This window comes from Massilia niabensis (assembly GCF_042655085.1).
In the GTDB taxonomy this organism is placed as follows: Bacteria; Pseudomonadota; Gammaproteobacteria; order Burkholderiales; family Burkholderiaceae_D; genus Telluria; species Telluria niabensis.
This window is the reverse complement of the sequence record NZ_JBHSMU010000015.1, coordinates 336,204-566,889: the sequence shown is the minus strand read 5'-3', so window position 1 is coordinate 566,889 and position 230,686 is coordinate 336,204. Positions and strand designations below refer to the sequence as shown.

Sequence of the window (230,686 nt, the reverse complement as noted above, 5' to 3'; positions counted from 1 at the left end):
CACCAAGTGACTTCAAGACCTCCAGTTCGCGCTCGTTCTCGACGCCTTCGGCCACAATCGCACAGCCTGTTTCGTTGGCAAAGGTAATCAGGCCCAGGGCCAGCGCGCGGCGCCCCTGGTCCAGGTCGATGTCGCGGATCAGGCTCTGATCGAGTTTGATGATATCCGGACGCAGTTGCAAAATGTGGCGGAAGCTGGCGTAGCCGGAACCGGCGTCGTCGATTGCAAGTTTCAGGCCGGCGCTCCGTAGAGAAGCGAGCGCCGCTTGCAGAGCATCGTACTCTTCGATTGGAGCGTGCTCGGTCAGTTCTAGCACCAGCCTTTCGAGCGGCGCACCTGCAAGCAAGGCCTCCAACGCACCACTGAGAATAGTGCAAGGCGAGACATTCAATGAGAGATAGGCGTTGGGCGCAATCCGCTCAATGCCATACACAGCGCTCCCGATAGCAAGCACTTCCAACTCGACGCCCCGCGAGACCGAATGAGCGTCTGCAAACCATTCATGGGGACCACGAATCGGCTCAGCCCGGAAACGCGCAAGTGCCTCAAAGCCGGCGATCATCCCCGTCGACAAGTTCACGATCGGTTGATAGGCAATGTACATGCCGTGTGTAGCGATGACGTTGGAGACGCGCTCTGATGTTGTTTCACGTGCACGCTCCGTCATAACGCGCTGCTCTAGGACACTGGAGATGAGCTCAGCAAAACGTCTCATTGCGGTCACGTCGGTTTCACGCAGCGTCGATGACGGTTTGCGGCTATAGCAGCAGAATGTCCCGAATACCGAGCCATCCGACAGGCGAATAGGGACGCCGAGATGTGCGCGGATCTCCATCGCTTCGGTCGCCCGCAGGGCCTTCAGGACAGGGTAGATATGGCTGTCGTCGACTACCGGGGGAATACTTCCATTGACAATATATTGGCAATAACTCTCTTCAAGCGGGTGCGAATCGCCAACCTTGATTGGCACCTGCTCGTTACGCGACGCGATATGTCGAAAGATGCGCCGGCCTTGCTTGAATTCGGTAACAAAAGCGACATCCATGCCGAGGCAGAAGCGCGCCAGATTGACCGCCGAATGAATAATCTCGTTAAGCGATGCAACGGGCCGCCGCTGAAGAGCTTCCTCCGTCATCATTAAATTCTCCTACTGGCCTCGATTTGTGTGGCTTCTCATGGCCAACCTTGTGACACGCATCCCAAGCGCAAATAATAAGCTAACAAGTACGCTTTGATAACGATGCCATGGAAAATCTTTCTCGGAATCACTCAGGTCGAGACCAGCATATCCTACAAGAAAAACGGGACCCTCGGGTCCCGTTCTGATTGCTACTGCGCTCCTACAGCTCAGCGCTTGCGCGGTGGCGGCAGGTCGGTGCAGACGCCCTTGTAGACTTCCGCCGCCATGCCGATCGACTCGCCCAGCGTCGGATGCGGGTGGATCGTCTTGCCGATGTCGACGCCGTCGGCGCCCATCTCGATCGCCAGCGCGACTTCGCCGATCATGTCGCCGGCATTCGTGCCGACGATCGCGCCGCCGATGATGCGGCCGGTCTCGACGTTGAACAGCAGCTTGGTGAAGCCTTCGTCGCGGCCGTTAGCCACGGCGCGGCCGGATGCGGCCCAAGGGAAGTGGCCTTTCTCGACCTTGATGCCCTGCTGCTTGGCTTCCTCTTCGGTCAGGCCGGCCCATGCCACTTCCGGATCGGTGTAGGCCACCGACGGGATGACTTTGGCGTCGAAATAGGCCTTCTCGCCGTGCGCCGCTTCCGCTGCCACGTGCGCTTCGTGCACCGCCTTGTGGGCCAGCATCGGCTGGCCGACCAGGTCGCCGATGGCGAAGATGTGCGGCACGTTGGTGCGCATCTGGCCGTCCACGCCGATGAAGCCGCGGTCGGTCACTGCCACGCCGGCCTTGTCGGCCGCGATCTTCTTGCCGTTCGGGCTGCGGCCGACGGCCACCAGGACCATGTCGTACAGCTGCGGTTCCGGTGCTGCGACGCCGGCTTCGGCCGACTCGAAGCTGACCTTGATACCTTCGGGCAGTGCTTCCACACCAACGGTCTTGGTCTTCAACATGATCTTGTCGAAGCGCTTCTCGTTGAACTTCTGCCAGACCTTGACCGCGTCGCGGTCCGCGCCCTGCATCAGGCCGTCCATCATTTCGACGACGTCGATGCGCGCACCCAGCGTCGAGTAGACGGTTGCCATCTCGAGGCCGATGATGCCGCCGCCGATGACCAGCATCTTCTTCGGCACCTGGCGCAGTTCCAGCGCGCCGGTCGAATCGACGATGCGCGGGTCTTCCGGCACGAATGGCAGCTTCACGACCGAGGAGCCGGCGGCGATGATCGCTTTCGCGAACTTCACGACCTTCTTGGCGCCGTCCGGGCCGGTGACTTCGATGTGGTTCGGGCTGAGGAACTGGCCCACGCCCTGCACCACCGTCACCTTGCGCGCCTTCGACATGCCGGCCAGGCCGCCCGTCATCTTCTTGATGACGCCGTCCTTGTAGGCGCGCAGCTTGTCGATGTCCACGCTTGGCGCGGCAAAACTGACGCCGAGGTCGCCCATGTGCGCGGTCTCGTCCATGATATGCGCCACGTGCAGCAGGGCTTTCGACGGGATGCAGCCCACGTTCAGGCAGACGCCGCCGAGGGTCGCGTACTTCTCGACCAGCACCGTGTTCATGCCGAGGTCGGCCGAGCGGAAGGCGGCGGAATAGCCGCCAGGACCGGCGCCCAGCACCATCATTTCGCACTCGACGTCGACCTGGCCGCTGTAGCTCGATGCGGCTGGTGCCGGCACCGCGCCAGGGGCGGCGGCGTTGGCCGGGTGCGCCGGTGCATACGAATCGGTCGGGCCGGCCGCAGCGGTCGGCGCGACAGCCTGCGCGCCGATCTGCGCGGCAGGCGCCGCCGCAGGAGCAGCGGCAGGAGCGGGAGCAGCGGCGGGAGCAGCGGATGCACCGGCACCGCTCTCTTCGATCATCAACAGCAGCGAACCTTCGTTCACCTTGTCGCCGACCGCAACCTTCAGCTCCTTGACCACGCCGGCGTGGGTCGATGGAATCTCCATCGAGGCCTTGTCCGACTCCACGGTGACCAGCGACTGGTCAACCTTGATCGTGTCGCCGGGCTTGACCATCAGTTCGATAATCTCGACGTCCTTGAAATCGCCGATGTTCGGGACTTTTACTTCAACAGTGCTCATTCTCGGCGCTCCTTACAGAAGGGTCTTGCGCAGGTCGGCCAGCACGTCGGCCAGGTAGGCGGCGAAGCGTGCGGCGCCGGCGCCATCGATGACGCGGTGGTCGTAGGACAGCGACAGCGGCAGCATCAGGCGCGGCTGGAAGGCCGAACCATCCCACACCGGCTTCATGGCCGACTTCGACAGGCCGAGGATCGCCAGTTCCGGTGCATTGATGATCGGCGTGAAGGCCGTGCCACCGATGCCGCCGAGCGACGAAATCGTGAAGGTCGCGCCCTGCATGTTCGCCGGGCTCAATTTGCCGTCGCGTGCCTGTGCGGAGAGCTCACCCATTTCGGTGGCGATCTGCGACACGGTCTTCTTGTCCGCATCCTTCACGACCGGGACTACCAGGCCGTTCGGGGTGTCGGCCGCGAAGCCGATGTTGTAGTACTGCTTCAGGATCAGGCTGGCGCCGTCTTCGCTGAGCGATGCATTGAACTGCGGGAATTTCTTCAGCGCGGCGACGCTGGCCTTGATGACGAAGGCCAGCATGGTCAGTTTCACCGTCGACTTCTGCTTGGCCAGCGCGGCGTTCGAATCGACGCGGAACTGTTCCAGGTCCGTCACGTCCGCTTCGTCGAAGGTCGTCACGTGCGGGATCATGACCCAGTTGCGGTGCAGGTTCGGACCACTGATCTTCTTGATGCGCGACAGCGGCAGCAGTTCGGTCGGGCCGAACTTCGAGAAGTCGAGCGACGGCCATGGCAGCAGGTCGAGGCCGACGCCGGAACCGCCCTTCGCTGGCGCGGCGGCAGCTGCAGGCGCTGCCATCACGCCCTTGACGAAGTTCTGCACGTCGAGCTGGGTGACGCGGTTCTTCGGGCCGGTGCCCGGCACGCGCGACAGGTCGACGCCCAGTTCGCGGGCGAACTTGCGGATCGATGGCGATGCGTGGGCCTTCGAGGCGTCGCCCGCAGGCGCTGCGGCTGGCGCCGGCGCGGCGGCAGGAGCAGGAGCTGGTGCAGCGGCAGGTGCAGGTGCAGGAGCGGCGGCTGCAGGCGCGGCAGCAGGTGCCGGGGCCGGAGCAGCCGGTGCAGCTTCGGCAGCCGGCGCAGGAGCAGCGGCAGCGGCAGCGCCACCAGCGGCTTCTTCGAGCAGCAGCACCAACGAACCTTCGGCGACCTTGTCGCCGACCTTGATCTTGATTTCCTTGACGACGCCCGCATGGCTGGACGGGATTTCCATGCTGGCCTTGTCCGACTCGACGGTCACCAGCGACTGGTCGACCTTGATCGTGTCGCCCGGCTTGACCATCAGTTCGATGACTTCGACTTCCTTGAAGTCGCCGATATCCGGGACTTTGACTTCCACAATGCTCATAGTGTTAGCTCCGTTATTTTTTGTATGGGTGCAGATTGACAGCCGTTGCCCGCCCCGAGGGGCGGAGCAACGGCGAACTATCACTCACTCACATTACTGGGTCACAGGATTCGGCTTGTTCGCGTCGATGCCGTACTTCTCGATGGCCTGCGCGACGATCGACATGTCGATCTTGCCTTCGTCGGCCAGCGCGCGCAGCGCGGCGACGGTGACGTAGTAGCGGTTCACCTCGAAGAACTCACGCAGCTTCACACGCGAATCCGAGCGGCCGAAACCATCGGTGCCGAGCACTTTGTAGGTGCGGCCCTTCGGCATGTAGCCGCGGATCTGCTCGGCGAACAGGCGCATGTAGTCGGTCGTCGCGATGATCGGGCCGGTCGTTACCTGCATCAGCGAGGTCACGTAAGGCGTGCGTTGCGGGGCGGTCGGGTTGACCATGTTCCAGCGCTCGCAATCCTGGCCATCGCGCGCCAGCAGCGTCAGCGACGGAGCGGACCAGATGTCGGCCGCGATGCCCCAGTCGTTCTTCAGCAGTTCGGCGGCGAAGATCGACTCGCGCAGGATGGTGCCGCAACCGATCAGCTGGACGCGGTGCTCCGCCTGCTCGCCTGCCTGGAACAGGTACATGCCCTTCAGGATGCCCTCTTCCTGGCCCGCTTTCAGGCCCGGCTGCTCGTAGTTCTCGTTCATGATGGTGATGTAATAGAACACGTCTTCCTGTTCCGTCACCATCCGGCGCAGGCCGTCCTGGATGATCACCGCCACTTCGTGGCCGAAGGTCGGATCGTACGGCAGGCAGTTCGGCACCGTCGCTGCGATGATGTGGCTGTGGCCGTCTTCGTGCTGCAGGCCTTCGCCGTTCAGGGTCGTGCGTCCCGCCGTGCCGCCCATCAGGAAGCCGCGCGCACGGATGTCGCCCGCCAGCCAGACCAGGTCGCCCACGCGCTGCATGCCGAACATCGAGTAGAACGTGTAGAACGGAATCATCGTGCGGTTGTTCGACGAGTACGAGGTCGCCGCGGCGATCCACGAGCTCATGCCACCCGCTTCGTTGATACCCTCTTGCAGGATCTGGCCGGCCTTGTCTTCGCGGTAGTACATGACCTGGTCTTTATCCACCGGCTCGTACAACTGGCCCTGCTGGTTGAAGATGCCGATCTGGCGGAACAGGCCTTCCATGCCGAAGGTACGCGATTCGTCGACCAGGATCGGCACGATGCGCTGGCCCAGGCTCTGGTCTTTGAGCAGGCTGGTGATGACGCGGACGTACGACTGCGTGGTCGAGATTTCGCGGCCGGCGGCGGTCGGTTCCAGCACGGCCTTGAACGACGACAGCGGCGGCACGACCAGTTCCTCGTCGGCCTTCTGGCGGCGCTGCGGCAGGTAGCCGCCGAGGGCCTGGCGGCGCTCGTGCAGGTACTTCATTTCCGGCGAATCGTCGGACGGCTTGAAGAACGGGATCTCGGCCAGCTTGTCGTCCGGGATCGGGATATTGAAGCGGTCGCGCATCTCGCGGATCGCCTCGTCGTCGAGCTTCTTGGTCTGGTGCGCGGTGTTGCGCGCCTCGCCCGACTTGCCCATGCCGAAGCCCTTGACGGTCTTCACCAGCAGGACGGTCGGGGTGCCCTTGTTTTCCTGCGCGTTCTTGAAGGCCGCGTAGATCTTGTGCGGGTCGTGGCCGCCGCGGGTCAGGCGCCAGATGTCGTCGTCGCTCATGTTGGCGACCATCTTCAGCAGCTCAGGGTGCTTGCCGAAGAAGTGCTTGCGCACGTAGGCGCCATCCTTGGCCTTGTAGTTCTGGTACTCGCCGTCGACGGTTTCCATCATCACGCGCTGCAGGATGCCGTCCTTGTCCTTCGACAGCAGGGCGTCCCACTGCGAGCCCCAGACCACCTTGACGACGTTCCAGCCGGCGCCGCGGAAGTCCGCTTCCAGTTCCTGGATGATCTTGCCGTTGCCGCGCACCGGACCGTCCAGGCGCTGCAGGTTGCAGTTGACGACCATGACCAGGTTGTCGAGCTGCTCGCGCGAGGCCATGCCGATCGCGCCCATCGATTCCGGCTCGTCCATCTCGCCGTCGCCGCAGAAGACCCAGACCTTGCGGTTGGCGGTGTCGGCCAGGCCGCGGGCGTGCAGGTACTTCAGGAAGCGCGCCTGGTAGATCGCCATCAGCGGGCCCAGGCCCATCGAGACGGTCGGGAACTGCCAGAAGTCCGGCATCAGTTTCGGGTGCGGATACGACGACAGGCCCTTGCCGTCGACTTCGCGGCGGAAGTTCAGCATCTGCTCTTCGGTGATGCGGCCTTCCAGGTAGGCGCGCGCGTAGATGCCAGGCGAGCTGTGACCCTGGATGTAGAGCAGGTCGCCGCCGTGGGATTCGGTCGGGGCGTGCCAGAAGTGGTTGAAGCCGATGCCGAGCATGTTGGCGAGCGAGGCGAAGGACGAGATGTGGCCGCCCAGGTCGCCGTCGGCGCGGTTGGCCTTGACGACCATGGCCATCGCGTTCCAGCGCATCCAGGAGCGCAGGCGCTCTTCGTATTCGAGGTTGCCCGGGCAGTTGACGTTCAGGTGGGCGGGAATCGTGTTGACGTAAGCGGTGTTGCTGGAGAACGGGATGTGGGCGCCACGGCGGCGCGCCAGGTCGACCAGGCGCTCCATCAGGTAGTGTGCGCGGTCGGTACCTTCGTTTTCGATGACCGCTTCCAGCGCGTCGAGCCATTCCTTGGTTTCGAGCGTGTCCGGGTCGTTGGCGGCTTGGGCCGTCAACTGATCGAGTTGAGCTGACATTAATGCGTCTCCTATGATTGGTGCCCCACCCGATTCGCTCGAATCGCTGTCGGACGTTTTTGCTGGGTGATTAAAAGTACCATTAAATAGTCTGACGATTCTAACAGCACATTTGCGTTTTTCAAAATGCGGAAAATGATTTCACATTATGAAACAGACACATTCTGAACGGGTAGTTGTGGCTAAATCCCAGCATATTTGCGGTAAGCACATTGATCAAGCATCGAAAATATAGCGCAATTGCATTTCAGCCAATGCATTCTTGACGATGGATCGATCATCAGGATGACCAAATCAACAAACAGTCGCTGGCGCCGCCGCCGCCGGGCCTGCTGGCCGCCGGGCTCGGGCTGGTCGGTTCCAGGCACCGCAAGGGGCCACGCAGCCTGAATGGCAAATCCGCATGGGGAGGCATGGCGGCAGCTTCGGGCATCCGGCTTTATAATCCGGCTTTGCCTTAACTAAAGCCATCATGCCTGCCCAACTGATCGACGGAGTCCAACTTTCCCAGCAACTGCGTGCCGAAATCGCCGGGCGCGCCGCCAAACTAACCGCCGCCGGCCAGCAGCCGGGCCTTGCCGTGATCCTGGTCGGCGAAGATCCGGCCAGCCAGGTCTATGTGCGCAACAAGGTCAAGGCCTGCGCCGACGTGGGCTTTCACTCGGTACTCGAGAAATACGATGCCGACCTCACCGAGGCGGCCCTGCTCGCCCGCATCGACGCCCTGAACAACGATCCGACGATCCACGGCATCCTGGTCCAGATGCCGCTGCCGCGCCACATCAACTCGAGCAAGGTGATCGAAGCGATCGCGACAGCCAAGGACGTCGACGGTTATTCGGTGCTGTCGGCCGGCGAACTGGTCGCCAACCTGCCGGGCTTCCGCCCCTGTACCCCTTACGGCTGCATGAAGCTGATCGAAAGCACCGGCGTCGACCTGCGCGGCAAGCACGCCGTCGTCATCGGCCGCTCGAACACCGTCGGCAAACCAATGGCCCTGCTGCTCTTGCAAGCCAACGCAACCGTGACCATATGCCATAGCGCGACACCGGACCTGGGCGTGTACACGCGCCAGGCCGATGTCGTCGTCGCCGCCGTGGGCCGCCGCAACACCCTCACCGCCGACATGGTGAAACCGGGCGCGATCGTGATCGACGTCGGCATGAACCGCGACGACGCCGGCAAGCTGTGCGGCGACGTCGACTTCGCCGGCGTGCGCGAGGTGGCTTCGCACATCACGCCGGTGCCGGGCGGGGTCGGCCCGATGACGATCACCATGCTGTTGATGAATACCGTCGAGTCCGCGGACCGCGTGCTCGGCAAGAATCACGAACGCCTGGGCCAGGTGTCGGGAATGGCGCCCGTGCCAGGCACCGCTTAATCGAGAGAGTGAAATCGATCCAGTAGATCGATTTCAGAAGCCCTTTGAAGGAATCAGTGATGACCAATACCAGCAATCCCCTCCTCGATTTCTCCGGCTTGCCGCGTTTTGATGCGTTCCACCCGGAACACGTCACGCCGGCCATCGAGCAGCTGATCAAGGAGGCGACCGAAGTGGTCGCCAGGCTCGAAGCGCCAAGCGACACCGTGACCTGGGATAACTTCGTGGTGCCGCTCGAGGAAGCGACCGAGCGCCTGGGCCGTGCCTGGGGCATCGTCAACCACCTGAACCATGTGGCCGACACGCCGGAACTGCGCGCGGTCTACAACGAAAACCAGCCGAAGATCACCGAGTTCTGGACCACGCTGGGCCAGAACGAAGCCTTGTTCGACAAATACAAGGCGATCCGCGCCGGCGCCGACTACGACAGCCTGTCGCACGCGCGCAAGCGCATCGTCGAAAACGCCCTGCGCGACTTCCGCCTGGGCGGCGCCGAACTCCCGCCCGAGAAAAAGGAACGCTTTGCCGCGATCCAGGAACAGCACGCGGCCACCTCGACGCGCTTCTCGGAAAACGTGCTCGACGCGACCAACGACTACAAGCTCCTCATCGAAGACGAGGCGGAGCTGGCTGGCATTCCGGACGATGCAAAGGCCGCCGCCCGCGCCGCCGCGGAAGCCGAAGGCAAGGCCGGCTGGCAGTTCACGCTGCACTTCCCGTCCTATTTCCCGGTGCTGCAGTTCGCCGACAGCCGCAAGCTGCGCGAGACGATCTACCGCGCCAGCGCCACCAAGGCTTCGGAAATGGGCAGCGTCTTTTCCGAGCTGGAGAAATGGGACAACACGGCAAACATCGCCACTCTCTTGAGGCTGCGCGACGAGGAAGCCAAGCTGCTCGACTACCGCAACTTCGCTGAAGTGTCCTTGGTGCCGAAAATGGCCGAGAGCCCGGAGCACGTCATCAGCTTCCTCGAAGACCTGGCCCGCCGCGCGCGTCCGTTCGCCGAGAAGGACCTGGCCGAGCTGCGCGCCTTTGCGAAGGACGAGCTGGGGATCGAGGACCTGCAGGCCTGGGACCTGACCTACGCGTCGGAAAAGCTGCGCGAACAGCGCTATGCCTTCTCGGCGCAGGAAGTGAAGGAATACTTCCCGGAGCCGAAGGTCATCGAAGGCCTGTTCAAGGTCGTCCAATCCTTGTTCTCGGTACGGATCCAGCCCGATACCGCCCCCGTCTGGCACCCGGACGTACGCTTCTACCGCATCGAGCGCGACGGCGAGCTGGTGGGCCAGTTCTATTTCGACCTGTACGCGCGCGCCGGCAAGGGCCAGGGCGCGTGGATGGACGACGCGCGCGGCCGCCGCATGACGACCGGGGGCATCGTCCAGACGCCGGTGGCTTACCTGACCTGCAATTTCACGCCGCCGGCAACGGTGGATGGCAAACTCCAGCCTTCGCTGTTCACCCACGACGAAGTGACGACCCTGTTCCATGAGTTCGGCCACGGCCTGCACCACATGCTGACCGAAGTCGAGGAGCTGTCGGTGTCGGGCATTTCGGGCGTCGAGTGGGATGCGGTCGAGCTGCCGTCCCAGTTCATGGAAAACTTCTGCTGGGAGTGGGACGTGTTGCAGGGCATGACCGCGCACGTGAAGACGGGCGAACCGCTGCCGCGCGCGCTGTACGACAAGATGCTGGCCGCGAAAAACTTCCAGTCAGGCATGCAGACGCTGCGCCAGGTCGAGTTCTCCCTGGTCGACATGCACCTGCACTACGACTTCGACCCTGCCAGCTCCCAGACCGTGCAGCAGCTGATCGACGAGGTGCGCAGCAAATTCTCGGTCATGATCCCGCCTTCGTTCAACCGCTTCCAGCATTCGTTCGGCCACATCTTCGCCGGCGGCTATGCGGCCGGCTACTACAGCTACAAGTGGGCCGAGGTGCTGTCGGCGGACGCGTATGCGGCCTTCGAGGAAGCAGTCGAGGCCGGCGGTGGCGAACTGTCGGCCGAGACCGGCCGGCGCTTCCAGCGCGAGATCCTGGCCATGGGCGGCTCGCGCCCGGCGCTGGAATCGTTCAAGGCCTTCCGTGGCCGCGAGCCGTCGATCGACGCGCTGCTGCGCCATAGCGGCATGAATGCCGAATCGGCGGGATCGGCAGGCCTGTAACAGTCAGGCTGGTAATAGCCGGGCTGGTAATAGTCAGGCGGGTTATAAGTAGTAGCAGTGTCAGCAATATCTGATTTCCGGCGCATTGCGCCGGAAATCATCTCCAAGCGCAGCGCTCCGGATTACAATCCGTACCATGACCCGGATCGACTTCCATACCAATATCCCCGACAAGCTCGCCTATGCCTGCCGCCTGGCGCGCAAGGCATATGCGGCCAAAGCCCAGATCGTGCTGCTGGCCGAGGACGCAGAGCAGGCCGCCAAGCTGAACGACGCCCTGTGGACCCTGTCCGACACCGATTTCCTGCCGCACGTGCTGGCGGACGATCCGCTGGCGCCAGAAACCCCGATCATCGTGACCAGCAGCGAGGAGGCGTCCCTGCCCCACTACGACATGCTGGTCAACCTGACGCGCCGCACCCCGAGCAACTTTGCCCGGTTCGCGCGGGTGTTCGAGATCATCTCCACTGACGAGAGCGATGCCGCCGCTGGCCGCCAGCGCTATGTCGCCTACAAGAAGCAATCCTATCCCCTGACCCACTTCGTCGCAGGACAGTCATGAACCAGAATCCGGCCTTTGACAGCAGCATTCCCGTGTTGACTGAAGTCGTGCGGGAGCCGGCGCCTGCTGAGCCGGCGCCCGCTGAGCCGGTCGAGACGCCTCTGGCAGCGCCGGCGCCTGCCGAACCCGTGGCCAGCCAATCCGCAGACGATATCCCGACCCTGAGCGAAACGCTGCCGGCCGCTATCAAGCCAACTGCGGAGCCGATTGCAGAGCCCGACTGGGACACACTCGTGGCGCGCATCGCTGAACGCATCCTGGCGCAATTGCAGCCGCAACTCGAGGCCGTGGTGCGCAATGCCCTCGCCTCGGCAAGCGACCAGATCCATATCGGCCTGCGCCAGACGGTCGAGCAGATGGTGGCGCAACAGGTCGCGTCCGTGCAAAAGTAAGCCTCCCGCATACCTCCCGCTTTAGCGCTTTCCCACGCCCGGAATTTGTTATACCTTTTGCCGGGTAACAAATCGCAATCGGCGCACGCCGGCGGTTCATGGGCGGTCGCCTCCACCATCGAATGGAGAACGCATGAGCACCAAGTGGATCACCCTCTTCGTCGCACTGGCCGTGTCCGGCACTGCGAGTGCGCAGCAGATCGTCAAGATCGGCCACGTCGCTCCCGTTTCCGGCCCCAACGCCCACCTCGGCAAGGACAACGAACTCGCCGCCCGCATGGCGATCGACGAGCTCAATGCCAAAGGCTTCACCATCAATGGCCAGAAGGTGACCTTGCAGCTGCTGGCCGAGGATGATGCCTCCGACCCGAAGCAAGGCACGGCCGTGGCGCAGAAACTGGTCGACGCGAAAGTAAAAGGCGTGATCGGCCACCTCAATTCCGGCACCTCGGTGCCCGCGTCGAAAATCTACAACGACGCCGGCATCCCGCAGATCTCGCCGGCCACCACCGCCACTCAGTACACGAAGCAGCGCTTCCCCGGCGCGTTCCGGGTGGTGGCGAACGACGCCAAGCTCGGCGGCACCCTCGGCAAGTACGCGATCGATAACCTGAAGGTGAAGAACATCGCCGTCATCGACGACCGCACCACCTACGGCCAGGGCGTCGCCGCCGAGTTCCTGAAGGGCGCCAAGGGACCGGGGGTGCGCATCGTCGGCAAGGAGTTCACCAGCGCCACGGCGACCGACTACACGGCGATCCTGACTTCGATCCGCTCGAAAAAGCCCGATCTCGTGTTCTTCGGCGGGATGGATTCGGTCGGCGGCCCGATGCTCAAGCAGATGAAGGCGCTCGGCATCAACGCGCGCTTCATGGGCGGTGACGGCATCTGTACCGAAGCCCTGGGCCGCCTGGCCGGCGACGCCGTTGGCGACGGCAAGGTCATCTGTGCGGAAGCAGGCGGCGTGGCGGGCGCAGAGCAGGAAAAAGCCATGGCCGACTTCCGCGCCCGCTTCAAGCAGAAGACCGGGCAGGAGGTGCAGCTGTATGCGCCCTACGTCTACGACGCGGTAATGGTGATGGCGGCGGCGATGCAGGCGGCGAAATCGGCCGAGCCGATGAAATACCTGCCCGAGCTGAAAAAGATCAATTACAAGGGCGTGACCGGCCCGATTCAGTTCGACGCATCGGGCGACATCAACAATGGCGCGCTGACCCTGTACACCTACAAGGGCGGCAAGCGCACCAGGCTCGACGTCATCCGCTGACCGGGCCTAATAAAACAAAAAGCGCGCCTGGCTTTACGCCGGCGCGCTTTTTTTTGCGCTCCCGAACCTGCTGGGCGAAGATTTATTTGGTGGCCAGGATCCACTTGACCAGGCTGCGCGCGTCCGCTTCGCTCACCTGCGGATTGGCCGGCATTGGCACCGAACCCCAGGTGCCTGCGCCGCCCTTCAGGACTTTCGCAACCAGCTTGTCTTCCGCGCCTTTTTGGCCGGCGTACTTGGCGGCCACGTCCTTGTAGGCTGGGCCGACCACCTTGTTCGACACGGCATGGCAAGCCATGCAATTCTTTGCTTTGGCGAGGTCGGCCTGCGCGAACGCGACGGGTGAGGCAAGGACCGACAAAACACCGCACAAGATCAGGGACCGTTTCATGACACTCTCCAAAAGTAATGATGGCATTCTACCGCGTTTCCCGACAGTGAATGCCCACCGTCACACTCTGTAACGTCGCTTACGTTTTCTGGTTGCGGCATTGCCACTAAGGGCTTTACCAGACACGTTATTTTGCCACAGAGCACTAAATCCTTTGTAAGATGGCCGGGTTCTGGAGAAAAACATGCCCTTGATCCTGTTGATTGCCGCGCTGGTTGTCCTGCGCTTTTTTGAAGTGTGGCACTTCGCCGAGCTGTCCTGGTGGTGGATCGTCGGCCTGATGGCGTTCGCTTTCGCCTGGTTCGAATACATCGAACCGATGCTTGGCTGGGACAAGAAAAAAGCGCACGACGAAGACGAAAAGCGCCGCCAGGCGCGCGTGAAGAACACCTTCGACAAACGTAAATAAAGCGGCGGGTTTCTGCTCGACAGCTCAACCGTGAGCGCCGTCAGGCCCCCTCGCGCTAGAATGCTGCATTCATCGCAGGAGGAGCATTCATGGCACAAGGGCCGAACAGTCACTGGACTGCCGAACAGGCCGCAGCCTTCACCGAGCTGATGCTGCGCGACACGCGGCAATACGGCATCCTCTTCTACGAGCACGATTACCGCATCAGCGGCTGGAACGAAGGCGCCTGCTTTCTTACGGGCTGGACCGCCGACGAGGTGCTGGGCCTGCCGATTTCCATGTTGTTCGTCCCCGAAGACCGCGCACGCAAGCTCGACGAGCACGAGGCGAACACGGCCCGGATCGTCGGCGTGGCGGAGGACGAACGCTGGCACATGCGCAAGGATGGCTCGCGCCTGTGGTCGAGCGGCATCTCGATCAGGCTTGCCTCAAGCGACGGCGACCAACCCCGTTTCGTGAAGATCTTCCGCGACGCGACCCACCTGCGCACGCGAATGAAATACCTGGAGAACGTGCTGCAGGACTGCAGCGTCAAGGAAAACGAGAAAAACGTCTTCATCGGCACCATTGCGCACGAGATGCGCAACCCGCTCGCGCCTTTGAAGACCGGCCTGGAACTGATGAAGCGCCTGCCCGGGGGCGACCCGCGCCAGGCGCAGCCGATCCGCATCATGGACCGTCAGATCGGCTTCCTCGAGCGGCTGGTCGAAGACCTGGTCGACCTGACGCGGGTGCAAACCGGCAAAATGAGCATTGCCTACGAACGTGTGCGGCTGCAGGATTGCCTGTTCGAGGCCATCGACAGCTGCCGCTCCGCCGCGCAAGCGAAGAATCTGGCACTGGTACCGGTGCTGCCGCCCCTGCCGATCGAGATCGAGGTCGATTCGCGGCGTTTGCTGCAGGTTTTTCTCAACCTGCTCAATAACGCCATCAAGTACACACCCGAAGGCGGCACGGTCTGGGTCACCGCAACGGCCGACCAGACCCATTTCGTGTGCAACTTCAAGGACAACGGCCAGGGCATCAGCCCCGACCTGCTGCCCCGCATTTTCGAGGTGTTCACGCAGGCCGACGGCAAGGCCGCCAGCCGCGGCGCCGGGCTCGGGATCGGTCTCGCCGTGGTGCGAGAAATCGTGTCACTGCACCAGGGAACCGTCGAGGTGCGCAGCGAAGGGCCGGGCCGCGGCAGCGAATTCATGGTGCGCATTCCGTTGCGGCGGCCGCACGGGTCGGGGCCGGAGCCGTTGCCGGCGCCGGACGCGGGCCAGTGACGGGCGATTACCCCGTCACCGCTCCCTTGCTCGCACTCGAGGCCAGCTTCGCGAACTTGGCCAGCACCCCACGCGTATAACGCGGCGTGGGCCGCTTCCACGCGGCGCGGCGGCGGGCGATTTCCTCGTCCGGCACATTCAGCTGGATCAACAGGGCGTTGGCGTCGATCGTCACCGAATCGCCCTCTTCCACCAGCGCGATCGTGCCGCCTTCGAAGGCTTCCGGCGACACGTGGCCGACCACCATGCCCCAGGTGCCGCCGGAGAAGCGCCCGTCCGTGATCAGGCCCACGGATTCGCCCAGTCCCTGGCCGATCAGCGCGCCGGTCGGCGCCAGCATTTCCGGCATGCCCGGTCCGCCTTTCGGTCCGAGGTAGCGCAGCACCAGCACGTCGCCGGGGTTGATACGCTTGGCCATGATCGCGTCCATCGCCGAATACTCGTCGTCGAACACGCGCGCCGGGCCGGTGATGGCCGGGTTCTTCAGGCCGGTGATCTTGGCGACACAGCCTTCCGGCGACAGGTTGCCCTTCAGGACAGCCAGGTGGCCCTGGGCGTACAGCGCCTGGTCGATCGGGCGGATCACGTCCTGTCCCGCGGCCGGGCTCGAGGGCACCTCGGCCAGTTCCTCGGCCAGCGTGCGGCCGGTGATCGTGATGCAGCTGCCGTCCATCAGGCCGGCGTCGAGCAGCAGCTTCATCACCTGCGGTACGCCGCCGGCCTTGTGCAGGTCGGTCGCCACGTACTGGCCGGAAGGCTTCAGGTTGCAAATCACGGGCACCTTGCGCCGCACGCGCTCGAAATCGTCCAGCGTCCATTCGACTTCGGCCGCGTGGGCAATGGCGAGATAGTGCAGCACGGCGTTGGTCGAGCCGCCGGTGGCCATGATCAGCGCCACCGCGTTCTCGATCGAGGCGCGGGTGATGATGTCGCGCGGTTTCAGGTCGCGCTTGACGGCCTCGACCAGCACGCGCGCCGACTGGGCGCAGGAGCCCACCTTTTCGTCGTCCGGGTTGGCCATCGTCGACGAGTACAGCAGCGACATGCCGAGCGCCTCGAACGAGGACGACATGGTGTTGGCCGTGTACATGCCGCCGCAGGAACCGGACGAGGGGCAGGCGTTCTTCTCGATGCCGTCGAAATCTTCCTGGCTCATCCGACCGGCCGTGAATTCGCCGACCGCTTCAAAGGCCGAAACGATGGTCAGGTCCTTCCCTTTCCAGTTGCCCGGCTTGATCGTGCCGCCGTAGACGTAGATGCCCGGCACGTTGGCGCGCGCCAGGGCGATCATCCCGCCGGGCATGTTCTTGTCGCAGCCGCCGATGACGACCACGCCGTCCATCCACTGGCCGTTGACGCAGGTTTCGATGCAGTCGGCGATGACTTCGCGCGAGATCAGCGAAAACTTCATGCCTTCGGTGCCCATCGACATGCCGTCGGAAATGGTCGGCGTGCCGAACACCTGCGGATTGGCGCCGGCTTCCTTGACGGTGGCGATGGCGATGTCGGCCAGCTTTTGCAGGCCCGAGTTGCAGGGCGTAATGGTCGAGTGGCCGTTGGCGATGCCGATCATCGGCTTGTCGAAGTCTTCCTTCTGGTAGCCCATCGCGTAATACATCGAGCGGTTCGGGCTGCGGGCGACGCCCGCGGTGATGTTGCGGGAACGGCGGTTATAGCGCTGGTCGGCCATGGTGAACTCCTTGAATAACAATTTTTCCAGAATGCCTTGCTTGATTGGCAGCGTCAAATATAAGATTTGCTGACCTGTGATATGCGCAGCATATCAATGACCCAAAAAACCAAGGAAATGCATATAGATGTCGATTGACCTGCGCCAGCTGCGCTTTTTTCTGACCGTCGCCGAGGAGCTCCACTTTGGCCGCGCCGCCGAGCGACTGCACATGACCCAGCCTCCCCTGTCGCAGGCGATTGCCGCGTTCGAGGCGGCGCTTGGCGCGCCGCTGTTCCTGCGCAACCGCCGCCAGGTGGCCCTGACCCCGGCCGGCGCCGCCCTCCTGCCCGAAGCGCGGCGCCTGCTCGATGCGGCCGGCGGCCTGCCGGAACTGGTGCGCCGCGCCGCCGCCGGCGAAGCGGGCCGGCTTGCCCTTTCCTTCGTCACGCCGGCCGGCTACAGCATGCTGCCGCCGTTGCTGCGCGACTACAGCGCCGCCTATCCGAACGTGCAGCTGGTGCTGCAGGAAGCGACCACCGACGTCCAGGTCGACGACCTGCTGCACGGGCGCATCGACGCCGGCCTCGTGATTCCGCCGCTGCCGGAAAATACGCAAATGCGGACCCAGGAGCGCCTCGACTACCTCAAGCTGCAGGAAGAACCGCTGGTGCTGTGCGTGCCCGCAGGCGTGCTGAAGGAAAGCGGGCCGATCGAGCTCGCTGCGCTTCCGCTGCTTCCATTGATTATTTTCCCGCGCCAGAGCGCACCTGCCCTGCACGACGCCATCCTCAGCTGCTTCCACGATGCGGGCATTGTGCCCGTCATTGGCCAGGAAGCGATCCAGATGCAAACCATCGTCAGCCTGGTGTCGGCAGGCATGGGCTTGGCACTTGTGCCACAATCCGTGTCGAACCTGATGCGTCCAGGCGTAGAATACCGTGCCCTTGCCGGGCCGGCGCCGCTCGTCGAGCTGGGCGTCTGCTGGCGCCTCGACAGCGCATCGCCGGTGTTGCACGGCTTTTTGGAATTACTGAGGAAATAATATGTTGGTACACCCGAATCCGGACCCGGTCGCGTTTTCGCTCGGCCCGGTGGATATCCACTGGTATGGCCTGATGTACGTGGTCGCGTTCGCGCTGTTCCTGATACTGGGCCGCGTGCGCATCAAGCAGCCCCACATCGCTGCGCAAGGCTGGAAAAACGAAGACCTGGACGACATGCTGTTCTACGGCATGCTCGGCGTCGTCCTCGGCGGGCGCCTGGGTGAGGTGCTGTTTTACCAGCCGGCCCATTTCTTCGCCAATCCGATCGAGATTTTCAAGGTCTGGCAGGGCGGCATGTCCTTCCATGGCGGCTTCCTCGGTGTGCTGGTGGCGATGGCGCTGTGGGCGCGCAAGTCCAAACGCAACGTGCTCGACGTGTACGACTTCATTGCACCGATGGTGCCGCTCGGCTATGCAGCCGGGCGCCTCGGCAACTTCATCAACCACGAACTGCCGGGCCGCCTGGCCGACCCGAGCCTGCCGTGGGCGATGATCTGGCCTGGCGTCGAAGGCCCGCGCCACCCGTCGCCGCTGTACCAGATGCTCATCGACGGCATCGTCGTGTTCCTGATCCTGTGGCCGTATGCGCGCAAGGCCCGCCCGCGCCTGGCGGTCGGCGCGATGTTCACCCTGCTGTATGGCTGCGCGCGCTTCTTCACCGAATACTTCCGCGTGCCGGACTGGGAAACCACGGTGGCCGGCATGCCGATCACCTCGGGCCAGGTCTTGTCGCTGCCGATGATCATCGCCGCGCTGGCCATGCTGGGCTGGGCGTATTCGCGCGAGGGCAAGCAGCCGGTACGGGCCTGAGCACCGTCGACAGGGGAGCAAGGATGAGAGAAGCAGCTGTGTTTTCCGAGCAAGGACACCTCCTGCACGTCTACGACCAGGGTCGCGCGCCTGGCGGCAGCGAGCTTGCTGTCTTCTGGCTGCACGGCACGCCGAACATCGGCATCCCGCCGGCACCGCTGTATGCCGAGGCGGCGCGTCTGGGGCTGCGCTGGATCGGCTATGACCGGCCCGGCTATGGCTCCTCTACTGCGCGCCCGGGACGTACGGTGGCGTCGGCCGCAGCCGATGTGGCCTGCATCGCGGACCGGCTTGGCATCGAGCGGTTCGCGGTGATGGGCCACTCGGGGGGCGGACCGCACGCGCTTGCCTGCGCCGCCTTGCTTCCAGGCCGGGTGCTGGCAGCTGCAAGCATTGCCGGCCTGGCACCTTACGGCGCCGAGGGACTCGACTGGTTCGGCGGCATGCATGCCGCCGGCGCCGCGGGCCTGCGGGCAGCGCTCGAAGGCCGCGCCGCGAAACTGGCCTATGAGACCGCCGGCCCCGGTTTCGACCCTGCGATGTTTACCGACACCGACCGGGCTATCCTCGCGGGACCATGGTCCTGGTTCGACACCGTGGTGGAACCGGCCATGGCCCAGGGTCCGGGAGGACTCGTCGACGACGACTTGGCCTACGTCGCGCCCTGGGGCTTTGGATTCACGGGTGTGTTGCCGCCCCTCTTGCTGCTCCATGGAGACGAAGACCGCATCGTGCCGGCCAGCCATGGCCGCTGGCTGGCGCGGCACTGTCCTTCGGCCGAGCTGTGGTCGCAGCCGCGGGACGGCCATATTTCGGTACTGGCGCGCGCCGCCGATGCCCTGGAATGGCTGGCGCTGCGGGCGCTCTAGGGCGCGCGCCGCAGCCTATTGCGCCGACTTCCAGAACATGTAGGCCGCGAGCGCATACAAAATCACCGCAAACACCTGCTGCAACCGCCGCACCGGCATCCGGTGCGCCGTGCGCGCGCCCAGCGGCGCCAGGGTCACGCTGGCGGCCACGATGATGAGCAGCGCCGGCACATAGATGAAGCCGAGCGAATACTCCGGCAATCCGGGCTCGTCCCAGCCATAAAAGATGTTCGCCAGCGTGCCGGCCAGCGCAATCGGGAATCCGAGCGCGGCGCTGGTGGCGACCGCATTGTGGATGCGCACGTTACACCAGGTCATGAACGGCACCGAAATAAAACCGCCACCCGCCCCCACCAGCCCCGACAGGATGCCGATCAAGCCGCCGGTGGCAAACATGCCCGGCGCCGCCGGCAGTTCGCGCGCCGCCGCCGGCTTCTTGTTGATCAGCATTTGCGTGGCCGAAAACGCGACGAATATGCCGAAGAAGAAGGCCAGCGCGGACGAATTCATCTGCTTGCCGATCCACGGCCCGATCATCGACCCGACCACGATGCCCGGCGCCAGCATTTTGACCACATGCCAGAGTATGGCCCCATGCTTGTGGTGCGCACGCATCGAGGACAGCGAGGTGAACATGATGGTGCCGAGCGAGGTGGCGATCGCCATGTGCACCACCAGCTCGTCCGGGACGCCGCGCGCGGTGAAAATCATGGTGATGAAGGGCACCAGCACCATGCCGCCCCCGATGCCGAGCAGTCCGGCGGCAAACCCGCCAAAGGCGCCCATGGCCAGCAGGGCCAGGATCAGCAAGGGGTCCATGCGCCCTCCTTGCCGGTGGCGCGATGGAGCGAAACGGGAAGTGCAGCGCGGCAGGAAGCGGGAAGGAAAGCCATCGACAAAGCGGTTACCTCTTAACAGATGAGGAACAGAGTCTAGTCGATGGCCTTGTAAAAGTCGAAGCTTGCCGTCACTCGCCGCTGTCGACCGGCAGCTTTGCGCCCACCCAGCCGCTGATCCCGGCGGACATGACCCGCACATCCGTATAGCCCAGCCGCTCGGCCTTGCGCGCCGCGTTCGGCGCCTTGCGGCACAGCGGGTTCGAGCAGTAGAACACGAGCGGCATGGCGCGGTCCGCCGGCAGCGATGTACCGTCGAAATCGGGCGCCAGGTTGAGTGCGCCCGGAACGCGCGCCTGCAGCCAGGAATGGCGCGCGTTGACATCGACAACGGTCACCGCATCCTGCCCCATGCGTCCGTGCAGGTCGCGCGGAGCGATCCCTTTTAATCCCATCAGCATCGCGAACATGGCCGCTCCTTAACCGTGCACGGCGCCACCTGCGCGCATGCAGCGCAGGATGGCGGCTACCAGCGCCACGGCGAGGATGGCGCCGCCCACCAGGTGCATCGACGCCAGCGGTGCGAGCAGGCTGGCCGCGATGTAGCCGAGGCCGCCCAGCACCAGGCTCCAGCCGGCGAAGCGCCGCGCCGCCTGCTCGCCCGCCGGGGAGCAGCGCAGCCGCGCCAGTGCCACCAGCGACTTCGGAATCGCGTTCGCATAGACCACGACCACAAAGCCAAGCAGCACGCCGGTCAGCCGCTGCGCCATTTCGGCACTCAGGTATTCGGGTGCGGCCCAGCGCAACAGAGCGGACGCGGCGACGATGAACGCGGCGCCGGCCAGCGCACGTCCCAAGGGAAAAGCAGCCTTCATGGTTTCTCCTGTTTCGATTCGACTTCGGAATGGCCGCCTTCCGGCCGCGTAACCTGCAATCCAAACGCCTGCGCAAAAGCGAGCAGCGCTTCTTCCAGCACCGACAACTTGAGCCGGTAGGTGACATTTCTCCCCTGCTTCTCTGCTTCGATGAGCCCTGCTCCCACGAGCACGGCAAAGTGGGCCGACATGGTGGGCTTGGACACCTCGAACATGTCCGCGAGTTCGCCCGCGCCGATGGGTCCGGCCTGCAGCAGTTGCAGGACCTTGCGGCGGGTCGGGTCGGACAGGGCTTTGAATACAGTGCTCATGAAACGATTATTAGCTAACCATCTAATAATCGCAAGCGATTTCTTCACGTCTGGGGCCGCTGCAACAGCAAAGCTATAATCCGTTTCATTTGCCGACTGACCGCATGCGCTACTGGCTGCTCAAATCCGAACCCGACGACATCAGCATCGAGGACCTGGCCGGCGCGCCGCAGCAGGCCTTGGCCTGGACCGGCATCCGCAACTACCAGGCGCGCAACTTCCTGCGCGACGCGGCCAGCGTCGGCGACCTCGCCTTTTTCTATCATTCGAGCTGCGCCGACATCGGCATCGCCGGCATTGTAGAGATCGTGAGCACGCCCTACCCGGATCCGACCCAGTTCGACCCGGGCAGCCGCTATTTCGACCCGAAGGCGACCGCGGAACAGCCGCGCTGGGTGTCGGTCGACATCCGTTTCGTGCAACAGGGGGGCTTCGTTCCGCTGGCCACGCTCAAGGCGCACCCGGAACTGGAAGGCATGCCGCTGCTGGCCAAGGGCAGCCGGCTGTCGGTGTCGCCGGTCGAGCGCGCGCAGTGGGAGTTCATCCGCGCACTCATGGCGGAGACGCCTTAACTGCTATTTAACCGCTTTTCAGCATCGACGGCGTCATCACCGCCTTGAGCAGCACGGGCGCCTCGCCGACGCGGGTGTCGTTGGAAAACCACCAGGCCGCGCCCTTGCGCATCGTGACCGGCACCGACCGGCCCGCCAGCAGCAGGATCGCCAGGTCGCTGATCGCCGGGTTGTGCCCTACCAGCACGATTACCCCGTTCCCCGCCGGCCAACCGGTTGCCGCCAGCAACTGCTGCGCCGAGCAGCCGGGCGCCAGTTCCTCGCGCACTTCGTAGGTCATGTGCAGGGCGTCGGCCGTCTGGCGCGTACGCGTGGCCGGGCTGACCAGGATGCGCGCGTCCTTTGGCAGCTGGGCGCGCAGCCAGCGCGCCATGCGCCTGGCCTGGCGCTCGCCCTTGGCGGTGAGTTTCCGGGTCAGGTCCGGCACGCCTTCTTCGGCTTCGGCATGGCGCCACAGGATCAATTCCATCGGGTCGGGCTCCTCGCGTTCAAATGAGCGGTTCACATCAACTTCTGAGGCGACAGTCTTGAAAACCGTCGCCACGGTTTGCGTACCCCCTGCAGGCCGGCATTCACGCCGCAGCTGAGATACCCCATCGCAAAGGCCGTTGGTGTTGCCAGCGCCGCGGCGTCGCCGCCCAGCGCCGGTAACAGGGTCAAGGCTACCGACATGTCGTTGCGCCCGCCCAGCGTATCCTGCAGGGATGACAGCGCCTTGACATAGCGCGCGGCCGGCTTGTCGCGCGCCAGGTCGCGGAAGAACTCGACGGCGTAGCGGTTGCGCTTGCAGGCGATGCGCAGCCGGTGCAGCGCGGCGGCATCGTGCTGCTGCAGGCCACGCCCGCGCTTCCTGATGCGCGCGTGGCCTTGTTCAAGCGCCTTGTGTGCAAATTTCGCCAGCGGTTTGCGCAGCGCGGCCTTCTGCTCCTTCGATGCGCCCTGGCGCCAGCACGCGCCATCGACCCAATCGTTCAGCGCCCGCATGCATTCTCCGTAACGCGGCGACTGCAGGGCCTGGCGCAGGATGGCCCGCTGCTCGGCGGCAGCCGCCTTGGAACACTCGAGCAGGGGCTTCAATTCCGCCTGCCCGGACACGTCCTGCACCAGCGCCGGCAAGGTCGTCAGGGCAAGCACGTCATGGTCGCGCGCGCGGCCGAGCACCTCGCCCAGCCAGGACAGTTCCGCCGCCAGCGGCGCCGGCAGCGTGATCAGGGACTGGAACAGTTTCAGGGCCGAGCGAAAGCGGCGCAGGCCGACGCGCACCTGGTGCAGGTATTCGGGGTCGTCGGTCTCGAGGACGCCGCGCACGTTCGCGCTGGCGTGGTGCAGGCAGCCGGCGAGGATGGCCTGGATGCCGGCGTCGACGCTGATGCCGCGCGCGAGCACGATCTTGCCGGCCTTGGCCGGCGGACTGGCGAATGTGCGTTGTGTGTCCATGCGCGATGGTCTCCGGTTGGCTATGCCTGTGATCGCATGGTAGCGCGTTTGGTTTATCCCGGCGGTACGCTTGCCGGGCTGCACCGTTTGCCCTTCCGTGACGGGCTTGTCACATTGAACTGGCATACTGGTAAAAAAATAGGGGAATACCATGTTTGCTGCAGTCGATCTCGGGTCCAACAGCTTCCGCCTGCACGTCGGCCACCCGGCGGGCAACCAGATGCGCATCGTCAGGACCGCGCGCGATCCGCTGCGCCTCGCAGCCGGCCTCGACATGAACGGCAACCTCACTGAGGAAGCGATGGACAACGCGCTGCGCTGCCTGCGCTCGTTCGCCGAGATCCTCGGCCAATACCAGCTTGATGGCGTGCGGGTCGTGGCTACCAATACCCTGCGCGTGGCGCGCAATGCGAGCGCCTTCCTGCCGCGCGCGGAAGCGGCAATCGGCTATCCGATCGAAATCATTTCCGGGGAAGAGGAAGGCCGCCTGATCTACATGGGCGTGTCCCACGTGCTGGCCGACCCGCACGAACGGCGCCTGGTGGTCGACATCGGCGGCGGCTCGACCGAGGTCATCCTCGGCCAGGGGCACGATATTGAAGCCGTTGAATCGTTCGGCATCGGCACCCAGCCGCAGGCGGCCGCCTTCTTCGCCGACGGCGCCCTCACGCCTGAAGCGTTCGAGGCCGCCATCATGTCGGCGCGCGCGCGCTTCGAGGATGCGCCGGCCCTGTTCCCGCCTGGCGGCTGGAGCGCCGTCTACGGCTCGTCGGGCACCATCCGCGCCATGGCCGAGGTGGTCTCGAGCAACCGCATCGGCGACGGCACCCTGTCGCTGGCCAGCCTGGAAGCGCTGCAGGCGCGCCTCATCAATGCCGGCCGCGTCGAGCATTTCGGCCTGCCCGGCATCAAGCCGGAGCGCGTGATCGTGATGGTCGGCGGGCTCACGATCCTGATCGGCGTGATGCGCGAACTGGGCATCGAACGCCTCATCGCGGTCGATGCCGGCCTGCGCCTGGGCGCGCTGTGCGACCTCGACATGCGCGCGCACCGGCGCGACCGCCGCGACGAGGCAATCGTCGCCTGCATGCAGCGCTTCGGGGTCGACCCGGCGCGCGCCGACCGCACCGCCACCATCGCCGCCCGGCTCTACGGCCGCCTGAAACCGGACTCCGACCGCTACGTGCGCCACCTGGCCTGGAGCTGCCTGCTGCACGAGGCCGGCCAGGTCATTTCGCACACCGGCGCCCACAAGCACGCTGCCTATATCATCGAGAACGCCGACCTGCCCGGCTTCACCACGGGCGAGCAGCGCATCATGGCCACGCTCGTGCTGGGCCAGAAAGGCAATCTGCGCAAGGTGCGCGAGGCCCTGGCCGACCCGGATCTGGCCAAGGCCCAGCTGGCCCTGCGCCTGGCCGCGATGCTGATGCACGCGCGGCTCGACGACGAGGTCGACGGCCTGCGGGTGCGCATGAAAACACGCATCGAGATCGAGGTGGGGCGCGACTGGAAAAAGCGCCACCCGACCGCGATGGTATGGCTGGAAAAAGAACAGGGGAGCTGGGAAGAAATCGCGATCCCCCTGTCGATCAGCACCACCTGACCCCCACTTGACCCACTACGGATGACATCATGGATGACCTGACCAAGAAGAGACCAAGCAAACCCGGACGCCAGCGCGCCACCCTGCCCGACGGGCCGGTGGCAGCGGACACGCATGCCGCCGCCCCCGGCACGGTGGACGGCCACGTGCCCGACGCCGCCCTCAAGCCAACGGCCGAGGGCGCCGCGACGCTCGCCAATGCGGCATCGGCAGCACCCGCCCCGCCCCAGGCCGGCGCCACCTTGACCGCCCAGCTTGTCCGGGGCAGCGGCGCCACGGCCAGGAACGACGCCACCCTACCGGCCAAAGCAACGTCCCCGGCAGCGGGGGGCGCGAGCCTGCGTTCCGCGCCCGAGATCGTCCAGCCGCCGGCGCGCAAGAAGGGTTCCGTCAAACCGGTGAAAGACAGCTTCGCGGTACCGAAGGACGACCACGCGACGCTGGCGGCATTGAAGGATGCCTGCCGCGCCAACGGCGTGCCGGCGAAGAAGAACCAGTTGCTGCGGGTGGCGATCGGCCTGCTGCGCGAGGTCGAGCCGGCGCGCCTGGCGCAGCTCGTGGCGGCCCTGCCGCCGACCGCGCGCAAGAAGAAATAGCCCGCCCTTCGCGGTTCAGGTGCCCGAGCGCAGCTCGGGTGCGGCGGTGACGACGGTGCCGCGCACCCCGTTGCGCCCGCCGCGCTTGACCACGTACAGCTGGTCGTCGGCGGCGCCCACCAGCGCTTCGAAATTCGAGGGTGGCCAGGGATGCTGCGCCGGCACGGCGGCGACGCCAAAGCTGGCGGTGGCGGAGATGAAGCTGCCGTCTCCTGCCGCCGTGGCAGCGTTGGCAAAGGCCACGCGGATCCGTTCGGCCAGTGCATGCGCGCCGGCCAGTTCCGTCTCGGGCAGCACGATCAGGAATTCTTCGCCGCCATAGCGGATGACGGTATCGACCGCCTCGCGCACCATCGACTGGAGCAGGCCGGCAAATTCGCTCAATACCTGGTCACCGGCTGCGTGGCCGTAGGTGTCGTTGATCTGCTTGAAGTGGTCGATATCGCACAGGATCACCGACAAGGCGCTGCCGTAGCGGCGCGTCCGCGTCAGTTCGGCGTCCAGCAGGCCCCGCTGCAATACGCGGCGGTTGTGGCAGCCGGTCAGGGGATCGCGGTCGGCCAGCTCCTGCAATAGCATGGTGGAGCGAAACTGCTCGCGCTGCGCAAGGTTGAAACGGCGCGCCGCGATATAACCGAGGGCATTGCCGAGAACGAGCATCAAGACCAGCGCCACCACGTCGTCCATCCTCAGGAGGCCCTGGATCAGCAGCATCGCCGCAAATACCGCGCTGGTGACGACGCCGATCGCCACCGCATAAATGAAGCGGTTCGGGAAAATGACATAGACCGCCATTAATATCAGCGCCAGCGACATCAGGTTCCATGACATGGCGGCGGGCTGGTACCAGCACAATACCGGGAACACGCCGAGTCCCACGGCCAAAACGGTATTGGTGGCGCGAATCGAGACCGCCGCTGAATCGGGATGGCGCGCAATGGCGGCGCAGGCGCACAGCGCGGCCAGCGCGACCAGCACGCGCAGGGCGACCATGGTCCATGCGGTGACGGTGGGACCGAGCGTGGCGATATCGGTCAGGCCGAACACGACATAAAAACCCGCTGAAAACAAAAAGCTTGCTTTCAGCTGGGCGTTACGCTCCGGCAGGAAATGGCGGATGAAGCGGTCTTCGAATTCCCGATCCGCAAATTCAGCGCGCCGGCGGTCGATCGTCAGGCGAGGTGTAGACAGGTGATGGAGCGACACGGCAACTTTCGGCAGTTGAACTTGCTCAGGTGGCCGCGCCGCGGCCGGGCATGATTGGCACCATTCTAACTCAGCCGCAAAATCAAAATTACCGTCGTGAAATAAATAATCCGGTGCGAAAGTACGGCGGTGCATCGCAATGACCAGCTGCTCTTTCGGTCGTTTTTTTACCTATACTGGCAGGCCAACCTGCAATCGACGGCGCCCTGATGACCATCCTGATCTGCTCCATCCTCGCGCTTCTCCTCCTGGGCTGGGTCCTCTATATCAATTCGAACGACCGTAAAACTTTCGAAAAAGAACTCGAGGAAGACCTGGCCGATGATTCGGACGATCAGGCATGAGGCTTGCGGTCGCTTTTCCGCCACTTCGGTACCCAAGTCTAACGGCCGGGTTCAGCCAGGACCCGACACTGGCTGCCACGAGCGCGATGTACAACCCTATCACTTGCCTACCGTTATTGAGGAGCTAGCGATTTTGATAAAGCGATTAGCCTGGATGAAGGAGTGTCGAGCGCTCGTACCGAAACGGCGGAGCGAGTCCCCGCCTCGGCATTCAGTTTAAAAGTACTGACCAACTGCGCGAGGGATGCTGCCTGGTCTTCAAGCGAATTTGCAGCCGCTGCAGCTTCTTCGACCAGCGCCGCATTCTGTTGCGTGACGTCGTCCATCTGGGTGATCGACGCATTGACCTGCTCGATACCCAGCGTTTGCTCGGCACTCGCACTTGCAATCTCGGACATGATGTCGGTCACACGAGTAATGCTCTGGACGATTTCTTTCATGGTGGCGCCGGCCTGTTCCACGAGCTGGCCGCCGACGCTAACCTTGTCCACCGAGTCGCTGATCAGGATGCGGATCTCTTTTGCTGCAGCCGCCGAGCGCTGCGCCAAGTTGCGTACTTCCGATGCGACCACCGCGAAACCCCGGCCCTGCTCGCCGGCGCGTGCCGCCTCAACGGCGGCGTTCAACGCCAGGATGTTCGTTTGGAAGGCAATGCCGTCGATGACTGCGATGATGTCGGCTATCTTCTTCGAGGACTCGTTAATCGATGACATGGTCCCGACGACTTGCGAGACAACCTCACCGCCGCGTGTCGCGACGCCTGAGGCAGTTTGCGCAAGCGCGTTCGCCTGCCGTGCGTTATCGGCGTTCTGGCGAACCGTGCTTGTCAATTCCTCCATGGACGAGGCGGTTTCCTCCAGTGAGCTCGCCTGCTGCTCCGTACGGGCCGACAGGTCGAGATTGCCCGCAGCAATTTGCTGGGAAGCCGTGACGATCGTCTCTGTACCGGAGCGCACTTCCGAAACGGTGTTGAGCAAGCTTTCATTCATACTTTTCAAAGCAGAAAGCAGTACACCGACCTCGTCTTTTGACGTCACCCGAATATCCGCAGTGAGGTCGCCGGAAGCCACCTGTTGGGCCAGGCCCACTGCGCGTGCGAGTGGGCGTGTAATGCTGCGAGTGAGCAGCAGCGCCAGCACCACACCGCATCCGAGCGCAAGAATGCCGAGCGCAATCAGGATTTTCCTGGACTCGGCGTATCCCTCGTCAATGCGTTGATTCGCTTGCTGAAAAAGTAGGTCTTGATAGACAGCGACATCATTGACCGCGGCAAGGTACTTCTTCATTTCCGGAACCATCCGGTCGGCGACCATCGCCTTGAATTCGTCGCTCATGCCTTCGTCGGCCTTGCGCTTGAATATCTCAGTGCGAATTGCACTGTAGACCTTACGCTGCACTGCGACGGCCTGCAGGTTCGCTTTGCCTTTTTCGCTCGCCACGAGGCCTTCGAGTTCTTGCTGCACCCTGGTCACCTGGGCAGTGACTTCTTTCATTTCACTGTCGAGTACCTGCTCCTCGACCGGGTCCGTGCTCCTTGCTTTCGCCAGCGTGCGAACACTGTTGGTTGCGATACCTTCGTGCCACGCCGCTGCAAGCTTGGACTTTTGTCTAGCCTCTACCATAGCGGTCTTGGCATCGTCGATTTTACTCAGCTCCCAAAGCGCAGCAGCGAGCATGCCACCCAGGAAAAAAAGAATGATGGCGAAGGCAGCGCCAAGGCGGACTCCAATTTTTAAGTTAGCTATTTTCATGATGTCCGAGGTGGCTGCTGCGAATGAACTCGCATAAACACACTGTGCTCTTGAATAATCAGTGTAGGTTCTATCAGGATAAATCTATCCAAAAATTGCGTTAGAAAAATCTATCGAAACAGTTGAAACCGTTAGCGGATGGGCAAGAAATGGTTGCTCAACAGCAACATCTTGATGACAAATTTTCATCTTCCCGGAACAGGCTATCGCTGCCCTCAGATCTCCGGTATGTTTGACCGCACTACCAACTCGTGGCGAAAACACCATGCGTCGTTTCCGTGCTTTATCCTTGGCACTGCGATGCCGGGACCGGTGGTGCTGGTGTTACCGGACGGCGGTCTGCGCTATGTCGCCATTGACAAAGAAGGACATGAGGTAGCGCGCTGGTTAGATATGCAGGGGATTGCCGCGGCCGTGCTCAAGTACCGTACCGCGCGCGCCGATGCCGAACCGCGCTGGGACCTGTACAGCCCATTGCTGGCGTTGGGCGACGCCGGCCGTGCCGTCCGGCTGCTGCGCCATCATGCGGCGAAGTGGGGCATCGATCCCAATCGCATTGCGATGCTCGGTTTTCTGCGGGGGGGTACGATGGCGATCCGGCATACGATCGACGCCACCGATGGCAAACCGGATGCCGCCGACGCGATCGAGCGTATGAGCAGCCGGCCTGACAGCATGGCCCTGGTCTACGCAACGCTGCCCGACCAGAAGCTGCCAAGGGTCGACAAGAAGGTCGCGTACTTTATCGTGCATGAAAGAGACGGCGCGCTGACCTGGCCGGTAGAGCGATCGGGATGCGTGACCGAGACATGCACCAGGCGTCCCAGTCGGGTGCCGGCCCTCTCCTCTGTCGGCGGCAGGTTGGGAGTTTTGTCCGGCTCTCTAACTTCCGAATAGCCCTGGCGCGGCCCCGGTCGCTCCCCCGAGCGCGGCGGCCAGCTCCTGCTGCGCGCTGTGCGCCGCCTGCTTGCCGCGCGGCTTGCGCCGCTGGTAACGCCCGTCGCTATTGAGTTCCCAGGCGTCGACGTTGTCCTTCAGGTAGGGCAGCAGGCCTTCGTTGATGACGCGCTTCCTGAGCGCCGCGTCGCGCACCGGGAAGGCCACTTCGATGCGCCGGAACAGGTTGCGGTTCATCCAGTCCGCGCTGCTCAGGTAGACCTCGTAAGGCTTGTGGTTGCGGAAGTAATAGATGCGGGTGTGCTCGAGGAAGCGCCCGACGATCGAGCGCACCCGGATGTTTTCCGACAGGCGCGGCACGCCGGGGCGCAGCACGCAGGCGCCGCGCACGATCAGGTCGATTTTCACGCCTGCTTGGGATGCCGCATACAGGGCCGCGATCACGGTTTCGTCGGTCAGCGCGTTCATCTTGGCGATGATGCGCCCTGGCTTGCCGGTGAGCGCGACCGCCGCCTCGTTCTCGATCGCGCGCAGGATCTCCTTGTGCAGCGAGAACGGCGCCAGCCACAGGTGGCGCAGCTGCTTCGGGCGGGTCAGGCTGGTGAGGTGGTTGAATACCTCGGCTACTTCGCTCGTCAGTTCCGGGTCGGCCGTGAGCAGCCCGAAATCGGTGTAGGCGCGCGAGGTGGACAGGTTGTAGTTGCCGGTGCCGAGGTGGGCGAAGCGGCGCAGGCCGTTCGGGCCATGGCGCAGCACGAGCGCCATCTTGGCGTGCGTCTTGAGGCCCACCACGCCGTAGATCACCTGGGCGCCGGCGTCTTCCAGGCGCTCGGCCCAGTTGATATTCACCTCTTCGTCGAAGCGCGCCATCAGCTCCACCACCACCGTCACTTCCTTGCCCGCCAGGGCGGCGGCGATCAGCGACTCCATCAGGTCCGAGTTCATGCCGGCGCGGTAGATGGTCTGCTTGATGGCGACCACCTGCGGGTCGGCCGCGGCCTTGCGGATGAATTCGATCACCGGCAGGAAGGACTGGAACGGGTGGTGCAGCAGCACGTCCTGCTGTTCGATCAGCTCGAACACGTTCTGGTTGATCAGCTTGGCCGGCAGGCCGGGCACGAAAGGCGGGAACACCAGCTCCGGCCGATCGTTCTTGCTGATGATTTCGAGCAGGCGCACCATCGTCACCGGGCCGTTGACGGCGAACAGGCGGTCGCGGTCGATGCTGAACTGGTCGAGCAGGAAGTCGGCCAGGTGCGGCGGGCAATCGGTGGCCACTTCCAGCCGCACGCCGAAGCCGTACTGGCGGCTGCGCAATTCGGTCTGCAGCGCCTGGCGCAGGTTCTTGACCTCTTCCTCGTCGACCCACAAATCACTGTTGCGCGTGACCCGGAACTGCGAGCACGAAATCACTTCGCGCCCGGTGAAGAGCGAATCGATATGGGCCTGGATGACCGACGACAGCAGGCAGTAGCTGGTGCCCGGCGGCCCGCCGAGTTCGTCCGGCAGGCGGATCACGCGCGGCAGCACGCGCGGCGCCTTCATGATCGCGATGCCCGAACCGCGCCCAAAGGCGTCCTTGCCGGTCAGTTCGACGATGAAGTTCAGGCTTTTATTGACCACGCGCGGGAACGGGTGTGCCGGGTCGAGCCCGATGGGCGTGAGCAGCGGGCGCACTTCGTTCTCGAAATACTGCCGGATCCAGGCGCACTGCCCCTCGCTGCATTCGTCCTGGCGCAGCAGGTGCACGCCGGTGGCGGCCAGGCGCGGCAGGATGTCGTTGTTGAGCAGCGCATACTGGCGCTCGATGATGCGCCGGCATTCCTCGCTGGTGTGTTCCAGGCCCGGCACGAAGACCGGCGGGCGCGCCGCGACGACGCCTTCGTCATCGAGCCGGCCCTGGGCCAGCAGGCTGGCCAGGCGCACCTCGAAGAATTCGTCGAGGTTGCTGCTGACGATGCACAGGAAACGCAGGCGCTCGAGCAGCGGCAGGTTCAGGTTTTCGGCCTGGGCCAGTACGCGCCGGTTAAATTCCAGCATCGACAATTCACGGTTCAGGAAAACGGGACCGCTGCCCTCCTCCGTCGCCGGTTTCACTTTCTTGTCCATCGTTCGCCTGATCGCAAAAAAAAGGTGTTCGTGCCGGCCAAACCGGCCGCAGCCCTATTTTGTCATTGAATTATGTCCGCACGATGTCAAGCGTGCAGCGCGTCAAGCGTGCGGTGCGTTAAAAAGCGCCCGGCCATGGCGTCGGGCGGCAGCGGCTTCGAGATCAGGTACCCCTGCACCTCGTCGCACCCGAGTTCGCGCAGGATCGCCAGCTGGGCTTCGGTCTCGACGCCTTCGGCCACCACCGCCATGCCCAGCGCATGCGCCATCGACACGATGGCCTGGAAGAACACCCTGCCCTGCCCCGGCCCGCCCAGTTCCGCGGTGAAGGCGCGGTCCACCTTCAGCACGTCCATGCGCAGCCGCTGCAACTGCGACAGCGAGGAGTAACCGGTGCCGAAATCGTCGACGTGCAGCTTGATGCCGCGCGCGCGGATGGCCGCCAGTTCGGCCGCGATCTCGTCGTGGTCGCCCATCATGACCGATTCGGTGACCTCGATCTCGAGCAGGCTCGCCGGCACGTTGTGGCGCCGCATCGCCTCCTCGAACTGGCGCAGCACGCGGCCGCTGGCGAACTGCTTGACCGAGACGTTGATCGAGACCGGCACCAGCGGCAGGGCGGCCGCGCGCCAGCGCGCCAGCTGGGCGCAGGCCATGTCGATCACGCGCTCGCCAATCGGCAGGATCAAGCCGCTCGATTCGGCCAGCGGAATGAATTCGTTCGGGGCGATCATGCCGGCCTCCGGCTGCTGCCAGCGCAGCAGCGCCTCCATGCTCAGCAAGGCGCCCGACACGGTATCGACGCGCGGCTGGTAATGCAGCAGAAACTGGCCGCGCTCGAGCGCCTCGAGCAGGCGCGCCTTGAGCTGGGCGCGCCCCTTGACCGTCGCCGACAGCGCCTGGTCGTAGAAGCGGTGCTGGCCGCGGCCGTCGTTCTTGCTGGCGTACATGGCGATGTCAGCGTGGCGGATCAGGGCATGCAAATCGAGCCCGTCGCGCGGGAAGATGCTGATGCCGATCGAGGCGCCGACCGCCGCCTGCAGCTCGTCGCCCAGCGCGAACGGCGCCCGGAAGGCCGCCACGATGCGTTCGGCCACGTCGGCGACCTGCCACTCGTCGCCGGCGGGCCCGAGCAGCACCACGAATTCATCGCCGCCGAAGCGCGCGACCCGGTCGTTCGGCCGCAGCAGCGAAAGCAGGCGCCGGCTTGCGGCGTGCAGCAGGCGGTCGCCGGCGGCATGGCCATGCGAGTCGTTCACGTGCTTGAATTCGTCGAGGTCGATGAACAGCAGGGCCAGCTGTTCGCCGTCGCTGGCGGCGCGCGCCAGCACCGGCGGCACGGTATGGAGCAGCCAGTGGCGATTCGGCAGCCCGGTCAGCGGGTCTTCGTTGGCCAGGCGCTGCATCTGCTCTTCGTGGGCCTTGCGCTCGCTGATGTCCTGCAGCGTGATCGCCAGGCCGTTGCCGACCCGTATCAGGCGGCGCCGGCCCCAGGCGATATTCAGGCGCGCATCGACCGGCATGCGCCGGTCCTCTTCGTGGTAGCCGTTGGCCATCGCGGCCTGGTAGGAGCCGATCAGCTCAAGGCCGTGCACCCCGCTGTCGAGGTTCGACACGCGCCGGCCGACCAGTTCGGCGCGCGTCATGCCGTAGAACCAGGCGCCGCGCTCGTTGCAGTCGACGATGGTGAAGTCGACGATGTCGCCCTTGCGATCATGCACGGGGGAAGCCATGTAGAAGCCGTCGTTCGCGCTTTCGGTGGCGGTGCGGTAGGCCAGGCGCACCTCGTCCTCCTCGCGCGCCCTGGCCGCCGCGCGCAGCGACAGCACGCCGGCCAGCAGGGCCAGCATGCCCACGCCAATGGTGGCAAGGATGGCGTTGTCGCGGATGTCCTGGGCGTACTGGCGGGCGCCGGCCAGTGCTTCACGCTGCGACAGGGCGACCAGCGCCAGCACCGGATAGGCCGACGAGCGGCGCCAGCCGACCATGCGCGCCACGCCATCGGCGAAGCCGCCCTGCCCCTCGACCAGCCGCGCCTGCGGCCGGTCGAACCATTGCATGGCGGTACCCGGCAACAGCGCCCGGGCCGCGCCGGCGCCATGCTGCTCGATGCGCAGGATGCCTTCCGGGCCGAGCAGGGCCAGCACGCCATCGCGCCCGAGTGCGGCCGGACCGGCGAAGGAGGTGAAGTATTGTGCATCGACCAGCATGACAACGACGCCGTCGAACTCGTCGTCAAGGCGGTCGAGGCGGCGCGTGAACAGGATCGCCGGCCGCCCGTCGCGCAGCCCGGGTGGCGCGGCGTCGATGCGCAGTGCCGTCGAATTATTGTTCCGGTGCTGGACGAAAAAGGGCAGTTGCGACAGGTCGGGGCCGTCCGCCAGCGGGTGCGTCGCCGAGCGGACGCGCCCATGCACATCGATCACGCTGACCGAGATGAACGTGCTGTCGGTGAACATGCCGGCGGCGCGCATGTCTTCGAGCAGCCCGGGCCGGCGTGCGCGCTCCCAGCTGTGCTTGAGTTGCATCGTGACCTGGTCCATCTGGGCGATCGAGCGCGTCAGGTATTGCTCGTAGGCGTCGGCATAGGCATCGGCCTGGCGCAGCGCCACCTCGGCCGCACGTGTGGTTTCGGCCTCGGTGCGCATCAGGGTAATGCCCCACAACAGGGCGCAGCAGAGCAACGCGAGGAGAAGCCAGACGAGCGGAAAAAGACGGGAAGTCAAGGGCGATGCGGGTACGGCGTACTTGCTCATGCGGGTCCGTTATTGGCGCGGCGAATATCGCCGGCGCGGGATATCCCGCCGCATACTTTAATGGACGAATATGACGCGATGATGACGCGATAATAACGAGACCCGGAATCAAATGCGCATAAAGGCAAAAGCCGGATAAAAAAACGGCTGCGCGCCGAATGGCCGCAACCGTTTTTATGGAATAGAGCCCCGCCTGTGCCGTTTTTTGCCGGCATCCCGAACCTGATGGCTCAAGGTGGTCACAGTCATTTCAATTTCGGGTTCGTCGAACTAGCGACGCTCACGCCCACCGAACATATCCCGCAACCTATGCATGTAAATGGTTCAAGGAATATATGGCAATCTCGAACACCGCAGGGTGCCTCGCAGTTTACTCGCTTGAACCCGCATGTCAAACGAATTTGAGCGGTCAGGACAGATTTTGTTGCGGTGCGAGGGCGGCGTCGAGGACGGTGTGCATCGCTTCGATTTTCTGCTTGACTTCGAGCATCGACATGTCGGAGAGCGGACCTTGCGGCGACTTGACCGACAAGAATTCCGCGGCAACGCTGAGCGCGGCCATGACGGCGATGCGGTCGTTGCCCTTCACCTTGCCCGAGTCGCGCAGCGCGGTCATCTTGCCGTCGAGGTAGCGCACGGCGTCGCGCAGCGTCGCCTGCTCGCCTTCCTTGCAGGCCAGGCGGTAGGGCTGGCCCATGATCGTGACATCCAGGTAAATCATCGGCTAGCCTCGGTATGGAGCGGTTCGGTGTCGGCATCCTCTTCGGCCGCGGCCGGGGCAGGCAACTGCTCGATCACGGCTTCGATCCGGTGCTGGGCCTCGACCAGGCGCTCGAGCAGCGCCGTGTTCACTTCGTTGAGCAGCAGGTTGGTCTGGCGCAGTTGCGCGTTCTCTTGGCGCAGCGACCCGACGAGCGCTGCGAGCTGCTCGATCTTGTCGGATAGGTCTTGGAATTCGGAAATCATCCGTAACTATAGGACTGATATGGTTGGACAGTCAACAGGATAGCGTGTCGTGCGCCGGGGCTGCGGTCGCAGGATCCGGGAGTTTCGCGCAGTCGCCGCCGGGCTCCTCGCACGCCTTCCAGACATTTCACACAGGCTTTTGATCTTGCTCAATCACCCACGAACAGTGCGTCAAGTTCGCTCCTTTCGGTGCTAGTCTCTCCGCTTTGTATCTGCGCCATGACCACTCGGCAAGCCCTTGTGCTTGAGGCAACGCAAGGGTCGAACGTTAAATAAGCAACATGGCGTCTTGAAATACCATCATCTCGTCCCTATAATTAGCACTCGTTAGTAGAGAGTGCTAACAACCACTTTCAAGCCGCGCCGCACCTGCGATGCGGCCACAACGCCAACAATAGCTAGTCCAAACCACTGAATTTAAGGAGTTTTGCATGAACCTTCGCCCTCTGCACGATCGCGTTATCGTGAAGCGTCTCGACCAGGAAACCAAGACTGCCTCCGGCCTGATCATCCCTGATGCAGCCGCCGAGAAGCCGGACCAGGGCGAGATCCTCGCCGTCGGCAATGGCAAAGTCCAGGACAACGGTCAGCTGCGTGCACTGGAAGTCCAGGTCGGCGACCGCGTCCTGTTCGGCAAGTATTCGGGCCAGACCGTCAAGGTCGACGGCCAGGAACTGCTGGTGATGCGTGAAGAAGACATCATGGCCGTGCTGGTCAAGTAATCCTCCTCCCCTCAGAACATCTCACGAATACACGGAGAAATAGAAAATGGCAGCTAAAGAAGTAATTTTCGGCGACGCAGCGCGCGCCAAAATGGTTGAAGGCGTCAACATCCTCGCCAACGCAGTCAAGGTCACCCTGGGTCCTAAAGGCCGCAACGTCGTGCTGGACCGCTCGTTCGGCGCGCCGACCGTCACCAAGGACGGTGTCTCGGTCGCCAAAGAGATCGAACTGAAAGACAAGCTGCAGAACATGGGCGCGCAGATGGTCAAGGAAGTCGCTTCGAAGACCAGCGACAATGCCGGCGACGGCACCACCACCGCGACCGTGCTGGCCCAGGCCATCGTGCGCGAAGGCATGAAGTTCGTTGCCGCCGGCATGAACCCGATGGACCTCAAGCGCGGCATCGACAAGGCAGTCGCTGCCACCGTCGAAGAGCTGGCGAAGATCTCCCGTCCATGCACCACCACCAAGGAAATCGCCCAGGTCGGCGCGATCTCGGCCAACTCGGACTACTCGATCGGCGAGCGTATCGCTGAAGCGATGGAAAAAGTCGGCAAGGAAGGCGTCATCACCGTCGAAGACGGCAAGTCGCTGAACGACGAACTCGACATCGTCGAAGGCATGCAGTTCGACCGCGGCTACCTGTCGCCGTACTTCATCAACAACCCGGACAAGCAAGTCGCGATTCACGACAACCCGTTCGTCCTGCTGTGCGACAAGAAGATCTCGAACATCCGTGACCTGCTGCCGGTACTGGAGCAAGTTGCGAAAGCCGGCCGTCCGCTGGTGATCGTTGCCGAAGACATCGAAGGCGAAGCGCTGGCGACCCTGGTCGTCAACAACATCCGCGGCATCCTGAAGACCGTCGCCGTCAAGGCGCCAGGCTTCGGCGACCGCCGCAAGGCCATGCTGGAAGATATCGCTGTCCTGACCGGCGGCCAGGTCATCGCTGAAGAAGTCGGCCTGACCCTGGAAAAGGTCACGCTGGCGGAACTGGGCCAGGCCAAGCGTATCGAAGTCGGCAAGGAAAATACCATCATCATCGACGGCGCCGGCGCCGCTGAAAACATCGAAGCGCGCGTCAAGATGGTGCGCGTCCAGATCGAAGAAGCGACCTCGGACTACGACCGCGAAAAGCTGCAAGAGCGCGTGGCCAAGCTGGCCGGCGGCGTTGCCGTGATCAAGGTTGGCGCTGCCACCGAAGTCGAGATGAAGGAAAAGAAAGCACGCGTCGAAGACGCACTGCACGCTACCCGCGCTGCGGTTGAAGAAGGCATCGTGCCAGGCGGCGGCGTCGCCCTGCTGCGTGCCCGCGCTTCGATCAACGTCCAGGGCGACAATCCTGACCAGGAAGCCGGTATCAAGATCGTCCTGCGCGCCATGGAAGAGCCACTGCGCATGATCGTGCAGAACGCCGGCGAAGAGCCATCGGTCGTCGTCGCGGCAGTCCTGGGCGGCACCGGCAACTACGGCTACAACGCTGCCAACGGCACCTACGGCGACATGGTCGAAATGGGCGTGCTGGACCCAGCCAAGGTCACCCGCTCGGCCCTGCAGAACGCAGCGTCGATCGCCGGCCTGATGCTGACCACCGACTGCATGGTGTCGGAACTGGCTGAAGACAAGCCAGCCGGCGGCATGGGTGGCATGGGTGGCATGGGCGGCATGGGCGGTATGGACGGCATGATGTAATAGCCTCCAGGCGCCGGTTCGCCGGCGCTTCATGCTCCACAAAAAAACCCGCAAGGTTCGCGCCTTGCGGGTTTTTTATCGTCTGTCCAACCGTGCGCAGGCATCGGGCGCAAGCGCCGATACTACTCCCATCCGACACCCCTACAGGATCAGCCATGCCAACAGTCAATCTGGATGAACTCGAACAGGCGGCCATGAACGTCGAGGACGGCGACGGCACGGTCCAGGCCATGGTGTCGCGCGAAACGGGCATCATCCACGTCCTGAACGAGGAATACATGGACGAGGAGGCGCCGATGCCATCGACCTCCGAAGCCGACGAGCGCTACGTGGCGGTGCCCCCTGCCGGGACGCTCGGCATCGGCGACGAACTCGTGTTGCGCTTTGCCGCCGCTCACCTGGCCGACGACCAGGCGCTTGTCCGCGACCTGTTCCGCGACCGCGACATCGAGGGCTTTGCCCGGCTGCTGGAAGAGCGTGGCGCGGGCGAAGCCTGGGAACGTTTTCATGAGGAAGCGACCCGGACCACGCTGCGCCGCTGGTGCGAAGACAACGGCCTGCAGGCGGAGGACTGAACGCCGGTGTCCGCGGCGCGCCTTATTTTGCCCTGGTGCGGTACCGCGACAATTCGTCTTTCAGGTATTGCGCACTGGCAATCGGCTGCCCTGCTCCGCACCTGACCAGATAATCCTTGCCGCTCATGCTGCTCTCCGTGGCCGCGTGCTCGATGAAGGACTCGGCATTCGTCACGAGCTTGCGCTTGACGAGGTAGTCGTATTTCTTGCGCAGGTGCTGCCTGGCCTCGCCGCCCGCGTGCCAGCTGCCGTTGCGGTTGAACTGGCAGCCGGGCGTGGCGACGTAATCGAGCAAATGCGCGATCTCGGCCTTGGCGCGCGGCTCGGGCGCCGCTATGGCAGGGCCATGGGAGGCGCCAGCCAGCAGCATGGCGCCGGCGGTGCGGTACAAGCTCATCATTCTTACTCCGTATCTGGCGCCGGCAAGCGGCATCGACCCGAGTCTACCATTCGATGTTGACGAATCGGCCGGGATGCCTTGCAGCGGCGCCCGGATTGCCCCGTGCGCGCGCGATCTAACAGACGCGGCCGTGCGCCGAGCCTATCGTCCCCGCTCCATTTCCCAAGGAGCGAACATGATCAAGGTTACCGGCTACGCGGCCAAGCATTCCTTCAGCCGCCTGAAACCCTACGAATTCGAGCGCGAGGAAGCGCGGGCGCATGAGGTCGAAATCGACGTGCTCTACTGCGGCGTCTGCCATTCGGACATCCACCAGGTGAAGAACGAATGGTCGAACACCGTCTACCCCTGCGTGCCCGGCCACGAAATCGTCGGCCGCGTCACGAAAGTCGGGCCGGCGGTGAAGCGCCACGCCGTGGGCGACCTGGTCGGCGTGGGCTGCATGATCGACAGCTGCGGCCAGTGCGAAGCCTGTCAGTGCGGCGACCAGAATTATTGCGGCAGCCCGAACAGCTGGCTGGCCACCTATAACGGGCCGCTGCTGCCGAAAGCCAAAGCCGGCGAAAACATCTATGGCCGCGACAACACCTTCGGTGGCTACTCGAACGTGCTCGTGGTGAAGGAAGACTTCGTTCTGAAAATCCCGGCCGGGCTGCGCCCCGAAGTGGCGGCGCCGATCCTGTGCGCGGGCGTCACCACCTATTCGCCGATGAAGCGCTGGGGTGTGAAGGCGGGCGACAAGGTCGGCGTGATCGGCATGGGCGGCCTCGGCCACATGGCGGCCAAGCTCGCCAAGGCGCTGGGCGCCGAGGTGACGCTGTTCACCACGACCGCGGCGAAGATCGAGGAAGCGGAAAAGCTCGGCTTCAAGGCCGTGCTGGAAAAGGACAAGAAGGCGCTGGAAGAACTCGCGACGAGTTTCGACTTCATCCTCTCCACGGTTCCCGAAAAACACGACCTCAATCCCTTCGTCGAGCTCCTGAAACGCGACAGCGTGCTGTGCGTGGTCGGCGCGCTGGAACCGCTGGCCCCGACGGACAACATGCAGATGGCCCTGAAACGGCGCTCGGTGGCGGGTTCCCTGATCGGCAACCTGGCCGAGACCCAGGAAGTGCTGGACTTCTGCGCCGAGCATGGCATCGGGCCGGAAATCGAGATGATCCGCATCCAGGACGTGAACGACGCGTATAAAAAGGTGGAAAAGGGCGACGCGCGCTTCCGTTACGTGATCGACATGGCGTCGCTGAAGGAAGAGATCGACGGCGAGGCTTGACCCCAGCCGTTGATTGCCCGGCAGTCACAGTTCGTTTAGTATGGCCGCACGATTTCACGAGGTTTCACATGACCCCACGCGGCCTGCTTTCTGCCCCTCTTCGCCTGCTGATCATCTCCGCAGCTCTTGCTGCCGCGCTTGCCGGCTGCAAGGACAAACAGGAAGCGCCACCTCCCCCACCGAAACCGGCAGCCATCGTCAAGCCCAAGCCGGCGCCGAGCCTGACGAAAGAACAGGCCATGGCTGCCCTGCTGGCGCTGCCCGAAGTAAAAGCCTGGTCGAGCGACATCGAGCAGCGTTCGCGCGGCAAGTCGCATGGCGCGATCATCGAAGACAATCCGACGCCGCGCACGCTCAATGGCAAGCAGTACTGGCAGATGAGTTTTGTGGAGAACCGCAAGCAATCCGTGCAGCGCCGCGAAAGCTTCCTGGTGGCGCAGACGGACGGCCAGATCCTGGTCGAAGATCTGCAGAACGATACCGTGCTGTCGCTCGACGAATGGCGGCGTGGGATTCGCCGTGTGCAGTTGAAGTCAGCGGATTGAACGCGTGGACGGGAGACCCGTCCACCCTACGAATGGCCGCGCCTGATCAGGCAGCGGTACCGAACCACGCCCCATACGCCGGCAGCGTCACGCGCCCCGCCCCTGCTTCGCCCGGCAGGCCGTGGCCATCGAGGTCCTGCGCAGCCGCCGTCTCCGGCCATTCAAACGACACCGGCACATTCGACAGGTTGAACGCGGCCAGCACGGTCGGCTCGCCGTCGAGCGTGCGGCGCAGTGCCAGCACCGGCTCCGGCGCATCGAAGAACGAAATGTCGCCACGGGTCAGCTGCGGCAACGAACGGCGCCAATGAATGATGCGGCGCGCGGCGTTCAGGGCCGAAGCAGGGTTGGTTTCCTGGGTCGAGGCGGCGGCAGCCAGGTGGGGCGCGGCGACCGGCAGCCACGGAGAACCGGTCGTGAAACCGGCGTTCGGCGCTTCGTTCGTCCACGGCATCGGCGTACGGCAGCCGTCGCGGCCCTTGAACTCGGGCCAGAAGGTGATGCCGTATGGGTCCTGCAGCAGTTCGTAAGGCACGTCCGCTTCCGGCAGCGCCAGCTCGTCGCCCTGGTACAGGCAAGGGGTGCCTTTCAGGGACAGCTGCATCGCCAGCACCATCGCCGCAAACGACACCGGCGCGTCTTCGCCCTTCCAGCGCGTCACGACGCGGATGGCGTCGTGGTTGCCGACCGACCAGGAGGCCCAGCCGCCTTTTACGCGCGCCTCGAATTCCTCGACCTGGGTGCGGATGTGCGCCGCCGAGAACTGCGGCGTGAGCAGGTTGAAGCTGTAGGCCATGTGCAGCTTGTCGCCATCGGCCGTGTAGGCCGCCATCACGCCGAGCGAATCGTCGTCCCCGACTTCGCCGATCGAGATCGCGCCATATTCGTCCAGCAGCGTGCGCAGGCGGACCAGGAACGGAATGTTTTCCGGCTGGGTCTTGTCGTGCACGTGGGCCTGCATGCCGTACGGGTTGACGTCGGTGACCGAGGCCGTGTCGCGCTTGGTTGCGGGCGGGTTACTGCGCAGCGAACGGTCGTGGAAGTGGTAGTTGCAGGCGTCCATGCGCACGCCGTCGACGCCGCGCTCGAGCCAGAAGCGCAGGCTGTCCAGGTGGGCCTGCTGCACCTCCGGGTTGTGGAAGTTCATGTCCGGCTGGCTGGCCAGGAAGTTATGCAGGTAGTACTGCTTGCGGCGGCTGTCCCACTGCCAGGACGATCCACCGAAGACCGACAGCCAGTTGTTCGGCGGGTTGCCGTCAGGGAGAGGATCGGCCCAGACGTACCAGTCGGCCTTTGGGTTGTCGCGGCTCTTGCGGCTCTCCACGAACCACGGGTGGGCTTCAGCCGTGTGCGACATCACCTGGTCGATCATGATTTTCAGGCCCAGGCTGTGCGCCTTGGCGACCATCGCGTCGAAGTCGGCCAGGGTGCCGAACAGCGGATCGACATCGCAGTAGTCGGAGATGTCGTAGCCGAAGTCCTTCATCGGCGACTTGAAATACGGCGAGAGCCAGACGATGTCCACGCCCAGGCCGGCGATGTAGTCGAGCTTGGCGGTAATGCCGGGAATGTCGCCGATGCCATCGCCATTCGAGTCGAGGTAGCTGCGCGGGTAGACCTGGTAGATGATGGCTTCGCGCCACCAGTCATTGTTTTGCGTGGAAGTTGGGGTCATGACGGATGATCTGGTTGGGTGGTTTTTATGCAATATACAGCAGGTTTTTCAAACTTACAATCCGCACCGGAGGCGTCAATATCAACATATTTCCTTTGCATTCAATGGCTTAGATGCAAATAATATTTGCATACAAAAACGGTGAAGTAGGAAAACTACGAGCGCCCGGCAACACGAATTATTTTCCTGTTGCAAAGAGCGCACCCACGTCATAGCATCCCGCATTGATCCATTTTCGAAACGTGCCATGAGCCAGCCGCTACCTGCCGAATCCACCGGGCGCATGCCCCGCCAGATCCCCTACATTATCGCCAACGAAGGCTGCGAGCGCTTCAGCTTTTATGGCATGCGCAACATCCTCACGCCCTTCCTGATCTCGACGCTGCTGCTGTTCTTGCCGGAGTCCGAGCGCACCGGCGAAGCCAAGCACGTGTTCCACACCTTCGTGATCGGCGTGTACTTCTTCCCGCTGCTCGGCGGCTGGCTGGCCGACCGCTTCTTCGGCAAGTACAACACCGTCTTCTGGCTCAGCCTCGTCTACTGCGCGGGCCACGCCTGCCTCGCCATCTTCGAGGACAACGTCAAGGGCTTCTATCTCGGCCTGGGCCTGATCGCGCTCGGCTCGGGCGGCATCAAGCCGCTGGTCGCCTCGTTTGTGGGCGACCAGTTCGACCAGACCAACAAGGGCAAGGCGAAGCTCGTTTTTGACGCCTTCTACTGGATCATCAACTTCGGCTCCTTCTTTGCTTCGCTGCTGATGCCGCTGTTCCTGAAGAATTATGGACCGGCCGTCGCCTTCGGCATCCCCGGCGTCATGATGTTCATCGCCACCATCGTGCTCTGGAGCGGACGCCGCAAGTACGTGCACGTGCCGCCGGCCGCGGCCAGTCCGCATTCGTTCACCCGCGTCGCGCGCAGCGCCCTGCTGGCGCAACAGCCTGGCCAGGGCCGCCCGGGCCTGACCATCGCGCTGGTCGGCGTGGTCGGCGCCATCGTGTCGCTGGCAATGTCGCCGCAATGGGGCTTCGTGATCTCCGCCTGCACGGCACTGGTGCTGCTGCTGGCCTTTGGCGGCTGGGGCACCTCGATGCAACTGGAACGCGCGCGCGGCCTGCACCCTGACGAAGCGGTCGACGGCGCGCGCGCCGTGCTGCGCATCCTGATCGTGTTCGCCCTGGTAACGCCGTTCTGGTCGCTGTTCGACCAGAAGGCCTCGACCTGGGTGGTGCAGGCCAACTCGATGATCACCACCTTCAACGTCTTCGGCAACGAGTTCACGCTGCTGCCGGCGCAGATGCAGGCCTTGAATCCCCTGCTGGTGATGATCCTGATCCCGTTCAACAACCTGGTGCTGTTTCCGATGCTCGAGCGCATGGGCTTCATGCCCACGGCGCTGCGCCGCATGACGGCCGGTATCGCCTTCTCGGCCCTGTCCTGGCTCGTGATCGGCACCATCCAGGTGTCGATGGATGCCGGCACCCCGACCTCGATGGCCTGGCAGATCCTGCCCTACGCGCTGCTGACGATGGGCGAAGTGCTGGTCTCGGCGACCGGCCTGGAGTTCGCCTACAGCCAGGCGCCGGCCTCGATGAAGGGCACCATCATGGCGCTCTGGAGCCTGGCCGTCACGGTCGGCAACCTGTGGGTGCTGGTCGTGAACGCGGCAGTGAAGAACGAAGCGGTGCTGGGCACGATTGCCAGTTCGGGGGTCGGCGTGATCGCCTTCCAGATGTACTTCTTCGCGGCCTTTGCGCTGCTGGCGGCGATTGCCTTCGGCCTGTACGCGAAGCGCTACAAGATGGTCGATTACTACCGCAGCACTGAAGGCGCACCGGCGCCAAGCCCTGCCAAGGTCTGACTGGCGTGATCGCCCTGCTGACGCCCGCCCCTCCGGCGGGCGTTTTTTTATCAGGTGCGCCATCAAAGACTAGTAAAATTACATGAGGTTACGACGCGCCATCCGCGCGCCCTTCCTGCTGATTCGCTTTCCTGTAGCTGAACTACGTCAACCGTTCGATAGAGCCTTATGATCCGATACGCCTGTGCCGCCCTCGCCGCCGCCGCCACCTCTGTCGTTACCAGTCCTGCGCACGCGGCCATCCCGCTGCAAGCCTGCGACAGCCCGGGCTTTGCCACGGTCCTGCACCCGGCCGCGCACAAGCTAGACGCCCGCGCCGTCTGGCTGGAGCGGCGCCTGGCGCAATGGCCGGGCGTGGCCGGCGAAGGGTTGTTCCGCCTCTACCATTCGCCGACAGGGTCGATCACTATCAAAAACGGTGCGAAGGTGGTCGGCGCCTCCGGCGCGCTCGACCTGGCGGTCTTCAAAGGGGAAGTGCCGGCAGCGGCCGCGCAGCGCTTCAAGTACGTGGGCGCGGGCGCCGTGCTGGCGGTGAAAGACGCCGACCTGCCGCGCCTGGCCCAGCTCCATCGCGAACAGCTGGTGCTGGTGCGCGAAGCGGCTGACGGCACGGTGCTGGCCGCCACGCGCCTGCAAACGGCCGGCGCCCTCGACGACCTGTACGCCGCTGCCGCGGAGGTGCCCGACCTGGGCGCCACGCCCGCAAAGCACCGCACCGGCTTCAAGCTGTGGGCGCCGACCGCGCAGGACGTGGCCGTCTGCGTGTACGAAGGCGGCACCGGCGCGGCCACTGCCATCCATGCGCTGGTGTTCGACGCGCGCACCGGCGTGTGGGGGACGAACCTGCCGGCCGATCTGTCAGGCCGCTATTACAAGTACGCGGTCGACGTCGTCGCGGACGGCGCCGGCCTGGTGCGCAACCTCGTCACCGACCCGTATTCGGTCAGCCTCACCACCGACTCGAAGCGCAGCTATATCGCCGACCTCGACGCCCCTGCCCTCAAGCCACGCGGCTGGGACGCGCAGCGCCCGCCCGCGACCGTCAAGGCGCAGCCCGACATGGCGGTCTACGAACTGCACGTCCGTGATTTTTCGCGCGACGATCCGACCGTGCCGCCGGCCAAGCGCGGCAAGTACACGGCGTTCAGCGAAACGCAGTCGAACGGCATGCGCCATCTGCAGGCGCTGGCCAGGGCCGGTCTGACCGACATCCACCTGCTGCCCGTCTACGACATCGGCAGCGTCCCGGAAAAAGCCTGCGTCGTGCCCAAGCCGGCCGGAGCGCCCGACGGCGAACAGCAGCAGGCCCTGATCGCCAAAACGGCAGACGAGGACTGCTACAACTGGGGTTACGACCCCTGGCACTACAACGCGCCCGAAGGCAGCTATTCGAGCGCCCCGCACGACGGCGCGCGCCGCATCGTGGAATTCCGCGAGATGGTGCAGAACCTGCACCACGCCGGCCTGCGCGTCGGCCTGGACGTGGTCTACAACCACACCTTCCGCTCCGGCCAGCATGAAAAATCGGTGCTCGACCGCGTGGTACCCGGCTACTACCATCGCCTCGATGCGAAGGGGGCCGTCGAGCAGTCGACCTGCTGCGACAACACGGCCACAGAGAACACGATGATGGCCAAGCTGATGATCGAGTCCGCCGAACTCTGGACCCGCCACTACAAGATCGACTCGTTCCGCTTCGACCTGATGGGCCACCAGCCGCGCGCGGCCATGGAGACGCTGCAGGCGCGCGTCGACAAGGCGGCGAAGCGCCGTGTGCAGCTGATCGGCGAAGGCTGGAACTTCGGCGAAGTGGCGGACGGCGCGCGCTTCGTACAGGCCTCGCAACTGTCGCTGAACGGCAGCGGCATCGGCACCTTCAGCGACCGTGCGCGCGATGCCGCCCGTGGCGGTGGCGCGGGCGACGCCGGCGATGCGGTGATCCGCCAGCAGGGCTATATCAACGGCCTCGTATACGATGCCAACGCCCGCGCCGGCACGCGCCTCGTGAAGGACTTGCTGGCGGCCGCCGACATGATCCGCATCGGCCTGGCCGGCACGCTGCGCAGCTATTCGCTGACCACCTTCGATGACGCCACTCGCAGGCTCGAAGACATCCCCTACGGCAGCCAGCCGGCCGGTTACGCCAGCCAGCCCGGCGAAACCGTGAACTATGTCGAGAACCACGACAACCAGACCCTGTATGACGCCAACGCCCTGAAGCTGCCCCTGCAAACGTCCACGGAAGACCGTGCGCGGGTGCAGGTGCTGGGCCTGGCGATCAACGCCTTCAGCCAGGGCGTCGCCTATTTCCACGCCGGCGTCGACATCCTGCGCTCGAAATCGCTGGACCGGAACAGCTTCAATTCGGGCGACTGGTTCAACCGGGTCGACTGGAGCTACCAGACCAATTACTTCGGCACCGGCTTGCCGCCCGCGGCAGACAACGCCAAGGACTGGCCGCTGTTCAAGCCGCTGCTGGCCGATCCCAAGCTGGTCCCGCTGCCTTCCGACATCGCTTTCACGCGCGACGCCTTCCGCGACCTGCTGGCGATTCGCGCCAGCTCGACCCTGTTCCGGATGCGCACAGCGGACGATGTCAACAAGCGCCTGCGCTTCTTCAACGTCGGCTCGAAACAGGAGCCGACCGTGCTCGCGGCCCACCTCGACGGCCGCGGCTATGCCGGGGCGGGCTTCAAGGGAATCAGCTACCTGGTCAACGTGGACAAGGTCGCGCACGTCGTCACCGACCCGCAGCTGCGCGGCAAGCGCATGCGCCTGCACCCGGTGCACACGGCCAAAGGCGCAGGCGACAAGCGCGCCGCCAGCGCCGGCTACGACAGCAGCAACGGCACCTTCAGCGTCCCGGCGCGCACGGCGGTGGTGTTCGTCGAGGACTGACAGGCCCGATGAAAACGCGCGCCTACCTCGACGAAGTGAGCCTGAAGCCCTCCGCGGCCGCGCATGCGGATCAATTTCCTTTCTCGCTGCCGGTGGTGCGCTCGCTCGACAGGCTGGCCCTGCATCCGAACGTGACCTTCTTTGTGGGTGAGAACGGTTCCGGCAAGTCCACGCTGCTGGAGGCGATCGCAGTGGCGATGGGGTTCAATGCAGAGGGCGGCAGCCGCAACTTTCGTTTCGCGACGCGTCCGTCGCATTCGACTTTGCACGAGCACCTGCGCATCGTGCGCGGCATCCACCAGCCGCGCGACGGCTTTTTCCTGCGTGCGGAAAGCTTTTTCAACGTCAGTACGGAAATCGAACTGCGTGATGAAGACCCTTCGGGCGGCCCGCAACTGATCGATTCGTTCGGTGGCAAGCCGCTGCACGAGCAATCGCACGGCGAATCCTTCCTGTCGCTGTTCATCCACCGCTTCGGCGGCAACAGCCTGTTCATTCTCGACGAGCCGGAAGCGGCCCTTTCCCCGCAGCGCCAGCTCGCCATGCTCAGCCGCCTGCACGACCTGGTGGAAAGCCGGAGCCAGTTCATCATCGCCACCCATTCGCCAATCCTGATGGCCTACCCGAACGCGGCCATCTACGAATGCGGCGAGCGCGGCATCCACCCGATTGCCTACGAAGACACCGAGCACTACCGGGTCATGCACGACTTCATCGCCAATCCGCAGCGCATGCTTGCCATCCTGATGGGACGCTAGCCGATATCCTACAGGCCGACTTCCTCGCGCTGCGCTGCCCATGCATATCGTGGCCGACCAGGAACGGCCCCTGATTATTTTAATTCCGCTGCATCCAAAGCGCGCCACGCTGCGTAGTAAAGGCGTCGGGTCGATTTCGATTCGATCATCGTGTTGCTACGTGGATTTGACGACCAGTTTACGAGGTATCCCGTCTTTCCAGCGTGGAGCACTGCCTTTTTACACTCGTCACTTCATTGATCAGGAGAAGCACCATGAGAAAGCTAGCAAAGTTGGCAGCCGCTGCAAGCCTCATCGTCACGGCCCTGCCCGCGGTCGCCGTCGACGACCACGCCAGTTACCGCTCGCGCCCCGCTTGCGAAAGCGGGGGCAACCACGGCAAATCCGGTTCGCTGTCGGTCGTCGGCCTGACCGCCGACATGCGACTTGTATGTTTCAACGAATATCGTCCCGGTAACGCCCGCAGCATCGGCTACATCAGTGGCCTCATGCGAGGCGATGCACTGGTCGGCATCGATTTCCGGGTACAGGACAACAGACTGTACGGTGTGAGCAGGTCCGGCGGCATCTATGCGCTCGATGTCCGGAACGCCGTTGCCACGAAGGTCAGCCAGCTGTCGGTTCCGCTCGAAGGCAATTCATTCGGCGTGGATTTCAATCCTGCCGCAGACCGCTTGCGTATCGTCAGCGATGCCGGGCAAAACCTGCGACACAACGTGAATACCGGTGGTGTTACCGTTGTCGACGATCCCCTGGATTATCCACCTGCCACCCCGGTCAATGCCGTGGGGCCGACTGCCACCGGCGTCACCGGCTCGGCCTACACCAATAACGACCTTTCTCCCAACACCGCCACGACGCTGTATGCGCTCGACACGTTGCTGGACCAGGTGGCCCTGCAATCGCCGCCGAACGACGGCACGCTCGCTGCAACCGGCAAGTTGGGCGTGGACACTGGATTGGCTACCGGATTCGATATCTACAGCATTATCCGTTCAGGGGCGAGCGTTGGCGCACAGGGGCTCGCGTCCCTGCAAACGGCCGACGGGGCAAACAGGCTGTACAGCATCAGCCTGTCAACCGGAAAGGCGACATTGCGGGGCGCCTTCTCGAATCAGTACAAGATCATCGGCATTGCCATTCCGTTGAATCAACTGTAGCAGGGTACCGGCACGAAGCCGCTGGTCCCTGTGGCAAGGCAAGGCAGGCCGGGAGATTTCATGTGGCCTGCGCGAGTATCTCGAGCAGCTTTGCCGTATCGATCGGCTTGACCAGATGATGGTCGAAACCGGCCGCCAGCGTGCCCTGGCGGTCGCTCTCCTGGCCGTACCCGGTGACGGCCACCAGCACGGAACGGGCGGTTCCGGGGAGCGTGCGCAGGCGCCGTGCCAGCTCGTTGCCGTCCATCCCCGGCAAACCAATGTCGAGCAGGCACACCTGGGGGGCCTGCTCCTGCGCCCGTACCAGGCCGGCCTGGGCACCGTGTTCCACCGTCACCTCGTGGCCCGAAGCTTCGAGCAGCATGGCCAGCATCGACGCGGCATCGACGTTATCGTCCACCACCAGGATCCGCAGCGGCCGGCTGTCCGCGCGCAGCGCATGCGCGCCATAGGCATGCGCGCGCGGGAGTTCCTCCTCGGCCAGGCGTGGCAGGCAGACCGTGAACGTGCTGCCGTGTCCGGCACCCTCGCTGCGGCAGTGCACCGTCCCGCCGTGCAGCTCGGCCAGGCTCTTGACGAGCGCCAGCCCCAGCCCCAGCCCGCCTGCCGAGCGGTCGGAGGTGCGCTCGGCCTGTGCGAACAGGTCGAAGGCATGTTGCGCCAGGTCGGGCGTCATGCCGATGCCGTTATCGATGACATGGACCAGCACATGGGATTCGTGCACGTCGGCCCTGAGCGTGATGTTGCCGCCTTCATTCGTGTACTTGGCAGCATTGTTCAGGATGTTGGTGATGACTTGCACCAGCCGCTTCTTGTCCCCCATGACCCGGGTCGACTCGGGCGGCAGGTGCAGGGCCAGGTGATGGCGCCGCGCCTGGATGAGGGGCGTCACCTGCTCCACCGCCTCGGTGACGACATGGCGGATGTCCTGCGGCGCATTGTCCAGCGTGACCAGGCCGCGCGTCACGCGCGACACGTCCAGCAGGTCGTTGATCAGGTGCGTCATGTGCTCGACCTGGCGGCCGATGATCCGGCTCGTCTGGCGCACGCGCGCATCGTCTAGCTTGGCCATCTGCAGCAGCTGCGCGGCCGCGCCGATCGGCGCCAGCGGATTCCTCAGCTCGTGGGCGAGCATCGCCAGGAACTCGTCCTTGCGCTGGTCGGCCAGTGTCAGCTGCTCCTGCGCCGACCTGCGTTCGGTGACGTCGCGGAAGAAAAAGGCGATACCGCCGTCAAGCGAGCGGTAGGTACGAACTTCGGTCCACCCCTGCGTCCCGTCCGGCCGGGTTTTCAGGATTTCAATGGTTTCGGCCTTGCCGGTTTCCATGACCCGCCGATAGACGGTCTCGGCTTCCGTGTTCTTCAGCGCCGAAAAGATATCCCAGTGGTTGCGCCCGATCACCTCGGCAGCGCTGTGCTGGGTCAGCCGCAGCCCTTCCGCATTCATGCGCAGGATGGTCCAGTCGCGGTCGAGCACGGCGAAGCCTTCGGCCATGCTGTCGAAGATGTACTGGCTCTGGTCGCGCTCGGCACGCAAGGCGGCCTGCGCCTGCGCCGCGTCGACGGCCGACCAGGTCCGCTCGGCCAGTTCCTGCGCCAGTTCGAGTTCTTCAGCCTGCCAGGCACGCGGTGCGGCATCCTGGATCGTCAGCACGGCATGCAGTTTGCCCTCCTTGACGAGGGGCACGAGCAAGTTGGCGCGGATGCCGATTTTCTCGTAGGCGGCGGTATGCAATGCGGTACGGCGATCCTGCCCGACGTCGTGGTTGATCACGGCTTTGCCGGCGCGCAGGTCGGCGATCATGTCCGGGCCAAAGTCGTCCAGCGTCTTGGTGAGCCCGGCCAAGCTGGAACATCCTTCAACCGTCCAGTCGCGGCGGATGAAGATGGTTCCCCGCTCGTCATCGACCTCGGCATACAGCACGCGCGCCACTCCCAGTTTGCGGCCCAGCAGTTCGCAAGCGGCGGCGGTGACCTCGTCCGGGTTGCCCATCGGGCGAATGCGGTCGGCCAGTTCGAGCTGGAAGGCCTGGTGCAGGCGAATTTCTTCGAGCTGCTGCACCTTTTCCGACAGCGCGCGGCTGCTCTCGTAGGCGCCGGTGACATCGCTGCCCTGGACAAATATGCCGGTCACCCGCCCATCCTGGCCGATGACCGGCTGGTACAGCAAGTCCACATACCGGTCCGTGAGCGCTGCGCCGCCCTCGCGTCGCACCGCTACCTTGCGGTCGCGCAGGACGATCGGCGTGCCGGTCTCGAATACGCCGTCCAGCAATTCGTAGATCCCCTGCCCCGCCAGTTCCGGCAATGCTTCCAGCACCGGTTTGCCGAGCAGGGTCCGATGCCCGACCAGGGTGTAGAACGCTTCGTTGACCATCTCGAACGCATGGTTCCGGCCCGTCAGCACGGCGATGAAACCAGGCGCCTGGTCGAACAGGATCTGCAGCTGGCTGCGCTCGGCATTGAGGATGCGCGTCATCGCTTCGTGCATCTGCGGCCGGTTCATTTGCGGCCGGTTCATGGGCTGCACCTCGGGCACCGCATTCGCGCCCTGCTTCAGGTAATACTTCTTGCTCGATTCGTCGAACCGGTACAGGTCGGTGACATCGATGGCGTTCTGGGCGACATAGATGACCTCGCCGGCCCCGTCGAAGACCGGACTGTGCACTGCGCTCCAGTAGCGCTGCTCGAAAACGATGCCCTCGGGCCCTTCATGCGGAATGGCGTAACGCAGCAATGCGCTGGTATGCGGCTTGCGTGTGGAAATCGCCAGCTCGATGGAAACACGCACTTCGTCGAGGTTGGTCGAATCCGGGTCGGCCGGATCAACCGGAAAGGCGTCGAAGATGTGCTTGCCGACGATGTCGTCCGCGGTCCTGCCCGTGGACCGCAGGTAGGCAGGATTGGCACCGATGATGATGAAGTCCGTGTCGATCAGCAGGTAGGGGTACGGCGAAGCGGCAAACAGCGCGGAGAAGTCCGGTCGGGTAGTCATCGTCCCATTCTCACATAGAAGCGATGACAGCGCAGTACGGTGGTGTTTTGCCACCAGGCCCGCAGCCAGGCGGCCTCAGGCGTCCTGAGGTGTGCCCTTACCCTGCTGCAGCGACCCCAAAAAATCGCCGACACGGCCTGGGGCCACCGGTTTCGTGAAATGCATATCGAACCCGGCTTCGTTTGAACGGGCCAGGTCTTCCTTCGCGCCCCATCCCGACACGGCGGCGATGGCGCTGCGTTCCAGGCCCGGGATCGTCCTGATCCGGCGCGCGACTTCGTAGCCGGTCATGCCGGGCATGCCAATGTCGAGGAAGAGCACCTCAGGCTGGAATTGCGCCGCAACCTGCAGCGCTTCCTGTCCATCGTGCGCAATGCGCAGCTCGTGACCGTACATCTCGAGCAGCGAGGCCAGGGTGGTCGCCGCATCGACATTGTCGTCCGCCACGAGGATGCGGAAAATGTTGCCGGGCACGGGGGCGGTGCCGTCGGTCCGGGCGGCGCCTGGACGGTCCGCACCGGCAAGCTCGAGCGGCAGCCTGACGACGAAGGTGCTGCCCTTGCCTACGCCTTCGCTGCTTGCCGCGACGGTGCCGCCGTGCAGGCTGACGAGCTGGCGCACCAGCGACAGCCCGATTCCCAGGCCGCCTTGCGCGTGCTGCATGTTGCGCCCGACCTGGCTGAACATGTCGAACACCGTGTCCAGCGATTCGCGCGGGATGCCGACGCCGCTGTCGCCGATCGATATGACGGCCTGGCCGCCATCCTGCCGAACAAGGAGTTCGATGCTGCCGCCGGGGGGCGTGTATTTCGCCGCGTTCGTGAGCAGGTTGCCGATCACCTGGGCGATGCGCGCGGGGTCCGCGTTCACCGGCAGCGGGACATCGTCCAGCTTCAGGCTGAACGTGTGCCGGCCTTTCTCGATCAGGGGCAAGCTGGTCTCGACGGCGTTCGACACGATCGACTTCAGGTCGACCGCTTCCCTCTTGATGTCGACCTTGCCGTTGGTGACGCGGGCGATGTCGAGCAGGTCGTCGATCAGGTGCGACAACTGTTTCGCCTGGCGCTCGATGATGCCGCGCACGCTCGACACGGTTTCCCTGCTGTCGGGGCGCATGCGCATGACTTCCAGGCCGGTCACGATCGGCGCCAGCGGATTACGCAATTCATGCGCCAGGACCGCCAGGAACTCGCTCAGGTTCTTGTTCGACCTGGTGACCTCGTCGAGCAGCGCGCCCTGCCGTGCCTCGGACTGGCGCAGCGCCGCTTCGGTACGTTTGAAGGCATCGATGTTCGTGGCAACGACAACCTGCCCCCTGGGCGCACCGTCGCTGCCCGCCAGCGGCACGGCTGCCACCTGGGTCCAGACGTCGGCGCCGTCGTCGTTCGTGTACAGCATTTCGATGCCGGGCACGACCCGTTCGCCGCGCAAGGCCCGCGCACCCGGAAAGTCCTCGCGCGCATACGGGCTGCCGTCGGCATCGAAAGCCCGCCACCGGTCATGGCGCGCGTCGTCCAGCGACGGCAGGATCGCGGTGGGCAGGTAACGGTGCATTTCCTGGTTCGAGAGCAGGAACTTGCCCTGCTGGTCAACAACAGCGACACCGACCGGCAGGGCTTCGAACATGGCGGAGAGCGCCTCCTGCGTCTCGCGCAGCGCCTGCTCTGCCTGCTTGCGGTCGCTGATGTCGAGGACATTGCCGACGAATCCACGGAAGTCGCCGGCCGGCGAGAACCTGGGGCGGCCCATGTCGATCACCCAGCGATAGCTGCCGTCCGCATGCAAGAGCCTGTGCTCCAGGCTGTATTCCTTCTTTTGTTCATTCGCTTCCAGGAAGGCCTGGCTCGCCCCTTGCCGATCCTCCGGATGAATCGCCGTCAGCCAGCCGAAGCCAAGGCCTTCTTCATCGCCTTGCCCGGTGAATTCATACCAGCCGCGCGACAGGAAGGAGCAGGTGCCGTCCGGCTCGGTTACCCAGAGGAGCGCGGGGGCCGCCTCCGCAAGGTCGAGAAAGCGCGACTTGCTGCGCACGAGCGCCTGCTCGGCCAGGCGGCGCTGCAATACCACGGCAGCCTGGTTGGCCGCCACTCCCAGCAACAGGCGCTCATGCTCGGATGGAAAGTCGGGGCGTTGGGAACCGACCACCATCGCGCCGATGTCGCGCCCGATACCAAAGCGCACGACGCTCACGCGCAGCGGCTGTCCGCCCTCAGGATGGGGAATGGTTGCTGGCGCGTGCGCAGCGGAGGGGCTCGACAAGCTGTCCAGTGCGCAGCGCGCTGCAGGCAGGAACAGGCTGGCGGCATCCTGCCGCTTGCTGCGAACGGCATCGATTGCGTCGATCGCGGCGTCGGCGCTGTCCGATAACCGGACATAGGCCAGGTCGAGGTCGAGCATCGACAGGATCACGCTCGCCAGGCTGTCGACGATGCCATCGAGACCAAGCTCGCCCCAGATCGCCGGCAGGGTCGAGAGCGCGACGAGGTCGCGCATGGCGCGCCGCAGGCACTCGACCTCGGAACTCTCCTGTCCCGGAACCTGTAGGCCGGTCACTGCATTCACACACGCGGGCCAGGCTGGTTACTGCCCGCAGCTTTCCGTGCCTCGATTTCCTGCAGCATTTGCTCGGCCGGGACATAGAACGGATTTTCCTGGAGGATGCCGCCGATGATCACCATCGGATGCGTGCGCATGATGTCGATTACGGCGGTGGCATCGAACTGGGACAGGTCGTAGGTACAGACGACCGGATCATGCCGTTCCGGCAGCGCATGGTTCAGGCGCGCCTCGTACTCGACGATATCGTGCACGCCGGGCCGGTCTTCCAGCGCCCACTCCATATTCGCGATATTGCGCGATATTTTCCCCGGAGGCGCATTTCCCGGCGCGATCATTTTCAGCAGGGTCTCGATCATGAGGTGCTGGTCGAAACGGCCATCCTTGAGGTAGGTTTCGCGCCAGTTGAGCACTTCGAGCTGCCCCTGCGCTTCGGCCGCGGCCGTATCGATGCCTGCCTGCTCCATACGGGCCAGGTGGGCGGCACGCTGCTCGGGGTCGACGATGTGGAAGGCCCGGTCTCCCCTCTCGAAACCTTCCAGGATGAAAGGCATGAGCACCCGGTACTCTTCTTCCTTGGTGTGGAAAAAGGCACAGGCATGGCAGGAATGGGTGAGCGCCTTACCGGCCAGGCTCACGGCGTTGTTGTCGACTGACATGATAGTCACCAGGAAGTGAGGATTACAAGGGGATCATGCGCTGAAGACCGGCAGCACTGCGAGCCGGCACCGCAGGACATCTTGCCAGATAATTACACGTCCAGGTGCGAAATGAGCAGCTTGCGCCGCTCGATGTCGCCATCCTGGTCGGCCTGGCTGCCCAGCGAGATCCCGACCGCCATGATATCGATCAGCAGCAGCTGCAGGATGCGCGAAATCATCGACAGGAAGGTCGTGCTGTCCTCGGTGTGGTCGACCGCGAGGCACACGTGCGCCTTTTTCGCCAGCGCCGACTTGCTGCTCGTAATCGCAATGACGCTGGCGCCGGCGGCGCGCGCGGCGTCCACCGCCGACAACAGTTCCGGCGCCTGCCCCGCCGTCGAAATGGCGATCACCACGTCGTTCGGTTTCAGCAGTTCGGCGGCCAGCTGGAACAGGTGGGCGTCGCCGTGCGCGGTGGTCGGGATGCGGAAGCGGAAGAATTTATGCTGGCCGTCGAGGGCCACCACGCGCGCATTGCCCATCGCGTAGAACTCGACCTTGTTGGCACTGCGCAGGAGCGCAATGGCGCGGTCGATCGCATGCACGTCCAGGCCGTCGCGGAATTTCAGGATTGCCGACACCGTGTTGTCGATCACCTTGGCCGACAAGTCATGGGTGCTGTCGCTCATGCGCACCTGGCTGTGGCGCACGGGAATCGAGCCGGTCAGGCTGCCGGCGAATTTGAGCTTGAATTCGGCCAGTCCCTGGAAGCCGAGCGAGCGGCAGAAGCGGATCACGGTCGGCTGGCTGACATCGGCCAGGCGCGCGATTTCCGCGATCGGCTCGGACAAGACTTTCCTCGGATGCTCGAGCACGAGCGCGGCGACGCGCTGCTCGGCCGGCGACAACTCGTGCTGCAGGTGCTGCACGCGCTCCATGAGCGTATTGGCGCCGCTGCGCCCGCGCAGGTGTTCCGAGAGGATGGTCGAGACGCCGCGCAGCGCCGGGTTCGGCGTCATGATGACGTAGGTCGGGATCTGGGCCAGGTATTCGGAAAAGCGCCCTTTCGCCTCGAAGCGCGCGCGAAATGGCGACGTGGCGAACCATTGCGCGATGCGCGGCACAATGCCGCCGCCAATGAAAATGCCGCCGAAGGCACCGAGCGTCAGCGCCAGGTTTGCGGCCGCGCCGCCGAGCATGCCGGCGAAGCATTCCAGCACCTCCAGGCAGAGCGGATCGTTTTGTTCGAGCGCGCTGCTGACGATCTCGGCCGCATTGCGGGCCGGGGCCTGTACGCCATTCTTCTCCGCCAGCGCCCGGTACACCAGTTCCATGCCCGGCCCGGACAGGATGCGTTCGTTCGACACGTGCGGCCACTCGCGCCATGCGTACTGCAGGATGGCGAACTCGCGCTCGTCGCCCGGGGCGAAATTCACGTGCCCGCCTTCGCTCCCCAAGGTGACGAAACCGTCCGCGGTCGGGATCACCCCCGACACGCCGAGACCCGTGCCGGCCCCGAGCACGCCCGCCACCGCGTGCGGCTGCGGCTTGCCTTCGCCGATTTGCAGCACATCGCCGGCGCCAAAAGTAGGCAGCGCCATCGCCAGCGCGGTGAAGTCGTTCACGATCAGGAGCGTGGACCAGCCCATCGTCCGGCGCACTTCGTCGGTCGAGAACTGCCAGTCGCGGTTGGTCATGCGCACCAGGTCGCCGCTGATCGGGTTGGCCATGGCAAAGGCCGCGTGCGTGATGCGCTCGCTGCCGTGCTGCGCAAGATAGGTGTTGAGCAGCGGCACGATGCCGCTGTAGTCGTCGCAACGCAGCACTGCAGTCTGGCGCAGCACGCCGGGCGCCGTCTCGAGCGCTAACCTGGCATGGGTGGCGCCGATGTCGGCAAGGAGGCGCGGACCGTCGGCATAGGAGGCACGGCTGTTTTTTTGTTCGATTTCTGGTTCGGTGATCATCGCGCTGCTTTACGGCTGGATTTACGGCTGAGATACGTCTGGAGCCGCGTAGGATAGCATTGTTTGATTGTTACCAGACCGGCCTTCTCACCTTCCCGCCTTCAATCCGTTCAGGAGGGCCGCATGGAAGGCCTTCGGATCCTGCATCTGCGGCGCGTGGCCCATCTCCGGGAAGCTCACAAGCGTCGCCTTCGGGATCGCCTTGACGGTTTTCTGCGCCAGCTCGGGATAATTGCCCAGCTTCGGCCGCAAGGCCTCTGGCGCCGCATCCTTGCCGATTGCCGTCGTGTCCTTCAGGCCGATCAGCAGCAGCGTCGGCATGGTCAAGAGCGGGAATTCATAGACCACCGGCTGCGTATAGATCATGTCGTACAGCAGCGCCGAATTCCAGGCGACGATTTCCTTGCCGGGGCCGCGGTACATGCCGGCCAGCATCTGCACCGGCGGCTCGTATTCCGGCTTCCACTGGTTGACGTAATAGGTCGATTTTTCATAGTTGCGGATGCGCTCGGCCGTGGTCTGCAGCTCGCGCTGGTACCATTTATCGACACCGAGCGAGGGCACGCCCAGCGCCTTCCAGTCTTCCAGCCCGATCGGGTTGACCAGCACCAGCTGCTCGGTCTGCTGCGGGAACATCAGGCCATAGCGCACGGCGAGCATGCCGCCGGTCGAGTGGCCCATCATCGTGACCGGTCCCTTCACGCCAATGGAGTCAAGCAGCGCGCGCGTGTTCTCGGCCAGTTGCTGGAAGGTGTACTGGTAGTGTTCGGGCTTGCTCGATTTGCAGAAGCCGACCTGGTCCGGCACCACGACGCGATAGCCGGCGCCTGCCAGGGCCTTCATGCTCCCGTCCCAGGTTGCGCCGCAGAAGTTCTTGCCGTGCAGGAGGACGACGGTGCGGCCGTTGGCCTTGCCTGTGGGCGCGATGTCCATGTAGGCCATGTGCAGTTTTGCGCGCTGCGAGGTGAAGTTGAACTGTTTTACGGGCGCCGGATAGCTGAAACCTTCGAGTTCCGGGCCGTAGACCGGTTCGTCGGCGGCTTGTGTAGCGGATAAGGTGGCCAGGGAAAGGGCAATGACCGAAGCGAAACGAAAGGTGATGGCGGGCGTCATGGCAATCTCAAGTGATCGAATATGCAAAGTCTAGTCGAGAATAAAGAAAGCCGTTCCCCGATTGCGTCTCAGCCATCGATGGCCCTGCGTGCCAGCGCCGTATCGTCGGAGAACAAACCGTCGATCCCGGTATCGAGGTAGCGCCTCATCTCGGCGATCGACCCGGCTTCGTTGCGTGCGTTGGGGCCCGCGCCATTGCGAAAGTCCGCGGCCAGGAAGGCATTCTCGGGACGGAAGGTCCAGGCGACCACTGGCAAGCCCGCCCGGTGCGCGTCCGCCACCAGCGTGGTCGGCTCGGCCAAACGGTCGCCCTGCCCCAGCGGGATCACGGCGCGGTTGACCGGCGCTACCACGTCGGCGTACAGCGCCATGTCGCGCAGGCCGCGTGTCGACACGATCTCGCCATAGGTCAGGCTGCCGCCCGATAAGGCCACGTCGGCCGGGCGCACCGCGTCGTAACGCCCGCCGGCGACGACCAGCTGCGCCAGGCGGATATGCGTGGAACGGCCCAACTGTTTCCTCAGCCCCTTCAGGTTCGCCGTCTCGAAGGACTGCACGGTAACCGGGGCGCGCCGCGTATAGGCATGCGCGTTCAGGGTCGACACCAGGCGCTCTTCCAGCGCCAGGCCGGCTGCGGCAAACCAGGTCGAATGCTTCAGCTCGGGGATCAGGCCGATGACGCGTCCGCGCGCCGCCGCCTCGGCCGCCACGAAATCGATGATTTCTTCGAGGCTGACGACCTGGAACTGGCCGTCGTGGCCGCTGCCACGCATCTTCGGCAGGCGCTCGACGGCGCGCAATGTCTTCAGTTCGGCCAGGGTAAAGTCCGAGACGAACCAGCCCTCGTGCGCCTCGCCGTCGATGGTCTTGCGGGTCTTACGGCCCGCAAATTCGGCGCGGCTGGCAACGTCGGTGGTGTCGGCAATAAGGTTCTCGTGGCGCGCCACCAGCACTCCATCCTTCGTGCAGACCAGGTCGGGCTCGACGAAATCGGCGCCATCCTGGATCGCCTTTGCATAGGCGGCCAGCGTATGCTCGGGAAACAGGGCGCTGGCGCCACGGTGGGCGTAGAGCGTCGGCACCGCGCCGGGATGGAGGCTCCTCGTCGGCTGCGCCCGGGCCAGGCCGGGCAAGGCCGCCAGCGCCAGGGCGCCGCCCAGCCCCTGCACGAGGCGCCGGCGCGACCGGTTCGCGGGCATGAGGAGCGTCATCAGATGTCCGCCTTCAGGGTGACAAAGCCCATGCGCGGCGGGATTGGATAAGTTGCGTAGCTGCCGCTGGCCTGGCCCACGTTTGGCTGCAGCACGCCCTTGCGGTCGGCCAGGTTGGTGACGTTGACGCTCCAGCGCAGGTTCTTCAGGACGCTTGTTGCGAACGGCACCTTGCCCGACACGTTCAGCCCAAGCAGGAAATAGCTGCCCACGCCCAGGTCATTGGTATAGGTGGCGAAGCGCTTGCCCACATAGTCGCCCTGCAGCTGCACTTCGATGTCGGCGCCTGGCTTGTAGGTGGCGATGAACTTGTTCATCCATTCGGGCGTGTTGGGCACGATCTTGCCGGCGGTCGGGACGACGGTGGTGCCGGACAGGTAACTGTCCTGGTACCTGGAACGGTTATAGGACACCGCATTGTAGAACGAGAACGGACGGCCGAAGTGCAAGGTGGCGCCGAGATCGACGCCGTCGGTTTTGACGCTGCCCACGTTCGACAGGATGGTGGTGCCGCCGGCGAAGGACGTGATGATCGGGTTCGAGCTGATCGCCAGCTGGCGGTCGCGGAAGTCCACGTGGTACAGCGTCACCTGGCCGTCGAAGGCGGTCAGCGGGCCGAAATCGAGCTGGCGCGAATCGCGCAGGCCTAGCTCATAGGTCACCGAAGTCTCCGGTTTCGCGGTCGCCTTGAAGTAATCAAACGCCGGCTGCGACGACAGGCTCCACGGCGAATTGCCGCCGCCGCCGTAGGTCACGAACTGGCGCATGTTCTTCTGGATGTTGGCGAACAGCTGATCGGTACTGGAGATGTCCCAACGCGCGCCCACCTGCGGCAGGAACCATTTTTTGGTGGTGATCTTCCCTTCCGGCAGGCCTTGCGAGCCACCGCTGAGCGCTGCGGGCAGCTGCTGCACCGGGAAGATCCCTTCCGCGAACTGCAGGCTCGACTTGAAACCGCCCTGCACTGTGAACGCAGGGGTCAGCTTCCACTCGTCCTGCAGGTGGAACTGGACGACCTTGTTGTCGATGTCGCTGCCGTACTGCGTGATGAGGGGATTGGCCGGACGCTGGTACGGGGTGCTGGGGTTGTTCACGTCCAGCGCGTACCAGCGGCGGTAGGCGCCCGAGTTGTTGTGCTCGAACCACAGCCCAGCCTGGAGGCGGTGCGCGCCCAGGTCCCAGCGCAGGATCGAGGTAGCGCCCTGCCGGTTGATCTTGTACTCGGTGGTGCGGGTCGCGTAGCCGGAATTGCCGAACACCGACTTCAGGTTCTGGTTCGGGTAGTAGGCCCGGAACAGGGCCGGCAGGCCTGCCTGGTTGATCGGGCCGGCCACTACCCCGACGCCGTCGTTGTGGTGGAAGTAGTACTGGTTGGACCAGGTGAGGTCGTCTCCTAGGTAAGCGTCGTACTTCACATAGGCCAGCTTGTCGGTGCGCTGGGCGTCGCTGTAATAATTGCGGAAGTTCGCGCCCACGGCCGCCGGCGGCGCGCCATTCGCGTCGAGGTAGGCCAGCGCGGCGGCGAAGTCCGGGTACAGGAAAGGCCGCGTGTAGGGCGAGGCCAGGCCGGCCTGGTGCAGGGTCGAATCCTCGTTCGGCTCGATCTTGTCGGACCAGTTGGCGAAGATGGTCAGCTTGCCGCTCTCGCCCTGGTGGACGAACTTGGCGTTGACCTGGTCGTTGCTCTGGCGGCCATTGAAATCCCAGGCCTTGGCTTCGTGGTGCAGGGCCGAGAGGTACAGACTATTGCCGCCGCCGAGGTCGCCCGAATCGAAGCGCACGAAGCTGCGGCTGGCCTTGTGGCTGCCCACGGTCTGCTGGAGGTTGAGGTTGCGGCGTGCCAGCGGATCGCTCGAATAGGTCTCGACCGTGCCGCCCAGGTTGCTGGTCGATGGCGTACCGAGGTCGCCGGCGCCGGTCGACAGCACCACGCTCCTTACATTTTCGCTGGTGAGGGCGCGCTGCGGCGCCAGGCCATTGTAGTTGCCATACTGCTGGTCGCCGAGCGGCACGCCGTCCATGGTGTAGCCGAGCTGCTGGCCGTTAAAGCCGTGCACGAACAGTGACAGGTTCTGCTCGTTGTTGCCCCATGGGTCGGCGGTCTGGAAGCTGACGCCCGGGAGCGCCTGCAGGGCCTTCAGCGGGTTCACGCCCGGCATCACCTTCTGGATTTCAGTGCCGGACATGGCGACCGAGGAACGTGTCTTGCGGGTCGAGATCTCGACGGTGGCAATGGCGCCGGGTGGCGTAGTGTCCTGGACAACCGGCGCCTCGGCTGCCGGGACTGGGTCGGCGGCGTGGGCCATCGATGCGCACAGGGTAGCCGCTGCGATGGCGGTCAAGGACAGGCGCAGGGCGGAGCGGTCGGACTTCGGCGTGACATTCATCGGGCAAGGTATCGGGACGGTTAAGGTGACCGAAGATTAAACTTGCCAGATGACTAAGCCGTGACACTGTCATGACCGATTCATGACCGTAGCGTCGGGAAGTCATACACTATTCCGTCTCCAGTCAGGAGGGTCAATGACATGCACGGTCTCGACGGCGTAGAAAACATCCGGCAACTGCAGGCGACTGACGCCAGTCTCATGGATGCGATGCTCAGCTTTTTTGCCGAGGCATTCGGCGATCCGGTGTCATACACATCGAAGCGGCCGGGCGCGGACTACTTGCGCAAGCTGCTCGGTGGCGACAGCTTCATCGCCCTGGCGGCGTTCGACGGCGCGGCCGTGATCGGCGCCCTGTGTGCGTATGAACTGCGCAAGTTCGAACAGGAGCGCAGCGAGATCTACATTTACGACCTGGCGGTGGCGGCAACGCATCGGCGACGGGGCATCGCCACTGCGCTGATCAGGTCACTCCAGGAAATCGCGGCCGCGCGCGGGGCCTGGGTCATCTTCGTGCAGGCCGATACCCAGCCCGAGGATGAACCCGCCATTGCGCTGTACAGCAAGCTCGGGGTGCGCGAGGACGTGCTCCATTTCGATATTCCCGTCACGCAGGCGACAGAGCCATCAGGGACGTAGGGTGGTCGGCTACACCCGTGCGCGTGAACATCTGCGACTGTAACGCCGCCCACCCTACGTGTCACTCCTGCCCGATCAGCACCACCTTGTTGCGCGTCTCGAACTGCACCTTGCCGCCCTTGACGACCGCGCGCGTATTCGAATACCAGTCGCGCACGGTCTGGCCGTCCATGAACACGCCGGTCACGGGTATGGCGGTCGGCTTGTCCTGCGGCAGGTCGAGGGCGACCACGACGCGGTCGACGACATCGCCCTTTTCATAAGTGCGCTTGAAAACGTAGGGATGGTGCTGGATCATGCGGTGCACGCCGGCGCCCACCGCCGGGTGCGCCTGGCGGAAGAGGCCGAGCTTGGCCCAGTGCTCGCGCACGTCGCGCACGCGGTTCAGGCCGCGCTGGGCGTTCGAGGCCAGTTCGTCCCAGTTCATGAAGGAGCGCAGCTTGGCGTCGCCTTCCGCACCCTTCACGTTCAGCAGGCGCGCGGTCTCGTCGCCGTAGTAGATCTGGGCGGCGCCCGGCGCCAGCAGCAGCTTGTTGGCGCTCTCGTAGGGGCGCTGGCGCGACGCGTCGTAAGGCTCGCCGTCATCATGGGAGCTCAGGTAGTTCAAGACCGACGATCCCTTCATCGGCCCCTGCAGGGCGACCGAATATTCGCTGAACAGCTTTTCATAGCTGTCGACGGCATCGCGCTTGATCGCGAAGTTGATCACGCTGTCGAAGCCTTGCGCCGGGTAGTCGACCGTCTTGCCGCCGAGGTCATAGGCACGGCCGTGCTTGATCTCGTAGCCGTAGACTTCGGCCGTCATATAAAACGGCAGGTCGCCCAGCTTCTTCGATGGATTGGCCTTCTTCCAGTCCTCGAAGGCCTGGCTCGCCACCTTTTTGAGGTCCTTCCACAGGCCAGGCTCGGTATGCTTGACCGTGTCGGCGCGGAAGCCGTCGATGCCGTACTTGCGCACCCAGTCGGCGTGCCACTTCATCAGGTAGTAGCGCGGCGCGCGCGGGTAGCCGGTGCGCTTGAAGAAGGCGTCGAGTTCCTGCACTTCGCGCTCGTAGCGCCCTTCCCGCTTCCATTTGGCCACCAGCATTGGCGGCAGCGCGACGGCCTTATTGCTGTCGGTGAGGATGTCCGGCAGGTTCTTCACCAGCGTGCACTCGATCGTCGTGCGCGTGTTCTTGTAGGTGCATGTCGGGCCTGTCCGCACCCAGTCCGCCGGCCACACCGGGTCGCTCCCGGTGACGGGCCCCGTGTGGTTCATCACCACGTCCAGCAGCACGCGGATGCCGTGCGCGTGCGCGGTGTCGACCAGCGTCTTGAAGTCCTCCTCGGTGCCGAGGTTGGCGTCGATGGCGGTGAAGTCGCGCGCCCAGTAGCCGTGGAAGCCATAGCTCTTGCCGGTGCCTTCGTCGGTGGCGGCGTGGATCTGCTCGACGGGCGGCGTGATCCACAGCGCGGTCACGCCCAGCTCGGTGAAATACCCTTCCTTGATCCTGGCCGTGATGCCGGCAAAGTCACCCCCCATGAAGCCGCGCAGCTTGGCCGCATCATTCGCCCGGCCGTAGGCCAGGTCGTTGGCCGGGTTGCCGTTGTTGAAGCGATCCGTCAGCAGGAAGTAGACGGTCGCGTTCTCCCACACGAAGGGCTTGGCTGGAGCGTTCCAGGGCGCGGCGGCGTGGGCCGGCGCAAAGCTCAGCATCAGGGAGACGGCAAGTGCGGGCAGTTTCATGGAGTTCTGTAAGTAGGGGGTTGGAAAAATCAGGTGACCACGCTCGGCGTCTGGCGACCGGTGCGCTGGCGCAGCCCGGACACATCGTCGGCGATCGCCGCCAGGCCGGACAAGGCCTGTTGCGTGTCCTGCGCATGGCGCGCCGGATCGGCCTCGTAGCGTTCGAGGTAGACGCGGACGGTGGCGCCCTCGGTGCCGGTGCCGGACAAACGGAACACGATGCGCGAACCATCGGTCATGATGATGCGCACGCCCTGGCGCGAAGCGACCGAGCCGTCGACCGGATCGGTGTAGACGAAATCGTCGGCCTGCGCCACGCGGAATTCGCCCAGCACCTGGCCAGCGAGGGTCGGCAGCTTTTCACGCAGCGCGGCCATCATGGTGTCCGCGGCCGCGGCGTCCACGGCTTCGTAGTCGTGGCGCGAATAATAGTTGCGCCCGAAGCGCGCCCAGTGCTCGCCGACCAACTGCTCGACCGATTTGCCGGTGGCAGCCAGCATGTTCAGCCAGAACAGCACGGCCCACAGCCCGTCCTTCTCGCGCACGTGATCGGAACCGGTGCCATAGCTCTCCTCGCCGCAGAGCGTGACCAGGCCGGCGTCCATCAGGTTGCCGAAGTATTTCCAGCCGGTCGGGGTCTCGAAGCAGGGAATGTCGAGCGCCTTGGCGACGCGGTCAGCCGCTCCTGAGGTCGGCATCGAGCGGGCGATGCCCTTGATGCCGCCGGCATAGCCGGGAGCGAGCGTCGCATTGGCGGCGATGATGGCGAGGCTGTCCGAGGGGGTGACCGCGATGCTGCGGCCGACGATCATGTTGCGGTCGGCGTCGCCGTCCGATGCTGCACCGAAGTCGGGCGCGCCAGCCCCGGACATCAGTGCGATCAATTCTGCGGCGTTGACCGGGTTCGGGTCGGGATGGTGGCCGCCGAAGTCTTCCAGCGGTTCGCCGTTCATCACCGTGCCGGCCGGCGCCCCCAGCATGCCTTCGAGGATCGCCTTCGCGTAGGGGCCGGAGACGGCGCTCATGCCGTCGAATTTCATCGTAAAGCCGCGCGCGAACAGGGCGCGGATTGCGTCGAAGTCGAACAGGCGGCCCATCAGTTCCGCGTAGTCTGCCACCGGGTCGATCACTTCGACCTGCATGTGCTCCAGGGTGCTCATGCCGATGGTATCCAGGTCCACCGGCGGCGCGTCGCTGATGCGGTAGCTGGACATCGCCTGGGCGCTTTGGGTATTCGCGAAGATGGCTTCGGTGATCTTTTCCGGGGCCGGGCCGCCGTTGTCGATGTTGTACTTGATGCCGAAGTCGCCGTCCGGGCCGCCCGGGTTATGGCTGGCCGAGAGCACGATGCCCCCAAAAGCGGCCCGCTTGCGGATCACGCAGCTCACTGCAGGCGTCGACAGGATGCCGCCGCGGCCCACCAGCATGCGCGCCACGCCGTGAGCGGCGGCCATGCGCAGGATGGTCTGGATCGCGCTGCGGTTGAAGAAGCGCCCGTCGCCCCCGAGCACCAGGGTACGCCCGCTCAGGTCGCCGAGGGTCTGGAAAATCGCTTCGACGAAGTTCTCGAGGTAGCCCGGTTGCTGGAATTCGGTCACCTTCTTGCGCAGGCCCGAGGTGCCAGGGCGTTGCCCGGCGAATGGCTTCGTCGCCACTGTCTGAATCGTCATGCTTCGCTCCTGAGTATGCGTTCGTTTGTTGATAAAACGTTACTATACGACAGGAGCGAACATCATTGGCGCGCAGGGGCAAGGCTGCCCTTAGTCGCGCGCCTTGTCCGTCACCGCCAGCGTCAGCAGCGCAGCCACGCCCATGCAGGCGCCGCCCAGGGCCAGGGTCTGCACCGTGTGGCCATTGAAGAATTCGCGGGTGACGAAGCCGAGCAGCAGGCCGCTGACGATCTGCGGAATGACGACGAAGAAGTTAAACAGGCCCATGAAATAACCCATGCGCCTGGCCGGCAGCGAACCTGCGAGGATCGCGTACGGCATGGTGAGAATACTGGCCCATGCAATGCCGACGCCGATCATCGGCAGCATCAGCATCTCTTTGCTGTCGATCAGGGCGATGCTCGCCAGGCTGGCGCCGCCGATGGCCAGGCAGGTCGCGTGGACCACCTTGCGGCTGGTGGCGCGGGCGAACACCGGCAGGATGAAGGCGGCCAGCGCCGACACGCCGCTGTACACCGCGAACATGATGCCGACCCAGTTGCCGGCGTCCTGGTAGGCGGCCGACTGGGCGTCGCGGGTGCCGTAGACCGAATCGGCAATCGCGCTGCCGGTGTAGATCCACATCGCGAACAGCGCGATCCAGGTGAAGAACTGCACGAACGCGAGCTGCACCATGGTCTTCGGCATCTTGCCGAAGCCGCCCATGATTTCGAGGAAGGCCACTTTCAGGTTGCGTGCATGCTTGCGCTCGCGCTCAAAAGCGGCGAGGTCGGCCGGCGGCAGTTCGTCGGCGGTGAACACGGTCCAGCTCACGGCCAGCATGAATACCAGGGCGCCGGCGTAGAACGAATAACGCACGGTTTCCGGGATGCTGCCGTCGACCGGCACGTTCGACACGCCCATGCTGGTGAAGATCGTCGGCAGCAGGGACGCGATCACCGCGCCGCAGCCGATGAAGAAGGTCTGCATCGCGTAGCCGGCGGTCTGCTGCGAAACATCGAGCTTGTCGCCCACGAAGGCGCGGAACGGCTCCATCGACACGTTGATGGCTGCATCCATCATCCACAACACGGCGACCGCCATCCACAGCGCCGAGGAATTCGGCATCAGGAACATCGCAATCGCGGCCAGGATCGCACCGATGAAGAAGAACGGACGGCGACGGCCCCACTTCGGGTGCCAGGTGTTGTCGCTCAGGTAGCCGACGATCGGCTGCACCAGCAAGCCCGTGACCGGTGCGGCCAGCCAGAACAGGGCCAGGTCGTCCGGGTTGGCGCCGAGGGTCGAAAAGATACGGCTGGTGTTGGCGTTTTGCAGCGCAAAGCCGAACTGGATGCCGAAGAAGCCGAAACTCATGTTCCACAGCTGCCAGAACGACAGGCGCGGTTTATGCGCCCTGGTGTGCATGTCGGCTTTGGCTTGTACTTCCATTGTTGTCCCCAATCGGCCCGGATTCATACCGGACTCTGTATGTGTGGCGAACGCGCCACGTGCCGCTATCGACCCTGCTTGCGAGCGCAGGACCGGGAAAGTGGCTGGGGGAGCGTCCCCGTCCGAAAGGCCATGAGGACGGGCTGTTGCAGGATGAATTTGTAGCAAAATAACATGGGGTTTTCCGGGTGTCAATCGGAGACGGACAGGGTAGAATCACGACGCATACAATTGCTTGAACGGCATTTGTAGTCAAATAACACAAACTATACGGAGACATCATGCTCGACATGCAGCGCCGGCTGAGCAAACCCTTTTACGCGTTGACCAGCCTGCCCGCGACGGCAATGGGCTTCGCGCTATGCATCCAGATTTCCGCGCTCAGCTGGCTGCTGAGCACCAAATACAAGCTCGACATCCACGAGATCGGCATCGTCTGGGCGGCGGGACCGCTCGCCGGCATCCTTGGCCAAGTGATCATCGGTTTCATCAGCGACAAGACCTGGTTCTGGGGCGGCCGCCGGCGGCCCTTCATCCTGATCGGCGGCGTGCTGGCGGCCCTCTCGGTGTTCCTGCTGCCTCGCATCGAGCTCGTCGCGGATCTGCTCGGCATCGGCAACCTGCTGGTGGTGGCGGTGATCATCGCCCTGACGCTCGATTTATCGATCAACATCAGCTTCAACCCGACCCGCTCGCTGATCGCGGACGTCACGCCCGACGGCGACGCGCGCACGCGCGGCTATACCTGGATGCAGACGATTTCCGGCTTCTGGGGCGTGATGGCTTACCTGATCGGCGCCTTCATCGACAACTATGCGCTCATTTCCGTGGGCGTGATCATCGTGCTGGCCTTCTCCGTGCTGCCGGTGTTCCTGATCGACGAGCCGCGCGAACTGACTCCGTCGAAGCAGGCAGCCGAGCCGGTGGCCGCGACCACCGCAGCGGCGGACCGGTCCGACTGGGGCCAGCTATGGCGCCTGTGGAGCGCGCACGCCTTCACCTGGTTCGGCGTGCAGTCGATGTTCGTCTACATCATCTCCTTCATCCAGCAGCATGTGGTCACGCCCGGCGCGACAACCGAACAAGCGGCGGCGCAGTCGGGCCATGTGATCGCCATCTCGTTCGCGACCATGAACGTGGTCGGCTTCCTGCTGCCGGCGCTGGTGCTCGCGCCCGTCGCCGCGCGCATCGGGCGCGTGCGCACCCAAGCGACCTGCATCGGCATCATGGCGCTGGCTTATTTCGCCATTGCCCTGTTCGCGCGCACCCCAGGCATGCTGTACGTCCTGATGGCGTTGGTCGGCATTGGCTGGGCGGCGGTGGTCAGCCTGCCATTTGCCATCATGAGCGAAAAGGTAGACAAGCGCCGCATGGGGTATTTCATGGGGCTGTTCAACCTGTCGGTGGTGCTGCCGCAGCTGGCTACCACCGTGGTCGGCTATGTTTTGAAAGACGCGCTCGATAAAAGCGTGCTGTTCATGATTTGCGGCGGCTGCCTGGCGGTGTCGAGTGTGCTGTGGCTGCTCGTGCGCGAGGACAAGGCAGTCGCGTCGCCTGCGCCCGCATTGGCCGCTTCGCACTGAGGCGGGAGAAATGGCCATGCCATCGATCCGCACCCTCTTCCCGCTTGCTCTCGCGACGGTGCTGTCCGCGCCCGCGCTGGCCGCAGACAACATCCCGGCACCGCCCAAGGCCTCGACCGCCCTGCCCGGCGTGCGCCTGCTCCCCGAACTCGACATGCCCGGCCTGAACCGCAAGCGCCAGGTGCGCCTCTACCTGCCCCCTGGCTATGCCACGTCGAGCAAGCGCTACCCGGTGCTGTACATGCACGACGCCCAGAACCTGTTCGACGACGCCACCGCCTTTGCCGGCGAATGGAAGGCCGACGAAACGCTCGACGCCCTGTCGCGCGAAGGCAGGCTGGAGCTGATCGTGGTCGGCATCGACAACGGCGCCGACAAGCGCATCACGGAGCTGAGCGCCTGGGACAGCGCCCGCTTCGGCGCGGCCGAGGGACGGCAATACACGGACTTCATTGTCAAGACCGTCAAGCCGCTCATCGACAGCAGCTACCGCACCCTGCCCGGCCGCGCCCACACGGCCATCATGGGCAGCTCGATGGGCGGCCTGGCCTCGCATTATGCGATCGCCCAGTATCCGCAGGTATTCAGCAAGGCCGGCGTGTTTTCGCCCGCCTACTGGACGGCTGCGCCTTCGTTCGACTTCATGGCGCAGCACCCGCTGCCGAAGGATGCGAGGGTCTACCTGCTGGTGGGCGAGAAGGAAGGCGACTCCCAGGTGCCGGACGCGCAGCGCATGGCGGGTGTCGTGCGCCAGGGCGGACACCCCGAGGCGGGTACGGTTCTGAAGATCGTGCCCGGGGCCGGGCACAACGAGGGGTTCTGGAGCGCGGAGTTGCGCGAGGCGCTGTTGTGGATGTTTGCGCAGTAACGTAGGGGGGGCGCGGCCGGCGTAGGCTCTTGAGCCCACGCGGTCTTACCTTGGAACAGTCGGGTTATTTTGACCGCCGGTTGAACGCGTGGACGGCAAAGCCGTCCACCCTACGCATATCAAGTCGTACGCGGCTTCTTGGTGTACGACGGCTTGTCCGACTTGTACCCCGGCTTGCCCATCGCGCCACGCTCGGCGCCGAAGGATTTCTTCGGGGCGCCCGCCTTCTTCGGCGGCGGCGTTTCGCCGTCGCGCGTGATGTTGAGCTGCTGGCCAGCCACCCATACCGTCTTCAGGTGGTCGAGCAGGTCCTTCGGCAGGTCGGCCGGCAGGTCGAGCGTGCTGTAGTCGTCATAGATCTCGATGCGGCCGATCACCTTCGAGTCGATGTTGGCCTCGTTGGCGATCGCACCGACGATGTTGCCCGGCTTGACGCCGTTCGTGTGGCCCACTTCGATGCGGAAGGTCGCCATGCCGTCTTCCGGTGCGCGCATCACGCGCTCCTTCTTGAAACCTGCTTCACGTGGCGCACGCGGGGCGCGGTCTTCCCAACTGCTGGCATCCTCGCGCGAGGGGCGCGGCAGGCGTTCGACGAAGTCGGTGCGCGCCGGGCGATCTTCCCAGGTCGCCGCCTTCGGCTCGCGGTCCGGCTTTTCCAGCAGCAGCGGCACTTCGCCGCGGCCCAGCTTTGCCAGCGCGGCGGCGATGTCGACCGCCGGCACGTTCTGCTCCTGCTCATACTCCTCGATCAGCGAGCGGAACTGGTCCAGGCCGCCGGCGGCCAGCGTTTCGGTGATCTGCTCCTTGAACTTGGCGATGCGCACGTCGTTGACGGCCTTGATGGTCGGCAGCGTCAGCTGCGAAACCGGCTGGCGCGTGGCGCGCTCGATGGCTTTCAGGAGGTTGCGCTCGCGCGGCGTGATGAACAGGATCGCGTCGCCGCTGCGGCCCGCGCGGCCGGTGCGGCCGATGCGGTGGGTGTAGCTTTCCGGGTCCGACGGCACGTCGTAGTTGATGACGTGGCTGATGCGCTCGACGTCGAGGCCGCGGGCGGCGACGTCGGTGGCAACCAGGATGTCGATCTTGCCGTTCTTCAGCTGCTCGATGGTGCGCTCGCGCTGCACCTGGGCGATGTCGCCATTGATGGCGGCGGCCGCGAAGCCACGTGCCTGCAGCTTGCTTGCCAGCTCTTCGGTGCCGAGCTTGGTGCGAGCGAAGATGATCATGCCGTCGAAGGGCTCGGCTTCCAGGATGCGGGTCAGCGCCTCCAGCTTCTGCATGCCCGACACCAGCCAGTAGCGCTGGGTGATGTTGTCGGCGGTGCCGGTTTTCGCGGCCACCGTTACTTCGGCAGGATCGCGCAGGTAAGTTTTGGCGATGCGCTTGATCGCCGGCGGCATGGTGGCCGAGAACAGCGCGATCTGGCGCTCGTTCGGGATCTGCTGCAGGATCTGCTCGACGTCGTCGATGAAGCCCATGCGCAGCATTTCGTCGGCTTCGTCGAGGACCAGCGTTTTCAGCTGCGACAGGTCGAGCGAGCCTTTTTGCATGTGGTCGATCACGCGGCCCGGAGTGCCGACGATGACCTGCACGCCGCGGCGCAGGGCCTGCAGCTGCGGGCCGTAGCTCTGGCCGCCGTAGATCGGCAGCACGGCGAAGTTCTTCATGTGCGTGGCGTAGGTCTGGAAGGCTTCAGCGACCTGGATCGCCAGCTCGCGCGTCGGCGCCAGCACCAGCGCCTGCGGCGCGGTCTGCTTGGTGTCGATGCGCGACAGCACCGGCAGCGCGAATGCGGCGGTCTTGCCGGTACCGGTCTGCGCCTGTCCCAGCACGTCGCGTCCTTCCATCAGCAGGGGAATGGTGGCGGCCTGGATCGGCGACGGTGCTTCGTAGCCGACGTCCTTGAGCGCCTTGAGGATGGGCGCAGGGAGGTTCAGGTCGGAAAACGATGGGATGGGGGTGTCTGACATGGATGACTTTCGGATAACGATACTAAACCGCCAGTTTACTCCCTCGTCGGGAACGGGCGGGCACAATTTGAAAAATGGGGGCTAACAAAAGAAAAGCAGCCCCATGCGCCAAGCACATGAGGCTGCTTGCAGGAAAGTTCAGGTCTAGATTTTGCGCGCCGCGCAGTGGCGCGCGATGTACTCCTCGTGCGACGGCATCACGGCCACGCACTTGGCGATCACCCCGCGCACGCTGTCGAGGTACTCGACGATGTCGGCCTCGGACTGCGCGTCCACCAGCGGGTGATAACCCTCGACCGGCATGTTCTGCCCTTCGAACACCTGGGTCCAGCCGACTTCCGAAAACAGTTCGTTGTCGACCCGGACCACCTTCCCGCGCGCGCGGTACAGGTCCATCTTCTGGCGCAGCGTCTCCGGGATGGCCATGTTGGCGCAGGCCAGCCAGTATTCGGAATCGGTACGCTGGTTCAGGTGGTAGTGCAGCACGATGAAGTCGCGGATGCGCTCGTACTCGAAGCGCGACTGGCGGTTGAACTCGTTGCGCTCTACCTCGTCGAAGCCGCTGTCCGGGAAGTAGTCGATCAGCCGCTGGAGCGCCGACTGGATCAGGTGGATGCTGGTCGATTCGATCGGTTCGAGGAAGCCGCCGGCCAGGCCGATGGCCACCACGTTGCGGTTCCAGGCCTGCTTGCGCATGCCGGTCTGGAACTTGATCAGGCGCGGGTCCGCCAGCGCCTTGCCGTCCAGGTTGGCCAGCAGGGTGCTCGCCGCCTCGTCGTCGCTGATGTAACGGCTGCAGTAGACGTGGCCGTTGCCGGTGCGGTGCTGCAGCGGGATGCGCCACTGCCAGCCCGACTTGTGCGCGGTGGCGCGGGTGAACGGCGTCATCGCCGCCACCGATTCGCATGGCACGGCGAGCGCGCGGTCGGCCGGCAGCCAGCCGCTCCAGTCCTCGTACCCGGTTTGCAGGGTCTGCTCGATCAGCAGGCCGCGGAAGCCCGAGCAGTCGATGAACAGCTCGCCGCTGACGCGGGTGCCGTTCTCCAGCTCGACCGCATCGATGTAGCCGTCGCCCGCGCGCTGGGTGGCGCGCAGGATTTTGCCCTCGATGCGGATCGCGCCGCGCGACTCGGCGAGCTTGCGCAGGAAGCGCGCATACAGGCTGGCGTCGAAATGGTAGGCGTAGGCGATGTCGCGCAGCGGCGAATTCGGCACGTCGTGGCGCGGCGGCATGAACTTGCCGGCTTTCGCCGCCATGCGCGTGATCGAATACTCTTCCAGCGGCGCGGCCTTGCCGAGGCGGCGCATCTTTTGCCAGTACTGCTCGAACGGCACCGTGGCCAGGTCCTGGCCGATGCGTCCGAAGCCGTGCGTGTAGCGCTCGCCCAGCTTGCCCCAGTTCACGAACTCGACGCCGAGCTTGAAGCTGCCCTGGGTCGCGCGCATGAATTCGGCTTCGTCGATGCCGAGCACGCGGTTGAAGCGCTGGATCATCGGGATGGTGGCCTCGCCCACGCCGACGATGCCGATCTCGTCCGACTCGACGAGGCGGATGTTGTAGCGGCCGTTGAGGATGGTCGAGAGTGCGGCGGCCGTCATCCAGCCGGCGGTGCCGCCGCCGACGATGACGATGTCCTTGAGTGGTTCGTTCTGCATATGTGTATTCGCCCGGGGGTCAAAAAAACGACCCCTGTCAGGCGCAAGCCCGGCAGGGGTCGTTACTTTACCGCAGTTCAGCTTCAGCTCAAATGATTAGAACTTGTAGCTGGCGCCGAAGTGGTAGGTACGGCCATAGTCGACGCGGTTGCTCGGGTTATTTTCGTCCTCGGTGAACTCCAGGAACGGTGCATTGTTCCAGTTCTGTGCCTGGGCGAACAGGCTCACGCCCTTCAGCCAGCCGCGCTGGATCTCATACGAGGCCTGCAGGTCGACGATGGTCTCGCCCTTGATGAAGGTCAGCTGCGCATTGTCCTGGAAGTCCGACACCTGGCCCAGGAAGCTCGAACGCTTGCGCGCCGCGGCGGCAATCTGGAAGCCATGCTTCTCGTAGTACAGGCGCAGGTTGGTGACCTTGCGCGACAGGCCAGGCAGCGGGATGGTCGCCGCGCTGCCGGTCACGTTCGCGAAGCCTTCACGCGGCAATTCGATGCTGCTCTTCGTGTCCGAGTGGTTGACCAGCATGCCGAAGCCGTCCAGGTAAGGCGACACCATCGAGAACGGCAGGTTCGCCGCCAGCTCGAAACCACGGATGTTACCGCCGCTGCCATTCTGCGGCTGGGTGAAGCGGCCCATCGTCGAGCCGCCCGCCGGCAGGTTCGTCTCCGGCGTGATGAAGCCGGCGAAGTCGAAGTCGCGGGCCGTGCGGAAGATGTAGGTGTCGAGCTTCTTGTAGAAAGCGGCGGCGCTCACATAACCCTTGTTGCCGAAGTATTTTTCGTACGACAGGTCAAGCGACTTGGCGCGGAATGGCTTCAGGTCTGGCGTACCCGAGGTGCTTGTCAGGACGCTTTTACCTGCATTATTACCCAGCGTGACATTCGAACCGGCGCGCAGGTCGTCCAGGTTGGCGCGCGACACGACCTTGGCGGCACCCACGCGCAGGAACTGATCGTTGCCCAGGTCGAACGACATGTTCAGGCTTGGCAGGACATCCCAGTACTTGTCGCCACCGGTGACACGTTGACCAGGGCAGCTTGTCGGGGTATTGCCCTTGCAATTGCCGCTGTCGACCTTGTAGCCGTTACCGGTCTGGTCGGTGTGCACAGCCTGCACGCCGACGTTACCGCGGTACGGCAGGCCGAACAGTTCGCCATCCAGGTCGCCCATGACATAGGCGGTCGAGATGCGTTCCTGCACGTCCCAGAACTTGTTGAGGATGTCGGCGTCGACCTTCGGGGCCAGTTCGTAGACCGATCCCAGCGAGCCGCGCGGATCCCAGCTCACCACATTGAAGCCCGAGGCGCCAGCCTGCGCCACACCGCTGCCCGGCACGGTGGCGGAACCAGCCGGATTACCGCCGATGATCATCAGGCGACCGTCCTGGCCGGCACGCGACTTGTCGCGCGCGGTGAAGTTCAGGCCGTAGGTCGTGGCAACCACTGGCCCCCACTCGACGCCCGTCTTGGCGGAGAGGCGGATCGCCTTGACTTCGTCCTCGACATACGGCTGGCCGAGGTAGCCGGCCTGAGGCGAGGACGCGCCGCCGGACCAGCCCATGGTGTCGGTCAGGACGGCGACGCTGCGATCGGCGTAGTTCAGGCCCGGGGTGTACTTCACCTCGGTGACGTTGGCGCCGTTGAAGCCCGTGTACGAGAGCGTGTCCTGCTGGTTCGGCAGCGTGCCGGCGGTGGTTTCGTAACGCGAACCGAGCTTGGTGGCCTTCGACCAGGTCAGGTCGGCGCCCGTGGTCCAGCCGCCGATCTTCAGTTCGTTACTCCAGCCGACGCTCTTCAGGTCGTCTTCCGCGCCTTCGTAGTGGTTACGGACGACGCCCTTCCAGTTGCTGATCGTGCCGCTGGTGGCGACGCCATTGGTTACCGTAGACTTGCTCAGCACGTGATCCAGCTCGTATTTGCCGCCGGCATTGCCGGCGACGCCTGCTTCGAAACCGGTTTTCTTCAGGCCGGTTTCGCCCGCCGAGTAGAACAGGTCGACGGTCGACTTGAAGTTCTTGTTTGGACGGAACTGGAACGCGGCGAAGGCGCCGTCGCGGTTATGCAGGTTCTGCTCGGTGTCGTAACCGAAGCCGTTCGGCACCTTGAGTTTGACTTTATCTTTCACGCCAGGGACGAACACCTCGTCCGCGACGCCCCACGAATTGAACTTCGACTGGCCGCCGCCGAGTTCTTCGTAGCGGGTCAGGCCGATGGCGACACCGATGGTGCGGTTCGCGAACTGGTCGATGTAGGACAGCGTGGCGCGATCGCCGTCGCCTTCCGGCAGGCCGTCGCGCTGCTTGACGCCGAGGCGGCTCTTCTTGTAACTGACAGCGACGGTGCGCTTGCCGAAGTCCAGCGGCTGCACGGTGCGCAGGTCGATGGTCGCGGCCAGGCCCTGGCCGATGACGCTCGCGTCCGGGGTCTTGTAGATGACGACGGAACCCATCAGTTCGGCCGGGAACAGATCGAACTCAGGCGAACGGGCGTTGCCGGTCGAGGCCATTTCGCGGCCATTGAGCAGGGTGCCGTTGAAGCTTGGCGCCAGGCCGCGCACCGAGATGTCGGCGGACTTGCCCGAGCTGCGGCCACGCTGGGCCGACACGCCTGGCAGGCGCGAGATCGAATCGGCGACGCTCTGGTCCGGCAGCTTGCCGATGTCTTCGGCCGAGATGGCTTCGACGATCGAGCTGGAATTTTTCTTGATCGAGATCGCCGCTTCGATACCGCGGCGGATGCCCGTCACGCGCACGGTCTGGACCGGGGTCGCGGTGGTGCTGACGGTGGCGTCCTGGCCAGTCGTCACGGCCGAGTTCGGCGTGTTATTGGTGGTGTCCGCGGTCGTATCGGCGGTCTGGACCGTCGGGGCCGGCGTGGCAGTGGTGTCGGTCGCCTGCTGCGCGTAGGCGCTGCCGGCAAATGCAGTCAGGAAGATGGCGCAGCCGGCTGCTACCGGGCTCAGCTGGAAAGCACGGGTTGCCGTGTTCGCAGCGCGCTTGTTGGCGAAGAATTTCATTTGTCCCCTCAGATAAAACAACATGGTTTCCCGAAGACAGCTGCAGAGCCACGACACGGGATTGGTTTTAACGGCTTTTTTAGACGTTCAAGCAAGAATTCTGTACTAAAACTAGATGCACTGTCAACGGGCGTCTCTTGCAACTACGCTAATTTAACGAAGGTAGCGCTGTTATATAGAGTGAGCGCGTTTGCCGTTGTATTTGAGCTACAGAAGAGCGTATGCATGCGTGTAGTTGTACTACAACTTGCTTGCTTTGCACCAACTTGGTGCGCCCGCGCTCCGTCCGGGTGCGCGCACGGATGGCGTCCGATGGCGCTGCCCAGTCCGGCCAGGAGGCCCGGAGGCTGGCTCGTCGGCCGTGACAAAAGATGACAATTCAGCCAACTATTTTCAGTAGAATGCGCCAGCCCTTGCGGGGCTCAACAATACATATGGAGAAGCAGATGCACATGAAAGCGATCCTCGGCACCAGCGCCCTGCTCCTGCTTGCCGGTTGCGGCGGTGGCGACAATACGGCGCACGACGCCGCCAGCCTGCAGGGACTCTGGTACGAACGGGAAGTCGTCCTGCAGCAGACTTACGTCAACCCGCTCATCGTCGTGCAAACGGGCCAGGACATCCTGGTGACGACTTGCGACCGCTCCACGACGGCCCTGCGCCTCATCCCCGGCAGCAATGGCGGCAAGCTGGTCCAGGGCGATGGGCAGGAATACACCTGGCAGCCCGCGGGCGAAGGCACCATGACCATTCCCCATCGCGCGGCCGCTTATGCGCTGCTGCGGCGATTCTCGCCCGCTCCCCGGTTCGACTCCGGCCGCCTCGCATTGGGCGGAACGGCGCTGACCACGCTGCAGGCAAACCAGGACGTGTGCGCAGGGATCTCCGGCCAGCCCCAGCAAACCGGCAACGGCGAGCAAACCATCGTGCGGACGGTCCTGATCAGCGCTCCCTACATGGGAAGCCACGTCCAGCTCCGGCTGGGCTTCCAGGCGCTCGCCGCCGGCGAGTTCACGGTCCGCGACCGCACTGGCTTCCTGCGCAACCCTGCCGGCTCGACCTGGGTCGAATTACAGTCGCCCGCCTTTACCGGCGTTGCCGGCCAGGGCAGCCTGGCGATCAGCGCAGGCCAGGTGCTGGTCAAGGCAGGCGCGAACGGCATCCATACGTTCGAAGGGGCGCTGATAACGGCATCGGGCGCGCAGGTCACGTTCAGCGCCGAGGTGGTGCTCGAGCGGCGGCCATAAGTCCCGGGCCAGGGGCAGCCTTTGCGAATGCGTTGCCCCCGACGTGGTGGTGTAGTATTCTTTCCTAAGCAGGAAGAGGCTCCCCAGCACCACGCCGCAGTAAGTGCAAGCGTCGGTGTAGTGAAACTACGGTGCGACCTGAATTCCTGTCTCCGCCCATTCTCTACTGCCGAGCCATCATGAAACGACCTGTCGCCACGCTTGTCCTCACCACCGCCTGCCTGTCCGCCGCCCTGGCTGCCCCGATCGAGCACCTCGAACCGCCCTTCTGGTGGACCGGTATGCAGCACAAGGGTCTGCAGCTGATGGTGCATGGCGCCGGCATCGGCAAGCTGGAGCCACGCATCGAGTATCCCGGCGTGCGCGTGGTCGCGAGCACCCGCGTGCCGAACGCGAACTACCTGTTCGTCGACCTCGAGATCGGCCCGGACGCCAGGCCGGGCAAGTTCGATATCGTGTTCACGGGTGCGGACGGCACCCAGCGCCACCCGTATGAATTGCGCGCACGCGAAACGGGTTCGGCCAACCGGCAGGGCTTCACCAGCGCCGATGCGATCTACCAGATCATGCCCGACCGCTTCGCCAACGGCGACCCGTCGAACGACAGCCTTGCCAACATGGCGGACAAGGCTGACCGCAAAGCCTATGGCGGGCGCCACGGCGGCGACATCGAGGGTGTCGTCCAACGGCTCGACTACATCGCCGGCCTCGGCTTCACCCAGCTGTGGCCCACGCCCCTGGTCGAGAACGACATGCCGGCCTGGTCGTACCACGGCTATGCCGCTACCAATCACTACAAGATCGATCCGCGCTACGGCAGCAACGAGGACTTCGTGCGCCTGTCACGCGAAGCGAAGAAGCGCGGCATCGGCCTGATCCAGGACGTGGTGCTGTCGCACATCGGCAGGGAGCACTGGTGGATGAAGGACATGCCGACCCCGGACTGGATCAACTTCGGCGGCAAGTTCGTGCCGACCCAGCACCATCGCGTCGCGGTGCAGGACAAGTACGCCGCCAAGGTGGACAGCCGCAACTTCACCGCCGGCTGGTTCGTCGAGACCATGCCCGACCTGAACCAGACCAACCCGCTGGTGGCGAATTACCTCATCCAGAACAACATCTGGTGGATCGAGTACGCCGGCCTGTCGGGCCTGCGCATCGACACCTACGGCTATTCGGACGGCGCCTTCCTCACCCAGTACACGAAACGCCTGATGGACGAATACCCGCGCCTGAACATGGTGGGCGAGGAATGGAGTTCGCTGCCGCCGGTGGTGGCGCGCTGGCAGCGCGGCAAGGTCAACTTCGACGGCTACACGTCCTCGCTGCCGAGCCTGATGGACTTCCCGCTGGTGGAGGCCATGCGCAGCGCGCTCTCCGCTTCCGGCAAGGGTTTCACCAATGTGTACGAAACGCTCTCGCTCGACTACCTGTACCCGGAACCGAACAACCTGGTCCTCTTCGGGGGCAACCACGACATGGCGCGCATGTTCAGCGTCGCCGGCGCAGACTTCGACCGCTACCGCATGAACCTGGTGTTCCTGATGACGATGCCGCGCATCCCCCAGTTCTACACGGGCGACGAAATCCTGATGACCAGCCCGACGAAGGAGCGCGACGACGGCAGCTACCGCATCGACTTCCCCGGCGGCTGGGCGGGCGACAAGGTGAATGCCTTCACCGGCAAAGGCCTCAGCGCCCAGCAGCGCGCCGCGCAGGAACTGGTGCGCAAGCTGGGCACCTGGCGCCGCGGCCAGCCGGTCATCCACACGGGCAAGCTGATGCACTTCGGCCCGGAGAACAACACCTGGGTTTATTTCCGCTACGACGACAACAAGCGCGTCATGGTCGCGATGAACAACAACGCGAAGGAGATGGCGCTGCCCACGGCCCGCTTCCAGGAAATGCTCAAAGGGACGCCGTCCGGCGTCGACTTCCTGACCGGGAAAACAGTGGACCTGACGCGCGAGCTGCGCCTGGCGCCAAAGGCGACCGTCGTCATCGAACTGCCGGGGGCCTGATGAATCCATCGCACTGGCTGCTGCCTGCCCTCCTCGTTTCCAGCGCGGCCGTCGCGGCCGATCCCGGCCCGGTGCGCGACGCCTTGTTCGTGCGCGGCGGCTTCAACGGCTGGGGCACGGAGAACGCCTTGCGCCACAAGGGCAAAGGCATCTACGAAGCCGAGATCCTGGTCAGCCCCGGCAACCACGGCTTCAAGGTCGGCAGCCGGGATTGGAAGCATGAATGGGTTCCAGGCGGGGTCCCAGGCGCCGGCACAGCCGTCAAACCGGATACCGCCATCCCGCTCGCGACCAGCGCCGGCCCGGAGGCGACGCTGTTGGTGCGCACCACCGGCACCTACCGCTTCACGCTCGATGCCAGCAAACCATCGGCACCCGTGCTGCGCGTCGCGCGCCTGCCTGATCGCAAGAGCGGCCCAGGTTCGGCCTTCACTCCGGACCCGCACGCGGGCCATGCGCGCGCGGCCACGCTCACCTATGCCACCCACGACGGCAAGGTCGAGACCGCACGCTTTTCGCTGAAGGAGCCCGAGGCGCAGCTGCGCAGCTATACCCATTCGACGACGATGGCGCTGCGCGACCCGGTGCCCCAGCACGCCAGTTACGCGGAAAGCCCGGACCTGCCCTACACCCGCAGCGGCAACATGGCCTTCGATGCGCTGTTCGCGCTGGCCGGCAGCGAGATGCGCCAGGATGCGGTCAGCCAGATCCGCGATGGCAACTACAAGGGCGGCGCCGCCATCCCCTGCGACTGCTTCGAGACCGGCGAAAAATGGCACTACGTCTGGACGCGCGACCTGTCGTATGCGGCCGACCTGGGCCTGGCCCTGCTCGATCCGGGCCGCGTGCGCAATTCGCTCGACTTCAAGCTCTCCGGCTACAGGAAGGAAGTGCCGAAGGCTGCGCAGGTCGCGGGCACGCCAGACGGCCTGCAGGTCGTGCAGGACACCGGCAGCGGCGGCAGCTGGCCGGTCAGCACCGACCGCGTGACCTGGGCCTTCGCGGCCGAGGAAACCCTGCGCCACCTGCCCCCTGCCGAACGGGCGCCGTTCGCCAAGCGTGCCCTGACGGCGCTGACCAACACGATCGAGAACGACCGCATCGCCGCTTTCGATGCGAAAGATGGCCTCAAGGATGGCCTGTATAGCGGCGAGCAATCCTTCCTCGACTGGCGCGACCAGAGCTACGCGGCCTGGATCCCGGACGACCTGGCCTCGATGGCGAGCGCGAAGGCGGTGTCGACCAACGTCGCCCATTACAAGGCGCTCACCTTCACGGCCCGGCTGGCGCGTGAGGCGGGCGACACCGCGCGTGCCGCGCGCTACGGCGCCTGGGCGCTGGACCTGAAAAAGGCGATCAATGCGCGCCTGTGGATGAAGGAGGCCGGCATGTACAGCAGCCTGACCGCCGGCCACCTGGTTGGTGCTCCAATGCACCGCTTCGACTGGCTGGGGCAGGCGCTGGCGATCGTCACCGGCATCGCGGACAGCGCGCAGGCACGCAGCATCCTCGCCCGCTACCCGCACGGACCGATGGGCGCGCCGGTCATCTGGCCACAGCAGCCGGGCGTGCCGGTGTATCACAACCGCGCCATGTGGCCCTTCGTGACCGGCTATGGATTGAAAGCTGCCGCCTTGATCGGCAACGTGGCCGTTGCCGACGCGGCTTATGACTCCCTGATGCGCGGCGCGGCCCTGAACATGTCGAACATGGAAAACCTGGAATGGCTGTCCGGCCAGCCGCTCCTGCTCGACGAAAAAAATCCCTCGCTGATCGGCCCGGTCATCAACTCGCGGCGCCAGCTGTGGTCCGTCGGCGCCTACCTCGGCATGGTGATCGAGAACGTGTTCGGCGTCAGCGCCACGGATGAGGGCATCGCCCTGCGGCCCTTCGTCACGACCAAACTACGGCGCGAGACCTTCGCCGGCAGCGGACAGGCGACGCTGCACAACCTGCGCCTGCGCGGCCAGCGCCTCAGCGTACGCCTGCTGCTGCCACCAGCGAGCACGGTGCAGGGCCACCACGGGGTCGAGCGCGTGCTGCTCAACGGCGCGCCGGTGCAGTCGACGATGCGGTCGACAATCCCCTGGGCGCAACTGAAGGACGGCGACGTGATCGAGATCGGGCTTGGCGCACCCGTGCCTGGCGAGACCGCGATTCGCCGCGTGAACGCCGATCCGTACAGCGAATCGCCCGTGGTGTTTGGTCCGCGCGAACCGGTCGTCAAACGCATCGAGCGCGACGCCGCGGGCCGGGTGCGGCTGCAGATCGACGCCGGCGGCAACGGCGCTGGGGGCAACGGCGCCGCAAGCGGCGTTGTCTACCATGTGTACCGCGACGGCCAGCCGGTGGCACTGAACCTGCCCGCCGGCGCCTGGGTCGACCGCGACATCAAACCAAACGCCTGCTACACCGTCGAGGCGCAGTTCACGGCCTCCGGCAACCGCAGCCACCACAGCGCGCCGCACTGCGCCGGGCCGGCGCACGAGATTGCGGCCAACGATGCACGGGTGTCCTCGAACCTGAAGGTCACCACTGGCGGCGCCCAATCCGGCACGCCCCACCTGGCCGGCTGGGGCCGTCCATCGGACCGCTTCGAGGTGCGCGACGTGCGCATCGCGGCGGCGGGCGACTACCGGCTCCAGGTGCGCTACCGGAACACGGCCAATGCGATCAACCTGGGCGTGAGCGGCGGCGTGAAATGGCTGATGGTGCTCGATGCGTCCGGACGCACAGTAGCGCAGGGTGTGGTGCAGCTGCCGCATACCAAGCCTGGTAACGCCCCTGCCCTGTCGACGCCACTGGCCGCGCACCTGCAAGGGGGCGCCTACCGCATCCGCATGAGCGACTTCTACAACATGAGCTACCTGGAGGCGAACGCCACGTTCAGCGCCGCGGGTGGCGCAAGCGGACCGTCGAACCGGTTCGACATCCATGGTGTGCGCCTGCTGCGGGTGAACTGAATGGAGAACTTTCGGAGCGCCTCAGCGGCGTAGGGTCAAGCCGCGGACGCGTCGCGCGAATCCTGTGCCGCTTCGGGCGGTTTGAGCAGCGCCAGGCGCCCCTCCAGCACGCGGAACTCGAGCGGCATCGTCATGCGCGTGACTTCGCCGTCGGTGGCGACCTTGATGGTGCGGCGCGGCGACAGGCGCGCGTGGCGCACGACCAGGCGCTTGAACGAGAACGCCAGCACGTTGTCCGCGTCGCCCAGGCGCCCCAGGGCGCCCCGTACCATCAGTCCGAGCATGCCGAGCTTGCCGACCCTGCGCGGGGCAATGGCGGCCAGCTCGCCCTCCTCGACTGCCGCGGTCAGGGGCGCCATGCCCACCTGTTCCATCTGCAGCCGGTTGTTGCCGACGAAAAGCGTGGCGGTACGGAGCTTGCGCACGATGCCTTCGGTCTCGAGCGTGATGCGCAGCGGGCGGTGGCGTCCGAGCGCCGTCTTGAGCGCCGACAGGATGGCCACGATGCGGCTGCGGCCATACTGGCGCTTGTCGTTCTCGCGCGCTTCGAGCAGCTCGGGATACAGGCCGACGCTGGCGTTGACGAGGAAGATGCGGTCGTTGACCACCCCGACCTGCACCGGCGTTATGCGCGAACTCACGAGCGCGCGCACGGCCTCGGCCAGGTCTTCGGGAATGCCGTGGGTGCGGCCGAAATAATTGAAGGTCCCTTGCGGCAGCACGCCGAACAGGCAGCCCTGCAGCACGGCCTGGTGCGCCACCGTATTGATGGTGCCGTCGCCGCCGGCGGCTACCAGCACGCCGCCGGCTTCCTTTGCCTGGCGCGCCATGCGGCGCGCAATGTCGCACAGTTGCTCGGGGTCGTCCACGATCTCGAGATGGCAGGTGCGCCCGGCCTCTTTCAGCACGTCGCGGATGGTCGAGCAGCGCAGCTCGGTTTCGGAGTGCCCGGAACCGGCGTTCAGGACGACGTAAAACGCCGCGTTCGGACCTGGTTCGGTAATTGGCATCGCGCTGGGGTTGCTTTCAAAGGGTGATCGCTCTGGCAACACCATCCTACCACTGGAAGGGCAGCGCCGTAGCACGGCAGGACGAGGGTGCCTACCCTACGCTCAAGCCCGCCTATGCGTCAGCCGTCGGCCAATGGTCGGGGTCCTGCAGCAGCTGGTACATGACGTAGGCATCGACATAACCGAGGCGCTTGTGGCGGAACGCCTTGGGGAGGGTGCCGACGATCGAGAAGCCCAGCTTCTTCCAGAGCATGACGGCGGCGGTATTCGTGCTGACGATGTAGTTAAACTGCATGGCCAGGTAGCCCTGGCGCCGTGCTTCTTCGATGCAATGCTCGCCCAGCAGGCGGCCCACGCCGACGCCCTGGGCGGTGGGGCTGACCATGAACGAGGCGTTGGCGACATGGCGGCCGCGCCCGATCTGGTTCGGCATGATGCGGTACATGCCCAGCACGCGTTCGCCCAGCACCGAGACGCAGCTGGTCACGCCGGGCGCAAACCAGTAGGCCTGCGCCGCTTCGCGCGAGGCTTCCGGCTCGAACGGATAGCTTTCGCCGCTGGCGATGTGGGCGGTGAAGATGGTCCACATGGCGTCGAAATCGGCGCTGGTGGCGGGGCGGATCTGGATGTCTTTCACTGGGTCGGTGATTTTATCAATACTACATAGGCTGGCGATTCTAGCACCGGCGACGCCGGCGTCAACGCCTGATTCGAAAATCGGTCGCGTCCGGCCGCCCCGGCAGGTGCAGCGCAGATACCGCACGCGGTGCTTCGGCGACGATCGTGCCGCGCCGCACCACGGCGCGCCGGGCCGCGCGCAGGCGGATCGCCTCGACCGGGCCAGAGGCATCGAGCAGCACGAAATCGGCATGGCAGCCGGGGGCGATGCCATAGCCTTCCAGCCCGAGGATGCGCGCCGGCGTCTCGGTAATCGCCAGGAAGCACTGGCGCATGGCCTCCTGCCCCGTCATCTGGGCCACGTGCAGGCCCATGTGCGCAACTTCCAGCATGTCGCCGGAACCGAGCCCGTACCAGGGATCCATCACGCAGTCATGGCCGAAGGCGACGTCAATGCCGGCAGCCATCAGCTCGGGCACGCGGGTCATGCCGCGCCGCTTCGGATAGGTATCGGCGCGGCCCTGCAGCGTAATATTAATCAGCGGATTGGCGATCGCGGCGACGCCGGACTCGCGCATTAGGGGAATCAGCTTGCTGACGTAGTAATTGTCCATCGAATGCATCGAGGTCAGGTGCGAGCCGGCCACCCTGCCCTGCAGGCCCGTGCGCCAGGTCTCGTAGGCCAGCGTTTCGATGTGGCGCGACATCGGGTCGTCGGTCTCGTCGCAATGCATGTCGACGCGCAGGCCCTGTTCGGCCGCGAATTCGCACAGCAGGCGCACCGACTCCGCGCCCTGCGCCATCGTGCGTTCGAAGTGCGGGATACCGCCGACCACGTCCACGCCCATCGCGATGGCGCGCTTCAGGTTGTCGAAGGCGCCCGGGCTGCGCAGCAGGCCGTCCTGGGGAAAGGCGACCAGTTGCAGGTCGATAAAAGGCGCCACCCGGCGCCGCACCTCGAGCAATGCCTCGACCGCGAGCAGGCGGTCGTCGCAAATATCGACGTGGGTCCGGATCGCCAGCAGGCCGCGCGCGACTGCCCAGTCGCAATAATGCAACGCCCGTTCGATCAGCGCCTCCTGCGCCAACTGCGGTTTCAGCTCGCCCCACAGCGCGATGCCTTCCAGCAAGGTGCCGGACTCGTTCACGCGCGGCAAGCCATAGCTGAGGGTTGCATCCATGTGGAAATGGGCGTCCACAAACGGCGGCGTGACCAAGTCGCCGCCGGCATCGATTTCGCGCGCGCCACGGGCCGTCAGCCCCGTTTCGACAGCAATAATGCGCTCGCCCTCGACGCCGATGTCGATGTTGTGGCGGCCGTCGGCCAGCGTGGCATTGCGAATGACGAGATCCATGGACGCTCCTGTTCAGAGCGTTTAATTGTAGCGAGTTCGCGCAAAAATGCCGGACATTTAAGCCGATAATTACGTGTCCATTTGTAACGATGCTGCGACGCAATATTGCGCTCATGACATAGTGGCAGATTTCTCTTTTCAAGGCTCAATGTCAAGGCTACACTAGGCTTTTGTTGCAGTGCGCCATAACCGAACACTAAGGACCATCGATGAATTCGCTTCCAGAACAGTTCTCCGCAGCACGCCAAGCCCAGCTCGACAATAGCTTCAACCTGATCCGCAGCCTGAGCGACCAGGCACTCGACCGCACCAGCCGCGTGTTCGCGCTCCAGCTCGACGCCTCGCGTACCGCCGTCGAACAGTCATCGGACGCGATGCGTCAGTTGCTGGCCGTGCGCGACCCGCGCGACCTGCTGGCACTCGGTTCGCAGTCGCAGCAGAACCTGCGCACGATGCTCGACTATGGCCGCGAGCTGTTTTCCATCGCCACCGCCGGCATGACCGTGCCCCTGCTGGGCACCTACAGCGTCGACACCCCGGCCTTCAAGGCCCCGGCTGCGATCGACACCGTACCGCAGGAAACGGCACCGGCGCAGGCAGCAGAAGCCGCCGCCGAGGCATTCGAGCGCATCGGCAGCGATACCGCGTCCGCGGCTGCTTCGGCTGCAGAAGCGGCTACTGAAGCTGTCACCGAGCAGGTTGCCGAAGTGGTGAGCGCACCGGTGCAAGCCGACGCCGCTGTCGAGGTGCAAGCGGCCCCGGCCGCCGAGTTCGCCCTGCCGACCGAAACCGATGCAGCTCACCTCTCGGTCGTCACCTCCGACGTCGAGCCCGGCTCCGCGCAGACGGCAATCGCCAAAGCCGCCAGCGAAGCGCTCGACGCGTCGTTCGCGCAGCCGCACCCGGTAGCCGCCAGCGTGCCGGTCGAAGTGGCCGTCGAAATCGAAGTGCCGAAGATCGAACCGGTCGACGCCACCCCACCGCCAGCAGCTGTCACCGGCCGTCCTGCCGAAACGCGCGGCACCAAGGGCCGCCGCAAGCAGAGCTGATGCAGCAAAGCTGACCAGGCAATGAGGCGCGCTGCGCCGGCCGGTCAAAGAAAGTAGACTAGCGGGCTTCGGCCCGCTTTTTTTTTGCTCGGGCGAAAACGCAAGGAATACCAATGAGTCTAGCAAGCTTGGTGGGCGGCTTCGTGCTGCGCCACTGGAAGGCGTACGCGTCGTCAGCCGTGATGCTGGTGGGCGTGGCGGTCTGCAGCGTCTGGGTGCCGCGCAAGGTCGGCGCCATGATCGACGGCCTGGCCGCGCACCGCCTGTCGAACCACGATTTGACAATCCAGATCATGCAGCTGCTGGCCCTCGGCGTGGCGATCTACGTGCTGCGCGTGAGCTGGCGTATCCGCCTGTATGGGGCGGCCTACCGCCTCGGGGTGGAGTTGCGCACGCGCCTGTACGCGCGTCTGTCGAACCAGGGCCCGGCCTTCTACCAGAAACAGCGCACCGGCGACCTGATGGCGCTCGGCACGAACGACATCGACGCCATCGAAATGGCGGCCGGCGAAGCGATGCTGGCCGGCTTCGACGGCACCCTGACACTGGTGATGGTGCTGGGCGTGATGCTGCTCGGCGTCGACTGGCGCCTGGCCTGCATCGCGCTGCTGCCCTTCCCCCTGATGGGCCTGGCTTTCTGGTACATCTCGCGCCACATCCATACCGCCGAAACGGATTCCCTGAAACGCTTCTCGGCGCTGAACGACCATGTGCAGGAGTCGCTGTCGGGCGTGCGCACGGTGCGCGCCCTCGGCCTGGAAAAACGCAGCGCCGAGCAGTTTTCCGCACTTGCCGGACAGGCGGCGAACGCCAGCTTCAATGCCCATAAATGGGAAGCCGCCTACGAGCCGGCGGTCGGCCTGACGCTGGCCGCGGCCAGCACGCTGACGCTGGGCCTGGGCGGCTACCTGGTCTGGAACAACCAGTTGACTATCGGCGCGCTGACCAGCTTCACCATGTACCTGGGCCAGCTGATCTGGCCAATGTTCGCCGCCGGCTGGGTGCTGTCGCTGATCGAACGGGGACGCGCCGGCCTGGCACGCTTGCAGCCAATGCTCGATGCGCCACTGTCGGTGGAGGACGAAGGCCACCTCGATCGCATCGGGGACGGCCCGCTGGTACTGCGCGACGTGCACTTCCAGTACAGCGGTGCCGAGCGCCTGGCGCTGGACGGCGTCTCGGTGGCGCTACGCCCCGGCATGACCCTGGGCCTGGTCGGCCCGACCGGCGCCGGCAAGTCGACGCTGCTGCGCGTGCTGCTGCGCCAGGCCACGCCCCAGCAGGGTAGCGTCACCTGGGGCGGCCATCCCCTGGCCAGCTACCGGCTGGACGCCTTGCGGGCGGCCACCAGCTGGGTGCCGCAGGAATCCTTCCTGTTCTCAGCCAGCATCGCCGAGAATATCGCGCTGGCCCGCCCAGGCGCAACCAGGGCGGAGATCGAGCACGCAGCCGGCATGGCAGCCATCCACGACGACATCCTGCGCTTCCCCCAGGGCTACGACACGCCGGTCGGCGAAAAAGGCATTACGCTCTCGGGCGGTCAGCGCCAGCGCGTGGCGATCGCGCGCTCGCTGCTGGCCGAGAGCTCGCTGCTGCTGCTCGACGACGCCCTGTCGGCGGTCGACACCGGCACCGAAACGCGCATCCTCGAGCATCTGGCCGAGCTGCGCGCCGCACGCCCGGAACTGACCGCGATCATCGCCAGCCACCGCCTGTCGGCCGTCGTCAATGCCGACCTGATCGTGGTGCTGAAAGACGGCCGCATTGTCGAATCGGGTGGCCACGAAGAACTCCTGCGACTTGATGGCTGGTATGCCAGCCAGTGGCGCTACCAGCAACTGGAGGCGAGCCTCGATGCAAGCTGAATCACAAGCCGATACCGTGGAAAAACCGGCTGCAAAAGCGGTGGACAAACCCGCCGGGAAAGCCGGCCGCGCCCAGGCTACCCAGGCCGCCGCGCTGCTGCGTCGTGCCGCCTGGCCCGACCGGCGCCAGCTCATGCTGGCCACGCTGTGGCTGACGCTGGCCGCCGCGCTCGAAGTGATGGGCCCGATCCTGGGCAAGGCGCTGATCGACGACCACCTCGTCCCGCGCAATGCCGACTGGACGCGCATGGCGCTGCTGCTGGGCGGCGCCCTGCTGTCCGGCTGGGCGGCGTCCTGGCTGCGCTACCTGCAGCTGGTGCGCCTGTCCGGCATGGCGATGCGCTCGGTGCGGCGCCTGCGCGAGTGGGTCTACGGCCACGTGATGCGCCTGCCGATGGCGTTTTTCGATCGCGCCATCACGGGCCAGCTGGTCAGCCGCGTAACGAACGATACCGAGGCGGTGAAAACCCTGTACATCCAGGTGCTGTTCGTCCTGCTCGATTCCACCATCGTCCTGATCGGCACGACGATCGCGATGGCCTGGCTCGACTGGCGCCTGATGCTGATCGTGCTCGCGCTGCTGCCTGCCGTGCTGGGCATCGTCTGGCTCTACCAGCGCCTGTCGGCGCCGGCAGTGACGCGCGCGCGGGCCTTGCGCAGCGAGATCAACGGCCAGATGGCCGAGTCGATCGGCGGCATGACCGTGCTCCAGGCCAGCAATGCGGCCGGGCGCTTCGGCGAGCGCTTTGCCGCTACTAACCAGGAGCACTACACGGCGCGCCAGGCCGAACTGAAGGCGAACGCCTTCCTCCTGCGCCCGGCGCTCGACCTGCTCAACGTGATCCTGCTGGCGGTGGTGATCTTCAGCTTCGGCCAGCGCGAGATCGGCGCGGTCGAAGTGGGCGTGCTGTACGCCTTCATCAGCTATATCGCGCGCGTGGTCGAGCCCCTCATCCAGATCACGATGCAGTTCAGCGGGCTGCAGCAGGCGGTGGTGGCGACCGCACGCGTGGCCCACCTGCTCGACGAAGCCGGCGCCGCCGAACACACGAAGGGAAAGGCGCTGCGCCGGGCGGCGGAGATTCCCGTCAAGCCGGACCCGGACGCCCCGGCCGTGCGCGTGCGCGACCTCTCCTTCGCCTACGTGCCGGGCCAGAACGTCCTGCACGACATCTCGCTGGACATCCCGCAAGGAGCGTTCTTCGGCATCGTCGGGCATACGGGCAGCGGCAAATCGACGCTGCTGTCGCTGCTGCTGCGCTACTACCCGGCCGAGCATGGGCGCATCGAGATCTGCGGCGAGCCGATCGCCGGCATCGACAACGAACGTTTCCGCAGCGAAGTCGGCCTGGTGCCGCAGGACCCGTTCATCCTCGCGGCCTCGGCGCGCGAAAACATCGACATGGGCCGCGGCCTGGGCGCCGCGCAGATCGAGGCGGCGGCGCGCGCGGCGCATGCGCACGACTTCATCGCAGCGCTGGAAGACGGTTATGACACCTCGCTCGGCGAAGGCGGCTCGCGCCTGTCGTCCGGCCAGAAGCAGCTGATCGCGATTGCGCGCGCGCTGGCCGGCGAGCCGCGCATCCTGCTGCTCGATGAGGCCACCTCGCGCATCGACAGCGCCACCGAGCAGATCGTGCAGGAGGCGCTGGATGAACTGCGCGGGACGGTGACGATTATCGCGATTGCGCACCGGCTGTCGACGATCCGCGATGCGGACCGGATCATCGTGCTCAATCACGGGCGCATCACCGAGGCGGGGGCGCATGACGAGCTGATGCGGATCGAAGGGGGCTTGTACCAGCGCCTGTATTTACTGCAACAGCTGGCAGTCTGAATGTTGTTATTTCGGCGTCGCTTTTTTGCGATACCTGTCCGAAAAAATAGGCATTTCTGATCAGCAACAAGAATATAATGATCGATGGCGGCCCGGAGTCCGGTGCCGATCAACCCATTGAGAGGCTACTATGCCGGCAGCATGCGAAACCAGACAGCCAAGCCGTCGCCCCGCGACGCTGCTGGCCGCGCTTTTGCTGGCGGCGCCTCTGCTGGGTGCGTCCTGCGCCTGGGGCCAGGCACCTGCTCCGCTGGCCGAGCGCCTCGCTGAAATACGCGAAATCAACCGCTTCGTGCCCGAGAAGGCGCTGCCGATGCTGCAGGCGATTGAGCCCGAGGCACGCGCCGGCTCCGTGCAGGACAAGGTTGAGCTACTCGCCCATCTGTGCCTTGCCCATTACTATCTCGGCAAGTTCGACCAGGCCCTGGCGGTGTGCGACGAGCTGGTCAGACTTGGCCGTCTCGAGAAGAACAATGCCGCCGTTGCAAAGGGTTTATTGCATCAAGCCTACGTCAAGTACGCGCAAAACGAACTGGCGCTGTCCCATACGCTGATCTGGGAGGCCGAGCGCCTTGCCGGCACCACGAACGACGTCGAGCTGCGCATGCGGGCCGGCATCTCGTCTGCGGAAGCGTATGCGGAGGATGGCAACTTTCCACGCGCGCTCGAAGGCATGCAGGCCATTGTGACCTGGACGCGCAAGCATGGCGACAAGGTGCACCTGGTCATCGCACTGAATTCGATGGCGAAGTTGTACGTCACGATGCGCGGATACGACAAGGGATTCGAAGCGCTCGACGAAGCGATGGCGCTGGCCGCGAAAACCGTCTCGCCCGGCCGCCTGGCCTTGCTGAAAGCGACCGAATACCGGCTGGCCGTCGGTACCGGCCAGATGACGCGCGCCCTCCAGGCGCAGCTCGATGAGCTGGCGCTGCAGCGCGAGCTTGGCGCGCATTCCGCAGTCCCGTATTCGCTCGTGAACCTGGCGGACTGCTACCTGAAAATGCACGACCACCGCCGTGCGCTGGCCTATGGCTTGCAGGCATTCGAAGCAGCGCGCGCGCTGGGTAACGAGAACCTGGTGGCGACCGCCCGCGTGAACATCGGCCAGGCCTACCTTGCCGGCGGCCGCGTGGCCGAGGGCAAGCGCAGTTTCGAGCAGGGCCTGGCGATTTACGAAAAACTGGGCAGCAAGCCCGAACTGCAGGCGGTGCTGGCGGAATACGGCAACGCGCTCGAACGCGCAGGTGACCATGCGGGCGCGGTCCATGCGTACCACCGCGAACGCGCCCTGTCGAACGAGCTGTTCGAGAAGCGCCGCCAGAAGGCGATGCTGGAACTGCAGGAGAAATACGACGCCGACCGGAAGCAGCGCCAGATCGAACTGCTCCAGCGCGAGAACCAGGTCAAGTCGGTCGAGATCGACAACCGCCGCCTGCAGCAGCGCGTCTGGTGGCTGCTGGCGGTGGTCTTCGCGCTGGCCTCGGTCGTGGTCGGCCTGCTGTACCGCAAGGTGCGGCACGCGAACGCGCAGCTGTACCGGAAGAACCTGGAGCTCAAGCAGCAAAGCGTGCGCGACCCGCTGACCGGCCTGTACAACCGCCGCCACTTCCAGGAATTCATGCGCAACTACGAGTCAGCTGACCAGCGGGCCGACCAGCGCGGCGCCGGCGTCTCCGGCGACGAGATGGTCAGCGCGCTGTTCCTGCTCGATGTCGACCACTTCAAGCACATCAACGACACCTGGGGCCACGGCGCCGGCGACGAAGTCCTGATCAAGCTGGCGGACAGCTTGCGCGAGATCCTGCGCGAGACCGACATGATCGTGCGCTGGGGCGGCGAGGAATTCCTTGCCTTCCTGCCGGCGCTGCCGAAGAGCAGCCTCGATGAAGTCGCGCGCCGCCTGCTGAACGGCATCGCCGACACGCACATCGTCTTCCAGGGCACGCGCCTGTCGGCCAACGTGTCGATCGGCTTTGCGCCCTTCCCGCTGGGGCCGGGCGGCGAGCCGCTGTCGTGGGAACGCGCGGTCAACCTGGTCGACATGGCGCTGTACATGGCCAAGGGCCACGGCCGCAACCGCGCCTACGGCGTGTGCGGCTTCGCCAACTTCGGCCGGACCTCGATGGAAGAGATCGAGCAGAACCTGGAACAGGCCTGGCGCGCGGGGTTTGTGGAGATGTCGATCGTGACGGGTGGGTATCCGGAGTTGCGGGCCAGCGCGTAAGGGGACACCTCACGCCACGGCAGGTGGGGCTGTTACCTGTGCCGTTCGTGGTGTGCTCAATCCGCGTGGACACAGAGTCGGATCCAAGGCGCCGATAATGCAACAGGCAACAGCCCCACCGCCATAAAACGCCGCTCAGCGCGCCGCCTCCTGGATCTTCTCGCCCGCCTCTTCCACCTTCTCGCCCACCTTGCCGGTCGCCTTCTCCAGCCCGCGCCCCGCCTCTTCGGTGGCATCCACGATCTTCTCGCGCGCCGCTTCGGTGCGTTCGGCCAGTTGCCGGCCTGCCTGCTCGGCTTTCTCGCGCGCCTGCTCCGCGGCCTCGTCGGCTTTTTCCAGCGGTGCGCGCAAGCCATCGGCCACTTTGTCGCTCGCTTCGTCCACTGCCTTGCCCGCTTTTTGCGCCGGGCCCATTGCATCGTCGTCGCGCGTGCAGCCGGTGCCCACGGCCAGCACCAGCAGCACACCGAACAGGGTAGTTGCTTTCATGTTTCGCTCCTGTGATCATGTTTCCGCAAGCATACACCTTGCGAAAAAGACATGCGCCACGGAAGTGCACCAACCGGCTCCCGTCAGCGCATCATCCCTCCTTCGACCTCATCGGCGCGCGGATGTTCCGGCTGGCGGGCGTCGATCTCTGCCTTCAGCGCGCGCGTCTGGTCGTCTTCGCCCCAGCGCCGGGTAAAGGTGCGCAGGCGCTGGCGTGCGCGCTCGACCGACGAGGCCTTGAGCGCGGTCTCGACCCCGCTCCTGGCTTCGCGCCACGCCTTGTCGCGCTGGCGCTTGCGGGTGCACATGCCGGCGGCGTCGTTCAGCTCCTTTTGCACGCGCTGCAGCTGCTCCGGCGTCGCCTTGGTCTTGCGCAGAGCGATCAGCTCGGTCTGCGCATCGCGCGGCTTGCATTCCTGGGCGAGCGCAATGGCCTTGTCCATCTGCGCTTCGATGCGGCGCGTCGAGGGTTTCGCCAGCAGCCAGATTCCCCACAGCGCGGCCAGGGCGAGGATCCACCAGCGCAGGCGCACCGGGGCGCGCTTCGGCGGGGCGGCGGGCATCGGGCCGGCGCCGCCGGCAGCCTGCGGCCGCGCGCCCGGTGGAGGCGGCGGTAATGGCGGCACCGACGGCAAGGGCGGTAGCGGCGGCAGTGGCGCTGGCCGCGCGCCGGCCGCGCCGCCGGGACCATGTCCCCAGGCAGCCGGGTCCGTGCGCGCAGCGCCGGACGGTGCGGCCGGGGGTGCGGCCGGGGGCGTGGACGGGGGCGTGGCCGGACGGGCGCCGGACATGTCGGGCGCCGCAGGCGTTGCCGGCCCGGCTTGCCCGCCGCCCGCTGGCCCGGCGCCGGCTCCATGGCCGGCAGCGTGGTCCGGCGGCGCGTGCATGCCGGCGCCGCTGGCGCCGGCAGCACCGGCTCCGGCGGCTTCAGCGGCTTCGGCCGCCCGCACCACGAGGCCCGGGCCATCCTGCGCCTGTACCTGTGCGTGCGCCTGTCCTGCCGCCCCGCCGGCGTGCACGGATGGCGGCAGCGCTGCCGGCCTTGCCGCCGGCGTGCCGGCATGCCCCTGCGTGCGGGCGGCCTCATCCACCTGCGCCGTTCCGCAGTAGGGGCAGAAGTTTACGCTGCGCGGCAGCGTCCGTGCGCAGGCGGGTTGGATACAGCGGAAAATCGAATCGTGTTGCACAGCCCTCCCCTGTTATTGCGGATCCGGGATGCCGTCATCCGGATCGGGGATGGCGGGACCTCGATTGACCTGCGCGCCGATGCCCGGGATATCGGCCACGGCCTGCCACTTGCCGAACCGCGGGTCCTGCGCCATGTTCCAGGATTTGGTCGCGAGGTCGATTTCGCCGCGCTCGAGCCGCTGGGCGATCTCTTCCAGCGCAAACGGCCCGCGCTGGGCGCCTCCTACGAACAGTTTATAGCGCGTGCCTTGCGGCGCAGCCGTCGTTGCCAGCACGGGATCGGGAATCGTGGCGGAAGCAGCAGCAGCACCGCCTTGCCCGCCCCGTTCGATCACGCTGGCCGCGCGCGCGTCGCTGCCCAGGAAGTCCGGGCGCAGGATGCGCTTGTCCAGCGGCCGTTCGACCTCCCAGCTGTAGGCGTCGAGTGCGGAATCGGGCACGCTTTCCGTCCATTCGCCGATCGTCGCCAGGGCGGCCTCGACGGACGCGTTCGACAGCGCCGGGTCGAGCGCCATCGCGCGCCGCAGCCATGCTTCGTACAGGCGGCGCGCCGTGATGTTCGGCAGCGAGGGCGACGGCAGCTGGGCGCCGGTTTCGTCCGTTTCCAGGCGCGGCTCGTAGACGCGCAGCTGGTAGTGGCGCATCAGCGCCGCCAGCAGCAGCAACTGGTGCGGCCCGAGTCCCGCCAGGCGGTTGCGCACGGCGGCCAGCACCTGCTCGCGGTAATACGGCGGCAGGCCGTTCGAGCGGATCGCATATTCGTTGCCAATTTGAAGCCACTCGCCGGACCCCGGCTCGACCTCGAACAGGTATTGCCCGCGCGGCTGGAAGGCCGCCTCGCGGTCGCCCGCATCCATCTTGCGCCGGATGACGCCGAGCGCGATCGCCTGCAGGAACCACTCGTAATCGTCGGCCAGGCGATTCAGTTCGTCCATCGATGGCGAGATCGGGTGGCGGAAGCGCGTGGAATCGAAATGCAGGTGGGTCGGGATCTTCGGGTTCTCGATCTGGTACGAGGCGCGCCAGGTCGGCAGGCCGCGCAGCACCGTCATCGGGTAGCCCGACAGTTCGATATAGCAGACCGCCCGCCCGGGCACACCCGTGTTGACGATCGAGACCAGGTCGCCGTGGAAGAAGCCAGTCGGGATCGAAGATCGAATTTCAAGCTCCAGCTTGCGCCAGGCCGAGGTATCGCCGACGCCGATGAAGCATTTGAACTGGTCCGCATTCGGCGTGAACTCGGCCGAAAAGCGCGCGTTCACCCACGGCATGGCGCTGCGGATCCATTCCGCGAACACGCGCTGGCGTTCCTGCGGCGTCATCGCGTTCAGGCGGTCTAGCAGCGGATCGGTCGGTTCGGCGAGCTCTTCGCCGGTGAGCTGGGTCTGGGCACGGCGGAACAGTTTGAGCAGCAGGTCGGCGCGGGTGCGCTCGTCGCCCAGTTGCGGGAACAGCTTGCCCGAGCCGCCGAATTCGAGCAGCACTTCCTCGCTCCAGGCGCTCACATCGCCCGTCAAACGCACCGGCGCCGGCGTCACGTCGCCGGCCAGCTTGATATAGGTGGCGTGCTCCTGGCGCGCGTCGGCGCGCAGCTGGGCGATGCGGCTATCGACGGCGCGCAGGATCTCCTGCACATGGCGGCGCCCTTCCTGGAATTCGCCGGCGATGCCGCTCCACTGCGCGTTGCCGTATTCGTCGGTCGCCTGCGGTTCGCCCAGCCAGGACGACATGCCGCGCATGACTTCGATCGACTGCCCGGCGGCCACTGCCAGCAGGTGGAAGCGCAGGTAGTCGGCGATGTCGCGTTTCAGGTGCGCCATCACTTCGCGCGCCTGCGCGTCCTTCCCGAACAGGCGGCCTGCGGCCTGCGACAGGTTGTTCAGCGATTCTTCGACCTGGCGCGTGCGCAGCGCGTCGCGGATGTCGCGGTAGCGGCGGCCGTTGCGCTCGGCGTTGGCGAGGTCGCGCTGCAGCAGGCGCGCTTTCACCTGCTCCAGCAGCGAGAGCACGAATTCCAGCCCGCCCTGCTTGCGGTCATCGAGCAGCGCGTACAGGCGCTCGCGCACGCGCCCCTTCAGGCGCCCGGTGAGCTCGACTGTGTGGCGCTTGATGCGGTCTTCGCTGGTCTCGGCGGTGGCGCCTGCTTCGCGGATCGCGTCGCGCTCGAGGTTCGGCAACAGCTCGGCCACCCGCTCGCGCCACTGCCCGATGTCGAAGGCGGCCATGATGCGGTCCATCTCGAGCTGCACCTTGCTCTCGACGCGCTCGAGCAGCGAGCGCCCTTCCTTGTCGCGCAGGAGCAGGCCCGTCAGCGCGTATTCCTGGAACGGGTTGACATCCACCGTGCCCTTGCGGAAGTCCGGGAATTCGTCGAAGGGCAGCTCGCGCATGTCCATCTGCTCGCGCATGAAGGCGTCGCGTTCCTGGTCGCCCGCGCGCTTCGCCATGGCGCCGTCGCGCCCGACCAGGCCGAAGAATTCCTTGACCATCAGCGCCGCCAGCTCGTAGGCGCGGATGTCCTCGCGCAGGCTTTGCTGGGTGTCGAGCACGGCCTGGCCAAAGGCCGAATATACCTTCGAATACGACAGGCGCATGTCGCCGAAACGCCCTTCCGGCACGCGCGGGTTGAACGGCCCGAGTTTATGCTGCTGCTGGTTGACCGCCACCGAGCGCTTGCGGTTGGCGAAATCTGCCGACGCAAAGTCTTCGAACAGGGAGTCGGCCACCATCTGGTAGACGTCCTTCACATCCTGCGTGGCCTTGTTGGCGAGGTTGGCGGTGTCGACGAAATACACGTCATCAAACGGCGCGCCGCGGCCGGTGATGCTGTCCGGGTCCATCCACTTCACCTGCGCATTCATGTCGCGCATGCTCGTTTCCAGCTCCATCATGGTCGCGTAGGCATTCGCCTCGGTGCGCTCCTTGTTGGCCTTGGCAAAGCCCGAGGGCATGAACATCACCAGGTCGACCTGGCTGTCGGCCACTTCCTGGCGCGCGATGGCTTTTGCCATCCAGCCCAGGTCGATGGCGCTGCCGGCGCCGGTGCCGCCCGCGTTCGAGGCAATGACGACGATGCGGAATTTCGAGGTGTCGACCTGCAGGCCGAGGCGCTGGTAATTGTCCTTGCGCTCGATGCCGGCATTACTGCCCAGGAAATTCAGCGCGCCCTTGATGCGGCCGCGCAGCTTGGGGTATTTGTCGAACAGGTAAAGGCGAGCGACGGCGCGGATCTGGCCGGCGCCTTTCGATGGATCGATGCCGAGCGAACGCAGTTTTTTCGGGCGCAGCGGCATCCACTTCTCGATCAAGGGGAACCGTGCCAGGCTGTCGTCGGACTCGTGGTACTGCGGAAGATCCAGCGGCTCGACCAGGCGCTCCTCGTCGGTCAGCTTGACCAGTTCGTACCAGGGATCGGTGCGCTGCGACTTGCCCTCGTCGATGACGGCATTGCTGTCGAGGTCGAAGTGCAGGAAGCGCGCGACGGGGAAATCGGCGATCGATTCGACGCGCGTGGGATTGTGGCGGTTCCAGACGGCGGACAGGATGCGCCGCCGGATACGCATCATCACTTCCATGCCGGTGCCGCCGGCGCCGATGAACAGCGTCGGGCGCAGGTCCACCTTCAGTTCGGACTTGCGGTTGATGCTTGCGGAGGTGGGTAAATCTGCCATGTCGTTTCTTTCAGATGCTTGAGGTGCGGCTTGGGGTGCGGCTTAAATTGCAGCGTGCGGTTAGCGGCGGCCGATGAAGAATGCCGCCACCAGCGTGACAAGGCCGACGAACACCAGCGGTCCGGTAACGCCCAGCGTCAGGTACTTGCTCGCATTGACGATCGCCAGCACCGCCGCCGCCGACAGGAAGCCCAGCCCGAGGTAGAGCAGCCAGCCGGCGCTGCCGGCGGTCGACGGCGCCACGCGGCGCACGACCAGGTGGTGCACGAAGGCGTTGCGGGCAAAGAAGAACACGACCAGCAGCACCAGGAACACGCCCCCGCCAATGACGGCGTCGCGCGTGGAGGTGTCGGTGGCCGGTGCCGGCGCGCCCGGCTGCACTTCCAGCGTGCCGACCGCGGCCGTGTCGGGCGTGGTCTTCGGCAGCGGGTCGTCCGGCGTGTTCTTGTCTTCGGGGAGCTTGAAACCCGGGTCGGTCTGGGCAGTGGCTTGCATGGGTGGGTCCTTTATTATGGTTCAGCGGCTCAGCTCAGGCGAACCTGCGCGCCTTCGCGCAGGTCGATCAACTGGTGGCCGAACAGGGTTGTCTTCAGGCGGGCGACTTCATTGCCCGCCTTGTCGTAAATCGGCTGGATGGCGCCGGCGCGGCTGTGCATGGTGCGGGTTTCGTCCTCGACGGTCACCAGGGCTTTACGGGGACGCATCCAGGCGTAGGCGCCGGCGGCGCCGAGGGCGAGCAGCGCCAGCAGCGCGCCGCCGGCCGCGAACAGGGGGCCGCTACCGTAGTGCACGCGCACGTCGAGCGGCAGCACCGCGGTCGACGCCTGGATCGTGCTGGGTGGCGTGAAGATCTCGGGCAGCGGGTCACCCGGGAACAACTCGGCCATGCGCTCGCGGAAACCCTGCGACAGGGCCAACCTCTGGTCAGCCAGGTGCACTTCGATCGCACCCGGCAGCACATAGGCCGAGCCGGCCGATTTGAAAGCCTCCATCGACCACTTGCCCGGCAGTTGCGCGGTCGGCAGTTGCAAGGTGGACGCGAGCGGCACCGGCTTGCCGGGCGAAAGAAGGTTGACGCGGGTGCTGCCCAGCGTGACCGGGCGGTTCTCGCCGCCCAGTTTCGAGCGCGCGCTCAGGGTGGCGCTGACGATCGTGTACGGGTACATCGTGTTCTCGAGGTGCCAGGCGATCTTCGCGGTCGGCGATGTCGCATTCGGGGCGATGTTCGCGCGCAGGGCGCCGTTTGCGCCGATGGCGAAGCTCACGCCCGGCGCGTCTTCCACCTTGCGCGGCACCAGGCGCACCGTGTCGCGGTCGAGCGGCTTCAGGCGCGCGGGCGGCTCGGTGATGACGCGCCGCACGCTGCCAGATGCCAGCAGCCGGTCGAGCGCCGCCTTGCCTTCTGCGCCGATGGCGAACGCGTAGATCATCAGGCCATTGGCGCGGTAGTGCTGCCCCTGCACTTGCATGCGCAGCGGGAAGGCCAGTGCAGTACGGATGGCGCCGCCGCTGTGGATGAGCTGGTAGAACTCGCGGTTGCGCTGGGCGGTGGCCTGGTCGTTGTTCGGGCTGTTGCGGTTATTCGTGACGAGCCAGACGATGCCGTCCTTGCCGCCCAGCGCCTGGCGCATGGCGGCGCCCACCGCTTCGCCGAGGTCGGTGTCCGCCAGTGCCCCGCCCGGTTTGCGCGCGGTGTCGAGACCGGCCAGCGCCTCGGTCACTTCAGCGCGCGTGCCCTTGCCGACCTTGGCCGAGACCAGCGCCCGGGGCGATGGTGCGTTCGGCTGCGACTGGTTGAAGGCGGCCAGCACGAGCGAATCGCCCGGCTGCGCGACGGCCAGCGCCAGCTCGGTCACGAGCGGCTTGAAGGGCGATTGCGGATCACTGTAGAACGGCTCCATCCAGCCCGAGTTCTGGACCAGGAAGACGTGCGGCGTGGCGGCGTAGGCAGCACCGGCCGGCGTCGCGCCGCACAGCAGCAACAGGATCCCAAAACAACGCAACAGCGCCGCCGTCACGACAACTCTTCCAGGCGCCAGCCGCGCATCGCGTTCCAGTCGGGGTGGTGCAGCCACAGCGCGCCGTCGTACACGAAGGGCACGCACTCGAGCGGGCGGGCCAGGCGCGAGATGTCGTCGAGGATGACGTTGCGCTTGCCGATCCATTCGATGGTGGTGCGGGGGATCGTGCGCCCGGCCAGCGCTTCCTCGGCGCGGCCGGTGTACTTGTGAAAGCGCAGCACCAGGCCGCTCGGCTGGCTGCGGTTGTTATTAAAACTGCGCAGCAGCGGCAGCACCAGCGAATCGTCCTCGTTCACATCTTCCACGTGCTCGGCCGACCAAGGCTCGTCGAGCACCGGGTGGCCGCGCCGGAACAGCAGGTTGGCAAACCCGAGGCGCGCGCCGTCGATCGGCTCGACCTGCGGATTGTCGGCGCCGAGCTCGAGGAAGGAATAGGCCTGGCCATCATGGCCGATGTGCCACAGGCGCCCGTCGCGGCTCTGGGTCGGGCCGCCGAATTCGAGCTTCGGCGTCCAGCCGCGCGGCCATGGCCGCCAGCGCGGCGCCTCGCCCGGACGCCACGCGAGCTGGCCCTGCTGGTGCAGCCAGAACAGGCGGTTGTCGTAGCCGATCGGGCGCATCCAGCCGCTCGTGGGCGCACCCGGGCATTCGTAGTTCTCGCCGCTCGAGAAGCCGGCATCCGCGTCCAGCAAATGCAGCGCGCCTTCGATCACGCACAGGCAGCCGACGCGGCGCCGCATCAGGCCCGGGCTCGATGCGATGTGACCGGACACCAGCATCTCGGTGTGGTAGCTCTCGTTGACGGGATTGATCCACAGGCGCACCAGGCCCGCTTCGGTCGGTACCACGCCCACTTCGCCGCGTGCCGGATTCATCGCGGGCAGCCAGCCGTACTGGCTCGAGGCAAAGCGCAGTTCGCTGCCGGGACTTTCGGCCGCCATCACATGCCAGAGCTGGGCCAGCGGGTCCCAGTACTGCAGCACGCCGCGCACCGGCGCCAGCGCCAGCAGGCGCGGCTCGGGAAAACCATAGTTACTGGCCGCAAACACGCTATGGGCGTTCGGCGGCACCGGCATGCTCAGCTCGGCGCGGCCGATGGCGGGCGCGGCCGGCCGTTCCTCCAGGCTGTCGCCGAGCGCCATCGAGGTGACCGGCAAGCCGTGCGGCACGTGGCGCGGCAGGAGCTGGTCGCCATAGGCGCCCCACCAGTCGCCCTGCACCCGTGTGCGGCCGAAGAGTTTTTCGAGCGGGCGGCCGCAGGTCGGGCAGAAGGCAAACCCCTCCGGATAGATCGCCGCACAGCCGCAGGACGTGGGCAGCGAGGCGCCGAGCAGGTGGGCGACATCGGGCAGCCGGCCGCGCGCATGCGCCTGCCAGTCGATATGCTGCAGGCCATCGGTGGCCTGCAGTGCGAACTGCCCGTTTGTCTCGTCCTCCAGCCAGACGCTGGTCGGCGTTTCCCATCTATATGCCATCGCGCTCCGCCGTCTGTGAAATATGCATGCCGCCGCCCCGCATGGAACGGCCCTTGCTGTCTAAATCATAACGCCCCCACACCCCAAGCGGCGCGCCGTAGACCCGGTAGCGCCTGGCGGCACTGTTGGGATCAAAATACGGTTCTTTGAAGGGAACTTTGGCGCAGAACCGTATAATGCCGGGTCTTCCCCACCGCTCCGCCCCATGACCTCTGCCGCCCCCATTCCCGACGCGCTCTCGCCCGTTGCGCCTTCACCCGACCTGCCCCCTCACGCCGTCGATGCCGCCGCCAGCCACCTGCGCAAGGTCCTCGACATCGCCATCGAACACGGGCCGCAGCACCGGGCGCTGGTCGTGTTCGACACCCGCACCGGCCTGGCGCGCGCCCTGGTCGAGGCCTACCGGCGCAACCTGCCGGCCGCGGCCTTCCTTGACTTCGACAGCGTGGCACCCGACGAGGTGCTGGCGCGCTTCCGCGCACTGGCCGCGCAGGACCTCGTCGTGCTGGTGCAGTCGACCAATTTCCGTCTCGAAGCCTTCCGCATCCGGGTCGAACTGTTCAAGCTGGGCCTGAAGGTGGTCGAGCACGTGCACCTGTCGCGCATGCCAGGGGTGCAGGGCGAGCACTACATCGAAGCGCTGGCCTATGATCCGGATTACTTCCGCGGCGTCGGCCGTGCCCTGAAAAGCCGGATCGACGCGGCCCCCCACGCCCGCGTCTGTGGCGGCGTCAACACGCTGACCTTTGCCTCGCCGCTCGAGCCGGCCAAACTGAACATCGGCGACTACAGCGGGATGAACAATGTCGGCGGCCAGTTCCCGATCGGCGAAGTGTTCACCGAGGCGCTCGACCTGGAAGCGGTGAACGGCCGCGCCCTGGTGCACGTGTTCGGCGACACCTCCTACCTGTCGAACCGGCCCGAAACGCCCGTGACGATCATCGTCGAACGCGGGCGCGTGACCGGCGTTGAAAACGCGACGCCGGAGTTCCAGCGCGTGCTCGACATCATCCGCGCCGACGAGGGCGAAGTCTGGGTGCGCGAACTGGGCTTCGGCATGAACCGGGCGTTTACGCGCGAGCGCCGCGTCGACGACATCGGCACCTACGAACGCATGTGCGGCATCCACCTGTCGCTCGGTGCCAAGCACGGCGTCTACCCGAAACCCGGCTTCAAGCGCAAGGATGCGCGCTATCACATCGACGTGTTCGCGGTGACGGACGCGGTGTATCTTGGGCACGAGCGGGTGTACGCGAACGGCGCCTGGATCGTATAAACACCCCGGGCGCCTGATGCATTCGTGTTAACATACACGGTTAACATGCAATTACAGCATGTAGTTACCATAACGATCAAGCCGGGGATGGCGATGGAACAGGACCTCTTGAAGCGCGTGGAAGAAATCCAGGCGATCAGCGCGGTACCGAAAATACTGGAAACGGTGGCAGCCATGACGGGCCTGCGTTTCGTCTGCATCGCGCACGTCACCGACGAGTCGTGGACCGCCTGCGCAGTGCTCGACAAGCTCGATTTCGGCCTACAGCCCGGCGGCGAGCTGGACGTGACCACCACCTTGTGCGAAGAGGTGCGCGACTGCGGCCGCGCCGTGATCATCGACAGCGTGCATGACAGCGACCAGTACCGCGAGCACCACACGCCGCGCATCTACGGCTTCCAGAGCTATTTCTCGATCCCGATCTTCCGCAGTGACGGCCAGTATTTCGGCACCCTGTGCGGGCTCGACCCGGAACCGGCCCGCCTGTCCGACAGCGTCACCGTCTCGACCATGCACCTGTTCGCCGAGCTGGTTTCAAAACAGCTCGACGCCGACAACAAGCTCGTCACCGCCCGCGCCGACCTGCTCACAGAACGCGAAACGGCGGAACTGCGCGAGCAGTTCATCGCCGTCCTCGGCCACGACCTGCGCACGCCGCTCGGCTCGATCCTGCTCGGCACCGAAGTGCTGGCCCTGAAGCACCCCGATCCCGACACCCGTCCGGTGGTCGAGCGCATCCGCCGCAGCGCCGTGCGGATGGCCTCGCTGGTGGACGACGTGGTCGATTTCACGCGCGGCCGGATGGGTACCGGCATCGTGATGACCATGCGCGACGCCGCGGTCGACCTGACGCTGGAACAGGTGGTCGACGAGATGCGCGGCCTGTATCCGCAACGCGTGATCGAGGCCGCCATCGCGCCCGGCCTGCACCTGCACTGCGACCCCGAGCGCATCGCCCAGCTGCTGTCGAACCTGCTGAAGAACGCGCTGGTGCACGGCAGCGCCCATACGCCGGTAAGCGTCAGCGCGTCGCTCGCCGGCCGCGAGTTCGTGCTGTCGGTGATGAACGAGGGCGACGAACTGCCGCAAAGCGTGATCGCCCACCTGTTCAAGCCCTACTGGCGCGCGGCGTCCCGTTCCGGCAGCGAAGGCCTGGGACTGGGCCTGTACATCGTCGACCAGATCGCGCGCGCCCATGGGGGCACGATCGAGGTAAGTTCGAACGGCGGCACGACCGCGTTCGTGTTCCGGATGGCCGATTGTGTGGCCGCCTGACAGATTGTTGTTTATCCGCCTGCCTTGCCAACAAGGCCGGTTAATTACCGCTGGTAAATACAATTGGCTTGTGCTTTCGTTGCCCTAGCGCACATACTAGGCGTCGACGTTAACGAAAGGCAGTCCAAATGCTTCCGAACACATGTGGGAAGCAATCGGTGCGGGTTCTCCTGGCCGACCGCAGCGACGAAACACGCGACCTGTTCGCCACGCTGTTCGCCGGAATGGGCTATGAAGTCGCGACCGTGAAGTCGATCGGCGACGCCCTGTATTGCCTCCCCCAGTTCCAGCCGGATGCCGTGTTCACTGCGATCTTCCTGCCCGACGGCAGCGGATTCGACCTGTGCGCGGCACTGCGCAGGATGCCGGGAACGGCAAAGGCGCTCATCGTTGCCATCACCGGCCACCAGTCGCCGGACTCCGCCCGGCTTGCGCAGGAGGCCGGCTTCGACCATTACTTTGTCAAGCCCGTCAAGCTCGCCACCATTCTTGACACGCTGCAAGACCTTGGCGCACGCAAGCATGACACCGTGCCCGGCGATGGTCTGCAACCTCTTTCCTCGCCCCACGCCGATCAGGCTGCCTAGCTGCGATGACACGGCCCTGCCGGGCCATCCGCCATCAGCCGTCCGGTAACGACATCTGCCTCGATTGTGCGCATGTGGCGCGCTGCGGCTTGTTGCCGGCGCGACCAAGGTGGCGCAGGTCCGCGCGTGCTCGCCGCGTGACTTGTCGGCGGTATTTACACCTTCCAGCCTGAAACCGGACGACACCGGGCCTCCCCATAGGCGGGCGCGACAGTGGCATGTTTTATGCATAGCCCATCAAACTGGCGCATTTCCGTCAAATTCAGCATGAAATTCCATGCTGCAACGTCACGCTGGCGCCAATATTTGATTCTTTTGACAACGAAATCATCAAGGAGACGCATCATGGTGGATCATGCCGTACGTCGTGCCAAGTTCCGGGTAGTACTCGCCGTCGCAAGCTGTCCCCTGCTGACTGTTCTGGCCGCGCTGCCGGCCCAGGCGTCAAGTCATCGGGAAGCGCCGTTTGTCGCTACCCAGCCGAAAATTGACGGCACGGATCTGTATGCCTTCAACAGTTATGAGCGCGGCCGTTCCGGCTATGTCACCCTGATCGCGAATTACCAGCCCCTGCAAGACCCGTTCGGTGGGCCCAACTATTTCAAGATGGACCCGAACGCCATCTATGAGATCCACATCGACAACAACGGCGACGCGAAAGAAGACCTGACCTTCCAGTTCCGTTTCCAGAACGTGTTCAACCGGATCGCGCTGCCGATCGGTAACCAGAGTGTTCCCATTCCCCTGACCCAGGCAGGGCGCGTGGAGGGCCCGAATTCGCCGGCACTCAATGTCAACGAGAAATTCACCGTTACCCTGATCCGCGGCGACCGGCGCAGCGGACAGGCAGCGGCGCTGACGCGGGTGGGTACGGGCGGCACCAGTTTCGACAAGCCGGTCGATAACATCGGCACGAAAACCATCCCGCAATATGCTTCCTATGCAGCCCAGCACATCTATTCGGTCGCCATTCCCGGCTGCTCCACCCCGGGCCGCGTCTTTGCGGGACAGCGGCGCGAAGGCTTTGCTGTCAATCTCGGGGCAGTCTTCGACCTGATCAACGCACCGCTATCCGTGATTACCGACCCGAGCCTGATCAACGCGGCGCCCAACCCGCTGGCGAACAAGAACATCACCTCGCTCGCGATCGAGGTGCACAAGAGCTGCCTGCTGTCGCGCTCGACATCCGATCCGGTCATTGGCACCTGGACCACCGCCAGCATCCGCCAGAGCCAGCTGGTCAATGCGAATCCGCCGTCCGGGCACCAGACGACAATCAGCTACGGCGGCGCCTTTGTCCAGGTATCGCGTCTCGGCATGCCACTCGTGAACGAAGTCATCATCGGCCTGCCCGACAAGGATCGTTTCAACGGTTCCCTGCCGCAAAACGACGGGCAGTTTGCCACCTACGTCACCCATCCGACCCTGCCGAAACTCGTGGAGATCGCCATGGGACTGGCGCCCGGCAGCGCCGCGCCGCGCAACCTGCCGCGCCAGGACCTGGTGACCACCTTCCTGACTGGTATTGCCGGTGTCAACCGGCCGATGAATCCCGTGCCGTCCGAAATGCTGCGCCTGAACACGTCGATCCCCGCCGTGCCCTTTGCCCAGCAAAACCGGCTGGGGATCGTCGGCAACGTGCTCGCGGGCGGGTCCGACAATGCCGGTTATCCGAACGGTCGCCGTCCGAAGGACGACGTGGTCGACATTTCGCTGGTGGTCGCGCTCGGCGGCCTGTGCATGGCAAACGGGAACAACAATGCGTTCGGCTTCGGCGCCGCCTGCAATCCGTCCGCCGTGCCGCTGGGCGCCACCGCCTTCCGGCTGCACGACGCGGTCGACCAGGCGGTCCAGCCCTTCCTGGCCGGCTTCCCGTACCTGAACACGCCGCTTCCGGGTGCGCAGTAAACGCCCCCTTCACCGGAGACAACCATGCAGACACTACTTCGAACGCTGGCCGTGGCATTGGCACTTGGCACAAGCCAGGCCGCCGGCGCCGCCGTCATCAATTTCAACGATCCCGCCCTGATCGACATCGACAATGACAGCGGCCGCGCCACCTATCGGGAAAGCGGTTTTGCCCTCACGGGCGAGGCGGCCGGCTTCCTGACCATCGACGGGCTGGGCAGCGCCATGACGAGCGGCCTGGTACTGCTGGACGGCAGCACCGTCAGCCTGATGGCCGACGGCGGCGGCCCGTTCAGCTTTTCACGCCTGGTCGCCGGTCGCCTCGATGCGCAGGGCGCTGCGACGCTGAGCATCACCGGCATCTTCGGCGACGGCAGCCAGCAGAGCACGATGTATCCGCTCGCCGGGCTGGCCGCCATTGCCGTGCCCATGTGGAGTGGGCTGACGGCGCTGCGCTTCACGGCCAGCGGCGACCTCGTGATCGACGATATCGGCGTCGATGGCGCCCCCAGCGACGTGCCGGAACCGGCATCGGCCGCGCTGCTGTTGCTCGGGATCGGCGCTCTGCTGGGCGCGCGCAGGGTGAGGGCCGTACGCGCATAGCGCCGATGGAAAGCGCTGCCACATCCATTGCGGCAGCGCTGCCGCCGCGACGCCTACATCAGGTTCACCCAACTGCCCTTGTAGAGAATCGGACCGCTCGGCCCCTTCGGGTCGGGCGAGCCGCCAGCCGGCTCCAGGCTGACCGCCAGCATCGCGACCTGGTCGCCAACCGCTTCTGCGGCCAGCGGCAAGGTCAGTTCGCGGCCCTTGTCCAGCAGGCCCAGCGAGCGTGGCTGGCCGTCCCGGCCTACCGCCCACAGCTGCAAGACCTGTTGCTGCGTCAGCGGCGCGGCCGCCAGCACCCGCACCCGGAGCAGATTGCGTTCGCGGTCGGCCGTTACGACGAGCGCGGTCTGCGCCTGCTCATCCGTCAGCGTGGCGACGTCGCTCACGGCAGGCGCCTGGTCACGGTCGGCGGTCACGTTCAGCAGCAGCAGCGCGGCCACGGCCGACGATGTCAGTGCCAGGGTGCGCCAGAATGTCAGCGCGCCGTTACGCCAGGCGGCCCAGCGCCCGGCCGGACGCAGGTCGAGCCGGCGTTCGATGGCATGCCAGACCTGCGCCGGGGGCTGTTGCGCAGGCACGAACTCGGCCATCGCGCCGAGGCGCTGGTTCCATTCGTGGGTTGTGCGCCGCAGTGCCCCGTCGTCGTGCATCAGGCCCTCGAAGCGGCGCCGTGCGCCGCCCTTGAGCGTGCCGAGTACATAGGAGGCAGCCAGGCGTTCGCGCAAGACTTCATTTCCACGCAACTTCATGCGGCACCCCTTCCCTTCAGGCAGTCATGCAGGCGCGACAGGCTGCGCCGAATCCAGGTCTTGACCGTGCCCACCGGCAGGACGAGCTTCCGGGCGACGTCGGAATGCGACAGGTCGTGGAAGAACGCCAGGCCCAGCACTGTCCTGTGCTTTTCCTCCAGCGCCGACATGCAGCCGGCCAGGGCCCTGGCGTCGCTACTCATCTGCAGCGCCTCGATCGGCGTTGCCTGTGGATCCCGCATTGCCTCGAGCACGTCTGCGTCGAACGGCTCGCCGTCGATTTCGACGTCGCGCTGCGTGCGGCGCAGCAAATCGAAGGCCTTGTTGCGCACGATCGTCGTCATCCAGGTCATCGGCGCCGAAAGGCCGCTCTCGTACGTGCTTGCGCTGTGCCAGATCGCCACGAAGCTTTCCTGCAGCACCTCTTCGGCCAGCTCACGCCGGCCGAGGATGCGCAACGCCAGGCCGTACAGCCTGGGTGAACTGGCATCGTAGAGGGAGCGGAATGCGACGGTGTCGTGGTGCGCCGCAGCCTGGAGCCAAGTGCGCAGCTGTGCAGGATCGAAGGAATGAATGGTGGCAGTACTCAATACGCACCTGTCAATGAATGCATCGGTAATGGCGGTTGTGTTGTGGTGAAGCAAAGTAACACAGTCGGGTTTTGTACTGACAAAAAAATAGTGAATCCGATATGGCTTCTGCTACGTATATGACCATACGCCCCGTTGCGCAGTGAACTTTTCCTCCCTTCATTCAATCGCGCGGCAGGTCTTGTAAATACTCAGTATCATCAAATTTGCAATATTAATAAAATGAAATTAATCAGTTAACCGGAGAGTAAGATGAGACAGCTGCACAAAAAATCCCCATGGGCGACGGCAATTTTGGCAGGAACGGCGCTGATTGCGCTGTCCGCGCCGGCGAGCGCCTCGAGCCACCGCGAAGCGCCGTTTTTGACGAATGCACCAAAAGTTGACGGCACCGACTTCTACATGTTCCGCAGCTATGCGCCCGGGCGCGCCGGCTTCGTGACGATGATCGCGAACTACACCCCGTTCCAGGATCCGCAAGGCGGCCCGAACTTCTACCAGTTCGACCAGAACGCCCTGTACGAGATTCACGTCGACAACAACGGTGACGCGAAGGAAGACATCACTTTCCAGATCCGTTTCAAGAACACCTCGAAACGCACCGCGCTGAACATCGGCGGCAGGTCGGTCCTGATTCCCTTGATTAACTCGTCGACGATCAGCGGCGTCAACCCGGCGTCGCTGAACGTGCGCGAAACCTACACCATCGACATGGTGAAGGGCGACCGCCGCAGCGGCACGCGCACGCGGCTGGCCGGGGCGAACGGCGCCACCGAATTCGACAAGCCGGTCGACAATATCGGCGAGAAAGTGTTCGGGGGCGCCGGCGGCTATGAAACCTATGCCAACCAGCACATCTACGACATTGCCGTGCCCGGCTGCGGCACCGGCCGCGTCTTCGTCGGCCAGCGCAAGGAGCCGTTCTACATTGCCGTGGGCAAGATCTTCGACCTGTTCAACCTGAATCCGCTGGGCGCTGAGTCGGGCGGCAACAAGAACGACCTCGAAAACAAGAACGTCAGCTCGATCGCACTCGAATTGCCGGTCGGCTGCCTCGTGGTCGCCGGCGAGCCGGTGATCGGCGCCTACACCACGGCCAGCATGCGCCAGGCCCGCCTGATCAACCCAACCCCGGCGTCGGGCATCAACACCGCGGTCAAGGAAGGCGGCGCCTGGGCCCAGGTATCGCGCCTGGGCATGCCGCTGGTGAACGAAGTCATCATCGGCATGGACGACAAGGACCGTTTCAACGCGTCCAAGCCGACTGGCGACGTCCAGTTCCTGCCGTACGTGACGAATCCGGTGCTGCCGGCGGTCGTCGAGACGCTGTTCCCTTCGGCCAAGGCGCCGACCAACTTCCCGCGCACCGACCTGGTCACCGCCTTCCTGAAGGGCTTGCCAGGCCTGAACCAGCCGAAGAACGTGGTCGCTTCCGAAATGCTGCGCTTGAACACCGGCACCGAACCGACTCCGCAGGCATCGCAGAACCCGCTCGGCGTGGCCGCCGGCGACAACGCCGGCTTCCCGAACGGGCGCCGACCAGCCGACGACGTCACCGACGTATCGCTGCGCGTGGCGATGGGCGCGCTGTGCGTCCTGACCGGTGCCAGCGACGCGCTCGGCGTCGGTTGCAAGCCGGGCGACGCCCCGGCCGGCGCCCTGCCGCTAACCGATGGCGTGCGCAAGGACGCCAACAGCTTCAAGGGGGCTTTCCCGTACCTGAACACGCCGCTGCCGGGCAACCAGTAAGGAGACCGCCATGTCCAACCATCTCCTTACCCGCCACAAGCGCGGTCTTCTCGCCACGGCGGCGCTGTGCGGCATGCTCGCCTTGACGGCCTGCGGCGGCAGCAGCGACGACGACAAGCCGCAGCCGGCACCGCCGCCGACGGGCGGCACGCCGGCACCGCCACCGGTGGCAAGCGGCGATTCGTTCTTTGCCTACGTGATGAACATTGCCGCCAACCTGCTCGACAACAACGAGCCGGAAGCGATCGAAGGCGTGGTTGAAACCAAGCCCGAGAACACCGAGCCGCAACCGGTCGGTTAAGCGCCCCGCGCGGGACGGTTCGCCGTCCCGCGTTACCTCTCTTCTGGATTTTTCATGGTCTGCAAGATCATCATCGCCGCATTCGCCTTCGCCTGCGCCTTCGGGACCACGGGCGCGGCGCCTTATATCCCCGCCAGCGGAGCCCAGGTGCTCGAGCGCCTGCCAGGCGGCGCCGCCCCTGTGCGGCGCGACCTGCAGCGCCTGCGCACGGCCCTCGACGCCAACCCGGGCAACCTGGAGCTGGCCACGATGCTGGCCCAGCGCTACATCGAACAAAGCCGGCGCGACGGCGATCCACGCTACCTCGGCTATGCCCAGGCGGCACTCGCGCCCTGGTGGTCGCAGCCGCAACCCCCTCCGCAAGTGGCGGTGCTGCGCGCCACGCTGCGCCAGAGCACCCATCAGTTCGGCGCCGCGCTGGCCGACCTCGACCAGGTGCTGAAACAGGACAGCGGCAACAGCCAGGCCTGGCTGACGCGCGCCACCGTGCAGCTGATCACGGGCGACTTCGCCGGAGCGCGCGCCAGCTGCATGCGCCTGTATTCGCGCGCGCCCGAGCTGGTGGTGCAAACCTGCCTCTCGAACGTCGGCAGCGTCAGCGGTGCGGCAAGCGCCAGCTACGAGCGCCTGCTGCAAACCTATGCGGCGCGATCCGACAGCGCGCCGGCCATCCGCGCCTGGGTCGCCACCCTGCTCGGCGAAATGGCGGCGCGCCTGGGCCGCGGCGCAGCCGCCGACACCCACTTTCGCGAAGCCCTTGCGCTCGACCCGTCCGACAGCTACCTGCTGGCCGCGTATGCCGACTTCATGCTCGACGCCGGCCGCGCAGGCGAGGTCGTGCGCCTCCTGAAGGACAAGACAGCGGCCGACGCCCTGCTGCTGCGCCATGCCATCGCACTGAAAACGGCGCGCATGCCCGAAGCAGCCCGCGCCAGCGCAGAGCTGGCGGCGCGCTTCGACGCGGCCAGGCGCCGCCGCGACAGCGTGCACCAGCGCGAAGAAGCGCGTTATGCACTCGCGCTGCGTGGCGATGCGGCGGCTGCCGTGCGCCTGGCCAAGCTGAACTGGGCGGTGCAGAAAGAGCCGGCCGACCTGCGTATCCTGGCCGAAGCCGCCGTAGCCAGCGGCGACGCCGAGGCGCGTGCCCTGGTACGCGACTGGCTGGCACGCAGCCGGATCGAAGACGCCACCATCGCGGCGACCGTGGCGCGCCTGGAGGGCAAGGCATGATGGCGCGCTGGCTCATCCTTGCAGCCCTGCTCCTTGCGGGCGCGCTGCCGGCATACGCGCACAAGGCGAGCGACAGTTACCTCGCGCTGGACGTCAAGGAACAACGGATCGAAGGCCAGTGGGACATCGCCCTGCGCGACCTCGAGATGGCCGTCGGCATCGACGCCAACGGCGACGCCGCCCTGACCTGGGACGAAGTGCGCGCGCGCCACGCGGCGATCGCCGCCTATGCGCTGTCACGCCTGAAGCTCTCCAGCGGCGGCGAGCCTTGCCGGCTGCGCGTGAGCGAGCAGCTGGTCGACAAGCATACCGACGGCACGTATTCGGTACTGCGCCTGCAGGGCGAATGCGGGGCGCCGGTGACCGCGCTGGAAGTCGACTACAGCCTGCTGTTCGACATCGATCCCCAGCACAAGGGCCTGCTGCGGCTCACCCACGGCCCGGCCACGAGCGCCGCCATCTTCGCACCGGATGCGCGCCGGCAGACGCTGACGGTGGCCGAGCCCGCACGCTGGCGCCAGTTTGCCGACTACGTGCGCCATGGCGTCTGGCATATCTGGATCGGCTTCGACCACATTCTGTTCCTGCTGTCGCTGCTGCTGCCGGCCGTGCTGGTGCGCCGCGACGGCCAGTGGCAGGGGCGCGACACGCTCAAGGCCTCGGCCATCGACGTTCTCAAGATCGTCACCGCGTTCACGCTGGCGCACTCGCTGACCCTGAGCCTGGCCGTGCTCGGCGCGCTGTCCCTGCCCTCGCGCCTGGTCGAGTCGGCGATTGCGGCATCGGTCATCCTGGCTGCGCTGAACAACCTGTGGCCGCTGTATCACCGCTGGCGCGCACTGGTCGCCTTCGGCTTCGGCCTGATCCACGGCTTCGGCTTTGCCAGCGTGCTGGCCGACCTGGGCCTGCCGCAGGGCGCGCTGGTGCTGTCGCTGGTCGGCTTCAACGTCGGCGTCGAACTGGGCCAGCTGGCGATCGTCGCCCTGTTCCTGCCGCTGGCTTTTGCATTGCGCCGGGGCCTGTTTTACCGGCGCATGGTGATGACGGGAGGGTCGGTCTGCATCGCACTGGTGGCGCTGGTGTGGCTGGCCGAACGGGCGCTCGACCTGCAACTGATGCTGTGAGCCTGGCGGAAAGGGTGCCTTGCCGTGTCGGATTTTCTTACACCCAGGGAATCTTCTGCAGCAGCCCGCCAGGCAAGTGATTGATTCCTATAGAAAACAAAATTGCGGCACGGAATGTGCTTATCGGAAATTAGGGAAATTCCAATACTAAAAATCCGAAGGAGCCTCCATGAAAACCGTCCTGAAATCGCTCGTCGCCGCCGCCGCCTTTTGCGGCATGTCCGCCCACGCGGGCGTGATCCTGCAAGGCGATATCTCCGCCACGTCGCAGGTCAACTTCTACGAGCCGATGGGACAGTCGTTCCGGGCCGAGGATGCGAACGTCCTGTTCGCCTTCTACTACAGCCCCATGAACGTCGGCTCGCCTGCCGACACCCTGCGCCTGCGCCTGGTCGACGGCGATGGCCTGGACGGCGACACGCTGGCCAATATCGTGTTCGAGATTCCAACCGGCGTCACCGGTTTTTATGATGTCGATTTTTCGGCGGTCACTCTCACCGTCGGCAACATGTACACCGCAGTCTTGAGCATTCCCGGCACCAGCCCTTACTGGGGCGCGTCCTACTCCACCCGCAACAGCCCCTACGCCAACGGCCGTGCCTACCTGGCGGGCGAGCGCGCCGATTCGGATTACGACATGACCTTCCGCGTCACCCCGTTCGCGCAAGAGGAGCCGGTCGAGGTACCGGAGCCTGGCACCATCGCCATCCTGTCGCTGGGACTTGCGGGACTGGCGGCTGCCCGCCGCAGGAAGGCCTGAGGCCTGCCTGCCATTGCAATCATGACGGCAGGCGCGACGGCGCGCCTGCCGGGACGACCCTGCCTGCCAGCTCGCCCGGCACTCTTCCAACGCATTTGCAACCAAGCGACCAGCCAACCGCCATCGGTTGCGGTCGGCTTCGCACGCCCCTCGCGACCATTACCAGGAGAAGCATTGATTCGCCTTGACCCCAGCATTCCTGCTACCCGCCTGCAGCGCATCGCCCTGTCCCTGCTGCTCGCCGCCATGGCGCCGGCCTTTGCCGCGACGAGCGACGAAATCGCCCGCATCGAGCGCGGCCTGCGTCAGCCGGTTGCGCTGGCCAGCCAGGCGGCGACGCGCACCCTGGCCGATGAAATGCGCCGGCTGAACGTGCCGGGCGTGAGCATCGCCGTCATCCGCGGCGGCAAGATCGCCTGGGCGCAGGGCTTTGGCGTGACCCATATCGGCGGCCCGGCGGTGACGGCCGACACGCTGTTCCAGGCAGCCTCGATCAGCAAACCGGTGGCGGCCATGGCCGCGTTGCGCCTGGCCCAGGAAGGCAAGCTCGATCTCGACGCCGACGTCAACACCATCCTGACCAGCTGGAAGCTGCCTCCCGCCTCGACCGGCGAGGCGAAAACCAGCCTGCGCCAGCTGCTGTCGCATACCGGCGGCACGAGCGTATCGGGCTTCCGCGGCTACGCTGCCGACCAAGCGGTCCCGACCCTGGTGCAGGTGCTCGACGGAGCCGCGCCCGCGAACTCGCAACCGGTGCGCGTCGAAGCCGCGCCAGGCAGCACCTTCAGCTATTCCGGCGGCGGCTACAGCATCGTCCAGCAGGCGCTGATCGACCGCGCGCAGCAGCCGTTCGATGCGCTCCTTGCTAATACGGTCCTCAAACCGATTGGCATGAAGGACAGCAGCTTCGCCCAGCCGCTGCCGGCCGCCCTGCTGGCGCGCGCCGCACTGCCGCACGACGCCACTGGCAAGCCGTATGCCGGTGGTCCCTACACTTATCCGGAGCTGGCCGCGGCCGGCCTGTGGACGACGCCGACGGATCTCGCCCGCTTTGCCATCGACCTGCAGCGCAGCGCGAGCGGCGGCAAGGGGGTGCTGTCGCCCTCGATGGCGCGCACCATGCTGCAGCCGGTGAAGAAGGGCTACGGCCTTGGGACAATGGTCGAGGGCGCCGGCGTGGCGTCGGGCTTTGGCCACACCGGCAGCAACATGGGCTACCAGAACACGCTGTTCGCTTATGCCGGTGCAGATAAAGGCGGCGACGGCGTGGTCGTCATGACCAACAGCGCGAATGGCGGCGAGCTCGCCGGCGCGATCGTGCGCGCCGTCGCGTTCGAGTACAAGTGGCCAAGCCGCCAGCCGAGGCTGCGCGAAGCCATCGCCCTGCCGGAAGCGGCCCAGGACAAGCTCGTTGGGCGCTATGTCGCCCGCGGCTTGGGCGAGTTCACCATCGAGCGCCGCGACGGCCGCTTGATGGTCACCCCGCCCGGCGGCCGCATCGAGCCCTTGCATGCCGAGTCGCCGACGGTACTGTTCGTGCTGGCGCCGGACCTCGAATTGCGCATGGAAGGCGATGGCGGGCGCATCCTGGCCGGTTCGCGCGAGGTTCCATTCACCCGCGCCCAGTAGCGCACAGCAGGCCCAGCGCGGCCCCTGTGGGCCCGCCGCGTCAGACGCTCCGGATATGCACCATGTATCAGCTTTTTTACAAATCCGGCGAAGTCTTGCCGGAAAGTTACCATTAAAATAGTTTCTCCTATTCCATCTATAAAAACAGGGGAAACATGATACGTTTGCCAATCGCTCTGGCGGGGCTGTGCCTTACCGTGTCCGCTTTCGCGGCCGATCCGTTCGATGACAAATTCCGCCAGCTCGACGAGCTCCTGCCGACCGCGACGACCATCCGCACCGCCTCCGGCGCCCCTGGCCACGCCTACTGGCAGCAGCGCGCCGACTACACGATCCGCGCCACGCTCGACGAAGCCGCCCGCGCGATCCGCGGCGCCGAGACGATCACGTATCACAACAACTCCCCGGATACGCTCAATTACCTCTGGCTGCAGCTGGACCAGAACATCTACCGCGCCAATTCGGACGCGCGCATGTCGGCCACGGCGGTCTCGCGCGAGGCCTGGGCCAAGCCGCGCAGCCCGGAAGAAGGCATGAAGTTCGATGCCATGCGCACCACGCTGGAAAGCTTGACCTTCGACGGTGGCTTCAACATCACCTCGGTGAAGGCGAATGGCCGCAACCTGCCCCACGTGATCAACCGCACGATGATGCGCATCGACCTGCCGCAGCCCCTGAAACCGGGCCAGCGCTTCTCGTTCGCAGTCGAATGGAACTACAAGATCAACGAGCAAAAGGTGCTCGGCGGGCGTTCGGGTTACGAGAAATTCGACGACAAGAACGACCTGTTCGAGATCGCCCAGTGGTTCCCGCGCATGGCGGCCTACTACGACGCCTATGGCTGGCAGCACAAGCAGTTCCTCGGCGCCGGCGAGTTCACGCTCGAATTCGGTGACTACGACGTCGAGATCACGGTGCCGTCGGACCACATCGTGGCCTCGACCGGCGAATTGCAGAACCCGGGTTCCGTGCTCACTGCCACCCAGCGCGAGCGCCTGGCGCGCGCGAAGACCGCCAAAAAGCCGGTGATCATCGTCACCCAGGCGGAAGCCGAAGCGGCCGAGAAACAACGTGCCACGACCAGCAAGACCTGGCACTTCAAGGCGAAGAACGTGCGCGACTTCGCGTTCGCCTCGAGCCGCAAGTTCATCTGGGACGCCCAGGGCATGAAGAGCGGCAACCAGGACGTGATGGCGATGTCCTACTACCCGAAGGAAGGCAATCCGCTGTGGGAGCGCTACTCGACCCAGGCGATCGTGCACACCATCGAGCAGTACAACAAGTACTCGTTCGACTATCCGTACCCGACCTCGATTTCCGTGAACGGCCCGGTGGGCGGCATGGAATACCCGATGATCACCTTCAACGGCCCGCGTCCGACCAAGGACAAGAAGACCGGCGAGCTGACCTACTCGAAGCGCACCAAATATGGCCTGATCGGCGTGATCATCCACGAAGTCGGCCACAACTACTTCCCGATGATCGTCAACTCGGACGAGCGCCAGTGGACCTGGATGGACGAGGGCCTGAACTCGTTCGTGCAGACCCTCGCGCAGGAAGCATGGGAAGAGCAGTGGCCGGAAATGCGCGGCGAGCCGCGCCTGATCACCGACTACATGAAGAGCCGCAACCAGGTGCCGATCATGACCAACTCCGAGTCGCTGCTGCAGTTCGGGGCCAATGCCTACGCCAAGCCGGCCGCCGCCTTGACCGTGCTGCGCGAGACGGTGCTGGGCCGCGACCTGTTCGATTTCGCCTTCCGCGAATATTCGCAGCGCTGGAAGTTCAAGCGCCCGACCCCGGCCGACTTCTTCCGCACCATGGAAGACGCCTCGGGCACCGACCTCGACTGGTTCTGGCGCGGCTGGTTCTACACGACCGACGCGGTGGACGTGAGCATCGACGGCATCAGTGAATACACGGTCAGCAGCCAGAATCCGGAAATCGAAAAGGCCTGGCGCCGCAAGCTGAAACAGGCCGAACCGATCTCGCTGACCGACCAGCGCAACAAGGGCATGCCGCGCCGCGTCGATGCGCACCCGGAACTGAAAGACTTCTACAACGAACATGACGAGTTCACGGTCACGAACGCCGACCGCAACAAGTTCAACGAGTCGCAGGAGAAGCTGGAAGACTGGGAAAAGGCGCTGCTGGCGTCGGGCAAACACCTGTACCTGGTCGACTTCACCAACATTGGAGGCCTGGTGACGCCGCTGGTGCTCGAGATCACGCTCCAGAGCGGCAAGAAGTATGTCGAGCGCATCCCGGCCGAAGTGTGGCGCTACTCGCCGAAGAAGATCACGAAGCTGATCGTCACCGACGAGCCGCTGGTCGGCCTGACCCAGGACCCGTACTGGGAAACGGCCGACATCGACCAGAACAACAACGCCTGGCCACGCAAGCTGACCCCATCGCGCCTGGAACTGTTCAAGACCGAGCGTGGCGGCGACGACCTGATGAAGGACTTCAATACCAAGTTGAAGACCAAGGAAGAGAAGGCGGCAACCGGCGAGGAAGCGAAGAAGGAGACGGTGCCGGCGGTGCAGTGATTCAGTTGGCAAGACCATTGAGCCGGTGGCCGCGTCACAAGCGCGGCTACCGGTTTGTTTCATTCAGAACTATCAGATACCCATGAAAATGAAGCACCTCGCGCGCACGGTCGCGCTGACCCTGGCCCTGTCCGCCGGCGCCAGCGCCGCCGACAAATTCGACGACAAATTCCGCCAGCTCGACGAGCTGCTGCCAACGCCTACCAGCACCCGCACCGCCTCGGGCGCGCCGGGGCACGCCTACTGGCAGCAGCGCGCCGACTACAAGCTGCGCGCCACGCTTGACGAAGCGAAGCGCGCCATCACGGGCGCGGGCACCATCACCTACCATAACAATTCGCCCGACACCCTCGCCTACCTGTGGGTGCAGCTCGACCAGAACATGTTCCGGGCCGACTCGGACAACCGCAACATCTCGACCATCCCCTCGCGCGAGGCCTGGCAACAAACCGGCGCGGCAGGCGTGAAGTTCGACGCCATCCGCGCCAACTTCGAGAGCCGTGCCTTTGCCGGCGGTTTCGACATCAAGAGCGTGAAAGGCGCGGACGGCCGCCCGCTGCATCACGTCATCAACCGCACGATGATGCGCATCGACCTGCCGCAGCCCCTGAAGCCGGGCCAGCGCGTCTCGTTCGCGCTCGAGTGGAGCTTCAACATCCCCGAGGCGAACATCGTCGGCCGCCGCATGGGCTACGAGCGCTTCAAGGATGAAAAAACCGGGGAAGACAAGAACGATATCTTCGAGATCGCCCAGTTCTTCCCGCGCATGGCCGCCTACTACGACGTGGCCGGCTGGCAGAACAAGCAGTACCTGGGCGACGGCGAATTCACGCTCGAATTCGGCGACTACGATGTCGAGATCACGGTTCCGGGCGACCACATCGTGGCCTCCACCGGCGAACTGCAAAACCCGGGCGAAGTGCTGACCAACGCCCAGCGCGAACGCCTGCGGGCAGCGCGTACGGCAAAGAAGCCGGTGATCATCGTCACCCAGGCGGAAGCCGAAGCGGCCGAGAAGAAGCGCGCAACAACCATGAAAACCTGGCGCTTCAACGCGAAGAATGTCCGCGATTTCGCCTTTGCCAGCAGCCGCAAGTTCATCTGGGACGCCCAGGGCGTCAAGAGCGGCAACGACACCGTGATGGCGATGTCCTACTACCCGAAGGAAGGCAACCCGCTGTGGGAGCGCTACTCGACCCAGGCGGTCGTGCACACCATCGAGCAGTACAACAAGTACTCGTTCGACTACCCGTATCCGGCCGCGATCTCGGTGAACGGCCCGGTCGGCGGCATGGAATACCCGATGATCTCGTTCAACGGTCCGCGTCCGACCAAGGACAAGAAGACTGGCGAACTGACCTATCCGAAGGCGACCAAATATGGCCTGATCAGCGTGATCATCCACGAAGTCGGCCACAATTATTACCCGATGATCGTCAACTCGGACGAGCGCCAGTGGACCTGGATGGACGAGGGCCTGAACAGCTTCCTTCAATTCCTCGCCGAGCAGGCCTGGGAAGAAAACTATCCGGCCCGCCGCGGCGAGCCGCGCGCGATCGTCGACTACATGAAGAGCCGTAACCAGACGCCGATCATGACCAATTCGGAGTCGGTGCTGCAGCGCGGCCCGAACGCCTACGGCAAGCCGGCCACCGCCCTGAACGTGCTGCGCGAGACGGTGCTGGGGCGCGACCTGTTCGACTTCGCTTTCAAGGAATACGGCCGCCGCTGGAAGTTCAAGCGTCCGACACCGGCGGACCTGTTCCGCACGATGGAAGACGCCTCAGGCACCGACCTCGACTGGTTCTGGCGCGGCTGGTTCTACACGACCGACGCGGTGGACGTGAGCATCGACGGCATCAGCGAGTACACGGTCAGCAGCCAGAATCCGGAAATCGAAAAGGCATGGCGCCGCAAGCTGAAACAGGCCGAACCGATCTCGCTGACCGACCAGCGCAACAAGGGCATGCCGCGCCGCGTCGACGCCCACCCCGAGCTGAAGGATTTCTATAACGAGCACGACGAGTTCACGGTCACGAACGCCGACCGCAACAAGTTCAACGAGTCGCAGGAGAAGCTGGAAGACTGGGAAAAGGCGCTGCTGGCGTCGGGCAAGCATTTGTACCTGGTCGACTTCACCAACATCGGCGGACTGGTGACGCCGCTGGTGCTGGAACTGCAGCTCCAGAGCGGCAAGAAGACCATCGAGCGCATCCCGGCCGAAGTATGGCGCTATTCGCCCACCAAAATCACCAAGCTGATCGTCACCGACGAGCCGCTGGTTGGCCTGACGCAGGACCCGTACTGGGAGACGGCCGACATCAACGTCGACAACAACGCCTGGCCGCGCAAGGTAACGCCGTCGCGCCTGGAGCTGTTCAAGACCCAGCCGCCGGGCAACGACATGATGAAGGACTTCAGTACGCCCTTGAAGAAGCCGGAAGCAAAGCTTGATGCAGCGGCGCCGAAGGCGGTCCCATGAAGCGCTTCCGGGTGGCGCTCGCCGCTGCGCTGCTGCTCGTCAGCAGTGCGGTGTCGGCGCACCGCTTCCATGCAGGCATTGCCGACATCTCGTTCAACGTGCGCACCGGCAGTACCGAGATCGTGCACACCTACATGGCGCACGACATCGAGGCGCTGCTGGCCAACCTGTATGGGCGCCAGTTCGATCTGACCGACCCGGAAGACCAGGAAGTGCTGCGCAAGTATGTCCAGCCGCGCTTCCGGCTGCAGGGACAGGACAAGGCAGCGTTGAAGACCCGCTGGGTCGGGGTGACGATCGACCCGACCAATGTGACGATCTACCAGGAAGTCGAGCAGACCCCCGTGTGGAAGGTGGGCGCCGTGCACAACAAGGTGCTGGTAGACTTCCTGCCGGACCAGGTCAACACCGTCAACCTAAACGACGGCAACGCCGTCCGCACCCTGACCTTCGATCGTAATAACGCCGAACTGCCGGCGCGCTGAAAGAATTCATGTCCCTGATCCGACCGCTGCCCTGCGCACTCGCCGTCCTGTTTTGCTTCCCCGTTCATGCCGACGACCTTGTGCTGCAGAGGGTACTGGTGGAGGGCTCGCGCCTGAGCCAGCTCGGCCTGGCCGAGTCGGCCGGGGCCGGCGGCGTCGGCCAGAAGGAGCTCGCCGCGCGCACCACTTACCGCCCCGGCGAAATGCTCGAAGCAATGCCGGGCCTGATCGCCAGCCAGCACAGCGGAGAAGGCAAGGCCAACCAGTTCTACCTGCGCGGCTTCAACCTCGACCACGGCACCGACCTCGCCACCTGGGTTGACGGCATGCCAGTGAACCAGCGCAGCCACGCGCACGGCCAGGGCTGGACCGACGTCAACTTCGTGATTCCGGAAATCGTCGGCCGCCTCGACTACCGCAAGGGTCCTTACGCTTCGCATGACGGCGACTTCGCATCAGCCGGCAGCGCCGAGATCAGCTACGCCAACCGCCTGGTCAAGAATATCGGCAGCATCACCGCCGGGGAGAACGGTTTTGCCCGCGCACTGCTCGCCGGCTCGCCCGACGTGGCCGGCGGCACCCTGCTGTACGCGCTGGAAGGGATGCGCAACGACGGCCCCTGGACGCGGCCCGACGACTATCGCAAGCTCAACGGCGTGCTGCGCTACAGCCGCGGCTATGCCAACAATGGCTGGAACGTGACGGCGATGGCCTACCGCGGCCGCTGGAATGCCACCGACCAGATCCCGCTACGGGCTGTCGAAGCTGGTTCGCTCGGCCGCTTCGACGCGATCGACGACACCGACGGCGGCAGCGCGCGCCGCTACAGCCTGTCCGGCGCCTGGCGCCGCACCGGTGCCGATTCCGCCTCGAAGCTCAGCGCCTACGTCATCCGCAACCAACTCGATCTATTCTCGAACTTCACCTACTTCATGGTGGACCCGGTCAACGGCGACCAATTCGCCCAGCCGGACCGGCGCGTGACGAGCGGCCTGGACGCCGCCCACACCCTGCATTTGCACCGCGGCGAGACGATGGCCTCCGACCTGACGTTCGGCGCGCGCCTCCAGAACGACAACATTTTCAACGCGCTGCGCAACACGCGGGCGCGCCAGACGTTGTCCACCACACGCGAAGACCACATCGTCGAGACCAGCGGCGGTCTGTTCGTGGAAAGCGTCACGCGCTGGAACAAGGTCGTGCGCACCGTGCTTGGGGCCCGCGCCGACCGCTTTCGCTTCGACGTGAAGAGCGACCTGGCGGCCAACTCCGGCCGCGCCTACGATACCCAGGTCAGCCCGTCGTTCAGCCTGATCGTGGCGCCGCTGGCCTCGACCGAGTTCTACCTGAACTACGGCCACGGCTTCCACAGCAACGATGCGCGCGGCACGGTAGCGGCAATCGATCCGGCGACGCTGGACCCGCTGGAACGCGCGCCGGGCCTGGTGCGCTCACGCGGGATGGAAGCCGGCCTGCGAACCGAGGCTATCCCCAAAATGCAGACGGCGGTGGCGCTGTACCGGCTCGACTTCGACTCCGAACTGACCTATATCGGCGACGCCGGCATGACCGAGGCCGGCGACGCCAGCCGCCGTTACGGCATCGAGTTCTCGAATTACTGGCGGCCCCTGAAATGGCTGTCGGTCGACTTCGACGCGGCGTTTGCGCGTGCGCGTTCGGCCGGTAAACGGATTCCGGGCGCCGTTGAAGGCGTGGGCCAGCTTGCGCTGACCGTCGACAAGGTCGGCCCATGGTCGGGCGCCCTGCGCCTGCGCTATTTCGGCCCGCGCCCGCTGATCGAGGACAACAGCGTGCGCTCGCAGGCCAGCACCACGCTCAACGGGCGGATCGGCTACCGGATCGGCAAGGACATGCAGGTCGAGGTCGAGGCCTTCAATCTCGCCAACCGGCGCGATTCGGCCATCGACTATTACTATGCCTCGCAACTGGCCGGCGAAGCGACGCCGCGCGAGGACATCCACTTCCACCCGATCGAGCCGCGGTCGCTGCGGGTCAGCCTCACTAAAACCTGGTAGGCGCAGGAACTTGGGGCGGGGTGTCTGTAAAACGTCTGGCAGACGTTCTACATGTACCGCTGCTGGCGGGTTATGGCGGCGCAGGTCCGCTGTCGCCTGCGCACTCACCCGGCCAGCTATCTCAACTGTTCAATCGAAGTCTTGGCGTCGTGGATAACGACGTCCCCAAAGTCGCCCTCAAGAGTCAACGCATTTTCCACCATAGATACGCTTTCAAGCTCGCCAAAAGTATGACGACCGCTTGCGTCCGTGAGATGCCCTTTCAAATTAAGCGCGCCGAAAGTGATGTCCAGAGAAGCGCCGGCTATATTCCAGGCCGAAAGCTTGTAATTAGCCCCGTTCTCAGCACAGACGACCATCTCGAAGTAGAGATGATTTTGGTCTAGAGTGATCGACAGGACTTCGGATTCTTCAAGATCGCAGAGGTTCATAGAAAGTGGGTTGATGTTGAGACTAGCCGTCCGCTCCTGGCCGCTTGCAGACGTCAGGTCAGGCCGTTTACGACCCATAGCGTACATCAAACCGCTGAGCCACCGGATTGATGGCGCGATTTTTGAGTATGGTGACCGGGCCTTCGACGGCAGGCCAGAGTTGAATGTAATAGCGATCATTTCCCTCCAAACCGTCGGGCCAAACCGTGTTCAGGCCGGCGTAGTTCACTCGGACCCGATACGTCCCCGGAGCAAGGTGGAAACGGGCCGCTTCCTCCAGATCATCGGCCCAGCCTGCCACAACGATCTTCCCGCTGCCGAATGTGACTGAGCACTCGACAATATGGTCAAAGCTGTCGGCTTCCATCATGGGTTTGCAATCCACGACGCCAATCGTCACAGGGACAGCTGTGTTCCGAACGGTCCCGACGCCTATCGTCCCAGGGGCTACAGCGAGAAGGCGATCAACGGCATCGTCGGACCAGGCCTCGGATAGATTTCCTTCGGCATCCTCATCCTGGAGGTAGAACTGGTAGTAGTCAGCGAACAGCGCGAGATCGCGATGAATCATGCAAGGCTCCAAATATCGACATGACTGTACTGCGATGAAGTAGCAAGCACAAGCTTCTGTTAGGCGCGCCAAGTGAGTCCTTGTTTGGAAGTCAATCCTGACTTACAAGTCACTCCCTAAAATGCTACGCTACCGGGCATGAGCTCACCTGAACCACTTTATACCGATCCCTCCCGCCTCCATGAAGCCCTGCAGGGCGACGGCTATGGGCTGCTGCGCCCTGCCGATGTCGCCGCGCTGGCCGGCTGCTCGCTTGGCGAGCTGTCGGCGCTCGTGCCGAGCTGGGACCATCTCGAACTGGACAACTACCTGAAGGACGGCGGCCGCTACCGGCGCCGGCGCCACTCCTGCTTCATCGACGACGGCAGGACGCTGGCGCAGACGCCGCACCGCGCGCACTGGCAGCCGGTCGAATACAACGCCCTGCACGGCGGCATGCACCGCCTGTTCGAGCCGATCGAGCCGGCGACGATCGCGCAACCTGCCTGGAAGCGCCTGCTGCGCTCACTCGGCGCCGTCTGCTCGAGCGTGCGGGCTGCGCAGCCCTGGTATGTGGAAGCGCACCAGTTCCGCATCGATACCGCCGACGGCATCGGCCGCCCCACGCCGGAAGGCGCGCACCGCGACGGCGTCGATTTCGTGGCCGTGATCCTGATCGGGCGCACCGGCATCAAGGGCGGCGAGACGCGCATGTTCGAGGCCGACGGTCCGCGCGGCCTGCGCTTCACGATGACCGAACCGTGGACCCTGCTGCTGCTCGACGACGCCCGCGTCATCCACGAGTCGACGCCGATCCAGCCGCTGGCCGGGCACGGTTACCGCGATACGCTGGTGCTGACCTGGCGCGCCCGCAGCTTCCAGGGCGAAGGCGTCTGAGCGCCCAACACAACCGCCATGGCTGCGTTGCATCGTCTCGCCGTACTAGCGTACTGTCTTCGCCGATGCGCCTTGCCCTGACGGTTGTGTTAGACGCTTTAAGCCCAGGGGACCAAAAAAACGCCCGCGTACCTTGCGGTAGCGGGCGGCAATCCAGTCATTCGGAGAAAAACTGGAGGAGACAGTTCCAATATATCCGGGTTTATGGTGCACTGCAATACCGTAAAACTACGGTAGCAACACCGTATCCGCCCTATGAAGAGTGACCGTGCGTATGTACATGCTCATTCGCGGTGAATCTCTTTTGCGGCACCGCATCATAAGCGTGCGACAAGCAACAGATTGCACCAGCCCAGTGCAAATTTACACGATCAGCCCTTGCCTACGCTCACTGGCGGCGCGGGATCGGAACCCGACGCCGGCTCGCAAGGGGGCGAAATTTTTTTCGCAGTGTCAGTTTCCTGTGCCTCCCGTGCCGCAGTCACCCTTTCCATCGCGCGCATCGAGGGCGTCATGGCATGCGAGGGCACGCGCGTGCTGGGTGCGACCGTGCCGAGCTGGGGCTCGGGCCTGGTGCTGGCGCGTGCCGGCAAGGCGCTCGAAGCGCGCTGCGAATTGTCCGGCACCTTGCAAGCCGCGGCGAACACCGCAGTTTCCGGACTGGTGGGCGACGCCGGGTCCTGCACGGCGCATCCCGGCAGCCCTGCGCATACGGCGGCAACGACGAGCGGCATGTTCATGGTCTCCTCCATCGACATGCCATTCTAGCCCTCCCGGCGCTTTATGACAGCGGCAGCAGCACCCCGTGCGCTGCCTTGACCAGCGCGGCCCCCATGCGCTCGACGCGCTGCGGCTGGATCCGCCACGCATGCCAGTACAGCGGCACATCGGTGTGCAGCTGTGGCGCCAGGTCGACCAGGCCGCCCTCGTCCAGCATCGCCTGGCATTGCTCGAGCGGCAGCATGCCGTAGCCGAAGCCGAGCCGGATCGCCGCCACGTAGGGATCGCTGGCGGGCACGTAATGGCAGGGGTAGCTTCCCTCGGGCAGGCCAAGGTGCTCAAGCAGGAAGGCGGCCTGCAGCGAATCCTTGCGGTCGAACACGACCACCGGCGCGCGCCCGGCCGCCTCGCGGTTCAGGCCCTCGGGGAACCAGCGTCGCGCAAAGCTGCTCGCCGCCACCATCCGGTAGCGCATCACGCCGAGCAGGGTCGCGGTACAGCCGTGCATCGGCTGGGCGTTGCCGGCAATGCAGGCGACGGCGCGCCCCTCTTCCAGCAGTGCAAAAGTATGGCCCTGGTTGTCGAGCACGAAGTCGACCAGCAATGCTTCCTCAGCCAGGATCGGCGCCAGCGCGGGCAGCAGCCAGGTCGCCAGCGTGTCGTTGTTGACGGCCAGGGCCACGCGCGCCGGCCCCGCATCGACGCCCATCTCGAGCAGGAACTCCGACTCGAGCAACGTGCTGCGGCGCAGATATTGCAGCAGGCGCATGCCGGGAACCGTGGGCCTGCAAGGCCGGCTGCGCACCAGCAGCGGCGTGCCGAATTCCTGCTCCAGCGCCGAAATGCGCTGGGAGATGGCCGAGGGCGAGATGCCGAGCTGGCTTGCCGCCAGCTCGAGGCTCCCCGTATCGACGGCAGCGGTAAAGGCAGTACTGCGGCGGGGATCGACTCTCATGGATCAGTTTTTCTTAAGTACCCTTAATAATCATGAATATAATTGAATCTGCCAAGCCAGGTTGAGAAAATGCCCCCTCTTACAAGGAGCTGCGATGTTTTCCCAACAAGTGTTTTTACAGGGGCTTGGCTTGGGCGCCAGCCTGATCATGGCGATTGGCGCGCAGAATGCCCACGTCATCAGGACCGGCGTGCGCGGCGAGCACGTGTTCGCCACCGTGCTTGCCTGCATTGTGATCGACGTGCTGCTGATCGCGCTCGGCATGTCGGGCCTGGGCAGGCTGATCGAATCGTCCCCGAGCTTGCTGGCGCTGGCGCGCTACGGCGGGGCCGCCTTCCTGGTCTGGTATGGCTGGCGTTGCTGGGCCAGCAGCCTGCGTGGCGGCGCGGCACTGGCCTTGTCAAACCCGGGGCAAGCCCTGACCTTGAAACGGGCGCTGGTGACCGTGCTGGCCCTCTCGCTCCTGAATCCCCATGTCTGGCTCGACACCGTCGTGCTGCTCGGCGCCGTCGGCAGCAGCCTGGCCGGCGACCAGCGCAGCGCGTTCGCCCTGGGCGCCATGACCGCCTCGGTCCTGTGGTTCACGGCGCTGGGCCTCGGGGCGCGGCGCTTCGCGACGGTGCTGGGCCGCCCGGCGGTATGGCGCGTGATCGAAGCGCTGACGGGCACGCTGATGCTGGCGCTGGCCTGGCTGCTGCTGGCCGGTACCTGATCCGGACCTGGCAGGAAGGGAGGGTGCGAACGGTTGAACTCGTGTCAACTTTTCGCGCCTTTTGGTAGACTGCTCCATTGCGCGCAAGGCGACCGCCTTGCTTGAATTTGGAACCAGGAAATCCACGCACATGCCCTCCTCGACACCACGTTTTTTACCCCTTGCCTGTTCGGCGCATCTACTTCCGCTTGTGTTCCTCCTTGCACTGTCCGGCTGCGGCAAGAAGGAAGATGAAAAAAAGAATGCGCCCGCCACGCCAGCGCTGACCGTCACGGTCGCGCGCCCGAGCTCGGCCAGCCTGCCGCTACGCCTGGGCGCCAACGGCAACGTCGCCGCCTGGCAGGAAGCGATCATCGGCAGCGAGTCGGCCGGGCTGCGCCTGCTGGAAGTGCGCGTGAACGTCGGCGACGTGGTGAAGAAGGGTGAAGTCCTGGCCGTGTTCTCGGCCGACACGGTCAATGCCGATGTCGAGCAGGCGCGCGCCGCGCTGCAGGAAGCGCAGGCGAATGCCGCCGAGGCGACCGCCAACGCACGGCGTGGCCAGGTCCTGAAAAGCTCCGGCGCCATGAGCGAGCAGCAGGTGACGCAATACTTCACCGCCGAGCGCACCGCGCAGGCACGCGTGGCCGCGGCCAAGGCCACGCTGGCCCAGCAGAACCTGCGTCTGAAGTACACGCAGGTGGTCGCGCCCGACAGCGGCATCATCTCGGCGCGCAGCGCGACGGTGGGCGCGGTGGTCGGCGTCGGCACCGAAATGTTCCGCCTGATCCGCCAGGGCCGCCTCGAATGGCGCGCCGAAGTGGTCGCGAACGACATCGGCCGCATCAAGCCCGGCACCCGCGTGACCGTGAAAGCGGCCAACGGCAGTGAGGTCAACGGCAAGGTGCGCATGATCGCGCCGACGGTCGATGCGCAGACGCGCACGGCGCTGGTGTATGTCGACCTGCCGCCTTCCCTGTCTTCCAACGCGCCGCTGAAGGCCGGCATGTTCGCCGGCGGCGAATTCGAACTCGGAGCGTCCGACGCGATGACGGTGCCGCAGCAGGCCATCGCCGTGCGCGACGGTTTCAGCTACGTGTTCCGCCTCAATCCCGACAGCCGCGTGAGCCAGCTGAAGGTGAACACGGGCCGGCGCCTGGGCGAACGGATCGAAGTGGTTGGCGGCCTGGCACCGGACGCGCAGATCGTCGTCCAGGGCGCGGGCTTCCTGAACGACGGCGACCTCGTGAGGAATGTGCCGGCAACGCCGGCGCCGGCTTCCGCCCCTGCTGCCGCACCTTCCAAGGTCGCGGCGCGCTAAGGACCGATGATGAATTTTTCCGCACTATCGATCCGCAACCCGATTCCGGCGATCCTGCTGTTCGCCCTGCTCACGCTGGCGGGCCTGCTCGCCTTCAAGGCCAACAAGATCCAGTTCTTCCCGGATATCGAACTGCCGATCGTGACCGTCACCGCCACCCTCGACGGCGCGGCGCCGGCCCAGTTGGAGACCGAGGTTGCGCGCAAGATCGAGGATTCGGTGGCCACGCTGCAGGGCGTGAAGAACATCTATACCAAGGTGCTCGACGGCGTGGCCACGGTCACCGTCGAATTCATCCTCGATAAAAACCTGTCCGACGCCGTCAACGACGTGCGCGACGCCGTCTCGCAGGTGCGCTCCGACATGCCGGCCGAGATGCGCGAGCCGAGCGTCACCAAGGCGGCCACCGCCGGGCGCACCTTGCTGGCCTTTACGGCTACCGCCAAGCCGGGTTCTGCCCTCGATGACCAGGAACTGAGCTGGTTCGTCGACAACGCCGTCGCCAAGCGCCTGCTCTCCGTGCCCGGCATGGGAGCCGTGAAACGCGTGGGCGGCGTCGATCGCGAAGTGCGGGTCGAGCTGAACGCCGAGCGCATGGCGGCGCTGCGTGTCTCCGCCCTGGACGTGTCGCGCCAGTTGCGCAACGTGCAGCGCGAAGCGCCGGGCGGGCGCGGCGATGTGAGCGGCGCCGAGCAGTCGGTGCGCACCCTGGCCACCGTCGCCAGCGCGCAGGAGCTGGCGCGCATGGACATCCCGCTGCCGGACGGGCGCCGCGTGCGCCTCGATGAAGTGGCGACCGTGCTGGACACCGTCTCCGAGCCGCGCTCCGTGGCCGAGCACGACGGGCGCCGCGTGGTCGGCTTCGAAATCTTCCGCACCCGCGGCGCCAGCGAAACCGAAGTAGCGGCAGGCGCGCGCGCCGCCGTGGCCGAACTGCAGAAAGCGCATCCGAACGTGGTGCTGCGCGAAGTCGTCGACAACGCCGAGCCGGTGCAGGAGAACTTCGACGCCTCGATGGAGATGCTCTACGAAGGCGCAGTGCTGGCGGTGATCGTGGTCTGGTGGTTCCTGCGCGACTGGCGCGCCACCTTCGTCGCCGCCGCCGCGCTGCCCCTGTCGGTGATCCCGGCCTTCCTTGGCCAGTACCTGTTCGGCTATACGCTCAACATGGTGACGCTGCTGTCGCTGGCCCTGGTGGTCGGCGTGCTGGTCGACGACGCGATCGTCGAGATCGAGAACATCGCGCGCCACCTGAACATGGGGAAGACGCCGATGCAGGCGGCGCTGGAAGCGGCCGACGAAATCGGGATGGCCGTGATTGCGACCACCTTCTCGCTGGTGGCGGTGTTCCTGCCGACAGCCTTCATGGGCGGCATTCCCGGGCGCTTCTTCAAGCAGTTCGGCTGGACGGCGGTGCTGGCGATCCTGGCCTCGCTGGTGGTGGCGCGCCTGCTGACGCCCATGATGGCGGCCTACATCATGAAGCCTGCCAAGAACCCGCACGAGGAAAAGGACGGCCCGCTGATGCGCCGCTACATGGGCACGATGCAGTGGTGCCTGCGCCACCGCCTGATTACTGCGATCGCAACGGCCGTGTTCTTCGTCGCCTCGATCTCGCTGGTGCCGCTGCTGCCGACCGGCTTCGTGCCCGCCGCCGACCGCGGCCAGACGATCATCAACGCCGAACTGCCGCCTGGCTCGACGCTGGCGCAGACCCGCGTCGTGGCCGAGCAGGCGCGCCTGGCGGCGATGCGCGTGCCCGGCGTGACGAGCATCTTCAGTTCGATCGGCGGCGGTTCGAGCGGCGACGCCTTTGCGCCCGGCGCCTCGGCCGAGGCGCGGCGCGCGGTACTGACCGTGACGACCGTGCACCGCAGCGACCGCGACGAGGGGTTGTCCGAGCTGGAGCGCCAGATCCGCACCCAGCTCTCGAGCATTCCGGGCGCGCGCTTCACCGTCGGCCAGGCCGACACCGGCGGCAAGCTCCAGCTCGTGCTGCGCAGCGAAGACCCGGCCGCCCTGGCGGCGGCCGCCCAGCGCGCCGAACGCGAGCTGCGCACGCTGCAGGGCATCGGCAACGTCAGTTCCAGTGCCTCGCTGGTGCGCCCTGAGATCATCGTGCGGCCGAATTTTGCACGCGCGGCCGACCTGGGCGTGACCGCTGCCGCCATCGGCGAAACGGTGCGCGTGGCCACCGCCGGCGACTACGAGCAGGCGCTGCCGAAAATGAACCTGTCCGAGCGCCAGGTGCCGATCCGGGTCAAACTGCCGGACACGGTGCGGGCCGACCTGGACGCCATCGGCCGCCTGACCGTGCCCGGCAAGAACGGGCCAGTGCTGCTGGCGACGGTCGCCGACATCACGATGGAAAGCGGCCCGGCCGAGATCTCGCGCCTGAACCGCAGCCGCAACGTGACGCTCGACGTCGAACTGGGAAGCCGCACGCTGGGCGAGGTGAACGCCGAGGCACGCGCCCTGCCCGCTTTCGCCAAGCTGCCGGCCTCGGTGCAGATCGCGGAACTGGGCGACGCCCAGGAGATGCAGGCCCTGTTCGCCAGCTTCGGCATCGCCATGACGATCGGCGTGCTGTGCATCTACGGCGTGCTGGTGCTGCTGTTTGCCGACTTCATGCAGCCGCTGACCATCCTCGCGGCGCTGCCCTTATCCATTGGTGGTGCCTTCGTGGCGCTCCTGATTACCAACAGCGCGCTGTCGATGCCGACCATGATCGGCCTGATCATGCTGATGGGGATCGTGACCAAGAACTCGATCCTGCTGGTCGATTACGCGATCCTGGCGCGGAAAGCCGGCATGGCGCGCTTCGAGGCGCTGGTCGATGCCTGCCACAAGCGCAGCCGGCCGATCGTGATGACGACGATCGCCATGGGCGCCGGCATGATGCCGCTGGCGCTGGGCCTGTCGGGCGACCCGAGCTTCCGCTCGCCGATGGCGATTGCCGTGATCGGGGGCCTGATCACGTCGACGCTGCTCAGTCTGCTGGTGGTGCCGGCGGTATTCACCTATGTCGACGATGTCAAGCTGATGCTGGGCCGTGGGGTGCGCAGGATGCGGCGCCATCCGCACGAGCCTTTGAGGCTGAAGGAGCCGACGGCGGTGAAATGATCGTCAGGGCGCGGCCATGCTGAAAACGCTACAGGACCTGATGCAGCCGCCCCCGGGCATGGCCTTCGACTTCAGCCAGCCGCCCGGCGAGCCGGCGCTGGCGCCGCACGACGGCGTCGCCTGGCGGGTGTTCGCCAATCCCGTCTCGCTGTTTGTCGGCGGCGTGGCCGCGGTGCTGCTCGAGCTGGCCGAGCCATCGGTACGCTCGGGCGTGTGGGACTACGGCGGCTTTCAGCGCGATCCGGGCATGCGCCTGCGCCGCACCGGCTTTGCGGCCATGATGACGGTCTATGGCCCGCGTTCGGCAAGCGAGAAGCTGATCGCGCAGGTGGTGCGCATGCATGACCACGTGAAGGGGACCACGCCCGACGGGCTCCCGTATCACGCCAACGACCCGCGCCTGCTCGACTGGGTGCAGGCGACCGCCGGCTTCGGGTTTATCGAGGCCTATCATCGCTACGTGCGACCCCTGACGCCGGCCGAGAAGGATGCCGTCTTCGCCGAAGGCGAGCCTGCCGCCCGGCTGTATGGCGCGACCGGCGCACCGCGCTCCTGGGCGGCGTGGGAAGCCCTGCTCGCCCGAACCGCGCCAGCCCTGGAGGCCTCAAGCATCCTCGCCGACTTCCTGCGGATCATCACCGACGCGCCGATCCTGCCGGCGCCGATGCGCCCGCTCCAGCGGCTGCTGGTGCGCGCCGCCGTCGAGATCACGCCGGAGCCGGTGCGTTCGCTGCCGCAGTTGCGCGGCCGCGGACTGCGCCCGGGTGAGGCGACGCTGGCGCGCGCGCTGGCGCAGGCGGCGCCGCTGCTGCCACTCGGGGACACGCCACCGCTGCAGGCCGCCCGGCGCCTGGCGGCATCCAGGACGAAGAACTGATACCGACTCTAAAACGAAAAACGCCGGCACATGGTGCCGGCGTTTTCATGACAGATTTGCTATCCGATCAGAAGATGATCGCGAGCAGGATAATGATCGGGATTGGAATCCCCAGCACCCAGAGAAGAATCGAACGCATGACGTCCTCCTTGAATTAACGATCGGATACGGCGGCCAGGCCGTCGCGCTGTTTGCCGCCGAGGGTGGCGCACCAGCTCGCCACGAAAGCGCCGAGCAGCAGCGCCACGGTCAGCCACAGGGCGGTGCCGGCCGCAGCCTTGCGTGCCTTGTCGGCCGCGTCCTTCGCGGTTGCCGTGGCCTTGTCGGCCGCTGCCTTGCCGCGGTTATAGACCTCGTCGACGCGCTGCTGCGCGGCGGCCGGGTCCATGCCGGTGTGTTCGGCAACGCGGCGTGCCAGGTAGGCGCGGTCGTCCGGCGCCAGGGCGCCGTTCTTGACGCTGGTGGCGAGGATGCGCATGGCTTCCTGGCGCAGGCCCGGGTCGTTCAGGGCCGTTGCCGCGCCTTGCGCTGCGGGCTTGTCGCTACGCATCAGCATGTCGGAAAAGTAGTCGAGCGGATTGGCACCCACACCACCTTCGTCCGATGCGGCGCCTGCGGCTGCAGCGCCGCTCATCATCGCGGTCTTGGCCACGCCGGCGCCCGCATCGGCGGCGGTACCGAGCATCTTGCTCATGATGCCGCCGAAGAAGGCGGCCGTCACCAGCGTCGACAGGGCCCAGGTCAGCATGCCGTGGGCCGTGTCGCGGAAATAGACTTCGTCGTTATGGATGCTGGACCACTTGACGCGCAGGCGTCCGGCCAGGTAGCCGCCCAAAGCCGAAGCGGCGAGCTGGGTGAAACTGAGCCAGAGGATGGCGCCGATACCGAGCGCGACGGCGCTGTTGTCTTCGTAGGGCGACATGGCGGAGAAGCCCAGGCCGGAGCCGAGCAGGTACAGGACGATCGAGACTGCGGCGGCGGCAACGGCGCCGGCAATGATGGCGCCCCACGAGACGCCGGAACGCTGCGCTTCGTCGCCGGGCTCGGCAGCGCCGTTGGTAGGGACGCGCGTCGTCCCGCTCACTGGTTGAGCTTGCATAAAATTTCCCTCATGATTGTTATTCTTGAAGTACCAGACGCCCGGTCAAACATGTGTTGGCCGGGCGTCTGGTCAGGGTGCGCTACAGATTAGTAGTCGCGGCGGCGGCTGCCGCCGAGCAGCTTGGCCAGGATGTAGCCGGCGCCCAGGGCGATGGCCACGGCGGTGCCTGGCTTGGTACGCACATACTCGCGGCCCGAATCGGCCAGTTGCTGGTAGGTGTCGCCCATCTGGGCCGAACGGTTGCTGAACTGACCCGACGCGCTGCTGAGCAGGCCGCTCAGCTTGTCGACACCGGCGTGGGCGGTGCTGACGACGCGCTCGACGATCGGCTGGGCTGCTTCAGCAGCCTTGTCGATGCTCTTGTGCAGCTCGTCTGGCTTGACCTTGGCCATCATGCCAGCCGACGAAGAATCGCCGCCGGTGCTGCCGGTGCTGGCCGAGCCGGTCGAACCGCCCATGGCGCCCGACGAACCGCCCATCGAACCCGACGAGCTGCCCGAACCCGAGGTGCCGCCGGTCGACGACGAGCCGCCGATGGCGCCCGTCGAACCCGACGACGAACCCGTGGTCGACATGCCCGAGGAACCGGTCGAACCGGACGACGAGCCCGAGGTCGACATGCCGGCGGCGCCGGTCGAACCCGACGATGAACCCGAGCCCGACAGGCCGCTCGACGAACCGCCCAGGCCGCCGCTGCTGCCGGCGCCGCTCGAACCCATGCTGCCGGTGGTGCCGGCGTTGCTGGTGCCGCCGACAGCGCCGCTGCTCGAACCCGTTGCCGGGCTGGCGCTCGACGACGAGCTGCCGCTCAGGCTGCCCGACGAGCCGGCGCTGGCCGACGAACCGGTGCTGCCCTTGCCCAGGCTCGAGGTCGACTTGTCGTCCTTGCCCATGCTGCTGCCATTGCCCTGCTTGCTGGCATCAACGCCTTTTCCCTCGCTCGACTTCTGATTATCCATGACTTTTGTCCTTGTAAAATGTAAGACCAACGCGGAGTGGACCGGTACCCGACCATCACACATTCTTCCTCGATTCCGCTCGAAACAAAACGGAGGCGCGAAAATGTACTGCGCTATATCAATGGATCGTTCGGGTTTTGCCTTCGATCATCGATTTGTGTCGACGACCTCCGGCAAGCTCAAAAGTTCCGTCAATTGCCACGTCACTTTCGCATCCCGTTTTGCAAGCCTACGCTGTTTTGGCGTAGTGCACGATTGCGGCGGTCGGGTAACCACGTCGCGATACAAAAAATATAACAAATGGGCTAGCCCGACCGTGCGCTGACTAACAGAGCCATGGGTTCGATGCCGATAGAGCAAAAATAAGCGCGAAAGCCGGGGCGTTCGCCGACGTTTTAATGAACACAGGAAATAAAGGCGGACTGCTGGCAAGTTTCCTGTTCAGTTTCTTGTTGACAAGCCAAACCGCACTGCTACTATGTCGTAACTCGATATATCGACACTCACTGTATCGACAGTGGCTATAGCGAGTGGCAGACCCAGGAGCGCACATGGCAGCACCCGACTATTCAAAATACCTTCCCTTGTCCGAGGCAACCTATTACATCCTGGTCGCCCTCGACGAGCCCCTGCACGGCTACGCGATCATGCAAAAGGTCGAAGCGATGAGCGAGGGCACCGTGGTCATCGGGCCCGGCACCCTCTACGGCGCTTTCTCTACCCTGGAGAAGCAGGGCCTGATTGCCATGGTCAAGGAAGAGGCGCGCCGCAAGTACTACGCGCTTACCGAACGCGGCCGGGAAGTCCTCGCCGAACAGTTACGTCGCCTGCACATCATGGTGCGCAACGGCAAGGACGCGGCTGCGTCGCTAAAGAAGGAAGGTGCGGCATGAGCGCTCAACTCGTCACCAAATTCAAGTTCTTCTGGGACGATGCCGACCATGCGATCGAACGCTGGCTGGAAGACATGGCGCGCCAGGGCCTGCACCTGCACAAGATGGGCCTGCTGCACTACCACTTCGTCTTCCGGCGCGGCGAGCCGGCCGAGATGACGTACCGGATCGATTTCCGGATGATGCGTCCGTCCCCGGACTACCTGCAATTGTTCAGCGACGCCGGATGGGAGCATGCCGGCCAGTCGCTGGGCTGGCAAATCTGGCGTGCGCCATCCTACGCGGGGCGCACTCCGGAAATCTTCACCGATGTCGAATCGCGCATCAAGAAATACCAACGCCTGCTGTGGCTGTTCGCGCTTGCCTGGTCGCCGGCGCTCGTCCTGCTGCCCTTCGAGCGCGGCCAGGCCATGTGGGATACGCCCCAGGACATTGGGAGGATGCTCGCAGGGCTCGGCTTCACGGCCTATGTGGTAACGCGCCTGGTCCGCCGCATACGCAAGCTGCGCAACCCGGTCCCGTAGAGCGCTACGCAGGTCGCCCGGCACCGACTTTTACACTTCTGAGGAGTTCTAAAAATGAAATTTCGCATTTCATGGGCGGTGCTCGCCCTGACGTTTTGCATCGCGGCGAGGGCCCAGGCGGCGCCTCCCCCCGGACGCGATTGCCACCTGCCCGGCAGCGGAGCCACCCTGCGCTGCCATGCCATCGCGGTCCCGCTCGACCCGCAGCACCCGAACGGCAAGCAGCTGCAGCTGCATGTGACGGTCGCGCCGGCGTTTCGCCAGGTGGCCAGTCCGGATCCCCTGTTTGTGCTGGCCGGCGGGCCGGGCCAGGCGGGCTCGGACATCGTCGCCGCCCATGCGACGGTCTTCCAGCGCGTGCGCGCCACCCGCGACATCGTCTTCATCGACCAGCGCGGCACCGGCCTGTCGGGCAAGCTGCGCTGTCCCGGCACCCCCATCGACGAAGCTGCAAACGACGCCGACATGCGGGACCGCGTCGCGCGCTGCCTGAAGGCGCTGAAGCATCCACTCCACCTGTACACCACCGCGAATGCGGCGCACGACCTCGAACGCGTGCGCCTGGCACTGGGCTATGGCAAGGTCAACCTGTTCGGCGGTTCCTACGGCACGCGCCTCGGGCAGAGCTATGCGCGCAGCTATCCCGGCAGCGTGCGCGCACTCATCCTCGACGGTGTTGCCGCCCCCGAGCGGGTGATTCCGGCCGCCGCAGCCGACGCCCAGCGCGCGCTCGACGGGGTATTCCAGCGCTGCGCGGCGGACAAGGCCTGCGCCCAGGCTTTCCCGCACCTGGCAGCCGAGTTCGATGCCCTGCTGGCACGCGTGAATGCCGGCGCCGTCAAGCTCGACTTTGCCCATCCGCGCACAGCGCAGCCTGCCCGCCTGCCGCTGTCGAACATGCTCTTCACCTCCACCATCCACCGCAGCCTGTATTCGCCAGCCACCAGCCAGCGCCTGCCTTACCTGATCCACAGTGCCGCGCAGGGCAACTGGGGGCCCTTCCTCGCGCGCGGCTCGGCCGGCACCGACTACTCGCCCGAAGGCCCGCTTGCCCTGCCGCTGCTCGTGGCCATCCTGTGCGCGGAAGACATCCCGCGCCTGACACCTGCGCTGCGCGATGCCGACGAGCGTGGCTCCTTCATGCGCGGCAATGCCGGGCGCATCGCCGCGCTTTGCCCCCTTGCCGGGGTGCCGGCCGCCGCCGCGCCGTCGGCTACCCCCATCCACGCGCCTGCCCTGCTGCTGTCGGGCGCACTCGACCCGGTCACGCCGCCGCATGGCGCCGCCAGCGCCGCCAAAGCCATGCCGAAGGCGCAGCACCTCGTCGTTCGCCAGGCCGCCCATGGCGTCGCCGGGCTGGGCTGCACGCCGCGGCTGCTGCGCGAATTCCTCGACCAGCCGCACCAGCAGCTCGCCGCCCGCTGCCTGGACGATATTCCCCTCCCCGCTTTCCAGCTTGGCCACGCCGGCACCCACCCATAAAGGACAGCCATGATTGAAGTCACAGACATTCACAAGCGTTTTGGCGACGTGCACGCACTGCGTGGCGTCAGCTTCACCGCCGCCGACGGCAGGGCCACTGCGCTGCTCGGCCCGAACGGCGCCGGCAAGACCACGCTGATGCGCACCCTCGTCGCCCTGCTCGGCCGCGAGCGCGGCACGGTCAGTATCGACGGCATCGACCCCGCGGCCGATCCGCTCGGCGCGCGCCGCAATGTCGGCCTGCTGACCGACCAGTTCGGCCTGTACGAACGCCTGAGCACCCGCGAATACCTGCGCTATTTCGGGCGGATCAACGGCATGGACCAGGCGGCGATCGCGCGCCGCACCGACGAGGTGACCGAATTGCTGGGCCTGGAAGACATCCTGGACCGCCCCTGCCGGGGATTCTCGCAGGGCCAGCGCATCAAGGTCGCGCTGGCTCGAACCCTGCTCCATCGCCCGCGCAACCTGCTGCTCGACGAACCCACCCGCGGCTTGGACGTGATGAGCACGCGGGCCTTGCGGCGCGCGCTGGCGGCCCTGCGCGCCGAGGGCTGCTGCATCATCCTCGCCACCCACGTGATGCAGGAAGTGACGCAATTGTGCGACGACGTGATCGTCATCGCCAAGGGCCAGACCGTGGCGCAGGGATCGCCACGGGAACTGTGCGAACAAACGGGTATCGCCAGCCTGGAGGACGCGTTTGTCCACCTGGTTGGCACGGAAGAAGGGATTGCAGCATGAAATCAAGCAAAATCGTGACCAACATCGTGCCACTCTGGATGGTCGTGATGACGAAGGAATTGACGGAGGCGCTGCGCGACCGGCGCACGCTAATCATGCTGGGGATGCTCACGTTGCTGTACCCGGCGCTGGTTGGCCTGCTCCTGAACAAAATGATCGAGCGTGGCACGCGCACCGGAAAGGCCGGCATCGAGCTGGTCGTCATCGGCGGCGCGCAGGCGCCGAATTTGCTGGCGCAGTTGCGCGAGAAAAGCGTGAACGTCAGCGAGCGCGGTCCGATGAACGATGCCGAGATCAAGGCGCTGCTGCGCGAGAAGAAGGTCGTGGGCGTGCTCAGGCTCGGTGCCGAGTTTGCCGACTACTATGCCGAGGTACGCCCTGCGCCGCTCGAATTGTGGTTCGACTCGTCAGCCGAGAAACAGGACCAGCGGCTCGAACTGGAAAGCATCCTGCGCGGCTACGCCAACGGCATTGCGGGCGCCCGCCTGGAAGCGCATGGCGTGTCGGCCGCCGTCCTGTCGCCGCTGCGGCTGGAGCGCTACGATACGGCGGGCGGCTCCAGCACGCGCATCAGCACCCTGCTCGGCATGTTCTTCGTGCCGGTATTCCTGTTCGGCCTGTCGATGGCCATCGACAGCACTGCCGGCGAACGCGAGCGCCGCTCGCTCGAGGTGCTGATGGCCCAGCCGATGCGCGCACGCGACCTGGTCATCGGCAAGTGGCTGGCCGCATCCCTGCTGGCCGCGATTGGCCTGACGGTCGAACTGGTCGTCGCCCATGGCGTGCTGTCGACGCTGCCTCTGGAGGAGATCGGCCTGTCCTGGCGCCTGGGCCTGCCCATGCTGGCCGTCGTGGTCGCGACCGCCCTGCCCCTGTGCCTGTTCGTAGGCGCGGTCCAGGTGGCGATGGCGATGAATTCGAAGACCTTCAAGGAAGCGCAGACAACCGCCAGCATCGTCGTCGTGCTGCCGATGCTGCCCATGCTGGCCGTCCCGATGTTTGAGATGAGCACGCAGTCCTGGATGTACGCGGTGCCGGTGCTGTCGAACCAGACCATGCTGCAGTCGCTTGCCTCCAACCAGGCGCCGGGCGCTCTGGCTTACCTGCTGACCTGCATCGTGCCTTTGCTGCTGGCATGGGCGGCCGTGGCATTCGCCTCGCGCAGGATGAAGAGCGAGCAGTATGTGATGGGGATCTGAAGCGAAAAAAGGGTTGCATGCAAAAGCATGTAACCCTTTTCTCTTGCTACCGAATTCTGGTGCCGCTGACCGGAATCGAACTGGTGACCTTCGCATTACGAATGCGCTGCTCTACCGACTGAGCTACAGCGGCTCTACGCGGGCAAACCCGACGAAGAGCCGTATTCTAGCAAACAACCCGGCAAACTTGCTAGTCCGACTCGGCAATTTCGCGAGAATTTTGCCAGAAAGCTACTTATTCAGCGTGGTAGCGCGTGACCAGCTCGACTTCTTCCTTCGAACCGAGGAACACCGGCACGCGCTGGTGCAGCTTGGTCGGGGAAATGTCCATGATGCGGTTGACGCCGTCGGTCGCCGCGCCGCCGGCCTGCTCGACGATCATCGCCATCGGGTTCGCTTCGTACATCAGGCGCAGCTTGCCCGGCTGGGCAGGGTCGCGCATGTCGGCCGGGTACATGAAGACGCCGCCGCGGTTCAGGATGCGGTGCACGTCGGCCACCATCGAGGCGATCCAGCGCATGTTGAAGTCCTTGGCGCGGGGGCCGGTTTTACCCTCCAGCATTTCGTCGATGTAGCGCTGCACCGGCGGGTGCCAGTGGCGCTTGTTCGACATGTTGATGGCGAACTCCTTGGTGGTCGATGGGATCTGGATGTCGCTCTGGGTCAGCACCCAGGAACCCATTTCGCGGTCGAGCGTGAAGCAGTGCACGCCGTCGCCGGTGGTCAGCACCAGCATGGTCTGCGGGCCGTACACGGCATAGCCTGCCGCCACCTGCGCCGTGCCCGGCTGCAGGAAGGCGGCCTCGGTCGGCTCGCCCATGCCTTCCGGCGCCTTCAGGACCGAGAAGATGGTGCCGATCGACACGTTGACGTCGATGTTCGACGAGCCGTCGAGCGGATCGAACAGCAGCATGTACTCGCCCTTCGGATAGCGGTTCGGGATCGGGTGGATGCTTTCCATCTCTTCCGACGCCATCGCCGCCAGGTGGCCGCCCCACTCGTTCGCTTCGAGCAGGATCTCGTTGGAGATCACGTCGAGCTTCTTCTGCACTTCGCCCTGGATGTTTTCGGTGTCGGCGCTGCCGAGGATATCGCCCAGCGCGCCCTTGCTGACTTCATAGCTGATGCGCTTGCAGGCGCGCGCCACGACCTCGATCAGGAGGCGCAGCTCGGCCGGAATGCTGTTGTGGAGGCGCTGCTGCTCCACGAGGTGTTGCGTGAGACTGACGCGTTTCATTTACTTCCTTTGGTTTGGATTGAATGCTTGTAATTAATTAGCGAGCGCTTTGCCCACGACTTCACGCACGTCGTTCGACAGGCGTTGCTGCCCTGCGACCTGTTGCAGCGCCTTTTTCATCTGCTCCTGCAGCTCGGGCGTGTAACGGCGCCAGCGGTCCATCGCGCGCGCCAGGCGGCTCGCCACCTGCGGGTTCAGGGCGTCGAGCGTGATCACCTGCTCGGCCCAGAAGGCGTAGCCGCTGCCGTCGGGCGCGTGGAACTGTACCGGATTGCCGGCGCAGAAGCTGGAAATCAGGCTGCGCGCGCGGTTCGGGTTGCGCAGGTTGAAGGCCGCATGGCGCATCAGGCCGCGCACGGCCGGCACGTCGGTGGTGGCGGCGGAAGCCTGCATCGCGAACCATTTGTCGATGACCAGCGGCTCGTCCTCGAACTCGTCGTAGAAGCGCTGCAGGGAAGCGTCGGCACCCGGCGCCCGGGCATGGATCAGCGCGCTCAGCGCGGCGACACGGTCGGTCATGTTGCCGGCCTCGTCGAACTGGCGCTGGGCCAGTGCCAGGCCTTCCTCGTCCTGGGCCGCGGTGAGGTAGGCCAGGCACAGGTTTTTCAGGGCGCGCTTGCCGCTTGATAACGCATCCGGGCTGTACTCGCCCGGGGTCGCGTTGGCGGCGTACTGCGCCAGCAATTCGGTGCGCAGGCGCGCGCCGATATTGGCGCGCATGAACTGGCGCGCGAGGTGGATCGACAGCGGATTGACCACCTCGATCTGCTCCGCCACCATGCCTTCGGACGGCAGCAGCAAGGCCTGTTCACGGAAGCTTGGGTCGAGCGTCTCGTCGCTCAGCATCTTGCCAAGCGCCATCAGGAAGGTGTCGTCCAGGTTCAGGGGTGCATCGACGCCGGCTTCGCCGGTCAGTTTCAGCAGGCGCCCCATGGCCAGGCGCTGGCCGGCTTCCCAGCGGTTCACGGCGTCGCTGTCATGGCTGAACAGGTGCAGCAGGTCGGCATCGCCATAGTTAAAGTCGAGAATGATCGGCGCGGAAAAGTCGCGCAGGATCGACGGCGTCGGCTGCTCGAGCACGTTCTCGAAGACGAAGCTTTGTTCGCTTTCCGTCAGTTCCAGCACGGCGGTATTCCCCTTCTCCTCACCGTTGATACGCAGCGGCATGTCGCGCCCGTCGGCGCCGAGCAGGCCGACGGCGATCGGGATGTGGAACGGGAACTTGCGCGTCTGGCCGGGCGTGGCCGGGCAGGACTGCATGAAGGTCAGGGTGTAGGTCTTCGCCAGCTCGTCGTACCGGGTTTCGGCGCGCACGACCGGGGTGCCGGCCTGGCTGTACCAACGATCGAACAGGGTCAGGTCGCGGCCATTGGCGTCGGCCATGGCAAGGCGGAAATCATCGACCGTGACGGCCTGGCCGTCATGGCGCTCGAAGTACAGGTCCATGCCCTTGCGGAAGCCTTCGCGGCCCAGCAGGGTCTGGTACATGCGCACGACTTCAGCGCCTTTTTCGTACACGGTGACCGTGTAGAAATTGTTGATCTCGACGAACGAGTCAGGACGCACCGGATGCGCCATCGGGCCCGCATCTTCCGGGAACTGGGCCTGGCGCAAGGTGCGCACCTGGTCGATGCGGCCCACTGCGCGGCCGCTTTCGGTACCGATCATGTCGGCCGAGAATTCCTGGTCGCGGAACACCGTCAGGCCTTCCTTCAGCGACAGCTGGAACCAGTCGCGGCAGGTGACGCGGTTGCCGGTCCAGTTGTGGAAGTACTCGTGGCCAACCACGGCTTCGATGCCCTGGAAGTCGATGTCGGTCGCCACGCGCGGATTGGCCAGCACGAACTTGGTGTTGAAGATGTTCAGGCCCTTGTTTTCCATCGCGCCCATGTTGAAGTCGCTCACGGCAACGATCATGAAGCGGTCGAGGTCGAGCTCCAGGCCCCAGCGCTCTTCGTCCCAGCGGATGCTGTTCTTCAGCGACTGCATGGCGTAATCGGTCTTGTCGAGGTTGCCCTCTTCGACCCAGACCTGGAGCAGCGCGTCGCGCCCGTCCGCCAGCCTGAATGTCTCTTCCTGGCACACCAGGCTCGCCGCGACCAGGGCGAACAGGTAAGAAGGCTTCTTGAACGGGTCTTCCCACTTGGCGTAGTGGCGGCCGTCGCCCAGCTCGCCCTCTTCCACCAGGTTACCGTTCGACAGCAGCACCGGGTATTTTTCCTTGTCCGCGCGCAGCATGACGGTGAAGACCGCCATCACGTCCGGACGGTCCGGGAAGAAGGTAATCGCGCGGAAGCCCTCGGCTTCGCACTGCGTGTAGAAATTGCCGTTCGACGTGTACAGGCCGTTGAGCGTGGTGTTGAGCTCCGGCGCGCAAATCGTCTCGATCTCGAGCGTCACCTCGTCTGGCGTATCCGGGATGGTCAGCAGGCTGCCTTCGATGCGGTAATCCTGGGTGCCCAGGGTATTGCCGTTCATGCGCAGCGCCACCAGCTCCAGATTTTCCCCGTAGAGCTCGATTTCGCGCTGGGCGCTGTCCGGGTTGCGCCGCATCGTCATCCGGTTGGCGACGATGGTGCGGGCGGGATCGAGGTCAAAGCCGAGCTCGACGGTATCGACGAGGTAGCTGGGCGGGGTGTAGTCTTTCCGGTAAATCGTCTGGGGCGTGTCGGTGCGCATGGGATGTCCGAAAATACAGTCGAAGAAGGTCTTATTCTACCAACAAGAATTCCCTGCCCTCACGCGATTTCCGTGTATCGGAATGTGTCTGTCACGCTCAGAGGGTAACTAGGTGTAAATTTATCTGCGAAAATGAACAAAAAAGCGCAGCCTGACAGACGGATAAATCCGCATAAGATAATGGAGAGAATCGAATGAAACGCCTTTTGATGATGACGGCGGCGGCCACGATGGCCCTGCTGCTTGGCGGATGCGCGACGACCATCCGCAGCGATGTCACCACCTTCCACCAGTGGCCGGCGCAAATCGAAGACAAGAGTTATGTCTTTGAAACGCCACCGGCAATCGACAACACCCTGGAATACCAGAGCTACCAGAACCTGGTGCGCGGTCAACTGGCGCAGCTGGGCTTCCGCGAGGCGAACATGGGCGCCGCGCGCCTGAAGGTGGCGATGCGCTTTACCACCACCGAGGTGGCGGTGCGCGTGGTCGAGCCGGCGATGCCGCCGATGTACAGTGCTTATCCCTACTACCGCTTCGGCCCGCGTTTCGGTCCACGCGGGCGCTTCGCCAGCTGGCACCACCCGTTCTACGATCCGTTCTGGAGCCCGTTCCCGGCCTACGAGGTGTCGATCGAGCCGCGTTACCGCCGCGAGCTCCAGGTCTCGATCAAGGATGCCAGCGACAAGCGCCTGTTCGACGCGACCGTGCATAACATCAGCCGCGAGCTGTCGACGCCGGCGGTGATGCCGGCACTCGTGCACAGCGCCTTTGCCGGCTTCCCCGGCCCGAATGGCGCAGTGCGGCGCGTCGAGCTGCGGCAGACGAACGGTTAAGGACCGGCTGCCCCGGCAGCAAAAAAAAGCCGGAACGTTCGCGTTCCGGCTTTTTTCGTTTGTACGGGATGCTTCGGCGTCAAGGAGTGAAATACGCCTCGGATGCAAAGGTGATCAGCACCACCAGCAGCACCGCCGCCAGCAGCACCAGCAACAGCCGGCCGAACCGTGGCGAGCCGACCGTGTCGGGCTCTTGTGGGTCGTGGTCGTCGCTGAACTCTCTCATGGCAGCAAAATCGTCGAGCCGGTGGTACGGCGTGCTTCGAGGGCGATGTGCGCATCGGCGGCTTGTGCCAGCGGGAAGCGCTGGTTGATGCCGATTTTGATCTTGCCGCTGCCGACCATATCGAAGAGGTCGGCCGCCATCGCTTCGAGTTGCGGACGCGAAGCGGCGTAGGCCGCCAGCGACGGCCGCGTGACGTAGAGCGAATTGCGCGAGGCCAGCTCGCCCAGGGAAAACGGCGGCACCGCGCCCGACGAGTTGCCGAAGCTAACCATCAGGCCGCGCGGCTGCAGGCAGTCGAGCGAGCGGAAGAAGGTATCCTTGCCGACCGAATCGTAGACGACCGGCACCATCGCCCCATCCGTAATCTCGCGTACGCGCGCCACGATGTCCTCGGTGTTGTAGTTGATGACGTGGGCAGCGCCGTGCGCCAGGGCCAGCTCCGCCTTCTCGTTTGACCCGGCGGTGCCGATCAGGTTCACCCCGAGTGCGCGCGCCCACTGGCAGGCGATCAGGCCGACGCCGCCGGCGGCCGCATGGAACAGGATGGTCTGGCCCGGCTGCAGGGCGTAGGTCTGGCGGAACAGGTATTGCACCGTAAGGCCCTGGAGCATCATGGCGGCGGCCGTCTCGAAATCGATGCCGTCGGGCAGGCGCACCAGGATGTCGGCCGGCATGGTGCGCACTTCGCTGTAGGCGCCGTTCGGCCGGCCAGCATAGACCACCCGGTCGCCGGGCGCCACGTGGGTCACGCCCTCGCCCACCGCCTCGACCACCCCGGCGCCTTCCTGGCCCAGCCCGGACGGCAGCGGCAGCGGATACAGGCCGGTGCGGAAATAGACGTCGATAAAATTGAGCCCGATTGCATGGTTGCGCACGCGCGCTTCGCCCGGACCCGGTTCGCCCACCTCGACATCGACGTATTCCAGTACTTCCGGCCCGCCGGTGCGGTGCATGCGGATTGCCTTGGCCATCATTCGTTTCCTTCCTTTTTATTCATGATTTGCTGCTCATCATTTGCTTAAGTACCAGATGCGCCGTGGCGACATTCGTCGCGCAAGCGATGTCGTGCACGTCGCAGGCGCGCACCAGGGCGTTGATGTCGGGTTCGTGCGGCTGCGGCGTCATCGGATCGCGCAGGAAAATCACGCAGTCGAGTTCCCCCGTGACGAGGTCGGCGCCGATCTGCAGGTCGCCGCCGAAGGGGCCGGAATGCTTGCACTCGACCGCGAGGCCCAGTTCGTTGATCAGGCGCGCGCCGGTGGTGCCGGTGGCCGTCAGCGAACACCCTGCCAGGAAATCGCGGTACTCGCCGGCCAGCGTGATCATGTCGTCTTTTTTCTTGTCGTGCGCGATGAGCGCGATACGTGACTTCGGTGGCTTCATTTTACGGCGCCTCCTTCCTGTTTTTTGCGTGACAGCGTGTAGATTCCTGCCAGCACCAGCCCGGTTCCGGCCAGTTGCACGGCGGTGACGGGTTCGCCCAGCACCAGCGCACCCAGGAACAGCGTCGAGACCGGCCCGATCATGCCCGCCTGCGAGGCGGCGGGCGCGCCGATGCGCTGGACCGCCACCATCGTCATGAATACCGGGAAGATAGTACAGAAGATCGCATTCACGAGCGAGAGCCCATAAACTTCCATTGGCTGTATCAGCAGCGTGGCGGGGCGCAGCGCGAAAAACTGCGCGATGCTGGCCGCGCTCGAGATGCACATGGCATAGGCCACCAGCCGCAGCGAGCCGATGCGGCGCACCATCTCGCCCGATCCCAGCAGGTAGACGGCATAGCTGATCGCCGAGCCGAGCACGAACAGCGCGCCGAGCGCAGTATCGCCGCCCCCGCCGGCCAGGTCGTGCACGAACACCAGCACGATGCCGAAGTAGGACAGCGCCAGCGCGACCCACTCGCGTACGCTGATCGGGCGCTTGAATACCAGGGCGGTGATGGCCAGCACGAAGGTCGGCGTCAGGAACAGGATCAGCCGCTCCAGGCCCGCCGTGATGTACTGCAGGCCGAGGAAGTCGAGGAAGCTCGACAGGTAGTAGCCGACCAGGCCGAGCCCGAGTATGCGCCAGCGGTCGGCCACCGCCAGGGGCGCTTCCGTGCGCATCTTCCATAGCGCGACCGCTGCGAACACCGGAAACGAGAACAGCATCCTGAAGGCGATCAATGTCACTGCGTCGATGTGGTACCGATACAGCAATTTGGCGATGACAGCCTTCGTAGAAAATAGAATGGCGCCAGCAACGGCGATGGCGAGGCCACCAAGAAAGACCGAACGTGGTATCGGAGTTGCAGTGGCGGCTGGTATCGGCTGGCTCATCCGACAATTGTACGGCCAAGCACGCAATCGAGCTCGGCTGAGGCCCTGAACGTAAAGCCGGCTCCGCAGTCCAATCGGAATAGTGATCATTCATGAGGACGAACAATGCCGAACTGGAGCATGGTGTGGCCGCCCGGCCACCTCGCGGGGAGCCCCCTATGACCGCCCTGATCCGCGTCGACACGCAACCAGGCCGCGAGCGGCCGTTCGTCATCGCCTGCCTGGCCCTGCTCGTCGCGGTGTGCTGGGCCTGCCTGGTGTTCCGCGCCCTGCGCATGGCGAACGTCGACCCGGCGTTGCCAAGCGCCGTGGCAGGCGGCAGCTTCAGCGCGGCCCTGGGCGCGGTTCCGCCCCCTTATCGCCTGCCCGACATTGTGGTGGTACTGGGCATGTGGGGCGCGATGCTGTCGGCGATCATGCTGCCGGCCACCACCCCGGCGATCCTGCTGTTTGCGCGCATTAACCGGCTGGTGCGGTCGGTGCGCTTTCCCAACCTGGCGACCCTGATGTTCGTCGCCGGTTGCCTGCTGGTGTGGGGCGGCTTCGGGGCCCTGGCGACGCTGGTGCAATGGGCGCTGCACGACGTCGGCGCGCTCGACGCCGGCATGGCGGTCGACAACCAGAGCGCCTGCGGCCTGGTGCTGGTGGCGGCAGGGGTCTACCAGTGGACGCCGGCCAAGCACGCCTGCCTGCAGCATTGCCGGGCCCCGCTGTCGTTCGTGGTCACGGGCTGGCGCCTGGGCCTGTTCGGCGCCCTGCGCATGGGCATGTCGCACGGCCTGTACTGCACCGGCTGCTGCTGGCTGCTGATGTTGCTGCTGTTCGCCGCCGGCGTCACCAACCTTGGCGCGCTGGTCGCCCTGGCGGGATTGGTACTGGCGGAAAAGATGCTGCCGGGCGGGTCCGTCGTTGCCTGTATCAGCGGACTGGCGCTCGTTGCGTGGGGGACACTATTGTTGTTTCCGCAAGCCTGAATGCGCGCTGAGTGCGACTTTCCACGGACGGGCCCATGTTAGAATGTCGGCCATTCTTGCATACCGTCTAAGGAATTCTCGACATGGCTGGACACAGCAAATGGGCCAATATCAAGCACAAGAAAGCCGCGACTGATGCCAAGCGCGGCAAGATCTGGACCCGCCTCATCAAGGAAATCACCGTCGCCGCACGCATGGGCGGCAGCGACATCAACGCCAACCCGCGCCTGCGCCTGGCGGTGGACAAGGCGGCTGATGCCAACATGCCGAAGGACAACGTCACCCGCGCCATCCAGCGTGGCGCCGGCGAACTCGAAGGCGCCAACTACGAAGAAATCCGCTACGAAGGCTACGGCATCGGCGGCGCGGCCATCATCGTCGACTGCATGACCGACAACCGTGTCCGTACCGTGGCCGAAGTGCGCCATGCCTTCAGCAAGTTCGGCGGCAACATGGGTACCGAGGGTTCGGTGGCCTTCATGTTCAAGCACACCGGCCAGTTCCTGTTCGCGCCGGGCGTGGATGAAGACAAGCTGATGGAAGCGGCACTCGAGGCCGGCGCCGAAGACGTGGTGCAGGACGAGGAAGGCGGCTTCGAAGTGCTGTGCGATCCGTTCGCATTTTCGAACGTGAAGGATGCGCTGGAAAAGGCTGGTTTCAAGGCCGAAGTGGCCGAAGTCATCATGAAGCCCGCTACCGAAACTGCATTCATCGGCGAAGACGCAATCAAGATGCAAAAGCTGCTCGACGCACTGGAAAACCTGGACGACGTCCAGGAGATCTATACCAACGCCCTGATTGAAGAATAAGCGACAAGACTATGAAGATCCTGGTAGTCGGCTCCGGTGGCCGTGAACATGCCCTGGCCTGGAAACTGGCCCAATCCGAACGCGTGCAGGTGGTGTATGTCGCGCCAGGCAACGGCGGCACCGCGATGGATGCGCGCCTGGTCAACGTCGACATCACGGATCCGGCCCAGCTGGCCGATTTCGTCGTTGCCGAGCACATCGCCCTGACCCTGGTCGGCCCGGAAGCGCCGCTGGCCGCCGGCATCGTCAACCTGTTCCGTGCACGCGGCCTGAAGATCTTCGGGCCGACGCGCGAAGCGGCGCAGCTGGAAAGTTCAAAAGACTTCGCCAAGGCGTTCATGCAGCGCCACGGCATCCCGACCGCGAAATACCAGAGCTTTTCCGATGCCGCCGAAGCGCATGCCTATATCGATGCGAACGGCGCGCCGATCGTCATCAAGGCCGACGGCCTGGCGGCCGGCAAGGGTGTGGTGGTGGCCATGTCCCTGGAGGAAGCCCACGCGGCGGTCGACCACATGCTGTCGGATAACGCCTTTGGCGACGCCGGCGCCCGCATCGTCATCGAGGAATTCCTCGCTGGCGAAGAAGCGAGCTTCATCGTCATGTGCGACGGCAAGAACATCCTGCCGATGGCTACCTCGCAGGATCATAAACGCCTGAAGGACCGCGACGAAGGCCCGAACACGGGCGGCATGGGCGCCTACTCCCCTGCCCCGATCGTTACCCCGGCGATGCATGCCCGCGTGATGCGCGAGATCATCAACCCGACCATCCAGGGCATGGCCAAGGACGGCATCGTGTTCACCGGCTTCCTGTACGCCGGCCTGATGATCGACGCCGAGGGCAACCCGCGCACGCTGGAATTCAACTGCCGCATGGGCGATCCGGAAACCCAGCCGATCATGACGCGCCTGAAAAGCGATTATGTGACCGTGCTCGAACACGCCTGCAACGGTACGCTCGACGCCGTCGACCTCGAGTGGGACCGCCGCACGGCGGTGGGCGTGGTGCTGGCCGCCGCCGGCTACCCGGACAGCCCGCGCAAGGGCGATGTCATCGACGGCATCCCGCCCGAAACGCCGGAATGCGTGACCTTCCATGCCGGCACCACCATTGTCGACGGCAAGCTGCAGACCAATGGCGGCCGGGTCCTGTGCGTGGTGGGTCTGGGCGACAGCGTCAGGATGGCGCAGAAGCAGGCGTACGAAGGCGTGGAGAAGATCCATTTCGACGGTGCGCAGTTCCGCCGCGATATCGGGTGGCGCGGCATTAAGTAAATTGAGTTGCAGCTTCGCCTGCGACTTCGGATGAGTACGACCGCGTGGGCGGAGCCTTTCGTGGCCCGGCCCACCCTACAAAAAGCGCGCCTGCGGCGTTGCCGGTTTTGTAGGGTGGGCTCCGCCCACGCGGCCTCACCCTCACCTACCTTGCACCCTAGCGGCCAGCCACCGGCCGAACGCTTTCGTCCACGCCCCGCGCCACAGTGTACAATCGCCCCTTCATTTTTTGACTCCGCACACCCGCCCTATGTCCACCCCTTCTCCTTCGGCCATCAAAGCCTGGCTGCTCGACCTGCAGTCACGCATCGTTGCGGCGCTGGAAGAGGTGGACGGCAAGCCTTTTCTCACGGACAGCTGGGAACGCCCTGAAGGCGGCGGCGGCATCTCGCGCCTGATCGAAGAAGGCAATGTGATCGAACGTGGCGGCGTGAATTTCTCGCACGTCATGGGCGCCAACCTGCCGCCATCGGCGGCGGCAGCCCGTCCGGAGCTGGCCGGCCGCGCCTGGGAAGCCATGGGTGTGTCGCTAGTGCTGCATCCCCGCAACCCCTACGCGCCGACGGTCCACATGAACGTGCGGTTCTTCGAGGCGACCGCCGACGGCCTGGCGCCGGTGTGGTGGTTCGGCGGCGGCATGGACCTGACGCCGTATTACGGTAATGAAGATGATGCGCGCCACTTCCACCAAGTCTGCCACGATGGCGTAGCGCCGTTTGGCGAGGCGCTGCACGGCCGCTTCAAGACCTGGTGCGACGAATACTTTTATCTGAAGCACCGCAAGGAAGCGCGCGGCGTCGGCGGCATCTTTTTCGACGATTTCAACGAGCTGCCCTTCGATGAGGCCTTTGCCATGGTGCGCGCGGTCGGCGACGGTTTTCTGGACGCCTACCTGCCGGTCCTTCAACGCCGCAAGGACACGCCCTATGGTGAGCGCGAGCGCGATTTCCAGGCCTACCGGCGCGGGCGCTATGTCGAATTCAACCTGGTGTGGGACCGCGGCACGCATTTCGGACTGCAATCGGGCGGACGTACCGAGGCGATCCTGATGTCGCTGCCGCCGATCGTCAAATGGCGCTACGACTGGCACCCGGAACCGGGCAGCCCCGAGGCCGCGCTGTACACCGACTTCCTGCCGCACCGGGACTGGCTCGCTTCGTGACCGCCTGCATCGCCCTGCTGGGGGGCAGTTTCGATCCCGTCCACCATGGCCACGTCGCGCTGGCGCGCCTGTTTGCCGATCTGCTCAAGCCCGACGCATTGCGCGTGATGCCGGCACGGCCCTGGCAAAAAGCGGCCTTGCAGGCAAGCGACGAACAACGGGTGGCGATGCTGGAGCTGGCGTTTGCGGATGCCGGCCTGGATGTGATCATCGACCAGCGTGAACTCGCACTGGGCAGCCCGACCTACACCGTCGAAACCCTGCGCGGCCTGCGCGCCGAACTGGGTCCGGATGCCTCGATCGTGTTCCTGATGGGCGCCGACCAGTTGCAGCGCCTGGACAGCTGGCGCGACTGGCAACAGCTGTTCGTGCTGGCCAACCTCGGCATCGCGGCGCGGCCGGGCTATACGCTGGACCAGGAAGCGCTGCCGCCTGCGGTGGCCTCCGCACTGGCGCCACGCCTGGCGTCACCAGAACAAGTGCACACCACGCCCGCCGGGCTGGTGTGCCTGGCGCACACACTCGCGGTCGATATTTCGGCCACGCAGGTGCGCGCGGCACTACAGGAGGGGGGCGAATCCCGTACGGACATGAACTTGCTCGTCGCCCCGGTAGTGCTAGACTATATTCAACAACATAATTTATACAAGAGCTAATGGATATCAAAAAACTGCAAACGGTCGTCGTCGACGCCCTCGAAGACGTCAAGGGCCAGGAGATCATGCTGTTCGACACGACCGGGCTGACCAGCCTGTTCGATCGCATCGCGGTTGTCTCGGGTACGTCGAACCGCCAGACGAAGGCGCTTGCCGCCTCGGTGCGCGACAAGGTCAAGGCAGCAGGCGGCGACGTCATCGGCCTGGAAGGCGAAGACACCGGCGAATGGGTACTGGTCGACCTGGGCGACATGATCGTCCACATCATGCAGCCGGCCATCCGCCAGTACTACCGCCTGGAGGAAATCTGGGGCGAGAAGCCGGTCAAGCTGGGCGCCGCCAAGCGCAAGTCGACGCCGGAAGCCATCGACGCTGCCGAGCCGAAAGTGAAATCGAAGCACCTGGCCGCGAACCAGGATGCGCCGGAAGTCAAGCCGGTCAACGAGCGTAAACCTGCTGCAAGGAAAGCGGCAGCGAAAACCGCTGCGACGAAGACGGCGGCAGCGAAGAAGCCGGCAGCCAAGAAGGTACCAGTCGGCAAAACCGTCAAGGTATTACCAAGCAAGACCGAGATCGCCGCCGTCGAGGCGACCAAGGCCAAGCCGCCGAAGCGTACGCCGAAGGCCGCCGCCGCTCCTGTCGATGCCGAACCGGTGAAGAAAGTCATCAAGCGCGTCGCCAGGAAAGTTGCCGAGTAACTTATATAAAGTAAGTTTCAATGCAACTGATCATCGCCGCGGTCGGCCATAAAATGCCGGCCTGGATTGAAACCGGTTTTACCGAGTACACGAAGCGCATGCCACCCGAGCTGCGCATCGTGCTCAAGGAAATCAAGCCGGTCGAACGTTCGGGCAGCAAAACGGCCGCGACTGCGATGGCGCTCGAGCGCGAGCGCATCGAAGCCGTGCTCCCGAAAAGCGCGCGCATCATCGCCCTCGATGAGCGCGGCAAGGACCTGACAAGCGTCGGGCTGTCTCAACAATTGTTGAACTGGCAGCAGGACGGCCGCGATACCGTATTCCTCATCGGCGGCGCCGACGGACTCGACCCCGAGCTCAAGGCCCGGGCCGAAGGCCTGATCCGTATTTCAAGCATGACCTTGCCTCACGGCGTAGTGCGCGTCATGCTGGCGGAACAGCTCTACCGTGCCTGGTCCATCACCCAGAACCATCCGTACCACCGCGTCTGACGGCAGCCATCCCATGAAAGTGCTTGATAAAAAAATCTACCTCGCCTCGAAAAGCCCGCGGCGGCGCGAACTGCTGCGCCAGGTCGGCGTGGACTTCGACCTGCTGATGCTGCGCAGCGACCCTGTGCGCGGCGCCGACGTGACCGAAGACGTGCGCCCCGGCGAACTGGCGCACGATTACGTGGTGCGGGTAGCGCTCGAAAAAGGCGCGTTTGCCTGGAAGGTGCTGCAGCAGCGCCGCCAGCCCCTGCGCCCGGTACTGACCGCCGACACCACCGTCACGCTCGAGGACGAAATCCTCGGCAAGCCCGGCGACCCGGCCGAGGCGGCCCTGATGCTGGAACGCCTGTCGGGCCGTACCCACCAGGTCCTGACCACGGTGGCGGTCCACTTCACCGACATGGCCGAGCACATCACGCAAGTGTCGAACGTGCGTTTTGCCAAACTCACCCCGCAGGCCATCCGCGCCTACTGCGCCACCCCCGAGCCTTACGACAAAGCCGGCGGCTACGGCATCCAGGGCCTCGCTGCCCTGTTCGTCGAGCATATCGAGGGCAGCCATTCGGGCATCATGGGCTTGCCGCTGTTCGAGACGGCGGGGCTGCTGCGCAAGGCGGGTGTGCTGATTTAAATCGATGGCCTGTGCGCGGGGCTTGGGTACGCGACCCCGGGGTCCCCGCCATACGTGCGGAACCGCCGCACCGCGTGGGCTCAAGAGCCCACCCTACCACTCCCGCCCAGCGTGTATCATGGCACTCTGAACAATATCCCCGTGCGCAGCGTCCATGAACGAAGACATCCTCATCAATATCACCCCGCAGGAAACGCGCGTGGCGCTCGTCCTGCAGGGCGCGGTGCAGGAGTTGCACATCGAACGCACGCTGACGCGCGGTCTCGCCGGTAACGTGTATTCGGGCAAGGTCGTGCGCGTGCTGCCGGGGATGCAGTCGGCCTTCATCGATATCGGCCTGGAACGCGCCGCCTTCCTGCACGTGGCCGACATCTGGGAAGCCCGTCCGCACGACAACACCAACGTGCCGCCGACGCCGATCGAAAAGCTGCTCTTCGACGGCCAGGTGCTGACCGTCCAGGTCATCAAGGACCCGATCGGCACCAAGGGCGCGCGGCTGTCGACCCAGATCTCGATCGCGGGGCGCATGCTGGTGTACCTGCCGCAGGACAACCACATCGGCATCTCGCAAAAGATCGAAAAGGAAGCCGACCGCGAACTGCTGCGCACGCGCATGGCAGGCCTGCTCCCCAGCGACGAAAAGGGGGGCTACATCGTGCGCACCCAGGCCGAGGACGCGTCGGACGCCGACCTGCAGGCCGACATCGATTATCTGCGCAAGACCTGGGCGGCGATCCAGAACGGCGCCCGCACCCGCCCCGCCACCAGCCTGCTGTACCAGGACCTGAACCTGGCCCAGCGCGTGCTGCGCGACTTCGTGCACGATGAGACGGCGACGATCCAGGTCGATTCGCGCGAGAACCACCTGAAACTGGTGGAGTTTGCCCAGGTCTACACGCCCAGCGTGCTGGCACGCCTGCAGCACTACACCGGCGAGCGCCCGCTGTTCGACCTGTATGGCGTCGAGGAGGAAATCCTGCGCGCACTGGGCCGCCGCGTCGATTTGAAATCCGGCGGCTACCTGATCGTCGACCAGACCGAGGCGATGACGACGATCGACGTCAACACCGGCGGCTATGTCGGCGGACGGAATTTCGCCGACACGATTTTCAAAACCAACCTGGAAGCGGCCCACGCCATTGCGCGCCAGTTGCGCCTGCGCAACCTGGGCGGGATCATCATCCTCGACTTCATCGACATGGACAACAACGAGCACCGCAACGCCGTGCTCGCCGAATTGAAGAAAACCCTGGCGCGCGACCGCACCAAGGTCTCGGTCAGCGGCTTCTCCGCTCTGGGCCTGGTCGAAATGACCCGCAAGCGCACCCGCGAATCGCTTGCCCACATCCTGTGCGAGCCTTGCCCCGCCTGCGCCGGCAAGGGACAAGTCAAGACCTCGCGCACGATCTGCTACGAAATCCTGCGCGAACTGCTGCGCGAAGCGAAACAGTTCAACCCGCGCGAGTTCCGCATCCTCGCCTCGCAAGAGGTCGTCGACCTGTTCCTCGAGGAAGAGTCGCAGCACCTGGCGATGCTGGGCGACTTCATCGGCAAGAAGATTTCGCTCCAGGTGGAAAAGGGGTATCACCAGGAACAGTACGACGTCATCCTGATGTGAGCTCGATGTGACTCTCATATGAGCTTCCACGCCCGCTGGGAAGGCCTGTGGCAGGCCCTCGGCAAGCCTCTACCTGCCGGCCTGCTCGGCGCACTGCTGGCGGCCTACGGCGAGCCGCAGCGCCATTACCACACCCTGCAGCACCTGGCCGAATGCTTCGCCCATCTCGACGAAGCGCAGGCGCCGGCGGGCCAGGCCCGTGAGGTCGAGCTGGCCCTGTGGTTCCACGATGCCGTCTACGACGTGCACGTACGCGACAACGAAAGGCGCTCGGCCGACTGGGCGCTACGCGACCTGGGCGCTGCCGGCCTGCCGCCCGGGCTGTGTGAGCGCGTCGCCTTCCTGGTCATGTCCACCGCCCACGACGCCCCGGCTGCCTCGCCGGATGCGCAGCTGCTGACCGACATCGACCTGGCGATCCTGGGCGCCCCTCGCGCACGCTTTGCCGAATACGAGCGCCAGATCCGCGCCGAGTATGCCCATGTGCTGGCTGCGCTGTTTGCCGGCAAGCGCAGGGAGGTGCTGCAGGGCTTCCTTGAACGCGACCGGATCTACCAGACCGCGCATTTCGCCACCAGATATGAGCAGGCGGCGCGCGCCAACCTGGCGCAGGCCATTGCATTGCCGGGCTGACGCACCACGGCGTTGTGCCCGCTGATTCACAGGCCCCGCCTTTGAAGCTACCCATTCGCCTTGAGGAGCGCACAATTCGTTCCCGATTCGCGCTTTCCCTTGACTTGGCGGACCAAATTCCATAGCGTCGGGACAGGTAGCAGTTTTCGCGATCCGTGAATTGCGACACATCAACTTGGCTTTGACATGGGCAAACAAATTTCAGGCCACAACAGCAAGGTGCGTATACCTCGTCAGGATGGACTGCCCGACGGGCCAGCCAAAGCGGTGTCGGACGCGCGCGATGCCGCCGACGCAGCTGAACTACTGAGCCTCACCCAGAACCAGATGCTGGTCAACCAGGCGCTGATCGAGAAGATTCTCGCGCTCCAACAGGCCGAGGAAGCGCTGCGTGCCTCCGAACAAAAACTGCACGAGCTGCTGGCGCACCAACTCGCCACACGCGAGGATGAACGCAAGCGCATTTCGCAGGAGCTGCACAATTCGCTCGGCCAGAACCTGCTGGCGCTGCGCATCGACATCGTCATGCTGCACCAGCACACCACCAAGCGCCACTATCGCCTGCGCGACCGCATCGGGTCGGCGCTCGACAATGTCGATATCACGCTGCGTACCGTCAAGGAGCTGATGGGCGAGCTGCGCCCGTCTGGCCTGGAACTGGGCCTGCACGCCACCGTCGAGTGGGAGTTGCGCAAGTTTGGCCGTGCCAGCGGCATCGCCTGCGAGCTGGGCGCCGGTCCCGGCATCCCCGAGCTGGTCGTCGGCGAAGAAGAAGTGCTGACCGTGCATCGCGTGCTGCAGGAGTGCCTGAACAACGTGTTCCGCCATTCCCTGGCAAGCCGGGTCAACGTGCGCCTGGACAGCGCCGGCGACCGGCTGTCGATGCGCATCATCGATAACGGCATCGGCTTCGACCCTGCCGCACCCCGCAAACCGAGCAGCTTCGGCCTGCTGGACCTGCATGAGCGCGTTGCCGGGCATGGCGGCGAGCTCATCGTGAAGCGCGGACGGACCCATGGTACCGAGGTGACGCTCAGCATTCCTATCGCTCCTGCTTGTCTGAATGCATCCGCGGTTCATACAATCGGATAGAATGCAGTTTTAGAAACATCCATCTGCCCGCCTATGGCGCGTTCTTCGTCAACGGGCCACCTTTCTGTTGCCTGAACGCTATGCCAATACCGACCGAGCTGTTCGCGACGCTGATGGGACGCCTTGCCACCGATAATGCTGCCGGGAGCGCCGCAGAAGCGATCCGGCTCTGGCAAACCCTGTTTCGCAAATTCAGTCCCCTGATCGGGCCCCTCAGCGCGGAGCTGCTGTTCGTGCGCAGCCTGAGAGCGCACGAAGCGGTCTTCCCCTGGCTCCCGCGCGTCGGGCCGGGCGCGACGCGCACCGCGTTTTCGGAGTTCGAGCGCAGCCTCGACAGCCGTACGGCAGAGGACATCGTCGCCGCCAACCATGCGCTGCTGTCGACTTATATTACGGCGCTGGCGGACCTGATCGGCATGCGCTTGGCAGTCAAATTCCTGGGCACGGCATTTGCAGACGATACAACGAACAAGAAGATTGAGGAGTAAGCGTCATGACCGACAAAATTGAGCTGCGCCTGCTGGCAACGGGCGTTCCTGGCCTTGACACCGTCCTTGGCGGTGGCTTGCCCGAGCTGTCGTTCAACATCATCGGCGGCGCTCCCGGCAGCGGCAAGACCACGTTTGCTCAACAAGTCATGTTCGGCCTGGCTTCCCCCCAGCGCCGTGCGTTATTTTTTACCGCAATGGGCGAACCGCCCGTCAAAATGCTGCGCTACCAGCAGCAATTCAGCTTCTTTGATTTCGACAAGGTCGGCAACGCGGTCAATTTCATCAGCCTCGCGCCCCAGGTCGAGGAAGGCAATTACGACGCCGTACTGGCCCGCATCCTGGAGGAAGTACACAAGCACGCGCCGGCACTGGTATTCATCGACTCGTTCCGCTCCTTCGTCCAGGGCGTGCGCGGCGACCACAAGGACATGGCGGCGCTGCAAGCCTTCGTGCAGCAACTGGTCACCCATATGACCGGCTGGAACGCCACCACCTTCCTCATCGGCGAGTACCTGGCCAACGAAGCAAACGAGAACCCGATTTTCACGGTCGCGGACGGCATCGTCTGGCTTCACCAGCACGTGCAGCGCAATGTGATGTCGCGCAAGCTCCAGGTCATCAAGATGCGCGGCCAGCAGCAGCGCCCGGGCCTGCACGCATTCCGCATCAATCGCGATGGCCTCGAAGTGTTCCCGCGCCTGTTGCCGAGCATCGAACCAGCTCACCTGAGCGAGCAGAGGCAGGCGGTGCGGGCGCGGCTGTCGAGCGGCGTGCCGGTACTCGACGAGATGCTGGGCGGCGGCTATCCGGCAGGCTATTCGGTGCTGATCAGCGGGCCGACCGGCTCGGGCAAGACGGTGCTCGCGACCGAGTTCCTGGCCGCAGGCGCCCGCAATGGCGAAACCGGCGTCGTCGCCCTGTTCGAGCGCAATCCGACCCAGCTGATGAACACCCGGCTGGACGACCTGGTGCGCTCCGGCCAGGTCAGCCTCGCCAGCGTCAGGGCGCTCGACCTGTCAATCGACGAAACCCTGCACGACCTGGTCGGCATTATCGAGCGGACGAAGGCGACGCGGGTGGTCCTCGACTCGATTCCCGGCCTCATGATGTCGCTCGAGCCCGAGGCGCGTGAGGATTTCACGGAATCGCTGTACCGAATGGCAACCGTGCTGGCGAGCAAAGGTGTGACCCTGTTGATGACCAACGAAATGGAGGACCGTTTCAACGAACTCCGGTTCAGCTCCTACGGCAGCGTGGTCCTGGCCGATGCCGTAATCATGCTGCGCTATGTCGAAGACCAGGCGGAGCTGCACACCGTGATCTCGGTGGTCAAGGTACGGGGCTCGAAGCACAGCCGCCAGATCCGCACCTTCGACATCGCCGATGAGGGCGTCGTGATCGGCAGCGGCCCTGCGCCCTACGATGCCATCCTGCTCGGGAACCCGCGCAGCAGGAGCTGAGCTTGTAGAGGGAACGGGTCGTCGATTCGCTCCTTGCCAGCGCCGTCAGTCGCGCCATACCTCAAAAAACGCCAGCTCCAGAGCTGGCGTTTTTGCCGATTATCCCGCCCACGCCCCCGCTTGCAGTGTCGTGTCCGACGCATGCTGCAATGCACTATTATTTCCCTTTAAGAATACTAAGTACTTGCAAAACTTGCAACAGATTTATCTTTTGTATATTCATATTGAACACGAAATATTCTCAATAGAAACAAGCACTTGTCGACATTTTTTACACGTATTGATGAAATCGGAATTCAACGAATCCAAGCGGTTGATTCGATGCATTATTTTTTTCAGGCACGGCAATTGCTTTACTTAAAGTTCCTCCCTCCTGACGACGAATTGTCGAAAGAAAACAATGAATTCCGTTAATAAACTTATTTGTGCTGCAGCGCTTGCGCTGAGCACGACCGGTGCCGCAATCGCGAGTCCGGTCATGAACAACTGGGTCTTCAATCCGACGGGTGGCGGCTTCGCTGGCGGCCAGGTCATCAATGAATACCTGGACTTCAACGGCAACGCCTTCCTCCAGCTCACCTCGACCGGCGGCACCTCGTTCTCGTTCAAGGAGACCGCGGTCTTCAACACCCAGCAGGCAGACAGCAATGGCCAGCTGTTCCCGGTGAATTTCCCAGGCGGCAACATCACTGCAACCTTTGAAGCACTCGGCACCGGCACTTTCGGCGGCCGCTTCAATTTCAGCAGCGGCACCCTGCGCCTGTACCAGAACCCTGTGAACAACCAGTATGCCGGCACGAATGGCTACTACGGCGCGAACCTGGGCGAGATGATCGCCGAGTTCGACGTGCTCGGCGGCGGCGGCATCGTCGACGAGAGCGGCGTGCCGACGCGCAATGGCCAGGTCAGCGTGTTCGCCAAGGCGGGGCCAGGCATGCTCGACGCCGGCTATTTCTTCACCAAGAACGGCAAAGACTTGTCGAGCGAATCGATCCTGTCGTTTGCCTTCACGAATGCAAACACGCTCGGCTCGCCGACCAGCCGCCTGGTCAACGAAGTGGCTTGCCAGTTCGCCGGGTTCATGGGTCCGGGCTGTGGCGCCGGCACCTATGCCAACCGTCCGGGCGAGTATTTCTTCGTCGGTGCGAACGGCCAGTTCAAGCTCGGAGAAGTACCGGAACCAGGCTCGCTCGCCCTGTTCGGCATCGCGCTCGTGGCTGCCGGCGCGGCCGCACGCAAGCGTAAAGCCCTGCAGAAGTAAGACTGTGCAGGCGTAGGACAACAAAAAAGCGGCCTCGGCCGCTTTTTTGTGTTTACTTTGCTGCGCTCGGGAAAAACAGCTGTTCTCCCGCCGGTTTGAAGGCGGCGATGCGCGCCTGGGCCTCGGGCGAGGTAATCCATTCGATCAATTGCTTCGCGCCACGATAGTTCACGCCGGGATGCCTGGCCGGATTGACGGCAATGATGCCGTAGGGGTTGAACATGCGCTTGTCGCCCTCGACCAGGATGGCCAGGCCCGTTTTCGCCTTATAGGCGCCATAGGTGGCGCGGTCGGTCAGCGTGTACGCCCGCATCTCGGCCGCCATGTTCAGCACCTCGCCCATGCCCAGGCCTGCCGACACATAGCTGGCACCTGCCGGCTTGATGCCCGCCGCCTGCCAGTAGCCCTTTTCCATCAGGTCGGTGCCCGAGTTGTCGCCGCGCGAAATGAACCTGGCGCGGCTCGCCGCGATCTTCGCGAACGCGGCGACCACGTCCTTACTGCCCCTGACCTTCGCGGGATCCGACGGCGGGCCGACGACGAGGAAATCGTTGTACATCACGTCGGCCCGGGCTATGCCCCAGCCCTCGGCGACGAATCGATCTTCCAGTTGGCGCGCATGCACCAGGGTCACGTCGACATCGCCGTTCTTGCCCAGTTCGAGCGCCTTGCCGGTACCGACCGAGATCACATTCACCTTGATGCCGCTCTTCGCTTCAAAGGCGGGCAGCAGGTGCCTGAGCAGGCCGGAGTTTTCGGTGCTGGTGGTGGTGGAGAGGCGGATCACGTCCTGCGCCAGCAGCGGCGGCGAGGCGAACATTGCGCACAGCAGGACGGCGATCAGCAGGGTGGGCAACTTAGGGCGTTTCATCGATGTCTCCTTTGATGGGGCGGTATTCGAGGCGGCCGTCGCGCAGCTTCAGGCGGCGCACGCCGGGCAAGCCGATCAGGTCGCGGTCGTGGCAGGCCATCACCACGGTACTGCCCTTTTCCATCAGCGTGGGAATCAGGGCGATCACCTGCTCGCGCGCGGCGCCGTCGAGGTTGGCGGTCGGTTCGTCGAGCAGCAGCAGGCGCGGTTGCAGCACGCGTGCCCGCGCCAGCGCCACGCGCTGCTTCTCGCCGCCCGACAGGCGCGCCGGATCGGTGTCGGCCAGATAGGTCACGCCGGCCCAGGCCATCGCCTCCTCCACCAGTGGCGCCACGCGCGCTTTCGCTTCGCCGCGCGCCAGCAGGCCATAGGCGATGTTATGAAAGACGCTGGTCGAAAACATGATCGGGTGCTGGTGGACATACACGATGGCCTGGCGCAGCGCCTTCGGATACGGGTGCAGGGCAAGGGGCTTGCCCTCGAATTCGACCTGCCCGGCTTCGACCCTTTCCAGCCCGGCCAGCGCGCGCAGCAGCGTGCTCTTGCCGACGCCGTTGGCTCCGGTGAGCACATAGGCGCTGGCGGCCTCGAGCCGCAATTCGTCGATGTCGAACAGCAGCCGCTCGCCGTGGCGCCGGGAGAGGCCGCGCACCGTTAACAGAGCACTCATACCCTTCCTCCCGCCGTATGGGCCTCGCCCTGCAGCAGCATCAGCGCGCCGTTCATCAGGAGCGCCAGGGCCACCAGCACGATGCCGAGCGCAATCCCCTGCGCGAACTCGCCCTTGCTCGTTTCCAGCGCAATCGCGGTGGTGATCGTCCGCGTTTCGCCTTCGATGTTCCCGCCGACCATCAGCGCGCAGCCGACTTCCGAAATCACGCGTCCAAAACCGCTGATGGCGGCCGCCATCACGCCATAGCGCGCCTCGTGCAGCACGGTGGCCATCACGCGCCAGCGCGAGGCGCCGAGGGCGCGCGCGGTCTCGGCATAGCGCGCGTCGAGCGCCTGCACCGCCGCCAGGGTAAAGGCAAGCAGCACCGGCAAGCCCACCACGCACTGCCCGAGGATGATGCCCGGCTGCGAGAACAGCCACTCGAGCGAACCGAGCGGCCCGCGCCGCGACAGCAGCAGATAGAGGAGCAAGCCGATGAGGACCGTCGGCAGCGACAGCGCGCACTGCGCCAGCCAGACGGCGATGCGACGGCCCGGGAAGCGGTGCATGGCGATCGCATACCCCAGCAGCACGGCCGGGGGCGCGGCCAGCAGCAGGCCGATGATGCTGGTCTTGAGCGACACCCAGATGATGCGCCACAGGGCCGCGTCGCCGGAAAACAGCAGCGCGAAGGCGTGCGCCGTGGCGTCGTACAGGGACATGGTGCCTGGACTTGTCAGGCCGGCGGGCCCGGCAACGCCGTGCCCGCTGGCATGGGACCTGTCAACTCCAGCAGCGCCGGCTCGAACACCAGCCGCTCCTGCCCGGCCAGCAGCAGGAAGTGCTTGCCGCTGCAGCGCGCCAGCAGCGACATGCCGACCCGTTCGGCCACCATGTGTCCCATCTGCGTGGTGCCCGAGCGCGACAGCAGGAAGGGAATGCCCATCTGGGCGCCCTTGATCACCATTTCGGACGTCAGGCGGCCCGTGGTGTAGAACACCTTGTCGTCGCCGCGCATGCCGTCCAGCCACATCAGGCCGGCGATGGCGTCGACCGCGTTGTGGCGGCCCACGTCCTCGACGAAATACAGCAGCTCGCCGCTGCTGGAAAACAGCGCGCAGCCGTGCACGGAGCCGGCCTGCTTGTAGATCGATTGCTGGGTGCGGATGGTGTCGACGATGCGGTAGACGACCGACTGCTGCAGCCGGGCGGACTCGCTGAGCGAAATAGTCTCGATCTCATCCATCAGCCCGCCGAATACCGAACCCTGGCCGCAGCCGGTGGTGACGACCTTTTTCGCGGTGCGCTCTTCCACGTCGGCGATGCCGTTGCGAGTGACGACCGCCACCGCATCGACCGACCAGTCGACCTGCACCGAGACCACGTCCTCGATGCTGCGCACCAGGCGCTGGTTGCGCAGGTAGCCGAGCGTGAGCGCCTCGGGTGCGCCCCCCAGCGTCATCAGGGTGACGAGCTCGCGCTTGTCGACGTACACCGTCAGCGGGCGCTCGGCGGGAATCGAGATGGTGGAGCGACGCGCCCGCTCGTCGAGCACGCTCACCTCGCGCGTGAGGTGGGCGTGCGCATCGGAGAGTTGAGGCTGGTAGCGTGGGAGATCGGGACAGTTCATGTTGCCAATTGTGCCATGCCCTCCAGAATTTGGCCGCCACCGTAGCTGCCCTGCGGTGCGACCTCCCCGCCCGACGTCACCTTGATGGCGCAATACTTAAATTCGGGGATTTTCCCGAAGGGATCGAGCGCCGCGTTGGTCAGGCGGTTGATCGCCGCCTCGTAGTAGCAGAACGGCACGAAGATGGCACCCACGGGCGAGCTGTCGTCGGCACGCGCCCACAAGACCACCTCGCCGCGCCGCGACGCGATGGTGATCGCGTCGCCCGGCTTCACGCCCAGGCGTTCCAGGTCGAGCGGGTGCACCAGCGCCACCGGATCGGGCTCGAGCGCGTCGAGCACCGTGGCCCGGCGCGTCATGCTGCCCGTGTGCCAGTGTTCCAGCTGGCGGCCCGTGATCAGCACCATCGGGTACTCGGCGTCGGGGCGCTCGTCGGCCGGGATGATGTCGGCCGGGACGAAGCGCGCGCGGCCGCCCTCGCGCGGGAAGGTGTCGGTAAAGACCACCGGCTCGCCGGCGTCGCCCTCTGCCACGCAGGGATAGACGACTGCGCCCTCGCTTTCTAAGCGCTCCCAGGTGATGCCGCCGATGCTGGCCATCGTGCGCCGCATCTCGTCGAACACCTCGGACACGTGGCCGTAGTTCCACGGCAGGCCCAGCTGCTGCGCCATCTGCTGGATGATCCACAGGTCCTGTTTCGCCTCGCCCGGCGGGTCGATTGCCTGCCGGCCCAGCTGCACCAGGCGGTCGGTATTCGTGAACGTGCCGGTCTTTTCCGGGAAGGCGGAGGCCGGCAGGATCACGTCGGCCAGGTAGGCCGTCTCGGTCAGGAAGATGTCCTGCACCACCAGGTGCTTGAGCGCGGCCAGCGCGGCGCGCGCGTGGTTCGCGTCCGGGTCGGACATGGCCGGGTTCTCGCCCATGATGTACATGCCGCGGATCTGGCCGGCGTCGATGGCGTCCATGATCTCGACCACCGTCAGGCCCGGCTTCGGGTCGAGCGTGGTGTTCCACGCCGCTTCGAATTTCGCGCGCGCGGCCGGGTTGTCGACACGCTGGTAGTCCGGCAGCATCATCGGGATCAGGCCGGCGTCGGAGGCGCCCTGCACGTTGTTCTGGCCGCGCAGCGGATGCAGGCCGGTGCCGGGACGGCCGATCTGGCCCGTCATCAGCGCCAGCGCGATCAGGCAGCGCGCGTTATCCGTGCCGTGGATGTGCTGGGAGATGCCCATGCCCCACAGGATCATCGACCCTTTCGAGGTGGCATACAGGCGCGCGACGTAACGGATGGTCTCGGCGTCGATGCCGCAGATCGGCGCCATCGCTTCCGGGCTGTACTCGGCGACGTTCGCTTCCAGCTCGGCGTAGCCGATGGTGCGGCTGGCGATGAAGGCCTCGTCGACCAGGCGCTCGCTGACGATCACGTGCATCAGCGCGTTGAGCAGGGCCACGTCGGTGTCCGGCTTGAACTGCAGGCTGCGGTGCGCGTGGCGGGCCAGCTCCGAGCGGCGCGGGTCGAGCAGGATCAGCTTGGCGCCCTCCTTCACCGCGTTCTTGATCCAGGTCGCGGCCACCGGGTGGTTCACGGTCGGGTTGGCGCCGATGACGACGATCACCTCGGCGCGCATCACGTCCATCACCGGGTTCGACACCGCGCCCGAGCCGATCCCCTCCAGCAGGGCCGACACCGAGGAGGCATGGCACAGTCTGGTGCAGTGGTCGACGTTGTTGGTGCCGAAGCCGGTGCGCACCAGCTTCTGGAACAAATACGCTTCCTCGTTGCTGCCCTTGGCCGAGCCGAAGCCGGCCAGCGCGGCGCCGCCGTGCGTATCGCGGATCCGGGCGAGCGTGCCGCCGGCCAATGCCAGCGCTTCTTCCCAGGTGGCTTCGCGGAACACCTCGAGCACGCGGTCCGGATCCATCACGAACTCGCCCGTTTTCGGCATGCCGGCCCGGCGGATCAGCGGTTTCGTCAGGCGGTGCGGGTGGTGCGCATAGTCGAAACCATAGCGGCCCTTGACGCACAGGCGGCCATGGTTGGCCGGGCCGTCGCGTCCTTCCACGTACAGGATCTTGTTGTCCTTGACGTTGTAGGTCAGCTGGCAGCCGACGCCGCAGTAGGGGCAGACCGAATCGACCTGTTTGTCCGGGATGTTGAGGGCCACTTCGCGCGCCGGCATCAGGGCGCCGGTCGGGCAGGCCTGCACGCATTCGCCGCAGGCCACGCAGGTGGAGTTGCCCATCGGGTCGTCCTGGTCGAACACGATTTTCGCATTCTCGCCGCGGAAGGCCAGGCCGATCACGTCGTTCACCTGCTCGTCGCGGCAGGCGCGCAGGCAGCGCGTGCACTGGATGCAGGCGTCGAGATTCACTGTGATGGCGGCGTGGCTGGCATCCATCTGCGGCTGGCGCCGCGTCGGCGTGAAACGGGGCTTGCCCAGCCCGAGCTTTTCGGCCCAGACGTCGACCTCGTTCTTGCGCGTGTATTCCGCTTCGGGCATGTCGGCCAGCAGGAGCTCGAGCACCATCTTTTGGGCGGCGCGCGCGCGCGGGCTGTCGGTAGTGACCTTCATGCCGGCGGACGGATTGCGGCAGCAGGACGGCGCCAGCACGCGCTCGCCGTCGATCTCGACCATGCAGGAGCGGCAGTTGCCGACGGCGTCGAAGCCTTCCTTGTAGCACAGGCGCGGGATCTCGACGCCTTCGCGTTCGGCGACCTCGATCAGGGTTTCGTGGCGCAGCGCGACGACCTCGCGGCCATTGAGTTCGAAGGTGACGGTAGGGGTGATGGCGTTCATGGTTGCACCGGCGAGGTTATCAGCGGGGTTGTCAACGGGGTTGTCAACTCGTGCGGGAAATATTTGATGACGCAATCGAATGGATTCGGCGCGGCCTGGCCGAGGCCGCAGATCGAGGCGTCGCGCATGACCTGCGACAGCTCGCCCAGCAGGGGAACATCCCATTGCGGCTGGCGGATCAGGTCGAGCGCCTTGGCGGTGCCGTTGCGGCAGGGCGTGCACTGGCCGCAGGATTCGTCCTTGAAGAAGGCCAGCGTGTTGCGCGCGGCGGCCGTCGCGCTGTCGTGGTTCGACAGGATCACCACCGCGGCCGAGCCGATGAAGCAGCCGTAGGGCTGCAAGGTATCGAAGTCGAGCGGGATGTCGCCCATGCTGGCGGGCAGGATGCCGCCCGAGGCGCCGCCCGGCAGGTAGGCGTAGAAGCTGTGCCCGTCCTGCATGCCGCCGCAGTATTCCTCGATCAGTTCCTTGACGGTGATGCCGGCCGGGGCCAGCTTCACGCCCGGCTCGCGCACCCGCCCCGAGACCGAGAACGAGCGCAGGCCGCGCCGGCCGTTGCGGCCGAAGCCGGCGAACCAGTCTCCGCCGCGCTCGAGGATCTCGCGCACCCAGTGCAGCGACTCGAAATTGTGTTCCAGCGTCGGCCGCCCGAACAGGCCGACCTGCGCCACATACGGCGGGCGCAGGCGCGGCATGCCGCGCTTGCCCTCGATCGATTCGATCATGGCCGACTCTTCGCCGCAGATGTAGGCGCCGGCGCCGCGCCGCAGGTGGATGAGCGGCATGTTGTCGACCGGCGGATCGGCGCGCAGCTTGTCCAGCTCGGCTTCCAGCATGGCGCGGCAGCCGTGGTATTCGTCGCGCAGGTAGATGTAGATGGCCTCGATGCCCACCGCCCAGGCCGCGATCAGCGCGCCCTCCAGGAAGCGGTGCGGATCGCGTTCGAGGTAGACGCGGTCCTTGAAGGTGCCGGGCTCGCCTTCGTCGATGTTAATCGCCATCAGGCGCGGGCCCGCTTCGTTGCGGACGATGCGCCACTTGCGCCCCAGCGGGAAGCCCGCCCCGCCCAGGCCGCGCAGGCCGGACGCCTCCAGCGTCTTGATCACACTCTCGACCTCGTGCTCGCCGGCGACGCAGGCGCGCAGCAACCCATAGCCGCCGTCCTTGCGGTAGTCCATGTAGCCGACGTGATCCGTGACCTCGTCCGTGGTCGCACCGGCGCTGATCTTCGCCAGCACCGTTTCGACCTGCGCATGCGGCACCGCATGCTGTCCCACCACCGCCACCGGCGCCTGCTCGCAGCGGCCGACGCAGGGCGCTTCGAGCACCCGCACCTCGCGCCCCAGCAGCAGCGGCAGTTTCGCCAGCAGTTCGGCGGCGCCCGCCATCTCGCACGACAGGCCGGCGCAGACGCGCACGGTCAGCGCAGCCGGGGCGCCCTCGCCTTCCTTCACCACGTCGAAGTGGTGGTAGAAGGTCGCGACCTCGTAGACCTCGGTTTGCGCGATGCGCATCTCCTCCGCCAGCGCGGCGAGGTGATGGCTGCCCAGGCAGCCGAAGTGGTCCTGGATCTTGTGCAGGTGCTCGATGAGCAGGTCGCGCTGGCGCGACGCGGCGCCCAGCAGGGCCTGGACGTCGGCCAGAGCTTGCGGGTCGACGCGGCGGCCCTTCGGGGCTTCGCGCTTGCGCTGGCGGGTGGCGCCGGCGACGGCGATCGGGATGATGGGGTGGTTCATGGGGCGTCCCATTAAATGATCTGTGCTTCGTTGATGGATGATTCGCGATGTTTTCAACGGTGCCTGGAGGTGTGGACGGCTTCGCCGCCCACGCCTCCAACGCACGCTCAAACAACCTTTACTTGAACAGCACCGACGCCTTCTGCAGCGTAATCCACACGCCCAGCATCAGCGGAATGCCGACCGCTGCCCAGGCAAATCCTGCCACCGCCGGGCTCGATGCCACGCCCGCACGGCCGGCGCGGCCGCTGCGCGTGCCGCTTGCCGCGGAGATGTCGCGTTCGTGCGCCAGCTTCTTCTCGGCGACCAGTTCGTCATCGGTCATGAAATGCCTGTCGGCCAGCGGACGGATCATCGTGTTGAGAACGATGCCCACCACGATCAGTCCGGCCAGCACGTACATCGTCACGTCATAGGCTTGCGCCTTCGGCACGCCGTTGGCGATCTGGTACTCGCGGATGTAGTTGATCAGGATCGGACCAAGGACACCCGCCGCGGCCCAGGCCGTCAACAGGCGGCCGTGGATCGCCCCCACCATCTGCGTGCCGAACAGGTCAGCCAGGTAAGCCGGCACGGTGGCGAAACCGCCGCCGTACATCGACAGGATGATGCAGATGAAGCCGACAAACAGGGCCAGCTGTCCGGCATGCGCCATCGACGGAATCGATACGTACAGTATAAAACCGAGGATCAGGAAAATGAAATAGGTCGCCTTGCGGCCGATGTAGTCCGAGCAGGATGCCCAGAAGAACCGTCCGCCAATGTTGAACAGCGAGAGCAGGCCCGTGAAGCCGGCGGCAATCGCCGCGATCTGGCCCTTTTGCGCCGCGTCGAGCTCGTTGAAGCCCAGGTCGACGCCGATCAGGCGCCCGCCGAACACTTCCTGCAGCAAGGGCGAGGCCATGCCCAGGATGCCGATGCCGGCCGAGACGTTCAGGAACAGCACGCCCCAGATCAGCCAGAACTGCGGAATGCCCCAGACGCGGCTGGCATGCACGTGGCGCGAGGTGATCATCGTGTTGGCGGCCTTGGCCGGCGGGGTCCAGCCTTCGGGCTTCCAGCCGGTGGCAGGCACGCGGTAGGTCAGCGCGCCGGCGACCATGAAGACGAAGTAGATCGCGGCCAGGGCCAGGAAGGTTTCCCAGACGCCGACCGAGTTGGCGGTGGCGAAGTGCTTCATCAGCTTGTCGGCCAGCGGGGCGCCGATCATCGCGCCGCCGCCGAAGCCCATGATCGCCATGCCGGTGGCCATGCCGCGCCGGTCCGGGAACCATTTGATGAGGGTGGAGACGGGCGAGATATAGCCGAGGCCCAGGCCGATGCCGCCGATGACGCCCGAGCCGAGCCACATCAGCCAGATCTGGTGGGTGTAGATGCCCAGCGCCGAGATGACCAGGCCGCCGCACCAGCAGACTGCCGAGACCAGGCCGGCCTTGCGCGGGCCCGCGTGCTCGAGCCAGCCGCCGAACAGCCAGGCGGCCAGGCCCAGGAAGACGAAGAACAGGGTGTACATCCAGCCGAGCATCGAGATCTTCCAGTCGCAGCTGGTCGAGAAGACCTGCGTCATGAAGCCCATGTCTGCCGGGCAGGCCAGCGACTCGGTGATGCCGATCGCTTTCGAGAGCGGCAGCCAGAACACCGAGAAGCCGTATGCCATGCCGATGCACAGGTGGATCGCGAGCGCGGCCGGCGGGACCAGCCAGCGGTTGAAGCCCGGCCCCGCGATCGTATGCTCCTTGTTCAGAAAATCAAACAACCTCATGTCTCCTCCGTTTTATACGTATGAAATATGCTTTTTAAAGCATATTAAATCATCAATTTTTTGTGATTTCGCAGAGGGTAGCATGATGCTTTTCGGGCAGAAATAGGCTATTTTTAGCATATGTTCAAAGTTCATATCCGCCCGCATTGGGAGATCAGCGTCAAGGGCGAGACGCCGCTCGACACCGCCGACCTGCTCGGCCTGCTCCTGTCCATCCAGGACACCGGCTCAATCGCGCAGGCGGCCAAGGCCGTCGGCCTGTCCTACCGCTATGCCTGGGGGCTGCTGCGCGCGGCCGAAGCCCTGTTCGGCGAGCAGCTGCTGCAGACCGGGCGCGGGCGCGGCACGGCGCTCACGCCGCTGGCGCAAAAGCTGGTCTGGGCCGACCGCCGCATTGCCGCGCGCCTGTCGCCAACCCTGCACAGCTTGGCGTCGGAACTGGAAGCGGAACTCGGGCGCGCTTACCTGGACAAGATGCGCACCCTGCGCATGGATGCCAGCCATGGCTTCGCGGTGGCGGCGCTGATCGGCTGCATCGACCGCGATGTGCTGCCGGTCGACCTGCGCTACCGCACCAGCACCGAGGCCGTGGCGGCGCTGGCGCGGCGCGAATGCGACCTGGCCGGCTTTCATATTCCCGTCGGCCGTTTTGCAGCGCCGACCGCGAGCTGGTACCTGCGCTGGCTCGATCCAGGCCAGCATTGCCTGGTCCATGTGGCCGGCCGCGAACAGGGGCTGATCACGGCGCGCGGCAATCCGCTGGGGCTGGCGGGTCTGGCAGACCTGGCGCGTCCGGAGGTGCGCTTCGTGAACCGCCAGGCCGGCTCGGGCACGCGCATGCTGTGCGAGATGATGCTGGCCGCCGAGGGCCCGCCGCCCGAGTCCGTCAATGGCTTCAACAGCGCCGAGTTCACGCATTCGGCGGTGGCGGCCTACATCGCCAGCGGCATGGCCGACGCCGGCATCGGCATGCGCGCGGCGGCGGCGCAATTCAAGCTCGACTTCATTCCGCTGGTGCGCGAGCAGTATTATTTCGCGGTGCGCTGCGACGCGCTGGAAGAGCCGCACATGCGCCAGCTGATCGAGCTGATGCGCGCGCCGGCCTACCACGGCCTGGTCGCCGCCCTGCCCGGCTATGACGCCACCCGTACGGGCCAGGTGCAGGCTCTCGCCGATGCCTTCGCGCTGTCATCCACTAAAGGAGGAGGTTCAGGAGCACCTTCGGCCTGACCGGCAGTCGCGGCAATCTCACCCGGCCCTAGGGCCGGCGCTTCCTCCAGTTGTAATCCGGCCCCGTCACATCCACTCCCGGATGCCCGACCACATCGGGATGCTCCGAACACATCGTGATGAAGCGTATGCCCTCGCCTGCCCGCTGGCGCCGGCGCAGCTCTTCCATGAAACCCATCGCCTTGACCATCTCGTCGGTACCGAAGCCCTCGGCATGCGGGCGGGTCTCCGTTTCCTCAAAAACTGTCCAATACACCATATACATAAGCCGCTCCCGGGTTCGCTTTGACGGAATTGCCGAACTGGCAAGAAAGTGTCATATTTTTGCACGCCACACTTGAGGTATAGCGCACGATTTCGATGCAGATCAATGATATTTAGCAGAGGAAACGGTTATTAAGCAAAAAAGTAGGACTAGTCCGAAATGTCCCTTATATGTTCGCCGTCTCACACAAGACCATGCGTGTGGCCGCTAGTCTGGAGCCTGTCATCATAAAGCAGGACTATCTCATGAATTACGACAAGCAAATCCAGCCAGAGACCGTAACCGAGCTGGCGCTTTGGGGCGGTCTTGAATGCACAGTGAACCGTGTACGCGACAATTACTTCAGCCAGATGGAACGCAACGGCCACGTCGGTCGCCTGCAAGACATCGAACGCTTCGCTTCCCTCGGCATCAAAGCCATCCGCTACCCGGTACTCTGGGAATGCGTCGCCCCCGACCGCGTCGAAGACGCCGACTGGACCTGGTCCGACGAGCGCCTGCCGGTGCTGCAGAAGCTCGGTGTCACCCCGATCGTCGGCCTGCTGCACCATGGCAGCGGCCCGCGTCACACCAGCCTGGTCGATGCCGACTTCCCTGAAAAGCTCGCCGAGTACGCCGGCGCGGTAGCAAACCGCTACCCTTGGGCCGAGTACTACACCCCGGTCAACGAACCCTTGACCACAGCGCGCTTCTCAGGCTTGTATGGCGTCTGGTACCCGCATGGCGAGACCCACGAACTGTTCGTGCGCGCGCTGCTGGGCGAAACGAAGGGCACGGTGCTGGCGATGCGCGCCATCCGCGCAGTCAACCCGAACGCGAAGCTGGTGCAGACCGACGACCTGTCGAAGACCTATGGCACGCCGGAGATGGAAGAGCTGGTCAACTTCTTCAACGAGCGCCGCTGGCTGGGCTGGGACCTGCTGTGCGGGATGATCGACGAAGACCACAAGATGTACGCCTACCTGATCGAGTCGGGCGCGACGCCGGAAGAACTGCAGTGGTTCCGCGAGAACCCCTGCCCGCCCGACATCATCGGCGTGAACTACTACGCCACCAGCGAGCGCTGGCTCGACCATCGCCGCGACCGTTATCCCGAGAGCCGCTGGGGCGAATACGATGGCCAGCAGTTCGCCGACATCGAAACGCCGCGCGTGCTGGCCACGCCGACGCCGGGCATCGGCCCGCTGCTGCAGGAAACCTGGGAGCGCTACGGCCTGCCGATCGCCGTCACCGAAGCCCACATCGACGCCAACCGCGAAGACCAGATGCGCTGGCTCGTCGAAATCTGGAACGCCGCCAAGAAGGTGCGCGAAAAGGGCGCCGACGTGCGCGCCGTCACGGTCTGGGCCCTGCTCGGCTCCTACGACTGGAACTGCCTGGTCACCGAATGCCGCGGCTACTACGAGCCCGGTCCGTTCGACGTGCGCGGGCCGGAACCGCGCCCGACCGCCGTCGCGAACCTGATGCGCGAACTGTCCTCGGGCCGTCCGCTTTCGAACCCCGTGCTGCAGGGCGAGGGCTGGTGGCGCCGTCCTGACCGCTTCATGTGCAAGCCGGTCGCCACCCGCACCGCGGTCGCCGACATTGCGGTGCGCAGCCAGTTCAAGTCGCACGTGGTGCAGCCGATCCTGATCACCGGCGCGACCGGCACCCTCGGCTCGGCCTTCGCCCGCATCTGCCAGAAGCGCAACCTGGCCTGCCACGTGCTGACGCGCCAGGAGATGGACATCACCGACCCGGCGTCGGTGGAGGCGGCGATCCAGCGCTTCAAGCCCTGGGCCATCATCAACGCCGGCGGCTATGTGCGCGTCGACGATGCCGAGTCCGACGTCGAGAACTGCATGGACGGCAACACGCTCGGACCGAACATCCTGGCGCTGGCCTGCATCCGCCATGCGCTGCGTTTCATGACCTTCTCGAGCGACCTGGTGTTCGACGGCAGCAAGGGGGCGCCGTATGTCGAGTCCGATCCGGTGGCGCCGCTGGGTGTCTATGGCCGCAGCAAGGCCGAGGCCGAACAGCGCGTGCTGGAGGCCGATCCGCAGGCGCTGGTCATCCGCACCAGTTCCTTCTTCGGGCCATGGGACAAGCACAACTTCGTGACCCAGGCGCTGGCCGCCCTGAAGTCTGGCCACCCGTTCGAAGCCTCGAACGACCTGGTGGTGTCGCCGACCTATGTGCCGGACCTGGTGAACGCCAGCCTTGACCTGATGATCGACCGCGAGCGCGGCATCTGGCACCTGACCAATGCGGAAAGCGTGAGCTGGGCAGACCTCGCGCGCAAGGCCTGCGAGGTGGCCGGCGTCGACGCCAGCGCCCTGCAGGAACGCTCATCGACGGAATGCGGCTACACGGCAGTTCGCCCGGCGTTCTCCGCGCTCACAAGCGAACGCGGCGTGCTGCTGCCCTCGCTCGACGACGCCCTGGCGCGCTATATCAAGGCGCTCGAGGAACACGCGGTCGACGATGGCGAGCTCGCCGGGGGAGCAGCGCACTACGCCAGCTGACGCGTTTCAGTGCTTAAAGGCCGTCCGGACCGCAAGGTCCGGCGGCGACCGGCCGGTGCCTGACGCAGGAAGCGTTGGCACCGGCCGGTTGTTGTTTACGCCTGCACCTTACCGCGCCAGCACCGGCCCCAGCTCCCGCCACACCAGCGGCGCCTCCATCTGCTCCATGCAATTGTGATGCCCGAGCGGGCACTCGCGCTGGCGGCAAGGTGAGCAATCGAGGCGCAGCGAGAGCGCATGCGCAATGTCGGAAAACGGCGGCGCGTGGTCGGGATCGGTCGGGCCATACAGCGCGATCACCGGCCGGTTCAGGCTCGATGCAATGTGCAGCAGCCCCGAATCGTTCGCCACCACGGCGGCGCAGCGCGCGATCACGGCGATCGCTTCATCGAGCTGCGTCCGGCCGGCCAGGTTCAGCATGCCGGACGCCGCATCCCCCGCATGCGCGATCACCTCCTCGCAAGTGGCGCGGTCCTTGGGGGAGCCGAGCAGCACGATGCGCGCCGCGCCATCCTGTTCGAGGATCGCGCGTGCCAGCGCCCCGAAGTGGCGCGGCGGCCAGCGCTTGGCCTGGCCGAACTCGGCGCCGGGCGCGAACGCGACCAGCGCACCGCCCGCCGCGATGCCGAGGCGCGCGCAGGCGGCTTCGATGCGCTCGCCCGGCACGACCAGGGACGGCCGCGGCGCCGGCGAAAGCGCCGCATGCGGAGCGTTCGCCAGCGCCGCATAGAAGGGCACCATCGGCCGCGGCGGCTGCTCGTCATGGTGCATCACGTTGACCAGGCCATAGCGCATTTCGCCCTTGTAGCCGACCCGTTGCCGGATGCCGGCCAGCCAGGGGATCAGTGCGTACTTGAGCGTGTTCGGCAGGACGTAGGAGTCGAGATAACCGCGCGCGCGCAGCACCTGCGCATACTTCCAGCGCTCGCGCAGCTGCAGCGCCTTGTGCCGGAACGGCGTCTCGAGCACCGTGTCGACCTCAAGCACCGCGCGCCAGACCGGCGCCACCGCGGGCGGCGCCAGCACGTCGATCGGCCGCCCGGGATGGCGCGCCTTCAGGCGCGCCAGCAGCGGCTGGGCCATCACTGCGTCGCCGATCCAGTTCGGCGAAATGACCAGGGTGCGCCCGCTCATTTTGCCCCCTCTTCGGCCACCGCCTGCGCAAACTGCAGGCGGTACAGGTTGGCGTAGGAACCGCCCCTGGCCAGCAATTCGGCGTGCGTGCCCTGCTCGACGATGCGGCCATGTTCCATGACGACGATGCGGTCCGCGCCCTCGATGGTCGAGAGGCGGTGGGCGATGACGATCGTGGTGCGCCCGGCCATCAGGGCGTCGAGCGCAGCCTGCACGGCGCGCTCCGATTCGTTGTCGAGCGCGGAGGTGGCTTCATCGAGGATCAGGATCGGCGCGTCCTTGTAGATCGCGCGCGCAATCGCCACGCGCTGGCGCTGGCCGCCCGACAGGCGCATGCCGTTCTCGCCGATCATCGCTTCGACGCCTTCCGGCAGGCGCGCGACCACGTCCGTCAGGTGCGCCGCCTTGACTGCGGCGGCCAGGCGCTCGTAGTCGATGCGTTCGGCCCCGTAGGCGATGTTGGCGGCCAGCGTGTCGTCGAACAGCACCACGTTCTGGCTCACCATCGCCAGCTGGGCGCGCAGGCTGGACAGGCGCAGCTCGGGATACGGCACGCCGTCGAGCAGGATGCGGCCGTCTTGCGGATCGTAGAAGCGGGTCGCAAGGTTCACGAAAGTCGACTTGCCGCCGCCGGAGGTGCCGACCAGCGCCACCGTCTGGCCAGGGTAGATCTCGAGCGAGACGTTCTGCAGGGCCGGGCTGGCGGCGTTCGGATAGCGGAAGGTGACGTTCTCGAACATCAGGTGGCCTTTGGCGCGCGCCAGCTCGCGGGTGCCGGTGTCTTCCTCGACCGGGGAATCGATCATCTCGAACACGGTTTCAGCGGCGGCGATCCCGCGCTGCATCGGGCCGTTGACTTCGGCCAGCGATTTCAGGGGCGTGAGCAGCATCAGCATCATCGTGATGAAGTTGGTGAACTCGCCGACCGTCATGTCCGAGCGGATGGCAAACACCACCACCGCCGACAGCGCCAGCGAGGTGGCGATCTGGGTTACCGGGGCGGTGGCGGCAAAGGCCACCGTGGTGCGCTGGGAAAAGCCGCGCAAGGCCTCGCTGCGGGTGGCGAAACGCTGCCGCTCGTAGCGCTCGCCCGAGAACACGCGGATCACCTGGTGCCCGCGCGCGGCTTCCTCGACCACCTGGGTCATCTCGGCGGTGACGCGCTGGTTTTCGCGGTTCAGGCGGCGCAGGCGCCCGGTGGTGGTGCGCACGATGATGGCGGTGAGCGGCACCACGACGATGGCGACCAGGGTCAGCTGCCAGTTCAGGTACAGCAGCGCGGCCAGCAGGCCAATCACGACCAGCGTGTCGCGCACGAACGCGACGAAGACCGAGTTGATCATGTCCACCACCTGGCGCACGTCGCCGATCACGGTATTGATGATCTTGCCGGTCGACTCTTCGTGGAAGCGCGCTACCGGCAGGCGCAGCAGGCGGTCGAACATGCGGCCACGCAAGTCGTTGAGCACGCGGCTGATGACCCAGTTGTTCAGGTAGGCGGTGGCGAAGGTGCCGATCCCGCGCAGGATGAAGATCGAGATCAGGACGCCCGGAATCCACCAGAGCGAAAATTCGACCTTGTTCTTGAAACCCTTGTCGAGCAGGAGTTCGATGGCCTTGCCCAGCAGCGGCTGGGTCGCTGCGGTGAGCGCCATGGCCAGCAGGGCCATGTAGGCACGGCTGCGATAGGGTTTGATGAACGCCCACAGGCGTTTGACGATCACACTGTTTTCCACTTTGCTCTTTTCGCTAGCCACGGCGGGCGCCTGGGGCCGGGCCGCGCCGCGAGATATCCGGTCCGTCCTGATATGACGGTCAACTCGCCATTTTCGCATACTCGGGTTCGGGTACGGCGGCACGGGCGGGCGCTTCCAGTACAATGAGCGCGATTTTGGCGGCCGAGCAGGCAGCGCGCCGCCGCGTCCAGATAAGGAACAACATGCAGCACCCCTCGCCCCCTTCCCTCGGCAGCACGGCCGCTCCCGTCGGTGGCCGCATCGAACGCATTGCCCGCCAGACGCTGCTGCTGGCCGCGTTCAGCATTCCCTTCTCGACCGCGCTGGCGAACCTGTTCGCCGGGCTGACCCTGATCGCCTTCGTGGCCGCGCTGCTGGGCGACCGCTCGCTGGCGCGGGCGCTGCGCACGCCGGCGGCGCTGCTGGCCTTGGCGCTGCTGGCCCTGGTGCTGGTGGGCGCCACCTGGTCGGTCGCGCCGCCCGACGAGGTGCAGGACGGCATGCGCAAGTACGCGAAACTGATGGTGCTGCCGCTGGCCCTGTGCCTGTGCTGGCGCGCGCCCGCCCTGCCGGCGCGCGTGCTCTACGCCTCGCTGGGCGGCTGCGCGGTGCTGGCCACCTCGCTCTACCTGGTCTGGCTCGACAGCATGCCCACCTCCAGCCTCGGCTGGTGGCGCGTCGGCGACATGAGCGATCCGTATGCTTTTCGCAACCACATCACGATTGGCATCCTGCTCTCGTTCGCTGCCTGCGCCAGTTTCCTGCTGGCGACCTACGCGCAGGGTACGCGCGCCCGCCTGGCCCTGCTCGGGGTTGGCGTGTATTTCGGCGCCCCGATCCTGATGGGCAACGGACGCACCGGTTATGTCGGCCTGTTCATCGGCCTGTTCGCGCTGTACCTGTTGCGCGGGCGCGTCACCTTCCTGCGCAGTGCCCTGGTGGCGGCCGCGATGTCGCTCCTGTTCGCCGGCGTCTACATGGTGTCCCCGAACGTCAAGACGCGCATGGACCTGCTGGTGACGGAAGTGTCGCAAAACGACGCCACCACACCCAACGGCCTGCGCATCAGTTTCATGAAGACGGGCGTGCAGGCGGTGGCCGCGCGGCCGCTGCTGGGCTATGGCACCGGGTCGTTCTCGGAAGTGTATGCGCCCGAAGCGCAGCGGATCTGGGGGGCGTCGCCGGAAACGGCGCGCGTGCGCCACCAGCCCCACAGCGAGCCGCTGCTGCTGGCCGTGCAACTCGGCGTGCCCGGCGTCGCCCTGTACTTCGCGCTGCTCGGCGCCATCGGCAAGGCGGCGCTGGCGCGCCGCGACCCGATGGCCGATGCACTGGCGCTGCTGCTCGCGATCTTTGGCTTGACCTCACTGTTCAACAGCCTGCTGTGGGACCCGACCGAAGCCTACTGGTTCCTGCTGCTGGCAGGTGCCCTGTATGGACATTGCATACGGCAGCGCGCCACTGCACAATAGGCGTTCCAGCACAGCGATACGCCCCGGCCCATGAACATGAACAATAACAATTTCCTCATTTCGATCGTGATCGCCACCTACAACTGGCCGGAGGCGCTCGGCGCCTGCATCGAAGCCTGCTTCCGCCAGAGCGACCGCAACTTCGAAATCATCATCGCCGACGACGGTTCAGGGGAGCCGACCCGGGCGCTGGTGGAGGAACTGTGCCGTCGCTCGCCGGTGCCGATGCGCCACGTCTGGCAGCCCGATGACGGCTTCCGGCTGGCCGAATCGCGCAACAACGGCATCCTGGCTGCGCGCGGCGACTACATCATTGCGCTCGATGGCGACTGCGTGCCGCAACGCGACTTCATCGCGCAGCACCGCCGGCTGGCCGAGCCCGGATTCATGGTGACCGGCAGCCGCATCCTGCTCAGCCAGGCGTTCAGCGCGCGCGTCCTGGCGGAAGGCCTCGACCTGCAGTCGCTCACCCTGGGCGAGAAGCTGCGCTACCGCCTGCAGGGCGGGCTGGGCAAGGCCGCGCAGCTGCTGGTCAAGCTGCCCGATATCGGCCGCCGCCGCCACCGCTTCAGCTTCCGGCGCATCAAGGGCTGCAACATGGCCTTCTGGCGCAGCGACCTGGAAAGCGTCAACGGTTTCGACGAGAGTTTCCGCGGCTGGGGCTACGAGGATTCCGACGTCGTCGCGCGCCTGTACCACGCGGGCGTGCTGCGCAAGGACGGTGCTTATTCCACCGAAATCTTCCACCTGTGGCACCGCGAAGCGAAGCGCGACCAGGCGTCGAGCAACCAGCACATCGTGCTGGAGCGGATGAAAGACAGGACGACGCAGGCGGCGATCGGCTTGCGTGAGCATGCAAACACGCAGGCGGCGCCGGCCGCCGTGGCGAAATAAGGTGAGCAGCAGCGTGCCAATCGGGCGTCGTGTCCTGCTCGCGGGCGCCACCGGCCTCGTCGGCGGCGAACTCCTGCGCCGCCTGCTGGCCGACGACACGGTGGCGGTCGTGCACGTGCTGGCCCGGCGCGCGTTGTCGATCTCCCACCCGAAACTGCAGGCGCAGGTGGTCGATTTCAGCGCCCTGCCGCCCCTCCCCGCGCTCGATGAAGCCTATCTCGCCCTCGGCACGACGATCAAGGTCGCCGGCAGCCAGGCCGCCTTCCGCGCGGTGGATTTCGACGCCAACCTCGCCGTGGCGCGCGCAGCCTTCCAGGCCGGCGCCCGCAGGCTCGGCCTCGTCAGTGCGATGGGCGCGGACGCGCATTCACGGGTCTTCTACAACCGCGTAAAAGGCGAACTAGAGGAAGCGGTGAAGGCACTCGGCTTTGACGCGCTGGTGATCGCGCGGCCGTCGCTGCTGCTGGGGGACCGTAGCGCGCTCGGGCAGCCGGCGCGCCCTGGCGAACATGTCGGCTCGCTGCTGGCGGGCGTACTGCGGCCACTCATTCCAGCGCGCTACCGGCCGATCAGGGCGTTGGACGTGGCGTGCGCGCTGCTCGCCCATGTGCCGGCGGCGCGTGGCGACTTGCTCCTGTCGTCCGACGCCATGCAAGGCTGATGCGCGCAGATTAATCGTATTTCGGCCGCGTCGCCAGCGCCACCAGCGCGGCGCCTGCGGCGACGATCAGCGCGTCTTCGATCAGTCCGCTACGGGTCTGGCCGATGCGCGCCATGGCCTGCTTGCGAACGGCAAGCGTGCAGTAGGCAAGCGGTACGGCGGTGGCGACCGCGACCGCCGCGCCGGCCCCCTCCCGGCCACGCGGTGCCAGGGCCGCACCGGCGATCCCGGCGCTCATGACGCGCGCCAGCAATCCCAGGAAGACTGTGCGGTCGGGCGCCGTCTTCATCTTGTCACCGAACAGTTCGCCAACCCCCATGGCCAGCGCACCGTAGGTGAACAAGGGGCGATCCAGGAGCACGAGTTGCCCCGGCGTACCGCGGCCTGCGAGGCGTGCCGCCGCGATGGTGGCCATCGGGGTCATGGAGCGCGCGCTGGCAACGGCGCCAATCAGAGCGGAGGAAAGCAGGCTGCGCATGTTCATCGTAACAAACTCCTGTGGGGGGGGTGATGCCGATTGTAACCACCCCTCACAGTCGTGTCGCCACCCACGCTGCCGGGCCCTCCTTAATACTCGACCGCCACGTCCTTCGCCCCCAGCGTCAGCTCCAGCGCCTGCTTCAGTGCATCCGACGGCGCCACGCGCCACTCGTCGCCCAGCTGCAGGATGCATTCCACACCCTGCGGTTTTACGCGCAGGCTGACCGGCAGGCCGTCGGGGTGCTTGTAGGGCGCGATCACCTCGGCGATTTTTGCCGGGCTGACCGTGCAGGCCAGGTCCATTTCCAGCTTGTGGCCGTACTGGATGCGCGAGCTGGCCAGGTCGTAGACCTTTTCGGCGGTGATGCGCAGGCCGCCGTTGAAGCGGTCTTCCGACACCTTGCCGACCACCAGCAGGAACTCGTCTTCCTTGAAGGCGTTCTTGTTCGCCTCGAATACCTCGTTGTAGACGGTGACCTCGACCACGCCGGTCTTGTCGTCGAGCGCGACGATCAGGATCTTGCCGCGCTGGGTCATCTGGGTGCGCACGCCCGTGATCACGCCGCACAGCATGCGCGGCTCGCGCGACGGTTCCAAATCCTGCAATCTGGTGCGCGCAAAGCGCCGCACTTCCCCGGCATAGATATCGAACATGTGGCCCGACAGGTAGAAGCCAAGCGCGACCTTCTCTTCCGACAGCTTCTGGCGGTCGGTCCAGGGCAAGGCTTTCACGTATTCCGGCGGCGCCACCAGGTCGGAATCATCACCGCCGAACAGGCTCACCTGGTTGGCGGCGGCCGCTTCCTGGCCCGCCACTTCCATCGCAAACGTGACCGAGGCGAGCAGGATCGCGCGGTCGACGCCGAAGCAGTCCATGGCGCCGGCGCGGATCAGGGACTCGATCGTGCGGCGGTTGATCTGCTTGCGGTCGACGCGCTTGCAGAAGTCGAACAGGTCCTTGAACTTGCCGCCCTCCTTGCGCGCGGCGACGATCGCCTCGATCGCGCCCTGGCCGGCGCCCTTCACGCCGCCCAGGCCATAGCGGATGTTCGATACCTGTTTTCCGGTGACCGAGAACGGCTGCCCTTCCGGCGTGAAGCGGAACTGCGATTCGTTCACGTCCGGCGGCAGCAGGGTCAGGCGGCAGACGTCGATCGAGTCCTCGACCAGGATCTTGATCTTGTCGGTGTCTTCCATCGCCAGCGACATGTTCGCTGCCATGAAGGCGGCCGTGTGGTGCACCTTCAGGTAGGCCGTATGGTAGGACAGCAGCGCATACGCCGCCGCGTGCGACTTGTTAAAGCCGTAGCCCGCGAACTTCTCCATCAGGTCGAAGATCTCGTCGGCCTTGGCGGTCGACAGGCCGTCCTTGGCGGCACCGGCGCGGAAGATCTCGCGGTGCTCGGCCATCTCTTCGGCCTTCTTTTTACCCATCGCGCGGCGCAGCATGTCCGCGCCGCCCAGCGAATAACCGCCGACGATCTGCGCCATCTGCATGACCTGCTCCTGGTAGACCATGATGCCGTAGGTCTCGGACAGGATCGACTCGGTGCGCGGGTCCGGGTAATCGAACTTCTCGCCGTGCTTGCGCTTGCAGAAGTCGGGGATCAGGTCCATTGGGCCCGGGCGGTACAGCGCGACCAGCGCAATGATGTCCTCGAAGCGGTCGGGACGCGCGTCCTTCAGCATGCCCTGCATGCCGCGCGACTCCAGCTGGAAGATCGCCACGGTCTTGGCATCCGACAGCAGTTTATAGGACGGCCGGTCGTTCAGCGGCAGCTTGGCGAGATCAAAATCGGCTTCGGCCGGATCGAGGGCCTTGATGTAGTTCACGGCGCGGTCGAGGATGGTCAGCGTGGTCAGGCCCAAAAAGTCGAACTTCACCAGGCCGACGGCCTCTACGTCGTCCTTGTCGTACTGCGACACCACGCCGGCGTCGCCGCCCTGGGTGTACAGCGGGCAGAAGTCGGTGAGTTTACCCGGCGCGATCAGCACGCCACCGGCGTGCATGCCGATATTGCGAGTGATGCCCTCGACCTGCTGGGCCAGTTCCAGCACCTGTTTGACTTCTTCCTCGTTCTCGAGACGTTCCTTGAGCAGCGGCTCTTCCTCGATCGCCTCGGCAATCGACACCGGCTTACCCGGCTTGAACGGGATCAGTTTCGAGACGCCGTCGCAGAAGTTGTAGCCGTAGTCGAGCACGCGGCCGACGTCGCGGATCGCGCCCTTGGCGGCCATGGTGCCGAAGGTAGCGATCTGCGAGACCGCCTCGCGGCCATACAAATCCTTCACGTGCTGGATCACGCGGTCGCGGTTTTCCTGGCAAAAGTCGATGTCGAAGTCGGGCATCGAGACGCGTTCCGGGTTCAGGAAGCGCTCGAACAGCAGGTTGTATTTCAGCGGATCGAGGTCGGTAATCAGGAGGCAGTAGGCGACCAGCGAACCCGCACCCGAGCCGCGGCCCGGACCCACCGGCACGCCGTTGTCCTTGGCCCACTGGATGAATTCCGCCACGATCAGGAAGTAGCCCGGGAACTTCATCTTGTTGATGGTATCGGTCTCGAACTTCAGGCGCTCTTCGTAGCGCGGGCGCGCTTCCTCGCGCTTGACCGGGTCCGGGTACAGGTGCTCAAGGCGCTTTTCCAGCCCTTTTTGCGATTCCGAGACGAGGTACTCGTCGATGGTCATGCCCGGCGGCGTCGGGAAGTCCGGCAACTGCGGCTTGCCGAGGGTGAGTACGACGTTGCAGCGCCTGGCGATTTCCACGGAATTGGCGAGCGCGCCCGGCAGGTCGGCAAACAGCGCGGCCATCTCGTCCTGCGATTTGAAGCACATCTCTTCGTTGAAGCGGCGCACGCGCTTGGCGTTGGCCAGCATCTCGCCTTCGGCGATACAAGTGCGCGCTTCGTGGGCGATGTATTCGTCCTTGCGGATGAACTGCACCGGGTGCGTGGCCACCACCGGCAGGCCGAGGCGGCCGGCCAGCGCCACCGAATGGCGCACGGCCGCTTCCTGGTTCGATGCGCCGGCGCGCTGGATCTCGATGTAGAAGTGGCCCGGGAACATGGCGGCCCAGCGCGCGGCCGCCTTTTCGGCGCGCGCGATGTCGCCGTTGTCGATGGCCTGGCCGACGTCGCCGAAGCAGGCGCCCGACAGCACGATCAGGGCATTCGCCTGATTGACTTCCGGCTCGAGCGTCGAGACGCTCGTCGCCAATGCTTCCAGCCATTCGGCGCGGATTTCGGCGCGGCCCTTGTGCTGGTTGGTGAGCCAGGCGCGCGAGAGCAGGTCGCACAGCTGCAGGTAGCCGGTGCGGTTTTTCGCGAGGATCAACAAGCGCGACGGCTTGTCGCGGTTGTCGTCGTTGGTGATCCAGGCGTCGACCCCGATGATCGGCTTGATCCCCTTGCCGCGCGCCGCCTTGTAGAAGCGCACCATGCAGAACATGTTGGCCAGGTCGGTGACGGCGAGCGCCGGTTGCTTGTCCTTGGCGGCAGCGCCGACGAGGTCGTCGATGCGGACCAGGCCGTCCACGATCGAGTATTCGGAGTGGACGCGCAGGTGGGTGAAGGTCGGGGAAGTCATACCCGTATTTTAACCCGGCAGGCAGTCCACGAACACCCGCCGCCGGCGCCGGCGGGTGCAGTTACAACAAGGCAACAGCCCCCTGCAGGGCAACGCCGGCCTGCCTCATCTTATAATGGGACGATGACCGCTTCCCGCCCCACCACGCCTGCACCCCTGCTCGAGCTGCTGCTGGCGGAACCCGCTCCTGGCGAGTGCGCCGTCGCCGTCCTGCCGCCCGCCGCGGCCGGCCTTGCGCCGGCGCCGGCTACGCCCCGCCCACGCAAACTGCGCCGCCTTGGCGCGCCACTGATGCCGCTTTTCAAATTCGCGGCCCGCGCCGTCCTGCGCCGGCCGCAGGTACGCCAGCTGGCGCTGCGCATCCTCAAGCGCTCCCCGGCCCTGTACGCACGCGCCTATCAGGCGATGATGGCCTCCGGCAGCGCCGCCCCGGCGGCCGAAGGTTGGGGGAAGGCGGGCACGCAGGCTGACGAGATCGATGGCCTGTCGCCGCGCGCGAACGCCATCCTGCGCACCTTGCGCAGGATGCAGGAAACGCCACCGCGCGATGTTGCCGCCCGTCCCCGCCTGGCCTTCGTCTCGCCGCTGCCGCCGCAGCGCACGGGCGTGGCCACCTATGCCGTCGAACTGCTGGCCGAGCTGTCGGGCCAGTTCGAGATCGAGCTCATTGTCGCCCAGCCAGGAGTGGCCCTGCCGGAAGTGATCCTGCCCCCGGCGCTGGGCCACCTGCCGGTGCGCCAGGCGGACTGGTTCGCCGAACACGGTGCCGGCTACGACCAGGTGCTTTACCAGTTCGGCAACAGTCCCTTCCACAGCCACATGTTCTCCCTTTTGGCGCGCTTTCCTGGTGTTGTGGTGCTGCACGACTTTTTCCTCGGCGGCGCGCTGGTGCACGCCCAGATGAGCGGTGCCGATCCACGCGCCTGGGGCGAGGCCCTGTTGCATTCGCATGGCTACCGGGCCGTGCATGCCAGCGAAACGCCGGTGGGGCGCGCCCAGGCGCACAAGGACTGGCCCTGCAGCCTGCCCGTACTGGAAGGCGCGACCCGCACCATCGTCCACTCGCGCCATGCGCGCCAGCTGGCAAGCGACTGGTTCGGCCCGGGTGCCGCGAACGGCATCGACGTCATCCCGCACCCGCGCACCCCGCCCCCTGCCACCGACCGCGCCGCGGCGCGCATCGCGGCACGCTCGGCGCTCGGCATTGCCGATGACTGCTTCCTCGTCTGCAGTTTCGGTTTCGTCGCGCCCAACAAGCTGACCCACGAACTGCTGCGCGCCTGGATCGGCTCGTCCCTGCATGGGAATCCCGCCTGCATGCTGGTGCTGGTCGGCGCCAACCACGACAGTCCCTATGGCGTGGAAGTCGAGGCGCTGATCCGCGGCGCCGCTGCTGGTACTGGTGCGGGGGCCAACATCCGCATCGCCGGCTGGAACGAGGACGCCGTCTACCGCCAGTACCTGCAGGCGGCCGACGCCGGGGTGCAGCTGCGCACGAATGCGCATGGCGAAAGCTCGGGCGCGGTGCTCGACTGCATGAACTACGGCCTGCCGACCATCGTCAACGCCAACGGCTCGATGGCGGAATTCCCGCCTGAGGCGGTCTGGCGCCTGCCCGACGCCTTCGAGATCAAGGAGTTGTCCGCCGCCCTCGAGACCCTGCACCGCGATCCGGCGCGGTGCGCAGCGCTCGGCCAGGGTGCGGTCGCGCTGCTCGACGCCCGGTTCCGCCCGGCCCGCTGCGCCGCGCTGTACCTGGAAACGCTCGCGCGCGCCCGCGCCGGCACCGCGGCGCAGCACGCTGCCTGGCGCGCGGCGCTGGCCCAGGCCGCCCCGGCGGGCGAACAGGACCTGCGCCGCCTCGCCGCAAGCCTGGCCGCGGGCGAACGCCCCGCGCGGCGCCAGCTGCTGGTCGACGTCAGCGACTGGGCCCAAGCTGGCACGCCGGATGCAGCCGCCGCCGGCCAGCTGACCGAACTGCTCGCCCAGGCGGGTCCCGACCTGCGCGTGGAACCGGTATGGCTCGACACTTCGCTCGACACCGCAGGCAGCGCGCCCTGCCTGCGCCAGGCGCGCAATGCGGCCGGGCGCCTGCTGGGCCTGGGTTGGCCAATACAGGCCGAGCCGGTCGTCGACGTCCACGCCGGCGACATCTTTTATGCACCCGACGCCGCCGCGCCGGCCGTCGCCCGGGCCTTCGACAGCGGCCTGCTGGCGGCCTGGCAGGCGCGCGGCGTGCGCGTCAACCTGCTGGTGCGCAGCCTGCCGGGCGGCGGCGCCCCGCGCGCGGCGGCCGGCGCCGACCGCCTGCTCTGCACCTCGGAGGCGATTGCGCAACAGTTGGCAACGCAGTTGGCAGCGCTCAGGGCGCAGTGGGCAGCGGCGCCGCACGAGTCCGACGGCTTATAATAGCGGTTGACCAGAATTGAGCTACTTGGCAATCATGCAAACCACCACCAATCACGAGGCGGGCGCAACGCCTGTCGCCGGCACCCAGGCAGACAGCGGGCGCTACGTCAACATCGCCGCCTACAAGTTCATCACCTTCGAGGACACCGAGGAGATGCGCCCCCGGTTCCAGGCGCTGTGCGCGGAACTGAACCTGAAGGGCACGATCCTGCTCACGCCCGAAGGCATCAACATGTTCCTGTCGGGCCTCCCGGCCGACATCGATGCCTATCTTGACTGGCTGCGGGCTGACCCGCGCTTCGCCGACATCGAAGTCAAGTACAGCTACTCGGAAGAGCAGTCGCACAAGCGCATGCTGGTGAAGATCAAGAGCGAGATCATCACCATGCGCATGCCGCTGATCAAACCGGAACTGGGCCGCGCGCCCTCGGTGGATCCGACCACGCTCAAGCGCTGGCTCGACCAGGGCCATGACGACGCCGGCAAGCCGGTCGTGATGGTCGACACCCGCAACGATTTCGAGGTCGACGTCGGCACTTTCGATAACACGGTCGACTACCGCATCGCCAAGTTCACCGAGTTCCCGGAAGTGATCGCCGCGCACAAGGACGATTTCGCCGGCAAGACCGTGGTCACCTTCTGCACCGGCGGCATCCGCTGCGAAAAAGCGGCGATCCACATGCAGAACATCGGCTACGACAACGTCTACCAGCTCGAGGGCGGCATCCTGAAGTATTTCGAGGACGTCGGCGGCGCCCACTACCATGGCGACTGCTTCGTGTTCGACTACCGTACCGCGCTCAACCCGAAGCTCGAACCAACCGTCACCACCCAGTGCTTCGCCTGCCGCGCCGTCGTCACCCCGCGCGAGCAGCTCTCGCCGCAGTACGTGTACGGCGTGTCGTGCCCGCACTGCGCGGACCAGCCGGCACAAGCCTGAGCATGGCGCGCGGCCCTTCCCTGGCGCGCCAGGCCGTCAAGAAGGCCGCATTGCGGGTGGTTGCCTTCATCGTGGCGCGCCCGCGCCTGGACGATTTCCTGCGCCGCCAGATCTACCGTTTCCCCGGACTCGCCGGCCGGGTGCGCGCAGCCGTCGCGCACTCGCGCCGGGCCGACTGGCAGACCCTGCCCGTCCTGCTCTCCGACGAAGCCGAGCTGACCGACAGCGCGCGCCAGGTGCTGCAGGACCTGCGCCGCGCCATCGACCACACCCGTACACCGTAAAGCTCTCCCATGCGCATCCTCCTCGACCTGCAGGCCTGCCAGGCTTCCAGCATGCACCGCGGTATTGGCCGCTATTCGATGGCGCTGGCGCTGGCGATGGCGCGCAACAGCGCCGGGCATGAGCTGCGCATCGTCCTCAACGAAGACTATCCGGACAGCGTCGCCGCCATCCGCAAGGCATTCGACAGCCTGATCCCGCAGTCGCATATCTCAACCTTCGTCACGCCGGTGCCGGCCGGCGAAGTCGATGCGCGCAACGCCTGGCGCGTGCGCGCGGCCGAACGGATCCGGGAACACTACCTGGCCAGCCTGCGGCCCGACATCGTCCATGTCGCCAGCCTGTTCGAAGGCCTGGGCGACAACGTGGCGGTCTCCGTGCCGCCCGGCGGCCGGTTCGACACTGCCGTGACGCTGTACGACCTGATTCCGCTGATGCGCAAGGAACGCTACTTGGGCGACCCGAACGTGGCGTCCTGGTACTACCGCAAGCTGGAACAGCTGAAACAGGCCGACCTGCTGCTGGCCATTTCCGGATCGGCGCGCGAGGAAGGCATCGAACTGCTGGGGCTGCCGGCGGAGCGCGTGGTGAACATCTCGTCGGCCGTGGACGCCATCTTCCGCCCGCGCGCGCTGGCGCCGGACGAGCGCGCCGCACTGCTGGCGCGCCACGGCATCAAGCGCGACTTCATCATGTACACCGGCGGCATCGACTACCGGAAGAACATCGAAGGCCTGATCGAAGCCTACGCGAAGCTGCCGGCGCCGCTGCGCGGGCAGTACCAGCTGGCCGTGGTCTGCAGCATCCAGGATCCCGACCGCTTCCGCCTCGAGCGCCTGGCGGCAAAGTTCAACCTGTCGAAGGACGACCTGGTGCTGACCGGCTTCGTGTCCGACGACGACCTCGTTTCGCTGTACAACAGTACTTCGCTCTTCGTGTTCCCTTCGCTGCACGAAGGCTTCGGCCTGCCCGCGCTCGAGGCGATGGCCTGCGGTGCCCCGACCATCGGCTCGAACACCAGCAGCATCCCGGAAGTGATCGGACGGCTTGATGCCATGTTCGACCCGACCAGCATCGCCGCCATCAGCACGGCCATGGCGCAGGTGCTGCTCGATCCGGCGCGCCAGGCCGAGCTGCGCGCCCATGGGTTGGAGCAGGCAAAGCGTTTCTCGTGGGACGCCAGCGCCCGGCGCGCCATCGCGGCATTCGAAGAAAAGCACCAGCGCCGCGCCGCGTCGCACAGCGCGAGCGTGGCTGTTGCCGCCGCCCCGGTGCGCAAGCCGCGCCTGGCCTACGTCTCGCCGCTGCCGCCGACGCGCTCGGGCATCGCCGCCTACAGCGCCGACCTGCTGCCGGAACTGGCGCAGCACTACGACATCGAACTGGTGCTCGCACAGGAGGGCGTCGACGATCCCGCCCTGCAGGACCGTTTCCCGCAGCATTCGAGCGAATGGTTCGACGCCAACGCGCACACGTTCGACCACATCGTCTACCAGTTCGGCAATTCGGAATTCCACACGCACATGTTCGGCCTGCTGGAACGCCATCCGGGCGTGGTGGTGCTGCACGATTTTTTCCTGAGCGGCGTCATCAACCATGCCGAAGCAGAGCATCCCCTGCCCAACCATTATTGCCGCTCGCTGTACCTGGCGCACGGCTACGGCGCGCTGGTCGAGGAAAAGGAACAGGATCGCACCACTTCCTGCCTGACCTACCCGTCGAACAAGCAGGTGCTCGACCGCGCCCTTGGGGTGATCGTCCACTCCCACCACGCGGTCGACCTGGCGAACCGCTGGTACGGCCCCGGGTTCGCCGCCGGCTGGCGCGTGCTGCCGCTGGTGTGCCTGCGCCCCGGGGCGGACACGGCAGACCGGGCGCAGGTGCGCGCGGAACTGGGCTTCGGCGCCGGCGACTTTGTCGTCTGCTCGTTCGGTATCCTGTCGGCGCCCAAGTGCAACGACCGGCTGGTCGAGGCCTGGATCGACAGCACCCTCGCGCGCGATCCGCATTGCCACCTGGTGTTCGTGGGCGAAATCGCCGCGGGCCGCTTCGGCCTCGCGCTGCGCGACCGCATCGCGGCGCATCCGCGCATCAAGGTCACGGGGTATGCCAGCACGGCGCTGTACCGGCGCTACCTGGCCGCCGCCGACGCCGCGGTGCAGCTGCGCGCCGGCTCGCGCGGCGAAACCTCGGGGGCGGTGCTGGACTGCCTGTCGTACGGACTGCCCGTCATCGTCAACGCCCACGGCTCGGCCGCCGAAGTGCCGGAACATGCCTGCCTGCGCCTCGAGGACGCCTTCAGCCAGGACGCGCTGCGCGCCGCCATCGAACGGATGCACGGCGACGCCGCGCTGCGCGCGCGCCTCGGCAGCGAAGCCTCCGCCTACATGGAAGCAACGCACGCTCCGGCACGCATCGCCGCGCTGTACCGCGATGCGGTCGGGCAGTTCGCGCGCGACGGCATCGGCGCGGCCGAGCGCGGCCTGCTCGCGTCGGTTGCCGCGCTGGGTGCCGACGTGCCCGATCCAGACCTGCTGCAGACGGCGGCGGCGATTGCCGCCAACCGCCCGCGCAGCGCTGCGCGCCAGGTACTGGTCGATGTCGGCGCCTTTGCCTCCGACAGCGCTTCGCCCGAAGCGGCGCGGCTCAAGGCCATGATCAGGCAGGCGCCCGATGGCTGGCGCATCGAGCCGATCCGGCACGACGGCACCCGCTACCGCTACGCACGCCGCTACACGCTCGACCTGGTCGGCCGTGCGGACCTGCAGATCGAAGACGCAGTCGTGGACGCCAAGCCGGGGGACGTGCTGCTCGCGCTTGGCGATGGCGCCGCGCCCGCCGCGCCCGGGAAATGGCTGGCGCGCGGGGTGCGGGCCTGCCGCCTTGGCGCCGAGGACCCTGCCGGCGGCGCCGGTGGGCGCCTGGCCGCCCTGCTGGCGGGCGGCGGGGAATAACACCGGGACGCCCCGGCTAGCGCCCCTGCCAGCGCAGCAGCGTGTCGCGCATGCGCTCCCATTCGAAAAAGCCGCGCTGTTCGTAATACAGGGTGCCCGGATGCGGCCGCTGATCCAGGCGCTCCATGCTGACGGCCTGCAATGCCTGCCTGCCGTCGAGCAGGTAGTGCAGCAGCACGAAAGGAAACAGGCCGATCCAGGTCGTGCGCTGCGACGGATAGGCCAGGCACAGGCGCAGGTAGTGCAGGCGCTTCGCCCAGCGGACCGGCTGCAACTCCACCGGGCCGTTGGCCGCCAGCGGCGACAGCACCCTGAACAGCGGTCCGGGACACCCCTTGTGGTTATACAGGGCGAACTGGCGCACTTTCGGCAGCAGGGCAAGCCGGCGCGCGGCGTGCAGCGTCAGCGCATGCAGGGCGTCGTGGTCGTGATGCCCGCCCTCCCATGCCGTCACGTGGATCCGCCCGACCGTGTCGAAGGAGCCGATCCATTCGCCGATCCAGGCCCCGGCGGCGTCGAGCGACAGAGGCAGGTGGGCGTCGTCGATGGCCAGCAGGTCGCCTGCGAAAACGACATCGGATGCATCCACGCCAAGTTTGCCCAATACGCGCAGCGACTCCGCGTTGCGCGTGCCGGCCAGCCCATTCACCCCGCGCGTGAGGTAAGCGCAGGCCGCCCTGCGCCCCTGCCGCCGGCATTCGTCGATCAGGTGAAAGACGCCGAACTCGTCGTCCTGGTGGGCGAACAGGAACAGATCGACAGGCTCGCCGCGCTGCGGCTCAATAGGCATCGAAGTCGAGGAAGGAGAAGCGGATATGCGCCGGGTCGAGCTGCACGCCTGGTACCGACAGGGAGCGGTAGATCAGGTTCAGCGGCGACGGCCGCAGCCGCTTCGGAATGTCGACATAGCTGCGCACGCGCCGCTCCGCGTCCGGCATCAAGCCCAGGTACAGGCGCAAGGGGGTGGCGGGCGCACCGGTCGGCGCGAGCTCGACCGTGGGCGGCAGCGACAGTTCGGCGTACGCGTGGATCAAGCGACCGAACGCCGGCGCATGGAACTGCCAGGCGGCGCCCTGGCGGCGGCGCAGCACCGCGTTGGAGGGACTGGCGCAGCGCCATTCGAGCGCCGCCTGGCTCCACACGCGCTCGAATGCCGGCGCCAGGCCGGCTGCGCGCGCGGATGCGCCCATGCCGCCGACACCGACCAGTGCCTCCAGTGGCCGCACCAGCTGGAAGCCGAGCTTGCGCACGAAGCCCGGTGTGCTGTTGGCGTTCGCCACCCCGTACACGCCGGCGTAGCCGGCAGCGGCGGCGGCGTCGTAGGTCATCGCGGCCAGCTTCGTGAACAGGCCCTGTCCCTGGAATCGGGGATGGGTGGCGGTGTTAAGCGACAGCAGGACGCGCACGACCTGCCCGCCGATGCTTGCCTGCGCCGGGATGCACACGTAATGGGCCGCCAGGACGTCGCCCTCCCAGGCATCGAAACCGAACGCGCGGCCATCGGGATTGCGCACATACAGCCAGGCCAGGTAGTCCCTCGTGAATTTACCCGAATCGGGGAAACAGGCGGCGAACAGGGCGCTGTACCCCCCGAGCGCTGTGTCGTCGAATGCAATGGGCGCGAATCGCATCATTTGAAGATCCAATGTTTGCTCAGGAAGAAACCATTCATCGCCACCAGCGGCAGCGACACCAGCTTGCCCACGAGAGGCTGCTCGACGAGCGCGACCGACACGGCGACCAGGCCCAGTGTCAGCAGGTAATTCAGGCCCACTACGCACAGGAAGCGCGACAGCGTGCGCACCGTGGTCACGTTCTTGAACGTGACTTTCGCATGGAATGCATAGTTGACGCACAACCCGGCGAGAAATCCCGCCGACGTCGCCGCCAGGGGCGCGACCCCGTTGTACACCAGCAGCTGCAGCAGGCCGATGTCGACCAGTGCGCTCAGCGCGCCGCCGGCGACAAAGACCAGGAACTGTGGCCCGGGCAGCGTCAGTCGGCGCATGGGCGGCGCCAGGGACGGGTCTTCTTGTGCAGCGGCCGCTTCGGCACCGAGGCGATATCGTTCGACAGGAAGGCGAGCACCAGCTGCATCCCCATCAGCATGGGCATCGCCGCCAGCATGACGGTCCCGGCCGGCGTTTCCACGCCGGCACGCGAGGACTCGATCCAATGGACCACGCCATACACCGATCCTGTGACGAACAGGACCAGGCCGAGCGGCAGCTCGATCGAGGCCAGCGACATGTTGCGCAGGTAGTAATTGTAAAAGATGCGCTTGCCGAAGTTACGGGCATGCTTGACCAGGAATTCGGTCACGATCTTCGAAATCTTCAGGTTGCTCACTTCGTCGCCGTAGCTGGCGTCCATCGGCACGTCGGCCACCACCGCCTGCAAGGTGTTGAGGCGAAACAGCATGTCCGTCTCGAAAAAGTAACGCCGGCTGATCTTGTTGAACGGCAGGTGGCGCGCCGCGTCCACATGGATGGCGGTGTAGCCGTTGGTCGGGTCGAACAGGTCCCAGTAGCCGGACGACAGCTTGGTCATCAGCGACAGGACGGCATTGCCGAACAGGCGCATCGGCGGCATCGCGCCGATCTGCTCGAGGTCGAAGAAGCGGTTGCCCTTGGCGTAGTCGGCCTCGCCGCGCAGGATCGGCGCCACGAACTGAGGGATGAGCCGCGGGTCCATCTGGCCGTCGCCGTCGACCTTGACGATGACGTCCATGCCTTCGTCGATCGCGGCCTGGTAGCCGGTCATGACGGCGCCGCCCACGCCCTGGTTCTGGACGTGCTCGATCACGCGTACGCGCGGGTCGGTGCAGTCGGCGCGCACGAGCGCGCCCGAGCCGTCCGGGCATTTGTCGTCGACGACATAGATGCGGCTGACTTCAGGGCCGATGGCGGCGATCACACCAAGGATGTGCCGGGTCACGCGGTAACTGGGAATGACGACGGCGATTGCGTCCTGGGGAATCATGCTGGTGTGCCTGTACGAAGAGAGCGTCATTATTGCTGAATAAGGTGCGAATGCCAATGCGGAAAGCCCGCGCCGGGCCTCAGGCTTCGGCCGCCTGGCCCAGCCGCAGCGCATAGGCGGCCTCGACCAGCGCCGTCCCGGTGTCCTTCCAGCTGGCCGGGCGGTAGCTGGCGCGGATCGCCGCCTCGCGTGCCGCGACCTCCTGCGGATGCTCGATATACCAGCGCAGGCGCTCGGCCCAGCGCGGCACGTCCCAGGGGTCGACGTATTCGATCAGCTCGCCCCCCGCTTCCGGGATCGAGGCCGCCGACGACGCCAGGCAGAACTTGCCATAGGCGAGGCTCTCGGCCACCGGCAGGCCCCAACCCTCGTAGAGCGACGGGTAGGCCGTGAAATACGCGTCCTGGTACAGGCGCGCCAGGTCGCCATCGGAGACATGGTTGAGGATGCGCAGGTAGGGACGGATGCGCGGGTCGAGCCGCAAGTCCGTCATCAGGTCGTTCATTCCCCAGCCTGCCATGCCGACGAAGACCAGCAGCGGCAGGTCGGTCACGCCGGCGTCGACCAGCCTGGTGTAGGCCCGGTACAGCGTCTCGTGGTTCTTGCGCCGCTCGATGGTCGAGACGAACAGGATGAAGCGGCGTCCCAGCACCTCGGCAACCTGGGGCGACGGCGCCACCCCGCCGGCGCTGGCGATCTCGCAGCCGAGCCGCACCACGCCGAGTTCGGGCACGGGCACCTTCGAGGCCTCGAGGAACTTGCGCAGGTCGGCGCGCGAGTATTCCGAAATGCAGGCGATGCGGTCGGCGCAGCGCGCAACGTCGAGGAAGTAGCGCGAGAACTTGGCGGCGACGTCGGCCACGCACAGGTGCGGCAGGCGGATCGGGATGATGTCGTAACACATCAGCAGGATCCGGAGTCCGAGTTGCTGCTTCAGTTCATACAGGTAGGGCAGGTTTTTCTGGTCCCAGTCCAGCCCGAGCGAGACATACACGTCGCCGGGGCCGAACAGGATGTCGGGCTTGACCAGCACCGCGGGCGCGGGTGCGGGCGCGGCAGCCGGCGCGCCGGCCGCGGGCGGCGATCCGTGCCACAGGAGGCCGGCGCTGCGGCGCAGTTCGCGGGCGGCCGCGCGCACGCCGCGCAGGCCGTCGAGGCGCGCGCGGGCAAAGCCGCGCGCCGGCGCCTGCAGCGGAGCCGGCAGGCCGGCAATGCCGCGCGCGGCCCAGCGCCGCCATGGCGACTGGAGCGGGGCCGTCGTGGCCGCCGCCGGGATAGCGGCCGGGGCCGCGACGGGCGCCGCTGCCGGCGCCGGGTGTTCGCCGCCCGCGTCCAGCCGTGCCAGTGCGAACGTCAGTTCTTCCCGCCCTACTTCGAAGTACGCGTCGTAATCGAGGTCGAAGCGGCAAAAGCGGATGCCCGGGTCGCCCGACTGCAGGAACTGGCGCGCCGTCTCCGCCTCGACGCGCACGATGCCCAGCGCCGGGCGGCTCCAGCCGCGCGTGGTGGTCACGTCCAGCCAGATCGTCATGGGGCCACCTCGCGTTGCGCCAGCAGGCCTGCGACTTCGCGCGGCACCGCGGCCAGGCAGGCGTCCCAGGTGAGGCTGGCACGCAGCTCGTCCACCGGCGCAGGCGCGGCCGGCGGCTGCTCGAGCACCTTGCGGATGCTTGCCTGGAACTGCTCGGGCGTGTCGGCGACCGTCACTTCCGGCAGGCCGGCGAAACGCTCGAAGCCGCGCATCGCGGTGCGGGTGCAGATTACCGGCCGCCCCGAATACAAGGCTTCGGCCGTCTTGATGTTCGATCCCCCGCCGCCGCCGATGGGCAGCAGGAAGGCATGCGCCAGGCTCTTGACGGCGGCCAGGTCGGCGTCGTCGAGCACGCCCAGCACCTGCAGCCGCGACAGATTCAGTGCGCGCCAGCGCGACTTGCCCAGTTCGCGCTCCAGATGGGGGCCTGCGCCGCCCGCAATGACCAGCTTCGATCCCTCGGGAATGCAGGCGAGCGAATCGCCGACCGCATCGAGGAAGCCGGTGTAGTTCGGCGGGTGCGCGCTGGCGATGAAAATGGGCCAGGGCTGCTGCGGCAGGCGCGCGCGCCACGCGGCGCAGCGCTCCGGGTCGGCCTGCCAGGGACTGATCCCGTTGGCGGCATGCAGCACGCCCGGCGCGCCGTATCCGCGCAGGACTTCGGCGTCCTCGCGCGTCACGGCGAGCGACAGCGCCGCTTCGCGCGCCAGTTCGGATTCGATGGCCGACATGTCGGCGACCGCATGTTCGATCAGGGCCGGCTCGTACTGCTGGCCGAGGATGGCGCGCTTCATCGGCGCCTCGATGTTGTGCGAACTGTTGACCAGCAAGGCGCCGCGGCACAGCGGCGACTCGAGCTGCAGCCAGTGCGCCAGCGGGTACAGCCACGACTGCTCGATCTGGATCACGTCGACCGGACCGGGCAGCGCATCGGCGACCTGGCGGAACACCCGCTCCGACGCCACCGAGAATGGCCCCATCAGGAAGTCGGACAGCGCCGGCATCGGCACCCCGCGGTAATGGCGGAACGGGCTGTCGGCCGGGAAGGCGACGTCGTAAGGGCCGATGTCGGCCGGCTCGTAGGCTTCGGCCTGGTAAAAGCCGACCGGATGCACGTCGAAACCGGCCGCCTCGTATACCCGCACCATCGCGGCGGCGCGCAACTGGCCGCCGTGGCGCGGCCGGCGCACCGGGTAAGGGGCCAGCATCAGCATGCGCGGGCGCGGGCGCGCGGCGGGTGCCGGCGGCGCCAGCAACTGGGCAGCGCGGCCCTCCTGCCCCAGCACGACCTGCATCAGCTGGCGCGCGCTGCCGGCCCAGGTCAGCCACGGCAGGCCGGCCGACGAAGGCGCGTTGCCGGCCGCATGCAGTACCAGCCAGTCGGCGATCGCCGTGGCGAGATCCTGCGGCTGCATGCCGCTGAAGTACCAGGCGCGGTCGCCGCCGACTTCGCGGAACACCGGCAGGTCGCGCGCGATGATGGCCAGCTTGTGCTGGGCAGCCTCGATCAGGGGCAGGCCGAAGCCCTCGCCCACCGAGGCGGCGACCAGGCCGTCGGAAGCGGCATACACCTTCTCGAGGTACTCGTCGCTGATGCCCTCGAGCCAGAACAGGCGCTTGCCGGCCTCCGGATGGCTGCGCAGGCGCGCCGCCAGCCGGTCGACCATCCAGCCCTGCTTGCCGACCATGACCAAGTTGGCCTCGATGCCCTGGGCCCACAACAGCTCGAACGCGGCAATGAGCTGCCCGTACTGCTTGCGCGGCTCGATCGTGCCGACGGCCAGCAGCGTCGGGCAGCGCTCGAGCCTGGACAGCACCCCGGCGGCATCATCGGGCAGGCCGCGCGTGGGCACGGAACGGCTGACGTCGGCGCCGAGGTGGAACCAGGCGATCTCGAAAGGCCGCAGGCGCGGCGCCGCGTGGGCGCGCTGCCAGTCAGCCAGCTCTTGCGCCACCGCGCGCGAAATGCAGACCGCGCCGTCGAACGCCGAGATGGCCTGCAGCCAGGCGCCATGGCCGTCGGCGGTCCCCGGCGGGAATTGCTCGTGCATCAGGACCGGCAACAGGTCGTAGACGACGAACACCACCTTGACGCCGTCGCGGTGCATGGCCTCCAGGAACGGCCGGTGCTGCGGCACCAGCTGCGGCAGCAGGTCCAGGCCGAGGAACACGTCGCCCGCCTGGTAATCGATCGGCGCGTCGGCGTCGCCAGGGGCGTCTTCCAGGAACTGCGCGGTGAACGCGCGCGCATAGCGGTAGCCGGCGCTGTTGCCGGTCACATAGACCGGCAGCACCTCATAGCCAGCCGGAGGATTGTCGAGCAGCTCCTTGAGGATGCTGCGCGTGACGCGCTGCACGCCGGTGCGGGCATCGCGCTGGACCAGTTCGGAGACGTCCACCAGCAGCTGGCGGGTGCCCTGCGCCTGGGGGAAACGGCTCAGCAAATGGGCCCACCTGCGCAATTCCATATCCTTTTCCTGCGCGCCAACGGCCTCGGGAACGCGCGCGACCAGACGCTTCAGGAGCGCATCGGGATTCGCCGGCGCAAGGTCCGGCGCAACGCCGGCATGCAGCGCTTCGAGCGCCTCCACGGCGCAGCGTGCCATGTGATCCCAGCCCGCCGGCGCCGCACCGGCGGGGAGCCCGGCTGACAGGTCCAGCGCTTGCTTGCCGAGCAGGTCGGCGGCGTCGCGCACGACGGCCGGGCCGGTGGCCAGCAGTTGCGCGGCATGCGCGAGCGCGCCGGCCTTGGCCTGGAAATGCGCGGCGCGGCCCGGTTCCGGCAGCAGCGCCGGTTCGCGCAAGGGGCGCAGGTCGTGCACCAGCACGGCGACCGGAGGATGCTGCGCGAAGGCGCCGATGCTGGTGACGCCATTGCCGGCATAGCCTTCGAACAGGCTGGTGACCAGCACCACGTCGGCGCCCAGGCTGGCCATGAATGCTTCGCGCACCGATTCGGCCAGCGCGCGGCGCGCATCGTTGGCAGGCGTGCGTGCCGAGAGCGGGCCGGGCGTGTGCCAGACGCGGATCTGTTCCTGCGCCAGGAGGCCGTCGAAGGCCGCGCGAATCGGCTCGATGGTTTCCGGGAACAGGCCATTCAGGGCCAGCACCACCTCGTGCGGGCCGCGTGCGCGCACGATGGCGCGCGCCAGCGACAGCGCGCAGCGCCCCGCGAAGTCGAACCGGTGCTCGGCTTGCGCCCCCTGCATGTCGATCACAATACGCATCAGTCTGCCTTGGAATTGATGACCTGGTGGATCTCGGCCAGGATCCGGTTGGCGCGCGGCGACAGCTCGCGCAGCACCTGTTCGTCGTGCGCGGCGGCCGCCTGCGCCGCCTGCGCAGGCGCCTGCGCCTGCGGCATCGGGACGGGCTGGGCACCGCCCACCAGCCTGCGCAGGACGCGCTTGACGCGGCGCGCGAGGTCGACGGCGAGGCGCAGCGGGGCAGTGACCTGCCAGGAGGTGCTCGCCTGGAGGGCCGCGACATTCTGGCGCAGCGCCTCCGCGCTGGCGGCGTAGTGCTCGCGCTCGCGCGTGACAGCGTCCGACTGGCGCTGCATCCATGCGATATGGGCGTGCAGGCGGTCGGTCTCGCGCAGCGCCGTATCCTGCTGGCCCTGCATCCATTCGATGTGCGTGTGAAGGCGCGCCGCTTCGCGCTGCAGCCCCTCGAGGTGGGAAGGCAGGACGCGCAGGGTATCGACTTCGGCCTGCAGGCGGCCATTGCGTTCACGCTCGGCGGCGAGCGCCTGCTCGGCCGATGCCATGCGTGCGCCGTCGGCGTTCGCCTGGGCCAGCTCGGCCTGGTGGCGCGCGATCACCTCGCGGCAGAGTTCGGAGTTGGCCAGGCCGCTCAGCCGCGCGTTGTCGAAGACGTTCGGCGGGCTGGAAAAAGCGTCCATCAGCTCGGGATGCTCGTCGGCGACGTAGAAACGATTCAGGCCGTCGAAATACGCGAAGCGGTAGCCGGCCCCCGTAACGAGGGGCTCCCACGCTTCGTAATCGACTTCGGACGTCGTCGGGACCGTGGCCTCGATCACCATGATCCATGGCCGCAGGCGCTGCGGATCCCAGCCGCGCAACACCTTTTCCTCGAGGCCTTCGACGTCGATCTTCAGCCAGTGCACCTCTTTCCCGTCCAGGAACTGCAGGGCGCTCTTCAGGGTGAGCATCGGCACCTTCACCGTGGTGTGCGCGAAGCCGTGCTCGGCCTGGTGGCGTTCCGCATAGGCGTCGACCGCCGTGCTCAGGCCGGTGTCGGGAATCACGTTCAGGTCGAGCATGCCTTCGCTGTCGGACAGCGCCAGCTGGAGCACGGTGTCGTCGGGACGGTCCTTGCGCAACAGGTCGGCATAGGCCTGCACCGGTTCGACGTGCACGCCGCGCCAGCCCTGCTCGTAAAAGGCCTTGCTGACCGAGTCGACGACCGGATGCTGGGCACCGACGTCGACGTAGAAACCGCGCTCGACGTGCTTGAGGGCGCGCCACAGCATCACGTCTTCAAAATTTTGGGCGTATGAAACGAAATTCATTGGGTAGCATCCTCACGTTCGCGGGTGACCGCGAAGTGGGCATTCAAAGAAGTTGATCCGATAAAGAAGTCGCGGCTGACGTTGACGACGTCAAAGACCAGCAGGTTGTCGACCCATTCGTAGTTGTCGCTCAGGTGGGTGTCGCAGCTGACCAGCGCGGGCGAGACCGAATACGATCCCGGACCGAGGTCGCAGGTGAATTCCATGTCGTAGACCACGCGCTCGCCGGCCTGCACGCCCTCCTGGATCTGGCGCGTGTGCCAGGTGTTGGTGCCCCACACGACGTGGCCCTGCTTGTCGCGGATCATGTAGCCGAGCACGAGACGCGGAATGGCCGCGTGCACCGTCGCTACCAGCCGCAGCCGCAGCTGCTGCCCGACCTGGGCCACGGCCACTTCGCCGCCATTGACGCTGTCGAACAGGCGCAGGCTGTCGATGCGGGCTTCGCCAGTGCCGCTCCTGGTGGTCAGCCAGCCGTTGCTGGCGCGGCGCTGCTCCACGGTCGATTGCGCGTTTTCCTTCTGCGCCACCAGGGCATTGTAGAAATCGACGATCTCGTCCGGCATGCCGTCGCGCAGTACCCGCCCCTTGTCGAGCAGGATGACGCGGTCGCACAGGGTGCGGATGTCGCTCGGGCTGTGGCTGACGAACATGATCGACACGCCGTCTTCCTTGAACTGGCGGATGCGGTCGAAACTCTTGTGCTGGAAATAGCTGTCGCCGACCGACAGCGCCTCGTCGACGATCAGGAGGTCGGGCCGGAACGCGGTGGCGACGCTGAACGCGACGCGCATCTGCATACCGCTCGAATAGGTACGTGTCGGCTGGTCGAAGTACTCGCCGATTTCGGCGAAAGCCTCGATCTCGGGCATCGTGCGCTCGATGTCGGCGCGGCTGTAACCCATCAGGCCGGCCGAGTGGAAGGCATTCTGGCGCCCGGTCATGTCGGGCGAAAAGCCCATGCCCAGCTCGAGGATCGCGGCCACCCGGCCGCGCATGTGCACCTGGCCCTCGGTCGGCTGCACGGTGCCGGTGATGAGTTTGAGCAGGGTGCTCTTGCCGGCCCCGTTCTGGCCGATGATGCCGACCGCCTCGCCCGGCCTGACGGCAAAGCTGACGTTGCGCAGCACCCAGTGTTCCTCGCGCGGCGTGACCGAGCGGAAGAACCAGGATGCCATGCGGCGCAGTTCGCCGCCCCATTGACGGTAGGATTTGCCCAGGTTCAGGACTTGCAGTTCGCCGCTCATAATTGGTCCACCATTTCAGGGCTTGCCTTGCGGAACAGCACCAGCGAAAACGCCGAGAGCAGCAGGCCGACCAGGAAGGTCGTGCCCAGTCCGCTCCATTCGGGCATGCGGTTGTACAGCAAGACGTCCTGGTAGGCCGTCACCAGCGGGATCAAGGGGTTCAGGACCAGCCAGGCCCGGTATTGCTCGGGAATGATGTTCACCATGTAGACGATCGGCGTAAACCAGTACAGGAACTGCATCATCACCGGCACGACCTGGCCGATGTCACGCAGGAAGACGTTGAGCACCCCGAACAGCAGCCCCAGCCCGACGCCCAGCACGATGGCGACCACCATCAGCAGCGGCAGCCAGAGCAGCGCCAGTCCCGGCACATGGCCGAGCACGCCGAAGATGACGAGGACCGCCACCAGCAGCAGCAGGTTGTTGACCAGCGCGCTGCCGATCACCACCAGTGGCAGCGCGATTTTCGGGAACGCCAGCTTTTTCAGGATGTTGCCATTGTCGATGAACAGCGTCAGGCAGCGGTTGACGATCTCGGCGAACAGCGACCAGCCGAGCGTTCCCGACATCAGGTAGATGGCATAGGCGTAGCGGTTGTCGATGCCCTGCAGCTTGGCCGACAGCACGGCCGACAGCACGAAAGCGAAAATCAGGACCTGGGCGAGGGGGTTGAGGATCATCCACAGGCCACCGAGGCGGCTACGGATGAACTTGGTGCGCAATTCGGTTTGAATGGACGAGACAATAAAATAGCGGTAGCGCCAGGCGCCGGACAACATCCCTAACATGGGTCACTTTCGAGTTAGACGACACATGCCGGCACGACGGTGCCGGCGTGGCCGGACAGGCCGGGCAAGCCGGACCGGCGGGCGGACGCGGCAACGATGTAACCGGCCATCACGATGCGGGAGTAACAATGTGTTCGCATGCGCAGTAAGCGATTATACATGTGCACCCGATGTCAGGGAAACACGGTCCGCGCGCCTGGCCGGGCCGTGCCGCCGTCCGCGCGGGGCGCGCCGGCACGGCTGGCGAAGGCGGCCGGACGGGGCCCGGATGTTATAATTTTAGCTCTGCCATCACCGCCATCGCGGCGGCGCCGATTGCCGCATCACCTACTCCCGCCGCGCCTTGCGCGCCGCGACTGCTTGAACGATCACATCCTGGATTCATGCGCATTCTCATCGATATGCAAGGCGCCCAGTCCGAAAGCCGTTTCCGCGGCATCGGGCGCTACTCACTGGCCTTGGCCCTGGGCGTTGCCCGCAACGCCGCCGGACACGAAATTTGGCTGGCCCTGAACGGCGCCCTCGCCCCTTCGATCGCCGACCTGCGTCGCGTGTTCGACGGGCTGGTGCCCCCGGAGCGCATTCGGGTATTCGATATCCCGGCCCCGGTTGCCGAGATCGACGCCGCGAACGTACCCCGTTGCCGCGCTGCGGAAATGCTGCGCGAACACTTCATCGAGCAACTGGCGCCGGACGCCGTGCTGGTGACGAGCCTGTTCGAAGGCTATATCGACGACTCGGTGGTGTCGGCCGGCCGCTTCGCCCCGGCCATGCGCACCGCCATCGTCCTGTACGACCTGATCCCCTTCCTCAATCCGGATGCCTACCTGGGCACTCCCGAGCAGCGCCAGCATTACGCCGGCAAGATCGCGTCGCTGCGCCAGGCCGGCCTGCTGCTGGCAATTTCGGACTATACGCGGCAGGAAGCCATCGACGCGCTCGGGCTCGACCCGCAGCGGGTGGTCGCGATCTCGACCGCCGTGGACGACAATTTCCGTCCCGCCGCGCCGGGGCCGGCCCTGCCGGCGCTGCGCCAGCGCTGCGGGATCACGCGCGAGACGATCATGTATGCGCCGGGAGGTTTCGATGCGCGCAAAAACATCGACGGCCTGATCGCCGCCTACGGCATGCTGCCGGCGCCGCTGCGCGCGCGTCACCAGCTGGTCATCGCGAGCAAGCTCGGCGAGCACGAACGGCGGGTCATGAACGAGCATGCGCAACGCCACGGCCTGGCACCCGGCGAGCTGGTGCTGACGGGGTATGTCAGCGATGAGGAACTGGTCGAGCTGTACCGCTCGACGGCACTGTTCGTCTTCCCGTCGAAGCACGAAGGCTTCGGCCTGCCGGCGCTGGAAGCGATGGCCTGCGGCGCCATCGTCATCGGCGCCAACAACACCAGCATCCCGGAAGTGATCGGCTGCGAGGAAGCCATGTTCGATGCCGGTTCGCCGGCGTCGATCGCGGCCAAGATCGAGCAGGTCCTGGACAGCCCGGCGCTGCAGGAACGCCTGCGCGCCCACGGACGCGTCCAGGCGGCACGCTTTTCGTGGGACGCCACGGCACGCAAGGCGCTCGACGCGCTTGCCGCACACCAGGCGCCGGCGCCGGCAGTGCACGTCCCGGCCAGCCGCGCCGACCTGCTGCGCGCCATCATGGACATCCCCGGGCTGCCGCGCGAGGAGGCTTACCTGCACGAGCTCGCCCATTGCCTGGCGGGCATGCCGGACCCATCGCGGCCGCGCCAGTTCCTGTTCGATGTCTCGGCCATGCTGGAGACGCAGTCCGAGGGGCAACGCGATCCGGTCTTGGCCGGCGTCCTGCGCGGCCACCTGCGGGAACTGGAGGCCGCTGCCCTCCCCGGCCTGCAGCTCGAACCGGTGCTGCTCTCGAACCAGGGTGGGCGCTGGCACTACCGCTACGCGCGCCGCTACCTGGCCGAATCGGCAGTCGCCCGGGACGGGGCGCCCGATGCCGCGATCGACATCGGGCCGTCCGACCTGTTCTATACCGGTGGCGGGGGCGGCGCACCCGACGCCGAGCAGGCCGCCCTGCATGCGCGCATGCGCGAGCGTGGCGTGAAGCTGGGCTGGCTGGCCGGCCCGGACACCCCACCCCTGGCCTGGCGACATGCCGATGCCGTGCTGTGCACATCGCAGGCGGTGCTGGCGCGGGTGCGGGAAGCGCTGTCGTCCGCTTCCCTGCCGCACCCGGCGGTCGCGCTACTCGAAGCGGACGCCGCGCCTGCCCAGCTGCCGGCCCTGCTGGGCGCCGGCGCGCGCTGAGCATTCCGCGCAGCCAGGGCGGCGGCGCGGGCCGCCCGCCCTGCCTTATTTCGGCACGATGCGCATCCCGGTGATGCCGATGCCCAGGCGGCGCGCATCGTCGCTCATGCCCAGTGCTTTTGGCGAGACTGCCGCCGGCACCCGGAACACCAGGGTCTTTGCCCCCTTCGGATTGCTCAGCTCAAACACCCGCGCTTCGTTCTGGGCGCCCAGCGTGAAGCGGCGCACCTCGTCCCCGACCTGCACCAGGAATTGCTGCCCGGCGTTCCTGCCGAACGCATGGGCTTGCAGGTGCAGTTCGAATTGTTCGGGGAACGGCACGGAAAACTCGAACTTGACCGTATCCCCGTCGGACCACACGCCCCACGGCTCGGCAAACGAGAGGCCGGCATCGGCCACGATCGTGCCCGGCCAGTCCGTCTTTTTGAAGTAGCGGTGGTTCAGGTCGGGCGCGTTGGCGATGTCGTGGTCAGCAATCACGCGCCAGGTCTTGTCATTCAGGTCCAACTTGCACAGGTTGCGCACACCATGCTTGCGGGCGTAATTCAAGACGCGGTCATCGTAGTCCTCCCGGTTCGGCACGCCGAATGCCCAGTCTTTCGGGCTGAACGAGGCCACGCCGTTGACGGTGGGCATGCCCAGCGACTGCGCGAGCATCATGGCCGTGACATTGTGCGCATAGCCGTTGTTGATGGGTTCGGGGAAGCCGCCAAGCGTGTCCTGCCCTGCCCAGCCGGAAACATAGAACACCTTGCATTGCGCCGGCGGCGCGTGCGGCAGCGCGAGGCGAGCGACTTCCGCATGACGGTCCAGGTTCAGGTAAGGCTTGGTCAGTTCTTCGGCCACCAAAAGCGCTCCCAGCAGCAGCGCGATCGGCAGCCCCATGCGTTGGGTGGAGAGGTAGCGCACCGCGAACAACACGACCGGAAGGGCCAGGAAGAACTGGTAGGCGGCGACCACATTCAGGGCCTTGGCGCCCGGGAACAGGTGGTAGACGAAATACCAGCCGCTATAGTCGCCCAGGCGCAGCGCCAATCCCCAGGTGACCAGGGTCGCGAGCGCCAGCGACGGCAGGATGACCAGTTTGCGCTGTGCGCCCTGGCGGATGGCCTGGACGCAACCGGCAATGAACAGCACGAACAGGATCGGGGCAAACCCGGTCGTCGCGTATTCGCCGACCGGCGTGTAGGACGGCGAGACCAGCTTCAGCACGGAATTGTAGAAGCGGCCGAACATCAAATTCTCCGTGCCCACCTGCAGCACGTCCTGCCATGGGATGGTATTGCCCATGACCGAATCGTAGGCGCGCACGCCCACTTCGCGCGACTTCGGCAGGAAGGCATACACGAATGGCGCCATGCCCACCGCGGTGCCGGCCAGCACGGCCAGCACCGACCCGTATTGCGCCGCCAGCTGGCGCCCGAACTGCCTGCGCACACCGGCGCCGGCCCAGATGAACATGATGACCGCGGCGAAGGTGAACAGGTAGGTGAAGAACCAGGCGATATAGAAACAGGTGAGGCACCAGGCGCCGTACAGGAGGCCGGCGGCCACCCCGTTGCGGCGGAAGCGCTTTGCATCTCCGTCGAGGAAGCCCTTGATGGCATTGAATAGCAGCATGCCGATCAGCGGGGCGAAGGCCACCGAGGTCAGCTGGATACGGGAACTGTGCGAGGCCAGGTTGCTGCTGAGCGTGAACAGGCCCGCGGCCAGCAAGGCCCACCAGAACGGGAACGCGAACACGCGCCGCAGCAGCAGGTAGCAGAACGCGAACCCGCAGGCGCGCACCGCGAAGTTGGCCAGTTCCGCAGCCAGGAAAGGGTCGAAGCCGGCCAGGCGGAACGGGAAATAGGCAACCCCGATCAGGAAGTAGGCGTCGGTCTGGGCGATCGTGCGCGCGTAGGGGTAGAAATAATTGACCTGGGACCAGTCGGCCTGGCCGGTGAAGAAGAGGTACCAGTGTTCCAGGATCGTGGTCGAAATGACGACGTCATAACGGTCGCCCGGGAGAAGGTCGAAGCCGGTGAACAGCTGGTAACGCCCGACCAGCGCCAGGCATACCAGGCAGAACGCAGCAAGCAGGATGATGCGTTGGGCCCGGCCCGGAGTGCGCCAGCCGTCCGCATGGGAAAGCGATGTATTCATGGATTCAATGGACTCAAAACTGCTATTCGAATGACAGGGTGCGCACGTCGACGCCAAGCCGGCGCCCGTCGCCGTTGACACCCAGTTGCTGCGGCGAGACCGCGTCCGGCGTCTCGATGACGAATTCCAGCGTCGTGCCCGGTTCGACCGGCGGCAGCGCCAGGTCGAGCGTGCGCGGCGCGACGGCTCCCTCGAAAATGGACTGCACCGGCGCACCGCCGTTGACCGTGATAGCGACGCGCTGGCGCTGGTGCGTCCGTTCCAGGTATGGAGCCAGCACGATCCGGGCGCGCGTATGGCGCTCCCCTGCCACGCAGGAGAAGGTGGCGCGCGGGCCGTCGGTCCAGCGCCCCTGGGGGTGGGGCCAGCTGAAGCCGCGCAGCATGCTCGGCACGATGTCGCCGCGCTCGGAAAAGTCGACCACGCGCTTGCACGCGCTGCTCGCAGCGATCACCTTGGCAGTGCAGGCCGCGTCGATCAGCAGGATGCGGCCCGAGCCGGGACGGGCGCATCCTGCGAACTCGTAACGCGAAGCGCCGCGCGAGCTGAGGATGGTGTCGTACTGGTCGAGCGGGCCGAGGTCGTTGGTGCCGAGCACCCGCTGCATGGCCAGGTCGCGCGGCGTGCGCGCCAGCGCGATCGAGAACAGGTAATTGATCGTCCATGGCTGGTCGCGCAGGTCGACCACGACATTGGCCTTGCCGCCCGCCGCCGGGGCAAGAGGGCCGGCCTGTACGATGGCGAGCTGGCGCTCGAGGGCGACGATGTCGGACGTGTCGGTCAGCTTGGCCCAGCGTGCGCAGCAGGCGAAAGCGATCGCCAGCGCCGCCACCGGAACGACGGTGGCCGCGATGCCCGCGTACGGTCCCGGCGCGCGCGCGCCGCCGCGGGGCCCGAACGCCAGCCTTGCGCCGAGCACGGCGGCAGCCACGAACAGGAAGCTGGTCAGGCCGAATGCGTATTTCTTGACCGCATAGTCCGAACCGAAGCCGAAGCGCAGCAGTGCCAGTTGCAGCAGGCACAGCAGCGCGATGGTGGCACCATAGGCGCCCAGGAACTTCAGCGCGCGCACCGTGTCACGCTCGCGGTACCACAGCCGCAGCAGCACGGCAGCGGCGGCGATGGCGGCCAGGGACAGCACGACCAGGCCGGTCTTGCCCGACACAAGCACCAGGGTCAGGTTGCCGTTGATTTCCGAAATCTTGCGCATGGCGGCGAAAGCCGGGTTCAGCAGTACGGCGGCGAGGCCGGCGGCCATGCACAGCAGCGCCGCACCAATGGCCGGTCCGCGCGCGCGCCACGGGCGGTCGGCGGCCAGCACCTGCAGCAGCTGCACCACGCACAGCATGCCCAGCAGTTCGAGGGCGGGCAGCAGGTGCACGCCGGCGATGGCGTAGATCGCCGCGACGAGGAAGACCGCCGCATGGACGCGGCCACGCGCCGCTTCGAGGTGGATGGCTACCGCCATGGCCAGCAGCGTCAGCCCTTGGCCAACCAGTTGCGAATAGAAGAAGTTGCCGACGATCTCGCTACCGTGGACATCGAGCCCCAGCAGCGCCTGGTTGGCCCACAGCAGGCCGGCCAGCAGCGCCGTGGCGGCCAGGGCGAGCCGCGCCGGCAGCGTGTGCAGGATGTAGATCAGCGCGCCCCAGACCAGCGCGACGGCGGCCAGCGCGGTCACCTGGATCCCCATGAAGGTCGAGTTCAGGACCATGCCGACGGCGGCCGCGCCGACATGGCTCAGGCGCGGATAGAAGTTCATCTCGCCCAGGGTAATATCGCCGGGCGCCAAATGCCAGTCCTGGGCAATCCGGAAGGCCAGCGCGTAATGATGGGCCAAGTCGATCGAATTGCTGGTGCCGGTATCGAGGTTCAGGATGACCAGCACGGCACCGGCGCACAGCATCAGGAACACCTGGCTGCGCGACAGGGACGACTGCATCGGCGCGTTCCGGGACACCACGGTCAGGCCAGCAGCTTGGCGGCCTTGCGCCCTTCGCGAATGGCGTAGTTCGTGCCGCGGTCTTCCGGGTAGATCTGCGCCATCGTCGCGATGAGGGCGTTATCGAAAGGCGTTTCCTGTCCCGGCACGTACTGCGAATAATTGCGCTCCGTGACCGGCTGCGCGTACTCCGAGCGCCATACCGCGTAGTCGACCACCCAACTGCGGTCGAACTTCGGGAACATCTGCTTCAGGTAGCCGAGCGCGAATTCGAAGTATTCGGCGTCCGTCTTGGCCCAGACCGGATCCTCGACGGCCAGGTAGCGCGACAGGTAGGCAATGTGCGATCCCTTGTAGTTTTCCGGCTTGTCGAAGTTGGTGTGCTCGATGACGCCCACGAACGGGAAACCCGGATCGTTGACGTTGAGCCAGTAGGTTTCCGACAGGCTCTGGTTCAGGCGCAGGACCAGGCACATGTTGCCCAGGTAGCGCACACGGCGCAGCTTGGCGGTCCACTCGGGCGCGACGTGCGGCTCGAACAGGTCGGCAATGATCGGGAACGCGGGCGTGAACAGGTAGCGCTTGCCGCGCACTTCGCCGGCCGGGGTCGACAGCGCCGTCACCTGGCGCCCTTCGGTGCGCATGCCGGTCACCGGCGCGCTGTAGCGCACTTCGCCGCCGTTGGCGCGGATCGATGCGACCAGCGCTTCGGCCAGGCGCCCGAAGCCGCCCTTGAAATAGGCCAGTTCCTCGCCGCCCTTGTCGTTGCGGGTGCTGCCGCGCAGGACCAGCTTCTTCCACATCCACACGGCGTTGACGGCTTCGGCGAAGACCGAGAACTTGGAGGTGATCAAAGGCTCCCATACCACCTTGTAGACCTTCTTGCCGCACAGCCCTTCGAGCCATTCGCGGATGCTCAGGTGTTCGATCGACTTCCAGTCCTTGATCCGGCGCACCTGGAACACCAGCAGGCCGAGGCGGATGCGGTCGACCAGCGAGAGTGCCTTGAAGCGCAGCAGGTCGAGCGGGGTCGACAGCTTCCACATGCGGCCGTTGAAGTACATGCCGGTGCGCGTGGGCAGCAGGATCACGTCGCCCTCCATGCCCAGCTCCTTCACCAGCTCCGGCACGTACAGGTCGTTGTTGAACCAGTGGTGGTAGAACTTCTCCAGCGTTACGCCATCGGGGAACTGGAAGGTGCCGCCAAGGCCGCCCGGGGTGGTGTCGGCTTCGAGCACGCAGACACGCTTGCCCTCGCGGGCAAGGGCCCAGGCTGCCGTCAGGCCGGTGAAGCCGCCACCCACCACTACTACATCGTATTCATTCATAAACATTCGGTATTCAGTTGAGAGGCATTGCTGCCGATGGTGCGCGGCGGGCCGCGCGGAACAATTCTGGACGCGACCACACCGCCAGCGCGCCGGCGACCGTCGTGGCGCCCCACAGCGCGAGGTGGACCAGTACCGCATAGCTGCCGGCCTGGGCGGTCGTACCGCCGACCAGCGCCACGGCGGTGAAGGCCGCCAGGTGAAACGGCCCGACATAGCCGGGCGAGGAAGGAACCAGGGTCGAGAGCGTTGCAATGGCCATCACCAGCAGCGCCGCCGGCGCACTGGCCGCTACGCCGCAGCCGAGCATGACAAAGTAAAACAGGCCCGACTCGCAGACCCAGACCAGCATCGAGATGAGCAGCGTCAGCGACAGCACGCGCGGACGCGACATCGCGTCGAAGCCTTGCAGCAGGTCAGCGCCGGTGGCCAGCGGCGCGGCCAGGCGCCCGCTCCCCTTCTGCGCCTGCGGCAGCGAGCGCAGCCAGGACGCCAGCCGGCCGCTGAACAGGAAGCACAGCGTCAGCGCCGCCCCGCCCAGCACGGCCATGGTCTGCGCCGACTGGACCAGCAAGGGATCGATGGCGGCGCTGCGGATCGCCAGCAGGCCGATGGCCAGGCTGCACAGCAAGGTCATCAGGTCAATCAGGCGCTCCATGACGAGGCTGCTCGTTGCCGTGGTGCGGCTGATGCCCATCGCCGCCGGAAACACCAGCGCGCGCACCAGGTCGCCCATGCGCAAGGGCAGGACGTTGTTCAGTGCGATCGATCCGAGGAAGGGCGCCACGCAATTGCGGAAATGCACCAGGGCCCCGGCCGCGCGCAGCATGAGCGACCAGCGCAGCACGCGCAGGCAGTAGCCCGCCGCCAGGCAGGCGATGCCCAGCCCCAGGTAGGGCCAGTAAAAATGTTCAATCGCGTCGAGCAGCTCAGCGCCATTGACCCGGCTCGCGATCAGGGCCACGCACAGCAGCGTGACCACGATGCCGAACACATGCTTCATCCATCCGCCCTTGCGCGGCGGTGCCACATCACTCATTCGCCAGTCCAGACGCGCCACGGGGCCTTGCCCGTCGCCCACAGGGCCTCGAGTTCGCGTTTGTCGCGCAGCGTGTCGCAGGGTTGCCAGAAACCGGTGTGCTGGAAGGCGGACAGTTGCCCTTCGGTCGCGAGGTTGGCCAGCGGCGCGCGCTCCCACGAAGTGCCGTCGCCCTCGATATAGTCGATCGCCCCCGGTTCGAGCACGAAGAAGCCGCCATTGATCCAGCCGATTTCGTCGCTCGGCTTTTCCTCGAAACTCGAGACCGCGAACTGGCTGTCGATGTTGAGCACGCCGAAACGGCCCGGCGGCTGCACGGCGGCGACCGTTGCCAGTTTGCCGTGGGCACGGTGGAATGCCAGCTCGGCGCCGATATCGATGTCCGACAGGCCGTCGCCATAGGTCATGCAGAAGGTTTCGTCGTCGAGGAATGGGGCGACGCGGCGCAGGCGCCCGCCGGTCATCGTGTCGGGACCGGTGTCGACCAGGGTGATGCGCCAGTCTTCGGAATGGCTGTTCAGGATGGTGTGCTCGCCGGTGCGCAGGTCGATGCGCATGTCCGACAGGTGGCGGTAGTAATTGAAGAAGAATTCCTTGATGACATAGCCCTTGTAGCCGAGGCAGATCACGAAGTCATTGATGCCGTGATGGGCATAGTTCTTCATGATATGCCACAGCAGGGGCTTGCCGCCCACTTCCACCATGGGTTTCGGCTTGGTGTCGGACTCTTCGGAAATCCGGGTGCCCAGGCCGCCCGCGAGAATAACTGCTTTCATATCAACCTGTTCTAGAGTTTGAGTTCGGACGGAGTGAAATTCAGGCTTTGCTGGACGATGGCGACCGGCTCATTGCGTACCACGATGTAAATCCGCAGCAGGTACTCGCCGATAATCCCGAGGAAAAAGGAATTGAGGCCGATGCCGAACAGGACCAGGATATGGATGCTCGCCAGGCCCTGCGGCAACTCCGGGTGCAGCAGGCGCAGCGCGACGTAATAGATACTGCCCAGCAAGCTGATCGCCAGGATCAGCAGGCCCAGGAAGGACGCGGCGCGCAGCGGCACGACCGAGTGGTTGAACACGGCGGTCAGGCCGAGGCGCACGAGGCGCGACATGTTGAACTTGCTCTCGCCGGCAACGCGGGCGTCGCGGTCGTAGACAACGCCGGTCTGGTTGAAGCCCATCCCCGCAATCATGCCGCGCAGGTAGGGGCTCGAGGTCCGGGTCTTGGCCACGGCCTCGATCACCTTGCGGTCGACCAGGCGGAAGTCGCCGACGTCGCGCGGAATCGGGTGCTCGCTGATCGTGTCGATCACCCAGTAGCCCAGCTTGCGGAAGTTGCGCAGCAGCCAGGACTCGGGCCGCTTGCGGCGAATCCCGTAGATCACCTGGTAGCCCTGCTGCCAGAGGTCGAAGAAGGTTTCGAGCATTTCCGGCGGGTCCTGCAGGTCGGCGTCGATCTGCATCACGGCATCGCCCCGGGTATGCAGGTAGTTGGCCAGGATCGAACGCTGGAAACCGACGTTGCGCGAGAACCGGATGGCGCGCACGCGCGGGTCGCGCTCCGCAAGCCGGGACAGCATGGCCCAGGTCGTGTCGTCGGAATGGTTATCCGAGAAAACGAATTCAAGGTCGCACTTGTCCTGCATCGTGCGCCCGAGGGCGTCGAGCCTGGCATACAGGGCGTCGAGATTCCCGGATTCGTTGAGTACCGGGATCGTAATGGAAATCAGGGGCTTCTTCACGTGTCGTGGCAATGCGAGGTCATGGGGCGGGCGGCCGCACGCCGCAGGCCTTGAGGTAGTCAACAATGGCGGGCAGCGCCGGCCGGTAAGCCGCGGGGGGCAGCAGCGGGTGGCGGGCGAACACCGTCGCGAAATTTTCTTCGGCCGGCTCGGGGATGCCGCCGAGGCGCAACAGCTCCTGCGCGCCGAAGCTGGAAAACACCGTGCCGGCCAGTTCAGCCAGGGTGAGGGGTTCGCCATGGCTCAGCTCGAGCACGCCGCACACACCGGCATCGTCGAGCAGGCGAATGGCGCGTGCTTCGTCGTCGATATGGTGGTATTCGCGCAATTGCTTGCCGAGGGTCATGTTAAACGGCTGCCGTTGTTGCAGGGCCGTCAGCATTTGTCCCAGGAACATGAAGGGGCTGGGCGGGCCGCCGCCGAACAGCGTGTGCACCCGCACGTGCGCGACCGCGGCGCCCCGCGCGGCCAGGTCCGCCACATGCTGGCCCAGTGCAGCCTTGCTGCGCACATACGGATTTTGCTGCGCCAGCAGGCATTCCATGACGGTGCCGAAGGTAAGGACGCGCAGGCCGTGGGCGCCGGCACCGGCGATCACGGCCGCCGGCAGGTCGAAGTTGACCTGCTGGTGTTCGGCGGGAAGCAGCTTCGGATCGAGGACACCGGAGGTCACGAAGACGGTCGCAGCGCTGCCGGCCCAGGGCGCGAAGAAATCACGGGCCTGTTCGGCACCGCCTGGTGCGGCCCAGTCCGCGTAGACGGCGCGGTCGAGGCAGCGCACCTCGTGCGCGCCATAGGCACGCACGAGCGCCTGGCCAAGGCGTCCCCGGCCGCCGACGATCAACTTCATGCGCCGATGCCCCCGCGCCAGGACGCGATCTGGCGCAGCGTGATGTCGCGCGCGGCAACCGGATTGGCGTAGTAGTCGCGGTACCAGGCAGCCGTTTCGGCCACCACCTGTTCGGTATCCCAGACGGGCTGCCAGCCCAGCTGGTTGCGCGCCAGCGAACTGTCGAGGGCGAGCGCGCCGGCTTCCGGCAGCGGGTTGTCCATGTAGTCGAGCTGCGGCCGCGACCAGTGCGCCGCGAGCAATTCGAGCACGTCGCGCACCGAATGGTGTTTCGGGTCCTGCGGGCCCAGGTTCCAGGCGCGGGCGTAGCGCCCGGGCGAGTCCGACACGAGTCCGGCGAGCAGCATCAGGTAGCCATGCACCAGCGCCAGCACGTGCTGCCAGGGGCGCGTGGCGTCGGGATAGCGCAGGGTCATCGTTCCGCCATCGACGAGCGCGCGCACGAAGTCGGGAATGAGGCGGTCCTCCGACCAGTCGCCGCCGCCGATGATATTGCCGCCCCGCGCAGTGGCGATGGCCGGCCCCTTGCCTTCCGACCAGGGATAGGAGGCCGCATAGCTCTGGATCACCATTTCAGCGGCCGCCTTCGAGGCGCTGTACGGGTCCTTGCCGCCCAACGGGTCGTTCTCGCGGTAGGGCCAGTCCCATTCGTTGTTCTTGTACACCTTGTCGGTGGTAACGCAGACCACGCCGCGCACGCTCTTGACCGAGCGCGCCGCCTCCAGCACATGGGCAGTGCCCTGCGCGTTCACGGCAAAGGTGGACACGGGCTCACGGTAGGAGCGGCGCACCAGCGGCTGGGCGGCCAGGTGCAGGATCAGGTCGGGTTCGAAGGCGCGCACCGCGTCGGTGAGTAGGTCAAGATCGCAGATGTCGCCGAACGTGGTCGGCACGTCGTTCGCAAGACCGACCGCCTCGAAGAGCGAGGGCGTGGTTTCCGGCGCCAGCGAAAAGCCGTGGACGAGCGCGCCGATCGACTTCAGCCATAGGCAAGCCCATCCGCCAGTAAAGCCGGTGTGACCGGTGACCAGCACCTTCTTCCCGGCCAGGTTATGTTCGAATAAGTGCCTGTGATCCATCATTTTCTTGTCTGTTCTGCTCGACCATAGATCATAGCAGTTGGCCGACACTCCCGCCATTACAGAATCGTGGCCGGCGCGGGTGGCGCTCCGCTGCGCGCCTAGCGCCCGCCGGTGGAAACCGAGCTGATCGTGAGTTTCTTCAGCTCGACGAAGCCCTTCCCCTTGGCCCATCCGCCCAGCCCGAACGAGAGCTGGACAGGCTCGCCTTTGGTACGGAAGTATCCGCGGAAGGCAAGGCCCCTGCCCGCGGTGTTGCCGATCCTGGCGAGCAGTTGCTGACCGTGAATCGAGAGGTGTGCGGCATGCCCGCTTTCCTTGTCGGCCGCCACGTCCAGGTCGAGCACGATCTCGACTTCGTAGGTTCCCTGCGGCAGGGTAATCGGCCTGGCGACCAGGGCCGCATCGGTAAAGCTTGCCGATTCGATACGCTTGCGCACAGGGTCCACCATGCCTTCGCCAAAGCCCGTGAACGTCGTCCCCGCCAGCTCCAGCACGGGCGTGCGCCATAGCGCCCCATCGAAGCCGGGGGCAAGGTATTGCGGGGCCAAAAACTGGCCCGTGCCGCTGAAGATATCGTTGATCCACAGTGTCTCGCTCTTCGGCACCCGCTCCCCCACGATTGCCCGCATGATTTCGCCCAGCGGCGTGACCAGCCCGAGCACGAGGCAGATCACCAGTGGCGTCTTGCGCGCCGTACTGGGCGCGCAGGCGACCGCCATTGCCGACAAGGCCGCCAGGATCGCCAGCGCCGGCAGCGAAGCGCGCATCAGCAGGTCGTTGTACGCGCCCAGGCTGAACAGCGAAAGCAGCGCCAGGAAGCCGGCGCTGGCAATGATCAGGGCCACATTGCGCCGTTCGACCAGGTACAGCGCGCCGGCCACCGCCGCGAACTCCAGGACCAGGAAAACAACCCAGATGCCCGGGCTGAAACCGACCGCCGTCCAGATGAAGCCGGCCGGAATACCGGCCGAGCCCCGGGTCAGGAAGTACCCGGCCACGCCCAGCAGGACGGGGGCAATCAGCAGGTTCATCCAGGTGAAGATGTGGCGCCATCCGTTCTTGAAGATGGCCCAGATAAAGACAGGAACGATCCCGATCGCGCTGAACGGAGACCAGACGGCGATCGCCGCGACGAGCACGCCGCCGCACTGGAGCGCGCGCTGGGGAAAGCGCAGTATCAGGAAGGTGCCGAGCCAGGCCGAAATGGCATGCTGGGGAGTCCAGAACAGGCTCGTCGTCGAAGAGGACAGCTGGCCGAACGTGGCCCACCATTCAAAATGCATCGGTACCGGATGCACGTGGCCGGTCACGTACCTGCCGACGATATCGGCGCCGCTAAACAGAAGAAACACGGCGCAGAGCTGGAAGCGCGAGACCACCGACTGCGCTTGCGCATGGAAGGCGATGACCAGGGCGAGGTACAGCCCGAGGGTCGTCCAGACGAAATTTGCGGGCCCGAGCCAGGCATGCCCGGCGAATTTGGCCACGATGGCAGGCAAGGCATAGTAGCTGAGGGAGTAGCGCAGCGTCGAGAGCTCGCCGCCGTTCGGGACCGCTGCGGGCCAGGCCTGGTCGATCAGTTCGTTGAACAAGGCGTAGTGCTTGTACCAGTCATAGGTTTCCGCAAAAGGCGGCAGGACACCAGATAACCAGACGAAACAGGCCGCCATCGCCAGGAAAGGCCAGGTATCTTGCAGCCGGGCGTACGGGACACGCGCTTGCCCCCGCAGCGCCAGGGCCAGCCACCAGAGGCAGGCGGCGGCGGCGACAGCGACGGGCGCGGCGATTTTCCATGGCTGGAAACCGACCAGGACAATGACCGTCGGCACGAACAGGTAGAGAAAGGCCGCAACGAATATCGCCAGCGATGGCTGGCCGGGCACGCCGGCCCGGGACGCGTATGCCGGGTCGGCGGCAGCCGCGCTTGCTGCTGCTGCCGCGTGCGTGCGGGGGAGTTGCTCGGACAGCATATCGTGGCTCTTCATGTTGCGTGCTTGTGGCTCTGCGAGGGAAAAAATCATGAAATTATACTACTGAGCTGGAAGCCGGATCAGGCACGGCGGCCCGGATCGCACTTCGGTGTGGCGACGCACAGTCACCCTCCCGGCATGACTCTATGATGCAGCCATCATGTCGCACGCGGCGCCCCCGCCGTGCGCCCATCATTCCAGAGGATCAACGATGGCAACCGGCTCCAACCCCGAAGAAAGCGCAGGCAAGCCACTCGACGTGCAGGGCGACGGCGAGAGTGTCGGCGTGCCTGCCGAGGGCCAGCTCGACGGTAGCGCCTACAATCCGCTCGGCAATCCGGGCATGAAGCACTGGCAGGCCGGCTATATCGACCACGCCGGGCTGGAAGACCGGGGCAACATCTTCTTCGCCGCCGTCGAAATGACGCGCATGCCGATGGTCGTCACCGACCCGCGCCAGCCTGACAACCCGATCGTGTTCGCCAACCGCGCCTTCCTCGACCTCACGCTGTACCAGGAACAGGACGTCATTGGGCGCAACTGCCGCATGCTGCAGGGCCCCGAGACCAGCCCGGACACGGTGCGCGAAATCCGCGAGGCGCTGGCCGAGCGCCGCGCGGTGGCGCTCGACATCCTGAACTACAAGGCCGACGGCACGCCGTTCTGGAACGGCCTGTACATCGGCCCGATCTTCGACCACGAAGGCAAGCTGCTGTACTTTTTTGCGTCGCAGCTCGACATCACCCAGCGCCGCCTCTCCGAACAATCCTCGGTGCAGGCGCAGAAGATGGAAGCGATCGGCCAGCTGACCGCCGGCATGGCCCATGACTTCAACAACCTGCTGCAGGTCATCAACGGCAACCTCGAACTGGCGCTGCTGGCGCTCGGCCCGGCGAACCTCGGCCCCGCTCACCGCGCGGCCGAACCGATCCGGCGCGCCCAGCGGGCGTCCATGAAAGCCGGCAAGCTGACCCAGCAGCTACTGACTTTCGCCCGCAAGCAGCGCCTCGAGCCGCGCCGGGTCAACCTGAATGCGCTGCTCGTCGAATTTTCGGAAATGCTGGTGCGTACCCTGGGCGAGCGCATCGAACTGCACCTCGACCTGAAACCCGGCCTGCCCTACTGCACGCTCGACCCGACCCACCTCGAAATGGCCGTGCTCAACGTCGTGATCAACGCGCGCGACGCCATGCCCGAGGGCGGCCAGGTGCGTGTCAGCACCGTCGTCCTCGACAAGGCAGCCGCGCCGGGCGGCGGCTATGTCGCCGTCTGCATCGCCGACGAAGGCGAAGGCATGACGCCGGAAGTGGCGCGGCGCGCCACCGAACCCTTCTTCACCACCAAGGGTCCCGGCACCGGCCTCGGGCTGGCCATGGTGCATGGTTTCGTGCAGCAGTCGCGCGGCCGCCTCGAGATCGAGAGCACGCCGGGCCGCGGCACGCGGGTACGGATGATCTTCCCGGTGGATGGCGTGCGCGAAGCCGTGCGCACGCCCGATGATGAGACCGCCTCCGTCCCGCCGCCTGAAGAGGGCGAAGGCGGCAAGCCGCGTATCCTCGTGGTCGAAGACAACGAGGACGTGCGTCAACTGGCGGAAAGCATGCTGGGCGCGGCCGGCTACACCGTCGTGTCGGCGCCGAGCGGCGAACAGGCCCTGGCGCTGCTGGAAGAGGGCGACGCGATCGACCTGGTGTTTACGGATGTGCTGATGCCGGGCGGGATGAACGGACTGCAACTGGCGGACCAGGTGCGCCAGCGGCGGCCCGATACGCCGATCCTGATCACGACCGGCTACATGGACGAGCTGCCGCCGGCCTCGCAGGCGCAGCGGCTCGACATCCTCAGCAAACCCTACCGGCAGGAAGAGCTGCTGTCGCGGGTGCGGGCCATCCTGCCGGGTGCGGGACGGGCCGGATCCCGCTGAACGACGCCGGGTTGGCTCAGGACTGCGCCGGCTTCGGCAGCCCGCCCAGCAAGGCGGCGATTTTCTGCTTCGGCTTGGCAGGACCGTTCGAGGTGTCCGTGGCAGCAGCTTCGCGGCGCGGCGCATTGGCCGGCTCGTAAGGCTTCAGGAACCACGGGTCGACCTTCTCGCGGCGCGGCAGCGGACCGGCGCCATAGCTGCGCGCGGGGCGCTCAGGGCGGGCTTCACCCTCGAAACGGCGCGGCGGGCGCTCGCTGCGCTCGCCGCCACGTTCCACGCGCTCGCCGCGTTGCGGACGCTCACTGCGCTCGCCTCGTTCTGAGTCGCGTCCGCGCGTGCGCGGCGCAAAGCCCGTCAGTTCGCCGCGGGTGATGTCCTGCTTGATCAGCTTTTCGATATCGGCCAGCAGGCGCTCGTCCTTGTCCGAATACACCGACAGCGCGTCTCCGGAAGCGCCGGCGCGGCCGGTACGGCCGATGCGGTGCACGTAATCCTCGGCGTTGTACGGCAGGTCGTAATTGATCACGCACGGCAGGTCGGAAATGTCGAGGCCGCGCGCGGCGACGTCGGTCGCCACCAGCACTTCGATCTCGCCCTGCTTGAACGCTTCCAGCGCGGCCATGCGTTCCTGCTGGGTCTTGTCGCCGTGGATGGCGGAGGCCTTGATGCCGGTCTGCTCGAGGTGGCGCGACAGGCGCGAGGCGCCGATCTTGGTGTTCGAGAAGATGATCACCTGCTTCAGTTCGCGCTGGCGGATCAGGAATTCGACGACGTCGCGCTTCTGCTCTTCGTCGACCTTGTAGACGATTTGGGTGACCTTCTCGGCGGTGGCGTTGCTGCGCGCCACTTCGATCAGCACCGGCTGCTGCAGGAAGCTGTTGGCCAGCTTTTTGATCTCCGGCGAGAACGTAGCCGAGAACATCAGGTTCTGGCGCTTCTTCGGCAGCAGGTTGATGATGCGCTGCAAATCCGGCAGGAAGCCCATGTCGAGCATGCGGTCCGCTTCGTCCATCACCAGCATCTGCACCTGACCGAGGCTGACGTTCTTCTGCTCGATATGGTCGAGCAGGCGGCCCGGGGTCGCGATCACGATCTCGACGCCGCCTTTCAGGATGACGGTCTGGCCCTTCATGTCCATGCCGCCGAACACGACGGTCGAACGCAGCGGGGTGTGCTGGGCGTAGGCCTTGACGTTCTCGGCCACCTGCACCGCCAGTTCGCGGGTCGGCGTCAGGATCAGCGCGCGCACCGGGTGGCGCGCCGGCGACATGCTGCTGCTGGCATGGGCCAGCAACAGCTGGATGATCGGCAGCGAGAAGCCGGCGGTCTTGCCAGTACCGGTCTGGGCGGCGCCCATGACGTCGCGGCCCTGCAGCACGACGGGAATCGCCTGGGCCTGGATCGGGGTCGGATGGACGTAGCCCTGGTCCGTGAGGGCACGCAGGATTTCCGGTGCCAGGCCGAAATCGGCAAAGCACACGGTAGGTTCGATAGGGCTCGGCGTCGCGACGTCCGGCACTGCCGCAGCGTCGTTGTTCATCGGTGTTTCAGACATTATTCTTTCCGGGCATTAAATCAATTGCTCTACGCGGAAGCGTCGCCTCGACAGGCCTGATCCAGCAGGCGTGGCCGATGTTGACAACTCCTGGAAGGGCGGGCTGGCCGCTAACTGGGGCACAACTTGGGTACGGCTGGGGGCCGGCCCGGTGGGCACGCTGCGCCAGCAAATGGGGGCGCAAGCGTAGAGATACAAGATATCACCCTCAAGGTTACCTGAAAACCATCGCACTGTATATGGAATCATGCGCGCCGGAGGGTGGCGGGTGCTTGCGCTCAGCCCTACCCTCCCCGCTTCCACCCACGCGCCTGCGCGGCGCGCTCGGCCGCGTTGTTCAGGGGCGTGCCGGCAATGCGGGCGTCGACGGCGTCGAGTACCGCCGGCGGCAGCACGCTGCCGTCCAGCCAGGCCGTGCCGGCGGCGCCCTGGGCCAGCACCGGGATCTTCCATTGGGCGCCGTCGCGGCAGGCGAGGCCGGCCGTCGTGTCCATCACGAAGCTGCGGCAGTATTTGCCGTCCTTGGCCAGGAAACTGATGCCGATGCGCACCCGCCCCGATGGCCCGGGGCTGGCGAGCTGCGCGCTCAGCGCCGTGGCCAGGTGGCCCTGGGCCACGAGGGCGCCGTCGCCGCCGCTGAGAGAGGCCAGTTCCGCTTCGCCCTGCCAGGCATGCCAGCCGAAGCCGCCAAGCAGCACGCCGCCCACGAGTGCCGCGGTGACGGCCAGCGCATGGCGGCGCGTCCAGGACGGCTCGGGGGGCGCCACGGACTGCGGCAAGTGCGCCGGCAAATGTGCTGCCAGATGCGGCGGCAAGGGCGCGTTGCGGGCCGCGCGCACGATGTCGAGCTGCACGATCTTGGCCCCGGTGGCGCAACCATGCGCCTGCGTGTGGCCGCCGTCGCACCCGCCCGCGACCACGCCGTAGACGCGGCTGCGCCGGGCGCGGTGGCCGGCAACGCGCGCGGCAATGGCGGGGTCGGCGCGGACCGCGCGTTCGACGGCGGCACGGGCCGGCTCGGCCAGTTCGCCGTTGACGAAAGCAACCAGGAGTTCGTCAGAAAATTTCATGGCAGGGCCGCTAGGAAGTAATCAAGCCATGTTCATCCAGCACGTCGTGCAGCAACTCGAGCCGGATCACGGGATTGTCGAGCATGAGCATATTGTGCTTTTGACTGTTCGGCAGCGGCAGCAGTTCACACCAGCGGTTGGCGACCCAGCCGCAATCTTCCAGCCGGAAAGGCGGCTGCACCGGCCAGCGCTCCTGCGGCACGTCGTGCAGGGACGCCAGGACGCGGTCGAGCGCATCGGAGGCGCCCTGCAGTTCGGACGGGATGCGCACCGGATGGTCGTCTTCGACCAGTTCGACCTCGGCCATCCACAAGCCGTTCAGGCGCTGCTGCGACGATTTGACTTCGAAGCGGGCGCCGCCGCGGCAGACCACCTGCAGCAGGCCCGGCGTGGTGGCGGCGGTGTCGCACACGGTAGCCAGGGTGCCGCCTTCGACAAAGCGTTCGGGCTCGGTCGTACGGGTACGCACTTCGTGTCCCTGGGTGAGCAGGACCACACCGAACGGGGTGTCCTCGGTCAGGCAGCGGCTCACCATGTCGAGGTAGCGCGCCTCGAACACCTGCAGCGGCAGTACCCCGTCCGGGAACAGCACCGTGCTCAATGGGAACAATGGAAGGGAAATCGTGGCCATGCCCCATCATGACAGAATCGCACCCCGGACCGCAGCACGATTGCCCTGCGCAGGGGGTGGCGAGCCAGCCCCTGCGCAGGGCGGTCTTCCTTCCTAATCCTGCGGCGAGACCAGCGGCAGCGTGCGCAGCGCCTGGCCGAAGCCGCCGAGGCGCCATCGCAGGCGCTCCCAGCCGGGGTCAGGCAGGGGCACGACGTGCACCAGCAGCGTGCCGCCGGCCACGTCCGGACAGGCATAGGGGAAGGTCCCCGCCTGCTCGAACGGCAGGCGCACTTCCTGGCCGGGACGCAGTTGCAAGGGGCCGAACACGTGCGGCTTGCGGTCGAGGTTGCGCAGCAGCAGGACGTCCTGCACGCCGAGGGTCAGGCGCAGCTCGCGCGGCAGCGCGAGGGAGCGCTGGCCGTCTTGCATGCGCGGGAAGGTGAAGTTGCGCTCGTGGCTCGGTTCGCGCAGGGGCGCCAGCGCGGCCCACAGCAGCACCAGCAGCGCGGCGCCGGCCAGGGCGGGAAACGGGCGGTGGCCAAGGATGGAAAAGGATGGGTTCATTCGAGGGGCGATTGTAGCACCGGCGCTTCGGCGGCAGCGGGCGTCACCCTGCGATCATAGCGCTGTGAAACGGTGGCATCCGTGCCAGGAGAGCACCCATCCGTGCGCCCCGGAGCAGGATCGCCCGGTATGCTTGGCGTTCCAGCCGCTCTCCAGGGAACGCCCGGCCCAGCCCTCCACTATCGCCGCGGCCAGCGCCGCCTACGACTACAAACTACATGCAGCGTCCAGAACCCGACGAGACCCGCCCCATCCCCGGCTCACCTGCCGACCGGGGATGGGGGCCCCTGGTGCTGGCCGGAACGGTTTTTTTGGTGTCGCTGGCAATTACATGGGGCGCCTGGAACGGCGCGCGGCGCGACGAGGACGCCGACCTCGCCGCCCAGTTCGAGTACCGGGCACGCGACCTCGCCACCAACATGGTGCGCCGGATGGCGGTCTACGAGCAGGTGCTGCGCGGCACGCGGGGCTTCATGCGCGGGCGGGTCGACGTCAGCCGGCGCGAGTTCGCCGATTATTTCCAGATCCAGAATTTGCAGGAACATTTCCCCGGCATCGAGGCGCTCGGCGTGGCCAGCATCATCCCGCGCCAGCAGCTGGCGGCGCACGAGGCAGCGGTACGCCGGCAGGGCTTCACCGACTACCGGGTAACACCCGAGGCGACGCGCGAGGTCTACACGGCGATCACGCATATCGAGCCCTTCGCCGGCCGCAACCTGCGCGCCTTCGGCTACGACATGTATGGCGAGCCGGTGCGCCGCGCGGCGATGAATGCCGCGCGCGACAGCGGCGCCGCGGCCCTGTCGGGCAAGGTGGTGCTGCTGCAGGAGGGCCGCAATGCCCAGCCGGGTTTCCTGATGTACGTGCCGGTGTATCGTTCCGGCATGCCGACGACGACGGGCGAGCAGCGCCGCGCCGCGATCGTCGGCTGGGTGTATGCGCCCTTCCGGATGGCCGACCTGATGCGCGGCGTCGGCGGCACCCATGCGGCCGACCTGCAGGTCGCCGTCTACGACGGCGCGCGTCCCGATCCCGATGCCTTGCTGTTTCGCTCGCAGGACGCCACCGCGTGGCGCCGCCCGCTGTTCCGGCAAACCCTGCCCCTGACGATTTCGGGCCGCCAATGGACGCTCGACATTGCCTCGTCGCCGACCTTCGAGGCCAAGCGCGACACCCACCGCCCGCGCATCATCGCCATCACCGGCGTGGTCCTCGCATTTCTGCTCAGCCTGGTCGTCTGGCTGCTCGCGAGCGAGCGCCGGCGTGCAATGCAGCTGGCGCGCGCGATGACGCTGGAGCTGCGCCAGTCGTACGAGCGCAACGAGGCCGGGCGCAGGCGCATGGACGTCATCCTGCGCAACACCTACGACGCCTTCATCGCCATCGATGGCGAAGGCCGCGTGACCGACTGGAACCCGCAAGCCGTGAAACTGTTCGGCTGGAGCGAGGCCGAGGCGCTGGGACGCGAGATCGGCGAATTGCTGGTGCCGCCGAACACCTGCGCGGCGCACGAGCGCGGCTTTGCGCAATTCGCGTGCGAGGGCGGCCCGCTGGTAATGGGCGAGCCGGCCGAGACCGTGGCGCGCCACCGCGACGGCCACCTTGTCCCGGTCGAGATCGTCGCCGCCGCCCTGCCCGCCGACGTCGGCCATGGCGCCAGCGCTTTTGTCCGCGACATCACGCCGCGACGCGAGGCCGAGGCGCGCGAAGGCTTGCGCCGGGCGCGGCTGGACGAAGCGCGCACGGCGCTGGCGCGCTCGCAAAAGCTGGAAGCGGTCGGCAAGCTGACCGGCGGGGTGGTGCACGATTTCAACAACATCCTGCACATCATTAGCGCGAATGTGCAACTGATGCTCAGGTCCGGCAACAACGCGGAAAAGCGCCTGCGCAATATCCTCGACGCGGTGGAGCGCGGCTCGAAACTGTCGGCGCAGCTGCTCGCCTTTGCCCGGCGCCAGCCGCTGCACCCGAGCGTGGTGAACGTCGGCGACCTGCTCGAGCGCATGGACAGCCTGCTGCAGCGCGCCGCCGGCGAGTCGATCGCGATCGAACTGGCGCGCCGGGATGGCTTGTGGAACACGCTGGTCGACCCGAACCAGCTCGAGAACGTGATCCTGAACCTGGTCATCAATGCGCGCGACGCCATGGAGGGCGCCGGCAAGGTCAGCATCACGCTGGGCAACCTCGATGCCGCCAGCATCGCTGCCCTGGCCGATCCGGAAATCGATCCGGGCGAGTACGTGCTGATTGCCGTCTCCGACACCGGCGAAGGGATGCCGCCCGAAGTCATCGAGCGCGCCTTCGAGCCCTTCTTCACGACCAAGCCCGAAGGCAAGGGCACCGGCCTCGGGCTGTCGATGGCGCATGGTTTCGTCAAGCAGAGCGGCGGCCACATCCGCATCGCCAGCGTGCCCGGGGAAGGCACGACCATCAGCATTTATTTGCCGCGGCACACAGGTGCGGCGGGCACGGCGCCGCCGGCCTAAGTATCTGGCACAAGCGCCGCATCACGCCGTTGCCGCCGGCGCCGCGCGCCCGGTCAGGCAGCGCGCGATCGCCCCGACATGGCGCTCGTCGGTGCCGCAGCAGCCGCCGACCACATTCATCTGCGGCAGTACCGTGTGCAGGGCCAGGTACTCGTCGCCGAGTTCTTCCGGGTCGCCGTCGTCGAGTTCGGTTGCATCGTCGAGTTCGGCATGGCTGCGGCGCGAGGCGTTGGCGCGCAGCCCGTGCAGGCGCTCGCGCCAGGGGCCGGGTTCGAGCAGCGCCGGCTCGAGATGGGTTGGATGCACGCAATTAACCATGTAATAGGCGGCATAGCCGCCGGTCTCGAGGTCGGTGCGGGTGATCGCCTCGGCCAGCGTGTCGCCGGACGGCAGGCGGCCATCGGTTTCGAGCGTGAACGAAATCGCCACCGGCATGTCGCAGGCGGCTGCCGCGTCGACGATGCCGATCGCTTCGTCCGGATAGGTGATGGTAAAGGCCGACACCATGTCGGCCTCGGTGGCGGCAAAGGTGGCGATCTGCGCCAGGTGGTAGTCGCGCGCGGTGGCTGCACCCATGCGATGGTCGGCCCGGTAGCCGTCGCCGCGCGGACCGATATTGCCGCTGATGACGATCGGCAGGGCCACTCCTGGTCGTCCCGGCGCGTCCCAGGCGGCGCGCACTTTGGCAACCAGGGCCACAGCCGCCCGATTGGCCTCGGCCAGCGCCAGCTCGGTATAGCCGAGCGCACGCCCCCAGTCGGGGTTGGCGCGCCAGGTCGGCGTTTCGAGTACCAGGCCGGTGCCGTTTTCCTGCGCCAGGCGCGCGAAGCGCTCGAAATACGCGAACAGCGCCGCCTGCCCCGGCTGCTCGCGCAGCAGCACGAAGGAAGCGAACGAGGGCAGCGTAAAACCTTGCTGGAAGGTGAGCATTGTTTCCAGCCCGGCGTCGGCCAGGAACAGCCCGCCCCCGAGCTGGGGCAAGCGCTTGCGGTAGCGGCTCATGGTGCCTCCTGTGGCGCGGATCCATACCGGCGGATGAATACCGATCATTGTTACTTTGAGCATGGCGCCGGGCGCCGGTTCCCGCGCCGCCGTGCAGCGCGCCTGACACCGAATAAGACGGCAAAACCACTGCAGCGGCCACAGCACTTGTTACCGGCTCGTCGCCAATCCCGCCGCCTCCACGCCGCCAGCCGTTGTAAAAACCACCACAACCCTGCCATACGAGCGCCAGCGCACATAGCGCGCACGCGGGCTCTGGCACACTCGGAGCAAAAGGAGACCACCATGACCTTGCCCCACCCGCCCGCCTTGTCCGTCCACCAGGCCATTCCCCAGGCTCCCGGCTTCGACAACACGGTTGCGCTCTTGAGCGAAGGCTACCTCTTCATCGGCAACCGCTGCGATGCGCTCGGTTCCGATATTTTCAGCACCCGCCTGATGCTGCAGCGCGTCGTCTGCGTGCGCGGCGAAGCGGCTGCGCGCATGTTCTACCAGCCCGGCCGCTTCACGCGGCGCCGCGCGATTCCGCCGAATGCGCTGGGACTGCTGCAGGGCAAGGGCAGCGCCCAGCAGCTCGACGGCGACATGCACCAGGTGCGCAAGGCGATGATGATGTCGCTGCAAACACCCGACAGCCGTGCGCGCCTGGTGGCGCTGGCGCAAGCCGAGTGGCGCGCCCGTTTCGAGCGCTGGCCGCGCCTGCGCCGCGTGGTCCTGATCCAGGAAGCGCAGGCCGTGCTGTGCCGGGCCGCCTGCGCCTGGGCAGGCGTGCCGCTCGCCAGTGTCGAGGAAGAAGTGCTGCGGACCGCCGAATTCTCGGCCATGATCGAGGGCGCCGGCGCCGTCGGCCCGCGCAACTGGATGGGCAAGTCGCTGCGCCGCCATACCGAAGCCTGGGCGCGCGATCACATCCAGGCGGTGCGCATGGGCCGCCCGGTCGACATCAACAGCCCGCTGGCCGCCATCGCCTTCCACCTCGATGCCGACGGCGAAGTGCTGTCGACCGACGATGCGGCCACCGAACTGATCAACGTGTTGCGGCCGGTGGTCGCGGTGGCGCGCTACATCGTGTTCGGTGCGCTGGCGCTGCACAGCTATCCGGAATGGCGCGCGCGCCTGGCCTCTGGCAACGACGCAGACATGGACATGTTCGTGCAGGAAGTGCGGCGCTATTTCCCCTTCTTCCCGGCCGTCGGCGGGCGGGCGCTCGCCTCCTTCGAATGGAATGGACTGGTGTTCGACAAAGGCGACTGGGTCCTGCTCGACACCTACGGCACCAACCGCCACCCGCCCACCTGGAGCGACGGCGAGGTGTTCCGCCCGGAGCGCTTCAAGGATTGGCAGGACAGCGGCTTCGGCCTGATCCCGCAGGGCGGCGGCGACTATGCCCAGGGGCATCGCTGCCCCGGCGAAATTCTGACCGGCGAACTGACCAAGTCGGCGCTGCGCCTGCTGGCTTCGGAAATCGACTACGACGTTCCTCAGCAGGACCTGGCCATCAGCCTGGCGCACATGCCGGCCATGCCGGCCAGCGGTTTCGTGATGGAAGGCATGCGGCAGGGCGGACCGGACTCGGGAAGTAGTTTGCAGCAACGTCCAGTCAAGGCCTGAACCGCTTCATATGTCGCTGCGCGCCGCAGAGCGGGTTAGGCCGATGCGCGGCGCCATGCGCGGCCCCGCCAGCTGCGACTGCGCCGTGCACTCGGCCACACAGCCGCGCCCGAGCAGCTTGGCTTCGTACATCGCGCCGTCGGCGCTGCGCAGCAGCGAGTCGGCATCCTCGCCGCAGTCCTGGCCGCGCGCCAGGATCCAGCGCGTGCCCTGGGCGTCGACAATGCCCTGGGCGCTCGGCGACGGGCCAGGTTCTGGACATTGCGATGGCTTTCGTCGCGCGCCATATCGCCGAGCTGGCTGCGCTCGCGGACCACCACCAGCCACACCAGCGGTAAGGCCACCACCAGGAAGAGGGCAAGACGCCGCAGCACACTGGGGCGAAAATAAGCACCGGCCGCCCAATGGAAGGCAGCCAATGAAATTTTCTTTCACCACAACGGTTTCGGCATAATGAGGCCATGCTTAGCTCGCCCTTGAAAACCCTGCTCAACATCGCCGGCGTGCTGGCCTTGCTGCTGGGCGTCGTCGGCCTGTTCCTGCCGCTGCTGCCGACGACGCCTTTCCTGCTGCTGGCCTCGGCCTGTTTCGCGCGCGGCTCGACCCGCCTGCACCGCTGGCTGATCCATCACCGCGTGTTCGGCGTCTACCTGCGCAATGTCGAGGCCGGGAACGGGATTCCGCTGAAGGCAAAAATCGTCGCGCTGGCGATGATGTGGTCGTCGCTCGCGTATTCGTTCGTGCGCTTCGAGCACCTCGGCCTGCGCCTCGGCCTGCTTGCGGTTGGCTGCGCCGTCAGCATTTATTTGTGGCGCTACCTCCCAACGCTGCGCCCCGTGGACAAGACGCCGTGATCCAGGGCGGCGACCGCGGCCGCGGCTTTCGGCCATAATCGCATCAATCATTCAACCCTGCCGCCACACCATGGAATTCCAGTTCCTGGGCACCTCCTCCGGCACGCCCAGCAGGACCCGCAACGTCTCCGGGCTCGCCCTGCGCACGAGCGGGGCGAAGCATTGGTACCTGGTTGATTGCGGCGAAGGCACCCAGCACCGCATCCTGCGCACGAATTTTTCGCCGATGAGCCTGCGGGCCATCTTCATCACGCACATCCACGGCGACCACTGCTATGGCCTGCCCGGGCTGCTGGCCAGCGCGGGACTGCTGAACCGCATCGAGCCCCTGCTGATCGCGGGCCCGCCGGCGGTCGAGCGTTTCGTGCGCGGCGTGATGGAGAGCACCGAACTGCGCCTGCCCTACCCGCTCGAGTTCCACCACATCGAACACGGCTGGAGCATCGGCACGCTGCCGGATGTGCTGGTGGAGGCGGCCGAGCTGTCGCACCGCGTGCCCTCGTTCTCCTTCGCCTTCACCGAAAAAGCCATTGAGCGCAAGCTCGACATCAGCCAAGCTGGAGCGCGACGGCGTGCCCTCCGGCCCCGGCTGGGGCCAGCTCCAGCGCGGCGAAGACATCGACTTGCCCGACTGCCGGGTCGCGCGCAGCAGCGACTACATCCTGCCCACCCGCGCCCGGCGCAAGATCATCGTCGCCGGCGACAACGACACGCCCTCGTTATTGACAATGCAAGCGCAGGGCGCGCAGGTGCTTGTGCACGAGGCGACCTACACGGAAGAGATATTGCAGAAGGTCGGCCCCGGCCCGCAACACAGCTCGGCGCGCGCCACCGCGGCATTCGCCAGCGAGGCGGGCATCCCGAACCTGGTGCTGACCCATTTCAGCCCGCGCTACCAGGAAGGCAGCGGCGCCCTGTCGATGGCGCACCTCGAAGAAGAGGCGCGGGCCGAATACAGTGGGAACTTGTTCCTGGCGGGGGATTTGCAGCGCTATGCGCTCGATAAGCACGGGGTGCTGGCGGCAGTCTTGCCCCAGGACGGGAGCGAGGGGAACGGGGAGCGCAAGTGAAGCCGGATCAGCTGGCCTGTGCAAGTGCGCCAAGCTGCAGGTATTCGACCCGGTCGCGTCCGTTGCGTTTTGCCTGGTACATGAGGTCGTCCGCGGCGGCAATGGCGTCGCGCATCGGGTCGGTGAACCCTGCCTGGGCGAGGTGGACGCTCGCGACGCCGAAGCTTGCCGTCGCGCGCAGCCGGGGGACCCCGTCGGACGCCACCAGCTCGGTCGCGGCAAACGTCTGGCGCAGGCGTTCGGCCAGGCGCACGCCATCGCCCAGGTCGGTGCCGGGCAAGACCAGCAGGAATTCCTCGCCGCCGTAACGCACCACGCTCTCGAGCGGCTCGCGCGTCGCGGCCTGCAGCATGTGCGCAAACCCGCGCAGCACGATGTCGCCGTCCCCGTGACCGTGGGTATCGTTGATCTGCTTGAAACGGTCGATATCGCACAGGATGATCGTCAGCCAGGGCTTTGCGCCCTCCTGCCCCGGTTCGCCCATCAGCTGGTAGTGCAGGTAGCGGCGATTGAAGCAGCCGGTCAGGTGGTCGCGTTCGGCTGCGTATTTCAGCACGGCGTGCGAACGGAACTCCTCGCGCGCTACACGGTTGTAGCGGCGCGCCGCCAGGAAGCCGAAGGTGTTGACCAGCACCAGCAGCATCCCCATGGTCAGGGTGTCGGCGAACGACATGGCGCTGTGCTGCGCGGCGAGCGGCACAAAGCCCGCCGTCGCCAGCATCGCAATCGCTGAAGCGTAAGAAAGCCGGTTGGGAATATACAGATAGACGACCACCAGCATGATCGCCAGCGACATCGCATGCCAGTGGAATTCGGCCGGGCGCTGCACGGTGATGAACATGAAGCACCCGAGCGCTACGCTTTCGGCAATCGTCGCGACCAGCCGTGTCGCGCGCACCGACAGGGGCCGGCGCCAGGCCAGCCAGGCGCAGGTGCCGGCAGTCAGGGCGACCAGCACGCGCGCGCCCAGCAGCGACAAAGCCGCGGGCCCCCAGCCGAGCGCCGCGACGTCGGTCGCGAAAAAGCCGAGGTAGAACACGGTGCAGAAAGTCAGCGTAAAGCCCAGCAATGCCCGGGTCTGTTCCTGCTTGTGCTCGAGGAAGGACGTTTCCTTCGAGGCGCGCAGGAACTCGCCTGTGAGCGGATGGATGTCCATGGTGTTGACGTCAAGCGCCGGTACTGAACTGATCGAAGCACAATTGTGACAGCACAAGGGGTTGCCAAAACTCACGCTTTGTCACTGACGAGCAATTAACAACAAAAAGCCGCTTGAGCTGGCTGAGGATTGCGCCCCAGATCGTGCAGTCGCAGCGGCCGGCGCTTCGTCGAGATTCTCAGGCCCTGCCTGCCACCGGAATCGCAGCGCCGTGCAAGGCCCGCGCAGCATCCGAGGCCAGGAACACGATCACGTCGGCGAGTGCATCGGCGCCCACCCACCGTGTGGCGTCGGCGCCTGGCATGGCGGCGCGGTTTTCGGGCGTGTCGATGATGCTCGGCAGAACGCAGTTGACATTGATATGCCGGTCGCGCAATTCCGCAGCCATCGATTCCGTGAGCCGGATGACGGCATCCTTGCTCGCGCAATAACTGCCCATCAGCGCGGCGCCGCGCTGCGCCGACAGTGCAGCAACGTTCACGATCCTGCCCTGCCCCGCGCCGATCATTGCCGGGACAACAGCACGCACCCCGTTGAGCATGGTGCGCACGTTGATGCCGAACAGCGCATCGAAGTAGGCATCGCCCGTTTCATGCACCGGCTGCCCCATCGCGAAGCCGCCAGCAAGGTTGCACAATACATCGATGCGTCCGAAACGTTGCAGCGCATCGTGTGTCGCGCGGCGAACTGCTTCGGCATCGAGCAGGTCCGCCGACAAGTGCAAGTGCCGGTCCTGTGCTTCACCGGGCATCTCTCCCGGCTGGGGCTTGGTGCGGTCGAGCAGGACCAACTGGGCGCCACAGTGCGCGAATGCCTGCGCGACAGCCCTGCCAAGGTTGCCGCTCGCGCCGGTGATCATGACCGTGCGGTCGTCGAACCGGCCCGTTGCCAGTCGATCGCTCATATCCTTGCCCGGTGATAAGTGCCGGTGCCTGCGTTGAGCAGCACATCGTCGGGCAGGACTGCCCTGGGCTGGAGTGCCTCCAGGCCCCGCACCTGAGCATACAGCGGCGCAAAATCGGTGTGCGCCAGTGCCAGCAACTCGTCCAGGTCGCGAATGACGAAATAGGTTTCCTGGAAGTCGTC

Annotated in this window: 185 protein-coding genes, 1 tRNA gene, 1 other RNA gene and 1 pseudogene (2 of these 188 only partly in view); 91 read left to right on the top strand and 97 right to left on the bottom strand. The window is 65.7% G+C overall.

Annotated features, from left to right (window positions below):
* The 4 genes from ACFPN5_RS16945 to aceE form a co-directional block, all read right to left on the bottom strand.
* Window positions 1-1,138: the 5' portion of a sensor domain-containing phosphodiesterase gene (locus ACFPN5_RS16945; protein WP_379784954.1), read on the bottom strand. 50 nt of this gene lie to the left of the window's left edge; 1,138 of the gene's 1,188 nt are visible here — the first part of the coding sequence; its start codon is at window positions 1,136-1,138; its stop codon lies beyond the left edge, outside the window.
* Between the two features lie 209 nt (window positions 1,139-1,347).
* Window positions 1,348-3,213 carry a dihydrolipoyl dehydrogenase gene (gene lpdA / locus ACFPN5_RS16940; RefSeq protein ID WP_379784953.1) on the bottom strand — a complete coding sequence of 622 codons (1,866 nt, stop codon included), beginning with the start codon at window positions 3,211-3,213 and terminating at the stop codon, window positions 1,348-1,350.
* Between the two features lie 12 nt (window positions 3,214-3,225).
* Window positions 3,226-4,572 carry a dihydrolipoyllysine-residue acetyltransferase gene (gene aceF / locus ACFPN5_RS16935; protein ID WP_379784952.1) on the bottom strand — a complete coding sequence of 449 codons (1,347 nt, stop codon included), beginning with the start codon at window positions 4,570-4,572 and terminating at the stop codon, window positions 3,226-3,228.
* A gap of 93 nt (window positions 4,573-4,665) precedes the next feature.
* Entirely contained in the window at window positions 4,666-7,359 is a 2,694-nt protein-coding gene (aceE, locus tag ACFPN5_RS16930; RefSeq protein ID WP_379784951.1) for a pyruvate dehydrogenase (acetyl-transferring), homodimeric type, read from the bottom strand.
* Window positions 7,360-7,831: 472 nt separating this feature from the next.
* Here aceE and folD point away from each other — a divergent pair, with 472 nt between their 5' ends.
* From folD to ACFPN5_RS16905, 5 genes are all read left to right on the top strand, one after another.
* Entirely contained in the window at window positions 7,832-8,740 is a 909-nt protein-coding gene (folD, locus tag ACFPN5_RS16925; protein WP_379784949.1) for a bifunctional methylenetetrahydrofolate dehydrogenase/methenyltetrahydrofolate cyclohydrolase FolD, read from the top strand.
* A gap of 59 nt (window positions 8,741-8,799) precedes the next feature.
* Complete coding sequence (locus tag ACFPN5_RS16920; RefSeq protein WP_379784948.1) at window positions 8,800-10,905, top strand: M3 family metallopeptidase; 2,106 nt, start codon at window positions 8,800-8,802, stop codon at window positions 10,903-10,905.
* 136 nt (window positions 10,906-11,041) lie between these two features.
* The gene (locus tag ACFPN5_RS16915; protein WP_379784947.1) at window positions 11,042-11,467 is read left to right on the top strand and encodes a DNA polymerase III subunit chi; all 426 of its coding nucleotides are present in this window, start codon (window positions 11,042-11,044) and stop codon (window positions 11,465-11,467) included.
* On the top strand, window positions 11,464-11,859 hold the full coding sequence (locus ACFPN5_RS16910) for a hypothetical protein (protein WP_379784946.1): 396 nt from the start codon (window positions 11,464-11,466) through the stop codon (window positions 11,857-11,859). The genes ACFPN5_RS16915 and ACFPN5_RS16910 overlap by 4 nt, the downstream gene beginning before the upstream one ends.
* Before the next feature lie 133 nt (window positions 11,860-11,992).
* Window positions 11,993-13,126 (top strand): branched-chain amino acid ABC transporter substrate-binding protein, encoded by a 1,134-nt coding sequence (locus tag ACFPN5_RS16905; protein WP_379784945.1) that lies wholly within the window; start codon window positions 11,993-11,995, stop codon window positions 13,124-13,126.
* 82 nt (window positions 13,127-13,208) lie between these two features.
* Here the strand turns inward: ACFPN5_RS16905 and ACFPN5_RS16900 are convergent, their stop codons facing one another.
* Window positions 13,209-13,517, bottom strand: coding sequence for a c-type cytochrome (locus tag ACFPN5_RS16900; protein ID WP_379784944.1), 309 nt, complete (start codon window positions 13,515-13,517; stop codon window positions 13,209-13,211).
* Window positions 13,518-13,701: 184 nt separating this feature from the next.
* On the opposite strand from ACFPN5_RS16900, the gene ACFPN5_RS16895 reads away from it, so the two are divergent.
* Window positions 13,702-13,926, top strand: coding sequence for a TIGR04438 family Trp-rich protein (locus ACFPN5_RS16895; protein WP_379784943.1), 225 nt, complete (start codon window positions 13,702-13,704; stop codon window positions 13,924-13,926).
* An 89-nt stretch (window positions 13,927-14,015) separates the two neighbouring features.
* Window positions 14,016-15,197, top strand: coding sequence for a PAS domain-containing sensor histidine kinase (locus tag ACFPN5_RS16890; RefSeq protein WP_379784942.1), 1,182 nt, complete (start codon window positions 14,016-14,018; stop codon window positions 15,195-15,197).
* Between the two features lie 7 nt (window positions 15,198-15,204).
* Here the strand turns inward: ACFPN5_RS16890 and ilvD are convergent, their stop codons facing one another.
* The gene (gene ilvD / locus ACFPN5_RS16885; protein ID WP_379784941.1) at window positions 15,205-16,887 is read right to left on the bottom strand and encodes a dihydroxy-acid dehydratase; all 1,683 of its coding nucleotides are present in this window, start codon (window positions 16,885-16,887) and stop codon (window positions 15,205-15,207) included.
* Window positions 16,888-17,014: 127 nt separating this feature from the next.
* Between ilvD and ACFPN5_RS16880 the strand changes: the two genes are divergently transcribed.
* From ACFPN5_RS16880 to ACFPN5_RS16870, 3 genes are read left to right on the top strand one after another with little or no spacing between them, the layout of a single operon-like run.
* Window positions 17,015-17,911, top strand: a complete 897-nt coding sequence (locus tag ACFPN5_RS16880) for a LysR substrate-binding domain-containing protein (RefSeq protein ID WP_379784940.1) — start codon at window positions 17,015-17,017, stop codon at window positions 17,909-17,911.
* 1 nt (window position 17,912) lies between these two features.
* Window positions 17,913-18,722 carry a prolipoprotein diacylglyceryl transferase gene (gene lgt / locus ACFPN5_RS16875; protein ID WP_379784939.1) on the top strand — a complete coding sequence of 270 codons (810 nt, stop codon included), beginning with the start codon at window positions 17,913-17,915 and terminating at the stop codon, window positions 18,720-18,722.
* A 23-nt stretch (window positions 18,723-18,745) separates the two neighbouring features.
* A complete protein-coding gene (locus ACFPN5_RS16870) occupies window positions 18,746-19,591 on the top strand; it encodes an alpha/beta fold hydrolase (protein WP_379784938.1) in 846 nt (281 codons plus the stop codon).
* A 15-nt stretch (window positions 19,592-19,606) separates the two neighbouring features.
* Here the strand turns inward: ACFPN5_RS16870 and ACFPN5_RS16865 are convergent, their stop codons facing one another.
* From ACFPN5_RS16865 to ACFPN5_RS16850, 4 genes are all read right to left on the bottom strand, one after another.
* Complete coding sequence (locus tag ACFPN5_RS16865) at window positions 19,607-20,410, bottom strand: sulfite exporter TauE/SafE family protein (protein WP_379784937.1); 804 nt, start codon at window positions 20,408-20,410, stop codon at window positions 19,607-19,609.
* A gap of 148 nt (window positions 20,411-20,558) precedes the next feature.
* Window positions 20,559-20,897, bottom strand: coding sequence for a rhodanese-like domain-containing protein (locus ACFPN5_RS16860; RefSeq protein WP_379784936.1), 339 nt, complete (start codon window positions 20,895-20,897; stop codon window positions 20,559-20,561).
* Between the two features lie 9 nt (window positions 20,898-20,906).
* Entirely contained in the window at window positions 20,907-21,302 is a 396-nt protein-coding gene (locus ACFPN5_RS16855; RefSeq protein WP_379784935.1) for a hypothetical protein, read from the bottom strand.
* Window positions 21,299-21,613 (bottom strand): metalloregulator ArsR/SmtB family transcription factor, encoded by a 315-nt coding sequence (locus ACFPN5_RS16850; RefSeq protein ID WP_379784934.1) that lies wholly within the window; start codon window positions 21,611-21,613, stop codon window positions 21,299-21,301. Before ACFPN5_RS16850 ends, ACFPN5_RS16855 begins: the two co-directional genes overlap by 4 nt.
* 104 nt (window positions 21,614-21,717) lie before the next feature.
* Between ACFPN5_RS16850 and ACFPN5_RS16845 the strand changes: the two genes are divergently transcribed.
* A complete protein-coding gene (locus tag ACFPN5_RS16845) occupies window positions 21,718-22,185 on the top strand; it encodes an EVE domain-containing protein (RefSeq protein ID WP_379784933.1) in 468 nt (155 codons plus the stop codon).
* 7 nt (window positions 22,186-22,192) lie between these two features.
* On the opposite strand, the gene ACFPN5_RS16840 is transcribed toward ACFPN5_RS16845, so the two are convergent.
* Together ACFPN5_RS16840 and ACFPN5_RS16835 are read right to left on the bottom strand one after the other, a co-directional pair.
* Window positions 22,193-22,690: a SixA phosphatase family protein gene (locus tag ACFPN5_RS16840; RefSeq protein ID WP_379784932.1), complete on the bottom strand. Its 498-nt coding sequence runs from the start codon at window positions 22,688-22,690 to the stop codon at window positions 22,193-22,195.
* The gene (locus ACFPN5_RS16835; protein WP_379784931.1) at window positions 22,687-23,622 is read right to left on the bottom strand and encodes a CHAD domain-containing protein; all 936 of its coding nucleotides are present in this window, start codon (window positions 23,620-23,622) and stop codon (window positions 22,687-22,689) included. The genes ACFPN5_RS16840 and ACFPN5_RS16835 overlap by 4 nt, the downstream gene beginning before the upstream one ends.
* 151 nt (window positions 23,623-23,773) lie before the next feature.
* Here ACFPN5_RS16835 and ACFPN5_RS16830 point away from each other — a divergent pair, with 151 nt between their 5' ends.
* Entirely contained in the window at window positions 23,774-25,228 is a 1,455-nt protein-coding gene (locus tag ACFPN5_RS16830; RefSeq protein WP_379784930.1) for a Ppx/GppA phosphatase family protein, read from the top strand.
* A 29-nt stretch (window positions 25,229-25,257) separates the two neighbouring features.
* Window positions 25,258-25,824: a hypothetical protein gene (locus ACFPN5_RS16825; RefSeq protein WP_379784929.1), complete on the top strand. Its 567-nt coding sequence runs from the start codon at window positions 25,258-25,260 to the stop codon at window positions 25,822-25,824.
* Between the two features lie 15 nt (window positions 25,825-25,839).
* On the opposite strand, the gene ACFPN5_RS16820 is transcribed toward ACFPN5_RS16825, so the two are convergent.
* The gene (locus ACFPN5_RS16820) at window positions 25,840-27,030 is read right to left on the bottom strand and encodes a GGDEF domain-containing protein (RefSeq protein WP_379784928.1); all 1,191 of its coding nucleotides are present in this window, start codon (window positions 27,028-27,030) and stop codon (window positions 25,840-25,842) included.
* Between the two features lie 209 nt (window positions 27,031-27,239).
* Here ACFPN5_RS16820 and ACFPN5_RS16815 point away from each other — a divergent pair, with 209 nt between their 5' ends.
* Window positions 27,240-27,374, top strand: a complete 135-nt coding sequence (locus tag ACFPN5_RS16815; protein ID WP_379784927.1) for a hypothetical protein — start codon at window positions 27,240-27,242, stop codon at window positions 27,372-27,374.
* A gap of 113 nt (window positions 27,375-27,487) precedes the next feature.
* Here the strand turns inward: ACFPN5_RS16815 and ACFPN5_RS16810 are convergent, their stop codons facing one another.
* Complete coding sequence (locus ACFPN5_RS16810) at window positions 27,488-29,125, bottom strand: methyl-accepting chemotaxis protein (protein ID WP_379784926.1); 1,638 nt, start codon at window positions 29,123-29,125, stop codon at window positions 27,488-27,490.
* 138 nt (window positions 29,126-29,263) lie between these two features.
* On the opposite strand from ACFPN5_RS16810, the gene ACFPN5_RS16805 reads away from it, so the two are divergent.
* The gene (locus ACFPN5_RS16805) at window positions 29,264-30,022 is read left to right on the top strand and encodes an alpha/beta hydrolase (protein ID WP_379784925.1); all 759 of its coding nucleotides are present in this window, start codon (window positions 29,264-29,266) and stop codon (window positions 30,020-30,022) included.
* Here ACFPN5_RS16805 and ppk1 read toward each other — a convergent pair.
* From ppk1 to ACFPN5_RS16780, 5 genes are all read right to left on the bottom strand, one after another.
* The gene (gene ppk1 / locus ACFPN5_RS16800) at window positions 30,008-32,131 is read right to left on the bottom strand and encodes a polyphosphate kinase 1 (RefSeq protein ID WP_379784924.1); all 2,124 of its coding nucleotides are present in this window, start codon (window positions 32,129-32,131) and stop codon (window positions 30,008-30,010) included. The two genes, ACFPN5_RS16805 and ppk1, sit on opposite strands and share 15 nt — an antisense overlap.
* An 86-nt stretch (window positions 32,132-32,217) precedes the next feature.
* Complete coding sequence (locus ACFPN5_RS16795; RefSeq protein ID WP_379784923.1) at window positions 32,218-34,887, bottom strand: bifunctional diguanylate cyclase/phosphodiesterase; 2,670 nt, start codon at window positions 34,885-34,887, stop codon at window positions 32,218-32,220.
* Between the two features lie 182 nt (window positions 34,888-35,069).
* Window positions 35,070-35,250, bottom strand: a non-coding RNA gene (gene ssrS / locus ACFPN5_RS16790) — 6S RNA.
* A gap of 46 nt (window positions 35,251-35,296) precedes the next feature.
* On the bottom strand, window positions 35,297-35,608 hold the full coding sequence (locus tag ACFPN5_RS16785; RefSeq protein WP_379784922.1) for a cell division protein ZapA: 312 nt from the start codon (window positions 35,606-35,608) through the stop codon (window positions 35,297-35,299).
* On the bottom strand, window positions 35,605-35,853 hold the full coding sequence (locus ACFPN5_RS16780) for a hypothetical protein (RefSeq protein ID WP_379784921.1): 249 nt from the start codon (window positions 35,851-35,853) through the stop codon (window positions 35,605-35,607). Before ACFPN5_RS16780 ends, ACFPN5_RS16785 begins: the two co-directional genes overlap by 4 nt.
* A gap of 431 nt (window positions 35,854-36,284) precedes the next feature.
* Between ACFPN5_RS16780 and groES the strand changes: the two genes are divergently transcribed.
* The 3 genes from groES (at window position 36,285) to ACFPN5_RS16765 (ending at window position 38,843) form a co-directional block, all read left to right on the top strand.
* Window positions 36,285-36,575 carry a co-chaperone GroES gene (gene groES, locus ACFPN5_RS16775; protein WP_379720400.1) on the top strand — a complete coding sequence of 97 codons (291 nt, stop codon included), beginning with the start codon at window positions 36,285-36,287 and terminating at the stop codon, window positions 36,573-36,575.
* Window positions 36,576-36,621: 46 nt separating this feature from the next.
* Window positions 36,622-38,268, top strand: coding sequence for a chaperonin GroEL (gene groL / locus ACFPN5_RS16770; protein WP_379784920.1), 1,647 nt, complete (start codon window positions 36,622-36,624; stop codon window positions 38,266-38,268).
* A gap of 155 nt (window positions 38,269-38,423) precedes the next feature.
* Window positions 38,424-38,843, top strand: a complete 420-nt coding sequence (locus ACFPN5_RS16765) for a hypothetical protein (RefSeq protein ID WP_379784919.1) — start codon at window positions 38,424-38,426, stop codon at window positions 38,841-38,843.
* A gap of 22 nt (window positions 38,844-38,865) precedes the next feature.
* Here ACFPN5_RS16765 and ACFPN5_RS16760 read toward each other — a convergent pair whose 3' ends face one another.
* The gene (locus tag ACFPN5_RS16760; protein WP_379784918.1) at window positions 38,866-39,243 is read right to left on the bottom strand and encodes a YfeK family protein; all 378 of its coding nucleotides are present in this window, start codon (window positions 39,241-39,243) and stop codon (window positions 38,866-38,868) included.
* Window positions 39,244-39,418: 175 nt separating this feature from the next.
* On the opposite strand from ACFPN5_RS16760, the gene ACFPN5_RS16755 reads away from it, so the two are divergent.
* Together ACFPN5_RS16755 and ACFPN5_RS16750 are read left to right on the top strand one after the other, a co-directional pair.
* Window positions 39,419-40,516, top strand: a complete 1,098-nt coding sequence (locus ACFPN5_RS16755) for an NAD(P)-dependent alcohol dehydrogenase (RefSeq protein WP_379784916.1) — start codon at window positions 39,419-39,421, stop codon at window positions 40,514-40,516.
* Window positions 40,517-40,584: 68 nt separating this feature from the next.
* Window positions 40,585-41,061: a hypothetical protein gene (locus ACFPN5_RS16750; protein ID WP_379784915.1), complete on the top strand. Its 477-nt coding sequence runs from the start codon at window positions 40,585-40,587 to the stop codon at window positions 41,059-41,061.
* Window positions 41,062-41,107: 46 nt separating this feature from the next.
* Here ACFPN5_RS16750 and ACFPN5_RS16745 read toward each other — a convergent pair whose 3' ends face one another.
* A complete protein-coding gene (locus ACFPN5_RS16745; protein WP_379784914.1) occupies window positions 41,108-42,736 on the bottom strand; it encodes an alpha-glucosidase family protein in 1,629 nt (542 codons plus the stop codon).
* Between the two features lie 247 nt (window positions 42,737-42,983).
* Here ACFPN5_RS16745 and ACFPN5_RS16740 point away from each other — a divergent pair, with 247 nt between their 5' ends.
* From ACFPN5_RS16740 to ACFPN5_RS16725, 4 genes are all read left to right on the top strand, one after another.
* The gene (locus ACFPN5_RS16740) at window positions 42,984-44,594 is read left to right on the top strand and encodes a POT-type proton-dependent oligopeptide transporter (protein WP_379784913.1); all 1,611 of its coding nucleotides are present in this window, start codon (window positions 42,984-42,986) and stop codon (window positions 44,592-44,594) included.
* Between the two features lie 168 nt (window positions 44,595-44,762).
* Entirely contained in the window at window positions 44,763-47,492 is a 2,730-nt protein-coding gene (locus ACFPN5_RS16735; protein WP_379784911.1) for an alpha-1,6-glucosidase domain-containing protein, read from the top strand.
* Window positions 47,493-47,500: 8 nt separating this feature from the next.
* Window positions 47,501-48,250 carry an AAA family ATPase gene (locus ACFPN5_RS16730; protein ID WP_379784909.1) on the top strand — a complete coding sequence of 250 codons (750 nt, stop codon included), beginning with the start codon at window positions 47,501-47,503 and terminating at the stop codon, window positions 48,248-48,250.
* A 254-nt stretch (window positions 48,251-48,504) separates the two neighbouring features.
* The gene (locus ACFPN5_RS16725; RefSeq protein ID WP_379784907.1) at window positions 48,505-49,410 is read left to right on the top strand and encodes a DUF4394 domain-containing protein; all 906 of its coding nucleotides are present in this window, start codon (window positions 48,505-48,507) and stop codon (window positions 49,408-49,410) included.
* Window positions 49,411-49,468: 58 nt separating this feature from the next.
* On the opposite strand, the gene ACFPN5_RS16720 is transcribed toward ACFPN5_RS16725, so the two are convergent.
* The 7 genes from ACFPN5_RS16720 to ACFPN5_RS16690 all read right to left on the bottom strand — a co-directional run bounded on the left by ACFPN5_RS16720 (window position 49,469) and on the right by ACFPN5_RS16690 (window position 62,277).
* On the bottom strand, window positions 49,469-52,405 hold the full coding sequence (locus ACFPN5_RS16720) for a hybrid sensor histidine kinase/response regulator (RefSeq protein WP_379784905.1): 2,937 nt from the start codon (window positions 52,403-52,405) through the stop codon (window positions 49,469-49,471).
* Window positions 52,406-52,480: 75 nt separating this feature from the next.
* A complete protein-coding gene (locus tag ACFPN5_RS16715) occupies window positions 52,481-54,898 on the bottom strand; it encodes a hybrid sensor histidine kinase/response regulator (protein WP_379784904.1) in 2,418 nt (805 codons plus the stop codon).
* A gap of 65 nt (window positions 54,899-54,963) precedes the next feature.
* On the bottom strand, window positions 54,964-55,620 hold the full coding sequence (locus ACFPN5_RS16710; protein WP_379784902.1) for an MEDS domain-containing protein: 657 nt from the start codon (window positions 55,618-55,620) through the stop codon (window positions 54,964-54,966).
* 92 nt (window positions 55,621-55,712) lie between these two features.
* Window positions 55,713-57,566 carry a glucokinase gene (gene glk, locus ACFPN5_RS16705; protein WP_379784901.1) on the bottom strand — a complete coding sequence of 618 codons (1,854 nt, stop codon included), beginning with the start codon at window positions 57,564-57,566 and terminating at the stop codon, window positions 55,713-55,715.
* Between the two features lie 87 nt (window positions 57,567-57,653).
* Entirely contained in the window at window positions 57,654-58,679 is a 1,026-nt protein-coding gene (locus ACFPN5_RS16700; RefSeq protein WP_379784900.1) for an alpha/beta fold hydrolase, read from the bottom strand.
* Window positions 58,680-58,747: 68 nt separating this feature from the next.
* Window positions 58,748-59,890 carry a glycerophosphodiester phosphodiesterase gene (locus ACFPN5_RS16695; protein ID WP_379784899.1) on the bottom strand — a complete coding sequence of 381 codons (1,143 nt, stop codon included), beginning with the start codon at window positions 59,888-59,890 and terminating at the stop codon, window positions 58,748-58,750.
* Entirely contained in the window at window positions 59,890-62,277 is a 2,388-nt protein-coding gene (locus tag ACFPN5_RS16690; protein WP_379784898.1) for a TonB-dependent receptor, read from the bottom strand. The genes ACFPN5_RS16695 and ACFPN5_RS16690 overlap by 1 nt, the downstream gene beginning before the upstream one ends.
* 141 nt (window positions 62,278-62,418) lie before the next feature.
* Between ACFPN5_RS16690 and ACFPN5_RS16685 the strand changes: the two genes are divergently transcribed.
* A complete protein-coding gene (locus ACFPN5_RS16685; RefSeq protein WP_379784897.1) occupies window positions 62,419-62,916 on the top strand; it encodes an AAC(3)-I family aminoglycoside N-acetyltransferase in 498 nt (165 codons plus the stop codon).
* A gap of 61 nt (window positions 62,917-62,977) precedes the next feature.
* On the opposite strand, the gene ACFPN5_RS16680 is transcribed toward ACFPN5_RS16685, so the two are convergent.
* From ACFPN5_RS16680 to ACFPN5_RS16670, 3 genes are all read right to left on the bottom strand, one after another.
* Complete coding sequence (locus ACFPN5_RS16680; protein WP_379784895.1) at window positions 62,978-64,642, bottom strand: alpha-amylase family glycosyl hydrolase; 1,665 nt, start codon at window positions 64,640-64,642, stop codon at window positions 62,978-62,980.
* A 29-nt stretch (window positions 64,643-64,671) separates the two neighbouring features.
* On the bottom strand, window positions 64,672-66,312 hold the full coding sequence (locus ACFPN5_RS16675) for an alpha-D-glucose phosphate-specific phosphoglucomutase (protein ID WP_379784894.1): 1,641 nt from the start codon (window positions 66,310-66,312) through the stop codon (window positions 64,672-64,674).
* A 90-nt stretch (window positions 66,313-66,402) separates the two neighbouring features.
* A complete protein-coding gene (locus tag ACFPN5_RS16670; protein WP_379784893.1) occupies window positions 66,403-67,743 on the bottom strand; it encodes an MFS transporter in 1,341 nt (446 codons plus the stop codon).
* Window positions 67,744-68,024: 281 nt separating this feature from the next.
* On the opposite strand from ACFPN5_RS16670, the gene ACFPN5_RS16665 reads away from it, so the two are divergent.
* Both ACFPN5_RS16665 and ACFPN5_RS16660 read left to right on the top strand, forming a co-directional pair.
* Window positions 68,025-69,326, top strand: a complete 1,302-nt coding sequence (locus ACFPN5_RS16665; RefSeq protein WP_379784892.1) for an MFS transporter — start codon at window positions 68,025-68,027, stop codon at window positions 69,324-69,326.
* 16 nt (window positions 69,327-69,342) lie between these two features.
* A complete protein-coding gene (locus ACFPN5_RS16660) occupies window positions 69,343-70,194 on the top strand; it encodes an alpha/beta hydrolase (RefSeq protein WP_379784891.1) in 852 nt (283 codons plus the stop codon).
* A gap of 119 nt (window positions 70,195-70,313) precedes the next feature.
* On the opposite strand, the gene ACFPN5_RS16655 is transcribed toward ACFPN5_RS16660, so the two are convergent.
* From ACFPN5_RS16655 to ACFPN5_RS16645, 3 genes are all read right to left on the bottom strand, one after another.
* Window positions 70,314-72,164 carry a DEAD/DEAH box helicase gene (locus ACFPN5_RS16655; protein WP_379784890.1) on the bottom strand — a complete coding sequence of 617 codons (1,851 nt, stop codon included), beginning with the start codon at window positions 72,162-72,164 and terminating at the stop codon, window positions 70,314-70,316.
* A gap of 144 nt (window positions 72,165-72,308) precedes the next feature.
* Window positions 72,309-73,820 (bottom strand): tryptophan halogenase family protein, encoded by a 1,512-nt coding sequence (locus tag ACFPN5_RS16650; protein WP_379784889.1) that lies wholly within the window; start codon window positions 73,818-73,820, stop codon window positions 72,309-72,311.
* 96 nt (window positions 73,821-73,916) lie between these two features.
* Window positions 73,917-76,835, bottom strand: a complete 2,919-nt coding sequence (locus tag ACFPN5_RS16645) for a TonB-dependent receptor (protein WP_379784888.1) — start codon at window positions 76,833-76,835, stop codon at window positions 73,917-73,919.
* 452 nt (window positions 76,836-77,287) lie between these two features.
* Between ACFPN5_RS16645 and ACFPN5_RS16640 the strand changes: the two genes are divergently transcribed.
* From ACFPN5_RS16640 to ACFPN5_RS16630, 3 genes are all read left to right on the top strand, one after another.
* Window positions 77,288-78,082, top strand: coding sequence for a hypothetical protein (locus ACFPN5_RS16640; protein ID WP_379784887.1), 795 nt, complete (start codon window positions 77,288-77,290; stop codon window positions 78,080-78,082).
* Between the two features lie 179 nt (window positions 78,083-78,261).
* Window positions 78,262-80,103 (top strand): glycoside hydrolase family 13 protein, encoded by a 1,842-nt coding sequence (locus tag ACFPN5_RS16635; RefSeq protein ID WP_379784886.1) that lies wholly within the window; start codon window positions 78,262-78,264, stop codon window positions 80,101-80,103.
* Window positions 80,103-83,066: an alpha-L-rhamnosidase-related protein gene (locus tag ACFPN5_RS16630; protein WP_379784885.1), complete on the top strand. Its 2,964-nt coding sequence runs from the start codon at window positions 80,103-80,105 to the stop codon at window positions 83,064-83,066. The genes ACFPN5_RS16635 and ACFPN5_RS16630 overlap by 1 nt, the downstream gene beginning before the upstream one ends.
* 35 nt (window positions 83,067-83,101) lie before the next feature.
* On the opposite strand, the gene ACFPN5_RS16625 is transcribed toward ACFPN5_RS16630, so the two are convergent.
* The 3 genes from ACFPN5_RS16625 to ACFPN5_RS16615 form a co-directional block, all read right to left on the bottom strand.
* Complete coding sequence (locus ACFPN5_RS16625) at window positions 83,102-84,076, bottom strand: diacylglycerol/lipid kinase family protein (RefSeq protein ID WP_379784884.1); 975 nt, start codon at window positions 84,074-84,076, stop codon at window positions 83,102-83,104.
* Between the two features lie 112 nt (window positions 84,077-84,188).
* Window positions 84,189-84,713 (bottom strand): GNAT family N-acetyltransferase, encoded by a 525-nt coding sequence (locus ACFPN5_RS16620; RefSeq protein ID WP_379784883.1) that lies wholly within the window; start codon window positions 84,711-84,713, stop codon window positions 84,189-84,191.
* A 61-nt stretch (window positions 84,714-84,774) separates the two neighbouring features.
* Window positions 84,775-86,049, bottom strand: a complete 1,275-nt coding sequence (locus ACFPN5_RS16615; RefSeq protein WP_379784882.1) for an amidohydrolase family protein — start codon at window positions 86,047-86,049, stop codon at window positions 84,775-84,777.
* 209 nt (window positions 86,050-86,258) lie between these two features.
* Between ACFPN5_RS16615 and ACFPN5_RS16610 the strand changes: the two genes are divergently transcribed.
* The 4 genes from ACFPN5_RS16610 to ACFPN5_RS16595 all read left to right on the top strand — a co-directional run bounded on the left by ACFPN5_RS16610 (window position 86,259) and on the right by ACFPN5_RS16595 (window position 93,027).
* Window positions 86,259-87,098 carry a phasin family protein gene (locus ACFPN5_RS16610; protein ID WP_379784881.1) on the top strand — a complete coding sequence of 280 codons (840 nt, stop codon included), beginning with the start codon at window positions 86,259-86,261 and terminating at the stop codon, window positions 87,096-87,098.
* 113 nt (window positions 87,099-87,211) lie between these two features.
* A complete protein-coding gene (locus ACFPN5_RS16605) occupies window positions 87,212-88,963 on the top strand; it encodes an ABC transporter ATP-binding protein (RefSeq protein ID WP_379784880.1) in 1,752 nt (583 codons plus the stop codon).
* Complete coding sequence (locus ACFPN5_RS16600) at window positions 88,953-90,800, top strand: ABC transporter ATP-binding protein (RefSeq protein ID WP_379784879.1); 1,848 nt, start codon at window positions 88,953-88,955, stop codon at window positions 90,798-90,800. The genes ACFPN5_RS16605 and ACFPN5_RS16600 overlap by 11 nt, the downstream gene beginning before the upstream one ends.
* Window positions 90,801-90,930: 130 nt before the next feature.
* Entirely contained in the window at window positions 90,931-93,027 is a 2,097-nt protein-coding gene (locus ACFPN5_RS16595; RefSeq protein WP_379784878.1) for a tetratricopeptide repeat-containing diguanylate cyclase, read from the top strand.
* 135 nt (window positions 93,028-93,162) lie between these two features.
* Here ACFPN5_RS16595 and ACFPN5_RS16590 read toward each other — a convergent pair whose 3' ends face one another.
* The 6 genes from ACFPN5_RS16590 to ACFPN5_RS16565 form a co-directional block, all read right to left on the bottom strand.
* Window positions 93,163-93,516, bottom strand: a complete 354-nt coding sequence (locus ACFPN5_RS16590) for a hypothetical protein (RefSeq protein ID WP_379784877.1) — start codon at window positions 93,514-93,516, stop codon at window positions 93,163-93,165.
* Between the two features lie 83 nt (window positions 93,517-93,599).
* Window positions 93,600-94,607: a hypothetical protein gene (locus ACFPN5_RS16585; RefSeq protein WP_379784876.1), complete on the bottom strand. Its 1,008-nt coding sequence runs from the start codon at window positions 94,605-94,607 to the stop codon at window positions 93,600-93,602.
* Window positions 94,608-94,715: 108 nt separating this feature from the next.
* Entirely contained in the window at window positions 94,716-98,375 is a 3,660-nt protein-coding gene (locus ACFPN5_RS16580; protein WP_379784875.1) for a tubulin-like doman-containing protein, read from the bottom strand.
* 60 nt (window positions 98,376-98,435) lie between these two features.
* A complete protein-coding gene (locus tag ACFPN5_RS16575; RefSeq protein WP_379784874.1) occupies window positions 98,436-98,870 on the bottom strand; it encodes a hypothetical protein in 435 nt (144 codons plus the stop codon).
* Window positions 98,871-98,899: 29 nt separating this feature from the next.
* Complete coding sequence (locus tag ACFPN5_RS16570; protein WP_379784873.1) at window positions 98,900-100,378, bottom strand: hypothetical protein; 1,479 nt, start codon at window positions 100,376-100,378, stop codon at window positions 98,900-98,902.
* A gap of 11 nt (window positions 100,379-100,389) precedes the next feature.
* Window positions 100,390-101,871: a hypothetical protein gene (locus tag ACFPN5_RS16565; protein WP_379784872.1), complete on the bottom strand. Its 1,482-nt coding sequence runs from the start codon at window positions 101,869-101,871 to the stop codon at window positions 100,390-100,392.
* Between the two features lie 205 nt (window positions 101,872-102,076).
* On the opposite strand from ACFPN5_RS16565, the gene ACFPN5_RS16560 reads away from it, so the two are divergent.
* The 3 genes from ACFPN5_RS16560 (at window position 102,077) to ACFPN5_RS16550 (ending at window position 105,009) form a co-directional block, all read left to right on the top strand.
* Window positions 102,077-103,147, top strand: coding sequence for a M29 family metallopeptidase (locus ACFPN5_RS16560; protein ID WP_379784871.1), 1,071 nt, complete (start codon window positions 102,077-102,079; stop codon window positions 103,145-103,147).
* A gap of 93 nt (window positions 103,148-103,240) precedes the next feature.
* Window positions 103,241-104,422 (top strand): GAF domain-containing sensor histidine kinase, encoded by a 1,182-nt coding sequence (locus ACFPN5_RS16555; RefSeq protein ID WP_379784870.1) that lies wholly within the window; start codon window positions 103,241-103,243, stop codon window positions 104,420-104,422.
* 128 nt (window positions 104,423-104,550) lie between these two features.
* On the top strand, window positions 104,551-105,009 hold the full coding sequence (locus ACFPN5_RS16550; protein ID WP_379784869.1) for a response regulator: 459 nt from the start codon (window positions 104,551-104,553) through the stop codon (window positions 105,007-105,009).
* A gap of 155 nt (window positions 105,010-105,164) precedes the next feature.
* Here the strand turns inward: ACFPN5_RS16550 and ACFPN5_RS16545 are convergent, their stop codons facing one another.
* Window positions 105,165-105,356, bottom strand: a complete 192-nt coding sequence (locus ACFPN5_RS16545; RefSeq protein ID WP_379784868.1) for a hypothetical protein — start codon at window positions 105,354-105,356, stop codon at window positions 105,165-105,167.
* On the opposite strand from ACFPN5_RS16545, the gene ACFPN5_RS16540 reads away from it, so the two are divergent.
* Window positions 105,355-106,917 carry a DUF4331 domain-containing protein gene (locus ACFPN5_RS16540; protein WP_379784867.1) on the top strand — a complete coding sequence of 521 codons (1,563 nt, stop codon included), beginning with the start codon at window positions 105,355-105,357 and terminating at the stop codon, window positions 106,915-106,917. The two genes, ACFPN5_RS16545 and ACFPN5_RS16540, sit on opposite strands and share 2 nt — an antisense overlap.
* A 24-nt stretch (window positions 106,918-106,941) precedes the next feature.
* The gene (locus tag ACFPN5_RS16535; protein ID WP_379784866.1) at window positions 106,942-107,520 is read left to right on the top strand and encodes a PEP-CTERM sorting domain-containing protein; all 579 of its coding nucleotides are present in this window, start codon (window positions 106,942-106,944) and stop codon (window positions 107,518-107,520) included.
* Window positions 107,521-107,573: 53 nt separating this feature from the next.
* Here ACFPN5_RS16535 and ACFPN5_RS16530 read toward each other — a convergent pair whose 3' ends face one another.
* Window positions 107,574-108,275 carry an anti-sigma factor gene (locus tag ACFPN5_RS16530; protein ID WP_379784865.1) on the bottom strand — a complete coding sequence of 234 codons (702 nt, stop codon included), beginning with the start codon at window positions 108,273-108,275 and terminating at the stop codon, window positions 107,574-107,576.
* Complete coding sequence (locus ACFPN5_RS16525) at window positions 108,272-108,865, bottom strand: RNA polymerase sigma factor (protein ID WP_379784864.1); 594 nt, start codon at window positions 108,863-108,865, stop codon at window positions 108,272-108,274. The genes ACFPN5_RS16530 and ACFPN5_RS16525 overlap by 4 nt, the downstream gene beginning before the upstream one ends.
* Window positions 108,866-109,117: 252 nt before the next feature.
* On the opposite strand from ACFPN5_RS16525, the gene ACFPN5_RS16520 reads away from it, so the two are divergent.
* The 10 genes from ACFPN5_RS16520 (at window position 109,118) to ACFPN5_RS16475 (ending at window position 123,210) form a co-directional block, all read left to right on the top strand.
* Window positions 109,118-110,614 (top strand): DUF4331 domain-containing protein, encoded by a 1,497-nt coding sequence (locus ACFPN5_RS16520; RefSeq protein ID WP_379784863.1) that lies wholly within the window; start codon window positions 109,118-109,120, stop codon window positions 110,612-110,614.
* 10 nt (window positions 110,615-110,624) lie between these two features.
* Window positions 110,625-110,915: a hypothetical protein gene (locus ACFPN5_RS16515; RefSeq protein WP_379784862.1), complete on the top strand. Its 291-nt coding sequence runs from the start codon at window positions 110,625-110,627 to the stop codon at window positions 110,913-110,915.
* 54 nt (window positions 110,916-110,969) lie between these two features.
* Complete coding sequence (locus ACFPN5_RS16510) at window positions 110,970-112,145, top strand: tetratricopeptide repeat protein (RefSeq protein ID WP_379784861.1); 1,176 nt, start codon at window positions 110,970-110,972, stop codon at window positions 112,143-112,145.
* Window positions 112,142-113,269 carry a HupE/UreJ family protein gene (locus tag ACFPN5_RS16505; protein ID WP_379784859.1) on the top strand — a complete coding sequence of 376 codons (1,128 nt, stop codon included), beginning with the start codon at window positions 112,142-112,144 and terminating at the stop codon, window positions 113,267-113,269. The genes ACFPN5_RS16510 and ACFPN5_RS16505 overlap by 4 nt, the downstream gene beginning before the upstream one ends.
* A gap of 169 nt (window positions 113,270-113,438) precedes the next feature.
* Entirely contained in the window at window positions 113,439-114,029 is a 591-nt protein-coding gene (locus ACFPN5_RS16500; RefSeq protein ID WP_379784857.1) for a PEP-CTERM sorting domain-containing protein, read from the top strand.
* Window positions 114,030-114,203: 174 nt separating this feature from the next.
* Window positions 114,204-115,658: a serine hydrolase domain-containing protein gene (locus ACFPN5_RS16495; protein WP_379784856.1), complete on the top strand. Its 1,455-nt coding sequence runs from the start codon at window positions 114,204-114,206 to the stop codon at window positions 115,656-115,658.
* 155 nt (window positions 115,659-115,813) lie between these two features.
* Window positions 115,814-118,207, top strand: a complete 2,394-nt coding sequence (locus tag ACFPN5_RS16490; protein WP_379784855.1) for a M1 family metallopeptidase — start codon at window positions 115,814-115,816, stop codon at window positions 118,205-118,207.
* A gap of 82 nt (window positions 118,208-118,289) precedes the next feature.
* Window positions 118,290-120,689, top strand: a complete 2,400-nt coding sequence (locus ACFPN5_RS16485) for a M1 family metallopeptidase (RefSeq protein WP_379784854.1) — start codon at window positions 118,290-118,292, stop codon at window positions 120,687-120,689.
* Window positions 120,686-121,174: a DUF6702 family protein gene (locus tag ACFPN5_RS16480; RefSeq protein ID WP_379784853.1), complete on the top strand. Its 489-nt coding sequence runs from the start codon at window positions 120,686-120,688 to the stop codon at window positions 121,172-121,174. Before ACFPN5_RS16485 ends, ACFPN5_RS16480 begins: the two co-directional genes overlap by 4 nt.
* Window positions 121,175-121,182: 8 nt before the next feature.
* Window positions 121,183-123,210, top strand: a complete 2,028-nt coding sequence (locus ACFPN5_RS16475; protein WP_379784852.1) for a TonB-dependent receptor — start codon at window positions 121,183-121,185, stop codon at window positions 123,208-123,210.
* A 116-nt stretch (window positions 123,211-123,326) separates the two neighbouring features.
* Here ACFPN5_RS16475 and ACFPN5_RS16470 read toward each other — a convergent pair whose 3' ends face one another.
* Together ACFPN5_RS16470 and ACFPN5_RS16465 are read right to left on the bottom strand one after the other, a co-directional pair.
* Entirely contained in the window at window positions 123,327-123,719 is a 393-nt protein-coding gene (locus ACFPN5_RS16470; protein ID WP_379784851.1) for a hypothetical protein, read from the bottom strand.
* The gene (locus ACFPN5_RS16465) at window positions 123,709-124,212 is read right to left on the bottom strand and encodes a hypothetical protein (RefSeq protein ID WP_379784850.1); all 504 of its coding nucleotides are present in this window, start codon (window positions 124,210-124,212) and stop codon (window positions 123,709-123,711) included. Before ACFPN5_RS16465 ends, ACFPN5_RS16470 begins: the two co-directional genes overlap by 11 nt.
* A 138-nt stretch (window positions 124,213-124,350) precedes the next feature.
* Here ACFPN5_RS16465 and ACFPN5_RS16460 point away from each other — a divergent pair, with 138 nt between their 5' ends.
* Window positions 124,351-125,088 carry a 2OG-Fe dioxygenase family protein gene (locus ACFPN5_RS16460; protein ID WP_379784849.1) on the top strand — a complete coding sequence of 246 codons (738 nt, stop codon included), beginning with the start codon at window positions 124,351-124,353 and terminating at the stop codon, window positions 125,086-125,088.
* 378 nt (window positions 125,089-125,466) lie between these two features.
* Complete coding sequence (locus ACFPN5_RS16455; RefSeq protein ID WP_379784848.1) at window positions 125,467-125,856, top strand: hypothetical protein; 390 nt, start codon at window positions 125,467-125,469, stop codon at window positions 125,854-125,856.
* 13 nt (window positions 125,857-125,869) lie between these two features.
* On the opposite strand, the gene ACFPN5_RS16450 is transcribed toward ACFPN5_RS16455, so the two are convergent.
* Window positions 125,870-126,763, bottom strand: a complete 894-nt coding sequence (locus ACFPN5_RS16450; RefSeq protein WP_379784847.1) for a LysR family transcriptional regulator ArgP — start codon at window positions 126,761-126,763, stop codon at window positions 125,870-125,872.
* 94 nt (window positions 126,764-126,857) lie between these two features.
* Here ACFPN5_RS16450 and ACFPN5_RS16445 point away from each other — a divergent pair, with 94 nt between their 5' ends.
* From ACFPN5_RS16445 to ACFPN5_RS16430, 4 genes are all read left to right on the top strand, one after another.
* Entirely contained in the window at window positions 126,858-127,475 is a 618-nt protein-coding gene (locus ACFPN5_RS16445) for a LysE/ArgO family amino acid transporter (protein ID WP_379784846.1), read from the top strand.
* A gap of 130 nt (window positions 127,476-127,605) precedes the next feature.
* Window positions 127,606-128,775, top strand: a complete 1,170-nt coding sequence (locus ACFPN5_RS16440) for an efflux RND transporter periplasmic adaptor subunit (RefSeq protein ID WP_379784845.1) — start codon at window positions 127,606-127,608, stop codon at window positions 128,773-128,775.
* Window positions 128,776-128,784: 9 nt separating this feature from the next.
* On the top strand, window positions 128,785-131,898 hold the full coding sequence (locus tag ACFPN5_RS16435) for an efflux RND transporter permease subunit (protein WP_379785729.1): 3,114 nt from the start codon (window positions 128,785-128,787) through the stop codon (window positions 131,896-131,898).
* A 16-nt stretch (window positions 131,899-131,914) separates the two neighbouring features.
* Entirely contained in the window at window positions 131,915-132,775 is an 861-nt protein-coding gene (locus ACFPN5_RS16430; protein WP_379784844.1) for an oxygenase MpaB family protein, read from the top strand.
* Between the two features lie 154 nt (window positions 132,776-132,929).
* Here ACFPN5_RS16430 and ACFPN5_RS16425 read toward each other — a convergent pair whose 3' ends face one another.
* Together ACFPN5_RS16425 and ACFPN5_RS16420 are read right to left on the bottom strand one after the other, a co-directional pair.
* Window positions 132,930-133,874: a hypothetical protein gene (locus tag ACFPN5_RS16425; protein ID WP_379784843.1), complete on the bottom strand. Its 945-nt coding sequence runs from the start codon at window positions 133,872-133,874 to the stop codon at window positions 132,930-132,932.
* 89 nt (window positions 133,875-133,963) lie between these two features.
* Window positions 133,964-134,836, bottom strand: coding sequence for an ElaB/YgaM/YqjD family protein (locus ACFPN5_RS16420; protein ID WP_379784842.1), 873 nt, complete (start codon window positions 134,834-134,836; stop codon window positions 133,964-133,966).
* Window positions 134,837-135,387: 551 nt separating this feature from the next.
* On the opposite strand from ACFPN5_RS16420, the gene ACFPN5_RS16415 reads away from it, so the two are divergent.
* Genes ACFPN5_RS16415 through ACFPN5_RS16395 form a run of 5 tightly spaced genes read left to right on the top strand, consistent with a single transcriptional unit; the run spans window position 135,388 to window position 139,678 of the window.
* Window positions 135,388-135,729, top strand: coding sequence for a PadR family transcriptional regulator (locus ACFPN5_RS16415; protein ID WP_379784841.1), 342 nt, complete (start codon window positions 135,388-135,390; stop codon window positions 135,727-135,729).
* Complete coding sequence (locus tag ACFPN5_RS16410; protein WP_379784840.1) at window positions 135,726-136,253, top strand: DUF2812 domain-containing protein; 528 nt, start codon at window positions 135,726-135,728, stop codon at window positions 136,251-136,253. Before ACFPN5_RS16415 ends, ACFPN5_RS16410 begins: the two co-directional genes overlap by 4 nt.
* Before the next feature lie 54 nt (window positions 136,254-136,307).
* Window positions 136,308-137,735 (top strand): alpha/beta fold hydrolase, encoded by a 1,428-nt coding sequence (locus tag ACFPN5_RS16405; RefSeq protein WP_379784839.1) that lies wholly within the window; start codon window positions 136,308-136,310, stop codon window positions 137,733-137,735.
* Window positions 137,736-137,744: 9 nt separating this feature from the next.
* Window positions 137,745-138,479 carry an ABC transporter ATP-binding protein gene (locus tag ACFPN5_RS16400; RefSeq protein ID WP_379784838.1) on the top strand — a complete coding sequence of 245 codons (735 nt, stop codon included), beginning with the start codon at window positions 137,745-137,747 and terminating at the stop codon, window positions 138,477-138,479.
* The gene (locus ACFPN5_RS16395; RefSeq protein ID WP_379784836.1) at window positions 138,476-139,678 is read left to right on the top strand and encodes an ABC transporter permease; all 1,203 of its coding nucleotides are present in this window, start codon (window positions 138,476-138,478) and stop codon (window positions 139,676-139,678) included. Before ACFPN5_RS16400 ends, ACFPN5_RS16395 begins: the two co-directional genes overlap by 4 nt.
* Before the next feature lie 57 nt (window positions 139,679-139,735).
* Here the strand turns inward: ACFPN5_RS16395 and ACFPN5_RS16390 are convergent.
* From ACFPN5_RS16390 to pepN, 3 genes are all read right to left on the bottom strand, one after another.
* Window positions 139,736-139,811 (bottom strand) — tRNA-Thr (locus ACFPN5_RS16390).
* Window positions 139,812-139,913: 102 nt separating this feature from the next.
* Window positions 139,914-140,915, bottom strand: a complete 1,002-nt coding sequence (locus ACFPN5_RS16385; protein WP_379784835.1) for a class 1 fructose-bisphosphatase — start codon at window positions 140,913-140,915, stop codon at window positions 139,914-139,916.
* 33 nt (window positions 140,916-140,948) lie between these two features.
* A complete protein-coding gene (gene pepN / locus ACFPN5_RS16380) occupies window positions 140,949-143,594 on the bottom strand; it encodes an aminopeptidase N (RefSeq protein ID WP_379784834.1) in 2,646 nt (881 codons plus the stop codon).
* Between the two features lie 194 nt (window positions 143,595-143,788).
* Between pepN and ACFPN5_RS16375 the strand changes: the two genes are divergently transcribed.
* On the top strand, window positions 143,789-144,430 hold the full coding sequence (locus ACFPN5_RS16375) for a DUF4136 domain-containing protein (protein WP_379784833.1): 642 nt from the start codon (window positions 143,789-143,791) through the stop codon (window positions 144,428-144,430).
* Between the two features lie 79 nt (window positions 144,431-144,509).
* Here ACFPN5_RS16375 and ACFPN5_RS16370 read toward each other — a convergent pair whose 3' ends face one another.
* The 4 genes from ACFPN5_RS16370 to ACFPN5_RS16355 are packed head-to-tail and all read right to left on the bottom strand — an operon-like array spanning window position 144,510 to window position 146,977.
* Window positions 144,510-144,656 carry a hypothetical protein gene (locus ACFPN5_RS16370; protein WP_379784832.1) on the bottom strand — a complete coding sequence of 49 codons (147 nt, stop codon included), beginning with the start codon at window positions 144,654-144,656 and terminating at the stop codon, window positions 144,510-144,512.
* Complete coding sequence (locus tag ACFPN5_RS16365; protein WP_379785728.1) at window positions 144,653-145,627, bottom strand: quinone oxidoreductase family protein; 975 nt, start codon at window positions 145,625-145,627, stop codon at window positions 144,653-144,655. The genes ACFPN5_RS16370 and ACFPN5_RS16365 overlap by 4 nt, the downstream gene beginning before the upstream one ends.
* A 22-nt stretch (window positions 145,628-145,649) precedes the next feature.
* Complete coding sequence (locus ACFPN5_RS16360; protein WP_379784830.1) at window positions 145,650-146,039, bottom strand: methylglyoxal synthase; 390 nt, start codon at window positions 146,037-146,039, stop codon at window positions 145,650-145,652.
* Window positions 146,036-146,977 (bottom strand): DMT family transporter, encoded by a 942-nt coding sequence (locus ACFPN5_RS16355; RefSeq protein WP_379784829.1) that lies wholly within the window; start codon window positions 146,975-146,977, stop codon window positions 146,036-146,038. The genes ACFPN5_RS16360 and ACFPN5_RS16355 overlap by 4 nt, the downstream gene beginning before the upstream one ends.
* A 158-nt stretch (window positions 146,978-147,135) precedes the next feature.
* Here ACFPN5_RS16355 and ACFPN5_RS16350 point away from each other — a divergent pair, with 158 nt between their 5' ends.
* The 14 genes from ACFPN5_RS16350 (at window position 147,136) to pepA (ending at window position 160,230) form a co-directional block, all read left to right on the top strand.
* Window positions 147,136-147,951 carry a DUF2182 domain-containing protein gene (locus ACFPN5_RS16350; RefSeq protein WP_379784828.1) on the top strand — a complete coding sequence of 272 codons (816 nt, stop codon included), beginning with the start codon at window positions 147,136-147,138 and terminating at the stop codon, window positions 147,949-147,951.
* Between the two features lie 83 nt (window positions 147,952-148,034).
* Window positions 148,035-148,760: a YebC/PmpR family DNA-binding transcriptional regulator gene (locus tag ACFPN5_RS16345; protein WP_379784827.1), complete on the top strand. Its 726-nt coding sequence runs from the start codon at window positions 148,035-148,037 to the stop codon at window positions 148,758-148,760.
* An 11-nt stretch (window positions 148,761-148,771) separates the two neighbouring features.
* Entirely contained in the window at window positions 148,772-150,037 is a 1,266-nt protein-coding gene (gene purD / locus ACFPN5_RS16340) for a phosphoribosylamine--glycine ligase (protein ID WP_379784826.1), read from the top strand.
* Between the two features lie 250 nt (window positions 150,038-150,287).
* Window positions 150,288-151,199 carry an oxygen-dependent coproporphyrinogen oxidase gene (gene hemF, locus ACFPN5_RS16335; protein WP_379784825.1) on the top strand — a complete coding sequence of 304 codons (912 nt, stop codon included), beginning with the start codon at window positions 150,288-150,290 and terminating at the stop codon, window positions 151,197-151,199.
* Complete coding sequence (nadD, locus tag ACFPN5_RS16330) at window positions 151,196-151,855, top strand: nicotinate (nicotinamide) nucleotide adenylyltransferase (protein ID WP_379784824.1); 660 nt, start codon at window positions 151,196-151,198, stop codon at window positions 151,853-151,855. Before hemF ends, nadD begins: the two co-directional genes overlap by 4 nt.
* Window positions 151,855-152,553, top strand: a complete 699-nt coding sequence (rsfS, locus tag ACFPN5_RS16325) for a ribosome silencing factor (protein WP_379784823.1) — start codon at window positions 151,855-151,857, stop codon at window positions 152,551-152,553. Before nadD ends, rsfS begins: the two co-directional genes overlap by 1 nt.
* 20 nt (window positions 152,554-152,573) lie before the next feature.
* Window positions 152,574-153,044 carry a 23S rRNA (pseudouridine(1915)-N(3))-methyltransferase RlmH gene (rlmH, locus tag ACFPN5_RS16320; protein ID WP_379784822.1) on the top strand — a complete coding sequence of 157 codons (471 nt, stop codon included), beginning with the start codon at window positions 152,574-152,576 and terminating at the stop codon, window positions 153,042-153,044.
* Window positions 153,045-153,057: 13 nt separating this feature from the next.
* On the top strand, window positions 153,058-153,675 hold the full coding sequence (locus tag ACFPN5_RS16315; RefSeq protein WP_379784821.1) for a Maf family protein: 618 nt from the start codon (window positions 153,058-153,060) through the stop codon (window positions 153,673-153,675).
* A gap of 154 nt (window positions 153,676-153,829) precedes the next feature.
* Complete coding sequence (gene rng / locus ACFPN5_RS16310) at window positions 153,830-155,293, top strand: ribonuclease G (RefSeq protein WP_379784819.1); 1,464 nt, start codon at window positions 153,830-153,832, stop codon at window positions 155,291-155,293.
* A gap of 18 nt (window positions 155,294-155,311) precedes the next feature.
* Complete coding sequence (locus ACFPN5_RS16305; RefSeq protein WP_379784818.1) at window positions 155,312-155,926, top strand: HD domain-containing protein; 615 nt, start codon at window positions 155,312-155,314, stop codon at window positions 155,924-155,926.
* Between the two features lie 186 nt (window positions 155,927-156,112).
* Window positions 156,113-157,018, top strand: a complete 906-nt coding sequence (locus ACFPN5_RS16300; protein WP_379784817.1) for a sensor histidine kinase — start codon at window positions 156,113-156,115, stop codon at window positions 157,016-157,018.
* Window positions 157,019-157,098: 80 nt separating this feature from the next.
* A complete protein-coding gene (locus tag ACFPN5_RS16295) occupies window positions 157,099-157,506 on the top strand; it encodes a hypothetical protein (RefSeq protein WP_379784816.1) in 408 nt (135 codons plus the stop codon).
* A 5-nt stretch (window positions 157,507-157,511) separates the two neighbouring features.
* A complete protein-coding gene (locus tag ACFPN5_RS16290; protein WP_379784815.1) occupies window positions 157,512-158,969 on the top strand; it encodes a DUF7125 family protein in 1,458 nt (485 codons plus the stop codon).
* A gap of 400 nt (window positions 158,970-159,369) precedes the next feature.
* Window positions 159,370-160,230 carry a flocculation-associated PEP-CTERM protein PepA gene (gene pepA, locus ACFPN5_RS16285; protein ID WP_379784814.1) on the top strand — a complete coding sequence of 287 codons (861 nt, stop codon included), beginning with the start codon at window positions 159,370-159,372 and terminating at the stop codon, window positions 160,228-160,230.
* Window positions 160,231-160,282: 52 nt separating this feature from the next.
* On the opposite strand, the gene ACFPN5_RS16280 is transcribed toward pepA, so the two are convergent.
* From ACFPN5_RS16280 to ACFPN5_RS16250, 7 genes are all read right to left on the bottom strand, one after another.
* On the bottom strand, window positions 160,283-161,050 hold the full coding sequence (locus ACFPN5_RS16280) for an ABC transporter substrate-binding protein (RefSeq protein ID WP_379785727.1): 768 nt from the start codon (window positions 161,048-161,050) through the stop codon (window positions 160,283-160,285).
* Window positions 161,051-161,087: 37 nt separating this feature from the next.
* A complete protein-coding gene (locus ACFPN5_RS16275) occupies window positions 161,088-161,771 on the bottom strand; it encodes an ABC transporter ATP-binding protein (RefSeq protein WP_379784813.1) in 684 nt (227 codons plus the stop codon).
* Entirely contained in the window at window positions 161,768-162,475 is a 708-nt protein-coding gene (locus tag ACFPN5_RS16270; RefSeq protein WP_379784812.1) for an ABC transporter permease, read from the bottom strand. The genes ACFPN5_RS16275 and ACFPN5_RS16270 overlap by 4 nt, the downstream gene beginning before the upstream one ends.
* A gap of 14 nt (window positions 162,476-162,489) precedes the next feature.
* On the bottom strand, window positions 162,490-163,383 hold the full coding sequence (locus tag ACFPN5_RS16265) for a formate dehydrogenase accessory sulfurtransferase FdhD (RefSeq protein ID WP_379784811.1): 894 nt from the start codon (window positions 163,381-163,383) through the stop codon (window positions 162,490-162,492).
* Window positions 163,380-166,181 carry a formate dehydrogenase subunit alpha gene (gene fdhF, locus ACFPN5_RS16260; protein ID WP_379784810.1) on the bottom strand — a complete coding sequence of 934 codons (2,802 nt, stop codon included), beginning with the start codon at window positions 166,179-166,181 and terminating at the stop codon, window positions 163,380-163,382. The genes ACFPN5_RS16265 and fdhF overlap by 4 nt, the downstream gene beginning before the upstream one ends.
* Window positions 166,178-167,917 carry an NAD(P)H-dependent oxidoreductase subunit E gene (locus ACFPN5_RS16255; RefSeq protein ID WP_379784809.1) on the bottom strand — a complete coding sequence of 580 codons (1,740 nt, stop codon included), beginning with the start codon at window positions 167,915-167,917 and terminating at the stop codon, window positions 166,178-166,180. The genes fdhF and ACFPN5_RS16255 overlap by 4 nt, the downstream gene beginning before the upstream one ends.
* A gap of 118 nt (window positions 167,918-168,035) precedes the next feature.
* Window positions 168,036-169,679, bottom strand: coding sequence for an OFA family MFS transporter (locus ACFPN5_RS16250; protein ID WP_379784808.1), 1,644 nt, complete (start codon window positions 169,677-169,679; stop codon window positions 168,036-168,038).
* Window positions 169,680-169,799: 120 nt separating this feature from the next.
* Between ACFPN5_RS16250 and ACFPN5_RS16245 the strand changes: the two genes are divergently transcribed.
* Window positions 169,800-170,909 carry a substrate-binding domain-containing protein gene (locus tag ACFPN5_RS16245; protein WP_379784807.1) on the top strand — a complete coding sequence of 370 codons (1,110 nt, stop codon included), beginning with the start codon at window positions 169,800-169,802 and terminating at the stop codon, window positions 170,907-170,909.
* Between the two features lie 28 nt (window positions 170,910-170,937).
* Here the strand turns inward: ACFPN5_RS16245 and ACFPN5_RS16240 are convergent, their stop codons facing one another.
* A complete protein-coding gene (locus ACFPN5_RS16240) occupies window positions 170,938-171,174 on the bottom strand; it encodes a hypothetical protein (RefSeq protein ID WP_379784805.1) in 237 nt (78 codons plus the stop codon).
* A gap of 245 nt (window positions 171,175-171,419) precedes the next feature.
* Between ACFPN5_RS16240 and ACFPN5_RS16235 the strand changes: the two genes are divergently transcribed.
* The gene (locus tag ACFPN5_RS16235; protein ID WP_379784804.1) at window positions 171,420-173,681 is read left to right on the top strand and encodes a sugar nucleotide-binding protein; all 2,262 of its coding nucleotides are present in this window, start codon (window positions 171,420-171,422) and stop codon (window positions 173,679-173,681) included.
* A gap of 108 nt (window positions 173,682-173,789) precedes the next feature.
* Here the strand turns inward: ACFPN5_RS16235 and waaF are convergent, their stop codons facing one another.
* Both waaF and msbA read right to left on the bottom strand, forming a co-directional pair.
* A complete protein-coding gene (gene waaF, locus ACFPN5_RS16230) occupies window positions 173,790-174,815 on the bottom strand; it encodes a lipopolysaccharide heptosyltransferase II (protein ID WP_379784803.1) in 1,026 nt (341 codons plus the stop codon).
* Complete coding sequence (gene msbA / locus ACFPN5_RS16225; protein ID WP_379784801.1) at window positions 174,812-176,572, bottom strand: lipid A export permease/ATP-binding protein MsbA; 1,761 nt, start codon at window positions 176,570-176,572, stop codon at window positions 174,812-174,814. Before msbA ends, waaF begins: the two co-directional genes overlap by 4 nt.
* A gap of 122 nt (window positions 176,573-176,694) precedes the next feature.
* Between msbA and ACFPN5_RS16220 the strand changes: the two genes are divergently transcribed.
* Genes ACFPN5_RS16220 through ACFPN5_RS16210 form a run of 3 tightly spaced genes read left to right on the top strand, consistent with a single transcriptional unit; the run spans window position 176,695 to window position 179,578 of the window.
* The gene (locus tag ACFPN5_RS16220; RefSeq protein ID WP_379784799.1) at window positions 176,695-178,023 is read left to right on the top strand and encodes an O-antigen ligase family protein; all 1,329 of its coding nucleotides are present in this window, start codon (window positions 176,695-176,697) and stop codon (window positions 178,021-178,023) included.
* A gap of 36 nt (window positions 178,024-178,059) precedes the next feature.
* Complete coding sequence (locus ACFPN5_RS16215) at window positions 178,060-178,917, top strand: glycosyltransferase family 2 protein (RefSeq protein WP_379784797.1); 858 nt, start codon at window positions 178,060-178,062, stop codon at window positions 178,915-178,917.
* 13 nt (window positions 178,918-178,930) lie between these two features.
* Window positions 178,931-179,578: an NAD(P)H-binding protein gene (locus tag ACFPN5_RS16210; RefSeq protein WP_379784795.1), complete on the top strand. Its 648-nt coding sequence runs from the start codon at window positions 178,931-178,933 to the stop codon at window positions 179,576-179,578.
* A 10-nt stretch (window positions 179,579-179,588) separates the two neighbouring features.
* On the opposite strand, the gene ACFPN5_RS16205 is transcribed toward ACFPN5_RS16210, so the two are convergent.
* Window positions 179,589-180,062, bottom strand: coding sequence for a hypothetical protein (locus ACFPN5_RS16205; RefSeq protein WP_379784794.1), 474 nt, complete (start codon window positions 180,060-180,062; stop codon window positions 179,589-179,591).
* Window positions 180,063-180,145: 83 nt separating this feature from the next.
* Window positions 180,146-183,643 carry a DNA polymerase III subunit alpha gene (gene dnaE / locus ACFPN5_RS16200; protein WP_379784793.1) on the bottom strand — a complete coding sequence of 1,166 codons (3,498 nt, stop codon included), beginning with the start codon at window positions 183,641-183,643 and terminating at the stop codon, window positions 180,146-180,148.
* A 123-nt stretch (window positions 183,644-183,766) separates the two neighbouring features.
* Between dnaE and ACFPN5_RS16195 the strand changes: the two genes are divergently transcribed.
* From ACFPN5_RS16195 to ACFPN5_RS16180, 4 genes are read left to right on the top strand one after another with little or no spacing between them, the layout of a single operon-like run.
* A complete protein-coding gene (locus ACFPN5_RS16195; protein ID WP_379784792.1) occupies window positions 183,767-186,052 on the top strand; it encodes a glycosyltransferase family 4 protein in 2,286 nt (761 codons plus the stop codon).
* A gap of 34 nt (window positions 186,053-186,086) precedes the next feature.
* On the top strand, window positions 186,087-186,992 hold the full coding sequence (locus ACFPN5_RS16190; protein WP_379784791.1) for a sulfurtransferase: 906 nt from the start codon (window positions 186,087-186,089) through the stop codon (window positions 186,990-186,992).
* A gap of 2 nt (window positions 186,993-186,994) precedes the next feature.
* On the top strand, window positions 186,995-187,276 hold the full coding sequence (locus ACFPN5_RS16185; RefSeq protein WP_379784790.1) for a hypothetical protein: 282 nt from the start codon (window positions 186,995-186,997) through the stop codon (window positions 187,274-187,276).
* Between the two features lie 9 nt (window positions 187,277-187,285).
* Entirely contained in the window at window positions 187,286-190,228 is a 2,943-nt protein-coding gene (locus tag ACFPN5_RS16180) for a glycosyltransferase (protein WP_379784789.1), read from the top strand.
* Window positions 190,229-190,244: 16 nt separating this feature from the next.
* On the opposite strand, the gene ACFPN5_RS16175 is transcribed toward ACFPN5_RS16180, so the two are convergent.
* The 9 genes from ACFPN5_RS16175 to ACFPN5_RS16135 all read right to left on the bottom strand — a co-directional run bounded on the left by ACFPN5_RS16175 (window position 190,245) and on the right by ACFPN5_RS16135 (window position 201,313).
* Window positions 190,245-191,018, bottom strand: coding sequence for a PIG-L deacetylase family protein (locus ACFPN5_RS16175; protein ID WP_379784788.1), 774 nt, complete (start codon window positions 191,016-191,018; stop codon window positions 190,245-190,247).
* The gene (locus ACFPN5_RS16170) at window positions 191,008-191,862 is read right to left on the bottom strand and encodes a GNAT family N-acetyltransferase (RefSeq protein WP_379784787.1); all 855 of its coding nucleotides are present in this window, start codon (window positions 191,860-191,862) and stop codon (window positions 191,008-191,010) included. Before ACFPN5_RS16170 ends, ACFPN5_RS16175 begins: the two co-directional genes overlap by 11 nt.
* Complete coding sequence (locus ACFPN5_RS16165; RefSeq protein WP_379784786.1) at window positions 191,859-192,236, bottom strand: GtrA family protein; 378 nt, start codon at window positions 192,234-192,236, stop codon at window positions 191,859-191,861. The genes ACFPN5_RS16170 and ACFPN5_RS16165 overlap by 4 nt, the downstream gene beginning before the upstream one ends.
* Window positions 192,224-193,210 (bottom strand): glycosyltransferase family 2 protein, encoded by a 987-nt coding sequence (locus ACFPN5_RS16160; RefSeq protein ID WP_379784785.1) that lies wholly within the window; start codon window positions 193,208-193,210, stop codon window positions 192,224-192,226. Before ACFPN5_RS16160 ends, ACFPN5_RS16165 begins: the two co-directional genes overlap by 13 nt.
* Window positions 193,211-193,289: 79 nt before the next feature.
* Window positions 193,290-194,741, bottom strand: coding sequence for a glycosyltransferase family 4 protein (locus tag ACFPN5_RS16155; protein ID WP_379784784.1), 1,452 nt, complete (start codon window positions 194,739-194,741; stop codon window positions 193,290-193,292).
* Window positions 194,738-197,968 carry a glycosyltransferase gene (locus ACFPN5_RS16150; protein WP_379784783.1) on the bottom strand — a complete coding sequence of 1,077 codons (3,231 nt, stop codon included), beginning with the start codon at window positions 197,966-197,968 and terminating at the stop codon, window positions 194,738-194,740. The genes ACFPN5_RS16155 and ACFPN5_RS16150 overlap by 4 nt, the downstream gene beginning before the upstream one ends.
* Entirely contained in the window at window positions 197,968-199,275 is a 1,308-nt protein-coding gene (locus tag ACFPN5_RS16145; RefSeq protein ID WP_379784782.1) for an FkbM family methyltransferase, read from the bottom strand. Before ACFPN5_RS16145 ends, ACFPN5_RS16150 begins: the two co-directional genes overlap by 1 nt.
* On the bottom strand, window positions 199,272-200,522 hold the full coding sequence (locus ACFPN5_RS16140; RefSeq protein WP_379784781.1) for an ABC transporter ATP-binding protein: 1,251 nt from the start codon (window positions 200,520-200,522) through the stop codon (window positions 199,272-199,274). The genes ACFPN5_RS16145 and ACFPN5_RS16140 overlap by 4 nt, the downstream gene beginning before the upstream one ends.
* Entirely contained in the window at window positions 200,519-201,313 is a 795-nt protein-coding gene (locus ACFPN5_RS16135; protein WP_379784780.1) for an ABC transporter permease, read from the bottom strand. Before ACFPN5_RS16135 ends, ACFPN5_RS16140 begins: the two co-directional genes overlap by 4 nt.
* A 383-nt stretch (window positions 201,314-201,696) precedes the next feature.
* On the opposite strand from ACFPN5_RS16135, the gene ACFPN5_RS16130 reads away from it, so the two are divergent.
* Window positions 201,697-203,595 (top strand): glycosyltransferase family 4 protein, encoded by a 1,899-nt coding sequence (locus tag ACFPN5_RS16130; protein ID WP_379784779.1) that lies wholly within the window; start codon window positions 201,697-201,699, stop codon window positions 203,593-203,595.
* A gap of 45 nt (window positions 203,596-203,640) precedes the next feature.
* On the opposite strand, the gene ACFPN5_RS16125 is transcribed toward ACFPN5_RS16130, so the two are convergent.
* The 9 genes from ACFPN5_RS16125 to ACFPN5_RS16085 all read right to left on the bottom strand — a co-directional run bounded on the left by ACFPN5_RS16125 (window position 203,641) and on the right by ACFPN5_RS16085 (window position 215,710).
* Complete coding sequence (locus tag ACFPN5_RS16125; protein WP_379784778.1) at window positions 203,641-205,740, bottom strand: DUF7024 domain-containing protein; 2,100 nt, start codon at window positions 205,738-205,740, stop codon at window positions 203,641-203,643.
* Window positions 205,741-205,762: 22 nt separating this feature from the next.
* Window positions 205,763-207,682 carry a hypothetical protein gene (locus ACFPN5_RS16120; protein WP_379784777.1) on the bottom strand — a complete coding sequence of 640 codons (1,920 nt, stop codon included), beginning with the start codon at window positions 207,680-207,682 and terminating at the stop codon, window positions 205,763-205,765.
* A 23-nt stretch (window positions 207,683-207,705) separates the two neighbouring features.
* A complete protein-coding gene (locus ACFPN5_RS16115) occupies window positions 207,706-209,010 on the bottom strand; it encodes an NAD(P)/FAD-dependent oxidoreductase (RefSeq protein WP_379784776.1) in 1,305 nt (434 codons plus the stop codon).
* Between the two features lie 13 nt (window positions 209,011-209,023).
* Complete coding sequence (locus ACFPN5_RS16110; protein ID WP_379784774.1) at window positions 209,024-210,049, bottom strand: lysylphosphatidylglycerol synthase transmembrane domain-containing protein; 1,026 nt, start codon at window positions 210,047-210,049, stop codon at window positions 209,024-209,026.
* Window positions 210,046-210,825, bottom strand: a complete 780-nt coding sequence (gene rfbF / locus ACFPN5_RS16105) for a glucose-1-phosphate cytidylyltransferase (RefSeq protein WP_379784772.1) — start codon at window positions 210,823-210,825, stop codon at window positions 210,046-210,048. The genes ACFPN5_RS16110 and rfbF overlap by 4 nt, the downstream gene beginning before the upstream one ends.
* Before the next feature lie 11 nt (window positions 210,826-210,836).
* Window positions 210,837-211,793, bottom strand: a complete 957-nt coding sequence (locus ACFPN5_RS16100) for a glycosyltransferase family 2 protein (protein WP_379784771.1) — start codon at window positions 211,791-211,793, stop codon at window positions 210,837-210,839.
* Between the two features lie 19 nt (window positions 211,794-211,812).
* Complete coding sequence (locus ACFPN5_RS16095; RefSeq protein ID WP_379784770.1) at window positions 211,813-212,643, bottom strand: NAD-dependent epimerase/dehydratase family protein; 831 nt, start codon at window positions 212,641-212,643, stop codon at window positions 211,813-211,815.
* Window positions 212,640-213,725, bottom strand: a complete 1,086-nt coding sequence (gene rfbG / locus ACFPN5_RS16090) for a CDP-glucose 4,6-dehydratase (protein ID WP_379784769.1) — start codon at window positions 213,723-213,725, stop codon at window positions 212,640-212,642. Before rfbG ends, ACFPN5_RS16095 begins: the two co-directional genes overlap by 4 nt.
* A gap of 98 nt (window positions 213,726-213,823) precedes the next feature.
* Window positions 213,824-215,710: a hypothetical protein gene (locus ACFPN5_RS16085; protein ID WP_379784768.1), complete on the bottom strand. Its 1,887-nt coding sequence runs from the start codon at window positions 215,708-215,710 to the stop codon at window positions 213,824-213,826.
* A 196-nt stretch (window positions 215,711-215,906) separates the two neighbouring features.
* Between ACFPN5_RS16085 and ACFPN5_RS16080 the strand changes: the two genes are divergently transcribed.
* On the top strand, window positions 215,907-217,619 hold the full coding sequence (locus tag ACFPN5_RS16080) for a histidine kinase famiy protein (protein WP_379784767.1): 1,713 nt from the start codon (window positions 215,907-215,909) through the stop codon (window positions 217,617-217,619).
* 16 nt (window positions 217,620-217,635) lie between these two features.
* On the opposite strand, the gene ACFPN5_RS16075 is transcribed toward ACFPN5_RS16080, so the two are convergent.
* The 4 genes from ACFPN5_RS16075 to ACFPN5_RS16060 form a co-directional block, all read right to left on the bottom strand.
* Entirely contained in the window at window positions 217,636-219,174 is a 1,539-nt protein-coding gene (locus tag ACFPN5_RS16075) for a DEAD/DEAH box helicase (RefSeq protein WP_379784766.1), read from the bottom strand.
* A 284-nt stretch (window positions 219,175-219,458) separates the two neighbouring features.
* A complete protein-coding gene (locus ACFPN5_RS16070) occupies window positions 219,459-220,244 on the bottom strand; it encodes an anti-sigma factor (RefSeq protein ID WP_379784765.1) in 786 nt (261 codons plus the stop codon).
* A 10-nt stretch (window positions 220,245-220,254) separates the two neighbouring features.
* Entirely contained in the window at window positions 220,255-220,875 is a 621-nt protein-coding gene (locus ACFPN5_RS16065; RefSeq protein ID WP_379784764.1) for an LON peptidase substrate-binding domain-containing protein, read from the bottom strand.
* 93 nt (window positions 220,876-220,968) lie between these two features.
* Window positions 220,969-221,421, bottom strand: coding sequence for a cupredoxin domain-containing protein (locus ACFPN5_RS16060; protein WP_379784763.1), 453 nt, complete (start codon window positions 221,419-221,421; stop codon window positions 220,969-220,971).
* A gap of 218 nt (window positions 221,422-221,639) precedes the next feature.
* Between ACFPN5_RS16060 and ACFPN5_RS16055 the strand changes: the two genes are divergently transcribed.
* Window positions 221,640-223,907 (top strand): CHASE domain-containing protein, encoded by a 2,268-nt coding sequence (locus ACFPN5_RS16055; RefSeq protein ID WP_379784762.1) that lies wholly within the window; start codon window positions 221,640-221,642, stop codon window positions 223,905-223,907.
* A gap of 21 nt (window positions 223,908-223,928) precedes the next feature.
* On the opposite strand, the gene ACFPN5_RS16050 is transcribed toward ACFPN5_RS16055, so the two are convergent.
* Window positions 223,929-224,909, bottom strand: coding sequence for a homocysteine S-methyltransferase family protein (locus tag ACFPN5_RS16050; protein ID WP_379784761.1), 981 nt, complete (start codon window positions 224,907-224,909; stop codon window positions 223,929-223,931).
* A gap of 285 nt (window positions 224,910-225,194) precedes the next feature.
* On the opposite strand from ACFPN5_RS16050, the gene ACFPN5_RS16045 reads away from it, so the two are divergent.
* On the top strand, window positions 225,195-226,520 hold the full coding sequence (locus tag ACFPN5_RS16045) for a cytochrome P450 (protein ID WP_379784760.1): 1,326 nt from the start codon (window positions 225,195-225,197) through the stop codon (window positions 226,518-226,520).
* Window positions 226,521-226,526: 6 nt separating this feature from the next.
* Here the strand turns inward: ACFPN5_RS16045 and ACFPN5_RS16040 are convergent, their stop codons facing one another.
* Window positions 226,527-226,847, bottom strand: a complete 321-nt coding sequence (locus tag ACFPN5_RS16040; RefSeq protein ID WP_379784759.1) for a hypothetical protein — start codon at window positions 226,845-226,847, stop codon at window positions 226,527-226,529.
* A 134-nt stretch (window positions 226,848-226,981) separates the two neighbouring features.
* On the opposite strand from ACFPN5_RS16040, the gene ACFPN5_RS16035 reads away from it, so the two are divergent.
* The 3 genes and pseudogenes from ACFPN5_RS16035 (at window position 226,982) to ACFPN5_RS16025 (ending at window position 228,444) form a co-directional block, all read left to right on the top strand.
* Window positions 226,982-227,374 (top strand): YbaN family protein, encoded by a 393-nt coding sequence (locus tag ACFPN5_RS16035; RefSeq protein WP_379784757.1) that lies wholly within the window; start codon window positions 226,982-226,984, stop codon window positions 227,372-227,374.
* A 70-nt stretch (window positions 227,375-227,444) separates the two neighbouring features.
* Window positions 227,445-227,816, top strand: a pseudogene (locus ACFPN5_RS16030) (MBL fold metallo-hydrolase); the annotation flags it as partial.
* Between the two features lie 88 nt (window positions 227,817-227,904).
* Window positions 227,905-228,444: an MBL fold metallo-hydrolase gene (locus ACFPN5_RS16025; RefSeq protein WP_379785756.1), complete on the top strand. Its 540-nt coding sequence runs from the start codon at window positions 227,905-227,907 to the stop codon at window positions 228,442-228,444.
* A gap of 7 nt (window positions 228,445-228,451) precedes the next feature.
* Here ACFPN5_RS16025 and ACFPN5_RS16020 read toward each other — a convergent pair whose 3' ends face one another.
* From ACFPN5_RS16020 to phhA, 3 genes are all read right to left on the bottom strand, one after another.
* Window positions 228,452-229,600 (bottom strand): GGDEF domain-containing protein, encoded by a 1,149-nt coding sequence (locus tag ACFPN5_RS16020; RefSeq protein ID WP_379784756.1) that lies wholly within the window; start codon window positions 229,598-229,600, stop codon window positions 228,452-228,454.
* A 178-nt stretch (window positions 229,601-229,778) separates the two neighbouring features.
* Window positions 229,779-230,504, bottom strand: coding sequence for an SDR family NAD(P)-dependent oxidoreductase (locus tag ACFPN5_RS16015; protein WP_379784755.1), 726 nt, complete (start codon window positions 230,502-230,504; stop codon window positions 229,779-229,781).
* On the bottom strand, window positions 230,501-230,686 hold the 3' end of the coding sequence (phhA, locus tag ACFPN5_RS16010) for a phenylalanine 4-monooxygenase (RefSeq protein ID WP_379784753.1). 690 nt of this gene lie beyond the right edge of the window; 186 of the gene's 876 nt are visible here — the last part of the coding sequence; its start codon lies beyond the right edge, outside the window; its stop codon occupies window positions 230,501-230,503. The genes ACFPN5_RS16015 and phhA overlap by 4 nt, the downstream gene beginning before the upstream one ends.

Bases quoted from the DNA above. Each gene is read 5' to 3' on its own strand.
- ACFPN5_RS16485 (WP_379784854.1), top strand. From the start codon at position 118,290: ATGAAAATGAAGCACCTCGCGCGCACGGTCGCGCTGACCCTGGCCCTG.
- ACFPN5_RS16560 (WP_379784871.1), top strand. From the start codon at position 102,077: ATGACCTCTGCCGCCCCCATTCCCGACGCGCTCTCGCCCGTTGCGCCT.
- ACFPN5_RS16205 (WP_379784794.1), bottom strand. From the start codon at position 180,062: ATGAACATGCGCAGCCTGCTTTCCTCCGCTCTGATTGGCGCCGTTGCC.
- ACFPN5_RS16505 (WP_379784859.1), top strand. From the start codon at position 112,142: ATGATGGCGCGCTGGCTCATCCTTGCAGCCCTGCTCCTTGCGGGCGCG.
- folD (WP_379784949.1), top strand. From the start codon at position 7,832: ATGCCTGCCCAACTGATCGACGGAGTCCAACTTTCCCAGCAACTGCGT.
- ACFPN5_RS16815 (WP_379784927.1), top strand. From the start codon at position 27,240: ATGACCATCCTGATCTGCTCCATCCTCGCGCTTCTCCTCCTGGGCTGG.
- ACFPN5_RS16065 (WP_379784764.1), bottom strand. From the start codon at position 220,875: ATGGCCACGATTTCCCTTCCATTGTTCCCATTGAGCACGGTGCTGTTC.
- ACFPN5_RS16860 (WP_379784936.1), bottom strand. From the start codon at position 20,897: ATGTTCGCGATGCTGATGGGATTAAAAGGGATCGCTCCGCGCGACCTG.
- ACFPN5_RS16665 (WP_379784892.1), top strand. From the start codon at position 68,025: ATGCTCGACATGCAGCGCCGGCTGAGCAAACCCTTTTACGCGTTGACC.
- ACFPN5_RS16245 (WP_379784807.1), top strand. From the start codon at position 169,800: ATGTTCAAAGTTCATATCCGCCCGCATTGGGAGATCAGCGTCAAGGGC.
- ACFPN5_RS16130 (WP_379784779.1), top strand. From the start codon at position 201,697: ATGCGCATTCTCATCGATATGCAAGGCGCCCAGTCCGAAAGCCGTTTC.
- ACFPN5_RS16730 (WP_379784909.1), top strand. From the start codon at position 47,501: ATGAAAACGCGCGCCTACCTCGACGAAGTGAGCCTGAAGCCCTCCGCG.
- ACFPN5_RS16755 (WP_379784916.1), top strand. From the start codon at position 39,419: ATGATCAAGGTTACCGGCTACGCGGCCAAGCATTCCTTCAGCCGCCTG.
- rfbG (WP_379784769.1), bottom strand. From the start codon at position 213,725: ATGATGGATCACAGGCACTTATTCGAACATAACCTGGCCGGGAAGAAG.
- pepN (WP_379784834.1), bottom strand. From the start codon at position 143,594: ATGCGCACCGACACGCCCCAGACGATTTACCGGAAAGACTACACCCCG.
- ACFPN5_RS16630 (WP_379784885.1), top strand. From the start codon at position 80,103: ATGAATCCATCGCACTGGCTGCTGCCTGCCCTCCTCGTTTCCAGCGCG.
- rlmH (WP_379784822.1), top strand. From the start codon at position 152,574: ATGCAACTGATCATCGCCGCGGTCGGCCATAAAATGCCGGCCTGGATT.
- ACFPN5_RS16615 (WP_379784882.1), bottom strand. From the start codon at position 86,049: ATGGATCTCGTCATTCGCAATGCCACGCTGGCCGACGGCCGCCACAAC.
- ACFPN5_RS16240 (WP_379784805.1), bottom strand. From the start codon at position 171,174: ATGTATATGGTGTATTGGACAGTTTTTGAGGAAACGGAGACCCGCCCG.
- ACFPN5_RS16545 (WP_379784868.1), bottom strand. From the start codon at position 105,356: ATGATGCGTCTCCTTGATGATTTCGTTGTCAAAAGAATCAAATATTGG.
- ACFPN5_RS16660 (WP_379784891.1), top strand. From the start codon at position 69,343: ATGCCATCGATCCGCACCCTCTTCCCGCTTGCTCTCGCGACGGTGCTG.
- ACFPN5_RS16810 (WP_379784926.1), bottom strand. From the start codon at position 29,125: ATGAAAATAGCTAACTTAAAAATTGGAGTCCGCCTTGGCGCTGCCTTC.
- ACFPN5_RS16265 (WP_379784811.1), bottom strand. From the start codon at position 163,383: ATGAACTGTCCCGATCTCCCACGCTACCAGCCTCAACTCTCCGATGCG.
- ACFPN5_RS16150 (WP_379784783.1), bottom strand. From the start codon at position 197,968: ATGCGTATTGTGATCGACATGCAGGGGGCGCAAGCCGAGCACCGGTTC.
- ACFPN5_RS16640 (WP_379784887.1), top strand. From the start codon at position 77,288: ATGAAAGCGATCCTCGGCACCAGCGCCCTGCTCCTGCTTGCCGGTTGC.
- rng (WP_379784819.1), top strand. From the start codon at position 153,830: ATGAACGAAGACATCCTCATCAATATCACCCCGCAGGAAACGCGCGTG.
- ACFPN5_RS16220 (WP_379784799.1), top strand. From the start codon at position 176,695: ATGAGCGCGATTTTGGCGGCCGAGCAGGCAGCGCGCCGCCGCGTCCAG.
- ACFPN5_RS16870 (WP_379784938.1), top strand. From the start codon at position 18,746: ATGAGAGAAGCAGCTGTGTTTTCCGAGCAAGGACACCTCCTGCACGTC.
- ACFPN5_RS16600 (WP_379784879.1), top strand. From the start codon at position 88,953: ATGCAAGCTGAATCACAAGCCGATACCGTGGAAAAACCGGCTGCAAAA.
- ACFPN5_RS16145 (WP_379784782.1), bottom strand. From the start codon at position 199,275: ATGAATTTCGTTTCATACGCCCAAAATTTTGAAGACGTGATGCTGTGG.
- pepA (WP_379784814.1), top strand. From the start codon at position 159,370: ATGAATTCCGTTAATAAACTTATTTGTGCTGCAGCGCTTGCGCTGAGC.
- ACFPN5_RS16180 (WP_379784789.1), top strand. From the start codon at position 187,286: ATGCGCATCCTCCTCGACCTGCAGGCCTGCCAGGCTTCCAGCATGCAC.
- ACFPN5_RS16075 (WP_379784766.1), bottom strand. From the start codon at position 219,174: ATGTCTGAAACACCGATGAACAACGACGCTGCGGCAGTGCCGGACGTC.
- ACFPN5_RS16535 (WP_379784866.1), top strand. From the start codon at position 106,942: ATGCAGACACTACTTCGAACGCTGGCCGTGGCATTGGCACTTGGCACA.
- ACFPN5_RS16680 (WP_379784895.1), bottom strand. From the start codon at position 64,642: ATGAAACTGCCCGCACTTGCCGTCTCCCTGATGCTGAGCTTTGCGCCG.
- ACFPN5_RS16400 (WP_379784838.1), top strand. From the start codon at position 137,745: ATGATTGAAGTCACAGACATTCACAAGCGTTTTGGCGACGTGCACGCA.
- ACFPN5_RS16745 (WP_379784914.1), bottom strand. From the start codon at position 42,736: ATGACCCCAACTTCCACGCAAAACAATGACTGGTGGCGCGAAGCCATC.
- ACFPN5_RS16685 (WP_379784897.1), top strand. From the start codon at position 62,419: ATGCACGGTCTCGACGGCGTAGAAAACATCCGGCAACTGCAGGCGACT.
- ACFPN5_RS16360 (WP_379784830.1), bottom strand. From the start codon at position 146,039: ATGAAGCCACCGAAGTCACGTATCGCGCTCATCGCGCACGACAAGAAA.
- ACFPN5_RS16910 (WP_379784946.1), top strand. From the start codon at position 11,464: ATGAACCAGAATCCGGCCTTTGACAGCAGCATTCCCGTGTTGACTGAA.
- ACFPN5_RS16915 (WP_379784947.1), top strand. From the start codon at position 11,042: ATGACCCGGATCGACTTCCATACCAATATCCCCGACAAGCTCGCCTAT.
- waaF (WP_379784803.1), bottom strand. From the start codon at position 174,815: ATGAGCGGGCGCACCCTGGTCATTTCGCCGAACTGGATCGGCGACGCA.
- ACFPN5_RS16855 (WP_379784935.1), bottom strand. From the start codon at position 21,302: ATGAAGGCTGCTTTTCCCTTGGGACGTGCGCTGGCCGGCGCCGCGTTC.
- ACFPN5_RS16055 (WP_379784762.1), top strand. From the start codon at position 221,640: ATGCAGCGTCCAGAACCCGACGAGACCCGCCCCATCCCCGGCTCACCT.
- ACFPN5_RS16825 (WP_379784929.1), top strand. From the start codon at position 25,258: ATGGATGACCTGACCAAGAAGAGACCAAGCAAACCCGGACGCCAGCGC.
- ACFPN5_RS16185 (WP_379784790.1), top strand. From the start codon at position 186,995: ATGGCGCGCGGCCCTTCCCTGGCGCGCCAGGCCGTCAAGAAGGCCGCA.
- ACFPN5_RS16290 (WP_379784815.1), top strand. From the start codon at position 157,512: ATGACCGACAAAATTGAGCTGCGCCTGCTGGCAACGGGCGTTCCTGGC.
- ppk1 (WP_379784924.1), bottom strand. From the start codon at position 32,131: ATGGACAAGAAAGTGAAACCGGCGACGGAGGAGGGCAGCGGTCCCGTT.
- ACFPN5_RS16275 (WP_379784813.1), bottom strand. From the start codon at position 161,771: ATGAGTGCTCTGTTAACGGTGCGCGGCCTCTCCCGGCGCCACGGCGAG.
- ACFPN5_RS16095 (WP_379784770.1), bottom strand. From the start codon at position 212,643: ATGAAGTTGATCGTCGGCGGCCGGGGACGCCTTGGCCAGGCGCTCGTG.
- ACFPN5_RS16045 (WP_379784760.1), top strand. From the start codon at position 225,195: ATGACCTTGCCCCACCCGCCCGCCTTGTCCGTCCACCAGGCCATTCCC.
- ACFPN5_RS16655 (WP_379784890.1), bottom strand. From the start codon at position 72,164: ATGTCAGACACCCCCATCCCATCGTTTTCCGACCTGAACCTCCCTGCG.
- ACFPN5_RS16480 (WP_379784853.1), top strand. From the start codon at position 120,686: ATGAAGCGCTTCCGGGTGGCGCTCGCCGCTGCGCTGCTGCTCGTCAGC.
- ACFPN5_RS16830 (WP_379784930.1), top strand. From the start codon at position 23,774: ATGTTTGCTGCAGTCGATCTCGGGTCCAACAGCTTCCGCCTGCACGTC.
- ACFPN5_RS16715 (WP_379784904.1), bottom strand. From the start codon at position 54,898: ATGCGCGACCTCGTCGCGCTCTCGACCCTGCCGGCGATCTGGGGCGAG.
- ACFPN5_RS16375 (WP_379784833.1), top strand. From the start codon at position 143,789: ATGAAACGCCTTTTGATGATGACGGCGGCGGCCACGATGGCCCTGCTG.
- ACFPN5_RS16355 (WP_379784829.1), bottom strand. From the start codon at position 146,977: ATGAGCCAGCCGATACCAGCCGCCACTGCAACTCCGATACCACGTTCG.
- ACFPN5_RS16305 (WP_379784818.1), top strand. From the start codon at position 155,312: ATGAGCTTCCACGCCCGCTGGGAAGGCCTGTGGCAGGCCCTCGGCAAG.
- ACFPN5_RS16300 (WP_379784817.1), top strand. From the start codon at position 156,113: ATGGGCAAACAAATTTCAGGCCACAACAGCAAGGTGCGTATACCTCGT.
- ACFPN5_RS16450 (WP_379784847.1), bottom strand. From the start codon at position 126,763: ATGAGAGTCGATCCCCGCCGCAGTACTGCCTTTACCGCTGCCGTCGAT.
- ACFPN5_RS16780 (WP_379784921.1), bottom strand. From the start codon at position 35,853: ATGATTTCCGAATTCCAAGACCTATCCGACAAGATCGAGCAGCTCGCA.
- ACFPN5_RS16700 (WP_379784900.1), bottom strand. From the start codon at position 58,679: ATGACGCCCGCCATCACCTTTCGTTTCGCTTCGGTCATTGCCCTTTCC.
- ACFPN5_RS16905 (WP_379784945.1), top strand. From the start codon at position 11,993: ATGAGCACCAAGTGGATCACCCTCTTCGTCGCACTGGCCGTGTCCGGC.
- ACFPN5_RS16345 (WP_379784827.1), top strand. From the start codon at position 148,035: ATGGCTGGACACAGCAAATGGGCCAATATCAAGCACAAGAAAGCCGCG.
- ACFPN5_RS16125 (WP_379784778.1), bottom strand. From the start codon at position 205,740: ATGAATACATCGCTTTCCCATGCGGACGGCTGGCGCACTCCGGGCCGG.
- glk (WP_379784901.1), bottom strand. From the start codon at position 57,566: ATGATCACCGAACCAGAAATCGAACAAAAAAACAGCCGTGCCTCCTAT.
- ACFPN5_RS16595 (WP_379784878.1), top strand. From the start codon at position 90,931: ATGCCGGCAGCATGCGAAACCAGACAGCCAAGCCGTCGCCCCGCGACG.
- ACFPN5_RS16250 (WP_379784808.1), bottom strand. From the start codon at position 169,679: ATGAGGTTGTTTGATTTTCTGAACAAGGAGCATACGATCGCGGGGCCG.
- ACFPN5_RS16410 (WP_379784840.1), top strand. From the start codon at position 135,726: ATGAGCGCTCAACTCGTCACCAAATTCAAGTTCTTCTGGGACGATGCC.
- ACFPN5_RS16120 (WP_379784777.1), bottom strand. From the start codon at position 207,682: ATGCAGTCGTCCCTGTCGCGCAGCCAGGTGTTCCTGATGCTGTGCGCC.
- ACFPN5_RS16235 (WP_379784804.1), top strand. From the start codon at position 171,420: ATGAATTACGACAAGCAAATCCAGCCAGAGACCGTAACCGAGCTGGCG.
- ilvD (WP_379784941.1), bottom strand. From the start codon at position 16,887: ATGGCCGACCAGCGCTATAACCGCCGTTCCCGCAACATCACCGCGGGC.
- ACFPN5_RS16280 (WP_379785727.1), bottom strand. From the start codon at position 161,050: ATGTTCGCCTCGCCGCCGCTGCTGGCGCAGGACGTGATCCGCCTCTCC.
- ACFPN5_RS16625 (WP_379784884.1), bottom strand. From the start codon at position 84,076: ATGCCAATTACCGAACCAGGTCCGAACGCGGCGTTTTACGTCGTCCTG.
- ACFPN5_RS16865 (WP_379784937.1), bottom strand. From the start codon at position 20,410: ATGGACCCCTTGCTGATCCTGGCCCTGCTGGCCATGGGCGCCTTTGGC.
- ACFPN5_RS16635 (WP_379784886.1), top strand. From the start codon at position 78,262: ATGAAACGACCTGTCGCCACGCTTGTCCTCACCACCGCCTGCCTGTCC.
- aceE (WP_379784951.1), bottom strand. From the start codon at position 7,359: ATGTCAGCTCAACTCGATCAGTTGACGGCCCAAGCCGCCAACGACCCG.
- ACFPN5_RS16415 (WP_379784841.1), top strand. From the start codon at position 135,388: ATGGCAGCACCCGACTATTCAAAATACCTTCCCTTGTCCGAGGCAACC.
- ACFPN5_RS16440 (WP_379784845.1), top strand. From the start codon at position 127,606: ATGCCCTCCTCGACACCACGTTTTTTACCCCTTGCCTGTTCGGCGCAT.
- ACFPN5_RS16020 (WP_379784756.1), bottom strand. From the start codon at position 229,600: ATGGACATCCATCCGCTCACAGGCGAGTTCCTGCGCGCCTCGAAGGAA.
- rfbF (WP_379784772.1), bottom strand. From the start codon at position 210,825: ATGAAAGCAGTTATTCTCGCGGGCGGCCTGGGCACCCGGATTTCCGAA.
- ACFPN5_RS16565 (WP_379784872.1), bottom strand. From the start codon at position 101,871: ATGGCATATAGATGGGAAACGCCGACCAGCGTCTGGCTGGAGGACGAG.
- ACFPN5_RS16510 (WP_379784861.1), top strand. From the start codon at position 110,970: ATGGTCTGCAAGATCATCATCGCCGCATTCGCCTTCGCCTGCGCCTTC.
- groL (WP_379784920.1), top strand. From the start codon at position 36,622: ATGGCAGCTAAAGAAGTAATTTTCGGCGACGCAGCGCGCGCCAAAATG.
- ACFPN5_RS16190 (WP_379784791.1), top strand. From the start codon at position 186,087: ATGCAAACCACCACCAATCACGAGGCGGGCGCAACGCCTGTCGCCGGC.
- lgt (WP_379784939.1), top strand. From the start codon at position 17,913: ATGTTGGTACACCCGAATCCGGACCCGGTCGCGTTTTCGCTCGGCCCG.
- ACFPN5_RS16845 (WP_379784933.1), top strand. From the start codon at position 21,718: ATGCGCTACTGGCTGCTCAAATCCGAACCCGACGACATCAGCATCGAG.
- ACFPN5_RS16650 (WP_379784889.1), bottom strand. From the start codon at position 73,820: ATGCAGAACGAACCACTCAAGGACATCGTCATCGTCGGCGGCGGCACC.
- ACFPN5_RS16515 (WP_379784862.1), top strand. From the start codon at position 110,625: ATGTCCAACCATCTCCTTACCCGCCACAAGCGCGGTCTTCTCGCCACG.
- ACFPN5_RS16135 (WP_379784780.1), bottom strand. From the start codon at position 201,313: ATGTTAGGGATGTTGTCCGGCGCCTGGCGCTACCGCTATTTTATTGTC.
- ACFPN5_RS16215 (WP_379784797.1), top strand. From the start codon at position 178,060: ATGAACAATAACAATTTCCTCATTTCGATCGTGATCGCCACCTACAAC.
- dnaE (WP_379784793.1), bottom strand. From the start codon at position 183,643: ATGACTTCCCCGACCTTCACCCACCTGCGCGTCCACTCCGAATACTCG.
- ACFPN5_RS16890 (WP_379784942.1), top strand. From the start codon at position 14,016: ATGGCACAAGGGCCGAACAGTCACTGGACTGCCGAACAGGCCGCAGCC.
- ACFPN5_RS16435 (WP_379785729.1), top strand. From the start codon at position 128,785: ATGAATTTTTCCGCACTATCGATCCGCAACCCGATTCCGGCGATCCTG.
- ACFPN5_RS16050 (WP_379784761.1), bottom strand. From the start codon at position 224,909: ATGAGCCGCTACCGCAAGCGCTTGCCCCAGCTCGGGGGCGGGCTGTTC.
- ACFPN5_RS16555 (WP_379784870.1), top strand. From the start codon at position 103,241: ATGGAACAGGACCTCTTGAAGCGCGTGGAAGAAATCCAGGCGATCAGC.
- ACFPN5_RS16895 (WP_379784943.1), top strand. From the start codon at position 13,702: ATGCCCTTGATCCTGTTGATTGCCGCGCTGGTTGTCCTGCGCTTTTTT.
- ACFPN5_RS16420 (WP_379784842.1), bottom strand. From the start codon at position 134,836: ATGGATAATCAGAAGTCGAGCGAGGGAAAAGGCGTTGATGCCAGCAAG.
- ACFPN5_RS16270 (WP_379784812.1), bottom strand. From the start codon at position 162,475: ATGTCCCTGTACGACGCCACGGCGCACGCCTTCGCGCTGCTGTTTTCC.
- hemF (WP_379784825.1), top strand. From the start codon at position 150,288: ATGTCCACCCCTTCTCCTTCGGCCATCAAAGCCTGGCTGCTCGACCTG.
- aceF (WP_379784952.1), bottom strand. From the start codon at position 4,572: ATGAGCATTGTGGAAGTCAAAGTCCCGGATATCGGCGACTTCAAGGAA.
- ACFPN5_RS16395 (WP_379784836.1), top strand. From the start codon at position 138,476: ATGAAATCAAGCAAAATCGTGACCAACATCGTGCCACTCTGGATGGTC.
- purD (WP_379784826.1), top strand. From the start codon at position 148,772: ATGAAGATCCTGGTAGTCGGCTCCGGTGGCCGTGAACATGCCCTGGCC.
- ACFPN5_RS16445 (WP_379784846.1), top strand. From the start codon at position 126,858: ATGTTTTCCCAACAAGTGTTTTTACAGGGGCTTGGCTTGGGCGCCAGC.
- ACFPN5_RS16085 (WP_379784768.1), bottom strand. From the start codon at position 215,710: ATGAAGAGCCACGATATGCTGTCCGAGCAACTCCCCCGCACGCACGCG.
- ACFPN5_RS16170 (WP_379784787.1), bottom strand. From the start codon at position 191,862: ATGATGCGATTCGCGCCCATTGCATTCGACGACACAGCGCTCGGGGGG.
- ACFPN5_RS16035 (WP_379784757.1), top strand. From the start codon at position 226,982: ATGCTTAGCTCGCCCTTGAAAACCCTGCTCAACATCGCCGGCGTGCTG.
- ACFPN5_RS16295 (WP_379784816.1), top strand. From the start codon at position 157,099: ATGCCAATACCGACCGAGCTGTTCGCGACGCTGATGGGACGCCTTGCC.
- ACFPN5_RS16500 (WP_379784857.1), top strand. From the start codon at position 113,439: ATGAAAACCGTCCTGAAATCGCTCGTCGCCGCCGCCGCCTTTTGCGGC.
- ACFPN5_RS16460 (WP_379784849.1), top strand. From the start codon at position 124,351: ATGAGCTCACCTGAACCACTTTATACCGATCCCTCCCGCCTCCATGAA.
- ACFPN5_RS16850 (WP_379784934.1), bottom strand. From the start codon at position 21,613: ATGAGCACTGTATTCAAAGCCCTGTCCGACCCGACCCGCCGCAAGGTC.
- ACFPN5_RS16725 (WP_379784907.1), top strand. From the start codon at position 48,505: ATGAGAAAGCTAGCAAAGTTGGCAGCCGCTGCAAGCCTCATCGTCACG.
- ACFPN5_RS16255 (WP_379784809.1), bottom strand. From the start codon at position 167,917: ATGAACCACCCCATCATCCCGATCGCCGTCGCCGGCGCCACCCGCCAG.
- ACFPN5_RS16735 (WP_379784911.1), top strand. From the start codon at position 44,763: ATGATCCGATACGCCTGTGCCGCCCTCGCCGCCGCCGCCACCTCTGTC.
- ACFPN5_RS16475 (WP_379784852.1), top strand. From the start codon at position 121,183: ATGTCCCTGATCCGACCGCTGCCCTGCGCACTCGCCGTCCTGTTTTGC.
- ACFPN5_RS16900 (WP_379784944.1), bottom strand. From the start codon at position 13,517: ATGAAACGGTCCCTGATCTTGTGCGGTGTTTTGTCGGTCCTTGCCTCA.
- ACFPN5_RS16470 (WP_379784851.1), bottom strand. From the start codon at position 123,719: ATGGGTCGTAAACGGCCTGACCTGACGTCTGCAAGCGGCCAGGAGCGG.
- ACFPN5_RS16115 (WP_379784776.1), bottom strand. From the start codon at position 209,010: ATGAATGAATACGATGTAGTAGTGGTGGGTGGCGGCTTCACCGGCCTG.
- ACFPN5_RS16385 (WP_379784835.1), bottom strand. From the start codon at position 140,915: ATGAAACGCGTCAGTCTCACGCAACACCTCGTGGAGCAGCAGCGCCTC.
- ACFPN5_RS16835 (WP_379784931.1), bottom strand. From the start codon at position 23,622: ATGGACACACAACGCACATTCGCCAGTCCGCCGGCCAAGGCCGGCAAG.
- ACFPN5_RS16580 (WP_379784875.1), bottom strand. From the start codon at position 98,375: ATGGCAGATTTACCCACCTCCGCAAGCATCAACCGCAAGTCCGAACTG.
- ACFPN5_RS16370 (WP_379784832.1), bottom strand. From the start codon at position 144,656: ATGAGAGAGTTCAGCGACGACCACGACCCACAAGAGCCCGACACGGTC.
- ACFPN5_RS16365 (WP_379785728.1), bottom strand. From the start codon at position 145,627: ATGGCCAAGGCAATCCGCATGCACCGCACCGGCGGGCCGGAAGTACTG.
- ACFPN5_RS16350 (WP_379784828.1), top strand. From the start codon at position 147,136: ATGACCGCCCTGATCCGCGTCGACACGCAACCAGGCCGCGAGCGGCCG.
- ACFPN5_RS16405 (WP_379784839.1), top strand. From the start codon at position 136,308: ATGAAATTTCGCATTTCATGGGCGGTGCTCGCCCTGACGTTTTGCATC.
- ACFPN5_RS16880 (WP_379784940.1), top strand. From the start codon at position 17,015: ATGTCGATTGACCTGCGCCAGCTGCGCTTTTTTCTGACCGTCGCCGAG.
- ACFPN5_RS16675 (WP_379784894.1), bottom strand. From the start codon at position 66,312: ATGACGATTCAGACAGTGGCGACGAAGCCATTCGCCGGGCAACGCCCT.
- ACFPN5_RS16080 (WP_379784767.1), top strand. From the start codon at position 215,907: ATGGCAACCGGCTCCAACCCCGAAGAAAGCGCAGGCAAGCCACTCGAC.
- ACFPN5_RS16760 (WP_379784918.1), bottom strand. From the start codon at position 39,243: ATGATGAGCTTGTACCGCACCGCCGGCGCCATGCTGCTGGCTGGCGCC.
- lpdA (WP_379784953.1), bottom strand. From the start codon at position 3,213: ATGAGCACTGTTGAAGTAAAAGTCCCGAACATCGGCGATTTCAAGGAC.
- ACFPN5_RS16785 (WP_379784922.1), bottom strand. From the start codon at position 35,608: ATGATTTACCTGGATGTCACGATCATGGGCCAGCCCTACCGCCTGGCC.
- ACFPN5_RS16795 (WP_379784923.1), bottom strand. From the start codon at position 34,887: ATGAGCAAGTACGCCGTACCCGCATCGCCCTTGACTTCCCGTCTTTTT.
- ACFPN5_RS16645 (WP_379784888.1), bottom strand. From the start codon at position 76,835: ATGAAATTCTTCGCCAACAAGCGCGCTGCGAACACGGCAACCCGTGCT.
- ACFPN5_RS16575 (WP_379784874.1), bottom strand. From the start codon at position 98,870: ATGCAAGCCACTGCCCAGACCGACCCGGGTTTCAAGCTCCCCGAAGAC.
- ACFPN5_RS16490 (WP_379784855.1), top strand. From the start codon at position 115,814: ATGATACGTTTGCCAATCGCTCTGGCGGGGCTGTGCCTTACCGTGTCC.
- groES (WP_379720400.1), top strand. From the start codon at position 36,285: ATGAACCTTCGCCCTCTGCACGATCGCGTTATCGTGAAGCGTCTCGAC.
- ACFPN5_RS16430 (WP_379784844.1), top strand. From the start codon at position 131,915: ATGCTGAAAACGCTACAGGACCTGATGCAGCCGCCCCCGGGCATGGCC.
- ACFPN5_RS16155 (WP_379784784.1), bottom strand. From the start codon at position 194,741: ATGACGATCTGGCTGGACGTGACCACCACGCGCGGCTGGAGCCGCCCG.
- ACFPN5_RS16140 (WP_379784781.1), bottom strand. From the start codon at position 200,522: ATGAGCGGCGAACTGCAAGTCCTGAACCTGGGCAAATCCTACCGTCAA.
- ACFPN5_RS16165 (WP_379784786.1), bottom strand. From the start codon at position 192,236: ATGCGCCGACTGACGCTGCCCGGGCCACAGTTCCTGGTCTTTGTCGCC.
- ACFPN5_RS16070 (WP_379784765.1), bottom strand. From the start codon at position 220,244: ATGAAATTTTCTGACGAACTCCTGGTTGCTTTCGTCAACGGCGAACTG.
- ACFPN5_RS16690 (WP_379784898.1), bottom strand. From the start codon at position 62,277: ATGAATGTCACGCCGAAGTCCGACCGCTCCGCCCTGCGCCTGTCCTTG.
- ACFPN5_RS16425 (WP_379784843.1), bottom strand. From the start codon at position 133,874: ATGCAAGCTCAACCAGTGAGCGGGACGACGCGCGTCCCTACCAACGGC.
- rsfS (WP_379784823.1), top strand. From the start codon at position 151,855: ATGGATATCAAAAAACTGCAAACGGTCGTCGTCGACGCCCTCGAAGAC.
- fdhF (WP_379784810.1), bottom strand. From the start codon at position 166,181: ATGAACGCCATCACCCCTACCGTCACCTTCGAACTCAATGGCCGCGAG.
- ACFPN5_RS16015 (WP_379784755.1), bottom strand. From the start codon at position 230,504: ATGAGCGATCGACTGGCAACGGGCCGGTTCGACGACCGCACGGTCATG.
- ACFPN5_RS16060 (WP_379784763.1), bottom strand. From the start codon at position 221,421: ATGAACCCATCCTTTTCCATCCTTGGCCACCGCCCGTTTCCCGCCCTG.
- ACFPN5_RS16530 (WP_379784865.1), bottom strand. From the start codon at position 108,275: ATGAAGTTGCGTGGAAATGAAGTCTTGCGCGAACGCCTGGCTGCCTCC.
- ACFPN5_RS16805 (WP_379784925.1), top strand. From the start codon at position 29,264: ATGGGCAAGAAATGGTTGCTCAACAGCAACATCTTGATGACAAATTTT.
- ACFPN5_RS16710 (WP_379784902.1), bottom strand. From the start codon at position 55,620: ATGTCAGTCGACAACAACGCCGTGAGCCTGGCCGGTAAGGCGCTCACC.
- ACFPN5_RS16160 (WP_379784785.1), bottom strand. From the start codon at position 193,210: ATGATTCCCCAGGACGCAATCGCCGTCGTCATTCCCAGTTACCGCGTG.
- ACFPN5_RS16550 (WP_379784869.1), top strand. From the start codon at position 104,551: ATGCTTCCGAACACATGTGGGAAGCAATCGGTGCGGGTTCTCCTGGCC.
- ACFPN5_RS16695 (WP_379784899.1), bottom strand. From the start codon at position 59,890: ATGACGCTCCTCATGCCCGCGAACCGGTCGCGCCGGCGCCTCGTGCAG.
- ACFPN5_RS16720 (WP_379784905.1), bottom strand. From the start codon at position 52,405: ATGACTACCCGACCGGACTTCTCCGCGCTGTTTGCCGCTTCGCCGTAC.
- ACFPN5_RS16750 (WP_379784915.1), top strand. From the start codon at position 40,585: ATGACCCCACGCGGCCTGCTTTCTGCCCCTCTTCGCCTGCTGATCATC.
- ACFPN5_RS16195 (WP_379784792.1), top strand. From the start codon at position 183,767: ATGACCGCTTCCCGCCCCACCACGCCTGCACCCCTGCTCGAGCTGCTG.
- ACFPN5_RS16920 (WP_379784948.1), top strand. From the start codon at position 8,800: ATGACCAATACCAGCAATCCCCTCCTCGATTTCTCCGGCTTGCCGCGT.
- ACFPN5_RS16670 (WP_379784893.1), bottom strand. From the start codon at position 67,743: ATGGAAGTACAAGCCAAAGCCGACATGCACACCAGGGCGCATAAACCG.
- ACFPN5_RS16315 (WP_379784821.1), top strand. From the start codon at position 153,058: ATGAAAGTGCTTGATAAAAAAATCTACCTCGCCTCGAAAAGCCCGCGG.
- ACFPN5_RS16540 (WP_379784867.1), top strand. From the start codon at position 105,355: ATGGTGGATCATGCCGTACGTCGTGCCAAGTTCCGGGTAGTACTCGCC.
- ACFPN5_RS16110 (WP_379784774.1), bottom strand. From the start codon at position 210,049: ATGAGTGATGTGGCACCGCCGCGCAAGGGCGGATGGATGAAGCATGTG.
- ACFPN5_RS16605 (WP_379784880.1), top strand. From the start codon at position 87,212: ATGAGTCTAGCAAGCTTGGTGGGCGGCTTCGTGCTGCGCCACTGGAAG.
- ACFPN5_RS16465 (WP_379784850.1), bottom strand. From the start codon at position 124,212: ATGATTCATCGCGATCTCGCGCTGTTCGCTGACTACTACCAGTTCTAC.
- ACFPN5_RS16610 (WP_379784881.1), top strand. From the start codon at position 86,259: ATGAATTCGCTTCCAGAACAGTTCTCCGCAGCACGCCAAGCCCAGCTC.
- ACFPN5_RS16520 (WP_379784863.1), top strand. From the start codon at position 109,118: ATGAGACAGCTGCACAAAAAATCCCCATGGGCGACGGCAATTTTGGCA.
- ACFPN5_RS16765 (WP_379784919.1), top strand. From the start codon at position 38,424: ATGCCAACAGTCAATCTGGATGAACTCGAACAGGCGGCCATGAACGTC.
- ACFPN5_RS16740 (WP_379784913.1), top strand. From the start codon at position 42,984: ATGAGCCAGCCGCTACCTGCCGAATCCACCGGGCGCATGCCCCGCCAG.
- ACFPN5_RS16590 (WP_379784877.1), bottom strand. From the start codon at position 93,516: ATGAAAGCAACTACCCTGTTCGGTGTGCTGCTGGTGCTGGCCGTGGGC.
- ACFPN5_RS16175 (WP_379784788.1), bottom strand. From the start codon at position 191,018: ATGCCTATTGAGCCGCAGCGCGGCGAGCCTGTCGATCTGTTCCTGTTC.